The 230,686-nt window shown below is 45.1% G+C and carries 206 protein-coding genes, 5 tRNA genes, 3 rRNA genes, 9 pseudogenes and 1 other annotated feature (2 of these 224 only partly in view); of the genes and pseudogenes, 22 read left to right on the forward strand and 201 right to left on the reverse strand.

Features of this window, described 5'->3' with window-relative positions; genetic code table 11:
• From GN277_RS24650 to GN277_RS32615, 30 genes and pseudogenes are all read right to left on the reverse strand, one after another.
• Positions 1-214 carry the 5' portion of a hypothetical protein gene (locus GN277_RS24650; protein WP_159754965.1) on the reverse strand. Its footprint begins 149 nt before the window's first position, so the window shows 214 of its 363 coding nt (coding positions 1-214); its start codon is at positions 212-214; its stop codon lies beyond the left edge, outside the window.
• Between the two features lie 486 nt (positions 215-700).
• Positions 701-883 carry a hypothetical protein gene (locus GN277_RS24655; RefSeq protein WP_016230214.1) on the reverse strand — a complete coding sequence of 61 codons (183 nt, stop codon included), beginning with the start codon at positions 881-883 and terminating at the stop codon, positions 701-703.
• Positions 884-1,460: 577 nt separating this feature from the next.
• Complete coding sequence (locus GN277_RS24660; protein WP_159754968.1) at positions 1,461-1,991, reverse strand: hypothetical protein; 531 nt, start codon at positions 1,989-1,991, stop codon at positions 1,461-1,463.
• A gap of 42 nt (positions 1,992-2,033) precedes the next feature.
• Positions 2,034-2,432, reverse strand: a complete 399-nt coding sequence (locus tag GN277_RS24665; RefSeq protein ID WP_159754971.1) for an HTH domain-containing protein — start codon at positions 2,430-2,432, stop codon at positions 2,034-2,036.
• A gap of 59 nt (positions 2,433-2,491) precedes the next feature.
• Complete coding sequence (locus GN277_RS24670) at positions 2,492-2,749, reverse strand: hypothetical protein (protein ID WP_159754974.1); 258 nt, start codon at positions 2,747-2,749, stop codon at positions 2,492-2,494.
• A gap of 4 nt (positions 2,750-2,753) precedes the next feature.
• On the reverse strand, positions 2,754-3,002 hold the full coding sequence (locus GN277_RS24675; protein ID WP_159754977.1) for a hypothetical protein: 249 nt from the start codon (positions 3,000-3,002) through the stop codon (positions 2,754-2,756).
• A 6-nt stretch (positions 3,003-3,008) separates the two neighbouring features.
• Positions 3,009-4,436 carry a DUF4885 family protein gene (locus tag GN277_RS24680; RefSeq protein WP_159754980.1) on the reverse strand — a complete coding sequence of 476 codons (1,428 nt, stop codon included), beginning with the start codon at positions 4,434-4,436 and terminating at the stop codon, positions 3,009-3,011.
• Between the two features lie 131 nt (positions 4,437-4,567).
• A complete protein-coding gene (locus GN277_RS24685; RefSeq protein ID WP_159754983.1) occupies positions 4,568-5,104 on the reverse strand; it encodes a hypothetical protein in 537 nt (178 codons plus the stop codon).
• 441 nt (positions 5,105-5,545) lie between these two features.
• On the reverse strand, positions 5,546-5,890 hold the full coding sequence (locus GN277_RS24695; protein ID WP_159754986.1) for a hypothetical protein: 345 nt from the start codon (positions 5,888-5,890) through the stop codon (positions 5,546-5,548).
• Positions 5,891-5,898: 8 nt separating this feature from the next.
• A complete protein-coding gene (locus GN277_RS24700) occupies positions 5,899-6,144 on the reverse strand; it encodes a hypothetical protein (protein WP_159754989.1) in 246 nt (81 codons plus the stop codon).
• Between the two features lie 117 nt (positions 6,145-6,261).
• Complete coding sequence (locus GN277_RS24705; protein WP_159754992.1) at positions 6,262-6,807, reverse strand: hypothetical protein; 546 nt, start codon at positions 6,805-6,807, stop codon at positions 6,262-6,264.
• A gap of 288 nt (positions 6,808-7,095) precedes the next feature.
• On the reverse strand, positions 7,096-7,779 hold the full coding sequence (locus GN277_RS24710; protein WP_159754995.1) for a DUF3879 family protein: 684 nt from the start codon (positions 7,777-7,779) through the stop codon (positions 7,096-7,098).
• 113 nt (positions 7,780-7,892) lie between these two features.
• Positions 7,893-8,588, reverse strand: coding sequence for a DUF6033 family protein (locus tag GN277_RS24715; protein ID WP_159754998.1), 696 nt, complete (start codon positions 8,586-8,588; stop codon positions 7,893-7,895).
• A 128-nt stretch (positions 8,589-8,716) separates the two neighbouring features.
• The gene (locus GN277_RS24720) at positions 8,717-10,111 is read right to left on the reverse strand and encodes a prepilin peptidase dependent protein A (RefSeq protein WP_159755001.1); all 1,395 of its coding nucleotides are present in this window, start codon (positions 10,109-10,111) and stop codon (positions 8,717-8,719) included.
• Position 10,112: 1 nt separating this feature from the next.
• Complete coding sequence (locus tag GN277_RS24725) at positions 10,113-10,769, reverse strand: hypothetical protein (protein WP_159755004.1); 657 nt, start codon at positions 10,767-10,769, stop codon at positions 10,113-10,115.
• Positions 10,770-10,795: 26 nt separating this feature from the next.
• Entirely contained in the window at positions 10,796-12,205 is a 1,410-nt protein-coding gene (locus tag GN277_RS24730) for a sensor histidine kinase (RefSeq protein WP_159755007.1), read from the reverse strand.
• The gene (locus GN277_RS24735; RefSeq protein ID WP_159755010.1) at positions 12,202-12,933 is read right to left on the reverse strand and encodes a LytR/AlgR family response regulator transcription factor; all 732 of its coding nucleotides are present in this window, start codon (positions 12,931-12,933) and stop codon (positions 12,202-12,204) included. The genes GN277_RS24730 and GN277_RS24735 overlap by 4 nt, the downstream gene beginning before the upstream one ends.
• A 1,374-nt stretch (positions 12,934-14,307) precedes the next feature.
• Positions 14,308-16,479, reverse strand: a complete 2,172-nt coding sequence (locus tag GN277_RS24740) for a hypothetical protein (RefSeq protein ID WP_159755013.1) — start codon at positions 16,477-16,479, stop codon at positions 14,308-14,310.
• 936 nt (positions 16,480-17,415) lie between these two features.
• Positions 17,416-17,868: a HEPN domain-containing protein gene (locus GN277_RS24745; protein ID WP_159755016.1), complete on the reverse strand. Its 453-nt coding sequence runs from the start codon at positions 17,866-17,868 to the stop codon at positions 17,416-17,418.
• Between the two features lie 270 nt (positions 17,869-18,138).
• A pseudogene (locus GN277_RS32230) lies at positions 18,139-18,814 on the reverse strand (integrase DNA-binding domain-containing protein); the annotation flags it as partial.
• Positions 18,783-19,010, reverse strand: a complete 228-nt coding sequence (locus tag GN277_RS24755; protein WP_159755019.1) for an excisionase — start codon at positions 19,008-19,010, stop codon at positions 18,783-18,785. The pseudogene GN277_RS32230 and the gene GN277_RS24755, both read right to left, overlap by 32 nt.
• A gap of 119 nt (positions 19,011-19,129) precedes the next feature.
• Positions 19,130-19,369, reverse strand: a complete 240-nt coding sequence (locus tag GN277_RS24760; protein ID WP_159755022.1) for an excisionase — start codon at positions 19,367-19,369, stop codon at positions 19,130-19,132.
• 523 nt (positions 19,370-19,892) lie between these two features.
• On the reverse strand, positions 19,893-20,492 hold the full coding sequence (locus tag GN277_RS24765) for a cytidylate kinase-like family protein (protein WP_244324897.1): 600 nt from the start codon (positions 20,490-20,492) through the stop codon (positions 19,893-19,895).
• Between the two features lie 438 nt (positions 20,493-20,930).
• Positions 20,931-22,271 carry an MATE family efflux transporter gene (locus GN277_RS24770; RefSeq protein ID WP_159755028.1) on the reverse strand — a complete coding sequence of 447 codons (1,341 nt, stop codon included), beginning with the start codon at positions 22,269-22,271 and terminating at the stop codon, positions 20,931-20,933.
• Between the two features lie 152 nt (positions 22,272-22,423).
• Entirely contained in the window at positions 22,424-22,873 is a 450-nt protein-coding gene (locus tag GN277_RS24775) for a GNAT family N-acetyltransferase (protein ID WP_159755030.1), read from the reverse strand.
• 15 nt (positions 22,874-22,888) lie between these two features.
• Positions 22,889-23,677, reverse strand: coding sequence for a nucleotidyltransferase domain-containing protein (locus tag GN277_RS24780; RefSeq protein WP_159755033.1), 789 nt, complete (start codon positions 23,675-23,677; stop codon positions 22,889-22,891).
• A 260-nt stretch (positions 23,678-23,937) separates the two neighbouring features.
• Positions 23,938-24,456: pseudogene (locus GN277_RS24785) on the reverse strand (aminotransferase class III-fold pyridoxal phosphate-dependent enzyme); the annotation flags it as partial.
• A 67-nt stretch (positions 24,457-24,523) separates the two neighbouring features.
• A complete protein-coding gene (locus tag GN277_RS24790; RefSeq protein ID WP_159755039.1) occupies positions 24,524-24,943 on the reverse strand; it encodes a C-GCAxxG-C-C family protein in 420 nt (139 codons plus the stop codon).
• A 51-nt stretch (positions 24,944-24,994) separates the two neighbouring features.
• Complete coding sequence (locus GN277_RS24795; RefSeq protein WP_159755042.1) at positions 24,995-25,366, reverse strand: DUF3795 domain-containing protein; 372 nt, start codon at positions 25,364-25,366, stop codon at positions 24,995-24,997.
• Between the two features lie 311 nt (positions 25,367-25,677).
• A complete protein-coding gene (locus tag GN277_RS32615; protein WP_330587441.1) occupies positions 25,678-25,947 on the reverse strand; it encodes a hypothetical protein in 270 nt (89 codons plus the stop codon).
• Between the two features lie 94 nt (positions 25,948-26,041).
• On the opposite strand from GN277_RS32615, the gene GN277_RS24810 reads away from it, so the two are divergent.
• On the forward strand, positions 26,042-26,758 hold the full coding sequence (locus tag GN277_RS24810) for a DUF3879 family protein (RefSeq protein ID WP_244324899.1): 717 nt from the start codon (positions 26,042-26,044) through the stop codon (positions 26,756-26,758).
• Between the two features lie 95 nt (positions 26,759-26,853).
• Here the strand turns inward: GN277_RS24810 and GN277_RS24815 are convergent, their stop codons facing one another.
• The 15 genes from GN277_RS24815 to GN277_RS24885 form a co-directional block, all read right to left on the reverse strand.
• A complete protein-coding gene (locus GN277_RS24815; RefSeq protein ID WP_159755048.1) occupies positions 26,854-27,678 on the reverse strand; it encodes an AraC family transcriptional regulator in 825 nt (274 codons plus the stop codon).
• A gap of 105 nt (positions 27,679-27,783) precedes the next feature.
• Positions 27,784-28,521, reverse strand: coding sequence for an energy-coupling factor ABC transporter ATP-binding protein (locus tag GN277_RS24820; protein ID WP_159755051.1), 738 nt, complete (start codon positions 28,519-28,521; stop codon positions 27,784-27,786).
• Positions 28,522-29,289 (reverse strand): cobalt ECF transporter T component CbiQ, encoded by a 768-nt coding sequence (gene cbiQ, locus GN277_RS24825; RefSeq protein WP_159755054.1) that lies wholly within the window; start codon positions 29,287-29,289, stop codon positions 28,522-28,524.
• Positions 29,276-30,301 carry an energy-coupling factor ABC transporter permease gene (locus GN277_RS24830; RefSeq protein ID WP_159755057.1) on the reverse strand — a complete coding sequence of 342 codons (1,026 nt, stop codon included), beginning with the start codon at positions 30,299-30,301 and terminating at the stop codon, positions 29,276-29,278. Before GN277_RS24830 ends, cbiQ begins: the two co-directional genes overlap by 14 nt.
• A 56-nt stretch (positions 30,302-30,357) precedes the next feature.
• Positions 30,358-31,110 carry a nickel pincer cofactor biosynthesis protein LarB gene (gene larB, locus GN277_RS24835; RefSeq protein WP_159755060.1) on the reverse strand — a complete coding sequence of 251 codons (753 nt, stop codon included), beginning with the start codon at positions 31,108-31,110 and terminating at the stop codon, positions 30,358-30,360.
• A gap of 272 nt (positions 31,111-31,382) precedes the next feature.
• Positions 31,383-31,787, reverse strand: a complete 405-nt coding sequence (locus GN277_RS24840; RefSeq protein ID WP_159755063.1) for a DUF3842 family protein — start codon at positions 31,785-31,787, stop codon at positions 31,383-31,385.
• A 74-nt stretch (positions 31,788-31,861) separates the two neighbouring features.
• Positions 31,862-32,758 (reverse strand): 4-hydroxy-tetrahydrodipicolinate synthase, encoded by an 897-nt coding sequence (gene dapA / locus GN277_RS24845; RefSeq protein WP_159755066.1) that lies wholly within the window; start codon positions 32,756-32,758, stop codon positions 31,862-31,864.
• Between the two features lie 22 nt (positions 32,759-32,780).
• Positions 32,781-33,755 (reverse strand): hydroxyacid dehydrogenase, encoded by a 975-nt coding sequence (locus tag GN277_RS24850; RefSeq protein WP_159755069.1) that lies wholly within the window; start codon positions 33,753-33,755, stop codon positions 32,781-32,783.
• On the reverse strand, positions 33,752-35,020 hold the full coding sequence (locus GN277_RS24855) for a four-carbon acid sugar kinase family protein (protein ID WP_159755072.1): 1,269 nt from the start codon (positions 35,018-35,020) through the stop codon (positions 33,752-33,754). Before GN277_RS24855 ends, GN277_RS24850 begins: the two co-directional genes overlap by 4 nt.
• A 9-nt stretch (positions 35,021-35,029) precedes the next feature.
• On the reverse strand, positions 35,030-36,070 hold the full coding sequence (pdxA, locus tag GN277_RS24860) for a 4-hydroxythreonine-4-phosphate dehydrogenase PdxA (protein ID WP_159755075.1): 1,041 nt from the start codon (positions 36,068-36,070) through the stop codon (positions 35,030-35,032).
• A gap of 14 nt (positions 36,071-36,084) precedes the next feature.
• On the reverse strand, positions 36,085-37,239 hold the full coding sequence (locus GN277_RS24865; protein ID WP_159755078.1) for an iron-containing alcohol dehydrogenase: 1,155 nt from the start codon (positions 37,237-37,239) through the stop codon (positions 36,085-36,087).
• A gap of 15 nt (positions 37,240-37,254) precedes the next feature.
• Positions 37,255-38,229 carry a phosphotriesterase family protein gene (locus GN277_RS24870; RefSeq protein WP_159755081.1) on the reverse strand — a complete coding sequence of 325 codons (975 nt, stop codon included), beginning with the start codon at positions 38,227-38,229 and terminating at the stop codon, positions 37,255-37,257.
• Between the two features lie 3 nt (positions 38,230-38,232).
• Positions 38,233-39,528, reverse strand: coding sequence for a TRAP transporter large permease (locus GN277_RS24875; protein ID WP_159755084.1), 1,296 nt, complete (start codon positions 39,526-39,528; stop codon positions 38,233-38,235).
• Entirely contained in the window at positions 39,525-40,034 is a 510-nt protein-coding gene (locus GN277_RS24880) for a TRAP transporter small permease (protein ID WP_159755087.1), read from the reverse strand. Before GN277_RS24880 ends, GN277_RS24875 begins: the two co-directional genes overlap by 4 nt.
• Before the next feature lie 57 nt (positions 40,035-40,091).
• On the reverse strand, positions 40,092-41,132 hold the full coding sequence (locus GN277_RS24885; protein WP_159755090.1) for a C4-dicarboxylate TRAP transporter substrate-binding protein: 1,041 nt from the start codon (positions 41,130-41,132) through the stop codon (positions 40,092-40,094).
• Between the two features lie 196 nt (positions 41,133-41,328).
• On the opposite strand from GN277_RS24885, the gene GN277_RS24890 reads away from it, so the two are divergent.
• Positions 41,329-43,122 carry a sigma-54-dependent Fis family transcriptional regulator gene (locus tag GN277_RS24890; RefSeq protein ID WP_159755093.1) on the forward strand — a complete coding sequence of 598 codons (1,794 nt, stop codon included), beginning with the start codon at positions 41,329-41,331 and terminating at the stop codon, positions 43,120-43,122.
• A 26-nt stretch (positions 43,123-43,148) separates the two neighbouring features.
• On the opposite strand, the gene GN277_RS24895 is transcribed toward GN277_RS24890, so the two are convergent.
• The 13 genes and pseudogenes from GN277_RS24895 to GN277_RS30605 form a co-directional block, all read right to left on the reverse strand.
• Entirely contained in the window at positions 43,149-43,898 is a 750-nt protein-coding gene (locus tag GN277_RS24895; protein WP_159755096.1) for a M15 family metallopeptidase, read from the reverse strand.
• 109 nt (positions 43,899-44,007) lie between these two features.
• Positions 44,008-45,143: pseudogene (locus GN277_RS24900) on the reverse strand (sensor histidine kinase).
• Positions 45,121-45,822, reverse strand: a complete 702-nt coding sequence (gene vanR / locus GN277_RS24905; protein WP_159755099.1) for a VanR-ABDEGLN family response regulator transcription factor — start codon at positions 45,820-45,822, stop codon at positions 45,121-45,123. Before vanR ends, GN277_RS24900 begins: the two are co-directional and overlap by 23 nt.
• A 150-nt stretch (positions 45,823-45,972) precedes the next feature.
• A complete protein-coding gene (locus GN277_RS24910) occupies positions 45,973-46,320 on the reverse strand; it encodes a DUF2651 family protein (protein WP_159755101.1) in 348 nt (115 codons plus the stop codon).
• Between the two features lie 219 nt (positions 46,321-46,539).
• The gene (locus GN277_RS24915; protein ID WP_159755104.1) at positions 46,540-47,571 is read right to left on the reverse strand and encodes an Rpn family recombination-promoting nuclease/putative transposase; all 1,032 of its coding nucleotides are present in this window, start codon (positions 47,569-47,571) and stop codon (positions 46,540-46,542) included.
• 282 nt (positions 47,572-47,853) lie between these two features.
• A tRNA-Asn gene (locus GN277_RS24920) sits at positions 47,854-47,925 on the reverse strand.
• 159 nt (positions 47,926-48,084) lie between these two features.
• Positions 48,085-50,993: ribosomal RNA gene (locus GN277_RS24925) — 23S ribosomal RNA — on the reverse strand.
• 285 nt (positions 50,994-51,278) lie between these two features.
• A tRNA-Ala gene (locus GN277_RS24930) sits at positions 51,279-51,351 on the reverse strand.
• A 55-nt stretch (positions 51,352-51,406) separates the two neighbouring features.
• Positions 51,407-51,480, reverse strand: a tRNA-Ile gene (locus GN277_RS24935).
• A gap of 37 nt (positions 51,481-51,517) precedes the next feature.
• Positions 51,518-51,635, reverse strand: a 5S ribosomal RNA gene (rrf, locus tag GN277_RS24940).
• 119 nt (positions 51,636-51,754) lie between these two features.
• Positions 51,755-53,285: ribosomal RNA gene (locus GN277_RS24945) — 16S ribosomal RNA — on the reverse strand.
• Together the 16S, 23S and 5S rRNA genes with 4 tRNA genes alongside form the textbook arrangement of a ribosomal RNA operon.
• 470 nt (positions 53,286-53,755) lie before the next feature.
• A tRNA-Ser gene (locus tag GN277_RS24950) sits at positions 53,756-53,845 on the reverse strand.
• Positions 53,846-53,993: 148 nt separating this feature from the next.
• Complete coding sequence (locus GN277_RS30605; RefSeq protein WP_322101271.1) at positions 53,994-54,599, reverse strand: glycine/betaine/sarcosine/D-proline family reductase selenoprotein B; 606 nt, start codon at positions 54,597-54,599, stop codon at positions 53,994-53,996.
• Between the two features lie 26 nt (positions 54,600-54,625).
• Between GN277_RS30605 and GN277_RS24965 the strand changes: the two genes are divergently transcribed.
• A complete protein-coding gene (locus tag GN277_RS24965) occupies positions 54,626-54,871 on the forward strand; it encodes a TetR-like C-terminal domain-containing protein (protein ID WP_159757178.1) in 246 nt (81 codons plus the stop codon).
• Between the two features lie 222 nt (positions 54,872-55,093).
• Here GN277_RS24965 and GN277_RS24970 read toward each other — a convergent pair.
• From GN277_RS24970 to GN277_RS24985, 4 genes are all read right to left on the reverse strand, one after another.
• Positions 55,094-55,179: transfer RNA gene (locus tag GN277_RS24970), tRNA-Ser, on the reverse strand.
• A gap of 159 nt (positions 55,180-55,338) precedes the next feature.
• Complete coding sequence (gene tig / locus GN277_RS24975) at positions 55,339-56,394, reverse strand: trigger factor (protein WP_159755112.1); 1,056 nt, start codon at positions 56,392-56,394, stop codon at positions 55,339-55,341.
• A gap of 160 nt (positions 56,395-56,554) precedes the next feature.
• A complete protein-coding gene (gene cls / locus GN277_RS24980; protein ID WP_159755115.1) occupies positions 56,555-58,030 on the reverse strand; it encodes a cardiolipin synthase in 1,476 nt (491 codons plus the stop codon).
• A gap of 11 nt (positions 58,031-58,041) precedes the next feature.
• Complete coding sequence (locus GN277_RS24985; RefSeq protein WP_159755118.1) at positions 58,042-59,052, reverse strand: hypothetical protein; 1,011 nt, start codon at positions 59,050-59,052, stop codon at positions 58,042-58,044.
• Positions 59,053-59,248: 196 nt separating this feature from the next.
• Here GN277_RS24985 and GN277_RS24990 point away from each other — a divergent pair, with 196 nt between their 5' ends.
• Positions 59,249-59,707 (forward strand): hypothetical protein, encoded by a 459-nt coding sequence (locus GN277_RS24990; RefSeq protein WP_159755121.1) that lies wholly within the window; start codon positions 59,249-59,251, stop codon positions 59,705-59,707.
• A gap of 16 nt (positions 59,708-59,723) precedes the next feature.
• Here the strand turns inward: GN277_RS24990 and GN277_RS24995 are convergent, their stop codons facing one another.
• The 4 genes from GN277_RS24995 to GN277_RS25010 form a co-directional block, all read right to left on the reverse strand.
• A complete protein-coding gene (locus GN277_RS24995; RefSeq protein WP_159755124.1) occupies positions 59,724-60,170 on the reverse strand; it encodes a DUF1934 domain-containing protein in 447 nt (148 codons plus the stop codon).
• Positions 60,171-60,178: 8 nt separating this feature from the next.
• Positions 60,179-61,000, reverse strand: a complete 822-nt coding sequence (gene murI, locus GN277_RS25000) for a glutamate racemase (protein WP_159755127.1) — start codon at positions 60,998-61,000, stop codon at positions 60,179-60,181.
• An 80-nt stretch (positions 61,001-61,080) separates the two neighbouring features.
• Positions 61,081-62,115 (reverse strand): cytidylate kinase-like family protein, encoded by a 1,035-nt coding sequence (locus tag GN277_RS25005; RefSeq protein WP_159755131.1) that lies wholly within the window; start codon positions 62,113-62,115, stop codon positions 61,081-61,083.
• Between the two features lie 15 nt (positions 62,116-62,130).
• Positions 62,131-63,570: a sodium:proton antiporter gene (locus GN277_RS25010; protein ID WP_204162794.1), complete on the reverse strand. Its 1,440-nt coding sequence runs from the start codon at positions 63,568-63,570 to the stop codon at positions 62,131-62,133.
• Between the two features lie 324 nt (positions 63,571-63,894).
• On the opposite strand from GN277_RS25010, the gene GN277_RS25015 reads away from it, so the two are divergent.
• From GN277_RS25015 to GN277_RS25025, 3 genes are read left to right on the forward strand one after another with little or no spacing between them, the layout of a single operon-like run.
• On the forward strand, positions 63,895-64,518 hold the full coding sequence (locus GN277_RS25015; protein ID WP_159755134.1) for a TetR/AcrR family transcriptional regulator: 624 nt from the start codon (positions 63,895-63,897) through the stop codon (positions 64,516-64,518).
• Position 64,519: 1 nt separating this feature from the next.
• Positions 64,520-65,392 carry an ABC transporter ATP-binding protein gene (locus tag GN277_RS25020; RefSeq protein ID WP_159755137.1) on the forward strand — a complete coding sequence of 291 codons (873 nt, stop codon included), beginning with the start codon at positions 64,520-64,522 and terminating at the stop codon, positions 65,390-65,392.
• A 1-nt stretch (position 65,393) separates the two neighbouring features.
• Positions 65,394-66,182 (forward strand): ABC transporter permease, encoded by a 789-nt coding sequence (locus tag GN277_RS25025; RefSeq protein WP_159755140.1) that lies wholly within the window; start codon positions 65,394-65,396, stop codon positions 66,180-66,182.
• A 56-nt stretch (positions 66,183-66,238) separates the two neighbouring features.
• On the opposite strand, the gene GN277_RS25030 is transcribed toward GN277_RS25025, so the two are convergent.
• The 8 genes and pseudogenes from GN277_RS25030 to GN277_RS25065 all read right to left on the reverse strand — a co-directional run bounded on the left by GN277_RS25030 (position 66,239) and on the right by GN277_RS25065 (position 74,719).
• The gene (locus GN277_RS25030) at positions 66,239-66,967 is read right to left on the reverse strand and encodes a M48 family metallopeptidase (RefSeq protein ID WP_159755143.1); all 729 of its coding nucleotides are present in this window, start codon (positions 66,965-66,967) and stop codon (positions 66,239-66,241) included.
• Positions 66,964-70,113 (reverse strand): type I restriction endonuclease subunit R, encoded by a 3,150-nt coding sequence (locus GN277_RS25035; RefSeq protein ID WP_159755146.1) that lies wholly within the window; start codon positions 70,111-70,113, stop codon positions 66,964-66,966. The genes GN277_RS25030 and GN277_RS25035 overlap by 4 nt, the downstream gene beginning before the upstream one ends.
• A gap of 15 nt (positions 70,114-70,128) precedes the next feature.
• A pseudogene (locus GN277_RS32510) lies at positions 70,129-70,299 on the reverse strand (restriction endonuclease subunit S); the annotation flags it as partial.
• Positions 70,300-70,346: 47 nt separating this feature from the next.
• Positions 70,347-70,973 (reverse strand): annotated as a pseudogene (locus GN277_RS31890) (restriction endonuclease subunit S); the annotation flags it as partial.
• An 11-nt stretch (positions 70,974-70,984) separates the two neighbouring features.
• Positions 70,985-71,350, reverse strand: coding sequence for a hypothetical protein (locus GN277_RS25050; RefSeq protein ID WP_159755152.1), 366 nt, complete (start codon positions 71,348-71,350; stop codon positions 70,985-70,987).
• A 123-nt stretch (positions 71,351-71,473) separates the two neighbouring features.
• Positions 71,474-73,006, reverse strand: a complete 1,533-nt coding sequence (locus GN277_RS25055; protein WP_159755155.1) for a type I restriction-modification system subunit M — start codon at positions 73,004-73,006, stop codon at positions 71,474-71,476.
• A complete protein-coding gene (locus GN277_RS25060; protein WP_159755157.1) occupies positions 72,984-73,592 on the reverse strand; it encodes a restriction endonuclease subunit S in 609 nt (202 codons plus the stop codon). Before GN277_RS25060 ends, GN277_RS25055 begins: the two co-directional genes overlap by 23 nt.
• A 383-nt stretch (positions 73,593-73,975) precedes the next feature.
• The gene (locus tag GN277_RS25065) at positions 73,976-74,719 is read right to left on the reverse strand and encodes a helix-turn-helix domain-containing protein (protein WP_159755160.1); all 744 of its coding nucleotides are present in this window, start codon (positions 74,717-74,719) and stop codon (positions 73,976-73,978) included.
• 172 nt (positions 74,720-74,891) lie between these two features.
• Between GN277_RS25065 and GN277_RS25070 the strand changes: the two genes are divergently transcribed.
• Positions 74,892-77,156, forward strand: a complete 2,265-nt coding sequence (locus GN277_RS25070; protein WP_159755163.1) for a glycoside hydrolase family 3 C-terminal domain-containing protein — start codon at positions 74,892-74,894, stop codon at positions 77,154-77,156.
• Between the two features lie 117 nt (positions 77,157-77,273).
• Here GN277_RS25070 and GN277_RS25075 read toward each other — a convergent pair whose 3' ends face one another.
• Entirely contained in the window at positions 77,274-83,237 is a 5,964-nt protein-coding gene (locus tag GN277_RS25075) for an RHS repeat domain-containing protein (RefSeq protein WP_159755166.1), read from the reverse strand.
• 320 nt (positions 83,238-83,557) lie between these two features.
• Between GN277_RS25075 and GN277_RS25080 the strand changes: the two genes are divergently transcribed.
• Both GN277_RS25080 and GN277_RS25085 read left to right on the forward strand, forming a co-directional pair.
• Positions 83,558-84,238, forward strand: coding sequence for an ABC transporter ATP-binding protein (locus tag GN277_RS25080; RefSeq protein WP_159755169.1), 681 nt, complete (start codon positions 83,558-83,560; stop codon positions 84,236-84,238).
• Entirely contained in the window at positions 84,238-86,976 is a 2,739-nt protein-coding gene (locus GN277_RS25085) for an ABC transporter permease (RefSeq protein ID WP_159755172.1), read from the forward strand. The genes GN277_RS25080 and GN277_RS25085 overlap by 1 nt, the downstream gene beginning before the upstream one ends.
• A 57-nt stretch (positions 86,977-87,033) precedes the next feature.
• Here the strand turns inward: GN277_RS25085 and GN277_RS25090 are convergent, their stop codons facing one another.
• The 11 genes from GN277_RS25090 to GN277_RS25140 form a co-directional block, all read right to left on the reverse strand.
• Positions 87,034-87,765, reverse strand: a complete 732-nt coding sequence (locus GN277_RS25090) for a hypothetical protein (RefSeq protein WP_159755175.1) — start codon at positions 87,763-87,765, stop codon at positions 87,034-87,036.
• A complete protein-coding gene (locus GN277_RS25095) occupies positions 87,758-89,146 on the reverse strand; it encodes an AAA family ATPase (RefSeq protein ID WP_159755178.1) in 1,389 nt (462 codons plus the stop codon). Before GN277_RS25095 ends, GN277_RS25090 begins: the two co-directional genes overlap by 8 nt.
• Positions 89,147-89,250: 104 nt before the next feature.
• The gene (locus GN277_RS25100) at positions 89,251-91,881 is read right to left on the reverse strand and encodes an FtsX-like permease family protein (protein WP_159755181.1); all 2,631 of its coding nucleotides are present in this window, start codon (positions 91,879-91,881) and stop codon (positions 89,251-89,253) included.
• Positions 91,874-92,563, reverse strand: a complete 690-nt coding sequence (locus GN277_RS25105; protein ID WP_159755184.1) for an ABC transporter ATP-binding protein — start codon at positions 92,561-92,563, stop codon at positions 91,874-91,876. Before GN277_RS25105 ends, GN277_RS25100 begins: the two co-directional genes overlap by 8 nt.
• Before the next feature lie 92 nt (positions 92,564-92,655).
• Positions 92,656-93,582 (reverse strand): sensor histidine kinase, encoded by a 927-nt coding sequence (locus GN277_RS25110; RefSeq protein WP_159755187.1) that lies wholly within the window; start codon positions 93,580-93,582, stop codon positions 92,656-92,658.
• Entirely contained in the window at positions 93,570-94,247 is a 678-nt protein-coding gene (locus GN277_RS25115) for a response regulator transcription factor (protein ID WP_159755190.1), read from the reverse strand. The genes GN277_RS25110 and GN277_RS25115 overlap by 13 nt, the downstream gene beginning before the upstream one ends.
• Positions 94,248-94,320: 73 nt before the next feature.
• Positions 94,321-94,497 (reverse strand): hypothetical protein, encoded by a 177-nt coding sequence (locus GN277_RS25120; protein WP_244324900.1) that lies wholly within the window; start codon positions 94,495-94,497, stop codon positions 94,321-94,323.
• Between the two features lie 118 nt (positions 94,498-94,615).
• On the reverse strand, positions 94,616-95,254 hold the full coding sequence (locus GN277_RS25125; RefSeq protein WP_159755196.1) for a non-canonical purine NTP pyrophosphatase: 639 nt from the start codon (positions 95,252-95,254) through the stop codon (positions 94,616-94,618).
• Between the two features lie 339 nt (positions 95,255-95,593).
• Positions 95,594-96,775: a sensor histidine kinase gene (locus GN277_RS25130; protein ID WP_159755199.1), complete on the reverse strand. Its 1,182-nt coding sequence runs from the start codon at positions 96,773-96,775 to the stop codon at positions 95,594-95,596.
• Positions 96,772-97,464, reverse strand: a complete 693-nt coding sequence (locus tag GN277_RS25135) for a response regulator transcription factor (RefSeq protein WP_159755202.1) — start codon at positions 97,462-97,464, stop codon at positions 96,772-96,774. Before GN277_RS25135 ends, GN277_RS25130 begins: the two co-directional genes overlap by 4 nt.
• A 53-nt stretch (positions 97,465-97,517) precedes the next feature.
• The gene (locus tag GN277_RS25140; protein WP_159755204.1) at positions 97,518-99,572 is read right to left on the reverse strand and encodes a beta-galactosidase; all 2,055 of its coding nucleotides are present in this window, start codon (positions 99,570-99,572) and stop codon (positions 97,518-97,520) included.
• Positions 99,573-99,909: 337 nt separating this feature from the next.
• Between GN277_RS25140 and GN277_RS25145 the strand changes: the two genes are divergently transcribed.
• The gene (locus tag GN277_RS25145) at positions 99,910-101,601 is read left to right on the forward strand and encodes a methyl-accepting chemotaxis protein (protein ID WP_159755206.1); all 1,692 of its coding nucleotides are present in this window, start codon (positions 99,910-99,912) and stop codon (positions 101,599-101,601) included.
• A 70-nt stretch (positions 101,602-101,671) separates the two neighbouring features.
• Here the strand turns inward: GN277_RS25145 and GN277_RS25150 are convergent, their stop codons facing one another.
• Together GN277_RS25150 and GN277_RS25155 are read right to left on the reverse strand one after the other, a co-directional pair.
• Entirely contained in the window at positions 101,672-102,199 is a 528-nt protein-coding gene (locus tag GN277_RS25150; RefSeq protein WP_159755209.1) for an IbrB-like domain-containing protein, read from the reverse strand.
• Entirely contained in the window at positions 102,189-103,520 is a 1,332-nt protein-coding gene (locus GN277_RS25155; protein WP_159755212.1) for a phosphoadenosine phosphosulfate reductase, read from the reverse strand. Before GN277_RS25155 ends, GN277_RS25150 begins: the two co-directional genes overlap by 11 nt.
• A gap of 193 nt (positions 103,521-103,713) precedes the next feature.
• Here GN277_RS25155 and GN277_RS25160 point away from each other — a divergent pair, with 193 nt between their 5' ends.
• Positions 103,714-104,010, forward strand: coding sequence for a GNAT family acetyltransferase (locus GN277_RS25160; protein ID WP_159755215.1), 297 nt, complete (start codon positions 103,714-103,716; stop codon positions 104,008-104,010).
• Positions 104,011-104,014: 4 nt separating this feature from the next.
• On the opposite strand, the gene GN277_RS25165 is transcribed toward GN277_RS25160, so the two are convergent.
• From GN277_RS25165 to GN277_RS25260, 20 genes are all read right to left on the reverse strand, one after another.
• Positions 104,015-105,649: a Na/Pi cotransporter family protein gene (locus GN277_RS25165; RefSeq protein WP_159755218.1), complete on the reverse strand. Its 1,635-nt coding sequence runs from the start codon at positions 105,647-105,649 to the stop codon at positions 104,015-104,017.
• Between the two features lie 205 nt (positions 105,650-105,854).
• Complete coding sequence (gene spoVAE / locus GN277_RS25170) at positions 105,855-106,211, reverse strand: stage V sporulation protein AE (RefSeq protein ID WP_159755221.1); 357 nt, start codon at positions 106,209-106,211, stop codon at positions 105,855-105,857.
• Between the two features lie 25 nt (positions 106,212-106,236).
• A complete protein-coding gene (locus tag GN277_RS25175; protein WP_159755224.1) occupies positions 106,237-107,241 on the reverse strand; it encodes a stage V sporulation protein AD in 1,005 nt (334 codons plus the stop codon).
• A 22-nt stretch (positions 107,242-107,263) separates the two neighbouring features.
• On the reverse strand, positions 107,264-107,722 hold the full coding sequence (locus GN277_RS25180; RefSeq protein ID WP_159755227.1) for a SpoVA/SpoVAEb family sporulation membrane protein: 459 nt from the start codon (positions 107,720-107,722) through the stop codon (positions 107,264-107,266).
• A gap of 48 nt (positions 107,723-107,770) precedes the next feature.
• Positions 107,771-108,184 (reverse strand): stage V sporulation protein AB, encoded by a 414-nt coding sequence (locus tag GN277_RS25185; protein WP_159755230.1) that lies wholly within the window; start codon positions 108,182-108,184, stop codon positions 107,771-107,773.
• Positions 108,147-108,815 carry a stage V sporulation protein AA gene (locus GN277_RS25190; protein ID WP_159755233.1) on the reverse strand — a complete coding sequence of 223 codons (669 nt, stop codon included), beginning with the start codon at positions 108,813-108,815 and terminating at the stop codon, positions 108,147-108,149. The genes GN277_RS25185 and GN277_RS25190 overlap by 38 nt, the downstream gene beginning before the upstream one ends.
• 2 nt (positions 108,816-108,817) lie before the next feature.
• Entirely contained in the window at positions 108,818-109,030 is a 213-nt protein-coding gene (locus GN277_RS25195) for a hypothetical protein (protein ID WP_159755236.1), read from the reverse strand.
• 73 nt (positions 109,031-109,103) lie between these two features.
• On the reverse strand, positions 109,104-109,817 hold the full coding sequence (locus GN277_RS25200) for a SigF/SigG family RNA polymerase sporulation sigma factor (protein WP_159755239.1): 714 nt from the start codon (positions 109,815-109,817) through the stop codon (positions 109,104-109,106).
• On the reverse strand, positions 109,796-110,251 hold the full coding sequence (gene spoIIAB, locus GN277_RS25205) for an anti-sigma F factor (protein WP_159755242.1): 456 nt from the start codon (positions 110,249-110,251) through the stop codon (positions 109,796-109,798). Before spoIIAB ends, GN277_RS25200 begins: the two co-directional genes overlap by 22 nt.
• A complete protein-coding gene (gene spoIIAA / locus GN277_RS25210; protein WP_159755245.1) occupies positions 110,252-110,563 on the reverse strand; it encodes an anti-sigma F factor antagonist in 312 nt (103 codons plus the stop codon). It lies immediately after the preceding gene.
• A gap of 136 nt (positions 110,564-110,699) precedes the next feature.
• Positions 110,700-112,112, reverse strand: a complete 1,413-nt coding sequence (locus tag GN277_RS25215) for a tetratricopeptide repeat protein (protein WP_159755248.1) — start codon at positions 112,110-112,112, stop codon at positions 110,700-110,702.
• Between the two features lie 21 nt (positions 112,113-112,133).
• A complete protein-coding gene (locus tag GN277_RS25220) occupies positions 112,134-112,292 on the reverse strand; it encodes a hypothetical protein (protein ID WP_159755251.1) in 159 nt (52 codons plus the stop codon).
• Between the two features lie 3 nt (positions 112,293-112,295).
• Positions 112,296-113,585: a bifunctional folylpolyglutamate synthase/dihydrofolate synthase gene (locus tag GN277_RS25225; protein WP_159755254.1), complete on the reverse strand. Its 1,290-nt coding sequence runs from the start codon at positions 113,583-113,585 to the stop codon at positions 112,296-112,298.
• Positions 113,582-115,792 (reverse strand): LTA synthase family protein, encoded by a 2,211-nt coding sequence (locus tag GN277_RS25230; RefSeq protein WP_159755257.1) that lies wholly within the window; start codon positions 115,790-115,792, stop codon positions 113,582-113,584. The genes GN277_RS25225 and GN277_RS25230 overlap by 4 nt, the downstream gene beginning before the upstream one ends.
• 95 nt (positions 115,793-115,887) lie before the next feature.
• Positions 115,888-118,545, reverse strand: a complete 2,658-nt coding sequence (locus GN277_RS25235; RefSeq protein ID WP_159755260.1) for a valine--tRNA ligase — start codon at positions 118,543-118,545, stop codon at positions 115,888-115,890.
• Between the two features lie 94 nt (positions 118,546-118,639).
• Positions 118,640-118,930: a binding site (T-box leader), on the reverse strand.
• 96 nt (positions 118,931-119,026) lie between these two features.
• On the reverse strand, positions 119,027-120,967 hold the full coding sequence (locus tag GN277_RS25240) for an SEL1-like repeat protein (protein ID WP_159755263.1): 1,941 nt from the start codon (positions 120,965-120,967) through the stop codon (positions 119,027-119,029).
• A gap of 95 nt (positions 120,968-121,062) precedes the next feature.
• Positions 121,063-122,007: an AEC family transporter gene (locus GN277_RS25245; protein ID WP_159755266.1), complete on the reverse strand. Its 945-nt coding sequence runs from the start codon at positions 122,005-122,007 to the stop codon at positions 121,063-121,065.
• A 128-nt stretch (positions 122,008-122,135) separates the two neighbouring features.
• The gene (locus GN277_RS25250; RefSeq protein ID WP_159757185.1) at positions 122,136-122,939 is read right to left on the reverse strand and encodes a protein-ADP-ribose hydrolase; all 804 of its coding nucleotides are present in this window, start codon (positions 122,937-122,939) and stop codon (positions 122,136-122,138) included.
• Between the two features lie 31 nt (positions 122,940-122,970).
• Entirely contained in the window at positions 122,971-124,224 is a 1,254-nt protein-coding gene (locus GN277_RS25255) for a BAR domain-containing protein (RefSeq protein ID WP_159755269.1), read from the reverse strand.
• A gap of 212 nt (positions 124,225-124,436) precedes the next feature.
• Entirely contained in the window at positions 124,437-124,814 is a 378-nt protein-coding gene (locus GN277_RS25260) for an Imm41 family immunity protein (protein ID WP_159755272.1), read from the reverse strand.
• Positions 124,815-125,111: 297 nt separating this feature from the next.
• Here GN277_RS25260 and GN277_RS25265 point away from each other — a divergent pair, with 297 nt between their 5' ends.
• From GN277_RS25265 to GN277_RS25275, 3 genes are read left to right on the forward strand one after another with little or no spacing between them, the layout of a single operon-like run.
• Complete coding sequence (locus GN277_RS25265; RefSeq protein ID WP_159755275.1) at positions 125,112-125,843, forward strand: hypothetical protein; 732 nt, start codon at positions 125,112-125,114, stop codon at positions 125,841-125,843.
• Positions 125,844-125,855: 12 nt separating this feature from the next.
• A complete protein-coding gene (locus GN277_RS25270) occupies positions 125,856-127,541 on the forward strand; it encodes a vWA domain-containing protein (RefSeq protein ID WP_159755278.1) in 1,686 nt (561 codons plus the stop codon).
• Positions 127,542-127,563: 22 nt separating this feature from the next.
• Complete coding sequence (locus GN277_RS25275) at positions 127,564-128,748, forward strand: toxic anion resistance protein (RefSeq protein ID WP_159755281.1); 1,185 nt, start codon at positions 127,564-127,566, stop codon at positions 128,746-128,748.
• A gap of 283 nt (positions 128,749-129,031) precedes the next feature.
• Here the strand turns inward: GN277_RS25275 and GN277_RS25280 are convergent, their stop codons facing one another.
• Both GN277_RS25280 and GN277_RS25285 read right to left on the reverse strand, forming a co-directional pair.
• Positions 129,032-129,307 carry a hypothetical protein gene (locus GN277_RS25280; protein ID WP_244324902.1) on the reverse strand — a complete coding sequence of 92 codons (276 nt, stop codon included), beginning with the start codon at positions 129,305-129,307 and terminating at the stop codon, positions 129,032-129,034.
• 69 nt (positions 129,308-129,376) lie between these two features.
• On the reverse strand, positions 129,377-129,895 hold the full coding sequence (locus GN277_RS25285; RefSeq protein WP_159755284.1) for a GNAT family N-acetyltransferase: 519 nt from the start codon (positions 129,893-129,895) through the stop codon (positions 129,377-129,379).
• Between the two features lie 187 nt (positions 129,896-130,082).
• Between GN277_RS25285 and GN277_RS25290 the strand changes: the two genes are divergently transcribed.
• Complete coding sequence (locus GN277_RS25290) at positions 130,083-131,162, forward strand: alpha/beta hydrolase family protein (RefSeq protein WP_159755287.1); 1,080 nt, start codon at positions 130,083-130,085, stop codon at positions 131,160-131,162.
• A gap of 103 nt (positions 131,163-131,265) precedes the next feature.
• Here GN277_RS25290 and GN277_RS25295 read toward each other — a convergent pair whose 3' ends face one another.
• The 4 genes from GN277_RS25295 to GN277_RS25310 form a co-directional block, all read right to left on the reverse strand.
• The gene (locus GN277_RS25295; protein WP_159755290.1) at positions 131,266-131,970 is read right to left on the reverse strand and encodes an ABC transporter permease; all 705 of its coding nucleotides are present in this window, start codon (positions 131,968-131,970) and stop codon (positions 131,266-131,268) included.
• Entirely contained in the window at positions 131,964-132,887 is a 924-nt protein-coding gene (locus tag GN277_RS25300) for an ABC transporter ATP-binding protein (RefSeq protein WP_159755293.1), read from the reverse strand. The genes GN277_RS25295 and GN277_RS25300 overlap by 7 nt, the downstream gene beginning before the upstream one ends.
• 115 nt (positions 132,888-133,002) lie before the next feature.
• On the reverse strand, positions 133,003-133,938 hold the full coding sequence (locus GN277_RS25305) for a sensor histidine kinase (protein ID WP_159755296.1): 936 nt from the start codon (positions 133,936-133,938) through the stop codon (positions 133,003-133,005).
• A complete protein-coding gene (locus GN277_RS25310) occupies positions 133,931-134,632 on the reverse strand; it encodes a response regulator transcription factor (RefSeq protein ID WP_159755298.1) in 702 nt (233 codons plus the stop codon). Before GN277_RS25310 ends, GN277_RS25305 begins: the two co-directional genes overlap by 8 nt.
• A gap of 405 nt (positions 134,633-135,037) precedes the next feature.
• Between GN277_RS25310 and GN277_RS25315 the strand changes: the two genes are divergently transcribed.
• On the forward strand, positions 135,038-136,462 hold the full coding sequence (locus GN277_RS25315; protein WP_244324904.1) for an MATE family efflux transporter: 1,425 nt from the start codon (positions 135,038-135,040) through the stop codon (positions 136,460-136,462).
• Between the two features lie 98 nt (positions 136,463-136,560).
• On the opposite strand, the gene GN277_RS25320 is transcribed toward GN277_RS25315, so the two are convergent.
• The 15 genes from GN277_RS25320 to GN277_RS25380 form a co-directional block, all read right to left on the reverse strand.
• Positions 136,561-137,811 (reverse strand): TIGR02679 domain-containing protein, encoded by a 1,251-nt coding sequence (locus GN277_RS25320; protein WP_204162795.1) that lies wholly within the window; start codon positions 137,809-137,811, stop codon positions 136,561-136,563.
• Positions 137,812-137,877: 66 nt separating this feature from the next.
• Positions 137,878-141,912 (reverse strand): TIGR02680 family protein, encoded by a 4,035-nt coding sequence (locus GN277_RS25325; RefSeq protein ID WP_159755304.1) that lies wholly within the window; start codon positions 141,910-141,912, stop codon positions 137,878-137,880.
• Positions 141,909-143,048 (reverse strand): TIGR02678 family protein, encoded by a 1,140-nt coding sequence (locus tag GN277_RS25330; RefSeq protein ID WP_159755307.1) that lies wholly within the window; start codon positions 143,046-143,048, stop codon positions 141,909-141,911. The genes GN277_RS25325 and GN277_RS25330 overlap by 4 nt, the downstream gene beginning before the upstream one ends.
• A 4-nt stretch (positions 143,049-143,052) precedes the next feature.
• Positions 143,053-144,525, reverse strand: coding sequence for a TIGR02677 family protein (locus GN277_RS25335; RefSeq protein ID WP_159755310.1), 1,473 nt, complete (start codon positions 144,523-144,525; stop codon positions 143,053-143,055).
• Positions 144,526-144,993: 468 nt separating this feature from the next.
• Entirely contained in the window at positions 144,994-145,359 is a 366-nt protein-coding gene (locus GN277_RS25340; protein WP_159755313.1) for a recombinase family protein, read from the reverse strand.
• Positions 145,356-146,915: a recombinase family protein gene (locus GN277_RS25345; protein ID WP_159755316.1), complete on the reverse strand. Its 1,560-nt coding sequence runs from the start codon at positions 146,913-146,915 to the stop codon at positions 145,356-145,358. The genes GN277_RS25340 and GN277_RS25345 overlap by 4 nt, the downstream gene beginning before the upstream one ends.
• Positions 146,908-148,611 (reverse strand): recombinase family protein, encoded by a 1,704-nt coding sequence (locus tag GN277_RS25350; RefSeq protein ID WP_159755319.1) that lies wholly within the window; start codon positions 148,609-148,611, stop codon positions 146,908-146,910. Before GN277_RS25350 ends, GN277_RS25345 begins: the two co-directional genes overlap by 8 nt.
• A gap of 1 nt (position 148,612) precedes the next feature.
• Positions 148,613-150,280 (reverse strand): recombinase family protein, encoded by a 1,668-nt coding sequence (locus tag GN277_RS25355; RefSeq protein WP_244324907.1) that lies wholly within the window; start codon positions 150,278-150,280, stop codon positions 148,613-148,615.
• A gap of 146 nt (positions 150,281-150,426) precedes the next feature.
• Positions 150,427-150,696: a DUF6870 family protein gene (locus GN277_RS25360; protein WP_129174545.1), complete on the reverse strand. Its 270-nt coding sequence runs from the start codon at positions 150,694-150,696 to the stop codon at positions 150,427-150,429.
• A 153-nt stretch (positions 150,697-150,849) separates the two neighbouring features.
• Positions 150,850-151,713, reverse strand: a complete 864-nt coding sequence (locus GN277_RS25365) for a DUF6551 family protein (RefSeq protein WP_159755322.1) — start codon at positions 151,711-151,713, stop codon at positions 150,850-150,852.
• Complete coding sequence (locus GN277_RS25370) at positions 151,710-152,636, reverse strand: ParB N-terminal domain-containing protein (protein ID WP_159755325.1); 927 nt, start codon at positions 152,634-152,636, stop codon at positions 151,710-151,712. Before GN277_RS25370 ends, GN277_RS25365 begins: the two co-directional genes overlap by 4 nt.
• A gap of 82 nt (positions 152,637-152,718) precedes the next feature.
• Positions 152,719-153,024: a hypothetical protein gene (locus tag GN277_RS29600; RefSeq protein WP_204162796.1), complete on the reverse strand. Its 306-nt coding sequence runs from the start codon at positions 153,022-153,024 to the stop codon at positions 152,719-152,721.
• Between the two features lie 5 nt (positions 153,025-153,029).
• On the reverse strand, positions 153,030-153,164 hold the full coding sequence (locus GN277_RS31040; protein WP_280178630.1) for a hypothetical protein: 135 nt from the start codon (positions 153,162-153,164) through the stop codon (positions 153,030-153,032).
• Between the two features lie 319 nt (positions 153,165-153,483).
• Positions 153,484-153,933, reverse strand: coding sequence for an RNA polymerase sigma factor (locus GN277_RS25375; RefSeq protein WP_129174551.1), 450 nt, complete (start codon positions 153,931-153,933; stop codon positions 153,484-153,486).
• Positions 153,934-154,411: 478 nt separating this feature from the next.
• Positions 154,412-155,116: a response regulator transcription factor gene (locus GN277_RS25380; RefSeq protein WP_159755328.1), complete on the reverse strand. Its 705-nt coding sequence runs from the start codon at positions 155,114-155,116 to the stop codon at positions 154,412-154,414.
• 287 nt (positions 155,117-155,403) lie between these two features.
• Between GN277_RS25380 and GN277_RS25385 the strand changes: the two genes are divergently transcribed.
• Both GN277_RS25385 and GN277_RS25390 read left to right on the forward strand, forming a co-directional pair.
• Complete coding sequence (locus GN277_RS25385) at positions 155,404-155,787, forward strand: BlaI/MecI/CopY family transcriptional regulator (RefSeq protein ID WP_159755331.1); 384 nt, start codon at positions 155,404-155,406, stop codon at positions 155,785-155,787.
• Between the two features lies 1 nt (position 155,788).
• Positions 155,789-157,582 (forward strand): BlaR1 family beta-lactam sensor/signal transducer, encoded by a 1,794-nt coding sequence (locus GN277_RS25390; protein ID WP_159755334.1) that lies wholly within the window; start codon positions 155,789-155,791, stop codon positions 157,580-157,582.
• Positions 157,583-157,829: 247 nt separating this feature from the next.
• Here the strand turns inward: GN277_RS25390 and GN277_RS25395 are convergent, their stop codons facing one another.
• The 26 genes and pseudogenes from GN277_RS25395 to GN277_RS25525 form a co-directional block, all read right to left on the reverse strand.
• Positions 157,830-159,092, reverse strand: a complete 1,263-nt coding sequence (locus GN277_RS25395) for a hypothetical protein (RefSeq protein ID WP_159755337.1) — start codon at positions 159,090-159,092, stop codon at positions 157,830-157,832.
• Positions 159,093-159,134: 42 nt separating this feature from the next.
• On the reverse strand, positions 159,135-160,379 hold the full coding sequence (locus GN277_RS25400; protein ID WP_159755340.1) for a DUF6070 family protein: 1,245 nt from the start codon (positions 160,377-160,379) through the stop codon (positions 159,135-159,137).
• Between the two features lie 45 nt (positions 160,380-160,424).
• A complete protein-coding gene (locus tag GN277_RS25405) occupies positions 160,425-161,120 on the reverse strand; it encodes a hypothetical protein (RefSeq protein WP_159755343.1) in 696 nt (231 codons plus the stop codon).
• Positions 161,121-161,133: 13 nt separating this feature from the next.
• The gene (locus tag GN277_RS25410; RefSeq protein WP_159755345.1) at positions 161,134-162,435 is read right to left on the reverse strand and encodes a DUF6070 family protein; all 1,302 of its coding nucleotides are present in this window, start codon (positions 162,433-162,435) and stop codon (positions 161,134-161,136) included.
• Positions 162,435-163,778: a DUF6070 family protein gene (locus GN277_RS25415; RefSeq protein WP_244324908.1), complete on the reverse strand. Its 1,344-nt coding sequence runs from the start codon at positions 163,776-163,778 to the stop codon at positions 162,435-162,437. Before GN277_RS25415 ends, GN277_RS25410 begins: the two co-directional genes overlap by 1 nt.
• A gap of 285 nt (positions 163,779-164,063) precedes the next feature.
• Positions 164,064-164,732, reverse strand: a complete 669-nt coding sequence (locus GN277_RS25420; RefSeq protein ID WP_159755348.1) for a hypothetical protein — start codon at positions 164,730-164,732, stop codon at positions 164,064-164,066.
• Positions 164,704-165,183 carry a hypothetical protein gene (locus GN277_RS25425; protein WP_204162797.1) on the reverse strand — a complete coding sequence of 160 codons (480 nt, stop codon included), beginning with the start codon at positions 165,181-165,183 and terminating at the stop codon, positions 164,704-164,706. Before GN277_RS25425 ends, GN277_RS25420 begins: the two co-directional genes overlap by 29 nt.
• A gap of 237 nt (positions 165,184-165,420) precedes the next feature.
• Positions 165,421-166,434 (reverse strand): immunoglobulin-like domain-containing protein, encoded by a 1,014-nt coding sequence (locus GN277_RS25430; protein WP_159755354.1) that lies wholly within the window; start codon positions 166,432-166,434, stop codon positions 165,421-165,423.
• A gap of 15 nt (positions 166,435-166,449) precedes the next feature.
• Positions 166,450-167,583: a hypothetical protein gene (locus tag GN277_RS25435; RefSeq protein ID WP_159755357.1), complete on the reverse strand. Its 1,134-nt coding sequence runs from the start codon at positions 167,581-167,583 to the stop codon at positions 166,450-166,452.
• A 69-nt stretch (positions 167,584-167,652) separates the two neighbouring features.
• On the reverse strand, positions 167,653-168,324 hold the full coding sequence (locus GN277_RS25440) for a hypothetical protein (protein WP_159755360.1): 672 nt from the start codon (positions 168,322-168,324) through the stop codon (positions 167,653-167,655).
• A gap of 42 nt (positions 168,325-168,366) precedes the next feature.
• Complete coding sequence (locus GN277_RS25445; protein ID WP_159755363.1) at positions 168,367-169,362, reverse strand: polyprenyl synthetase family protein; 996 nt, start codon at positions 169,360-169,362, stop codon at positions 168,367-168,369.
• Between the two features lie 106 nt (positions 169,363-169,468).
• The gene (locus GN277_RS25450; protein ID WP_159755366.1) at positions 169,469-170,128 is read right to left on the reverse strand and encodes a DNA alkylation repair protein; all 660 of its coding nucleotides are present in this window, start codon (positions 170,126-170,128) and stop codon (positions 169,469-169,471) included.
• 231 nt (positions 170,129-170,359) lie between these two features.
• Positions 170,360-170,665 (reverse strand): PX domain-containing protein, encoded by a 306-nt coding sequence (locus tag GN277_RS31245; RefSeq protein ID WP_322101272.1) that lies wholly within the window; start codon positions 170,663-170,665, stop codon positions 170,360-170,362.
• A gap of 388 nt (positions 170,666-171,053) precedes the next feature.
• Positions 171,054-171,512 (reverse strand): VanZ family protein, encoded by a 459-nt coding sequence (locus GN277_RS25460; RefSeq protein ID WP_159755369.1) that lies wholly within the window; start codon positions 171,510-171,512, stop codon positions 171,054-171,056.
• A 101-nt stretch (positions 171,513-171,613) separates the two neighbouring features.
• Positions 171,614-172,273: a hypothetical protein gene (locus GN277_RS25465; RefSeq protein WP_159755372.1), complete on the reverse strand. Its 660-nt coding sequence runs from the start codon at positions 172,271-172,273 to the stop codon at positions 171,614-171,616.
• Positions 172,274-172,388: 115 nt separating this feature from the next.
• Positions 172,389-173,096: a DUF3879 family protein gene (locus GN277_RS25470; protein ID WP_159755375.1), complete on the reverse strand. Its 708-nt coding sequence runs from the start codon at positions 173,094-173,096 to the stop codon at positions 172,389-172,391.
• Between the two features lie 213 nt (positions 173,097-173,309).
• Positions 173,310-174,602, reverse strand: coding sequence for an ATP-binding protein (locus GN277_RS25475; RefSeq protein ID WP_159755378.1), 1,293 nt, complete (start codon positions 174,600-174,602; stop codon positions 173,310-173,312).
• A 4-nt stretch (positions 174,603-174,606) separates the two neighbouring features.
• Positions 174,607-175,359: a LytR/AlgR family response regulator transcription factor gene (locus tag GN277_RS25480; protein WP_159755381.1), complete on the reverse strand. Its 753-nt coding sequence runs from the start codon at positions 175,357-175,359 to the stop codon at positions 174,607-174,609.
• A 94-nt stretch (positions 175,360-175,453) separates the two neighbouring features.
• Positions 175,454-176,167 carry a hypothetical protein gene (locus GN277_RS25485; protein ID WP_159755384.1) on the reverse strand — a complete coding sequence of 238 codons (714 nt, stop codon included), beginning with the start codon at positions 176,165-176,167 and terminating at the stop codon, positions 175,454-175,456.
• 258 nt (positions 176,168-176,425) lie between these two features.
• The gene (locus GN277_RS25490) at positions 176,426-177,133 is read right to left on the reverse strand and encodes a hypothetical protein (protein ID WP_159755387.1); all 708 of its coding nucleotides are present in this window, start codon (positions 177,131-177,133) and stop codon (positions 176,426-176,428) included.
• Complete coding sequence (locus tag GN277_RS30610) at positions 177,126-177,563, reverse strand: hypothetical protein (protein ID WP_244324910.1); 438 nt, start codon at positions 177,561-177,563, stop codon at positions 177,126-177,128. Before GN277_RS30610 ends, GN277_RS25490 begins: the two co-directional genes overlap by 8 nt.
• Before the next feature lie 432 nt (positions 177,564-177,995).
• Positions 177,996-179,396 (reverse strand): relaxase/mobilization nuclease domain-containing protein, encoded by a 1,401-nt coding sequence (locus GN277_RS25500; protein ID WP_159755390.1) that lies wholly within the window; start codon positions 179,394-179,396, stop codon positions 177,996-177,998.
• A gap of 20 nt (positions 179,397-179,416) precedes the next feature.
• Positions 179,417-180,403, reverse strand: coding sequence for a DUF3991 and TOPRIM domain-containing protein (locus GN277_RS25505; protein ID WP_159755393.1), 987 nt, complete (start codon positions 180,401-180,403; stop codon positions 179,417-179,419).
• Positions 180,404-180,502: 99 nt separating this feature from the next.
• Positions 180,503-180,841, reverse strand: coding sequence for a plasmid mobilization protein (locus GN277_RS25510; RefSeq protein WP_159755396.1), 339 nt, complete (start codon positions 180,839-180,841; stop codon positions 180,503-180,505).
• On the reverse strand, positions 180,841-191,556 hold the full coding sequence (locus tag GN277_RS25515; RefSeq protein ID WP_456300599.1) for a DUF6908 domain-containing protein: 10,716 nt from the start codon (positions 191,554-191,556) through the stop codon (positions 180,841-180,843). Before GN277_RS25515 ends, GN277_RS25510 begins: the two co-directional genes overlap by 1 nt.
• Before the next feature lie 99 nt (positions 191,557-191,655).
• Positions 191,656-191,889, reverse strand: a pseudogene (locus tag GN277_RS25525) (sporulation initiation factor Spo0A C-terminal domain-containing protein); the annotation flags it as partial.
• A 144-nt stretch (positions 191,890-192,033) separates the two neighbouring features.
• On the opposite strand from GN277_RS25525, the gene GN277_RS25530 reads away from it, so the two are divergent.
• The gene (locus tag GN277_RS25530) at positions 192,034-192,342 is read left to right on the forward strand and encodes a helix-turn-helix transcriptional regulator (RefSeq protein ID WP_129174607.1); all 309 of its coding nucleotides are present in this window, start codon (positions 192,034-192,036) and stop codon (positions 192,340-192,342) included.
• A gap of 25 nt (positions 192,343-192,367) precedes the next feature.
• Here GN277_RS25530 and GN277_RS25535 read toward each other — a convergent pair whose 3' ends face one another.
• The 36 genes and pseudogenes from GN277_RS25535 to GN277_RS25715 all read right to left on the reverse strand — a co-directional run bounded on the left by GN277_RS25535 (position 192,368) and on the right by GN277_RS25715 (position 222,664).
• Entirely contained in the window at positions 192,368-192,640 is a 273-nt protein-coding gene (locus GN277_RS25535; protein WP_129174609.1) for a hypothetical protein, read from the reverse strand.
• Complete coding sequence (locus GN277_RS25540; protein ID WP_159755405.1) at positions 192,637-193,104, reverse strand: DUF4316 domain-containing protein; 468 nt, start codon at positions 193,102-193,104, stop codon at positions 192,637-192,639. Before GN277_RS25540 ends, GN277_RS25535 begins: the two co-directional genes overlap by 4 nt.
• 16 nt (positions 193,105-193,120) lie before the next feature.
• A complete protein-coding gene (locus tag GN277_RS25545) occupies positions 193,121-195,229 on the reverse strand; it encodes a DNA topoisomerase 3 (RefSeq protein ID WP_159755408.1) in 2,109 nt (702 codons plus the stop codon).
• On the reverse strand, positions 195,217-195,933 hold the full coding sequence (locus tag GN277_RS25550) for a prealbumin-like fold domain-containing protein (RefSeq protein WP_159755411.1): 717 nt from the start codon (positions 195,931-195,933) through the stop codon (positions 195,217-195,219). The genes GN277_RS25545 and GN277_RS25550 overlap by 13 nt, the downstream gene beginning before the upstream one ends.
• A gap of 15 nt (positions 195,934-195,948) precedes the next feature.
• A complete protein-coding gene (locus tag GN277_RS25555; RefSeq protein ID WP_159755414.1) occupies positions 195,949-196,686 on the reverse strand; it encodes a class D sortase in 738 nt (245 codons plus the stop codon).
• On the reverse strand, positions 196,670-196,891 hold the full coding sequence (locus tag GN277_RS25560) for a hypothetical protein (RefSeq protein ID WP_159755417.1): 222 nt from the start codon (positions 196,889-196,891) through the stop codon (positions 196,670-196,672). Before GN277_RS25560 ends, GN277_RS25555 begins: the two co-directional genes overlap by 17 nt.
• The gene (locus tag GN277_RS25565) at positions 196,888-197,928 is read right to left on the reverse strand and encodes a DUF4366 domain-containing protein (RefSeq protein WP_159755420.1); all 1,041 of its coding nucleotides are present in this window, start codon (positions 197,926-197,928) and stop codon (positions 196,888-196,890) included. The genes GN277_RS25560 and GN277_RS25565 overlap by 4 nt, the downstream gene beginning before the upstream one ends.
• Entirely contained in the window at positions 197,915-198,166 is a 252-nt protein-coding gene (locus GN277_RS25570) for a DUF4315 family protein (RefSeq protein WP_129174623.1), read from the reverse strand. Before GN277_RS25570 ends, GN277_RS25565 begins: the two co-directional genes overlap by 14 nt.
• 92 nt (positions 198,167-198,258) lie before the next feature.
• A complete protein-coding gene (locus tag GN277_RS25575; protein WP_159755423.1) occupies positions 198,259-200,883 on the reverse strand; it encodes a CD1108 family mobile element protein in 2,625 nt (874 codons plus the stop codon).
• On the reverse strand, positions 200,880-201,773 hold the full coding sequence (locus GN277_RS25580; RefSeq protein ID WP_159755426.1) for a DUF6674 family protein: 894 nt from the start codon (positions 201,771-201,773) through the stop codon (positions 200,880-200,882). Before GN277_RS25580 ends, GN277_RS25575 begins: the two co-directional genes overlap by 4 nt.
• A gap of 125 nt (positions 201,774-201,898) precedes the next feature.
• Entirely contained in the window at positions 201,899-202,627 is a 729-nt protein-coding gene (locus GN277_RS25585) for a DNA-methyltransferase (protein WP_159755429.1), read from the reverse strand.
• 33 nt (positions 202,628-202,660) lie between these two features.
• The gene (locus tag GN277_RS25590; protein WP_159755432.1) at positions 202,661-203,575 is read right to left on the reverse strand and encodes a hypothetical protein; all 915 of its coding nucleotides are present in this window, start codon (positions 203,573-203,575) and stop codon (positions 202,661-202,663) included.
• A 14-nt stretch (positions 203,576-203,589) separates the two neighbouring features.
• Positions 203,590-204,375: a DNA-methyltransferase gene (locus GN277_RS25595; protein ID WP_159755435.1), complete on the reverse strand. Its 786-nt coding sequence runs from the start codon at positions 204,373-204,375 to the stop codon at positions 203,590-203,592.
• Positions 204,362-205,801, reverse strand: a pseudogene (locus GN277_RS25600) (VirB4-like conjugal transfer ATPase, CD1110 family); the annotation flags it as partial. The pseudogene GN277_RS25600 and the gene GN277_RS25595, both read right to left, overlap by 14 nt.
• 336 nt (positions 205,802-206,137) lie before the next feature.
• Positions 206,138-207,031: an IS3 family transposase gene (locus GN277_RS25610; RefSeq protein WP_322101285.1), complete on the reverse strand. Its 894-nt coding sequence runs from the start codon at positions 207,029-207,031 to the stop codon at positions 206,138-206,140.
• Between the two features lie 15 nt (positions 207,032-207,046).
• Positions 207,047-207,298: a transposase gene (locus GN277_RS32240; RefSeq protein ID WP_322101273.1), complete on the reverse strand. Its 252-nt coding sequence runs from the start codon at positions 207,296-207,298 to the stop codon at positions 207,047-207,049.
• A complete protein-coding gene (gene ltrA, locus GN277_RS25615; RefSeq protein WP_244324914.1) occupies positions 207,181-209,139 on the reverse strand; it encodes a group II intron reverse transcriptase/maturase in 1,959 nt (652 codons plus the stop codon). The genes GN277_RS32240 and ltrA overlap by 118 nt, the downstream gene beginning before the upstream one ends.
• A gap of 741 nt (positions 209,140-209,880) precedes the next feature.
• Positions 209,881-210,825, reverse strand: a pseudogene (locus GN277_RS25620) (VirB4-like conjugal transfer ATPase, CD1110 family); the annotation flags it as partial.
• 25 nt (positions 210,826-210,850) lie between these two features.
• A complete protein-coding gene (locus tag GN277_RS25625) occupies positions 210,851-211,273 on the reverse strand; it encodes a PrgI family protein (RefSeq protein ID WP_159755438.1) in 423 nt (140 codons plus the stop codon).
• 1 nt (position 211,274) lies between these two features.
• On the reverse strand, positions 211,275-211,778 hold the full coding sequence (locus GN277_RS25630; protein WP_159755441.1) for a DUF3849 domain-containing protein: 504 nt from the start codon (positions 211,776-211,778) through the stop codon (positions 211,275-211,277).
• A 54-nt stretch (positions 211,779-211,832) separates the two neighbouring features.
• On the reverse strand, positions 211,833-212,453 hold the full coding sequence (locus tag GN277_RS25635; RefSeq protein ID WP_159755444.1) for a septation protein SpoVG family protein: 621 nt from the start codon (positions 212,451-212,453) through the stop codon (positions 211,833-211,835).
• A gap of 11 nt (positions 212,454-212,464) precedes the next feature.
• On the reverse strand, positions 212,465-213,334 hold the full coding sequence (locus GN277_RS25640) for a VirB6/TrbL-like conjugal transfer protein, CD1112 family (RefSeq protein WP_159755447.1): 870 nt from the start codon (positions 213,332-213,334) through the stop codon (positions 212,465-212,467).
• A 15-nt stretch (positions 213,335-213,349) separates the two neighbouring features.
• A pseudogene (locus GN277_RS25645) lies at positions 213,350-213,433 on the reverse strand (Maff2 family mobile element protein); the annotation flags it as partial.
• A 94-nt stretch (positions 213,434-213,527) separates the two neighbouring features.
• The gene (locus GN277_RS25650; protein ID WP_103242569.1) at positions 213,528-215,192 is read right to left on the reverse strand and encodes a recombinase family protein; all 1,665 of its coding nucleotides are present in this window, start codon (positions 215,190-215,192) and stop codon (positions 213,528-213,530) included.
• 6 nt (positions 215,193-215,198) lie between these two features.
• Entirely contained in the window at positions 215,199-215,396 is a 198-nt protein-coding gene (locus GN277_RS25655; protein ID WP_103242568.1) for a hypothetical protein, read from the reverse strand.
• Positions 215,397-215,649: 253 nt separating this feature from the next.
• The gene (locus GN277_RS25665) at positions 215,650-217,017 is read right to left on the reverse strand and encodes a virulence-associated E family protein (RefSeq protein ID WP_172474441.1); all 1,368 of its coding nucleotides are present in this window, start codon (positions 217,015-217,017) and stop codon (positions 215,650-215,652) included.
• The gene (locus GN277_RS25670; RefSeq protein WP_103242566.1) at positions 216,983-217,630 is read right to left on the reverse strand and encodes a CHC2 zinc finger domain-containing protein; all 648 of its coding nucleotides are present in this window, start codon (positions 217,628-217,630) and stop codon (positions 216,983-216,985) included. Before GN277_RS25670 ends, GN277_RS25665 begins: the two co-directional genes overlap by 35 nt.
• A 124-nt stretch (positions 217,631-217,754) precedes the next feature.
• Entirely contained in the window at positions 217,755-219,344 is a 1,590-nt protein-coding gene (gene mobQ / locus GN277_RS25675) for a MobQ family relaxase (RefSeq protein WP_103242565.1), read from the reverse strand.
• 76 nt (positions 219,345-219,420) lie between these two features.
• The gene (locus GN277_RS25680) at positions 219,421-219,879 is read right to left on the reverse strand and encodes a hypothetical protein (RefSeq protein WP_103242564.1); all 459 of its coding nucleotides are present in this window, start codon (positions 219,877-219,879) and stop codon (positions 219,421-219,423) included.
• 18 nt (positions 219,880-219,897) lie between these two features.
• Complete coding sequence (locus GN277_RS25685) at positions 219,898-220,437, reverse strand: hypothetical protein (RefSeq protein WP_103242563.1); 540 nt, start codon at positions 220,435-220,437, stop codon at positions 219,898-219,900.
• Positions 220,438-220,828: 391 nt separating this feature from the next.
• Positions 220,829-220,993 (reverse strand): hypothetical protein, encoded by a 165-nt coding sequence (locus GN277_RS25690; RefSeq protein WP_159755453.1) that lies wholly within the window; start codon positions 220,991-220,993, stop codon positions 220,829-220,831.
• Between the two features lie 21 nt (positions 220,994-221,014).
• Positions 221,015-221,530 carry a DUF5720 family protein gene (locus GN277_RS25695; RefSeq protein WP_103242562.1) on the reverse strand — a complete coding sequence of 172 codons (516 nt, stop codon included), beginning with the start codon at positions 221,528-221,530 and terminating at the stop codon, positions 221,015-221,017.
• Positions 221,527-221,820 carry a DUF3847 domain-containing protein gene (locus tag GN277_RS25700; protein ID WP_103242561.1) on the reverse strand — a complete coding sequence of 98 codons (294 nt, stop codon included), beginning with the start codon at positions 221,818-221,820 and terminating at the stop codon, positions 221,527-221,529. The genes GN277_RS25695 and GN277_RS25700 overlap by 4 nt, the downstream gene beginning before the upstream one ends.
• Positions 221,813-222,151, reverse strand: a complete 339-nt coding sequence (locus GN277_RS25705) for a MarR family transcriptional regulator (protein ID WP_103242560.1) — start codon at positions 222,149-222,151, stop codon at positions 221,813-221,815. The genes GN277_RS25700 and GN277_RS25705 overlap by 8 nt, the downstream gene beginning before the upstream one ends.
• Positions 222,141-222,332, reverse strand: coding sequence for a hypothetical protein (locus tag GN277_RS25710; RefSeq protein WP_103242559.1), 192 nt, complete (start codon positions 222,330-222,332; stop codon positions 222,141-222,143). The genes GN277_RS25705 and GN277_RS25710 overlap by 11 nt, the downstream gene beginning before the upstream one ends.
• 137 nt (positions 222,333-222,469) lie before the next feature.
• Positions 222,470-222,664, reverse strand: a complete 195-nt coding sequence (locus GN277_RS25715; protein WP_159749058.1) for a hypothetical protein — start codon at positions 222,662-222,664, stop codon at positions 222,470-222,472.
• Between the two features lie 320 nt (positions 222,665-222,984).
• Between GN277_RS25715 and GN277_RS25720 the strand changes: the two genes are divergently transcribed.
• Entirely contained in the window at positions 222,985-223,794 is an 810-nt protein-coding gene (locus GN277_RS25720; RefSeq protein ID WP_103242557.1) for a helix-turn-helix domain-containing protein, read from the forward strand.
• A gap of 91 nt (positions 223,795-223,885) precedes the next feature.
• Here GN277_RS25720 and GN277_RS25725 read toward each other — a convergent pair whose 3' ends face one another.
• From GN277_RS25725 to GN277_RS25735, 3 genes are all read right to left on the reverse strand, one after another.
• Entirely contained in the window at positions 223,886-224,287 is a 402-nt protein-coding gene (locus tag GN277_RS25725) for a hypothetical protein (RefSeq protein WP_103242556.1), read from the reverse strand.
• Positions 224,288-224,388: 101 nt separating this feature from the next.
• Positions 224,389-224,607: a SymE family type I addiction module toxin gene (locus GN277_RS25730; protein ID WP_103242555.1), complete on the reverse strand. Its 219-nt coding sequence runs from the start codon at positions 224,605-224,607 to the stop codon at positions 224,389-224,391.
• A complete protein-coding gene (locus GN277_RS25735) occupies positions 224,559-224,747 on the reverse strand; it encodes a hypothetical protein (protein WP_103242554.1) in 189 nt (62 codons plus the stop codon). The genes GN277_RS25730 and GN277_RS25735 overlap by 49 nt, the downstream gene beginning before the upstream one ends.
• Positions 224,748-224,885: 138 nt before the next feature.
• On the opposite strand from GN277_RS25735, the gene GN277_RS25740 reads away from it, so the two are divergent.
• Positions 224,886-225,212 carry a helix-turn-helix domain-containing protein gene (locus GN277_RS25740; RefSeq protein ID WP_103242553.1) on the forward strand — a complete coding sequence of 109 codons (327 nt, stop codon included), beginning with the start codon at positions 224,886-224,888 and terminating at the stop codon, positions 225,210-225,212.
• 40 nt (positions 225,213-225,252) lie between these two features.
• Here GN277_RS25740 and GN277_RS25745 read toward each other — a convergent pair whose 3' ends face one another.
• From GN277_RS25745 to GN277_RS25775, 7 genes are all read right to left on the reverse strand, one after another.
• Positions 225,253-225,630 (reverse strand): TnpV protein, encoded by a 378-nt coding sequence (locus GN277_RS25745; RefSeq protein ID WP_103242552.1) that lies wholly within the window; start codon positions 225,628-225,630, stop codon positions 225,253-225,255.
• Entirely contained in the window at positions 225,590-225,862 is a 273-nt protein-coding gene (locus GN277_RS25750) for a helix-turn-helix domain-containing protein (RefSeq protein WP_004060877.1), read from the reverse strand. The genes GN277_RS25745 and GN277_RS25750 overlap by 41 nt, the downstream gene beginning before the upstream one ends.
• Before the next feature lie 135 nt (positions 225,863-225,997).
• On the reverse strand, positions 225,998-226,156 hold the full coding sequence (locus GN277_RS25755; RefSeq protein ID WP_159755456.1) for a Maff2 family mobile element protein: 159 nt from the start codon (positions 226,154-226,156) through the stop codon (positions 225,998-226,000).
• A gap of 272 nt (positions 226,157-226,428) precedes the next feature.
• Positions 226,429-228,156: a VirD4-like conjugal transfer protein, CD1115 family gene (locus GN277_RS25760; RefSeq protein WP_159757203.1), complete on the reverse strand. Its 1,728-nt coding sequence runs from the start codon at positions 228,154-228,156 to the stop codon at positions 226,429-226,431.
• A 50-nt stretch (positions 228,157-228,206) separates the two neighbouring features.
• The gene (locus GN277_RS25765; protein ID WP_159755459.1) at positions 228,207-228,677 is read right to left on the reverse strand and encodes a PcfB family protein; all 471 of its coding nucleotides are present in this window, start codon (positions 228,675-228,677) and stop codon (positions 228,207-228,209) included.
• Positions 228,678-228,695: 18 nt separating this feature from the next.
• A complete protein-coding gene (gene srtB, locus GN277_RS25770; RefSeq protein WP_159755462.1) occupies positions 228,696-229,520 on the reverse strand; it encodes a class B sortase in 825 nt (274 codons plus the stop codon).
• On the reverse strand, positions 229,477-230,686 hold the end of the coding sequence (locus GN277_RS25775) for an Sgo0707 family adhesin (RefSeq protein WP_159755465.1). 3,536 nt of this gene lie beyond the right edge of the window; only the last 1,210 of its 4,746 coding nucleotides appear in the window; the start codon falls outside the window, past its right edge; the stop codon is at positions 229,477-229,479. Before GN277_RS25775 ends, srtB begins: the two co-directional genes overlap by 44 nt.

The raw sequence follows: 230,686 nt of genomic DNA on the forward strand, positions 1-230,686 counted from the left end.
GTGTCGAATAAAAAAATTCCGCAGTCCCCCTTGAGGCTGCTGTATATACAGAAAAAATATGATATTCGGCCATGGGTGCAGGGAGCCAGCTCCCTGCTCGTGCCATGCCCGCTTCCTCCGAGGCACTATCTTTCCACGCCTCATAGGACTCTTCTGTAACACTCATTGTGAATTCTTCGTTTCCTGACTTGATCCTGATGATTTTTTCAGACATAAAAGCGTTCCTTTCTTTACGCCTTCGTAAAGCCAGAAACGCTTCTATTTTTGATATGAAATTGATTTAAAACGGAAAAATGGCCGGAGTAAGCTAAGGCTCATTGTCTCTAGCTTCACTCCGGCCATTCGTGACTCGATGTTCCCTGGTCCCACTCGCTCGGTAGTAAGTTTTATTTAACTGTCTCCGTGACCTGTAGTAGCCATTCCAATTTGACTATCCTCCCGCACTCCGGGCATTTCACCTTTAAGACTACACGCCCTCCCGCGGTGGCAATTAAATCGCAGATCCGTCCTTTGCAAGCGGGACATTTGACCATACACATACCGTATACCTCCCACAGCCTGTTTTGGATGACAAAGCCATGTTATGCATCCTGCATAAAATGTCCCATCGGTGGAAATTTCCATAAATTTCCATTGCCTGTTACCAGTATGACCCGGAATGCCGCCCCTTAATCACGGAATGCATAAAAAAACAGCAGAATCATCTCCGCCGTTTCTTCCTCTCATATATGCCAGCCTCTATCCCTTCCGGGCCGAAGTGCAGCCTTACCAGTTTTCCGCAGTGCTGGCATTTGATCTCAAGGACCGTCCACTCCGTCTCTGTTCCCTCATCATCCAAAATGCGCCTCCTGCATTTGGGGTTGGGGCATCTGATCACTTCCATCTGCCGCCTCCTCCTTTACTCCACTCCGGCCAGTGACCGGCCTTATTTTCCGCCTCCCCGTACTAATATGTAACAAGGGAACCAGACAAATGACAACTACGCTCTGCTCGGTTCCCTTTTATCGTTTGTATATTGTTAATTTTCTTCGTGTGGTGCTTCCCTCTACCCACTGTACCGTATTGCCAATTTGCATCTCAGGATTTATTTTGAAGTTAATGCTATAGAAACAGGGTAAGTATAGCTGACTTGATGGATTCAAATCTCTTTCCCACAATGAGCGCAGTATTTGCCATTTGACAATCGTATTTTTCCACAATGCGGACACCTATTGCTAAATGCCCTATAGATATTGCATCCGCAACTAATCAAAAGAAAAATAAATGCTATGCAGCCTTCTGCCACAATGTCATAATTGCCATCAAATATTTTTATTCCCATGACACATATAGCAATGCAAAGAGCAATATATGATAAAACTAATCCCCAAGTCACAACCTTTTTCATTTATAGCACCTCTCCATATTTTCTTCCTGTTCCCCAATCTAACAAAACTAGAGAAAACGACACACTGCTCTTACTATGCCCTCGCGTCAAAGCCGCCCCGCACTTCCACAATTCCGGCATTTATCTCCTGCCTTGCCGCCCGGAACGCATCATAGTAGGCAGCCTTCAAAGCACCGTGTACCTGCGTCTCCGCCTTCGACTCCTTCTCATGCCAGCCCACGCCCGCCGTGTAGGTCAGTACCTCATCACCGTTCCCGTCATACACATGGACGGCGGAGCCCGTCCCCTCGGACTGGAACTTAGCTTCATACGGCTCCCCGAACAGGAGGCACAGCCACCGCCTGTCAGCCTCCCGTATCGTTTTCATGTCCGCCATTTCCTGACTGACCTTCCCCATCAGCGCCGCCCTGTCCGGCGCGACTTTGGCGACCTCGCTTTTCCGCAGGGCGAGGAACTTATTCCCCATATAGATGCCCTGCGCCGCATCCTCCCTGGCGTATCCGGCTATCTTCTCCCGGAGGGAATCAGACAGCTTCCATTCCTTTTTGGATGACGCTTTGGGGATGTCCGCATGGCGGCTTTTTGCTATTCCTGTTATATCCATTTCCCAATCACCTTCATTGCTTATCAGGGATAACTCCCTTTACTACACCGAATAACTGGGATTTCGAATAAAGGTAGTAAACAGATGTGCTATGCACTTTTCAATTCTGTCTTTATCACTGCTGCTTTCAAAGCCCGATAACCCATCAACATCCACTCCTATATAATTCGCTATCGCTTCCAGTGGTATCTTGAAGCATTGTGTAAGGCTCTCAAGCAATGCCTTGTAATATTCATCATTGTCCGGTTTTTCACAGCAAATCTGTAGCAAAAATACCATAAGATACTTCTCTTTATCCTTATCTCTTAATCTATAATTTTCATTACTGTATAACTGCCGTAATTCTTCTTCTGGTATTTGTGTTGCTATGCTGATGGAAGCAAAATCAAATCCCCAATCCAAATATTGTTTTAGCAATTCCTGTAATGAATATAATTCCATACTGACTTTCACATCCTCTCACTGATCTGCCGGAAACCGGGGATGCCCGCTCTTTTTTCTTACATAACCTCCCCATCAATAATCAAAATCACATCTGCATATGTTTTGCTCAGATAGGTTTTATATTCTTCAATTTTCTCACTGTCCACCTTACCATTCGTCTTTAACGATAATTCTATTGAATACTGCTCTGTTTCTTCATCATAAGACACTATTGCATCCGCTGATTCAATTCCTTCTTCATCTGTGAACGTACTTTCTGTAAACTGTACCAGATGATTACAAAACTGTTCAGTCGGTTCGCTTTGCGTTGCCACATCATCAAAGTTTACTGACACGGTATTTTCTTCCGTATCCAGCTGTAAAGTTTCTTCCTCTGCGCTGGCTATCATTCCACACCCCGTCAATGAGAGAATACATATCAGTGCCAACAAAAATCCTGTTTTTTTCATCAATATCTCTTTTGCCTCCATTCATTTTTCCCTTTTCCCCGATCTGCCGGAATGCCGAGGATACTGGCTCTGCCTTGTTGGGCTGTGGCTTATCAGGGATATGCAGCCGTAGCTTCATTTCCTTCTATGCCTTTATATCAAGGCCGCCCCGCAGCGTCCCCCTGCCCTGAAGTCGCAATACTTCTTTAGTAAGAGGTACAACACGCCCATTACTGACTGCATAATCCAATAGCTGCTGCATCGCTTTCAGATTCGGCTGGGACAGCAGTGTCCCACTCTTCCCATATGTCCTGTTCCCCAGCTCTGAAAGGACTTCCTCCGTATATGCCATCTGCCCGTCCAGCCATTTCTCAAAGGCTGTCGGCTCCGCTTTCTCCCTGCGCAGGGTCTCCTCCTGCTCTTTACGGTAATTTCCCCAATACTGGCTGTGCCGGTTCCTGCTATCCTCCAGCCATTCCCTCTGGCCCGGCCCGTATCCGTAGTCCGTATCAATGTCATAAAGGCTGCCATTTTTATAGCCGATGGTAAGCCCGCGCTCCCCTTCCTTATCCCAGCCCTCGTTAACAAATACCTGATAATCTTTATACAAGGATTCCATAGGCAGGGCATCCATCTCACCATTTGCCCGCTTTTCATTATACTGCTCTGTTACTGCATCCCACAGGTTCCGCCCATCCGGCGTATAGATCACCCCGTCCCTGTTTTCCAGTTCCCTCATGTCCAGCCCTGTCATGTCATTTACAAAATGCCACATGACTGCCTTCTCCTGGTATGCCGTGTCATATAAATACTGCCTGGGCTGCTCAAACCCGTTATTCGCCGGATTGCACCAGCGCAGATGCTCATACAGGTATCTTCCATTGTTTCCCCTGTTCAGGGCTTCCTCTATCTGCCTTGCCAGCGCCTCGTCCACACCACCTGCATGGATTTTGTACTCATACGGGTCAACCCGCAGGCGCAGTTCTGCCCCTTCCGGTATGTCAATGCCGTTTTCCGCAAAAAGCCGGTTGATGGAATCATTCATGCCGCCCCGCACCTCATCATTCCATTCCTCATCGCTCATGATTCCGCCAAAGTTCTTCTGGATCACCGGGTCATAGCTGTTCACTGCCGCCGGAAGCCCGTGCAGGACACGCCTTTCGGATTCCGCACATATCTCACGCTCCCTCCGTGTCAGCCCCTTCACATAATAAGGGGATTTTGTGTTATAGTATTTATCCCATATATGCTTTGACGGATTATCAAATTTCCTATTTTCTTCATTTACCTTTGCGTAATGCTCATCAATGGCCTTGGTATATTTTTCATATTTGGCAATGATAGATGGCATGGGAAATGTCGTTGCGCTGTCCTGCTGTGGCAGGCTGCCGCTTTGGGATGCCCGCTCCGCATAGGCCGGAACATCCTGCTCCCTTTGGCGTGTTTTCACCACACTGTCAGCCTTTGCAGGTGCTTTTACTTCCCCTACCCTGTGCCGGGATGCAGCCGCCTGATTACTATATAAGGCAGAATATTCCTTTGCCGCACCGCTTCCGATTCCACTAACACTCATTCTTAAATATCCTCCATTCTTTTTCCGTTCTCCCCCCCTGCTCCCCGATTTCCCAATCTGCCAGAACGCTGGGGATACCTGCCCTCTGTGGCTTATCGGGGATATACAGCCGTGGGGCAGGCTGTTTTCAATTATGATTTGCCTTTGCAGAAAGTAAGGATATCATTGATCCACTTCCCGTACCTTAGATACCCGTCCCAATTTCCAAGCGTTTTCATGTCATTCATAAGCTCATGCGCCATTGCCATATAATCCGCTTTTTCGTGGTAGGAAGTGCCGTCCATCTTATCCTTCAGTATCGACATGGTCATGAAATTGCTGTCCGACTTATTCCCGGTATGTGCATTTAACGCAAGCATCTCCGTATAAGAGCAGCTAATCGGATTTACCTTGCTCACATCCACTGTCTGCTCGTATTCATTTCCGTTTATGTCAGTGCCTTTCACAAGATAGACCGGATTGTCCTCTGAAAAATCATCCGCCCGGTATACGTTTGCACTCTCCCCTGTCTTTACATGATGGATAGAAAATAATGCGTCCGGGTCAATATGTACCACATTTCCTGTTGCTTTCACATTCGCCCCGAAGTCACCCTTCATACTGCTTTCTGCTTTTCTTGCTCCCTGCCATGCCGGGTATCCTGCTGCTCCTATTCCATTAACATTCATTTCCTTTAATCCTCCATTGTTTTTAGTATTGCGGCTCATCTGTCATTCAGAGCCATCTCTGCTCTCTCATAATAAGTCCGAGCAGTTCATTGTTTCCTATATCCTAACTCCCCCTGTCAAATTCCATACTGACCTTCACCTCCTCTCGCTGTTCTGCCGGAACGCCGCCCTGTCCGGCGCGACTTTGGCGACCTCGCTTTTGCGCAGGGCGAGGAACTTATTCCCCATATAGACGTTCTGCGCCGCATCCTGTTATCTTCTCCCGGAGGGAATCAGACTATTTGGATGATGCCTTTCCCGTTTTTTGGATTCCCGCATGATGGCTTTCTGCCATTCCCATTATATCCATTTCAATCGCCTCTCTCTGTTTTGCCGGAAAACCGGGGATGCCTGCCCTGCCTTGTCAAGCTGTGACTTATTGATGGTATGCATCCACATTCACTAAATCCCAAAATGTATCATAAATTTATTCCTATTGATTGCATCCTGTATTTTATCCGCCAATTTCCTCAGATGAGCATCCTCATTGATTCGTTTGTCAGATAACACAATATCCTGAAAACCTGGCAATGACTCAGGCGGTATCAATGTAATCCCCCACCTCGCAAGCCCAAATTCCGGGCGGTCAGGACTGTGAAAATATGTCTTTAATAAAACCAGCTTATTCCACCATTCATCTATATAAACATCATCATCAATACAAACACATTGATATTTCTTCGGATCATAGGAATACTCCTGTGTTTCCCTTATATCCTCAATTATCCCAAATTCTGCCTTAATCATTTTTCCGCCTATTCCTTATAACCTACAACAGCAATTACATTTCCATCCTTCAAAATATAGGCAACAGCCTTCCTTTCCCCTATAAGCTCTGCGCTACTACTGAGAATATTCTTATCTGCATTATCTGGTATTTCCAGCAATACCTTATATTCCCCTTCATAAGTGCCATTGAGATGCTTAATGAATATCTGCTCCAATTCCTCTATGCTTATTTCCTTTGCAGGCAGCCAAGAAAACACATCTAAAACTGTCATCCTATCGCTCCTCACCTATATATTTTCTCCCCGATTTCCCAATCTGCCGGAACACCGGGGGATGCCCGCCCTGCCTTGTTGGACTGTGGCCTATTGGCGATATGCAGCCAATGGAAATTATTTCTTATTCATGAAATCCCAATACGCCTGCATACTGTACTGATAGTATGCCGCCGCTTTTTTCTGACTCAACAGTTTCATATCGCTGATCTGCTTTTGGAACATATCCATAAAATCTGTCCTATCACTCAACCCCATCATTCCAGTTTCGGGCGGTAATGATGTAAGCCCTCCATTCTTATCCACCCCCATATATGATTCCAAAGCCGTCATTTCCACTAATGAAGCATTCCGGGGATTTATCTTGTTGATATGTATGGTCTGCTCAAATTCATTTCCATTCTCATCAACACCTTTTGCAATCACAGTCGGATCATCCTCTGTTGATCCTTCCGCATATTTGATGTAGAAGGACAGCCCTGTCCCGTTACCGCCAGAGTACAGCATATCATCCGTTTTCATATAGACAATAGACGTATGTGGCTTTGCACCTGCCACATTATTCACCTGCGCCGCAAAACTCTTTCCTGCCGTATTCTGCTGTGTCCTTCTTGCTCCCTGCCATGCCGGATATCCTGTTGTTCCTATTCCGTTAATATTCATTTTTCAAATCCTCCATTGTCATCAATTATTTTAATGGCAGACCCTCAGTCGTTCAGAGCCGCCTCTGCTCCCTCATGATAAGTCCGAGCAGTTCATCCCATCATGCAGACATACCGCCTAGCCTCACCTGCCAAACTTCATGACAAGCACCCCCTTTCGCTGCCATCCGCTAATAATACGAGCCAGCCTCCAAAAAAGTTTCATTTCTATCACCTACATCCGCTCCTCACCTCCGGGCAGACCGCAGAGGCAAAGCATTATGCGCCTCTGCGGAATAGGGTGTAAAGATCATATCTGTATATCCACAGATGACAGCGAACTACTGGATTTCTTTAAATTCGCTTCCACGGATTCCCTTGTGATGCCATCCAAGGCACCAGGCTTGATGGGCTTTCCCGCTTTCCATGCAGGGTCTGCTGCCTTTGCTGCCGCAATAAATGCCTGTGTATATGCCCTTTCATACTGTGACAATGTATGCCCTGCCGCCAGACGGTCATTTTTACTTGTCTTCCGATACAGATCCGTGTAAACATCTGACCTTTTCGTTGTATCCCCATCCCCCATGCCGTTGCCCTGCAGGAATTCCTTTTTCGTAAGTTCAAACATCTCATCCCTGCTGCTTTCGGGAATAGAAATAATCCGTTTCCTGCTCGCAACATTTTCCTCCGTCACAAGCAGTCCGGCAAGCCCCGTAGTCGGGTCAATGTAGTCGCCATCCTTATCATACTGCTTCATCAGGTTTTTAATTGCCTGCACATTGGTAAACATCCCACTGCTTCCGGCGTGTTTTGTCATTTCCTTAACAGCCGCCTTATACTGTGCGCTGTTCGTATCGATTCCCGCCGCTTTTAACTGCGACCGCAGAGAGCCGTTTGACAAATCCGATACTTTGAGCGGATTTACCACCCCGGCATTACTTTTCGTTCCAAACATACTTTGAAATAAAAAACTGTAATCTGTAATCTTTGACATACCATCATCCTCCTTCTAACCCTGTCAAATCTCATACCGCCCCTTACCTCCGGGCAGACCGCAGAGGCAAAGTCTTCTGCGCCCCTGCGGAATAGGGTGTAAACAATATTTCCTTATGCCTTTATGTCAAAACTGCCCCCTGTGGGTGACGATGTGCCGGATACCGCCGCAACAATATTCTGTGTAATGCTTTTCACATCCGTGCCAGTGGCAGACACCGTGAACGTACCTTCCATCCTCTCTTTTCTTTCTGCCCGCCGTTCCGCTGCCTTTTCTTCCTCCTCCTTTTTCTCCTTGCGCCTCTCGGCGGCCTTTTCTTCGGCTGCTTTCTTCTCTTTCGCCCACCGTTCCGCATTCTCTTTGGCTATTTTTCCATCCGGGTCACTTGTGCCAGAGATTGCTACTGAAATATTCCCATTTGCATCAACACTGTAGCTGAGATTGGTCAGCGTTCCACGGCAACTCGATACTGCGCTTTTCGCACAATCCGGTAATGCCGCCAGATTTTCCTCCAGATACTTTGCTTTTTCCGGGTCGTTCATACATTTCTTCAGGAAAGCGCCCGATACGGATACCGTTGTCGGAACGCCCTGCATGGAAGTTGTACCCGAATTCATATAGCTGTACTTGCCCTGCAGATATTTGGAATAATCATTGACATTGCTGTAACCCGTCTTAATCTGCTCCGTTTTTGTTCCCCCGGTCGAGGTTTTCAGTTCCACCGTGCTTGTCGTCACATTACCTTCCTTTGCAGTATTTGTGTAGCCTTTCCCATAATCGCTGTAATTGTTTGTGATCTCCATTGACATAATTTTCATCCTCCTTCAAAAAATCTTACCTGCGGCCCCTCTGTCATTCGGAGCCGCCCATGCCCCCTTGTGGTAAGTTCGGGCATGATGCCCTTCATTAACCAAGCAGCGTATCTCCGCCTGCCGCATTACACACTAACTGTACGGATTGTCTCCCCGTCAACAGCATATCTTGCGCTGAATCCTCCCAGCAGACCGTTTCCATTCATCCTTTCATAATTCTTGATTGCAAGTATGTCTGCCCTGTAATCAAGGTATGTCTGGTTCTGCCCCGGATCATTGAGCAGTTTATCAAGTGGCGCATCCAGCCCTTTTATCCTGCCGTTCTCCACTGTGATGTCTGACAGTGCCACTTTGCCGCCCGTTGCTTTCTGCAAAAATGCCTCAACCCCCATTGCCGCCTTCAATATGTACTGCTCCTGTTTATTCATCCCCTGCATACCCGCATTTATGGAAATATAAGTATCCATCAGTTCCCCGGAAAAACCGTTCAGGATGTCCTCCACTTTTTCCTTCACAGCCGCATCTTCAATCCCCTTTACTTCCGCCTTTCCGTCTATGCCAATGCTGACTTCAAAAGAAGGTATGGGGGAAATGCCGGACTGCCCCATCTGCCGGAAGATTTCTTCACCGATATCTGCCTGCAGTTTTGCGGACGCTGTGGCGCTGTCAATTTCCTGTGCAGATGCAAAGATATTGGCCAGCCCTTTCTCCTGCTCCGTCAGTTCCTCACCCGCTGCCATTTTGGAAAGAAGTTCAGCCTTACGGCTTTCATCAAAAACTTCCCCTTCCGGCAGATATTCCGCCGCCTGTGTTTTATGCAGCTCATCCATCTGCTGTGTATAATACGCCCCGTACTTTTCCCTGATCTGCTGGAGCGCCTGTTTTTCTTCTGCTGCGTCCTGCCCGTCATGCAGTTTCCGGCGCAGCGCACCGGCGTATTCCTGCATTTCCTTTGCCTGCTGCCTGAGTACATTGTCCCCTGCCGCCTTCTGCGTCTGGAAGGAAAGGTGGTAATATTCCTCCGCATTTACCGGGGAGCCGTCCTTTGCCAGCACCTTTACCGTATACTCCCGGTTCTCCAGGTTCCAGTTCGGCACAGTCACGCTCTTGCCGCCATTTCCATTATCCCTGCCAATCCCTACCTGGTTCCCGTCACCGTCATACAAAACAAGGTCATAATCACAGCCTTCCGGGATGTGGTCGAGTGTCACTGTTATGTCAAGGTTATGCTTGTCGGACACAGTGCCTAAAATCCTGTATTCCGCTATATTGAACTGGTAATAGTCAGCATCGCCCACATCCGACAGACGTCCCTGCAAATATCCATCCGGCTTATTGATAAGCGTGGTCAGGTCAAGCGCCCTCCCGAAACAGTCCACACCCTCAGCCTTATTGCTTTTCCAGTAATAATCATTAGAAACCTTTTCATTCTCCCGGATTACCTTGTTGAAATTCTGGCTCACGGCAAAATCTTTCGGATTCCAATGTATCACTTTGTTTGATAACGATACGCCATTCATTTTACTTTACCTCACCGCCTGCCGCTGTCTCCGTCATGACATTTGCATCATAAGCATTGGATGCCGCCGCCATCCGCTGCTTACTGCTCCACGCCTTTGCCAGCCTGCTTCTCTCCTGCTCCGCCTTTGCAATCTTTTCGTCCAAAAGTTCCTGCTGCTGTCTCTTAGCCTGCACCCGCTTTTCCTCCAACAGCCTCATATACTCCCGCCTTTTTTCTGCTTTTTTTACATAAAAAGCATCCTTATCTTTGGAATGAGCTGCAAATGCCGAGCCTGCCTCTTTTGCATGGTCTGCCATATAGGAATAACCTTTATACCCATTTTCATCAATGTTTATCAACGTCCCACCGCACATCTTATTGGAACCGACGGCATCCTCCCGGATGATCTTCATCATTTTGTTTTTAAATTCGCCGTCTTCCATCATTTTCCTAAAAGCCCCATCCGTTATCTGTATGGAAGTATTTGCTCCCCACGGCATGGAATTTATCTCATTCCAGATTTCTTTTTTGAAATTCTCCAGTTTTTCTGCATCCGAGGCTTCCTGTGTCTGCGCTGCCCGTTCTGTAAAACTTGCTCCACTTGCCGCATTTTTCTGCGTCCTGCCTGTGTACTGATATGCACCTATTACGGCATTGCTTACTCCTAACATACTCATAATACATTCTCTCCTTTCTTTTTCCGTCACACAATTTTATCCTGATTTTCCTGCTGCAGCATTACCGTCACATGGAACACATCCCCTTTCACTTTTATGTTTACACCACCGAAATACCTCTCTGCAATATCCCGCACATTTTCAAGCCCTATCCCATGCTCCGTAATGATTCCCGGCAGGATACTCTGTTTCGTTGTAGGCGGGAGCGGACTGCCTTTGCTTATAGGGACAGCGCCGTCAAAGCTATTTTCTACATACAGTATCAAAAACTGCTTTTTCCGCTTTAATGAAAGGCGTACAAATCCTTTACCTGTTTCCAGTTTTTCGCAGGCTTCTATGGCATTATCCAAAAGGTTGTTCAATATGATCCCCATATCAAACACAGGAATTTCCCCGCCATACCGGAAATCTGCATCAAACCGGATTCCCGCCTTTTCCGCCCTGCGGCATTTGTCATTGATGATGACATCTGTGACCGCATTTCCCGTCACATACCTATACTCCAGTTCCTGCATGGTCTCATCCATCCGCCGTACATAGTCCTCTATTTCTCCATACTCCCCGGCTCCTGCCAGTCCTTTGATATTTGCCATATGGTTCTTCATCTCGTGCCGCACCTTTCGGATGCTTCCATAGAAATTCTCCGCTTCCTCCAGACGCTTCTTCATTGCCTTGACCTGCTGTTCCTCTATAAAATGTTTCTGCCTCTCTGCAAGCAGGATGCGGTATCTCTGCCAGAAATAGATCAGGGCAGCCTCTCCCGCAAATATGAGAACTGCGACCAGCGGCATTTTCCATAACAGATTCGGTTTCTCATCAAATAAAATGAAAAGCTCATCATCTATCTTTACAGTAAGCAGCCCTACAATGATTTTTGTAATCATGCTCCCGACAAAATTCAGGATGGAAAGCAGGATAACATCCTGCCACGCCATTATAGTTACATCCTTCATAAGTCTGTACAAAATAAGCGTCATTGTCGCCAATAATACGGAATAAGAAAATGTCAGGCAGAACACCCCAACTGCCATGCATTGATTCACTTCCTGCAGGTAACTATCCTGCAGAAAATCAATACTTTTCATCATAACGCTCATCACTTTTTCATAAATACTGCTCGCCATCAAATAGCCAAGGCAATGGAGGTTATAAAAAGCGAGCATCACAAATACTGCTTTTCCAATCTGCTTTTTATAACGTATTCCGCCATATCCCATAATGGCAAGAGCGGAAACACCATATCTTACCCAAGCGGTACACGGAAGGAATCCTATCCCTATATTGGCAAGGATAAACAGCACTGCCGCAACGCCATCCCTTTTTGATTTTTTCTCCCTGAAAGCCGCCGTCCACAAAACAAGGAACATGATGGCTTGTACGGCAATCTTCCATATATCCAAGATGCTATTCACTATTTCAAACGCTGGCTGGCTCATAGGCTTTCCTCCGAAATGTAATCCATGTACGCCTGCACAAAGCCGTCATATTTATACCTTGAAAGCAGCAGCTTATCCCCGTTCGCCATCCTTACCTCCGTCTTATCGTAACCCTCCACATGGAAAAGGTTGATAAGGTATCCCCGGTGGATGCGGTAGAACTGCCCCGCCAGCTCCTCCTCCAAATCCCCGATCTTCGCATAGTATTCGATATTCCCGTCTTTCAGGTACAGGATGATATTGTGGTTCCGGCTTTCCATGTAATAAATGTCATTCAGCGGTATCGCCTTTCCCTCGCCGCCATACTGGATCACAAGTTTTTTCTTCCGCTGCTCCGCCTCCGATACGATCTGCCCCGCCGCCCGTCCGAACACCTCTGCGAATTTCTGTTCGTCCACGGGCTTTACCAGATACTGGAACGCCCCTACGTCAAATGCGTCATACACATATTTTTCATACCCTGTTACAAAAATGATGATGGGCTGTTTCTGCGCCTCCATGCCCCGGATATGCCTTGCCAGTCCCATGCCGTCCAGACCTGCGCCGGAGCCGCCCATCTCTATGTCCAGAAATAAAAGGTCATGCTCCTTACCGTCCGAAAGGTACGCATCGGCAGAGGCATATTCTGTGATGCTGCATTCCCCGCCCTGCTTTTTGATGAGCGAAACGAGGTAAGACCTTATATTTTTTTCATCATCACACACCGCAATTTTTATCGTTTCTGCCACCTCCAGTCCTCAACTAACTTATCGGAAAAATAAGGGCGATTTCTAACGCCTACTTCGTGAATGGTTAATCTGGCTACGTGAATCGCAGATTTTTTATTTTTAAACGCCCAAATCAGCCCTAAAGTTTTTCGCCATTCGTCCGATATAGGGGAAACGCAAACCGCCGTGTAAGCATATTACCTCTGATTTCCCCGCTTTCCAACTTATTATTTTCTGAACCGCTATAAAAATATCTGTGAAATTTGAAATGTAAAGAAATGAATTGTGAAATCCTAAGACATGAGAAAAAGGACTGCTGAAACAGGCCTTTTCCTCCCGCTACCATTTTTCAATTTTTCTATATACTATCACGCAAAACCCCATATTATCACGGAAACTCATATACAAACACGAAAACTCCATGCAGTTTCCGTGTTTGTATCATATCCCCCGTTTATCGACAGCATTTTCTGCCAACCTAATACCCTTTTCCGCAAAAACCGCCAATATCCTACTCCTTTTTACCTTTCCGTTTTATACTATCACGGAAACCCCCGACTTTTGCGTGAAAGTATACTTTTGCCTGATAGTACGATTTTTGCCCTTATCGCCATCCTATCAGCGGCATCCAGACACAAAAAAAGTTGGGGCCCACCACCCACCGTGATGAACCCCACCAAGCCTTAAAAGCCTTGATTTTAAGCCATTCTTCCATACTTTCGCCTACAAGTACCCAAATTCCTATGGCATCAATTGGAAATAGCCGCCTGGGCGGCTGTTAGATATTTTTTATCGCTTCCTGCACAAGACTCTGCCCCATTTAAACCTTTTAACGATTGCCTGCTATCGTTAAAAGGAGGTGCAAAATCGGAGGGCGAAACAGCTTCCGAAACGGAAAAAAGGCTCAAAAACCGAAAAAACAAAATGGCGGAATCCGTGAAAAGGCTTATTTTCAGGCATTTCAGCAATTTTGCATTGTATCAATTTCGGTGTTGCGATGTTCCTTTGTCTCTATGGATATTTTCCTGATTTTATGCTAATTACAATCGAAAATTATCATGGCAAATGGCAATCTTAAAGTTTTTATATTTCACATTCAATATAACTGTAATTTATCTCTTACCTACCATTTTTTACAAAAATTCGCATCTTTTATTATAAATTTTCTAATAATAAGTTTTCTATCAATTCAACATCATTATTAGAATTCTGCCTTCACTACTTATACTGTCGTTTCTCTTATCATAATTAAAAGGTCTCCTATGATTTTTTATCATAGAAGACCTGATAAAATTTTATTGAACGAAAACTTTTCACAGCCTCTTTGTTTCTTAATCAAATGCAATTTGCCCGATGTAACTAATACTCTTTTTAACTTCGAACACATTCAATCTCTTAAATAATTACAAACATCTTATTTACCAATTCTGTCATTGCTGATGACATTTCAGCCGCTAATACATCTGCAAAATTCGGTGAACCATACTGCTTCTTGAAATTTTCCTGCATAAGCCTAATTGTTTCATCATATGTAATAAATGGCTTGTTGTAGATAGCATCTGTCATTTTTTTAATTGCATCATTACCGTAAGATAAATTAAATGCGACCCTATCTATAACCATATAAAATTTATCTGATGAACCAAAGTAGTGTCTAAAAATCAAATGCAATTTCTGTATCTTCTTTACTTTTAATGGCAAATCATCAAAAATAGCCGGATTAATATCTGCAAAAGCGAATTGTGTTATTTGTTCATTTTCATCTAATTCAGCAATTACTTTGTCAAGTTCTACATCATCCATATTATCAGCCAAAGTCTTAATCACTTCTGACTGATACAAAGTAAGGAAATCTGGAATCTTATTTTCAAGAACTTTTTTTAACATTCCTTTCATATTGATACTAAAATTTCCGTACACATAAGCATTTGTAGTATAACCTAACCCTATTTGAAGATTTTCATAATAACGAACCACACTTCTTCCATGAATTCTTCTTGTATCAGTAATTTGATACCCATTCACGACAGCCTTATCTTTTGTCAACACTTCCTGAATCTGATTGAATTCCTTCGAAAGTACAATTGGGTCAATCTTAATTTCAACTGCTGGCAGTCCCGTATCTTTAACTGTAACATAAAGTGGCGATGTAACTCCTTTCGGAAGTATTCTCATCTGTGTTTCCTTTAATATCTCATTGATTTTTCTATACAATCCGTTCCTTGTAAACTTTTCAATTAATGGAGAAGTGACTTCTTTTAATGCACACTGTATCGGATCAATCTTTTCTTCCAAATACCTAATGGATAACCATGTAGCACTACTTTCCATGAGATGTGACAAATAACCTTCTATTGAATTTTCCATTATATCTATAGCGGCTTCAATATGTTCCGTATAATCTGCCTGCGTAAGTTCCACTGTCTTTCTATCGGCTTTATTGATTATATTGCTCAAAACTCTATCAGCCTTTGTAAATATCACATGAACAGGAACATCTAGTCTTTGTGCTTTTCCAATTTTTGAATTAATTGCCTCACAGCAGTTTTCAATGACATCGTCCCTTTCTTCTAAATTCATCAAAAGAAGAATACTATCCGGGCTGCAATTAAGTGCAATATCCAACGCATCCTTTACAGAATTATTATCCATATTTATTTGATTTAATCCCATCGTATCCCTTAAACAAAAGCGGAGCGGAATCTTATCATAAAACATATCAATTAATTCGTCTCGTGGTCTGCAAGCCATCGTCATTTCTTCTACAATCAAACTGTATGGTTCATATGGATCAAATAATGACTGTAGAATCATGCCTCCGTAAGGTAAAATATCGTCTTCTACTACACTAAATTCGTTAATGGACTCTACTCCACTATTTGCACCCAAACAAATGTTAAGACGTTGCGTAATCTTTTCCCCAATTGAATTCAACCAATTTTGATATTCCTCTCTTATTGGCTCTGGGAGTTCATTCCACATATCTTCCATAATAATACATCTGATTTCATCTATTGAAACCTTTCTCTTGTCTGGCTCTTTCTTCTTTTTCTTTACTCTGTTGTAGAAAGACTCCTCTGCATCTTCAATAATGGTAAACGCTTTATTAACAATATTTTTAAAATCCTCTATAGATATTTCATTTACTATTTTACCAAGATGGTACTCTGCATCCGCTGGTTCTAGTATACCAAGCATAACCTCGCTGTCAATTGACGATATTGTTTCCTCTGCTTCATAGCCACACAAAGCAAATTGCTTTGCTAATATTTCTACTACCTTGATATGTATTTGTTTTGGCGAGAAAACCTTTGTCCTAATCTGAATTGAAAAGAACTCTCCCTTTTCAATTCTCTCATCAAATAAAAAATTGCAAGGAATAATTGTCGTTTGACATTTATCTCCAACCCCCACAAGGATAAATTTAATGATTTGATGATTTACCAAAGCGTAAATCAAAGTGCTCTTTCCAGAAGATGTTGGTCCTATAACAACTATCGACTGTGCTGTTTTAATTCGCTTATGTGCTTCTCTTGGCATAAGTCTTGCAATTTCCTGTTTTTTCATCTAAAAAACCTCCTTGATATAGTCAGATATGACTATACAAGGAGGTTAATAAAATAAAAGCCATGCAAAAGTATGCATGGACAAAATTCTATAATCTCTCGCCGCATACTTGAAAAAGGTATGATGACCATCTTCATGTACTCGTAATGACTTCGACTCAGCGTTTTCGTAGTTCGCATCTTGTTTCGTCATATCTGTTAAAATTATTATATAACAATAGGAGAGGTCTTGTCAATCCCATATCGTTATATTTTTACATATTTAAAAACATCAACACCCAACAATCCATGTATTTTTAGGTAGGTGCTGGAACAACTAAAAAATAATAAAATTTCTCATTTGTAATACCCTACTTTTACCTTACTCCTGCCGTGACATACAAGCAAAATTCCTATCGTTAAAATTTGCACCCAAACTCAACTTGGGTGCATTGTATCAAATTGTGGTACGCAAGCCAATAAGAGAATTCGCCAAGAAACATCTGCACTTATTTTCTTGTACCTTATAACGATAACAACCATAATTTAACGATTCCCTACTACTTTTTAACGATTATCCACATTCCCAGTTTTTCATTTCCTCATTCGTAGTTTTATCGTAGTCCAAGTATTATTTGCCTGCCACGGTATTCCAAAGTTTGCCCCGAAGTGCCGAATTATGCGGTTTTTACCATACTCTTGCCGTGGCACACGAAAAGTATTTTAATCATAATAAAAATCCCTCCTAAATTGCGATGATTTGCTTATGTTTGGCACGTTTTGCGAGGTTTATTTTTTCAAAGAATATTGTTAAAAAAATCACAGAATGAGCAAAACGGGGCAAAATGTTGCAAGTTGAAGCCGTGAAACGTAGTAAAATCGTAGTAAGAATTGAGGGTTCTTACTACTTTGGTATTTTAGCATGAATTCTGTTGTTTGTAATATATACCTTTAAACACTAATCCTCTATTTCTTCCTCATTAATTGGTTTCTGCAATATTGCATACTCACAAACGATATCTACAAATTCATAGAAAAAACCTGAATATCCCAATTGCTCTTTCCCAAAAGAATATCGGAAATCTTCAAACAAATTTGAAATATTAGTAAGGTTAAATTTCAACGTTTCTTCATTTTGGTGTGCTTGCTTATAGATTATTTCCGTCAAAGCATTCTTGTGGCAATCAGGCAGTTGCTCAAAAAGGCGTCGAAGATTATGAATACATTCATATGATCCTATTTCCTTAAATATCAGAAACTTAAGAGCTAATTCTGCTGCTAATGCCCCATTCACAACAAGAGGCGATCTGAGTGATGGTATACCTTCGTGTTGTTTTGCATAATCATCAATTCTCTCTTGATTTTTTTCCATACTTTCACAAAATATAGGAAATTTCTCAAATTCTTCCAATCGCTTAAATAAATAATAAAAACTTTCACATTCAAGCACCATTATTTTGATTGTCAATGAGTTATCACTATTTCTACACTGCTCAAGATGTTCACAGGCAGCACATTTAGGCTTTACTAAAATTCATGAATAATACTCCATATTAATATTCTTTGATACACATTTCTCTCATATAAAATTTACTGCTCTGATATTTTACCATAAATCCACCTATTTTGGTATAGCAAGTATAAATAAAAAGAAGCCCTGCCAAAGCAGGGTGCACAATCTCCCTGTATGGAAAAGGATATAGACCACTTCATAATATTTGCAGTAGACATTGTCATCATGGACAAACTTGAGGAATTTCCTCATCTGCTCCCTGGTGACTGCCTCCCTTGTCACACTATCATTCGCTATCACCGTTGCCAGTTCAAAGCCGAAAGGGCTCTTATGCAGCACGTCATCGTCCACCGCCATCTGGAATGCCGGCCGGAGGACTCCCCTGACCGTTTTGATGGTGCTGTAACCTTTTCCGTCCTGCTGCAGCTTTATTAAAAACAGCTTTGCATCTGATGTCTTAATCTGAGAAATCTTTTTCTCGCTGAAAGTTTCCTTTTTCAAAAGGTTCTGCACGAAATTGTAATTGGCGAGCGTTCGGCTTTACCCCTGTCTTGGTGCATAAATAGCGCTCCACCAGTTCCCCGACGGTTATATTCTTCCCCATCGGGTCTGAAAGCGTGTCAAGATCATAGCCGATCTGCTTTTCCAGTTCCCGTAACGAAAGACATGTCTTTTTCCCCACTGGCAGCTTATCCGTCGGTTCCAGCCTCCAACTGTAAACAAAATGCGGTTTGTCGTTTATATGGTACTTAAACTGGTATTTTCCGTCTGCCCGGATGGATTCTCCCCGGCGCAGGACACGGTGCTTGGAATCACGGCGTGTCTTTGTTCTTCCTGCTGGCATTCTTAAGTCCCTCCTTTATTTTCGGATTCGCCTCCAGATATTTTTCAAACTCTCCTCTGATGACCAGCCTTCGGCTGCCGTAAAGAGCTATAAACCCAAGCTGTTTTTCTTCCTTTATCAATCGGTAAAACTTTCTCCTGTTGAGATTGAACAGTTCGATTGCCTCCTCTGGATTTAAAAAAATCCTTTTCCGCAAGTACTGGTTTTCTCATTTTCCTGTTCCCTCCTGTCCTAAAATCTGCGACCTTTCCAGGTCATGACATATATCACTCTAAAGCCCCGGAAAGTCAACTACTTGTGGCAAATAAAAAGGTTTTATATCGCAGAGGATTCATCAACAAACTTTTCAAATTTCGTGCGTATGATAAGATAACGGTTCCCGCTGTAGACTGCAAACCTTCCAAGGTTATCTTCTGCCAGCCGCCTCATCTTTTTTGTCCCTATGCTGAAATATTCCGCAGCTTCCTTAATGGTCAGCATATACTTTTCACTGACTGATACACTTGTCTTTCCATTTTCTGTAGTGATATGGTTATTTTTCTGTTCGTCTGCCATTTGAGCCACCTCCTCACTATACGGAGATTTAAAGACTGTTTTGAGGGGGATAAAAACAAAAAATTTGCAAATTCTTTAATTTATTATTCTAATGCTTGAGAGCCACCAATTTAATCCTTGGGAGCCACTTATAATTTAATGCTTGAGAGCCATTACAATATACTAGATATAGTATGTCTATTATTTACCGCTTATAACATTGTCTCAGAATTGCTTTAAACCTGCAAGGGTAAATACACTGCGTTGCAGCCCTTGCAGGTTTAAAACAATTCTGAGATAGGATAATCAAGCGGTTAAGGATAAGTGTACTTTGATCATAGATACACTATATATTGTGGTGGCTCTGAAAGATTAAAATAGACTTGTATTGATGGCTCTGAAGCCTTAGAACAGTGGCTCTCAAGCATTAAAATAATCAAACACCCTTCATGCAGGAATATACACTGAATATCCATCCCGCTAAAATAATCCTGAATAGATACAATCAGCTTTTCATATGTTTCATTTGCGGCAGGGCAGCAAATCAGCACATTCCAAACCAGGCATTCACATATGCAGCAACAGCCGGTATCAAAGCCTTAATTTCTTTACCAGAAGTATTGATGCATAAATGATAGAATTCTTTCCTGCCCCATTTTTCATCTGTAAACAGCTTTCTGTACGCCGCACGCTCCTTGTCAATCTGCTTCATCCTACGGTATATCTCTTTTTCAGAGATTTGCTCATTTTCATCTGCACGGTCTTCACAGCGCCGCAGCTTCGACAGTCTGTCTGCATAAACAAACATATTTAATGGCCTCATATCCTGGCATAACACATCGGCGCAGCGGCCTACAATAACACAGTCGCCCTGCCTGATGATCTCATGCTGTGCAGCTACAATTTTTACCGGCTGCTGAAGCGTCGGCGGGTTCATAAACCGATTACCAACCGTTGACGGATAGAACACACGGATATCCTTTTCGGAAATATGCGATACATAATTTTTGTCAAACCCATGTTTTTCTGCTACCATCTCAATGATTTCATGGTCATAACACGGAACACCGAGCGCATCTGCCAGTCGCTTCCCAAGCTCCCGTCCTCCACTTCCAAATTCCCGGCTGATCGTAACAATTTTCATTGACAATACCCTCTTTCTCATAATTTTTGAAAATTATTTTTTTCATCTGTCTCCTGGCCTGGACCATCTTCAAAGCCATAACCACCCCACAGATGTCCCTGCACCAAAAGTTATCATTTCATGAATTCAGCATTATTCTTCATACGGTCATACAAAATCTTCCTTTTCTTATCACAACGTTATACTGCTTATGTCCAGCAATTCTATCAGTCTTTCCTCATAAACAAGCACTTCACGAAAACACAACTGTGCTGTTTTTACTATGGCAGGCAACAATCTTTCTCTCTCTAACACAGGTATCGTCGGTTATATGGTTAAGAAGATGATTGAACAGCAGGAGAAGCAGATCCCCAAGCCTCCGTCACCAGCTATTTTCCCGTTTACTCATCCTGCCCCATACTCGTCACATATAACTTTTATTTTCACGGTATATACCTTTCATTCCATCATTTCTCCCAAAGTCAGATCCTTTGTATACCGCACCATTTTCAAGGCTACATAAACTGCAACCAGCAATTCCGTAACCGGCATAGCCAGCCAAACCGCATCTGCCCCCGCCACAGCCGGAAGAATGCAGATCAGCATCCCGCTGACCACGGCGCCCCTAGCAACAGAAACAATAAAAGAAGCCATCGGTTTCATCAGCGTCTGAAAATAGTAAGTAGAAAAAATATTAAGCGGAAGCAGCAGGAAAGAAATACCATAACTGCAAATAATACCTGGGGCAATAGCCAGGATCTCCTCCGTTGGGGTCATAAAAATACGGACGAAGAAATTGGGGACAAAAACAGCAAGCGCCGTCCAAACCACGCCAAACACCGCCGCCGTCCCTAATGCATATTTCAAAATCTGCACAATCCGTTTCCCTTTTCCAGCGCCAAAATTCGCTGAGAGCATCGGTTGGGACGCCTGGCCGATGCTGTAAGCACAGCACTGGACAAACGTGCTGATATTGATGATGATGCCGTAGACTGCCAGCGCATCCGTTCCCAGGTATTTCAAAATCTGCCTGTTAAACAGCATTGTAAGAATCCCCATTGCCACATCGATAAAAAAGGTGGAAAAACCGGTGATGCAAATGGACTTCAGGATGAAAAATAATCTCACAGGCTTTACAATCCTTAAAGTATTCTTTTTACTGCGAAAATGTGTCAGCATTACCAACAGTGAAAAGACAGACCCCATGGCGGTTGCAAGGCCTGCGCCCATGATCCCCATCTCCAGCACAAAAACAAAGAAATAATCCCCAAATACATTAAAGATCCCGCCAAACAACACTGCCTTCGTTGCAAGAGCTGGATTTCCATCGTTACGCAGAAAAGCTGACATAAGCTGTGTAAACAGGAAACTCGGCACTACAAATTTAACCGGCAGCAGATAACTCCTTGCCAGCGGGAGCAGCATTTCCTCCGCACCGAACAACCGCAGCAGCTCCACATCAAAAAAGACCACCGCCAGCCATGTAAGGGCAGCCAGAGCCGCCGCCCCGATAACCGCAGCAGTAAAGTATTCATTAGACTTTTTCTGATTCTGCTCAGATTCTCCGCGCAATGTAGTAAAAAGCACAGAACCTCCGATTCCCATAAGCAGCCCAAGACTGTATATGATATTCCAGACAGGGGCAACCACAGCCAGCGCTGCCGTGCCTTCCGGCCCCTGATACTGTCCGACCATCGCCATATCCACCGCACCGTAAATGGACGAAATCAGCGCGCTTCCGAATGCCGCGGCCAGATACTTAAAATACATTGGTTTAATTTTACTTGTAAGCAGATCCATATCGTTTCCTTCCTCCTAATCTCTTTTTTGTTTCCCAAAAGTAAAAAAGCCGGATAAAGAACAGACTTTTCAATCTGTGCCTTATCCAGCATATCACTTCCACCGAGCAATATACCCTCCGAGCAAGCTGCCTGCATTATATAAAAGCAGAATTATTCTATTTTCCTTCCCATTAAAATAACACCGTTTTCCCTTTCAAACCCGTGCTTTCCATAAAACTCCGGAAGCATTCCTTCATTTGCGGTAATCAGGTTTACGCCTTTTATTCCGCATTCTTCCATCTCCGCAAGACAGCGTTCCAGAAGTTTTGTTGCAATACCTTTTCTCTGGTAATCCGGCAAAACCGCAAGGTCATTGACCTCAAAAACCCTTCCATAATGAAACAGCATCGTACTGACCAAAATGAACCCCACTACTTTGCCCTCCGACAAGCACTCCAATCCATAAGATTGTTTTGATTCTAAAATTTCACTGACATGGAGTATCGCATCTTCTATCTTCCAACAATCATTCCATGGTTCGCCGGAAAATGCTTTTGCATATATTTCCCCGTATTCCCGAATATGTTCCACTGAACAGCATTTTATAATACAACTTTCCATATCAATACTCCCTCCCTACCACTCACCAACCAACGGGCGCGGAATATACCACCATTTTTCAAAATCCAGTTGATAGCGTCCGCTGACCACGCTTATATCAGAATTGTGCTTCCATTTTGTCCATGCATGGTAACTGTTTATAATGTCTTCTAACAAGCCGCTATCCATTGATTCACAAAATGTCCTGCACTTCTCCACTATTTTCTCCGGCTTATTTTCGCACTGCCCTACATACTGCTCCAATCTGCGGTTGCAGGGAAACAGAATTTTGTTCTCCTGCAGTATCAGCCGGTATATGCAGTATATGATTTCACCCGCCACACGAATCTTCATGTATCCGTCTGCCTTGCAAGCCTTCCAGAAATATCCGTAATTCAACATGAGGTCACTGTAAAATGATAGCATTTTATCGGGCATTTCCGCTTCCTGAAAAGCCGCAATCTTCGTGACCAGCTCAGGAATTTCCGGATCGTCGCTAAACATGACCCTTGCACGGTAAAAGGAATTTCTTGTCGGCTCGCTGCCCTTCTGTGCTGCCATTTTTAAAAAATCCTTAGTGATATATTTGACATCAAAATACCCTCCTTCGTAAGTGCATTTTCCCTGAATTACATCTGTCAGCGTGTTGTGCTTTTCCCTGTATTCAAATTCTTCCTGGCTGACCACTGCCATTCCATCCAGATCGGAATCTGCCCGTTCCATCCCTTTCGCCACGCTTCCGCCGAAGATAAAGGCAATTACTCCTTTCTGTTCACGGTAATGTCTCACCATGGTCCGCAATGATTCTTCGTGATGTTTATACATTTTTACACCTCTTACTGCCTTTCTTTTCAATTATACACAACATACACTTTATTCTTCCGTTTTTTCATCAACAGATCCCTAATGTTCTGCTCCCCAAAATGCAAAAAAGCTGGATAAAGAACAGACTTCTCAATCTGTGCCTTATCCAGCATATCACTTCCAGTGAGTAATACACCCTCCGAGCAAACTACCCGCATTATATAAAAAACAAAACTATTTGTCAAGTAGTTCATGATAAGTGTTCAACATAATTTCAACCTCTATTCCCCCATTGTTTTAAGCACATAAGCGCATGCCTTATCCAAAGCATCCAGCGCCCAGTCAAAGTCTTCTTTCGTTGCCCAGTAATTCGGATAAATCCGGCATACTGCGTCATTGTTGATCGTAAACATCGTACATACATGGGATTCAACGGACATATGCCTGCAAACTTCAACCGTATAATAATCCCCTCTCTTATTCTGCCCATACTCAATGCCAATCATATATCCCCGGCCTCTTACATCATGAATGACATGCGGATACTTTTCTTTCAGACGGTATAATCCCTCCCAAAAGTACGGTGCATTCTTACGGATTGTCCCCGGAACATCCGCCTCGATCATAAACTCCAGACACGCAAGCGCCGTGATGCCTGAAATCTGGTTATCCTGATACGTTGCAGTATGGAAAAACGCCGTCTCATCATTGCCGTATGCCGCCATATACAAATCTTCAGAAGCAAGCACTCCTCCAACTGGCACAAGACTTCCCGACATTGCTTTCGCAAAGGCAAGCGCATCCGGTCTTGCCTTATCTCCATTCTGCTTCTAACTTACGAATATTAATCATTAGTTTTCCTCATGTTTACTTCTTAGTGATTTTTAAAATATACTGGTATGAAAATTCAATACCCTTACAAGTCAGATTTTCACACATATGGGGCGGGTCGTTTTCTGAAAAACCTGTAGGACGTAATTCAAAACATCTTAATGAGCCAAATGTACTGTCAAAGGCAGACGCAAAATCATAACAGACAGATACAATTTCTGTTTCTGTTTTTCCCAGTGTATGAAGATAAATTCCTATAAACATAAGCGTTCCTTCGACTAAACCACATTGCGCCCTATACCCGCCTGCACCATGCAAGCCAACCGCAGACCAAATTACCTGTGGTTCAATCATGGTTTCAAATAATTCACTCAGACAAATGATTGCTGTCCTTGCGCAGTTTATATCATCCTTCCAGTACAATTCATGTATCCTGTTCTTTATATATTCCTGCATAGTATGCCATCTCCTTGATGCTCGATTTTCCAGTCAGGCAAATACGAATTATCATACGCCGCTTTTTATAAACTCAATCAATTTTTCTAAATCATCAAAATTATCATAATCTCCAATCAATCCTTCCCGATGATAAATAACTCCATTTTTCTCATTCCTTTCAAGGCAATCAAGTAATGCTTCAAGCCCATACCTTTTAGCAAATACTGTGAATCCGTATGGCTTCATTTTTGATAATAGCCCTTTACGGCAGTCATTTTCACATAAAAAACAGTTTGATATTTCTTTTTCAATAGAACATTTTCGATTTTCACACCATTCTTTATCTTTGCACTCATCAGAGTTACAACCATTACAAGTAATATTTTCATGACATAGACAACAGGCTAATCCACATCTTGCAATTCCAAGTTCTCTTTTCATTTAATTTTTCTCCTTAATTTTTATATTGCTTCTCTCATAATTCCTATTTGTTATCGGATTCATTATACTGCAAGGGAGCTATACTTCATCATAAATATGCTTTTTTCTTTAAACCTTGATATATCGGGCTTCTTGTCACTTTTCTTCAATTTTGTATTTTGCCCTTACCTCACGCAAATCTATATAAATCTACGCAAATTTATGGGCAAATGGTATCGTAAGTAATGTAGTAGATTGGTGTGTTTTCAACTTGACCTTGATATAACACGTCCATTGTATCATGCCAAGACTGATTTTTACATCACTAAATTTCAAATCGAATACTCTTGCTCAATAAACTGGTCGAACAGCCGGCGTTTGATTAACCGTTTATTACCTGCCCACAAAACAAACCTTTGGCGGCACATGGGGCGGGAGCATGATTTCCTTGTAGGTGACTTCGGTTTTATAATGATAGTATTTTTGTTCCTGGCCGTACTCAGAAAACATCTTTTCGCCGCTCTGGCAGGCAGCGGCAGGTTATTTAGTTTTTGTTGGGCTGTCAATTCAGTGAATTGGAATTTTCCAATCAAAATCATCAATTTTCCGAAACTTCCTTAAAAAATTCTTCTAAATTGTCGATGTTATAATAAAGTGAACAGCCAAAAAGAATTTATATTTAAGGAGGATTACGTTATGTCAATAGTTGTAGGTTATAAGCCTTATACAGGTGCAATTAATACAAACAGCGCACGATACAAACGTGCTAAAGCAATGTATGACGAAGGACATCCCAATGAAGAAACAACTAAGTCTGCTGCGGAAGTGAAGGCTGAAAAGGATTTGCAAAACCTGAAAATGCTTAAGCAGATGCTTGGGCAAAAATATGATGACCTAGATTTAAAATTTAAAAATCCATTTGAAGCAGACGAAGAAACATTTATTCGTAATTATATGGGACTTTTTGATGAGGACGGTGATTTCGTAAATCCCTATGGTGTAGCGGGAATGGACATTACAGGTAAAGACCCGTCTGAATTCCATAAAATAATAGATGTTCCCGAAGCTGCCCGACAAGATATGTTTGATGAAACTATGCGCCATTTCATACAAGAAAAGGGAGTCGCCAATGGCGATACAACAAAACGTACTGAGGTTTTTACTCGCTATCAGTTAAGTGTCAACAAACCAGATAGATTAAGCGGCACATGGACACTTGGGCAATATGAGCGAATGTATACAAAAGCATTTTATGAAGCCGTAAAAGAAGCAAACCCCAACTGGCAGCTTGGACAGCCCTTTGACACAAGCATTGTACGCAACATTACTCGTGAAGATGTGGAAAATCGCATTGTAAAAGGCAGTAGCGAATTTGCATTAAAGCCAAGGCCATCTTTGGATATTAAGGTATAATTTATAAAACAGATAACCATGAAGTCCACTAAGGGGTAGCTGCGGCAGCCAGCTCCCCACAAGTTTTGGACTATTCCTAAGTTCGATTCTGGTTATCAATTCTTTTCTATAGGTATCCAGATTTCGCTGTAATTCATATCCTTCGTATACATCTCAATATTATAATTACCTGCAAGCTTGTATGCCTTACAGGATGGCAGCCACTCACTCCATATTTTTGTGTTCACATCCTGTAAAGCTTTCGGCAATGCTCCATGACAAGGAAATACTGCCCATGTTCCGGCTGGAATTACTCTTGTTTCCAATCCCTCAGGAACTTCGCTTTCTGGCCTGTAATTATCAGCGATCAAATAATCAAAGCTCTGACCCTCACTGTCCATGCAGATTCCATACATTCCACATACGATTTTCCCATTCTCGCTTTTCATATGTTCCTGCCAAAACTCAGGTATTTTTTGATAAGAAGTTTCCGAATTGAATTTACGAGAAACTCCCATAACTGTGAACTGTTCTTTTTCCACAATTTTATACTCTAACATAGTACCACCCTCCAATGTAAGTTTTATTTTCAGCGGAGCAACAGAATTCAGACTGCGGTTCTTTTCTCTTGCCTGTGAAGGCGTAACACCATGAAACTTAGTGAATGCTTTTGCAAAGCTGTCAGGCGAACCGTATCCATATTTTAGTGCAACATCAAGCACCTTGATATCGGTTGAACAAAGTTCCTGAGCAGCTAGTGTCAGACGGCGATTTTTAATGTATTCCCCAACTGTAAATCCACATAATACATTGAATATTTTTTGAAAGTAAAAACTTGACACAAATGCTTTGCTTGCGATTTCATTAATATCAATATCCTCTGTCAGATGATCTTCAATGAAATAAATTGCATTGCGTATACCGTCATTCCAACTGTTCATGAGCAGTCTTCTCCTTCCCGTTCCGCTGTAATTATATTGTACAACCAAATACTAAAATTTTCCCGATATTTTCTGCTCTCTAGTGCAGGATGGCCCGCCGACACTTTAATTCCTCCGCCAAAATGACAACGGCAGCTCCAATCCATGAGCCTCCAAAAGCTTTTGATTCGTCAAAACCTTCTCCGTCTCTCCATCCGCCGCAATCTCTCCATCTGACAGCAGCACGGCTCTCTGGCAGGTATCATATACAAAATCCAAATCATGACTCGCTATTATCTTAGCCTTTGGCAGCTCATTCAAAACCTGAATCAGATTCCTCCGGTTTCTGGGGTCTAAAGCCACAGACGGTTCATCTAACAGCATAATTCCTGCCTCCATGGCAAGTACAGTGGCAATAGAAGCCAGCTTCTTCTCACCTCCAGAGAGCCGATAAATCTGCCTTTTGCTTTTCCCCTCCATATGTACCTGCTCTAATGCCTTTTGCACCAACCGTTTCGTTTCTTCCTCACTCTTTCCGTAGTTGCGCGGCGCAAATGCAACGTCTTCGTATACCGTTGACATAAAAAGCTGACTGTCTGAATCCTGAAATACATAACCAATCTCCCCACGTATTTTCTTAAGATTCCCCTTATTCATCTCAAGTGAGGCGATTCGGACACTGCCCTCCTGTATATCCAAAAGCCCTGTGAGAAGCTTAAGCAGAGTAGACTTCCCGACACCATTTGCACCAATCAGCCCTACGCTTTCATCCCCCATAGAAAAATTAATATTTTTTAATACCTGATTCTGAAATCCTCCCTGTCCATAATGAAAAGAAAGGTTTTCTATCTCCAATCGCTTCATCTACCATATCCTCACAATCAGCAGCGCCGCACTCCACCCCACCGTATACAGATAGTCTAAACGCCTCGCCGCCCTTTTACATCTCAAATGAAACTCCCCATTATATCCCCGAAGCATCATACTGTCATAAACAGTCTGCGCCCTATCCATACTGCGCAGAAGAAGCTGACCAATCATAGTACCCCAGACCTTGTAATGCAGCCCCTTCTGTTTTGGCGCACGCAGCATGTACCCATCCATCATCCGTTCTATTTCCTTTAGCAAAACAATGATATACCGATAAACCAACATAAGAATCGTCACGAACGTTTTTGGTACGCCAATCTTACGAAGGGCGTAGCACAAATCCTCCATAGAGGTCGTAACCATCAGCAGATATGAAGCGGAAACTGCATAGACTCCTTTAACCATCAACGTCACCATGGAAATCATTCCACCTGTGACGGACAAATTCCCCAAAGAAAATAGAATTTCCCTGTCAAAAAATGGATTCCATATCCCTATCAGACAGACAAACGCCAGTACCAGCTTCATCCTTTTCAGTAATTGTTTTATGGAGATATCACCCAAAACATAAGTTATGATTAGATAAACTCCCATTTTCAAAAGTCCGGACAGGTCATACTTTCCAAAGGAAACGGTAAGCAAAATGAAAAGAATTGTCACCAGCAGCTTTGGCAAAGGATGTAGCCCCTGCAGCCATCCGTTTTTTTCTGCCTCCATATCCATCTTGTGTAAGTCAGAGATTGCCTCGCTAATTCTGCTCATTTCCTGTATTCCCTTTATCAGCGCCAGTATGCTTAAGCCTCTTAATTGCCAGACACAGAAGCAAACACACTGCCAATACAATCATGCCTCCCACAATTCCGGAAAATGAAGTTCCCACAGCGCTTTCTAAGGTCTGAAATCCATAATCTGGCAGCAATGCCGTAATCCCCTGCAGCTTCTCTGCCATCTGATGAAGCATTCCGCTTGCAGAAAGCTCTGCGGTTCCTGCAACCTTCTCCATAGACCACTCCAGGCCGTCCGGATTCCCAGACGCAAAAAGGGAGACTGCGCCGCCAATCAAAAGCGCGGATGCCGCCAACGCCCCAACCATCTTTCTTCGGCTCATGCATCCATCTTTTCCTAATGTAGAAGGATAGGTACTCAGCGTTTCCGGACGCGCCTCGCCGACGAACACCAACACAGCCGCAGTAATCAGCCCTTCTACCAGCCCGATTGCCAGGTGTATCGGCTGCATCACGCTTAAGAATACTGAAAAAGGAAGTTCTGTGATTCCGGAAATCAGCGTTTCGATTGTCACAGAAAATGCCCCTAACTGAAGGCTAAGCATACACCCAATGATAGACGCTGCCGTAATTCTTCCTTTGGTCAATTTTTTCCCTGTCATTCCACGCCAAATTAGACCGCCTCCCACAAAACATCCGTAAAATGCCATGTTCCATACATTACAGCCCAATGCCAGCAGGCCGCCGTCTGCAAACATCAGAGATTGGATTGCCAATATGGCAATCATGGTCAAAAATCCTGCGTGGGGGCCAAGTATAGCGCTTAACAGCATACCTCCGCAAAGATGCCCCGAAGATCCTGTTCCTGGAATCGTAAAATTAATCATTTGAGCTGCAAACACAAACGCCCCCATAACGCCCATCATGGGTACCTTCTTATCCAAATCCTCTGGTTTTATTTTTTTAACTGCGTATACCGCTGTTCCTGCGGACACAGCATACATGGTTCCTGCTACTGCTGGTGAAACCAGTGCATCTGCCATATGCATAATCATTTTCCTCCTATTCACATAGATTTCCTATCCAGTATATTTTCTGAAAAACGTCACAAGGCTTCATGTACCCCAAGACGATTAATCTGGGACGCCATGTATCCTGCCCCATACCCGTTGTCAATGTTGACAACCGCAATCCCATTTGCACAGGAGTTAATCATGGTAAGAAGGGCTGACAGCCCCTTCATACTCGCCCCATATCCTATAGAAGTCGGGACTGCAATCACCGGCTTATCCACCAGTCCGCCGATGACGCTGGCAAGGGCGCCTTCCATTCCCGCAACTGCCACAACGCACAGAGCACTCTGTATGGTCTCCACCTTGGCAAGCAGCCGATGGATGCCGCTGACTCCCACATCATAGATACGTTCTACATGGTTTCCGAAGAATTCTGCTGTCTGCGCTGCTTCTTCCGCTACTGGAATATCCGCCGTTCCAGCCGTACATACGGCAATCTTTCCCACTCTCGCCTTATCCTTCTTCTCAATCTTTAGAATCTTTGACAGCGGGTCATACTCTGCCTCACAAAATGTCCCTTGTATCAGCGCCGCCTGCTCTTTGGATGCGCGGGTTCCCAGAACTTCTCCCTCTGCCATGTAGATTCTCTCATAAATTCTAAGCAGGTGCTCATCCGCTTTTCCGCTGCAAAAAACAACCTCTGCAAAACCGGACCTTAGCTTTCTGTGGGTGTCCAGTTTCGCATAGCCTAATTCCTCTAAAGGCTGTCTGCGAAAATATGCCTCCGCTTCGCCTACCGACATCTCGCCGGCTTTTACCTTCTCTAATACTTCTTTTACTTCCATATGTATTCTCTCCTTCACGATTTCTAAGCAGCCGCCCCTTTGCAGCAAACTGCACAGAACATAAAAAATATAAAATAGGCGCATAAATCCTCTTCTGAGAATTCATACGCCTTCTGACATACACTAGGATGTATCCTTTAAATATACAAATTTAGTATCCTGCTTTTTAACACTTCTGTGTTCTTTAGAGGCTTCTGCCCTCCGATTCATTTTGCATACTAAGTTTATATTCCTGGATATTCTAATACTATACTCCTGCCAATATACTTATGTCAAATGATTTTCTTCAATTCCTTCACTACGGCCTCCAACATATTACTCATAGAAGTATTCTCCACTCCGACAATAATATGATTGCAATGGTTAATAGGAATCAACAGCTTTTTAACGTCGCTCTGTCCTACAGCCGCCGCCATAGCCGGTGTAATCTCTCCATACATGGAATCCGCAATGGCAATCCCTACCGGACCGATAATAAGGTCGGCATTTCTACAGCCTACAATTACCGCATTCTCTCCGGTGGCCGCATGATCCGGACCTGCCTTCAGCATATTGGCAGTCGCCAGAGCATTTGTGCCAACCGCAGTAATCTCTACATGCGGAAACTCCTTTTTCACAGAGGCGGCAAGCTGCCTGCCCATGCCCCCTCCCTGGGCGTCTATAATCAGTATCTTCATGAAAAATCCCCGTTTCATTTATCTTAAGATAAATTGATTATAGCAAATACACTCCCTTTTTTGCAATATACTTTTTACATCCTCTTATATTCACTGTAGTACGTATCTATTGTATTTTTGATTGCTTCCACCGCTTCCTTTGACAACAATCCAAAGGGCGCCCTGCAAGGGCCAACAGGCTCGCCAATGAGATTTGTCGCGCATTTTACAATAGAATTGGGATTGCCATATTTAAAACACTCTCTAATCTGAGCGATTGATGCCTGCGCCTCCTTTGCGCCCTTTAGATTCCCTTTGACATAATTTTGATAAATGCTGACCATAATCTTTGGGAGAATATTGGCAATCGCTGTTATCCCTCCTGCACCGCCTGCCAAAAGTGTCCACAGAATCAACGCATCATTACCAGACAGAACAGAAAAATCCTCTCCCTGGGTTACGTCAATGTATTGAAGGATATTGTTAAAATTTCCGCTGGAATCCTTCACTCCGGCAATATTCTTAATCTTTGCAAGCTTTCCTACCGTCGCCGGCGCAATCGCCACGCCTGTTCTTGCCGGTATATTATACATCACGATTGGAAGCTCTACATTTTCCGCAACCGTTTTATAATGCATGTATAATTCATCCTGATTCATCTCTGCAAAATAAGGGGTTATCACTGACAGCACGTCAACTCCTATCTTCTCGGCCTTCTTTGAAAGTTCAACCGTATCCTTAGTACCGATACAGCCGGTGCCTGCATATACCGGAACTCTCCCCTTCACTTCGTCTACAAATATCTCCATTACTCGAAGTTTTTCTTCTTCATTTAATATATAAAACTCCCCGTTGGTGCCTAAACAAAACACCCCGTCAACCCCTGCTTCAATCTGCCTGTTAATCTGTTTTCTCAGTTCTTCTTCGTGAATACTCCCGTCTTCATACATTGCAGTCTGCATTGCTGCAATAATTCCTTTTATCTTTGCCATCTTTCTCCTCCCCTTTCCCATGTCATCTTTCTGCCCACTTAGGATGCTCATAGACTTTTGGATTGGCAACATACTGCCACTTTTCTCCATTTAGAACTGCCAGACATCCCCTGATACACATATCCGCCATACGGATTACCGCCTCTTTCGTCTGTGCTGCGCTGTGGGGACTATATACCAGATTTTTTGCGTGAAGCAGCGGATGATCTGTCGTCGGAGGTTCTTCTGCAAATACATCCGTTCCTGCCCCTGCAATCCTTCCTGTATTTAAGGCTTCTGCCAATGCCTTTTCATCAACGATGCCTCCTCTTGAGCAATTTATGAGCAAAGCTGTTTTTTTCATCAAAGAAAGCTCTTTTACCCCAATCATTCCTTTTGTAGCTTCGGCTAAAGGTACATGAATCGAGATGAAATCACATACTTTAAGCAGTTCTCTATAGTCTTCATAATATTCGCAGCCCATTTCCTCAACATACTCTCTTGAAATATATGGGTCATACCCTGCAGTCTCCATTCCGATTGCTTTGCAGAGGGCCTGCGTCTCCATTCCGATTGCCCCAAGGCCGATAAAGCCCACCTTCTTCCCCTGAAGTTCAAATGCTTTATTTGCATCCCTTATTTTCCAGTTTCCATTCTTCAGCTCATTGTGCGCCTCTACAAAATTCTTCGCAAGAGCGAACATCATCCCAACTGCATGCTCTGCTACTGAACGATTGTTGGCGCCCGGAGTGATCACGACCGGAATCCCTGCTCTCGTTGCCGCCTCCACGTCAACACTGTCATACCCCACTCCCGTTCTTCCAATCACCCTAAGAGTGGGAGAATTCTCTATCACATTTTTATCACATTTCCCGATCCTTACAATGAAAGCGTCTGCCTCCTTCATTTCGTCCATATATTGGTCAGGCTCTCCATGATCCGCAACATAAACGTCTGCTTTTCCTTCTAACAGCCTCATTCCTTCTGGACATACAGCCTGTGTCATTACAAATTTCATCTCGAATCCCTTTCTATTACTTTATCCGCAATCTTCATGATTACATTCCGGCAGCCAAAGCCTCCTGACTTGGAAATAATCTGTATTCTTCTTCCCTCCCACTCAAGTAAGGACAGTACCACTCCCTTCTCTATCTCACAGACAGGGTACAACTGAGTACACTGGATTTCTTTCATAAATCCCATCAGCGTATCTCCACCCGTCATCATTACCGTATACTGCATACCATGCTCCAGAAGATATCTGACAATTTTGCCATGGCAGCTACTGATACGATAACGCAGCTCCCTCTTTTGTATTCGCTGCTCCTCTGCATATAGTTCAACCGCTTCTGTCTCTCTGTCGTCAAAAGTATCTACGATGACAACAGGTTGCTTCTTACACTCCATGGACAGACCTTTTAGAAATTCTCTGCCCTGCAAGGAGGAATAGTACGTCTCGTCCAGCTTTTGCCTAGACGACAGATTAATCCTCATACATCCCTTTGAGGCAGCCTCCTCCACCTGTGCCTTTGTAATGGGATTCAGACTTCCACAGGCCACATACAGCCCTTTTTGTCTCTCAATTCCCTTTCCCTTACTTACCTGCAAATCAAGCACAGATGAAAGACATTCCGCCAACCCTGCGCAGCCGGCAAGGAGCCGCAGTCGATTATTCTCTGCAATCTCTTTCACTCGATTTACAATCTCCACCTTCTTCTCAGCGTCAAATACATAAATCGTTTGCTTGTCGGTTACCTCCTTAGAAAATTCGTCCTCTTTTCCTATACTTATAACCTGACTTCGACTCTGCACCGCCAACAGGTCAGGTATATAAGAATATTTTACGGGTTCAAAAGGGTCCTTCCCAAAGGCGCTATTTTCCAACAGCTCGCCGTCAATATAATGGATTCCTTTCCTTGTAATCCTGTTTATATCTGGAAATGCCGGAATAAAATATATCTGCTTCTCATTCGCCCCATCCATTACCGCGTCCAGTTCCGCTCCCACATTTCCCCGAAGAGCCGAATCGGTTTTTTTTAAAATAAATGGTATTTCAAGCTTTACCGCATTCTCTGTAATCCTTTTAACAATTTGGTATGCCTCGTCCCCCGCCAGGGGACGCGTCTCCGAATCCACTACCAACACCTGGGCAGTATCAGAAATATCCTTTTTACGCAATTCCCTTCCGGTAAATATCTGGGTGTCAATCCCACGTTTGGCAAACTGTATACCGGCATCCAGCGCGCCGGTAAAATCATCTGCTATCATCAACAGCTTTACCATAGCGCCTCCTTACCCTTTCCTGTTATCAGCCAGCGTAACAGCATAGTCGATTGCATTCAGAAGGCTTAACTCGTTGGCATCTCCAAGCCCTGCATGGTCAAATGCCGTACCATGATCTACCGAGGTCCGGATAATTGGGAGTCCCAATGTAATATTAACCCCTTCTACGGCTTTCCATTCTTCTCTGTCATCGTCATATTCAAAACCCACAACCTTTAAAGGAATATGCCCCTGATCATGATACATTGCAACAACAATATCATACATTCCTCCTTTTGCCTTGGAAAATACTGTATCCGCGGCAACAGGACCGTCCACGAGCATCCCCTCTGCCTTTGCTTTCTCCACAGCCGGAATGATTTCTTCTTGTTCCTCCTTTCCAAAAAGCCCGTTTTCTCCGCAATGAGGATTCAACCCAGCAACAGCAAGCCTTGGCTTCTCAATCCCAAGGGCTTTGCAGGCGTCCTCTGCAATATGTATCACATCCAGCAGCCGTTCCTTCTTCACTCTGTCGCACGCCTCCCGCAAAGATACGTGTGTTGATACATGCACTACCCGCAGGTTATGATAAGCCAGCATCATCGTATACTTTTCAGTTCCAGTAAATTCTGCATAAATCTCCGTATGTCCAGAATAATGATGACCTGCCAGATTGACAGCCTCTTTGCTCAAAGCATTCGTTACAGTTCCGTCAATTTCTCCTGCCATGGCCAATTCAATCACTTTTTTCACATACCGAAACGCCGCCTCTCCGGAAGCTTCTGATATCTTCCCCACCTTTAGCCTGTCTTCTTCTATTGCTTTCATGTCATAGACATCGATTGTACCCCAACTATATATTCCCTCCTGTACGCTCTTTACCGGATGAATGGCAATTTTTTTGTCCAATCCGACTGTTTTTACCGCTTTCTCCATCACCCACACGTCACCGATAATCAAGGGACGGCACCTCTCATATATGTCTTTATGACTCAGGGCCTTCACCGTAATCTCCGGACCTATGCTGGCCGGATCTCCCATTGTAATTCCAAGAATTGCTCTATCCTTCATAAATGCCCCTTCCATTACTTCAAAACCTTTTGATAAATGTCCCTGATATCCTTAAGGCTAAGCTCCTTTTGATTATTTACAAGGAGCCTGGTCTGTCTGCTGCCCGCTTCTACCAGAAAATCCAAATCATCCAAAGTCACACCAAACCTGTCCAGATTCAACGGTATCTCTGTCTCCCTCACAATATCAGCAATCTCATCAATCACATACTGCGCTTTTTTCTCCTCATCCTCCATAGCCATGACAGGATGAATGTTATCGCAGATTTGTGCAAGCTGTCTCTTGCAGGCATCCTTATTGAACTCCATCACATGAGCAAAAAGAACCGCATTTGATACGCCATGAGGGATATGGTATTTTCCCCCTAAGGGATATGACAGAGCATGGACCGCTGTTGTTCCGCTGGCTGTGATAGCAGCCCCTCCATAAAAAGCGCCAAGCAGCATATTACTTTTCGCTTCCATATTATCAGGATTATGGTATGCCTCGCGAATATTCTGGAAAATCAACTTGGCCGATGCCATTGCATAGGTATCTGAAAAAGGAGTCGCCTTCCTGGAAGTATAACACTCCACCGCATGGGCAAGGGCGTCCACCCCTGTGGCTGCAAGAATTGATTTCGGAAGTCTGCGAATCATCTGGCTGTCTAAAATCACATAATCAGGAATCATCACATCATTTACAATCCCCTGTTTGCTCTGCTCCTTTGGAATCGCAACGATGGCATTGCAAGTCGCCTCTGAGCCGGTCCCGCAGGTAGTCGGTATCATAACCGTCTTTAGCATCTTCTTTGCCTGTGAGGAATCTGTAAGCAACTCCTTAATTCCATAAGCAGCACCCTTCAATATAGAGCAAAGCTTCGCTGCATCCATTACGCTCCCGCCGCCGACTGCCACGATCAGCTCTCCCTGTTCCTCATTAACTTTTGCCATCAGCCGTTCCACATCCTGATCACAGGGCTCCAAAGCCAGTTCATCAAACACCTTAAAATTCACTGGGAGTTTTTTTAACTCCTTAAGCAGTATCTCTAAAAGCCCTGCCGCCCGAATTCCCTGATCCGTAAATACCAGCAGGTTCCTGGCCTGTTCCTTTTCAATAATCTCTTTTATTTTCTCAATACATCCTTCCTCCCCATATATGGTGGAGGGTATTTTTATCTGATAACTCAATGAATTCCATCTCCTCTAAATGTTGATTGAAAATACTTCCGCCGGATTGTCCACCAGCATCCGGCGGATATCCCCTTTGGATATTCCTGACTTCTCCAAAACAGGAACAAAACGTGTCAATAGATATTCAAGGCCATTAGCCAGACCCTCTGGCTCCATATAGGCCCCTAAAGCTTCTCTTTTGCCGCCGTCCATCCCAAGCACAAGCTGTCCGCCAAAACCTCTTTCAATTAGTCTTTGGATATTCTCTGCAATTACAATGTCCGGTCGGTACTGCGGCTTATTGGGTTCATCAAAACATATGACGGCGCCTGCTGACAATATTTCTTCATAATAATACTGATCCAGGTTCCTCTGCATATGACACAGAATCACCTTCTCAGGATTCGCACCATATCCCTTCAGAAGCTCAATAATTTCAATTCCCATGGTTCCAAAATCTGTATGAATAGAAATGGGACATCCCGTTTCTTTCTGTGTGATTGCCGCAACCTCCAATGCTTTCTGCTCCAGTCTGGTAATGAGCCGATAACTGGCTCCTGCCTTTATGACTCCTGCCTTTGCAGTTGTTCTCTCCACCACCGGACCGTTATAGCTGTGAATATCCATCCCCTCCACAATCTCAAGGATCATCATCTCGGCAATCTTCTTTACGTCAACCGTTGCAAGAAATGATGTATTGGGACAATAGTTGGAACCCTTCTGGAATCCTGTTGTCATCACAATATTTCCTGAATCCCTGTAGGCTTTTGCTACCTCAAGCATCTTCCCTACGTTTCTTCCACATCCGATGGGGTCCATACACACCATCGTCCTTCCCCCTGCACTGAGGAAATTCCCGAACTCCTTTTTAGCAGCATTCACGTCATCCATCAAAAAAGACCCATCCCTTACCTCTGGTCCGCCGCTGCGTATAATATGGTCATGACAGTCGGTAACCCCCATCTCCTTATTGCTGATATCTCCTAATACTGTTCTGATTATCTTCATAGATTACACCCCGTATATCAAATTCGGAAGCCAGGTTGAAAGTAATGGCACATAACTCATCAACAGTAACATACCAAAGAGCATGACATAAAACACCCTGCACTCTTTTATAAATTCTTCCGTGGAGCATTTTGTAACTCCGCAGGTTACGAACATCAGATTCCCCATTGGCGGCGTCAGTGAACCAATGGCCATGTTGAAAATAAATACCATGCCAAAATGCACAGGGTCAATGCCAAACGCTATCGCAACCGGCACCAGCATCGGCGCCAGAACAATCTGAGCTGCTGTTGCTTCAATAAACATACCTACAATCAACAGGAAGATATTGACTGCAAATAAAAAGATGTATTTATTATGACATAGACTAATCAGTACCTTCGTCATATTCTGAGGGACATTTTCCCAGGTCAATATCCAGGAAAAGCAAGTAGCTGCGCCGACAATCAACATAATAGACGCTGTCGTTACAGCAGTCTCCTTCACGCAGACGAACATATTTTCCAGACGGATTTCTCTGTACACAATTCCAAGAAACAGAGCATAAAAGATAGCGACTGCTCCTGCCTCTGTGGGCGTACAGATACCTAGCCGAATACTTCCGATGATAATGACTGGCAGCAGAAGCGGCAGTACTGCCGGTTTGAAAGCTTTCCACAATTCCTTACTTTCAATCTTTTCCTCGCGCAGCCTGGGAATACCCTTTTTCCTTGAATACTTGGATACAATCGTCATCATTGTTACACATAAGATAATCGCCGGAACAATTCCTGCAACAAATAATTTACCGATTGAAGTACCCGTTATACTACCATAGATAATCGCCGCAATCCCCGGCGGAATCAGTGGTGTAATCATGGAAGAAGCCGCTGTGATTGCAGATGCATAGCCCTTAGAGTATCCCGCCTTCTCCATATCTGGAACCAGCAGCTTGGCCTCCATTGCTGCATCAGCCAATGAAGAACCAGACATTCCTCCCATCAAGGTACTCAGCACAATGTTGACCTGCCCTAGCCCGCCATACATACGACCGGTTAAAACTTTACAAAAATTCAACATTCTCTCTGTAATTCCACAGTAATTCATCAGCGCACCCGCCGCCACAAAGAAAGGAATGGCAAGCATCGTCGTAGACTGCATACCGCTTATAACCCGCTGAATGGCAAGAACCCCTGTAATACCCGCATCGGGATTGGCAAAAAAATATGCGATACATCCTCCAAGCACGGATGCAAAAACCGGAACATTCAAAAACAGCAAAAGCAGCATAACGATTGCCGCAGCAGCAATTGGACTCATAGACTCTCATCTCCCTTCTTTGCGGAATCATCAGACATTTTCCAAGACCCTTTAAATTCCTTCACAATCATCAGCGTATACTGCAAAATCATTAATACAATCCCTATTGGAGCCGCCATGTCAATAAACGTATAGCTGATTTTAAAATAAGGCGTAACCTTCCCTGAAACTGACATCATCAGATCATATCCGCCTTTGCACAGATAAAGCAGAATCAGCACAGTGGCAATATAATCAAACATATCCAAGACCCTTCTTGCCTTCGGCTTCAACCTGTTTGCAATCAAATCTATACTCACCTGACCTCCTGTACGAAACGCTACGCTTCCGCCAAAGAAGATCGTCCAGATGAAAAAGAATAACTGCATTTCTTCCAGCCATGCAAACGGCTGTCCCATGACTTTACGCATCACGACCCCTGCAAGTGTTATGCAGACAACGATTGTCAGCGATACTCCTGAGATAACTGCATCCAGATTTTCTAAAATTGCTCTGATTTTTTTCATTCTTACCTCCTGAGAGAAAGAGGATAGGTATGGGCATCTATCCTCCTGCCGTCTATTCTACTTTGCAATAATATCCTGTATCTCCTGGTACAGCCCCTTTGTCCACGTCCCGTCTGCCTCGTAATCTTTATATAATTGCAGACAGGCATTTTTAAATTCCTCCTGAATGGAGTCATCCAGATTGACAACCTTACACCCTGCCTCCTCCAGTGCGGCAACCATTTCCTCGCTTTGCTTTGCATACAATTCATTATTGTATTTGGCTGCTTCTTCTCCACATTCAATTATCGCTTTTTGATACTCCTCTGGAATCGTGTTCCAGTAGTCTGCACCCACAATAAAATTAGAAAATGTCATCTGATGATTCGTCATCGTTACGTTCTTACACACTTCCTGAAAATCATTATTATATAATGTGGTCAGCGGATTCTCTACTCCATCTACAACTCCCTGGCTTAAGGACGTATACACCTCATTTAATGCTAACGGCGTCGCCGCTCCTCCCAACATGTTAAACATTGCTATAGAGATATCATTATTCGGTACTCTGATTTTCAGTCCCTTCAAGTCGTCAAGAGATTGTATCTCTTTTTTTGTCATTAACTCGCGCTCTCCATAAATCCAGTTGGTTGAAATAATCTGAAGTCCTTCCTGCACCAATGCTTCTGACTGCTTCTCCCACCAGTCGCTCGCAGTAATCTTATACATATCATCCCAATCCTCAAATAAATAAGGACCCATTACCACTCCAAAATCAGAAACATAATCCATAAGATAAGAGCCGTCCGCGATTGTACAGATGTTTTGTCCCATCATTGCCATCTCAATCAAATCCGCCTTTGCCCCTAGTTGGCTGCTGGGATATACCTCTATGGTTACTGCTCCGTCTGTTGCTTCCTTAACCAGCTCTGCCCATTTGTCACACCCCTCGTCTATCGGATCTCCGTCCGTCTGCTCTGTACAAAGCTTAAGCACATATTCTCCTTTTGCAGATTCTGGCGCCGATGATTTGCCTTCTTTTTCATCTGTATTTCCACATCCCGCCACACTCATGCTCATCATTCCTGCTAACGCTAATGCAACCAATCTTCTTTTCATAATTTCGACTCCTTTTCGTTTGTTTTTGAAACATTTTCGCGCGTACTGCTTCTTTGTAGTTTTATTTTAAGTAATAAATAACAATTTATCAATTCAGTTTTTGATTTATTTGTTTAAATTTGAAACATATCATTTGACTTTTAAGATGTAAAATGTATAATAGAGATAAGAAATCATTTTTAAGGAGGTTTTACATTTGAAAAGAGTAAAAATACTGGCAATCGCACCCTATAAGGGAATGGCCGAGACACTGTCTGTACTTACTAAAGGCAGGGAGGATATTGATGTGACAATCCGAACCGGCAACCTCCAGGAAGGTCTTAACATCGCTCAGTCCCTCACAGTCTATAACAATTATGATGTAATCATTTCAAGAGGCGGTACCGCAGAATTAATCAGAAAGGAGTTGGATATGCTTGTCATAGATGCACCTTTATCCGTCTATGATATTCTCCGTTCTATTAAGATGTCAGAAAACTACGCAGGAAAATGTGCCATCGCAGGATTCCACGGCATCACGGACAATGCCCGTATCCTCTGTGATTTACTGAAGCTTGATATTGATATCTTTACTTTTAAATCCCAGAACGAGGTTCTGCCTATTCTCCTAAAATTGAAATCAGCTTCGTATTCTCTGATTATATGCGACTTAATCGGCTCGCTGACAGCCCAGTCCATTGGATTGAATTCCATATTCATCCCATCCGGCACTGAAAGCATCAATGCTGCGATTAACGAAGCCATAGCGCTTGTTCATTCCAACAGGCAGACCTGCAGGCAAAAGGAACTTTTTAAGACTGCCCTGATCAGCGGGCAGGAATCTGTTCTCATCTTTACAGAAAACAGACAATTATGGTTTTCAACCCTCACTGACAATCCAACGGACAAGCAGATTATGGACATGGCTCAAAGCTTCCTTCCCTCTTTTGCCGGAAACTCTGAACAGATATTTGAATGTCCGCTCAATGGTTTTATCTATCGTATCACAATGCATCCTCTGTCCTATGATGACGAAATCTATATCCTTGTGAAGATTCTGAAAATACCGTCACTATTTCAGGAATATGATAAAACCATTTCCATTTACAATGACTGTGAAAACAAAGAAATCTCCTCCGAACAGATTATTGAAAACAACAGCGCTAACTTTGTAGGAAATATCCACACTCTTATTGAACGTTATGCGCCTTCTGCCTCCCCTGTTCTAATCATGGGTGAATCAGGAACCGGAAAGGCGAAAGCTGCAACTTTACTGTATAGAAACGGTCCCTACCATCGAAGACCTTTTTATGTGATTGACTGCAGCCTTTTGACTGAAAGAAAATGGAATTCCCTTCTTAGTAATGAGAATTCCCCCTTTCATGATATTAATACTACCATCCACATAAAAAACATTGGAAAATTGAGCAATACAGAGCTTTCAAAACTATATACCTATATTGAAGATACTGGTATGATAAAAAGAAACCGATTAATTTTCTCTCTTATCACACCAGACCCTAATGCCGGAGATATCAAAAATTATATGCTGAATAAATTATCCTGCCTTCTTCTGCCTACAGAGCCTTTACGCGAACGGCTGGAGGATTTGTCAAGTATTGCTACCTTATATATAAACCAGATGAATGCTTTACTCGGAAAACAGATAATTGGATTTGACGCCGACGCATTCCATCTTATTAAGAATTATCATTGGCCTGATAATCTGGATCAGTTCCGACGTGTTTTAAAAGAGCTTGCCGTCCTTACCAGTACTTCTTATATCAGTGAATATAATGTAAGGATGGTTCTAAAACAGGAGGAATCGACGGAAAGTTCTCTGAAAATTCCTCGATATTCCCTACCCCTCGATCTGTCTCAGCCCCTCAATAAGATTACCTATGATATTATTCAGACAGTCATGGCAGAGGAAAATATGAATAAGGAAAGGACTGCCAGAAGGCTTGGCATCAGCCGCAGCACACTCTGGCGTATTTTGAAAAATAACTGAAACACCCCTAAGCCTAGACAAAGAGATTATAAAAAAGACAAATATTCTTCTAAACAAAGACCCTGCTCATACATCTTTGTTGCCGCTTCTACCCCGACATAGCGATAATGCCAGACTTCTTCTGCAACACCTGTAATTTGCGTTTTATTTCCAGGGTATCGAAAAATAAAACCGTATTTGTAGCTGTTTTCCTGAAGCCAGGAATAAACATCATAGGTCGCTCCGTTAATGTCTACCGCAAAACCAAGCTGGTGCTCGCTATAGCCGGGTAATGCAACCCATTGCCCTGCTATTTCTTTTGCTTCACTTTCGGAATATCCTTCTTTTATATATTTTGCTGTTTTCTCATCATAAAAACTTTGTTGTATATCTGCTGTCCGATAACCTGATACCACACGCGGCAGTTGATTCCAGTTTGCCTCCTTTGCAGCCTCCAGCATTTCCATTAATGGGCCATAAATACGCTCGTCAACTTGTTCGCCGCCCTGTACTTTTACCAGTTTGGGATTATAATCTTTTGGAATGTGATTCTGTTTATTGACCAGAGTTAAATACCAAGGCGTTCCAATATTCAACTCCTGCAAATCGCTGGCTTGTACATCTACGTCTTGATGAGAGCCCTCCATACCTGTTTTAAAGGCAAAACCAAAAATCGTGATGGAAGACAGCAAAATTACGGTAATTATACCAGCTATATACATTTTTCCCGCACTCTTATGTCTGCGGCCACGATGAATATTCCTTCTACCTTCATATTGAGCATATCTTTTTGTCATAATAAAAGCTCCTTTCTGCTATACAAATAATGCCTTTGTTCTGTATCTATTATACCGAACAAAGGCATTTTGAACTTTAAAATGAAATTGTTTAATTCCTAAGAAAATCCTAAGGGCAAGGAAGGCAGATTGTAAATGTAACCGTACTATTCTCACTGGCAGCGTGAATGGAACCACCATGTAAAATGATAATTTCCTTTGCGATTGCCAGCCCAAGACCTGTGCCTCCTGTATTAGAAATACGTGCTTTATCTAAACGGTAAAATTTGTCAAAAAGTAGAGATAAGCTTTCCTCAGGAATATTATTTCCCTTATTTTTAAAAGATATCACAACCTGTTCGTCTGCTTCTTCGGCTGAAATAATAATTTCTGTCTCAGAATAACTATATGCCGCTGCATTTTTCAAAATATTACTAAACACCCTTACCAGCTTATTAGGATCTGCAAAGACAGTTAGATTCTCATCAACATTTAATACAACAGAATTACCATGAAGCGTTAATAATGGAGAAAGCTCATCTGACAACTGTACCAGCAAATAATAAATATCTACCAGCTCTTTTTTCAGTTTAATCTGGCCTGAATTATATCGTGTGATTTCAAAAAATTCATTTATCATTTCTTCTAATCGATAAGCTTTATCCAATGTTATATGAACATTCTTCGCACGCATATCCACAGGCATATTGGGTTCTTCTTCCAACAGATTCAAATAACCAATAACAGAAGTAAGAGGAGTACGAATATCATGGGCAAGATACATCACTAATTCATTCTTTCTCTGTTCTGCAAGCGCCGTTTCCTGCTTCTGGTCCTCCAATGTTTTTTTTACTGTGTTTAGTTTACGTTCAAAAGGCTGCATCTCTGGCGATAAATGAATCTGCATCATATCTTCTGACAATAATGCATCAATCCCTTGATTAATTTCCTTGAAATACCCAGTCATCCATCGAAATAAACGCCAAATCAAAATCAGGAAAATAAATATAATTGCCCCTGCAAAAATATTTCCTTGTAGGTTCTAAAAAAATCATGATATAAACGAAAAGCCTGCTCATGTCCGATTTTCATAAAGTGTTCAAATAACCAGACAATCCAATCTCCAACTCGTCGTTTCCAAAAAAACAAATAAACCATTATTACCGCTGCAACAGAAATAATGGCATTTACACAAAAACGACCCATGATTTTTGCTTGAAATTCTAAATACTCGTCTTTTTCCTTATCCTTCAATTTTATATCCAACTCCCCATATCGTTTTTATATATTTTGGTTTGTTTAATGTGTCATTCATTTTCTCCCACAGATGACGTATATGAACAGTTATGGTATTATTGGATTTGCTATAATATTCATCCTTCCATATTCTATGAAACAATTCCTCCGCACTGATTACTTGTCCTTTATTTTCTAAAAGAATTCGCAAAATAGAAAATTCTGTAGGAGTCAGTATTATGGGTTTTTCATTCAAAAAACATTCGTATGTCTTTAGCTTCATTACCAAGCCGGAATGAGTAAGCGTACCCGTTTCTTCATCTTCAGAATGTGCCGGATTATATTTTTTATAGCGACGCAGTTGAGATTTTACTCTTGCTACCAATTCAAGTGGACGGAAAGGTTTTGTGATATAATCATCCGCGCCAAGTGTGAGTCCTGTGATTTTATCCATTTCTTCATCTTTTGCTGTCAACATAATAATTGGATAGGTATACTTTGAACGAATCTTTTGGCATAGCGTAAATCCGTCTATCTCTGGCAGCATAATATCCAAAATAGCAACATCAAGAACTGTTGTATTTATACATTCAAGAGCTTCTTTCGCAGAATAAAATTTGTAAACAGTAAAATTTTCGTTGGTTAAATATACTTCAATTAAATCTGCAATTTCAACTTCATCGTCAACAATTAGTATTTTATCAGACATAAAAATTACTCCCTTTCCATAGGCTGTACTTTTAATTCTAACATACTTAAAAAAATTTTTTACTTTTTTAATAATAAGATATTAAGAATTTACTAACGACTAATGAGCGCAGTCCTTAAACATCAGTGCACCCGAAGGGGAGGCCAAAAATCACCTCTGTTTCTTCTTTCGGACGAACGTAGAGATCATCATAGAAGCTATCCCCAAAACAAGATAGACCATTCCATAAAAGATAAATGCTGTTTCTCCCATATCAAAGAATATCCATGTGCCAATTAGAAATAAAGCTGCTGAAATAACCGGAAGACTCCACAGACGCCGGCTATTTTTTCCCGCAAAAATCCCAATAGCCATAGAGTATATTGGATTAACACAAAAAAACAGAGCAAAACAGGCCACCATTCCCCCATCGCCTTTTACGAAGGTAACAGCCAGCCACGGCAGCGCCAGCATGATCATAGCAGAAACTGCTGTAGATAAGATAATGTTTTTTTTCATAATATTTCAGAAACCTCCACATGCTTCATACATTCTCCAACTTCTCATAAAAATAAAACCCTTTACAAAAAACCTGTAAACAAGATCGTCTACAGGTTTTTCTTAACTCCCCAAGTTGGGCTCAAACCAACACCCCACGGTTATCAGCCGTGTGCTCTACCATTGACACGGTCGCACACCGAAGGGCTATTTTTCCATAACTCCCTGCTTCTGACAGCTTTACTGCACATCAGGTGATAAGCCTACCCATCCCTTTACAACATCCACAGCATAACCCACACCTTTTGCTATGGTTTCTATATCAACTCCTAAATTGTAAAAATTTCTGGCAGATTCCTGTGCTTTTTTAAGTTCTCCTATACGACGTTCCTCCATCCTAATTTCCTTAATCGCTTCACACACGTCAATCTTTTCCTCACTTTCTTTATATTTTAATCCAGTATTTGTGATTACCTCAATCACATCTACTGCTCTGCGTTCCATTTCCCTAAATCGCTGTTCATTATCTTTAAGTATCCTATTTAAATTCTCTGGATTTTTGGAGTATTTAATAAACAAAAGCACTTCCCGAAGGCTAGACTGAAATTTCATAATCTCTTCATCTGGCATCCGCGTTGGTGCAATCAACCTTAAATGATAGTTGTCCATACATGCCAGTATTCTCGGTTCTTTCACTTCCATCATATCAAATAAACTCATCGCCCCTGTCCACTCATCTGCTCCAAAGTAAATTGTTACGGTCACTGAAGGTATCAACCTGTCATCCTCCCAAAAACCGCTCAGAAATTCATCGGAAGTCAGGCTTTTCTTCCCTTCATTAGAAATTTCTTCTCCCAGCTCCAACTTTCTCTCTTTTTCTTTCTTCAACTCCTTACGATGGGATTTTGCAGCTTCCGCAACCTGTCCGGCATATTCCAGCGCATCGTATAGATTGTTTCTGACCGTCATCGCATTGTGAATTTTTGCCTGTGCCTCCGTGCCATAAATCACATATTCCAGTTTCCCATCTGTCATAACTGTACACAGCTTCTGAGCATCACGGAATTTCTGAACCGGAACCACTGCACCATCTGCACCATATGGAAGTGCAATCTCTGCAGGATCCCGTTCCTCCAACTGCTCCGGTGAGATCACCTGCTCTCCACCATAAATATAATAGTTAAATACGTCTGCGAACACATTTGTGTCCGATATATAATCTTTTGTAATCGTATCTGCCTTCAATGGGCGCTCACCACCCTTCTTGCCCATGCAGAACATCTTCTGCAAAATATCTGAAAATATCTGATCTCTAAAAACATTTCTCAACCAGTTCTTTCTGATTGTTTTTATTATACTAAACTCCTAACCGAACTTCAACAGAATCATCTGCCCAGCTCTTAAATTTCCAATATACCGGAAGAACCGCTTCTACTATCTTCTTTTTCTCCAACATATCACTTCCGCTCCGCCTTCTCCCTTATTGGATTTTTTTAATATCTTGTTTCCCATAAAAAAGTTCCGCAAACGCTAACGCTTACGGAACTTTTCTAACTCCCCGAGTTGGGCTCGAACCAACAACCCCACGGTTAACAGCCGTGTGCTCTACCATTGAGCTATCGAGGATTATTCTCTATTCTTTTAATCTAAAGAAACACTAACTATATTATACTTCCTCGTATCTTATATAGCAAGTGTTTTTTCATGTACCTTCAAAACTGCACACAAGAAACTCTATTCTAAGCTCTATCTTATCCTCCATCTTCTTCCTTTACCTATCCACCTTTGGTCATGCCCTCGACCGATTAGTTGCGGTCAGCTCCATACATTACTGCACTTCCACCTCCGCCCTATCTACCTTGTCGTCTTCAAGGGGTCTTACTACACTTAGTAGGGATATCTCATCTTGAGGGGGGCTTCACGCTTAGATGCCTTCAGCGTTTATCCCCTCCCGGCTTGGCTACTCTGCCATGGCCTTGATTAGCCAACAGATCCACCAGCGGCCAGTCCATCCCGGTCCTCTCGTACTAAGGACAGCTCCTCTCAAATATCCTACGCCCGCGCCGGATAGGGACCGAACTGTCTCACGACGTTCTGAACCCAGCTCGCGTACCGCTTTAATGGGCGAACAGCCCAACCCTTGGGACCTACTTCAGCCCCAGGATGCGATGAGCCGACATCGAGGTGCCAAACCACTCCGTCGATGTGAACTCTTGGGAGTGATAAGCCTGTTATCCCCAGGGTAGCTTTTATCCGTTGAGCGATGGCAATCCCACTTTATACCACCGGATCACTAAGTCCTACTTTCGTACCTGCTCCACCCGTCGGTGTCACAGTCAAGCTCCCTTCTGCCTTTGCGCTCTACGAATGGTTTCCAACCATTCTGAGGGAACCTTTGAGCGCCTCCGATACCCTTTCGGAGGCGACCGCCCCAGTCAAACTCCCCACCTGACATTGTCCCCAGACCGGCTTACGGCCTCTGGTTAGAAATCCAATACTGCAAGGGTGGTATCCCAACAGCGGCTCCATGGCAACTGGCGTCACCACTTCCTAGCCTCCCGCCTATCCTGTACATGCAATACCGAATCCCAGTATCAAGCTGGAGTAAAGCTCCATGGGGTCTTTCCGTCCTGGCGCGGGTAACCAGCATCTTCACTGGTACTTCAATTTCACCGGGTGCATTGTCGAGACAGTGCCCAAATCATTACGCCTTTCGTGCGGGTCGGAACTTACCCGACAAGGAATTTCGCTACCTTAGGACCGTTATAGTTACGGCCGCCGTTTACTGGGGCTTCAATTCAAGGCTTCGCTTTCGCTAACCTCTCCTCTTAACCTTCCAGCACCGGGCAGGCGTCAGCCCGTATACTTCACCTTTCGGTTTTGCACAGACCTGTGTTTTTGCTAAACAGTTGCTTGGGCCAATTCTCTGCGGCCAGTCTTACCTGGCACTCCTTCTCCCGAAGTTACGGAGTCATTTTGCCGAGTTCCTTGACAATGCTTCTCCCGTCGGCCTTAGGATTCTCTCCTCATCCACCTGTGTCGGTTTACGGTACGGGCACAACTTAAACTATAGCGGCTTTTCTTGACGCATGGCTCACATACTTCCCTACTCTTAATTCGGTCCGCATCACGTCTTCAGATTGATACACGGATTTGCCAATGTACCTCCTACCTCGCTTGCGCCGGTTTCTTCATTCCCGGCTTATGCTTTCCACACGTGTCCCCACAGTTCTGTTAAATTGTGGTACAGGAATCTCAACCTGTTGTCCATCGGCTACGCCTCTCGGCCTCGCCTTAGGTCCCGACTTCCCCAGGGCAGATCAGCTTTACCCTGGAAACCTTGGATATTCGGCCGGAAGGATTCTCACCTTCCTCTCGCTACTCATTCCGGCATTCTCTCTTCGATACCGTCCACAGCTCTTTTCAGTACTGCTTCCTCCAGTATCCAATGCTCCTCTACCAATCATTTCTGATTCCTAAGCTTCGGCAGTATGTTTCAGCCCCGGACATTTTCGGCGCAGGACCTCTCGACTAGTGAGCTATTACGCACTCTTTGAATGTATGGCTGCTTCTAAGCCAACATCCTAGTTGTCTTTGAAATCCCACATCCTTTTCCACTTAACATACATTTTGGGGCCTTAGCTGTAGGTCTGGGCTCTTTCCCTTTCGACTACCCAACTTATCTCGTGCAGTCTGACTCCCATACATCATCTACGCGGCATTCGGAGTTTGATATTCTTCGGTAAGCTTTGACGCCCCCTAGGAAATTCAGTGCTCTACCTCCGCAAGACTTGTATGAGGCTAGCCCTAAAGCTATTTCGAGGAGAACCAGCTATCTCCGGGTTCGATTGGAATTTCTCCCCTATCCACACCTCATCCCCACCCTTTTCAACGGATGTGGGTTCGGACCTCCATTGCCTTTTACGGCAGCTTCATCCTGGACATGGATAGATCACCCGGTTTCGGGTCTACTCCGACTGACTCTTGCGGTACCCTATGGGTATCGCTTGCCCTATTAAGACTTGGTTTCCCTTCGGCTCCATCCCTTAAGGACTTAACCTCGCCAGCCGGCGTAACTCGCCGGACCGTTCTACAAAAAGTACGCGGTTCATCTCATATGGATGTTCCACAGCTTGTAAACATATGGTTTCAGGTTCTTTTTCACTCCCCTCACGGGGTTCTTTTCACCGTTCCTTCACAGTACTATGCGCTATCGGTCACTAAGGAGTATTTAGCCTTACGGGGTGGTCCCCGCATATTCCCACAAGGTTCCACGTGTCTCGTGGTACTCTGGATCCCGCCATGTCATTTGTCTTTTCGCTTACGGGGCTTTCACCCTCTTTGGCCGGCTTTCCCAAAACCGTTCTGCTAAGACTCATGAATCAATTATGCGGTCCGAACCCCAGCGTGCACGCACACTGGTTTAGGCTCATTCCATTTCGCTCGCCGCTACTTTGGAAATCGAAGTTTCTTTCTTTTCCTCCGGCTACTTAGATGTTTCAGTTCACCGGGTTCCCTTCCTTAACTTATGAATTGGGTTAAGGATACTTGAGGTTTGCTCAAGTGGGTTTCCCCATTCAGAGATCTCCGGATCGTAGGATATTTGCTCCTCCCCGAAGCTTTTCGCAGCTTATCACGTCTTTCATCGGCTCTTAGTGCCAAGGCATCCACCATACGCTCTTTCTAGCATGACCAACTGAACTTGCGAAAACGGGATGTTTTGCTTGTTCTCACCGGTATAGCGTTACCGGCGTTGGCTTATAGGTTGTTTTTTGAATTCGTTTTCTCGAATTGGACATAATCTAAATGTATTTGGCATAACTGCCAAACATCATTCACACTAACACCTCTGCTTTCGCATTTGTGAAGTGTTCATTTAAATTACCTCGGATGTCTTGATTAAGATATTTATCTTATCATTTATTTCTTGTATGCGGTTTTCAAGGTACATGGGATGCCATCTTTTCAGATGCATCCAGTGGAGAATACGAGATTCGAACTCGTGACCTCCTGCTTGCAAGGCAGGCGCTCTCCCAACTGAGCTAATCCCCCGTCTGGGTATTTCATGTATAGGAATCACTTCCTATTTTAATTATAGGCATTACAGTGGGCTTAAGTGGACTCGAACCACCGACCTCACGCTTATCAGGCGTGCGCTCTAACCGGCTGAGCTATAAGCCCTTACCTTATGAAGCTATGCCTCATTAAGATTTTTAAAGTCTGGCGGCCACCTGCTCTCCCACACCGTCTCCAGTGCAGTACCATCGGCCGCTTAAGGCTTAACCTTCGTGTTCGGGATGGGTACGGGTGTTTCCCTCAAACGCGTCGCCACCAGACATTGCCATCATGGCTTTTAACAGCCTTGACAACTAAACAATAGACAACAATCCCTTACTTCTTCTCTTTTCCGTTTTAGTTGGATTGCTCCAGACGAAAAAGTTTCTCTTTTCCTTAGAAAGGAGGTGATCCAGCCGCACCTTCCGATACGGCTACCTTGTTACGACTTCACCCCAGTTATCGGTCCCACCTTCGACGGCTCCCTCCTTTCGGTTGGGTCACCGGCTTCGGGCGTTACTGACTCCCATGGTGTGACGGGCGGTGTGTACAAGACCCGGGAACGTATTCACCGCGACATTCTGATTCGCGATTACTAGCGATTCCAGCTTCATGTAGTCGAGTTGCAGACTACAATCCGAACTGAGACGTTATTTTTGGGATTCGCTTGCACTCACGTGTTCGCTTCCCTTTGTTTACGCCATTGTAGCACGTGTGTAGCCCTGGTCATAAGGGGCATGATGATTTGACGTCATCCCCACCTTCCTCCAGGTTGTCCCTGGCAGTCTCTCCAGAGTGCCCATCCTTAATGCTGGCTACTGAAGATAAGGGTTGCGCTCGTTGCGGGACTTAACCCAACATCTCACGACACGAGCTGACGACAACCATGCACCACCTGTCTCCCCTGTCCCGAAGGAAAACTCCCATTACGAAGCTGTCAGGGGGATGTCAAGATCAGGTAAGGTTCTTCGCGTTGCTCTGAATTAAACCACATGCTCCACCGCTTGTGCGGGTCCCCGTCAATTCCTTTGAGTTTCATTCTTGCGAACGTACTCCCCAGGTGGACTACTTATTGCGTTGGCTGCGGCACCGAATGGCTTTGCCACCCGACACCTAGTAGTCATCGTTTACGGCGTGGACTACCAGGGTATCTAATCCTGTTTGCTCCCCACGCTTTCGAGCCTCAACGTCAGTCATCGTCCAGCAGGCCGCCTTCGCCACTGGTGTTCCTCCTAATATCTACGCATTTCACCGCTACACTAGGAATTCCGCCTGCCTCTCCGACACTCTAGCATGACAGTTCCAAATGCAGTCCTGGGGTTGAGCCCCAGCCTTTCACATCTGGCTTGCCAAGCCGTCTACGCTCCCTTTACGCCCAGTAAATCCGGATAACGCTTGCCCCCTACGTATTACCGCGGCTGCTGGCACGTAGTTAGCCGGGGCTTCTTAGTCAGGTACCGTCATTTTCTTCCCTGCTGATAGAGCTTTACATACCGAAATACTTCATCGCTCACGCGGCGTCGCTGCATCAGGGTTTCCCCCATTGTGCAATATTCCCCACTGCTGCCTCCCGTAGGAGTCTGGGCCGTGTCTCAGTCCCAATGTGGCCGGTCACCCTCTCAGGTCGGCTACTGATCGTCGGCTTGGTAGGCCGTTACCCCACCAACTACCTAATCAGACGCGGGCCCATCTTACACCACCGGAGTTTTTACCACCAAACCATGCGGTTTTGTGGTCTTATGCGGTATTAGCAGTCATTTCTAACTGTTATCCCCCTGTGTAAGGCAGGTTGCCCACGCGTTACTCACCCGTCCGCCGCTCAGTCACAAGAATCCTCATCCGAAGAATCGTATTCATGTGCTTCGCTCGACTTGCATGTGTTAGGCACGCCGCCAGCGTTCATCCTGAGCCAGGATCAAACTCTCGTAATAAAGACTTAAGTTTGGTTTTACACAAACTTTAGTCGCATTACGCTTCGCAATACTTAGCAAGGTCTCCCACGAGCTTAGTATTGTGAAGCTTCCTTTTCGTTTAATCTCAGTCAAGAAAAATGCTCGCTTTTTCTTTTCCCGTTATTACTGTTTATAAGGTTGGTTTTAAACTTCTGAACCATCCGGCTAAGCCAGATTTTTTCTTTCATTTAAAACCACGTTCTGAAATTTCTCTCAAGAAATTTTCAGGGTTGTTGTCTATTGTTTAATTATCAAGGTTCTTTGTTTTTACTGTGCCTCAGCGACTCAGCTCAATTATAATATCACTTGTATCTCAAAATGTCAATACCTTTTTTAACTTTTTTTGACATTTTTTTCGGCATCATTTTTTATATCTATCAGCCTTGCCACAAGAGATTTCTTTCACCATAAAAACTGTCTAAACTTCTGTAGACAGTTTTTACAGCAAACGGAGAAGGAGGGATTTGAACCCTCGCGCCGCTATTAACGACCTACTCCCTTTCCAGGGGAGCCCCTTCGGCCAGCTTGGGTACTTCTCCATAACTGCTCGTAACCTCAAATCCGAATATTACTATACAACAAGAATCGCTAATTGTCTAGTCCTAATTTTTACTTTTTTCAACTTTTTTTCTCTCATACCAATTAAGAAACCGGAAAACCCTCCCCAAAGTTTTCCGGTCCTTCTCTTTATACTTCTTTTATAATACTAAATTCCCCTTCTTCCGGCACTTTTTCCAACATATGTACTACTTTTTCGGACAATTCCTTCCGGAATTTGATTTCTTGAGTTTTCGGAAGCGAAGGATTTCCAAATACATGAAGGACACTGTTTCCCCGCATAATTCTATGTGAGCCAATACCTTCTGCAATTTTGGTAAGGTTGGTAACCTGAACGATCGGGATTCCTGCTCTCTCGATCTCTTTTGTCATCACTGCACCGCAGCGAGAGCTGGTACCTCATGTGCTTGTCAGGATAACTGCATCTACATTATTGTCTTTAAGGTCCCTTGCACTCCCTTCTCCAAACTTCTTGCCTACTTCCATAGGCGTCATAACACCTGCCGTTGTATAGTAAGTATCTAGCAGACTTCCAATCTTTCCCTCTTTCTCCAGAGTCCTCATTGCATCTACAGGGACAAGACGGTTCGGATCATCCAATACAAACGCGTTATTATATCTCTGATGACTTACCTCATAGTCTTCTGCTTTAAGTCCTTCTGTGTCTCCAAATGTATAAGATTTATAAAACTTTGAATTGGTCGGAACCGGAATATCCTCATGATTCGGCATCATAGTACCCCTCCGTTTTACCGTCTGCAATAAAAACCCCTTCAACAAGACGCTTTGCAAATGTCTGTCGATATCTCCATAAAAACCGCAAATTTTATCTGAAATGCTTTCAATATGTGGGACAGAATTCCCTGCGAGACTGTCTGACAGATTTTTATTATGAGCTAATCCGCATGAACCTAAGCGTCCAGTATTCCGAAGTAGGCATCAAACTATCTGGGGATGAACTGAAAATGATGGCGCGTATGGAATCTTATTCTTATGTTCTTATGTAAGCGGTATCTTTGAGTGGGTAAAAAGCGGTATGCATAATGATTATATGAACTATATTAACCAACTCTACAATATACGAAAAATGGAATTATCCTATTACAAGATGACAAGAGAACCCGATAGTCCCATCTAAGGTCTGTGGGTTCTTTTTTCATTACCACTTTGTACCAGAAGGGTTTTTATATAAAAAAAGAGCTTTGCACATGCAAAACTCTTTAAAGAAACGGAGAGGGTGGGATTCGAACCCACGCGCCCTTGCGGACAAACGGTTTTCAAGACCGCCTCGTTATGACCACTTCGATACCTCTCCATTTATCTAGTCATCCTATTATCTTCTGACGACATGAATTATTCTATCACATTACATTTCTGTCGTCAATACTTATTTTTATTATTTGTTAAAAAATTGGAGAAGCTATACTCCACGTATCACTCCTCCATATATATCATCTATCCCAAAACCAAACGACTACTCAGCCGACTTCTGAACGCAATGCTCCTTCAGCCACTCCTTCACCATATTATTAAGGGCAATCTCCTTCAAATCTTCTTCCTCCGCAGATTCCTTCAGCGCATCAACATCCTCATATCCATAATCCGAAGCCATAGCCTTAAGCTGCTCCTCATACTCCTTCTCTCCCAGCTTAATCTTCTCTTTATCCGCGATTGCTTCCGTCACCATCGTCTGTTTAATGCTGGCCTTGGCAGCGTCATCCACCTGTTTCTCGAAAACATCCACCGTATAGCCCATCTGCTCCTGGATAAATGTCTCATAATCCTGCTCATAGTATTCCGCCGTCGTCTTATACTGGTCAATCAGTGAATCCGTAATCTTCTTCACTTCCTCCTCCGGATACTTCTTCACTTCTGTATTATCAAGAACCTTCTGCCAAACAGCCTGGCTGATGCTGCTCTCGTAATTCTTCTCATTGTCCTTCTTTAACTGCTCCTTGGCTTCTTTTCTATACTCGTCTACATTCTTAGATTTCTTGGATACATCTTTCACAAAATCATCGTTCAATTCCGGAACTACTTCTTTAGAAATGTTCTTCACCGTAATTGTGAATACCACCTCCTTATCTGCATACTCCGGATTCGTATAGTCTGCCGGAAATACTCCCTGCCAGTCATAGGTATCCCCGATACTATGTCCAATTACGCTTTCCTCAAATCCCTCTATAAACTGACCGGAGCCGATTACCAGCGGATAGTCTGTCGCGGAGCCTCCATCAAACTCTACACCGTCAATCTTTCCTGTAAAATCAATCGTTGCTGTATCTCCAGACTCTACGGGACGGTCTGTGATTTCTTCCTTCGTAGCCTTCATCTGGAGATTGGACTGGATATAATTCTCCACATCCTCATCCGTGACCTCTCCAGGCTTCGCAACCTCATCTATCTCAACTCCCTTATAAACAGAGATATTCAATTCATCCGTCTCCAGACCCTTGCTGCCAGAACAGCCTGCCAGCGCCATAGAAGCTACCACTACTCCTGTCAATAACATTGCTATTTTCTTCTTCATATTCCACCTCATTATAAACTTTTATTTCGCACTAAATATATGCCGAAATCGTGCACCATTATGTTATAACACATTTAACACGACTTTCAAAGTATTTTCACATTTATTTCACCATTTCTTTATAAAAATATGCTCATTACTGCCTTTAAAAGACCTTTTTCTACAAAACGGGAGATAACAGTCTGCAGAACTGCTCCTTAATACGAATAACAAAATCTCTCTGCTCATATTTCTTGCGGGTAACCAGCGTACTCTTCGCAATATCATTCTCAAACGCTTCCATAAGTCTCTCTGTGGTCCGCGCACTATAGATGACTGCATTTACTTCAAAATTCAGGCTGAAGCTGCGGATATCCATATTGGCCGTCCCCATACAAGTAACCAATCCGTCCACACACATACATTTTGCATGAAGAAATCCATTGTCATAAGTATAGCACCTTGCTCCTGCCTCAATCATTTCCCCCAGATAAGAATAGGTGGCCCAGTAGACGAAGGGATGATCCGGCTTACAGGGAATCATGATGCGTACATCAATCCCTGATTTGGCCGCAATCTCAAGCGCATCCCTAATATCGTCGTCGGGAATAAAGTACGGAGTCTGGATATAAATATTCTTTCTTGCCATATGGATTAGCCGCAGATAGTTATTGCGAATCTCCTGACTGTGAGAATCTGGACCGCTGGAAATAATCTGCACCGGATCCCTGCCATTACGTACATAGGTAGGAATCTCAAAAAGCCGATCCTCCAGAAACAAATTCTCCCTAGCGGCATAGTTCCAGTCCAGGACAAAACGTACCGCAAGAGAAGTCACCGCCGAGCCCTCGATGCAGACGTGGGTATCCCGCCAGTAGCCAAACTTCCTGTCCTTTCCAATGTACTCACGTCCCACATTAAAGCCCCCAACGAAGCCGATTCTTCCATCTATGACCACAATCTTTCTGTGGTTGCGGTAATTCACACGAAGCTGCAGCTTTCCGAGCAGCGCTGGAAAGAATTCTGCCACCTTGATTCCTGCCTTTTCAAGACGCGCCCAATCAGAGTGACGCATTCCGCGACATCCCATACTATCGAACAGGACACGAATCTCCACACCTTGACGCGCCTTGCGCACAAGAACCTCCTCGATTTCTTTCCACAACTCATCGTTCTTTATGATGTAATACTGCACATGAATATAATTCCTTGCCCGATCCATTTCCGAAAGCAATGCCTGAAACTTCTCTCTCCCATCTGTAAAGATACGGATATCGTTGTTATCCGTCAGCACCGCCTCCGCCTCATTCAGATTATACAGGATCAGGCGTTTAAACCGGTCAAGCTCTGGGTCCCGAAGCCTTAGCTTCTTTCGGTAAATCGATTCCTCCTGCCTTCGCACAGCATACTTAATCTCCCCTTCTATCTCTTTCATCTTAAACATTCGTTCCCTACGGAAATTCTGCCCAAGAATAAGATAGAGGATGAAGCCCAACACAGGAATAAAGTACAAAAGCAAAAGCCATGCCCAAACCGTGGTGGGATTCCTGCGCTGAAAAAAAATGATTAGTAATGAAAATACTATATTAATTAAAAAGAGATGGTCCATCATCCATCTGTATACGTTAATGACCCCATCTCCCACTAATTCAAGCATCCACTACCTCCCTATGCTCTGATATTTCCTAAAATCGACTGTACATTCATAGCCATCTGGCTCATCTTCCTGTAATTAGCAAACTGAGCCTGCTGTTTTCCTCTGGCAACAGTTGCCGCTCCATGGCTTTGTGCCTCTGTGGCAATCCTCTGGCCAATATCCTCAGGCTTATCCTCCTTCTTGGCAAACATCTTCTCTAACTCTGAAATCAGTTGATCAAGCTCAATCAGAAGGTCTTTTACAACACTGGACATCTTCCAGAAATCTTCTTCTGCCTGCACTTCTCCGGCCCTTCTCAACTCACCTTCTTCTCCGGCAGCGCTTTCTTCTGTTATATTCTCTACCTTTCCTGCCGCCAAAGCCTCCTCTTTGGCAAGCTCCTTCGCCACATCCTCCACAAGCTGGTCGAATGTTTCCCGAAGTCGTCCAAGCTCCTCCTCCTTCGTCAGCTTACGGTAGCGCACTTCATTGCCGCCGATTACAAACTCCACACCGCTAAAATCGTCTCCAGTGCTGTCATCCAGCGTCCAGATCTCCCTGGTACCGTTATCATATCCATCTGCAATGTTCTTATACATGGAGCCATATGCATCCGCCAAACTCTCTGCATAGCTTCTTACAGTCTTATCCCCCTTGCCGGCAAGAGCCTCCTGATAACGCTTCTCCATCTCTTTGTAGAGCTTGCTGCTTACACCGTTGGTTCCGTTGAAATCAAGCCGCTGCAAAATATACTCCCTGCACACCCCATCCATCAGGGATAACCCGTCGTCCGTAATCTTCACAAAATCTTCATCGGAAGTCAAATACTCCACATCGTTCCCAATCTTGGCCAGCTTATCCCTGACATACCCCATGCCCTCCTGTGAAATACTGACCCGATCCGGCGTTGCCGCCCTCTGTTCTTCCAAAAATTGATCTGCGAACTCTACAATCTTCGTACCATTCTTAAATGTCTGAACCTGAGAATTATTCTTAATATTTAACTTATCCAAAATAAATGTATAATCGCCATAAATCTTCATAATCGCCTCTCCGTTTTCTCCCTACCTACAGGCTGCTGCTTTCCGCTGAAACTCCAAAGGAAATATTTCCCTTATCTTATATTATCGGCTGTGCTTTTCTGAAAGATAAGAGCAAATCCCATTCAAATCTCTTGCACATGCTGTCAAACAATGGTACAATGTGTGTCATGGAATATAGAATTTAGGAGGTTTACCCGTGAGTACATTTACCATTGTTATGCTTGTCATTCTGGTTATTTTAATCGCTGCGTGTATTGCATTATATTTTCTTGGAAAGAGAGCAGAGAAAAAGCAGGCAGAACAACAGGCCCAGTTAGAAGCCGTTGCACAGAATATGTCCATGCTGATCATTGACAAAGGGAAGCTGCGTCTTAAGGATGCGGGTCTCCCCGCCATCGTTGTGGAGAATACGCCGAAGTATCTCCGCCGTTCTAAAGTTCCGGTTGTAAAGGCAAAGGTTGGCCCAAGGATTATGACCCTGATGTGCGACGCAGATATCTATCCGCTGATTCCTGTGAAGAAAGAGGTCAAGGCTACTGTCAGCGGCATCTACATCACCGCAGTCAGAGGGCTTAGAGGCCCCCTCGAAACACCTCAGAAGAAGAAGGGCTTCTTAGCAAGAATGAAGGACAAGGCTAAACAAGCACAAAAGTAATATTAAAAGCATTGGCTTATTCATGAGCCAATGCTTTTATATTCATCACAATATTGCAGTCTGCAATCGTCTCACTGTTCACATCCAGAGCATAGTTCACATGGACGTCAATCTTCTCATCCGTCACATCCACCTGCATATCCTTCGTGTGCGTTCCCACCAGCAGATCGCCGTAAGGCGTCTCATACTGGGTAATATTCATCTTATCCCTCTCAAAAACCATATGAGTGTTGGACAGCCCACTCTTCATAATCTCCAGCTTGTCATCAGCAATACGCACCTTATTCCTGATTGTTCCCGCCATCCCTTCCACGACTTCATCATAGATGACATAATGCTTATTATTCTTATAATAATAGCTTGCCGGAGTAATTACTTCGATTGGCTCGTTCTCGTCATCTCCCGCTGCTTCGGCCGTCTCGTAATGCAGACCGGAAATTTTTAATAATACATCCTTTGTCATAATCTCACCTAATATTCTTCTATATTGACCAGCTTCGTTGCCGCCACATCATAAGACAAGATTGTATTGGCAAAATGTGTAAATTTTTCTGCCGCATCACTGACATAAAACTCGTAGGATGCCGCCTTCCCTGACGTATTCTCCTTCCCACTTTCACGCAGAATCTTCTTTACGTCCATGGCAGTCTCATACGCCGGATTCACAATATGTACCTTATCGCCAAAAAATGTCATAATCTTTGATCTCAGCAGCGGATAATGGGTACATCCCAAGATCATGGTGTCAATCCTTGTCTGCCTCATATCCGACAGATAGATCTCAATTACTTCCTCTGTAATCCTGTGCTTTGCGAAGCCCTCCTCCACCAAAGGAACGAACAGAGGGCAGGGCTTTCCAATCACAACCGCATCGGGCTTCATCTCCTTGATTACCTTGGTATAAGTCTCGCTTCGTATGGTGGCCTCTGTTCCGGCAACGCCAATGATTCCGTTCTTAGTCGCCTGAACCGCCGACCGCGCCCCAGGCACGATTACGCCGATTACCGGAATATCCGTCTCCTCCTTCACCGTCTCAAGGGCCAACGCACTGGCTGTATTGCAGGCAATCACAATCGCCTTTACTTCTTTTGTCTCAAGAAAACGAATAATCTGCCTGGAAAAACGTATAATATTGTCTCTGGACTTGCTTCCATAGGGCACCCTTGCCGTATCTCCGAAATAGACAATATTCTCCTGGGGAAGCTGACGCATAATCTCTCTCGCCACCGTCAGCCCTCCCACACCGGAATCAAAGACTCCAATTGGCGCTGTACTGCTTGTATTAGTCTTCACACTCTGAATCTCCTTCTATTAACACATTCGTACTATTCATTGTACCGCCTGTATCATAGAATTTCAAGGAAAACAAGATATTATTTCTCCTGGCTAATCATCCGCATTATCAAATCAACCGAACCTTGTATTCCGTAGCTTGCACTATTGATACAAAGATCATAATTCCTTGCCTTTCCCCAGTTACGTCCAGTGTAATACTTATAATACTTGATGTGGGCTTTGTCAAGACGTGTCAAGAGATGTCGCGCCTTCTTCTCATTCTCCACTTTCCGTACTTCCATAACCCTATGAATTCTCTGTTCTAACGGTGCTGTGATAAAGATGCTGATGTGGGGGATTCGATTGTTGGTCAGGATTGCATCAGCACACCTGCCCATCACCACAAAATCCTCTCTTTTCGCCATATCGCACAAAAGGTCGCTCTGGTTAAAGAATACTGCATCTTTTTTGGGCAGCCCATGATACCGGTTAAACTCCCTAAATTTTTCCTTCAGCGTTGATTTCGGCGCAGGTGCAAACGCAGGTATTTCGTTGAGATACTGCCGCTCATCCTTTCCATTCTTTTTATATGGATAACCGCCTCTATCGTGCACCGTACTCTTTTCTGCCTCCAGACGCTTTAACACTTCGTCAAATATCTCTACATCATAGTAATTAATCTTCAAGGTATCTGCCAGCGTAAATCCAATCTCGCTGCCGCCGCAGCCGTAGGTCCGTCCAATACAGATGATCAGATGATCACTGTCAGAAAAACGCGAGCTCAGATTCAATGCGTTTAACTGTGCCATCTTCTGATCCAGAATATCACCCTTGATAAAACTGGTAGGAAGCTCTGTCACCTCTTTCAGAATTGCATCGTATTTCCTCATTATTCTGCGGCGACTTTCATCATCAGGAATCGTTCGTGCCATATTACTAATCAGCGCCAGCTCATTTCTCAGGATATGCGCCTCGTTTCTCTCATGCATCATCCGGACAGTTTCCTCAATACAGTCCGCCTTTTTCCCGTTGAATACACGCCCCAGGGAGGAACCCAATTCCCGATATACTTCTTCATCCAGATCATAGATACGTCCGGCAAGCCCTCTTAAATCCTTTTCTTCATTTGCCATACAAACGTCCCCTCCTTATCTGAAAAATATTAATGTATCCAGCACAAATACCGGCACAAGAACCATCAGTGACCATCCGATATACCGGAAAAATGACGGCATATGGATACCATTTTCATCCGCAATCGCCTTTACCATGAAATTCGGCGCATTTCCAATATAAGTATTAGCGCCCATGAACACAGCTCCGCATGAAATTGCTGTCAAAACCTTTATAGGCACGACTCCCAGCGTCGTGGCAAGCCCATCCGTAAACCCACTTGCACCTGCCGTAGTCAGAAATACCAGATAGGTCGGCGTATTGTCAAGGAAGCTTGAAAGCACTCCTGTGGTCCAGAACATCTGATAAGGCTCTGTGATTCCTAAGTCAGCGCCCATTCCCTTCAATATGGCCAGCGCCGGCTGCATAGTGATAAAAATTCCGATAAATAAGGTCCCTACCTCCTTAATCGCCCCCCAGGTGAAGTGGTTCTTCTTCCGTATAACCGGAGCCGTGGTGCGGAATGAAAGGAACGCGGCAAGGAGAATAATCAAAATCTCTATAATCGCCGGAAAACTTAAGACCACTTCCCCGAAAATGTGGATTCCCCTCACATTTCCTTCTGCATCCTGAAACATCGGCTGATCTGGCAGGATTCCGCTTAAAACCACCGCCGCCACAATCATTACCAGAAAGATTAGGTTATGAAGACCTCGAATCTGAATCTTTGTTCCTGGCTTGCTGATATCCGGTTTTCTTCCTCTCGCCATGTCCCGACAGTATCGTTTCCGGTCAATCCAATAGAAAATAAATAAAAGCACAACCATGTTAAACAGCATAATCGGAAACAGATGCAGACTCCAGAAGAAGGGCACCCCTCTTGAGAAGCCCATCAACAGCGGAGGGTCTCCGATTGGCGTCAGACACCCTCCGATATTGGATACCAGGAAGATAAAAAACACCAGGATATGAGACCGGTTCCTGCGCCACGCGTTCATCTTAATGACCGGACGAACCATCAGCATACTAGCCCCCGTCGTCCCAATCCAGCTTGAAAGCAGGGTTCCTATGGTCAGAAGGATGATATTTACCCGCGGAGAACCTGCCAAGTCTCCCTCCATGGTTATATTTCCGGCTACACAGAACAGACCGAATAACAGTACAATAAATGTAAGATAATCATTTACCAGACATTCAAGCACCGTTTCTAACGCAGCCCCCACTCCAAAAAGAAAACCGAAGGGCAGTATAAAAAGAAGCGACCAGCCTGCTACTGCCAAGGCTTGATGGGATTCCCACCATTCTGCCTTCACCAGCGGAAGCACCGCAATACAGAACAAAAGTCCGGCAAATGGAATGCACAACCACACCGGTATGGGCTTCGCCGCCGTCTCCTCTGCGGCAAACACGGTCAGCGGGTTCAACGCCAGAACGGCAAGGAGGCTCACAAAGTAAGCAATACATTTTTTCAACATAATATCCCCCTATCCTCTTTACATATTCTCGGAAAAATCTACTAAAAATATTCCTGTGAAAGATTTATCAATTAACCCAAATATTATAGTCAAATCTTTCGTTTTATTCAAGAAGAAAATATACCAATTCTTGGCTCTGATTTGAGGTGGAACTATGCAATTTAGTTCAAAAAAGCCAGCCTCCTTCTGTGTGTAATTATAACATATCTCCTTGGATGGAGTATACTCTATTTAAATTCTTCATGAAACCATCTTCCCAAAAACGGTCAATGGAGTATAATAAGAGATAACTGATTGACCGTTTTAGTCAGCGAGGTATTCCCTATGAACGAGAGATTTTATACCCTTCCGCCTGAAAAGCAACAGCGGATCATCAACGCCGGCTTCCGTGTATTTTCACAGAATTCCTACCGCAAAAGTCCCATGCAGGAGATTGCGGATGAGGCGGGAATCAGCAAATCCCTTCTCTTTCATTACTTTCAAAACAAGAAAGAACTGTATTTATTTCTGTGGAACAAAGCGGCAGATATCACCTGCGAACATCTTGCCCTAAACCATTGTTATGAATCTACGGATTTATTTGAAATGATGGAGAGAGGCATGTACGCTAAGATTCAAATGATGTGCCGTTATCCGGACATGGCCGCATTTGCAATGAAGGCCTTTTATGAAAAGGAGCCGGCCGTCTATGAAGATATTCAGAGAAGCTACCGACAGCATTTTAACCAGAAGGCGGCGGATGCCCTTTCTCGGCTTAATCCTGATGATTTCATTCCTGGGCTTGACCTTGAAATGATGCACAGGCAGATTTACCTGATGTCCGTGGGCTATCTGTGGGAAATTGCACAGCGCGGCGCAGTTCTGGATGCAAAAACCCTTGAAAGGGATTTCTCAGAAATGCTTTCTTTCTGGAAAAATGTGTATCTAAGAAAGGAGTCTTTAAAATAAAATGGATGCGTTAAAAACTATTTCACTTACAAAATATTATGGCAAATCGCGGGGAATTCTGGATATGAACCTGACCGTTGAGCAAGGCGATTTCTTCGGCTTTATCGGGCCGAACGGCGCCGGAAAAAGCACCACCATCCGCACTCTTCTGGGACTGATTGCCCCCACCTCCGGAAGCGCACAGCTTCTGGGAATGGATATTCTTTGCCAAAAGGAGGCCATCCTATCCCATGTAGGATATATGCCCTCGGAAGCCTCCTTTTACCGCAATATGCGGGTAAAGGAGATCATAAAGCTCTCGGCAGACCTTCGGCACAGGGATTGCCGCGCTGAAGCAAAAAAACTTTGCGAACGCCTGGAATTAGACGTCACTAAAAAGATCCGCGAGCTGTCTCTCGGCAACCGCAAGAAGGTTTCTATTGTCTGCGCCCTTCAGCATATGCCTGACCTGTGTATCTTAGACGAACCCACCAGCGGGCTTGACCCTTTGATGCAGCGGGAATTCTATGCCATACTGGAGGAACGAAACCAAAAAGGCGCTACTATTTTCGTATCCTCCCATATTCTCTCGGAGATTCAGCGGTATTGCAGACATGCCGCCGTAATCCGTGAAGGGCGTCTGCTTGCTTTGGACAGTACGGAAAGGCTTGGACATACCGATACGAAAAGAGTCTGGCTGGGAGGCGTTCATGTGCCCCCTGACCTGCCGCATATGAAGGATATACAGACAGATGGAGATTCTGTCAGTTTTCTGTACGACGGCAATCTGAAGGAATTGCTGAACACTCTGTCTGCCCTTCCGCTGACAGATGTTTCGATTACCGAGCCGGATTTGGAGGAAATATTCATGCACTATTATGAGGAGGAGAATTGATATGACACTCATCAAACATGAACTAAAGCAGGGGTGGATGACGCTCATCGTCTGGACTATGGTTATTTCTTTCATGCTGGCGCTCTGTGTTCTGGTCTATCCAGAGATGGAGACACAGATGGGGGACGTCAGTTCTATGTTTGCAGAAATGGGGGGATTTTCTGCTGCATTTGGTATGGACAGACTTAACTTTGGTGAATTCATGGGCTTCTTTGGCGTTGAATGTGGCAATATTTTGGGGCTTGGAGGGGCTTTTTTCGCGGCTCTCCTTGGCATATCGGTTCTGGCAAAGGAGGAGAAGGAACAGACTGCAGAATTTCTTCTCACCCATCCGGTAAGCCGGCGGGAAATTGTGGGTCAAAAACTTGCTGCTGTATTGATACAGATTTTCTTGATGAATGTTATTGTGATTACTGTAACTTCGGCCTCTATATGGGGGATTGGAGAATCGCCAGATATGCGTCCTCTCATTTTGCTATTTCTGGCTTATTTTATCCTTCAAGTTGAGGTAGCCTGCGTATGCTTCGGGATGTCAGCTTTCTTAAGTCAGGGCGGAGTTGGAATCGGACTTGGCATGGCGGCGCTTCTTTACTTTCTTAATATTATCGCGAATCTGACAGACGGGGCAAAATTTTTGAAGTATGTTACGCCTTTTAGTTATACGGAAAGTGCAGACATTATCGCGGATAGGTGCCTGGAGGTTAAGTATCTGGCGGTGGGGATGGTGTTTACAGTAATCGGAGTGGGGATGGGCTTCTGGCGGTACTGTAAAAAGGATATTTTCTCGTAAGGTGGGTATAAACCTGGGTTTTATGGAGGGAGTGGTTCAGCTTCCTCCTTCGCTTTTCACCAGCACTCCTCCAACTCACTTTTTCTATCTTCCCAATCAGGCATCATCATTGTCATATAGCCATAAAATTTTTTAGAATGATTCGGACAAATAAAATGCACAAATTCGTGCAGAATAACATATTCAATACAATGCCTCGGCGCTTCTATGAGCCTGCTGTTAAGGGTAATGATTCCCCTTCGCGGCTGGCAAGACCCCCACTGTGACATCATATCCTTAATTTTTAGTTTCGGGTATAAAATATCATATTTCTTAAACCTCTTGTATACCTCGCCGCAAATCTCTCCAAACGTTTCCTCCTGCATCTTTCTCATCCAATCACTAAACAGTTTCTCCCTTTTTCCAAAATCCTCCTTTTCTTTGACGCATAAAAACACAAAAACTCCATCTGTCCAAACCCCGTCTTTTTCCCCTTCTCTCACTTTCAACCGAAGACACTTTCCTAAAATTTCAACACTCTCTCCACTGACATATCTTTTTATAGATGAGGATTGTTCTTTCAAATTCAACCTATATTTGTGTTGATTTCGATAAATATATTCCTGCTTCCGATACACAAAATCATCAATATATTTTACGGACACCTCCGGTTTAGCTGAAACAGAAATCTGACCGTCGGATTTTATTCTCAAATTTATGTTCTTCACATCTTTTCTTGTAAGACAATATTCAAGCACCCCTCTTTCGCAGACAACACTTCTTATCTCTGAGTCAAATTCCTTCAATCTTTAAATCTCCTTAACGCTGTCATCTTAACATTTTCAATCACTTTATCAATTATGTCAAACGGCAGACTTAATCTCCCCATACATTCATAGCGGTAGAACAAATCGTCAATATCCTGGTCAATCTTGGAATGGATGCTTATATTGTGCGTCCAATCCACCTTACTATGTTTTTCTATGATATCCGTAATCTCTATTGCAAGGTCCGCAACCAATTCCTGCTTTGACTGCTTTTTTCCCCCACAATATACACTCTCCTCCGCCATCCTGTCAGACTTTTCTGTTTTATCCAACTCATCGAATAATATTGCCCCTGTTACGCCATAAAAAGCCTGGGCATGGAGATTATCCTTTAATTTCTCCGGATATTTTATATCCGTGACACCGGCTGTATAATCCTCCATAATCGCACATATTCTGGAGTGATACTCCGCATCCGTTATAACTTTTTCTTGATACTGTCTTAAAGTCTCCTTAATACGTTTGGAAAAACTCTCATAGTATGCCGGATTTTCTTCATACTTTTCATGGATATTCTTTGCCATTCTTGAACGGATGGCGTCCGCCTTCGCGCTCAAAGTTCCCAGTTCCTCTAATTCTTTTTTCAATTCTGACCGATTCAAAATATCCACCGGCTCTGTAATCTGCTTCAATCCTGCAACCGATAAATGAGTATCCAGTAAATTCTGCATCTGTTTTTCGTATTCTTTATGGTCAATCCCATCACTATAACGTATTTTCACAGATCGTCTTATCTTGGAATAGAAGCCAAATGCATCCTGATATCTGGTTCGTTCCCCGCCTGGCATATTCTGGTACGCCTTCTCGGAATTCAATACTACGGTCAAATCTTTTCCAAAACTACAAAGCAAATGGTAGAAGTCATTTCGTATGGATTCATCTGCAAGAAGCTGTTCTATTTCCTCCGGGTCTTTGCTGTTATGAACAGGAAGAAATAGATTCTCCAGCCGAGTGTAAGACTGGCGCAAGTTAGCTACTACACCCATGATATCCACAATCGTCCCCTTCAAGTCACATGCATCAAACTGCTCTAAGCCTGCGCCGCTGTACATATTCACCGCGTCATCCAATTCTTGAATCAAGCCCCTGTAATCCACAATCAAGCCGTAATCTTTCCCTTCATGCAAACGGTTCGTCCTTGCGATAGCCTGCAAAAGACCATGTTCCTTTAATTCTTTATCAATATAAAGCACCTGGCATAAAGGCGCGTCAAATCCTGTTAAAAGTTTACTGCATACAATAAGAATATCGACATCCCCATCCACGAACCTGCTTTTGACAGAATCTTCATACGAGTCGGCGTCACCGTACCGCTTCATCATCCTATTCCAGTAAGCAGCAACCTTGTCGTCTATTCCGTCCTCTATATCGTCTACACCTTCGCGCATATCCGGCGGCGATATACAAACTTTACAGCTAAGCTCGCCAAACTGTTCAAAACATTCCAAATATGACACGGCGTCTCTCTTTCTGTTCGTCGCAAGCATAGCCTTGAAGCCTGTCGCCTGATATCCCGTGACAAAATGATTATTAATGTCAAGGGCAATTCGCTTGATTCTGGCTTCTGTCGATGTAAGCCGCTTCATGCTGCTCCATTTCCTTTTTAAATCAATCTTCTGCTTGTCATTTAACCGCTTCGTAGTCTGCTCAAACCATAAATCAATATTTTCTTCGTCTACCCTCTGTTCCACAAACCTGCCCTCATAGATTAAAGGGACAATCGCCTTATCATTTACACCGTCTATCAGCGTATATTTATGAATCGGCTTTCCGAACTTCGTCAAGGTATTCTTCTCTTTCTTCATCAGCGGGGTTCCCGTAAATCCAATATAACACGCATTCGGAAATACAACACGCATCTTTGCGGCAAGTTCCCCGTAATTAGAACGGTGGCTTTCATCTACGAGCACAAAAATATCTCTGCTTCGCGCCTTCAATCCGCTTTTTTCAACCGTGTTAAACTTATGAATCACCGTGGTTATGATATCTGCCTTCCCTTCCCGAATAATATCAATCAGATTCTTGCCGGAGGTGGCGCGCGCCGGCCTGCATCTGGTATGTGAAAATGTTTTGGCAATCTGCTTATCAAGCTCTTTCCGGTCAGTCACGATTGCTACCCTGGGCTCTAACTCCTCCATTTCCTCCAGTATATATTTGGCAAGCATTACCATTGTTAATGACTTGCCTGAGCCTTGTGTATGCCAGATTACTCCGCTTTGACGATTTCCCTCGTTATCATTCATGTTGACCGTTTTCAGTATCTCTTTAATGGCAAAATACTGCTGATATCTGCATATTTTCTTGACATTAGCATCATATACAACAAAATATTTCGTCAACTCTAATAACCGCCTTTTTGAAAAAAGAGAGATAATATTCTCATCCTGTACAGTTGGGGTTCTATCCTGAATGTATCTCTCTTTATTTCTGTCTAAAAACTCCTGGTCTTCTTCCTTCCATACACTCCAAAATTTCTTCTGTGTACCTGCCGTCGCATATTTTACAAAATTCTTATTGGTGGACATAACAAGCTGCACATATTTGAATAATTGTGGAATACAATCCTTCTGCTGGTTGCGGTTCATCTGTTCGATGCCTTGGCTTACATCATTCACCGGCGCTTTACATTCAATTACCGCAAATGGAATACCATTTACAAACAATACAATATCCGGACGAGCCATGTACTCGCCGTCGCTGCTTGTGACAGCAAATTCTTCCGTCAAATGGAACACATTATTTTCTATATTCTCCCAGTCAATATATTTTAAATCGAAGCTTAATACTTTTCCGCCGCCGACTGTCTCAGGGTAACTTCGTCCAAGCATAAGAGCATCATATATCTTCTCATTGGTTTTGATTAGGCCATCCGTTAAAGGTTCATCAAGTTCATCAATGGCACGCTCGATATTGGCGGATGAAAATTCTTGTTCTACTCCGCCAAATTCAAAGCGGTTTAACCTGCGCAGTTGATTGCGGAGGATTCCTTTCAATAGAACCTGGTATGTACTGCCTCTTAACTGCTTACAGTCTTTCGGGGGGATATAGGTATACCCCAGTCTTTTCAGTAATTCGATTGCCGGATGTTTGCTTATGTTTTTTTCTAAATATTTATCCTTATTCATTCTCTCACCGTTCTTTTACTTTTCATCCACTCGTACAATTCCTGTCAAGAGAAGCTGCATCATGGCTTTTTTCTCTAGTTTTATCTGCTCTAATTGTTTTTCTAATAATTCGATTTCTTTGTCTGCGGTAGTCAGGACTTTGGCGATTGCTTTTTGTTCTCTAATATCTGGTATTCTAATATCAAAATTTAGAAAATCTTTCTCCGATAATTCTTTTTGTCCTGTACCATTCGCTAAAAACTTTTTTTCTTAATATAATCAGTTTGACTTAAATAAAACAACAAAAAATATTTATCACAATATTCCTCTCTAACCTGAAAACTCATGATAGCATTAGAACATATAGTCCCATCATATTTATCATCAACTATAGCAATACTGCCGTGAAAATAATTTTGTTTACCTACTATAATTTCTCCTTTCCTTCTAATATAAAAAGGACGAGTATCCGCCATTTCTCGGATTGTATTTACAAATTCGATTCCTTTAAAATTCAATTTAATAGTTATTTTTTTGTACAACTTTGTATCAGCTACCCTCTCCTTTGAACCTTCAGACACAACATCTTTTATAAATACTTCCTTCCAAGCGGAATGAAATCCTAATAAACGCCTATTTCCAGTAAGCAAATTCTGAGCAAGCCATTTTTTTTTCTGCCTAACGTCTTCTAATTTTTTGTCCAATAATTGTATGATTCGATCATATGTTTCTAAACACATATTAATTTTTTCTTGTTCTTCTATTTCAGGAATAATAACTTTAAATGTTCCTAATTCCTTTCGATTAATTTTAGGCATTTTTGTTCTCATTGAACATGCTTGTGCCTGCTTATAAAAATATTTTGATAACATATAATTATATAAATATTTCTTTAAAACTTTTCTTTAACTTTTATAACATAACAATCAGCACTACAAATACCCTTATAATTCGGAATACATACTTTATTCAAATTAGGACGAATTTTACTGTATATAATACAATTTTCATCAAATTCATATTTTCCAGAAATTAGTCCCTGCTCAAGTGCTTTTTTCACGTTTTGAATTCTTCCTGTATCTCTCTCTATATTTTCTGAACCGATGTGAAACATACTTGCATACGGCTCTATTCTAGGATCTACTAATCCTCCCTCTATTATTGTCACATCTGAAAAAACTTCTAACTTCCACCTCTCTGGAATAATACCCAACTTAGTTTTCCTATACCCTTCTGGCACCTCCCCTCTCTTTATCATCCCAATCCGTTCTCTTATGTCTTCTCGCACACTCTCTCACCGCCGTTCTACGTTTTTCCAATCTCTTGCCTTCCTCTCACTCAATCTGCTTGATACTCTTTTTTGGCGTCGGCAAATTATCACTCATAACCCCAACTCCTTTAAATACACATCCATCTGCGCCTGCACTTCTTTTAATTCCCTCTCAATACTCGCAATATTTGCGCGCACATCCTCAATATCCACCATCTCCTCATCTTCAAACGTATCTACATACCGAGGGATATTCAGGTTGTACTCATTCTCTTTAATCTCATCATATGAAGCAACATAAGAATACTTATCTTTTGTCTCATATGCCTTATAGGCAGAAGCAATCGCCTCAATATCTTCATCCCGCAAAACATTCTGATTCTTTCCTTTTTCAAAATGCCCCTCCCCGCTGGCATCTATAAACAACACCTCCCGGCGGCTCCGATTCTTCTTAAACACAAGGATGCACGCCGGAATTGATGTCCCGTAAAACAAATTCGCAGGCAGCCCGATTACCGCGTCTAACAAATTAAAATCCACAATCTGCTGCCGAATCCTTCCTTCTGACGCCCCTCTGAACAGAACCCCGTGAGGCAGAACAACCGCCATCCTTCCGTTCTTGGCGTCAAGACAATTCAGCATATGGAGGACAAAGGCATAATCTCCCTTACTTGACGGCGGTACTCCCCAGTCAAAACGATGATACATGTCAAGTTCAGCCGACATCTTAGGTTTCTTTTTCTCATCCGTAGCATCCGGAAGAAATCCGCTGTCCCATTTATCCAGGCTGAACGGCGGATTCGCAACTACTACCTGAAACGTCATTAATTTATCGTCCTCTAAATTCTGTGGGTTCGATAATGTATCTCCCTGCCAGATTCTTGCATCGTCAATTCCATGTAAAAACATATTCATACTGCATAACGCCCACGTCTGCATATTCTTTTCCTGTCCATAGATTGCAACCTTTTTCGTATCAGCCTGCGTATACGCTTTCAGCAATAATCCGCCGCTTCCACAAGTCGGATCATAAATCCGGTCATTCACTTTAGGCTCTGCCAGCCTCGCAACCAACTTCGATACCTGGCTTGGCGTAAAAAATTCACCGCCCTTTTTTCCGGCGTCAGACGCAAAATTCGCAATCATGTATTCATACGCATCGCCTATGATATCATTACTCTCCAATACCGAAGGACGCAAATCCAGCGTATGGAAATCAGTCAGTAAATTCTTAAGAATTCCATTCTTCTCCTTTTTTTCACCAAAATCCACCGGCGAATTAAAATCAATCGCACGAAATACATTCCTTAATTTCCCACTATTGTGTTCTTCAATGCTATTCAACGCAATATTAATCTTCTGTCCAATCTCTGAGTCGTTACGATTCTCATACAGATAATCAAATGTTGCGTCTTCATCCAAAGTAAACGGCTCTCTCCCCATCGCTCTTTTCACTCTGCGCTCATCACCCGTATACTTTTTCATGTATTTCTCTTTTGTCTCTATACAAACGTCGCTTAAATATTTAACAAAAAGCATAGAAAGGACGTAATCTTTATACCTAGAGCTGTCAATCTTCCCCCTGAAACTATCGCAGGCTTTCCATAACACAGTCTCAATATCACTCTTTGTCGTCTTTTTCATATTCTTTATCCCTCATCTCTCTCTGAATTCTATCAATTGCAGTCTCATAATATAACTTCTTCTGTTCCTTTAAACGCTCTAACAAATCCAATTCTTTTTTCGCTAACAGATTCAGCCTCGCAATTCTTTGCTGCTGTTCCAAGCTAAGTATCTCTATATCAAGGCATGCGTATGACTTAGGCTTTATTGTTCCTATCATGATACTGCTGACATTCTGCGTAAGCTTTTCCCGTATCTTTTTCGTATTCAACAGCCAATACAAATATTCTGACAGCAGCCGATTGTCAGGACGTATAATCACAAAATGAGACGGAACCACAACTCCTTTCCATTCGTCATCAATCAATACAGCCGTATACGGCGTTGTAAGCCTTACCACAATATCTCCTGATTGAGTTAAATACTCTGCCGGAAGTGTTTCTTTTGCGCCAAAGTCTTCAACATATGTTCTCTCAATATATCCATCAGGATGAATAGAACGCAGATTTAATTGTTTATACCAGACCACTTCTTTACACGGCTGCTTCGCTTGCTTTCTCGCCATGACCAATCCGGTTTTAATCGTTGCTAATTCACTCAGCTTCACTTTTTACCTCCATTTGATTTTGTGATAAAATGTATATTGAAAAAGATTTCTGCATATGCTATAATGCCAATAGGCAAAAAGATGCAAAAAGTCCATGTTGACAAAGAAGCGAATCTCCAAACTGTATGGCGGTACAGTTTGGAGATTCTTCTTTTCTTTTATAGTGGCAAAGCACCCACTAGGCTATTTGTTGCTCATGTCGTCACTGTCCAGCCATTTGATGATGTAGTGGCAAGCCACACCAGCCATAACAGCAATAAAAAAAGATACAAAAAATTCCATATCGACACCTCCTCCCTGTTGCCGGGTATCGGTGAGCAACATAGAAATTATAGCATATTATTCCATTTACGTCAAATATTTTGTTATGTGTAAATTGAACATTAAGAAATCAACTTCCCATACCCCTTCCGATACTGCCCTGGAGTCATCCCCGTATATTTCTTAAATATCCTGATAAAATAACTCTGCGTCGAAAAGTATAGATACTGGCTGATAGCGGACAGCGTCTCATCGGAATGGGTAAGCATATGCTTAGCCGCCTCCACCCTCTCCTTTTGCACATAATCCACCATAGACATCCCCACCTCTTTCTTAAAAATCCGCGACAGATGGCAAGAGCTTAATCCCACAGCCTCCGCCACAGCCTCCAGCGTAACCTTCTCATGCAGATGAATGGTAATATAATGCAATGCCGCCTCTATCTTACAACTATATCCCTGCTTCTTCCTTGCGGCAACCGCACAGGTATATTCCCTGAACGCCCGGTTACTAAGTCTATTCAACTCCTCAATCGAAGTACACTCCTCCCCCTTCAAAATATAACTGTCGCTCATAGCATATGCCAATTCCTCCGGAAGCCCCCCATCCATGGCAGAACGGGTAAATATTGTGATAGCGGCAATCAGCATATTCTTCTGGTGGCGGAGTGCATCCCTTGACAGAACGCCTTCCGTTCCATCCGGAGGAAGCTGAGTCACAGAATCCATAAGCTCTACCCGTCCTTCGCGAATCACCCGATATTTTTCTTTTTCATATGCGTATGACATATGGGGCTGCGCCAGCTCTCTCCTCTCAAATATACTGTAACCTCTGTATGCCTCCAAAAAATCCTCTGCTTTCCTCATTTCAGCCCTCCCACTTCGTATACCGCTTACAGCTTCTTTATTTCTTTAGGCACAAAACAAAATAATTTTCATATAACAAGATTTTAACATTTTTCACAAGATATTACTATATATTCCTCCATACAACTGGTAAATTAATTTTAAGAATAATAACGAAAAGGAGACTTAAACCATGAAGCCAAGCGTAAAAGAACTCATCAGCCAAATGACCCTGGAGGAAAAAGCCGGAATGTGCTCAGGTCTTGATTTCTGGCACCTGAAAGGCATAGAGAGACTGGGAATCCCAAGCGTGATGGTAAGCGACGGCCCTCACGGCCTTCGCAAGCAGGACGAGGCGGCTGACCATCTGGGAATCAACGACAGCATCAAAGCCGTATGCTTTCCGCCCGCTGTACTTAGCGCCTGCTCCTTCGACCGTGACCTTATGCATGAATTCGGTGATGCAATCGGAAAGGAAGCTCAGGCAAACGACCTCTCTGTGGTTCTCGGACCCGCCGTCAACATCAAACGCTCCCCTTTATGCGGGCGCAATTTTGAATATTATTCAGAAGACCCCTACCTTGCTGGAGAGACTGCCGCTGCATTTATCAACGGGGTGCAGAAGCACCATGTCGGAACCTCGATTAAACACTTTGCCGCAAATAACCAGGAATACAATCGTATGAGCTGCTCATCCGACGCAGACGAAAGGACACTGCGGGAAATCTATTTTCCGGCCTTCGAGACTGCGGTTAAAAAATCTCAGCCCTACACAGTCATGTGCTCATACAATCAAATCAACGGAACCTTCGCTTCAGAAAATCCGTGGCTTTTGACGGATGTTCTGCGGGGCGACTGGGGCTTTAAAGGATATGTGATGTCAGACTGGGGCGCAGTCAACGACCGTGTCGCCGGACTAAAAGCAGGGTTAGACCTTGAGATGCCATCTTCTAACGGCGTCTATGACAAAGAGATTGTTGCCGCAGTAAAGGACGGTTCTCTGGATGAACGGATTCTTGATGAGACTGTCGAGCGCATTTTAAACATCGTATTTGAATACACAGAGCACCGTGAAAAACAAGAATTCACACTGGACGCTGACCACGAGCTTGCAAAGAAAATCGCGGCGGAATCCATTGTTCTTTTGAAGAATGACTCCGTACTCCCCTTAAAAGAGACGGAAACGCTTGCATTTATCGGAGAATTTGCTAAAAAACCGCGTTTCCAGGGCGGCGGAAGCTCTCACATTAACAGTTTCCGTGTCAGCAATGTTTTAGATGTGGTTTCCGAAAATGCAAATATTACTTATGCCAAGGGCTTTCCGGCTAACGCTGACATTTATGATGAAGCTCTGGCAAAAGAAGCGGTGGAGGCTGCAAAAACCGCAGATAAAGTTGTAATTTTTGCAGGTCTTCCCGACAGCTTTGAGTCCGAGGGATACGACCGGACACACATGCGTCTGCCTGACTGCCAGAACCGTCTGATTGACGAAATTCTTGCCGTTCAGCCTGATACAATTATCGTCCTGCATAATGGTTCTCCTGTGGAAATGCCCTGGCTTTCCCGTGTAAAAGGACTCCTGGAAGCATACTTAGGCGGACAGGCTGTGGGAGAGGCCGTGGCAGATATTCTGTACGGGAAATGCTGTCCATGTGGGAAGCTGGCGGAAACCATTCCTTACAAGCTGTCTGACAATCCCTCCTATCTTTCATTTGGAGACGGGGAAAATGTAACGTACCAGGAGGGGATTTTCGTAGGGTATCGTTACTATGACGCCAAAGAAATGCCGGTAGCCTTTCCTTTTGGGTATGGGCTTTCTTATACCAGCTATGCGTACAGTAATTTACGGATCGACAAACCAGAGATAACGGAGAATGATACAGTCACGGTTTCTGTGGATGTGACAAATACAGGCGATATAGAAGGAAAAGAAATCGTTCAGTTATATGTCCGCGACTTGACCGGCGCCGCCCGCCGTCCCCTTCGAGAGTTGAAGGGATATGAGAAAGTGTCCTTGAAGCCTGGTGAGACAAAGACAGTAAATTTTGTTCTGGATTACAGGAGTTTTGCATGGTATCACACAGGAATCAAAGACTGGTACGCAGCTTCCGGTGATTATAGGATTTTGATTGGCGCCTCCTCCCGTGACCTGCGGCTGTCTGAGAAGGTGCATTTGACGACACAGAAGCTGCTTCCTCTCAAGGTGCATATGAATACGACTCTTGGGGACTTGCTGGCTGATGAGCGTACCGCGGGATATGCTGCGGATTTTAAGAAGCAGTTGGAGGACATATTCGGGGCGTCTTCTTCTCAGGATAAGGGGGATGGGGATGTTGCCATTAGCGATGAGATGAATAACGCTATGATTGCATCCATGCCCCTTCGTAACGTTGTGTCATATGGGATGTGCGGGAAGAAAGAGCTTTTGGATATGATTGAGGAGATGAATCGGCTGTAGCCCGAATTTAAGTTTTTTACCACATACTGACACTTTATAATAATACTCGTCTAAATCTAATTTTAATAAACATTGGCAGGAGTAAGTTATTTGTACTCCTTACTCCTGCCAATGTGTTTATTCCTTTTCTATCTGTTTTTCATTTTGGTCATAATATAAGGTTTTTTGATAATTTCCTGCGGAATCGTACTGGAACTTTCTAAGGGCATATCCTTCCTTTCCATTAATCAGTTTATCATCCTTATCATAAAATGCCTCTGATTCCCACTCCCCATTTTCATTGTACTCATCTACATATACTGCATACCCGACGTCATCATTGAAAATAGCTTTTTCATCCGCACCAACATATTCTAGCTTTTTAGCATGAATATCGTCATAAGTTCTCCTTATACCTGCATATCCCAAGTCTTTCCGAATCACAAGTTGTAAGTCTGTGTTATAATATGCCTCCCATGTCAGACGGTCGTATTCGTCATAGATCTTATAGTATAACGCGGCGCCGAAATCTTCTCTCACTGCATTTTCTCCGTCTAATCCCAAATACCAGATATAAGTCTTGTTTCCCCGCTCATCATAGTTATAAGCAAATCCGGAACAGTGACTCTCTGTACTGATAACGCGCCCTTCCTCCGCGTCATAATAACCTTCCCTAACACATCTGCCATACTCGTCATACTGCTTTTTACAAATGGCATATCCTGTATCATTACGCACCATGATCTTTCCATCCGTATCAAAATATCGTAATTCTGTCAAATTCCCATTCACATATTTCTTTGTAAAAGAAGCATAACCTCCTTCCAAACAACCAATCGGCTGCCCCTCTGTCCCCAGATAGCTTACACATTCTTCATTTCCCAAACTATCATATTTGGAACGTACCTCTGCATATCCGAGATCCTCCCTTATGATTGGCGTTCCCTCCGTGCCAATATATCTGGTAGCCGTCTGATTACCTTTTTCGTCAAATTCATATTCATAACCTGCACAATGATATTCTGTATGTATTACAGGCTTCTCATTGGTTCCATAATAGCTGATAGCCGTTACCTGTCCAAAATCATCATAGCTTTTTTTATAAACGGCATAGCCCGTATCCTTGCGAGGAACCAGCTTGCCCTTTGTATCAAAATAACGGCTTTCTTTCAGTTTTCCATTTTCATACTCATTTTTACAAGAAGCATAACCTCCTTCTTTTTCTGTAGTTGGATCCTCATTGGAGTTAAAATAGCTTTCTTTTATCACATTTCCCTGGCCGTCATACTCATACCAAACATGAGCATACCCCAGATCACTTCTATAAAATAGGCTTCCATCCAAACCCGTATACCGAATGTGTGTCCTGTCTCCTCTTTCATTATAATCATATCTAAAACCTGCACAGTGATATTCTGTACTGATAATGGGGTTTTCTCCAATACCATAATAATCGATAGATATTTCCTGTCCATATTCATCATATCCGTATTGACGTATCGCTACTCCCATATCGCTTCGCAATACCAGTTTTCCATCTATCCCATAAAAACGTTCTTGGATTAAATGACCATCTTCGTATTTCTTTTCAATCGAGGCATATCCGCCCTCCTTATATACGGAAGGAGAATCCTCCGTGCCATAATAACTTACTCTTATCTCGTTACCATAGCGGTCGTATTCCGAGTGTACCTTTGCATAGCCCAACTCTGTATGAATCAATGGATTTCCATCAACGCCAATATAGCTGGTATCCGTCTGATACCCTTTCTCATCATAGCTATAATCCAATCCGGCACTGTAGGTGCTTTTGCTAATTACCGGCTGTTCGTCTGTACCATAATAACGGTAAGAAGTTCTTTGACCATACTCGTCATACTCCTCCTTACTAACCGCATACCCTGTATCGTTCCGAAGCACAAGATTCCCCTGAGCATCATAGTAACGGTTCTCGACCAGCCTGTTGTTCTCGTATACCATATTGCAATATGCAAAGCCTCCTTCTTTCCACAAAGCAGACTTACCGTCAACTCCGCGATAACCTAATTTTGTCTTATTCCCCCAATCGTCATATTCCCAGTATTCCTGAGCATATCCCCGCTCTCTGCTGCACATCTTGTTTCCGTCCAAACCTATAAAGCTGTTGCTTACCTTATTGCCTCTTTCATCATAACTATAATCATATCCGGCACAATGGTTCTCCGAAGAAATCACCAGCTTTGTATCCGTCCCATAATAACGAATCGAGTTACGCTGCCCAAACTCATCATAACCGTATTTACAACCTGCATACCCCAGTTCTTTTGACTGTATAAGTTCTCCCTTTAAATCATAATACCACTCCTCTGCCAGATTTCCGTCTTCATATTTTCTTTCACGGGATGCGTATCCGCCAGATTTCCCTATTGCTGCTTCTCCTCCTACCCCAAAATAACTGACTCTAATCTGATTGCCTAAATCGTCATATTCATATTCTTCATATGCATAACCCAAATCTCTGCGGCACATTGGCTGATTGTCCACACCGATATAGGTACTACGTTCATTATTTCCTTTTTCATTATATCTATAATCAAATCCGGCACATTGATATTTCGTTCCAATAATCAGCTTCTCATCTGTTCCATAGTAACGAATGGAAGTACGCCGATTATATTCATCGTAGCTGTTACGAACCATAGCATATCCTGTATCATTACGCAGTATCAAATTACCATTTTCGTCATAATAACGAGATTCAACCCAGTTCCCCTTTTTATATAAGTTTTCATAAGAAGCAAATCCTCCTTCTTTCTTTATAGCAGGTTGTCCATCCCTATCATAATACTCCACTTTCGACTCTTTTCCATCTTCGTCATAATAAATCTTCACATGGGCATACCCCAAATCTTTCCTAATGATTTTATCGTCTCCTTTAAGCCCCAGATACCAAACATCTGTTCTATTACCTTTCCTGTCATACGCATATTCAAAGCCAGCGCAGTGATGTTCTGTGCTGATCACAGGCTTGTCTTCGGTGTCATAATAACGTTCAGAAATCGCCTGACCGTATTCATCATATTCATACCTGATAATCGCATACCCCTTATCTTTTCGCAGCACTAACTTCTTCTGTGCATCGTAATAGCAGGCTTCTGTCAATTTACCTTTTACAAATTCTTTTTCTTCTGACGCATATCCTCTTTCCTTGTGCACTACTGGCTGTTCTTCTGCGTCAAAATATTCCGCCAATATCTCATTTCCCAATCCATCATATTTCGACTTTATATGCGCATAGCCCAAATCTCTGCGAACCATGGGCTTCCCATCCAGACCAATGAACCAGGTATCCGTTCGATTCCCATTTTCATCAAATTCATATTCATAACCCGCACAATGATATTCTGTACTGATCACCGGTTTGTTATCTGTACCATAATAATATGAAGCCGTCATTTGTCCAAATTCATCATATTTCAATTTTACAGCAGCATACCCTGTATCTTTTCGCAGAATCAGCTTTTTATCCATCCCCAGAAAATTTTTTTCACTGCACTTTCCTGTATCATTATATTCATACTCCAGAATTGCGCATCCTGTATCACTTCGCAAAATCGGCTTTTCTTCTGTGTCAAAATATTCTTCTCTCCGAAGGCGATTGTTATCATAAGTATAAACAATCCTCGCAACTCCTGTTTCTTTGTCCAGAACTGCTGTTAGTTCTCCGTCCCTGTATCCCTGATAATACTTAGCTTGTAAATGTCCGGCCTCAAATTCCTGAAATACTGCCGCGTAACCTGTATCATAGCGATTAACCGGACGTCCCTTTTCATCCTGATACCACATACAAATCAAATTGCCGTCATCCGCATATTCATATTCTATTCTTGCCACTCTGTAATCAGACCGGCCAATCGGTTTTCCACTCTCATCATAATATGCATCACGGGTCACAAAACCTCTCTCGTCATAATAACGTTCACTAATCGCATATCCCTTGTCAGGAAGTAAAACCAACTCATTGGACTCATTATAATAAAGCTTGGTTACCTTCTTCCCCTGATTTTCTTCTGAATGTTGAAAACACACATATGCATATCCCTTTTCTCTATTAACTGTCAGTCCGCCATTCTTATCCCGATACTCCGTACGTATAATTTCGCGGTTAAAACCATAAATATTCCTTTCCTCTGCATAGCCGCCGCTAAGATGACAAGGATTAGATTTCGTATCAAGATATAATTCTGAAATGAGATGCCTTTCCTGATCATAATGCAGCTTTTCTATAGCATACCCTTCCTCATTTGCTACCAAATTAGCGTTCTGATCATAATAACTCTTTTTTACAATTTTATTTCCAAGACTAACTTCATAATGAATAGAAGTATATTTTCTTACGTATTCTAATTCTTCGGCTTCTTCCTCATCCATATTCTTTCTTTGAGTCAGTTTCTTATCCCATTTCTGATTGTATTCTTCGGTTTCTTCTTGTCCGTCCGTCTCTATCGTAATTGAATTCTCATTTTCCCCTGCGCAAGTATCTTTTTCTTCTTCAAAATCATCTTTTTCTTCTTCAAAGGTATCTATCTCTGCAGTAGGTGTTCCAATGGGATCAAGAGAAATAGACAACACTTTTCCAAGTCCTGCTCTCTGTTTTTCAAATTTAATTACTCGGCTGTGATATCGGCTGTCACGAACCGGCTTTTTCCCAATCCCTAAAAACGTCTCCTGTGTCAAGGCCCCGTCCGTATATGTATATTGGTACATATATACTCCGTTTTCGTCACACCACCAGTTTTCTTTGCGGTCTAGCTGCTTACGCTCTATAATGTTGCCGTATGAATCATATTCCATCTTCTCACAGAAAACGCCGTTGAAGCCTTCTGTCCTATTCTTTCCTTCTGAATCGCTAAAATAACAAATACTATGCAGGTTATCGTCATCGTATTGAAATTTAACCGTCATAATCCCTTGCTTATTACAAACAGGTTCTCCGTCTGGATCAAGATAGCTCAATGTAGTCAGCCGCTTATTCTCATCATAAATATAACTTTCCCCATTTACGCCGTTCTGATTATTGACTCCTGGCCTGAGCCTGCGCATCCGTGGAAGCCCATCCGAATAGTAGCTTGTCTCTATCTGCCGTGATGTCATACCGCTCTCTCCCTTTTTTCCATCGGGAACCCGAAGCAGCGTTGAGTTAATAAGCTGGGGCATATCATCAGAGGAATAGAACTCAATTTCCATTAAATCATTTTTCGTTTTCTTTTGTTTTAAAAGCAGTTTTCCATCGTCACCGTAATAGTGCACCTCCTTAGGTGTCCGGAATTTATTTTTCCTGGCCGTAATATAGAACTCCTGTCCATAATCACGAAATCTGCTTTTATCTTTTTCATATTTATAGACCACTCTTGCCGATGGCTGAAAAAAAGACATATTGTATGCTGTTGAATACTCGCTCATGAGCTTCATTTGATGATAAGGCTCCTCATAGGTCACCTCAATACATTTCCGAAAAGAATACTCCTTAATTCTCCAATAACCTGAACGCTCTTTTCTTACGCTATATGAAAGAGGTTCTCCTACCCCGACAGGAATTCCATAAACTTCTGTCACGGAGGAATAATAAGATGTTCTATGCCAATTATATAATGTAAAGATAATAATAAGCACCGCGATACATACGGCCGACTTCCCCCATTTTGAGCCATGGATACAGCCCGTCAATTTTTGCTTTGCTTTACAGATTCCAACGACCATGCTTTGCAGACGCTCGTAACCAGCAATGCAGATAAAGCTCCAAATCATCATCGCCAAAGTGATTACAATGGCAAATTTACTCATGTAATATAATATTCCTTCTCCCTTATATTCCGCAATAGCAGGACCCGCTACGCCGCATGATACTGCTGTAATCATACTTCCCAATAACTCTAAAAATGTCTTGACATTCCCTTGCTCATGTCCATTTTCAATACTACTTTTGAGATTTTTCTTCCATCTGCCGACGGTTTTTCCTCGCAAAAACTTTTGACTCTTTTCTAAAATAACTGTTCTTAAAGAGTTCTTTGACTTTCCCTGCGTTTTTCTCAGCTTACTCAAAAATGTCTGAATCTTTCTCATTATTACGCTTCTCCCCTCTCTTTCAATCATTGTTCATGAAACAAAAAAAGTAAGCTAATAAAGCAGTCGATGACTGCTCTATTACCTTACTATTGATCAACTATATTTATTATAACACATTTCGACATATTCAGTCAATAAATTTTCTGAATATTAATCCATTTTTCATAAATTAACAATCTTTTATTAAACTTTATTATTATAAATACATCTTTAACTTATAAAATGTCACCCTCCTGTCACATTCACCTGTTACGATACAAGCATATACAATATACTACCTTGTAAAAATTTCAAAAAAAGAAAGGATATGACATAACATGGAAATACTTCGCTGCACCAACCTCACCAAGACCTACGGCCAAGGCTCTGGCATCATCACAGCCCTTGACCACGTAAGTCTCACCCTTGACCGAGGCAGCTTTACTGCCGTAGTAGGCGCCTCCGGTTCAGGGAAATCCACACTCCTGCACATGTTAGGAGGCGTAGACCGTCCCACAAAAGGCAATATCTATATAGAAGACACTGATATTTCCACCCTAACCTTAGAGCAGCTTGCCATCTTCCGGCGCAGAAAGGTAGGGCTTGTCTATCAGTTCTACAACCTGATACCCACCTTAAATGTACGTAAAAATATTCTTCTCCCCATCCTGCTGGACGGCGAGAAACCAGATGAGGCACGATTTGAAAAGCTCGTCAATACCTTGGGACTTTCTGACCGGCTCACCCACTATCCCAGAGAGCTTTCCGGAGGCCAGCAGCAGCGGGTCGCTATTGCAAGAAGCCTCATTTATCAGCCTGCACTCCTACTGGCAGACGAACCTACCGGCAACTTAGACCGGAAGAATTCCAACGAAACACTAGAGCTTTTACAACTGTCCAACCAACAATATAAACAGACGGTGCTCTTAATCACCCATGATGAAAAAATTGCACTGAAGGCAGACCGGATTATCACTCTTGAGGACGGGAAAATCGTATCAGACGAGGTGACAAAATAATGAAAATATTACGTGAATATGTATGGGACACACTCCGGCAGAACAAACGCTCCGGCGTAATCATTATGATTGCACTGTTTCTCATGACAAGCCTGATGTCCTGCTTCTGCGGGTTGGTCTATACCATGTGGACCGATGCCGTGGTTCTGGAAAAATGGCATAACGGTGACTGGCATGGAGAGCTTTTTGATGATACACCTGGCAAAGCATTAGAACAGATTGAGAATTATGCATCTGTGTCTGCCGTCTTAATAAAAGGCCCCTGGGAGATTGCTAAGCTTCCTGACACAACTGATATTCAAACTGGCAATGCAGCTCCCGCTACTATGAAAAATGCAAAACGCAGATTCTACCTCATTTCCAGAGGCGCAAATGAAGAATACTGGAACTCCATGCCCGAAAAGTACAGCATCACAGAAGGCCGGATTCCCTTCTCCGAAAGGGAAATTGTTCTTTCAAAGCAATATTTTGAAGACCACCCTGAAGCTCAGGTAGGAGACACGCTGACCCTTCCTATCGGACGACGCACATACAACGGACAGCCCTGTATGGATACCGACATTTTCCATGAAGGAGAAAGTTTTCAGGAAACAGGCACAAAGACTTACACCATCGTGGGCGTCATGGATGCGACCACATCCTCCGCCGTGCCTGCGTATACCGGAATGACCGGTCTTGATGAGGCTTCCATACAAGCTGACGACCTGATTACCGTCTACCTGCGTTTTAAGCCAATGCGCAGTACTTACCGAGAGCTTCCTGCCCTGGCAAAAGCTATTGGCTATGAACCGGATGAATACGGAGAATACACTCTCCGGTACAATACCGGACTACTTTCCACCTACGGCATCTTTGCCCCAACAGCGAAAGGACTTCCCATCCATCTGAGCAGCCTTACCGTACCGCTAATGTTTTTGGTGTTTACAGCATTTCTGGTGGGTGTGTTCGTGTTAGTAATTCATAATGCCTTTGTTATGTCTGTCAACGAAAAACTAATACAGCTTGGAACCCTGGCCGGAGTGGGAGCTACCCCGAAGCAGATTAAGAAAACCGTCCAGTACGAAGCGCTGCTTCTGGCCGCCATCCCCCTTCCCCTCGGTATCCTGGCAGGCTGGTTTCTGAATTTTAAGCTGTTCCAGTTAATCAACGCCTCAAACGACCTGGGACGGGAGGCGCCGGATATCGTCGTCACCTTCGGACTGCCCGCCATCCTGCCCGCCGTCCTGCTTTCCCTGCTGACCGCATGGCTTTCCGCCAGGATTCCGGCCAAAAAGGCCGCGAAAATGCTGCCGATTGAAATCCTGAAGCAAGAAGGTTCTTTGGACAAGAGGAGAAAAAAACGAAAAAAAGAACGGAAACTGTTTCATTTTCCTGGTATCACCGGAGAGTTAGCCGCCAACGCCGTTTCAGCCAGAAGCCGTTCCTACCGGATGGCTACTATTTCCCTGTGTATGTCCTTCCTGCTGCTTACAATATTTCAGTATATAATCACAATACAGGATGCAAATGATAACATTTTCCGGACAGACCCGTCTGAAACCGGACATATTTTCCTCTCCATCAGCGACGGACGGACGCCGGATATGGAGGCGCTGCAGCAGTTGAAAACAGTTTCAGGAGTCACAAAGTCCTTAATCAATAATTCCCTGCCCTGCGCAGTCTGGATTGACCAGACAGGGGTTGCCGAGGATATCAACGCCTATCTTGGTGGGATGGAACAGATTATTGCAAAGAAAAAATATTCTCCCATTGAACGGGACGGGAAGTACAGAATTCAATCCGTTATCTTTGGGCTTGAGAAGGACAGTTTCCAGGATTACTGCGAAAAGCTTGGAATCTCACCGCAGCCTTATTTTGACGACCCAACTAAAGCGCTGGTTTACAATTACACCAAGGATCCTGAAAACAGTACCCGCAGGAACGTGCTTTACAGAGAGCTTCTGGACATTTATGAAGGGCAGAAGATGACATTTACAGAGAAAAATGCCGATGAAATTGAAGGGGATTTTGAATTCATTCTTACCGCCGAAAAACTGGTGGATGAACTTCCCATGGAAACTCTGGGACTTTCTAACTTTACCCTGGCTATGGTCATGCCAATGGATCACGTCCTGAAATTAGGGGAATCCTGCTGTGAGAGGAGACAAAATTCCAGCCACGTAATCAATGGCATTTTCTGGACGGACAGCTCTGCCGCAACGCCTGACTACCAGGCAATTCAGGAGACCAACAGACGGATGGACGAAGCCCTCTCAAGTTATTACGCAAGCGGCGATTATCTCTTATCTGACCTTGCCGAAAAGGAGGAGATTACCCAAAGCGCACAGAACGTCATTAATTTAGTCATTACATTTCTGACGGGGTTCCTGGCTGTTATTGGGCTGTCTAATGTGTGGGCGAGCATTTCCGGCAACCTAAGGCAGAGACGGCAGGAATTCGCCATGCTGAAATCTGTTGGGCTGTCTCCCCGTCAGCTATGGGTGCTGCTGCTTTTGGAGGGACTGACTCTGGGGCTTAAGCCGCTTCTCTACTCCCTTCCGGTACAGATTGCCGTGCTAACAGCAATGCTTACACTCTCGGAAATCTCTCTGCCGGAATACCTGCCCTTTGCGCCTTACGGCATTTTAATAGGGTATACCTGCCTGATTCTTCTGGCAATCGTCGGCGCTTACGCAGTCGGAGGGAGGCGGCTTATACGGGAAAATATTATTGCAATGATAAAGGATGATACTTTGTAGGAAAATAAGAGTCACGGCACTTCTCATAACTGCCGTGACTCATCTCTGTACTATTTTCTAACCTATCGAAATTCTAAGCGAAGCCGTATATTCTGATTCAGACTCCTTTTCCAAAAGAATAACTTGTAAATCATAAACCTTTCCACAGAGCATTACCTTTTTCTCTGAAAAATCCCGAATACGCTTTACTTCATTTTTATATGGACCAAGGCTGTTTTTAAGCTTTATTTCTAATGTCCTTGAAACCGTGCCGGATTCTTTCTGATGCAAATCCTCCAACATATCCGCTGCTGCAATAAATTTTTCCTTTTCAAATCTTTTTGTAATAATCCCAATATTCTCTTGCTCAGAAAATCCGACGTCTTTGTAGTATATTATAAACCCATCTTTATGTAACATTTCCGCATGAATCTGTTCGACAAAATCCCGCACCTCTTTTATCGCGGTCAGCAGAGCATTATCCTTTAACAAATTATCACTAAATGCAGAAATATTACTTTTTACATCAAATATAAATGTAGCAATCTTCTTCTCACTCTCATCAACAACACACGCCAGAATATCAGCCGTTTTACATCCTTTCTTTGAAATTACCGGATTCCTGTATTCATGAGCAAATATGCCATACTGATGGGAATATAAATCATAAACCAAATCTACCCGTTCACTATTAGCGCTGTCTCCGTGTGTTTCCTCAAACGGGATAATGACAGCTTTATCAATTTTGTATATAATATTTTTCTTATAAGGTTTGCTTTCGTCATATGGTTGAGTGTTAAGATTAATCATCCTGTAAGAGTTCTCCTATTTCTAACGCCTCCTGATACAAATGCATGGTAGATTCTGTAAATAAGTCAAATTGAAAACCTGTCTGGCTGTCTCCGGCTATTTCTTTGACAACACTTTTCCCGTTTGGCAAATTGATAAATTCATATACAAATAATTGTTCGGGAGACACTAAATCTTCTTTTTCCAAACCCAATTTTTGTATCATGTCATCCTTTTTATGTTCTTTCACATAATTCGATAAAATATACAGATTATTCACTTTCGATGCAAACGTATCGCTATGGGTACTCAGAATTAATTTAATGCCTTTGTTATTCAGCCGATTTAAGAATCTTACCAGTTCCAACTGCTTTTTCGGATGCAGGCTGGCTTCGATTTCATCGATGATAAACCCATCATAAACATCTTTACTTGTTAGAGCCAGCACAAAAGGGGCAATCTCATTAACCATGGACGAAGCCATATACATAGGTACACTTACATGGTCTGTATTTGAATCGTATGAAAAACCAGTGTGATTATTTGTATCAATATGCCCTTCAATTAATTTTTCTTCAAAAAAATCAATCTCTGTCTTATACTTTTTCATCCTACTCTGATTCTCTGAATAGGTTTGCAAAAACCTCAAAAACTGGTAAGCTGGCTGAGTCAAATTACTTTGATTGCTTTTTGGTACTATTTCCTCCTCTGATTTCACTTGATAAAGCATTATCTCATCCACTCTGTTGGCAAAAAAATCACGGTATAACAGCATGAGTCCTGTCCGTGAAGCAGGCAAAAATAAACTATGACGCCGTAAAATACTGTGCAATGCCAATAATTGTCTCTTGTTTTCAGCAGAAGACGCAAAAAGAGATATCACTTCACCATCCACTTGCTTTAAGCTATACTTCATCAGGATATTATTTGGAATTGCATCTAAATATTTTAATAATCTCTTTTTATTAATTAAAGAATCTATGGAATCCTTCTTTCCCATCTTATCTTTTTTATTAAGTTGAATAACCTCATACACTTCTCCCATATCTAATAATATCTCAATATACAATTTTTTAATAGGAACATTTCTTCCGAATATCTCTCTTACAATCTCCTCCTTCTTTTCGTCCAACTTTGTATTGAGATATTCCACAAACTGCAAAATATTGTCCTGCGAAATAATGTAGCTTCTAGCATTAGAATTCTGATTTTCTCCATGCTTCAAAATCTTAAGTATTTCCTCATCAACCAACTCCGTAAGTCTTTCGTTCACTCCCTGTATCAACTGCATCAAATACGTCTTTCCACTGTTATTCGGTCCAACAAAAAGCGTATAGCTATTAATACAGATTTTGGCATGTTCAATTTTTGCAAAATTTTCTACCCCTAAAAAAATTAGCATGATTCTTCTCCTATTTTATCAATAACGACTATCCCTATTATATCGCAGAACTCTCAAATAATTCAACTACCGAATACTCTTTTACACATTTTACAGGCAGACCCTCAGCACGGCATCACAATATACTCCACAATCCCGCCCTTCTCAATCCTCCTGTAAGCCGCCGCCGGCACGCTTACACAAATCACCACCGATACCGCCATCATCCCCAGCACCGGCAGCACCGGCACCATAAAATCAGCTCCCATATAATTCATGGACTGATAGATTCCATAGGTCACAGCAGTTCCCCCAACTGCTGTGACTGTCCATGCCCCCAGGGCATACAAAAGTCCCTCCAGCAAAAGCATCTTTCTAACCTGCCGCCCAGTCATTCCAATACTCTCTAGTATCGCAATCTCTACCCTCTTGTTCTGAATATTCCCGATAAATGTATTGACATAATTCATAACCCCGATAAAAGCAAGAATCAACGCAACTCCTATTCCCACCTCCATCATATTCCCCTGAGCCTTTTTAACCTCATTCATCATCTCGATTTTAGAACCATAGGAGTAATCTCTCCTGTAAGGGCTATCGTCCATCACAGCCAAAATAGAAGCCTCCGTATCTTCATGAGCCTTTGAAGGCCGATATCCGCCGGTTTGTACCATACGCCTCCAGATCCCCTCATTTTTCTTATCCTCCTCATACCGAAGCCCTATTTTAAATATCAAAGGTTCTTCCACGAATTCCTCCACCACCTGCCTGCTGACAATAATCGTGGGCGGATAGCCCAGCAGCGCCGTATAATCATTTCCGTCAATCAGTCCGGCGATTTCAAAGGTCAGCGCATTTTCCCGATTCCCATACTCCGTACAGGTAACCCTCTTGCCCTTTACATCATCATTTTCCAAATCCAGACTATTCCGATATAACAGACAAGTCTTTCCCCTTAAGAAATCTTCTTCATCCACAGTCTGACCAGCCAGTTCGTTCAACGCTTCAAAATCCTCTTTACCGATTCCAACCAGGGACGAGCCGAAATTCTCCGGAAAATCTTTATATTCCTGCAAATCCTCCTCATAGGGAATGGTCATCCACATCTCATAAAACTTACGCATCCACTGATCTGCAAAATCCGCCTCCCAGGGTACGGCAATCTCCGTATAAACCAAAGGGTCAATCTCCCTAATACCTTCGATTTCCTTAAGCTTCTCCATTACCTTCCCGTCAAAAATCTGAACCCTCTCCTCCTGCTTCTCCTTCGTAATGGTATCATTTTTCATCACCAGGTCAAAGTCCCTGAAATTCGGATTATACTCCCTTGCCCCCTGAGAGACGAGAAGTGTGACCATACACAGGAACACAGACATGCCTGCTGCCAGAGACAGCATGACAATCCCTGCCTTTTTCTTATCCTTTGCAATGGACTCCTTCGCCATACGCCAAATCCTGTCGTTTGAGCTGGCGCGCCGGAAACTACCCCTCCTTCTTTCCGGCTCTGTACCGCCGCGTCCGAAAAGCTTTTCCAACAAACTTTGCTTGACTGCACGCACCCCTTGGCTTCCGCAGGGGCGATAACCCAACGCCTCCATAGGCGAACACACCACCGCCATTTTCCCAGGCTTCCTGCCTGCGGCAAAAACGGTAATCCCTGTGAATAAAACCGTCAGCACAAGAATCATCGGATGAAACGTTACCTGAATATCCCCACCCTTCCCCATACCAATGCCTAACGCCTTTACCACAGACGGAACAACCAAAAATGACACGCCGCTTCCAAGCACGATTCCGCCCAAAATTCCGATTCCGCCAATCAAAAGCATTTGCCGACGCACAAGATAACGAAGCTGCCGTCCGGTCATCCCAATGGTTTGCAGCAAGCCATAATATCGGATATTTCCCGCCACAGTCAGATACATAATATTATAAATCAAAAGGTATGCGCACAGACAGGTCACAAGCACAAGTCCTGCAATACCCAAAAGAATCTGTACAGAGAAGGCAGAGTCCACAGTAAAAAATAATCTCTGCTGTTTTCTCAAATTCATGGCTTCTATAAACTCCTCCTGCATCCTCTGTGTAATCAGCCTTTGCCTAAACTGCACACAGATACGCCCGGAAGCAACATCCGCCGGCTCAAATCCAGTCTGCCGATAGAATTTCTCTGACACAAAGAACACACTCTTATCTCCATATCCGTCCCAAATTCCGCTGATACGGAAGGTCGTCTCCTGCTTTACATCTCCTGCCCCGTATACTGCCGTAAATTCGTCGCCTGTTTTCAGCCCCTTAAAGCCGCATTTTTCCAGAGCATACTCCGTGACCATGACTTCATTTTCTTCCACAGGATAGCGCCCCTTCACCCACTTACGCGCCGGAGTCATAATCTCATTCCACCAGACTTCATCCGCCCACATAAGCACCACATTGGGCGTACCGTCAAATTCTGTCTCTGCGACATACCCTGACATGGCGCTTACTCCTGCCCTAAGGATATTAGGATTCTCCTCACAGCTTTTCTTCTGCTCATCTGAGACGCCGTACATAATCGCGTCAAATTCGCCTCCACTCATACGGATGTTTTGAAGTCTCTGCATTTGAAAATAAGTGACGCCCACCGTGAACACACAGAAAATCATGAAGGCGGACAACAGCGCCGCCAGAATCAAAGTAAAACTCCGACGTTTATGACTCTTAAGCGTTCTTACCGCCATACGGGAAATGATCTGCCTATTATGATTCCTAAGCATAAAAATCACTTCCTTTCCGAATCCTTCCGTCCTCGATACATACAATCCGGTCCGCCATCTGGGCAATATCCTGGTCGTGGGTAATCAGAATGATGGTCTGCTGAAACTGCTTTGCCACAACCTTCAAAAGCCCCATCACATCATGACCGGAGGCCGTGTCCAGATTGCCGGTGGGCTCGTCGGCAAGGATTATCGCAGGCTTAGACGCAATCGCCCGCGCAATGGCCGCCCTCTGCTGCTGGCCTCCCGACAGATTCCCCGGAAACGCCTCCCGTTTTTCTGTAAGCTTCAGCACGTCAAGGATTTCTTCCACGAAAATATGATCAACCACTTTTCCATCCAACTCGGTGGGCAGCACAATATTTTCATATACATTTAAATCCGGCACAAGATTATAATTCTGAAAAATGAAGCCTACTTTCCGCCGTCTGAAAACGGCAAGCTCCTCCTTCGTAAGACCAAAAAGGCTTCTCCCTGCCACAAAAATCTCTCCCTCGGTGGGCACATCTAATCCTCCCACCATATGGAGAAGCGTACTCTTTCCGCTTCCGGATTTTCCGATAATAGCCACGAACTCCTGCTCCTTTACCCGAAAGTCCACACCGTCTAACGCCTTTACCACATTGCCGCCTAATTTGTAATATTTCTTCAATCCTCTAGTCTCAACAATCCATGGTTCCATCTCTTACACCTCTTTTTCTTCTTGATAAAATCAGCATATCAGACGAATATCACAAAGCTGTCACAATACACAATTATCACAAAAGTGTGATTTTATGAATTGGGAAGATAGAGATTAAATTCTGCGCCTTCCCCTTCCTGGGACCGGACTTCAATGTACCCGTCCTGAAGCGTAAGAAGCTTTCTGGTAAGATACAGCCCAATCCCTATACCGTTCTGGTCATGTACCTCCGGCTCTCTGTAAAAACGGGAAAATATCTCTGCCTGCCTCTGTGGCATAATTCCCTTTCCAGTATCCCTCACACTGATTTTCGTAAATACCTCCTGACATTTCACCTGAATATGGACGCGCCCTCCAGGCTTCGTATATTTCACAGCATTATCCAGCACGTTAAATATGGCCTCCTCTGTCCATTTCTTATCATGCTTTACCTCAATATCCTCCTGGCAGTCCACCGACATCTGAATCTGCTTCTTCGCTGCCGCGGGTACGACCTCCTCAACCGCTTTGGCTATGGTTTCATATAGCCTTTCCCGCTGCTTACGGATGTGGATGATTCCCGCCTCCAGCCGTGACATTTTGACCATACTCTGCAAAAGGAACTCAAGCTTCTCCATCTGCCCCTCCATATGGGCCAGAAAGTCTCTGCCTTTCTCTGAAAGCTCTTCCTCCTGAAAAAATTCAAGATACAGCCGCATATTGGCAATGGGCGTCCTGGTCTGATGGGAAATGTCTGAGATTAACTCCTTCATCATTTGCTTTTCCTTTACGCCCGCCTCCTCCTTCTTTGTCCAGATGTGGTTTACCCGCCACAATTTTTCGCTGCATCTTCCCCAGAGCGTATCCTTCTCGCTTTCCCCACTTTCCTGAAATCCTTTACCGGAAATGATATCGTCAAGTCCGCGCTCTACCTGTTCCGTGAAGCGTAAGACCTCTTTTTTTAGCTTACAGACTCTCCACAGGGATACAAAAGCTGCCCCTATGGCAATTATCACCATACCTGTACCTAACCAATCCATTGATACCCCATCCCGTATACATTTGAAATATATTTGTGCTGCTCATCCTCAAGCTTGCCTCTTAAACGATTGACATTGACCGCCAGTGCATGCTTGTCTACGAACTGGCCGCCAGTGTCCCACAGACGCTCTAAGAGAATATTGTAGGTAAGAAGCTGCCCCTGATTCCGAATAAATTCCCGAAGAAGCCGCAGTTCGGTGGGCGTAACGCTGCATTTTTTCCCATTTATGGATACCTTGGCATTATTTAAATCTATTTTAAGGTAACCATCGTCAAAATCAGCATGACCTATGGAATCGGCTTTGGGAGTCCGCTTTAAAATGACCTCTATTTTTCTTAATAATATTTTCATGGAAAATGGTTTTGTCACATAGTCCTCTGCCCCCAGGTCATAACCGGAAAGCACGTCCTCCTCCATGTCACGGGCTGTCAGGAATAGTACCGGTACGTCCTTTTGGGATTTCATCCATCGGCATAATTCAAAGCCTTCCCCGTCTGGAAGATTGATATCCATTAAGACTAAATGAGGGGCTTCTTTTACATAGATTTTTTTCGCCTGGCTGATGGAAAATACTGAAGCCACTGAATATTTTTGCTTTTCCAGGGCGTAACTAAGAGATGCGTTTAAGTCTCTATCGTCCTCAACGATTAATATTTTCTGCATAATTTTATTCACTTTCTGTTTTACCAATTTATTAAGCGGACAGCCACCAAAATATTAGTCACTGTCCGCTTTTTCATTGCATATTCAAAATATCCTCGACAGATAAATCTGGCTGTTCATACTTTTCTTGCGTATAATCTCCTGTTCCGCCATTATCATATTCTTCAAGATACCTCGCCATACCAATCGGTCCTAATGCTTTTATCAATGCCTCAGTTCCGACACGTCTGATTTCACTGTTTTTCGCCAATCTTATCCTTCCTAAAACACCAACCATTTATATTTTTCATCCGTCTAAATTATAACATGAATAATGCTTAAAGTCATCAGCCATTTAAACTGCTGTTCCGAATATCACTTTATCCCCCTCACACATGTCCATCTACCGTATTTTCCGCACATATCTGCGATAAAACTTCTTTAAAGAAGGCTATTACACCATCATCAACAGAAGAACTGACATCTTTTAAATCGAGATTGTAGTAATACTCCCCTTCCGAAATATCAATAGATAATGAATCAAGAGGAAATCCCTCTACACGTTTAGGGTGTGGAACCGCCGATAGTATAAATGGCTCTGTGGCGATAGATTTATCCATACTTGAGTAGGAATGATTTTCATCCAATACGAAATATATGGCATTCCAGTATTGACCAGTTATCTTTCCACCATACCGCCTGGCTAAAGACGAATAATATTCAATCATTTCATCATCTGACAACTCCCTGCCATTTACTCTCCTTACATAAATACCTGGTTGTTCTTCATCCTCCAACTCATCAAAGTAAAGCCCACTGTCACAAGAAAATACCGGCATTTTAAATGCTTCATAGTATGCCTTCGCTTTGATTTCAGCATTTTCCAGCGGCGTTTTACCACATTCCTTAACCTTAGGAATTTCACCTTCTATATCATCTAAGCCAATAATGTCTATTCCAAGAAGCTCTACGGCATTGCGCATAGCCTGTAATTTCGCTTTATTGGTTGTTCCATATAAAATTTTCATATGATTTCCTACCATATATTATTTTTTAGTTGTTCCTAATATTGCAACAGACATCTACATATGCTATAATGCCTGTAGGCAAAAAGATAACAGTATCCAAGTGATACAAGTCGAAAACCCCAGAGTCGCAACCTGTGGGGTTTTCTTCCTGTTTTATGTAGTCAGGCATCTACAGGCTAGTTACCGGCTAATCGCCGCCGTCTAACCATTTGATGATGTAGTGGCAAGCTACACCAGCCATAACGGCGACATAAAAAGATAACAATAATTCCAAGTGATACACCCCCTTTCTGTTACCAGATTGGGGCGGTAACACCTTTATTATATCATAAGAATGCCTCACGAGAAATACCACTTTATCCGAAACCCTGCATGTCCATCCGCCGTATTTTCCGCGCATATCTGTCCATTCTGCTGCTCTAACACCGCCTTCGCAAGCGCCAGCCCGATTCCCGCATTGTCCTTTGCCGCGCCTTCCCCTCGATAAAAACGTTCAAATATATGGGGAAGCTCTTTTGCATGAAACCCGCTTCCCCCATCTTCAATCTGCAACTCTGTGTAGATTGGATTTTGGCTGTATGAAGCTACAATCCTGCCTCCATCCGGCGTATGCTCGACACAGTTCTTCAAGATATTCAGCACCGCCTCCTCCGTCCACTGTCGGTCCCCATATATGAAGCATTCTCCCTTGCTTTCTTCTGCAACAAATGAAATCCCTCGCTCTGTCATGATTTCCCTGAGCAGTTCTGAGACCGCTTCCAAAAGCTCTGGCACCTCAACCCTCTCCACATGAAATACAACGCCGTGGGAATCCAGCTTTGCCAGTGCCAAAAGCCCTGTCACCAGATTTTTCAGCCGTTCAATCTGATTGGATAACCGGCTGTAATATTCTTCTGTCTCAATAGTCTGATATTCCTCCAAAAGCTCTGTCATCAATGACATAGAAGTCAGAGGCGTCTTTAATTGATGAGCAATGTCCGCAATCCGTTCTGCCAGAACCTCGTGGTTCTTTACTGCCGCTTCCTTGGCGCTCTGTAATTCTGTCACGGTTTTATACATCTCATCCTCAAGATGGGAAAAATCATCCTCGCGGCGGCGCAGCATGGCGCCTTCTCCCGAATTCACAGCCCTGAGATATTCTGTCAACTCCCGAATCCGTTTCTTCGTCTGCAAATCCTCCCTGTATCGTACTCTGAAAGTACACAAGCCAGCCAGTTGAAACAGCAAGACACTGATGCCGGCAGTAAAAGGAAGATATGCGCCCCAGTTTCTCATAGGGCGATAACCATAGGCCGCCAAATATTTACTTCCTTCCGTATTCATTTCCAAAGAAAATGACTGAAAAGCATAACTATTCTTCAATCCCTCCGCCAGTGAATCCGAACGGAGGACAGCGCCTGTAATATCCGCCATGGTCTGATATTCATGGCAGCTTAAGACAGCCGCCAGAAAAACTCCGGCGGCCAGTCCCAGAAGTAGCCAAAACACAAAATGTCTTGCCGCTTTTCTTCCTGTGTTCATTCCTTTTCCTCCATGCGGTAGCCGATTCCTCTTACCGTCACAATACATGAGGTATGGTGTAATTTCTCCCGCAGACGTTTCATGGCCACCGTCAATGTATTATCATTCACGAAATTCCTGTCTGCATCCCACAGCCTGTCAAGCATCCGGCTTCGGGGCAGGATACACCCCTTATTCTCCATCAGCATTAGAAGAAGCCGGTACTCAAGGCCAGTAAGCGTGACCGCCCCCTCCTCAACAGATACCTGCATTCTTTCCTTATCCAACCGGATATTGCCGCAGACAAGCACATGGGAAGCCGACATGTTTTCAGAGGCCATGTCTGCATTTCCCCCAAAAACTCTCCTTAAAACTGCCTGTATCCTGGATTCCAGCACAGCAATGTGAAACGGCTTCGTGATATAATCATCTGCTCCCATATCCAGCCCGCGGGTAATATCATCTACATCGTCCCTCACCGTCAGAAAAATGACCGGCGTATTGCATCTTCCCTTCACCCACCTGCAGAAATCATAGCCGCTTCCGTCCGGCAGATTTAAATCCAAAAGAACCAGGTGAAATTCTGCCGAAAACTGACCTTTCCCTTCCCCCATGCAGGAACAGCAGACCACCTCATAGCCTTTTGGGGTTAAGGCCGAACGGATACCAAAGGAAATCGTCTCGTCATCCTCTACCAATAATATTTTCATTCTACATCTCTCCCTTCGGCCATCCGCCGGCTCTAATAAAATCCAAATACAGCTTAAAGCCTAAGGACAGCGACTCCGTATCCTTTTAACCCCATCTTTCCAACTACTTTGGCCTCAGAAACTATATCCGTCATTTCTTTCTTAAGAACAATGGTCTGCTCATTTGCCGAATAATTCAGGACAAATAGATACTTCTTTTCATCCTTTTCTCTTACGCACAATTCACACTCAGCCGGAAGCTCTATCTGGTCATGATAAGGGCTTAAAATCCCCGTATACTGAAGCATAGCCGCCACGGCTTCCCTCGTAAATGTCCCGCCGAAATGAAGCACCCTTCCCTTTCCTACCGTCCGTTCTGTAAGCGCCGGCTTTCCTTCATAATAGTTGGAGGCATATCGTGCAAGCACCTTCACATCCTCATCTACATTTTCCAGGATATCGTTAAATATTCCCGTATCCAGCTTAGACCCTTTCCAGTCCATGCACACCGTTCCATCCACAGCCCCTACAAAGGTAAATTCCTCTACCACCGTTCCTGTAAGCTCTGAAAGCAGTCCTGGCATGGGCTCCATCACACACCGTCCATGGGTTTCCTTCTGTCCGGTACGCGCGCCGACGATTAGACAGCCTCCCTTCTCCACATACATTTTCAAAAGAGCCGCCCTTCTCTTTGTCAAAATCAGCCCGTGAGGATAGAACAAGACCGGATATTTCTTCAATTCCTCGTACTCAGTGTCATCCGACAAGGCTACATAGTCCATCGGCGTGTGATTCAACTGAGACGCAGCAAATATCTCCTTCTTGCTGGCCTTCTCCAGCCGACTGTGCCATACATCCACATCCGCATCCCAGAGATTATCGTAATCCTCCAGAACACCAAAGCTTGCCAGATATCCGGCGCCTGCCAGGTCCTTCATCCTTTGGACTGTCTGGTTAAGCCCTACAATCTCCCGAAGCTTCCGATTGTCCCGATTGTCATAGTCCAGAATCCCGTGCCAGTAAATCTCCGTTCCTATCGTACAGGTACGCCAGCGGAAGAAGCTGACAAAATCCGCCCCGTGGGCAATACTCTGCATGGCCCAGAGCGTCACCTGCCCTGGCTTCGGCGCAGGAGCCTCCATTCGGGTATTCCATCCATTTGCCCCTGACTGCTGCTCCATAATCCCGAAATGGGGACAGACAGAGCGCACCCTTGACAGATGGTTACTCCACTTCCGGTCGTTCAGCCCCTTGCTGTGTATGGGGTCTTCCTCAAGGCAATAGGCAAAGTTTGGATAAGAATCATAGGTATACACATCTAACGCCTCATCCATCATCCTGTGATTGTCAAGGTGGTTAAACATACCGTTTGTGGTGATAAAATCTCCTGGCTTAGCATACCTCCTGATAATGTCACTCTGCATCCTGCAAAAAGAAATAGCGCTCTCAGAAACAAACCTGTAATACTCAAGGGTCAGATGGGGATTGGAGGAATCGTGAATCGTCGTGCGGGGAACATAGACCTCATCCCATTCCGTATATTCCTGATTCCAGAAGACCATTCCAAGCTCTTGGTTCAACTTCTCAAGAGTCCCGTATTTTTTCTTCAAATATTCTCGAAACGCCACGATGTCGCTCTCTGAATAGAAAACATCCACCTCGCAGTTAATCTCATTGTCAATCTGCCAGCCGATCACGCTTGGATGGGATGCGTAATGCCCTGCAAATTTCTCCACAATCCGGGCGCTTAACTTCTGGTATACCGGTGAATTGTAATTATAGTGCCTGCGCATACCATGGCGGTATTTGACCCCGTCCATCCGGCAGTTAAGCACCTCCGGATACTTCTCGGTCAGCCATGCCGGAGGGGTTGCAGTCGGAGTTCCGAAGATGACCTTCATTCCGGCCTTACATGCCACCTCCAAAAAACTGTCGAAGAATTCATAGGTGAATTCTCCTTCCCTTGGCTCTACCTTACTCCACGCAAATTCACCGATTCGGATCGTCCTGATGCCGGCGGCCTTCATCCGTTCAAGGTCATCCGCCCACAAACTTTTATCCCAGTGTTCCGGGTAATAGCAGGTGCCTAGTGAAATAGTGCTCCATTGGAAATTCTGTGGTTTTCTCATTGTCTTTGTTCCTCCCTTTCTGTGTAAATCACACCTTACTGGACGAAGTCCACCAGCCCGAAGGGCATGTATTACGGTGTGCCCTTGGGGTATACAAAGATGTTACCTATAATATACTCAATTTTCCACGGTTTGTACAGCAAAATGCCGAAACACAAATCATCAAATTCACATAAAACGTCTCCTTCACATCATCACAAAAATAAATGCATAAAATACAAAAAAATGAATAAAATGCTTCTTATCCATTTCCTATCTTATGTCGATATTAATTCGGAGTATTGATTATGTGTCAAATGCAATATGAGATTGTGGAAATGAAAGGAGAAAATACTACATGGCAGCACACATTAAAAACCTGAAAATCAGCCTGAAACTCTATATTCTCGTTGGAGTTGCCCTAATTGGCATGCTCATTATCGGAGGGATCTCTTTTTTCTTAATGGGCAGATTAAACAGCAAGACCGACAATATCTCGACAGGATGGCTTCCGCGCATAGACACGGCACGGGATATGACTGGGACGCTCTCCAATATTCGTCTTAATGAATTACGGTATCTTACAGCCCTTTCCGACAAAGTAACCGAAACAAGCCTTCAATATATAGAAAAAGAAAAGGGCGAAATGGACGCACTTTTTGCAAAATATAAAGAATTAATCACCACAGAAGATAGGGCATTATACGATAGCGCCTATGATTTCTGGACTCAATACAGCCAGGCCGACGACCAACTGATCTCACTGGCAAAACAGGGCGACATAGACGGCGCCCGTGGGATCTTAGAAGGAGAATGTGTAGATCTCTACATATCCCTGAACGGAGCTTTTGATGAGATTATCAACCAAACGGAAGAAGGAAGCCAGAAAGAAACCGCCTCAAGCGAAAATCTTTACCGAGACGCAACAATCCTCCAAATAGGCGTTATGGTTATCATATTCATAATCGGCACCTACTTCTCAGTTATAATTATACGAGGAATCAAATTACCAATCTTTGAGATTGAAAACGCCGCATCCAGGATGGCACAGGGAGATTTGGACGTGGAGATATCCTATACCTCTAAGGATGAGTTGGGAGTTCTCTCCAAACAGATGCGCGAACTAATCCGCAAGCTTCAGGTCATCATTGATGATGAAAATAAATTTCTTGCACGTATGGCAAACGGTGATTTTACCGTAGATTCTATCTGTGAGGATGAATACATCGGAGGCTTCCACCCTCTTCTGGTTTCCTTCCGTGCAATCGCTGATAAGCTCAACCACACCATCCTGCAGATCAGCCAGAGTTCCGCTCAGGTGGCAAGCGGCTCCAACCAGGTGTCAGGCGGGGCGCAGGCTCTTTCCCAGGGCGCTACCGAACAGGCAAGCTCTGTCGAGGAGCTCTCTGCCTCCATTAACGAGATTTCGATGAAGGTACAGCAGAATGCCGAATATGCCCACCAGGCTAATGATATGGCAGGCACTGTAGGAAACGAGATGCAGAAAAGCAACCAGAAGATGCAGGAAATGATCCAGGCTATGAATAATATCAGCGCCTGCTCAGACGAGATTAGCAAGATTATCAAAACCATTGAAGATATCGCTTTCCAAACTAATATTCTTGCGCTGAACGCCGCTGTAGAAGCAGCGCGGGCCGGAAGTGCAGGAAAAGGCTTCGCAGTTGTTGCTGACGAAGTCCGCAATCTTGCCGGCAAGAGTGCGGAAGCGTCTAAAAATACTTCTGTTCTCATTGAGAATTCATTAAAGGCCGTTGAAAACGGAACCTTGATTGCCGATGAGACTGCCGCTTCTTTACTGAATACGGTAAAAGGAGTCGAGGAGGTTGCCGGCATTATCAGCCAGATTTCCGAAGCAAGCGGCAATCAGGCAGAGGCTATTGCTCAGATTACGCTGGGTATAGACCAGATTTCCGGCGTTGTGCAGACGAATTCCGCAACCGCTGAAGAAAGTGCGGCGGCCAGCCAGGAATTATCTAATCAGTCCCAGCTTATGAAGGATTTGGTTGGAATGTTCCGGTTAAAGGCTTAAACCTATCATTATTTCTACAAAATGCCCCCAGGGAAATGCCATCCTTCATTTCCCTGGGGGCATAGTAGTTCTACCCGTCTTCATCCTCCGATGGGCGCCATGCCTGCCCGAACTTTACATCCCTGAACAACGCCGCAAGCCCTGTAATCTGCTTAAGCCTCAGAATCTCATCCCTGTCCATCCCAAGATGTTTGGAAATCCACGAATCCGAACGCCCCAGTTCATGCAGCTCCTTTACAATATTTCCCATCAAATCCACATCATGATTTCCTCTCGCCCGATTATGGCGAATAGTGCTGGCAATTCTCTGATCCAGAGGCTTATCTATCACAGACACTGGAAGCAGTCCCTTCTCCCTCTCGTATATATCCGAATGCTCCAGCATAATCCGATATCGGTGAAACCCATCCACAATCACATACTTATCGTCCAGTTTATTATAATAGCAGACTACAGGCATCGTATACCCATCGTTCTTAATACTCTCATAGAGCAGCTTCATCTCCGGAGGCGCAACTGCGTTAGGATTATATGTATTCGGAACCACTTTTTCAACAGGAACCGCAATCACATGATAGGTCGGACTTTTATACTCCATAATTCATCTCCTCCACACTCTTATATTTATGCCGGATTGCGTCAATCCGCCTCTGCTGGTCCCTGGTCATTCCAAATCCCATAGACCGGCAGATATGGTCATTTTTCAGGATACAGCAGCACATCCTCTTCCAACTGGGTATATCCTTGGTCAATTTGATATCGTCCGTATCATCCGGAATCTTTCCCATGAAAACAATCCTCGACTTTTTACTCAGAGTATAATTGGAGACGCCATTGCGCTTAATCTGATATCCATGCTCCTCCAACTCCTGTATAACCTCCTCGTCCAGCCCTCCTCCCGTCTCATGCCAGAATTTAATTGAAGTATTAAACTTCTTAACATAGTTATTACGCAGACGGATTGGCAGCGTATCCAGAAGGAACATCGTATAGGACTTCCATGTATGACCTTCGGGCAGCGTAATATTTCGGTAGCCTAACGCCTTGGTCCTCCCATAAATGGCTCCAAAGTTCGCCCCCTTCACCCTGCCCACAAGCTTTACCCAAATCTCTGGGTCAATAACCCTGTAAAGGTTCAGGGAATCCTTGGAATAATCGTTGAAAGGAGACGCCACCCGCATCTGTGAAACCTTCAGTCCAGCCTTATAATAGAGGTCATACAAATGATTATAATCATAGTCAAATACATAATTTGCATGCCAGATATCCTGCGTAGTCCAGTCATAAAGGGGCGATGCACACCAAACATCCTTAAAATGCTTCGTAATCCAGCATTTTTCTTTATAACCAAACTTCTTATTTAAAAATCCACTGTATCGCTGCAAGGATTCATCTGCACGGATTCCCAGAAGGCAAACCGTCTTCCTGTTGCCATGGGAAATCCTGTACCATCTGCCAAACTGCTTTGCCAAGTCCTCCTGATGCATCCGGTATCGGTATGTAGTCACAGGGTTGCGGTTTAAGTTAATCACATATTTTTTCTTAGGCATCTTCCTGACCCACAACTCCTCCTTCTTGTCATCCCAAGGATACCAATACATCTCATAGCTGCTAAGAGCCGTTCGGGTTGCCATTGGGAGACATACCCAATACGGCTCCACATCCTCCTTAATTCTCTCAAATGTACGCTCTACATATTCTGTTGTTACCGTGTACTGTGCTTCAAAATCCTGGTGGAACACACCAACTCTTTTCTCCGGCGCGTATTTCTTCTGATAATCCAGCACCAGATTCAAAAGCAGCCCGCTGTCCTTCCCACCGGAAAAAGAGATGTAGATATTGTCAAATTCCTCAAAAATAAACCGAATCCTCTCCTGAAACGCTTCATATACACTCTGTCCTAAATATTCTCGTACCATATTCATCTCCCGACCTTATAAAAAATTACCAATTTCTGGAAACTATATGAATGTTAATTTATCACAGAAAAAGAGTAAATTCAATAAAATCAAACAAAGTTCGACAATATTCATATTTTTATTTTCTTGCATCCCCTCCTCAATCATATTATAATAAGTCCTATAAAATTGACGATAATGTGAGGTAATCCCTATGCTTCCAACCCTTGGACTCTCCATAAAAGCATTAAAAAAAGAGCCGTTTTCCGGCTCTCATTGCGGCATGCGCTATTACTTGACTACTGAAAATGATGTGCTTACTGCATATCTCTATCCGGAGCCCTGGTGCTTTGAAGCAACCCAGGAGGACCAGAAGGAGAGAAAGGAATTTCCCTTCACCCAGGAGGGGCTTGACGACGCCATCTCCTGGATGAACCAGCGGTATGAGGCGGACCGTGACCACTGGGAGCACATCAGTAAGGAACAGATGCGTATCTTTCTTGAAACCTAGATTTTCAGTTTTCAAGCACCTCCTCTGCAATATTACGGGCATGGTCTGAGATACGCTCCAGGCAGACCAATGTATCCAGGAACACAATTCCCGCCTCCGTGTTGCACTGGTTACTTGCCAGACGTTTGATATGCTTACTGCGAAGTGAAATCTCCAAATCATCCGCCTGTGTTTCCTTCTCTATAACTGTAAGCGCTTTCTCTTTGTTCTGTTCTGCAAACGCTTCAAAAGCATACCTATAGCTGTCCACACACACATCAAACATTTCCTTCAACTGTCTGGTTCCTACCTCTGAAAAGGAAACCTTCTTCTCATGAAGAGTCTCTGCAAATTCGGAAATATTTTCACAGTAATCGCTGATACGCTCAATGTCTGATACCATCTGTAAAAGATGCGCCACTTCCTGGTGCTCTTTCTCACTGACTTGCAGAGAACTAAGCTTAATAGCATATTCTGTAATCCCTGCGCTTAATTTATCTACCGTAGTTTCTTCTTCCTTTAGAAGCTGGATGTCATCTTCTTTCAGTGTAAACAATACATCCTTTGCCACCATCAGGGAATCCTCTACAATCTGGGCCATACGGGCTACCTCTCTGACCGTGGACTGCAAAGCAATCACGGGTGTCTCCAGGATACGGTCGTCCAGAAGTACAATACTCTTATCCTGCGTATCCTCGTCCACTCTGCCAATCTTCTTGGCCAGCTTAATAATCCAGCCGGATACAGGAAATAGAAGTACGGTGGTGCCAATATTGAACGCTGTGTGAACCATACTAATCTGTGTCTGTGTGATATAACCAAACCCAATCTCCGGATTCACAAACTCATAATAGATAATTGCCACGGCACTGAACAGCACAGTACCAATAACGTTGAACAGCAAGTGCATTAACGCCGCTGTCTTGGCATTCTTCTTTGCCCCTAAACTGGACAGAATCGCCGTCACACAAGTACCGATATTCTGTCCCATAATAATATAAACCGCCGCACTAAACGGAACCAGCCCTGCTGCCGCAAGGCTCTGCAGAATACCTACCGATGCGGATGAACTCTGGATTACAGCCGTCACAAATGCACCGGCCAGGATGCCCAGCAGCGGATTGTCCCCAAGAGTGACGAAAATATTACAGAAGCTCTCTGACTCCTGCAGGGGTGAAACTGCTGATGACATGGTGGTAATACCGATAAAAAGCAGTCCAAAACCCACGATAATGCTTGCAATCTCCTTAGAAGACCGGCGTTTCCCAGTCAGCATGATAATAACTCCAAGCATGACGGCAATGGGGGCTAACTTGGAAGGGCTTAGAAACTTTGCCCATTCTACCGCAGATACCAGCCATCCTGTTACGGTCGTACCGATATTGGCGCCCATTATTACGCCCATAGCTTGTGTCAGATTCATAATCCCTGCATTGACAAATCCAACCACCATGACGGTAGTTGCGGACGAGCTTTGGATCACGGCTGTGATTACTGCGCCTAAGAGCACACCCATAAGCTTATTCTTGGTCAGTACTTCCAGCAGGGACTTCATCTTGTTGCCTGCTGCATTTTCCAGCCCCTGAGCCATAATCTGCATACCATATATGAACATGCCGAGTCCACCGACAAATGGTATGATAATATCTAAGTAATTCATTATTTTCCTCCCTGGTATTGTTTTCCTCCTAGACTAATGTAGCGCCGCCTTCCCTTTCGGACGGCGGCAAAATATGTAACTCCGGAATCTGTACGGTATGATTCCGGATATACATAAACAAGGTTCTCTCTTACATTACCATCTCTGCACAAAGAAAACAACTACTTTTTTTGGGTCGTGAATCAACCTTAGCAGGTCTTAACAGCTACTTCTTCATTTTCGGCTCAAACACAAGAGATGCCAGATAACTGAACACAAGTGCTGCGGATATCCCTACCGCACTTGCTTTGAATCCGCCCATGAATATTCCAATGAACCCTTCCTTGTCTACAGCCTCTTTCACACCCTTCCACAAAAGGTTGCCAAAGCCAGTCAATGGCACGCTTGCACCGGCACCGGCGAAATCCTGGAAAGGCTGGTAGATATGCAATGCGCCAAGCACCGCTCCGCTGCATACCAGAAGCACCATAACCCGGCCTGGCATCAGTTTTGTTCTGTCAAGAAGAATCTGTACTAACGCACAGATTACACCTCCAATCCAAAATGCATTTATATAATCCATAACTTCTCTCCTTTGCTTCCCCCCTCTAACAATGCTCTAACACGATTCCGTGGGCAATTCCGGGCACGCTTGAACCTTCGTTATAGCTTACTGTGGACATCAGCGCTCCGGTCGGAACAAACAGTATACGCTTCCACTCGCCCCGATTCAGCTTCGGCAGAATATACGCCGACAACGTGGTGGCAGCACAGCCGCATCCGCTTCCGCCTGCATGGGTATCCTGAGACAACTGGTCGAAAATGGTCATTCCGCAGTCCATATGATTTTTTTTGATATCATACCCTTTCCCCCTCATCAAATCAAAGAGAATACTCTGGCCCACATATCCCAGATCTCCTGTCACAATCCGGTTATAATCATCCGCTGTCCTGTCGAAATCCTCCAGATTTCGGATAATCGTATCACAGGCGGCAGGCGCCATACACGCCCCCATGTTCTGGGAATCCTTAAGCCCGTAATCCACAATCTTCCCCACAGTCACGCCTGTAATCCGCACATGACTCCGCTTGGTTCCTACGAGAAATGCGCCGCTTCCCGTAACCGTCCACTGTGCGGATAAGGGTCTCTGGTTCGCATACCCAAGGGGAAAACGAAACTCCTTCTCCGCACTTCCGAAATGGCTTGAAGTCACAGCAAGCATATATTCCCCATACCCTGCCGCCACACTCATTGACGCAAGGGCAAGCGCTTCTCCCGACGTAGAACACGCCCCAAACAGCCCAAACATGGGAATCCCCAATTCCTCCACCCCCATGGAGGTGGCAACTCCCTGGCGCAGAAGATCTCCGCCGAACAGATACCTTACATCCTTCGGCTCAACATGGGCCTTTCCCATTGCCAGAAGACATGCCTCCTTCTGCATGGTGCTTTCCGCTTCCTCCCATGTATTTTCTCCGAACAAATCCTCCTGCTCTACCATATCAAACATCTTCCCCAGAGGGCCTTCTCCCTCCTTCTTCCCCGCAACCGACGCGCTGCTTACCAGATACGGGGACTCTCTAAACGCAATACTTTGCAATCCCTTTACCATTCATCCCTACCTGCCTTTTCTCTTAAATCATTCCGCTAATCTTCAAAAGCCAATACCCGAAGCCTAAGACCCAGCTCGTAAATATACCATACAAAATTACAGGACCGGCAATCGTAAAAATTTTACATCCGATTCCCATAACCTGCCCCTCCTTCTTATATTCAATCGCTGGTGCTGCAACAGAATTAGCGAACCCAGTTATGGGAACCAGCGTGCCTGCGCCTCCCCATTTTGCAATACGGGGATAGATATTGAATCCAGTTAAAATAACGCTTAAGACTACCAAAACCATGGATGTCCATCCACCGCTCATATCCTGATCTAATCCAAGCTTCCCACAGTAGTTTAAGATAGCCTGTCCCACCGTACAGATTACCCCGCCTGCCACAAATGCTTTCGCCATATTCATCGGCAGATTATGAACTGGCGTTTTCTTCTTGACATAATTTTCATATGCCTGTTGTTGTTTCTGTTTATCCATTTTCCTCTCCTCCTGGTTTCATCATTTCCCGCAAGAACAATCCAAAGTCTAAAAACGATTAAAAAAGAAGATTAATGCCCCTATTCCTTTTCCCACCGCAACTCCCAGAATCAGATATTGTATTCCCCGCAGTAATTTTACCCTTCGGACAAAAATCGGGAATACATTCAGCATCTCCGCAAGAGCCATAGACCAGCATCCCACAAATATACCGCCGAACAATCCAAATATCGGCAGAAGCCACGCCCCGAAGGGAATTTGGATTCCATAGATAAAGAATATATTTCCCAGAATTCCTCCCAAAGCCACACTATTTTCATAGAGAAGAATATGCTCGCCTGTGTGCGTCCTGTCTGCAAAATCTGAAACCACTCCAAGTTCACTGATGAACGAGAACAATCCTCCCGCCACTACCATTCCTGCGCTAAGTCCTATGACCGCCATTAGAACCTGTACCCACATCCAGCTCCTTCTCCTTTCTGGAATATGTCTCAATCAAGGTGGTCTGAATATCATTTTCATACAGACGCATCTCAATCTCCATGGGCGTCGGATCCACGGTAAATTTCTTCTTTCCAAAATGATTAAAGAATGTCAGAATTCCGATTACCAGGCCGATACAGTAGGTCAACTCCAGGATTGTAAAGCCATCTGACTTATGCCCTGTCAACAGTTCGTATATCTGGGAAAATAATTTAGACGTATCGACATCGTTATTAAACGCCATAATAGAAAATGCGGCCCCCATGAAGCTGATCATCACCACTGCCGCAAGCTTTGTATAATGAACCGCTCCTCCTGCCGACTTTTGTTCCTCATAAGTAACAATGAAATCCGTCTCACCGAGATTCTGAACATCAACATTGGGACATTCCTCGTGGATCCGTTCTATCACCTTGAGAATTGAAATTGCAACACGATTCTGATGCTTATCGTCTGTATGGTGAAACGTCAATAATTTCAGGCTTTTAAGCCGAGGAACAATCGCCGGATTCGGACACTCCATCTGGATTACATCCCCCAGAGTTACTTCCGGCTTCGTAACCTCCACATCCCTGTCCGCCTTGATATATACCGTCTCGCTGCCCGCCATGCTTATCCCCTGCTTTCCTGTAACCCTGATTTACATGTATCCCATGTCATATAATCACTGTCCTGCCAATCAGCCCCGCGATTCTCCACAAGAGTTCCCTCGTTAATCTTACCGCGACTTTTCATATCATTAAAATAATAGATTAGTCCAATCACTACTGCCGCCATTACGACACAAATCAGGCATACCCTGAGTTTTTTCCTTGCATTATCCATACTTTCCACCTTCTTTATTCCTTTTGGGGATTAGTATGGAGCTTTTCCAAGAAAAATATTCATGGTATGCCTGTTATATTCGTTCTCTCAAATTTTTTAAAATTTTCTTTTCCATTCTTGACACCTGAACCTGAGAAATCCCAAGGGTATCTCCCACTTGAGTCTGGGTCTGGTTCGCAAAATATCTAAGATATATCAATCGCCGTTCCTCTTTGTCCAGATAGGCCAGAAGCTGCTTCAACAGCAGATGATTCAAAATCTGTTCTTCTTCTCCCTCCTTCTCCTTAAGCTTATCCATCAGCCGCACTTCCTGTCCCTCTTTCTGGTAAATGGGCTTGTGCAGGGATTCAATCTCCCCACTGGCGTCAAGCGCCTGGGTCAGCTCCTCCGTCTCCACACCAAGCTCTCCTGCGATCTCTGCCACCGTGGGGTCCCGTCCCCATTTCTCCTGAAGCCTCTCCTGACAGAGATAGGCTTTGTAGGCAAGCTCTTTTAATGAACGACTCACTTTAATCATTCCGTCGTCCCTGAGAAAACGCTTAATTTCACCGGAAATCATGGGAACCGCATAGGTGGAAAATTTGACGTCAAAAGACATGTCAAACTTGTCGATTGCCTTCAACAGACCAATACTCCCAACCTGGAACAAATCCTCAGCCTCCACGCCTCGGTTATAAAATCGCTTAACGATACACCAGACAAGTCCTGTGTTTTCCTCTACTAACTGTGCTCTCGCTTTTTCATCCCCTTCGTGAGATCTCTGAATCAAAGCGATTGTGTGGTCCATAGTCTCCGTCCTTTTCCGATTGTTTTTTCCATCTTTACTGTGGTGCCCTTTCCCGGCGCCGACATTACCTCAAGGCTGTCCATGAAAGCCTCCATAAAGGAGAAGCCCATACCGGACCTGTCAAGCTCCGGCTTTGTGGTAAAAAGGGGCTCCATCGCCTGTTTCACATCCTCAATTCCCTTGCCCTCATCCTCAATCTCAAGGTACAGCGTCCTGCCCTCAGTTCGGGCACGGATATGGATGTTATGTATTTCATTTTCATAGCCATGGATAATTGCGTTTGTAACCGCCTCCGATACCGCTGTCTTTACATCAGAAACCTCCTCCACTGTAGGGTTAAGGGATGTCATAAATGCTGCAACCGTCACACGGGCAAATGATTCGTTGGATGAACGGCTGTCAAAGATTAACTGCATCTCATTGGTATGTTCCATCTATTCTTCCTCCTCATATATCTGCATGATTTTCGTTACTCCCGACATAGTCAATATCTTCCTCATTCTCTCATTGGTATGCACCGCACACACCTCTCCTCCCAGTAAATAGATTCGCTTATAGCGTCCCATAATCACTCCAATCCCTGAGCTGTCCATGAAATTCGTTTCCTTAAAGTCAAAAATCACATAGCGGATATGGTTATGCTCAATCAGATGGTCGGATTCCTTGCGGATTTCCTCTGCGTTGTGATGATCCAGCTCATTAGGCAAAAATACTGTCAGGCAATTTTCCTGTACCTGATATTTCATGTTCATCCTCCTTTTCTCTTGCCAAGGTTATGATTCTGCTCGTATCTCTTATTTATTTTTAAGAAGGAAAAAGGATATGCACTTTTGCATATCCTTTTTCCTTCGTGTACTATCGTCATATTTATCTGCTGTCTGTTTATTCGCTGTCATCTCCGGCTCCCTCACCACCGTTGTCACTGTCGCTGCTTCCTTCTCCATCTTCGCTTCCTTCAGCGCCTGCCTCCGCGCCGCTCTGAGCGTCAAGGGCTTCTTTGGCAGTTTGGGCGGCTTCTGTGTCGGGATAACTTTCTGTCAGCTTCTGGTATTTGAGATTTGCCTGATTCTGATCGCCGCTTTTTTCGTAGGACTGCGCAAGCAGCAGCAAAGCAGCGCCTTCTTTGTAGCCTTCATCCATCTTCATTACCTGCTCAAGATTGGTGATAGCGGCTGTGTAGTTGGCAACCTCAAAGTTCTCCTGAGAAGTACTATATAGATTGGCGCATACTCTTGGAAACAGCTCTCCTGCAATCTCATCATAACTCTCTCTGCCCACCGTTCCAAGGGAATCCGGATTCACTTTCAAAAGCTCCTCCACCATAGCCGAATCTCCCATATCCTCTGCTCGGAAGTGGGCCGCCATGTTAAGCACAATCTCATAGCTCTCCTGGGTTGAGGATGCTGTTGCCTGCACATTCTCCGTCTCCTCGCTTGTGGAGCGATATTCCTCCAGCTCCTTTTTCAATGCGCTGATCTGCGCCGTCTGAGTAGCAATCTGATCACTGAATTCCACCGTCTGACGGTTGTTCCTCTCCTGACGTGATGCATTAATCGCCGGCATGATTAAAAACCACATAACCGCAACCCCCACCACCAGTCCAAGGGCAATATTAAGGACTGTGTGCAGACCGGCATTGTCCTTAATACTGTTGGAAACCGGCTGGATTATCGTCTCATTTCCAAGATTATAGGTTACTGTATGCCTGTCCTTCTTCTCCTTCTCCTTAATCTTGACATTTCTTGCCCGACGAATCTGGTTCAGCTCATGCATACAGCGCAGAGAAAACTCATCCGTAGTATCCAGCTTATACGCCGTCCGGATAGACTGCCTCGCAAATGTATACTGCTCTGTATGCATATAAATTAATGCCAGAAGCTGATGTGCCTTCACATAGGACGGATGGACTGTCACAGCCTTTTTAAGCTGGATAATCGCCAGATCCTCACCGTTCTGCCTGCAGTAATCCAAAGACTGGTTGTACCTTTTTGCAGCCTGGTTGATCGCCTCCAGCTCTCCCGCAGTCTCCCGCATCTTTTGTATGTAATAATTTGCAATATTATCATGAGACTGGAAATTCTTGCTTAAAATCCACTCTACCAGCGCCTCCACCACATCTCCTCTGCCGTAATAGACCAATCCTAGAAGATTCCTGGATGCAATATTTCCCCTGTTATATTGTAAACTCTTTCTCAAAGACGCGATTGCACCGGATAAATCCCGAATCTTCGCTTTCTTCAAGCCGTCGTTATACCAGTACATCGACTGGTAGGAAAGCTTTGTTGTATAATCCATACGCGATCCTCTATCCTTCTTCTACTTTGCCTGCTCCATCACTTCCCGCAGGATATCCGTCATATCCGTCAGGTCCTCCTGATAGATCGCCTTCTCTATATCCTCCACTTCCAGACTTGGCTGGAACTTCTTCAATTCTTCCTCAAAGTCAAGCATGAGCCATGCCTCCTTTATACTCATTTCTTAGATTGCTGCCTTTATCATACCCGCCAGATACAGGGAACCAAGACAGTATATATCTGTGTCCTCTCCCCGCTCATCCTCTGCCGCGCGAAGAGCCTCCAGGACCTTCGCCTCACAGATTACCCTTTTCTCGGTATACTTATGGAACACCTTCGCCAGTTCTTCGGCAGGAACCCTTCTTCTGTCCTCCACCTCTGTGACAACAAACGCCTTTACATTCAAATTCCGGCAAAGATATTCTATCATCTGCTCATATTTCTTATCACTGACCGCTGAAAACAGAATCACCGGGCCTTCTCCCTCATCTGCCCTCAGCGCCTTCATACTCTCCACAAACGCCACGACAGCCCCAGGATTATGGGCCCCGTCAATTACCATATGGGGGGCAATCCTCTCCATCCTTCCCTCCCACCGCAGGGTACGAATTGCCTCCTGCCAGCGTTCCTCGTGGATTGCTTCACCCTCCAGAAGATACTCCGCTGCACAAAGCCCAATCTCCGCGTTCATAACCTGATAGCATCCGCAGATTGGCACCTGAATAATAACATCTCTATCATACGCATTCACCCGTGAAAATGCAATATATTTTCTGGTAACTTCTTGAATTTCGTACGCATGATTCGATATTTCTCTACAGGGTGCCTCATTTTCAAAGGCAATTCTATGAATTACACCGGATGCCTCCGGACAGCTCCCATCAAAGAACACCGGAACCCCTCTCTTAATAATTCCCGCCTTCTCCGCAGCAATCTGCTCTATGGTGTCTCCCAGAATCTCCGTATGATCAAGGCTAATGGACGTAATCACCGTAAGCTTGGGATGCTCCACAGAATTGGTGGCATCCAGCCTCCCGCCAAGTCCGGTCTCCAAAATAATATACTCCACATCCGTTCCCGCAAACGCCTTCATCCCCATTCCAAACAGAAACTCAAAATAAGAAGGATGTCCCCATCCTGATGCTTCCATCGTCTCAGCAGCCTTCAGCACAACGTCAAACGTCTCCGTAAACTGCTCATCATTAATAGGAACATTGTCTATCCGTATCCTCTCATTTACTGACACCAGATGGGGAGAGGTAAAAAAACCAACCCGCTTCTTCTCCGCCATCAAAATCGCCTGAAGATACGCACATACAGAGCCTTTCCCATTCGTGCCCGCCACATGAATTACTTTTCGGTCAACCGCAGGATTGCCAAGCCTCCTTAAGAATTCCCTGGTATGCTCAAGACTATGCTTCTTCGTAAACTTCGGAATCCCCGCTATATAATCTACTGCCTCTTGATAGGTCATCTCTTTTCTTCCTCATCCAACTGCTCTACCCAGGACTTCTTCTTATCCGTACCAGTCCCCTCCTCGACAGTAAGCTCTCCGTTCTGATAGAGGTATGCATCCGACTTCCGAAATACCGTATTACTAGAGCCCATCTGGACAACCACAATCTCATCCTCCTCGCCAAGCTCTGTCTCCGGCAGGTCAATACGGGTATTGTTCAGGAATGTGCTTTTCTGCCTCTCTCCATTGACAAATACCTTACTGGACTTGGTAAAATTCTCCCCGTAAAGGCTGTATCCTTCACCCAGATGAGGAATTACATTCTTAAGGGTCACATCCCGCACGCCCATAGCCATATGCCCCTCTGTAATCGGAGGTTTTCCATCATATACATACTGCTCTCCATACAGGAGATCGTACTGCAAAATTTCCAAATCCGCCAGATAATTCTTCGTCTTACGTCTCTGCTGATGATAATTAAACACCGTACCAGAATGGATATCCAGCCGGTCCAGCACATCCGCCATAATCTGATATGAAGGAATATTGCGGTCCTCCTTGGGAAGACCGATATTGTCCCAAATCACATAGTTCGTATTATAGAGATAACGCCCTTTTAAGTCCTCTGCCTTCAAGCCCATCGTTGGCAGATGATCTCCGTAGAATACCACTACTGTCGGTTCTCCGCGTTCTTCTAAAGCTTTCACAAGATTACCTGCAAACTGATCCATCTCATAGACTTGATTGACATAATACTCCCATTTATTTTTCGTTCCTTCATCCGCAATTCCTTCCACCAGAATCTTTGGATTCTCAATCATCTTCTCCTCAGGATAGTCACCATGTCCCTGAACACTGATTCCAAATACAAAATCCTGTCCCTTTGTGGTATCCATCGCCTCTATAATGTGCTGAATCAGTATATCATCCTTCGCCCATCCATTCTCTGTGGTCTGCAGGATATTCATGAACTCCTTGCTCGTATAGCTGTCAAAGCCAACATTGTTAAACACTCTGGCACGACTGTAAAAATTCCCCCCATTGTTATGGAGTGCGTGTGTTCCGTACCCCAAGGCCCCAAGAGCCGTTGCCGCACTCTCACTCACCTGGTTCTTAAGCACCGTCTTGTAAGGATATTCGCCAGGCCCGAAATACCTAAGGTTCATGCCTGTAAGCACCTCGAACTCTGTATTGGCAGTTCCGGCGCCGATGGAGGGCACCTTAAAATAGCCAGAGGAATAATTCTCATACATAGCGTGGAGGTTGGGGCTGGCATCCTCCGAAGTGGTAAAAAATTCCGCCTCCGCCACGTCGAAATAAGACTCCAACTGTATAAAGATAATATTGGGGAGCTCATCTTTAGCCCGTCCCGTCTCACTCTTGGTAATTTCCCTGTTGCCGCTAATCTCAGTAATAGTCTTCTCATTGTAATCGTTTGGCTCTGTAATCCCTGTATTGAACACACTCGCCATAAAACAATAGGGCAGACCATAATCCTCATAGGCAAATGCAATATTACCAAAATAGGTAGAAACAACCCTCTTTTCTACCGCCAAATCAGAAACAATCCCATATACTACAAACCAGACCCCGACGCCTGCCAAAGCCCACAAACGGCGAAGCTTGCCATTATACTGTCCGCCGCGCCGCCACATGGAGATTACCCAGATTACAACTGCGCCAATCCCGACGGCAAGCCCCACAAGCTCTACCCCGTTAAAATAATTATTAATCAGCGTAATTCCATCTTTCGCCACCTTAAAATCCTGGGCGTTAAAGGGCGTCACACGCTTCATGAGCATATAGCCGTTGGCCACCCCAAGGGCAAGCCACAACACACTGATGATAATACGCACGAACATTCTTCGTTTGACCAGATAGACCACGGAAAATGTAATAAATATCATGAAAGCATTATACAGGAACACCAGCGGCGTTCCTGTCATATACTTCCATGCCTCCATAGCCGAATGTCTGGAGATTGCCTCGATTGCAAAATTAATCATACACGCCAGAAGTGCGTGCAGCAAAAGCGATATCCGGTTCATAAACTGATATACCGGCCTCATCTTTCTGGCAAAGGCGCTGTTTCGTCTCTCCTCAAGAATCCTCTCCCGCCGCTCTTTCCTGGCCATCCAGTATACCTTCACATCTTCTTTTTTTATATTCTTCAGTTTGTGAAATGAGCCTTTTATGTCCGGCTTCTTAACTTGAAACTTCTTCATAATCTCCCCTTATGATTAAACTTCTGCCTGTCTATGCTCCACTCTAAATATATATTATCCTTACTGCCTCCAAACTATGCTGCCTCCCATGAAATCTATGCCTGCTTCGCCTTTAGGCTCTCAAGCCGTTCACATACCTGTGCCTTCATTTGTCTATATTTTTCAAGCTTCTCCCGTTCCTCCTGGACCTTTGCCTTTGGCGCCTTGCTCACGAACTTTTCATTGTTCAGCATACCCTCGGCACGGGCAATCTCTTTTCCAAGTCTCGTATCCTCCTTAGTCAGACGCTCGATCTCCTGGGCAAAATCAATCAACTCCTCCAACGGAACGTACACTGTCGCATCCGGAACCACAATAGATACCGCATCATCTGCGATTCCTGTCTTATCCTTCTGGATAATGAATTCATTAGCAGACGACATCATAACCGCCGCATTGCTTAAGAGGAAAAGCCCTGAACACAACTGCTGGTTCTCGCAGACAACGTACACCGTCGCCTTGCGGGAATTAGGTACATTCATCTCGGCACGCACGTTACGCACACCGCGGATAATCGCCTTGAAATGCTCCACAATACTCTCTGCCAGAGGGAAATGGTATTTCTCCTCGTACACGGGCCACTCTGACATCATCAGAGCTTCTTCCTCTGGTACGAGCTTGCTGTAAATCTCCTCTGTGACAAATGGCATATAGGGATGCAAAAGCTTCAAGGACTTCTTTAATACCTCCCTAAGGGTCCACAACGCGTCATTAGCGCTCTGGGCATCCTCATCTGCATGGTAGATTCGATACTTCGCCACCTCGATATACCAATCGCAGAACTCATCCCACAGGAAATCATATATCTTCGACAGGGCAATCCCAAGCTCAAACTTATCCATGTTCTCGGTCACTTCGCGAATCAAGTTGTTACACTTAGACAAAATCCAACGGTCTCCCGGACGAAGCTTAAAGTCCGCAGGCTCATTAAGCTCTTTATCGCCAAGGTTCATCAGTATAAATCTGGAAGCATTCCAAACCTTATTGGCAAAATTACGGCTTGCCTCTACTCGCTCGTGATAGAAGCGCATGTCGTTGCCAGGCGCATTTCCCGTCATTACCGTCATACGCAAAGCGTCCGCGCCGTACTGGTCAATAATCTCCAACGGGTCGATGCCGTTTCCTAAAGACTTGCTCATCTTACGTCCCTGGGAATCCCGAATCAAGCCATGGATGAATACAGTATGGAACGGCGACTTTCCTGTATGGGCATATCCGGAAAATACCATCCGCACTACCCAGAAGAAAATGATATCATACCCTGTAACAAGTACGTCTGTCGGATAGAAATAATCCAAATCTTCTGTATTCTCCGGCCATCCAAGAGTGGAGAACGGCCACAATGCAGAAGAAAACCAGGTATCTAACGTATCCTCATCCTGAGTAAAATGTTTACCTCCGCATTTCGGACATACCTTGGGCATACCTTTTGACACTACAATCTCTCCACACTCGTCACAATAGTACGCCGGAATTCTGTGTCCCCACCAAATCTGACGTGAAATACACCAGTCGCGAATATTCTCAAGCCACCGCAGATACACCTTATCAAACCGTTCAGGCACAAACTTAAGCTCGCCGTTCTTAATGGCCTCAATGGCAGGCTTGGCCAACTCTTCCATCTTCACAAACCATTGCTGCTTAATCAGCGGCTCTACTGTCGTCTTACATCTCTCGTGAGTACCTACATTATGAGAATGGGGAACAATTTTCACAAGATAACCCTGTTCCTCCAAATCCTTAACAATCGCCCTTCTCGCCTCGTAACGCTCCATACCGGCATATTTGCCGCCCTGCTCATTAATGGTTGCGTCGTCATTCATAACATTAATCTCCGGAAGATTATGACGCTTGCCGACTTCAAAGTCGTTAGGGTCATGGGCTGGCGTAATCTTAACTGCACCGGTTCCGAATTCTTTATCTACATAATAATCTGCCACAATCGGAATCTCCCTGTTCACCAGGGGCAGCAACGCTTTTTTCCCAACAATACTCTGATATCTCTCATCATCCGGATGTACCGCAATGGCCGTGTCTCCAAGCATGGTTTCCGGACGAGTAGTGGCAATCTCAAGAAATTCCTTTGTCCCTATAATGGGATATTTAATATGCCAGAAAAATCCGTCCTGCTCCTCATGCTCAACCTCTGCGTCAGAGATGGCCGTCTTACAAACCGGACACCAGTTGATGATTCTGGAGCCTTTGTAAATATATCCCTTTTCATACAGACTTATGAATACCTCCTCAACCGCCTTCGAGCAGCCCTCGTCCATGGTGAAGCGTTCTCTGTCCCAGTCGCAGGAAACGCCTAACTTCTTAAGTTGTCCCTCGATCGTTCCCGCATATTCTTCCTTCCACTGCCAGGTCCGCTCAAGAAACTTTTCACGTCCTAATTCCTTCTTGTCAATGCCTTCCTCCTTTAACTGGTTCGTTACCTTTACTTCTGTAGAAATAGCGGCATGGTCCGTCCCTGGCACCCACAAGGCATTGTATCCCTGCATCCTCTTGTAACGAATAATAATGTCCTGCATAGTGTTGTCAAGGGCATGGCCCATATGCAGCTTACCCGTAATATTCGGCGGAGGCATCACTGTGGTAAATGGTTTCCTGCTTCTGTCCACCTCTGCATGAAAATAATTGTTGTCACACCATTTCTGATATAATTTCGGTTCAATCTCTTTCGGATTGTAGGTTGTCTCCAAATTCTGGCTCATGTACATTTCCTCGCTTTCCTATTGATTAAATCTCTACTAAGGGCGTATGTACCTTAAGCTGTGTTTCAGGTATTAAAAAACCGCCCTTTACTGTGTAAAGGGCGATTGAATAAATCGAATCGCGGTACCACCTTTATTCTATATAGAAGAAAGACTTCTATACCTCTCATCTTATTCTTTAACGGGAACGACTTCGGGATGGCTTACTTATCATACTCATAACGTTCAGTCATCCGGCTCAGAAGCTACCTTCTGCATCTCTATTCTTAAGCGCCTCTCAGCCTAAAGACTGCTGCAATCCTCTGTCACTATTTGCCTCAGCTTTCTTGGACGCTCTCTCTGTCAGAATGAACTTATGCGTACTCCTCTCCTTCAATGCCTTTGTGCTATTAATTTTGCTCTTTAAACTTTAAAGAGGATTATAGACACCCAAAAGAGGTTTGTCAAGGAGTTTAAGGAATTTTCAGAAAGTCTTAAGGTGTTACAATTCATCCAACACCCCGCCAATCATCCGCCAATAAGCCGCCTTCTCATCATCCTTTAGTACGTACCTTCCTTCACTGTAAATCTTCGCCAACTGACGCGCCGCATAGCCCTCGTCCGTCTCGCTGGCCTTCTCATACCATTCGATTCCTTTCTGAATATCTTCTTTGACTCCAACCCCATTCAGATACAGCTCTGCCACCTTCGCCTGGGCATAGGCATCTCCCTTCTCAGCTTGTCTTAGATGATTCTTGAACTCCGTCTTTTCCCGTTTAATCCGCTGCTTCTCCTGAATCTCTTTAAGCAGCTCGGTTGCCTCCTTATGGCTCTTTGCCGCTGCTTTTTCAAGCCATTTTACACACTCGTCCTCATTTTTCTTTGTTCCCTCTCCTGTGTGGTACGCCAAGGCAAGCTGATACTGTGCATGAACATGCTCTTTTTCAGCAGCTTTCAAGAAGTACTGAACTGCCTCTTTGGGATATGTATAGAATCCGTCCCCTGTCTGACAGTATAAGCCCATCTCATAATTGCCTGAAGCGGTGCTCGGCTGCCGGATTCCTGCGTCGAACCGCTCTTTTGCCCGCTTGACCTTCTGACGAATATCTTCTGCCTTCTGTAAAGCCTTTTCATCACCGTCGTCCGCCATCTCATCAAGAATCTTTAAACCTTCTTCTACGTCCTGCTTTCCGGCGCCTCCATAAATGTATGCCTCAGCAAGAGCATACTTTCCCTCTGCCTCGCCTGTGGCCGCCGCTTTTTTCGCCCAACTCATGCTAAGCTTTAAGTTCTGCTTTACCATCTCCCCCTTTTCATAGAAACGCATCATCTTAAGCATTGCAGGTACATACTCTAACTTCGCAGCTTCACGGTACCATCGCAGAGCCAGCTTCTGATCCTTCACCGTATAATTCCCTTCGTAACTTAGCTCAGCCACTTGGAACATTGCCTCAGGCTCCCCTACTTCTGCCTTCTTTAACAGCTCATCAAACAGGGCCTCCTCCTGCACATCTTCTTCATCTTCTGTTTCTCCCTGCTCAGTCAAGTTCTGCTCATCAGAAGCCTTTGCCGTTTTCCCATCAATCTCGTCAATCCAATCCTTCTCCAACTGAGACACCTGAAAAGCTCCCGTGTCGTCTCCCCAATCTAACTCCTCAGACTGAATAAAATCTGCAAGCCAGCGCATCTTTCTCGCTTCCTCCGATTCCTCAGGCTCATCCAGCTCGTCAATCTGAACAATCTCGATTGCCATTTCAGAGGTTTCCATATTGTGTGAACCATCAGAAGCTAGGACAGACTCTGCTTCATCCAGGCTCGAAAATTTCACCAATTCCTTTGATGTCCCCATTTTATCCAGTTCTGCAGCTTCTGTCGTCTCGCCTGTTTCCTTTGGCAGTTCAGGCTCTATTGTTATTCCAAGCGGTCCCTGCTGCACGTCTTCATTCTTTTCCCTCTGGGTCTTTGGCGTCTCCATTTCCTCCAATGGCTCCGGTTCTTCTTCCGTCCCTTCTTCCGTCTCCTCCCTTTCCTTTTCCTCGGCTTCATACTTCTCTTTCTGCTCAATGATTAGCTTCAGTACGTCCACCACATCCAAAAATACGGAGATATCTATCTCTCTCGTACTGCCGTCCTGAAACGTCACCACACAAGAGCTGTTATTCTCAGGCTTCACCGAAACACTTTTAAGATACGTAAGACCAATCGGGCCATCGTCTTTGCATTTATCGCTGTACAAGTATCGGTCCGTCAATAAGAAGCCCGTCTTTCCTGACTTGAACGCAGACGTATCCAAAATCGCCGTTACCTCTTTTTGCTGCACACCCCTTGCATACCGCTCTATTGCCCGTTCTATCTGTCTCTCTTTCAAGTCCTTTGCAAGTTGAAATCCAAATGAATTCTTCCCCTTATAATTCTCTACGGCATACTCAACCCATTTTCTCATACTTTATCTCCTACTCCCTGATACCTCAAAGGGTTATCCCCTGCTTTCGTATGCTCCTATTTTACCACACTATGGTATATTTGTCATATATTTATCTATATGAGCCCTAAACTTCGCAGCACGTACAGCCACCCTGTCAGTGTAAATGCGCTCAGCAAGGTCGTCAGCATAACCACACTGGAAGACAGAACTCCTTCATGCCCCATATTCTTCGCCATCACATAACAGCTCACCGTTGTTGCAGATCCAAGCATAACCAGAATCGCCACCAATTCCTCCCTGCGAAATCCCATTCCCACAGCCACAGGAAGAAAAAGTGCACAAAACCCCACCAGCTTAATTACTGCGGCTGCGGCCGCTGGTTTCATCTTCGCAAATGCTTTCCGTATATCAAACGCCGCCCCCATTGCGATTAGTCCCATCGGCGTGGTCATCCCTGACACACTCGACACCATTTTATCCAACATCCGCGGCAACGGCAGCCCAAGGGCCGACCATAAAAGTCCTGCCACAATTCCAAGGATAATTGGATTTGTCACGATTCCTTTAATGGTTCTGTGAAATACGGCCTGAAAATCCCCCTTCTGCTCAGGCTTACACAGAGAGAGAACAAGCACAGCCATAACATTATATAGCGGAACGCTTCCAATAATCATAAGGGGCGCCATCCCCGACGTGCCGTAAATATTCTGGATAAATGCAATTCCAAGAATCGCCGCGCTGCTTCGGTAGGAAGCCTGAATGAATTCTCCCTGTATCGTCCTGTCTTTAAAGAAAAAAGACAGAGCCGCCGATATCCCTATGCTAATCACTGTCACAGCAAAGCAAAACAGGACAAACTTTGGACTCCAAACTTTACCAAAATCTACCCTCGCCAAATCGCCAAACAAAAGAAGCGGCAGCGGAACCCGAAATACAAACTGGTTCATCTTAGATGCGAACTCATCGTCAATCCATCCAATCTTATGAAGAAGCAGCCCTAGAACCATCATAAGAAATACTGGAACCGTTGCATTCAGGCTAAAAAATAGATTTTCCATATATAGTAAGCCTCCCTTTTGATTTTCTTTTAACCAGTTTATCATAAATCATTTTCAACGATAAAAGCAAGGGTGAACGTTCGTCATCCTTGCTTTAGATACAAAATAATCTTAGCACACTTTTTTCATCATTGAAACAGCTTCTTATAGATATTCTGATCCTCCTCCTTAAATACATTGAACACCACCCGCTCAATGGCAGATGACGTAAGGTAGCGGTCCACCGTATCCACGGCAATCTGTGCTGCCAGTTTGTTTGGAAAATGAAACTCTCCTGTGGAAATACAGCAGAACACCACAGACTTAAGCCCCTTCTTCTCTGCCAGCTTCAAACAGCTTAAATAACAGGACTTTAATTCCTCTTTCTGCCTCTGTGTCACCTGCATCCCCACAATCGGGCCTACGGTATGAAGAACGTATTTTGCCGGAAGATTATATCCCTTCGTAATCTTTGCCCTCCCTGTCGGTTCTTCATGTCCCTGCTCCTCCATAAGCCTTGCACACTCGTTGCGAAGCTGGATTCCTGCTGCTGAATGGATCACATTATCAATACACCCGTGACAAGGCACGAAGCAGCCCAAAAGCTGACTGTTTGCTGCATTGACAATGGCATCCGCCTCAATCCTTGTTATATCCCCGCGCCACAGGGAAATCCTCTCCCAATTACGGACTCCATTACACGGCCAGACATCACGAATCACAGGTATCTCCCTAATACTGACAATCCCTTTCTCTTTAAGCTCCTGCGCCAGCAGCTCATCCTGCTGCTTAATGAACTCCTCTGTCGCTTCGCCTGGCCAGCGTACATTCATCAAACTGCGCAAAAGCCGGCGTTTTCTTTCATAGTCCACAGGCTCCATAACCGCCTCGTAGCCTTCTCTTTCCTGCATCAGAAAATGAACCAGACTTTCTACCCGTTCTTCTCTCGTTATCATCTGCTCCTCCTAAACAATCATCCATAGGCTACAGCAAAGAATATTTTTTATAATACTGCTCTGACTTTTCTTCCGTAAAACCAAAAAGTTTTTGTAGCTTTAGGAGGATTCTCTCCTTTGGTACTTTCTCATTCAGGTTATCCTGGATGATTGCCTGTATTCCTTTCTCCAGAGCTGCATATGCTTCGTCTCTGGCTTCGTACGCTTCGTCTCTGGCTTCGTACGCTTCATCTCTGGCTTCGTACGCTTCATCTCTGGCTTCGTATGCTTCGTCTCTTTCTACATATGCTTCGTTTCTTTCTGCATACGCTTCCTCTCTCTCCTCATATGCTTTTTTATTCTCTACATACACTTTTTCTCTGGCTACATATAGTCTTTTCCAAGCCATATCCAATTCTTCCCTGGCTTTCTTCATTTCCTTTGCCACAAGCTTTTTAGCATCGTCTACCGCCCCTTCAAAGATAACCTGTTCCAGACTACTCACATGCGTTACCTCCTTCCACAATTCCTCATTCTCAGAATAATCAATGTACTCCGTCACAGTAGCCATAAAGTCATCCTTGTGCGGATACATAATTGCATTCAGAAAACGTAAAAGGTCGTATCCCTCGTCTTCCCTGCCCCCATTATACACCTCGTCACCTAATTTGATAACCACTAACGTCATCAAATCATAATTTTCTTTGGCCACGGAATTAGGGACTGTATTTTTTGTGTTTGCCATCTCATAGAACGATATACTGTAACGTTCTTCGGGTAAAATTTCATCCCGACAAATCCAAATACTATAACATTTGGCAAGCTGAGAATAGTCTGTTTCGTCTAAAACCAAAGACAACTGGGAAGAAAGACGCCGCGCAAGATAATAAATCCCCCGTTTCTCAATCGGGTATCCAGGAGTATATGTTTTCTGCGGCTCTACATCAAAATGTAAATTAATCTGTATATCTTCTGTGGAAAGTAATGGATTCCTGGCGCGAAATGCCAGATCGAAACGAGTTGTCTTCTCGTTTAGATGAAAAAACTCTGAATTTTCACCTCTGATTTCCGTGTTGGTTCTGCCAGGGGAGACTTCCGTAGTGCTGGTAATAGACTCCGCTTCTATAAATCCCATAATCTCCTGTAAGGTATGACCACCATATTCAGGTACTGTCCCTTTAAGGATAACGGCCAGCACCTCTGCATATTGCAGGATTGTTTTTGTCTGGATATCCAGCCCATGTGTATCTGCCGTAATCTGCATGGCACTGAGCGCTCCCATACTGCCCTGCACTTTCTCCACCCAATTTCCCCCTTTCTGTTACGATTTTGCAAAAATATCACCGTTAATGTAATACATCATATTAATTTTTGCATTTTAAAATAATGATCAGGTAATCATCAGACGAACTGTCTGTGAGAATATAAAAGACGAACGCCTTTTAGAATTCTTGTCTTTTAGTATAGTGCATCTAATGGCAAAACACAATCCCAAACATATTTTCACAAAATATCTTATCTTTTTAGACTATAAAGCTTCTCGTCTATAAACACTCCACAAAAATACGCGCTAAGCCCATCGTCTAATCTCTCAATATACTCCATATAATTCCTGGGAAAATGTTTCAGTCGGCTTTCATCCTGCTCATCAAAATGAAATATCATCTCTTTTAGGATTTGCTGATAGACAAATGTAATCTTCATTGCCGTCTGAATATTCGCCCCTTTGCCAAGAGCATCTTGTGCCAAAGTCATGACACTGTCATAAAATTCCCAGAAAAATTGAACTGAAAACTGCGAATTCTCATGTAAATCATAGATTATGCTGTTCTCCTGGCATCTGTAATTCCGTTCTAAAATTGTATACGCATCATGAAGCTCCATTCTATTCATCCATAGCCTCCCAAATTATCCCTCAATACTTGATTTACCAGAAATCTCTGGAATGTCTTTCTTAATCATAATCCTTTTTTCCTGAAACTTCAAGGAATGTATTCCAATAGCAGCCTGTCAACTGTTACTGTCAAGTTACTTTTCACACCTGCGGTATTCACAACAACGAAAACACAGAATATTGCCTATTTTGCCTATTTGTAAAGAACTGCCAACTTGTCAGAAATCAATATGTGTCGTATAATGTAGAATATACAATAATTGCTTAAACCTTTAAGCCAAGCGGGAGGGGATGTTGTGAAAAAATATATAAAATTAATCCTTGCAAATCTATCTATTGCAATAGCCGCAGTAATCCTGTATTCACCTGGACTTGTAAACTTAAGGCTGTCCGATTACAGTATTTTTCGGGCAGGAATGTCTATCATTGCGGCGCTGCTCCTAATTCTGTCTTTCTTTTTGGTCAATATCCGTCTCCTTAAAGAGCCTGACCGAAAGCCTGTCACACTGGACGATGTCCACGACCTTGACAAAGCCAAGGACATCTTAAGAAGCCACTGTGAAGGCAAATATTTCGGCAGTCTGGCAAGAACCGCCTCTGAGCAGCTAGACCGGATCTTCCAGTGCAGACAGCGGCTGACAGGAATCCTTGCTCAGAAGTTTACCCAAGGGACAATGAGCTTTGACAAATTCGACAGCGTAGCGGCTGCAGCCGAAACCGCCGCCATAAAAAATGTGGTGGCAATGGCCAACAGGATGCGTCTTTTCGACGAAAAAGAATACGCCAGACTCCAGCATTATCGCGAGGACGACATCCCTGATGATATCCAGGAGGAACAGCTAAGGCTGTATCAGAAGAATTTCGATAATGTCCGAGCAACCATCGCCCACAATGAGAAGCTTCTTCTGAAGCTTGATGCTCTGGCAATGGAAATATCCTCATCATCTTCCGGAGACGATACAAACCTAAACAATGAACTAATCGGAGAGATTGAACGACTCACCGACGAAACCAAGTATTATCAGTAGGAGGAATACTTTATGAACAAAAAAGCTATAGGAATTCTAGCCTGTGTCATCGTACTTGTATGCGCCGCAGTCTTTGGCGGCATTTACGCTACCCGCAACATTGGCAAATCAGAAAAAGTAATATCCGAAGAAAGCGCCGAAAAACGTCTTTCCCGAATGGTTGACAAGATCAACCCTGATACCGGAGTCCCTGTTAAATCCCCCATTGAGTACGACTCAGTAGACGATGAAGCAAACGAACTTCCAGACATTGACACCTGTAAAGTCCAAGTGAAGGCAGAAACCAGCCTCTATGCGGAGATCTTTTCCTCTCCTGAAAAGGCTGGAAGCGGGACAGACGGATGGCTGAACGAGATGGCTTCCGAATTCAATGCCCAGGGCTTCCAGGTGGACGGACAGACAGTTTCCGTCCAAATCCGCAATGTCAACAGCGGCCAGGCATTGGATTACATTGCCACAGGAAAAGCTGTACCAGAAGGCTTTGCCCCCTCCAGCATACTCTGGGTTGACATGCTTAACGCAAAAGGGACCACCACAGAAACCATTTCAGAAAGCCTGGTGGGCAACGTTGCCGGTATTCTTCTCTCCAAAGAAACGAATGCCCAAATCGTAGAAAAATACGGAAGCGTAGACCTGAAGGCTATTACTGAGGCCACCGAAGCCGGTGAATTTGCAATGGGATATACCAACCCATTTGCCAGCAGCGCAGGTCTGAACTTCCTAATCTGTACGCTGGAACGGTATGATTTGAATAACCCGCTGTCTGAGACAGCTACCGCAGGTTTCCAGAAATTCCAGAAAAACGTGCCTTTTGTGGCCTTAACCACTATGCAGATGCGGGAAGCTGCGGAAAACGGCTCTCTGGACGGCTTCATTATGGAATACCAGTCCTATACAAACGACACCATGCTGTCCAATAACTATACCTTCACTCCCTACGGCTACCGCCACGATAACCCGCTAGTCTGCGTAGACTCCATAAGCCCTGAGAAGAAAGAGATTCTCAACCTTTTTGCAAAATTCTGCGCTTCAGACAAGGCAAAAGCAAGGGCAACAGAATTCGGCTTTAACAGTATGAACGACTATACCTGCGAATATGAGCCGGTTTCCGGCGATATTCTGACAGCCGCCCAGAAGCTTTACAAAACAAACAAGGATAACGGCAGACCGGTTATCAGCGTATTTGTGGCAGACGTTTCCGGCAGTATGGACGGAGAGCCGCTAATCGCTCTCCAAACTTCACTGATTAACAGTATGAAATACATTAATCCTGAAAATTATATCGGACTTGTAAGTTATGCGGATGATGTAACCATTGAACTTCCTATTGGGCAGTTTAATCTGGAGCAGCAGACATATTTTAAAGGAAGCGTAGAGAATCTATACGCCTCTGGAGGTACCGCAACCTTTGACGCGATCTGCGTCGCACTTAATATGATTCGCAAGCAGATGGAGGAATATCCGGATGCAAAACCTATGCTGTTTGTCTTAAGCGACGGAGAAACCAATGTAGGCTACAATTTAAATGATATCCGAGACATTTTAAGCGGATTAAAGATACCCGTATATACCATTGGCTACAATGCCGACCTGTCGGCCCTCCAAAGCATCAGCTCCGTCAACGAGGCGGCAAGTATCGACGCTTCAACGGATGACGTCGTCTACCAGCTAAAAACATTATTCAATGCCAATATGTAGCCCAAAAGCAAGGAGGAAAATTATGAGCGGATTTTCACTGGATTTACCAAACACAAAAGAAAGCGCAGGCGGATTTTCACTAGATTTGCCTGACACAGAAGCAATCAAGAAAGAGGTCGTGGCAGAACTTAAGCCCACTCCTGAAGAAAAGACGGCTATTACTAATGTGGTCAAAGATAAAGCCGACCAGATTATGGCTGTAGATTTGGATTCTCTCTCACAGCGTCGGGAATTCGTTCAGGTGGTCGAGACTTTCGGCTCGGACCTGGTCCGGCAGTCACAGGCGAAAAACAGCATCCTACAGAAGCGGATGGGTGATTTTAGCCGCGCAGGCGGAGAATCCGGCGAAGTAGCAAAGGGTCTGGAGGAACTGTCTATCAAAATGAGGGACTTAGATCCATCCGGTCTGGATTTTACCAAAACCGGTGTTCTTGGTAAGGTATTTAACCCTATCCGTCGCTATTTTGAGCGTTTCAAAACTGCCGATGCAGAAATTGCAGGCATCGTGAAAACCTTGGAAAAGGGACGAACGGTCCTGAAAAATGACAACACCACCCTGGAGATTGAGCAGGCGTCCATGCGTGAGCTGACAAAACAGTTGACTCAGAAGATTGAACTGGGCTCACAGCTTGACAGCTATCTGGCAAATGCGGTAGAAAATGCAAAGATTTCCGGTGATTCTGAAGAACGCATTAAATTTGTGGAGGAGGAAATCATCTTCCCCCTTAGACAAAGACTGATGGATTTCCAGCAATTATTGGTGGTGAACCAGCAGGGAATCATCGCCATGGAAGTAATCCGTAAAAATAACCTGGAGCTGATTCGCGCTGTTGACCGAGCCCAGACTGTAACAGTCGCCGCCCTTCGTGTGGCGGTCACTGTTGCCGGCGCGCTGTATAACCAGAAAATCGTCCTGGAAAAAGTCCAGATGTTAAACGCTACCACCAACAATATGATTAGCGCAACATCACGTATGCTGAAAGAACAGGGAACCGCCATCCAGCGGGAGGCTGTTGAGGCCAGTATCTCACCGGACACTCTGAAACAGGCATTTGCAGATACCTTGTCTGCATTAGATGATATTAGTACCTACAAGGAAAAGGCATTGCCACAGATGGCACAGACGATTCAAGATTTCCGGACGATTGCGGATGAAGGGGAACGGCAGCTTACCAGGCTGGAAAAAGGGAAAAGTATCGGCTTCTAATTATATAAAATGCCCCCTTCATACTGTGAAGCATTCCGTATGTGAATCCTAAAAGGGATGTTGTATTAAGCACAAAATCTACACGATATGGTATTTTCTAAAAACTGGATTCTGCCATATCTTGTAATTCTTTTGCTTACTGCAACATCCCCTTCTTATGAAATCATATTCTTTTGAAGCTCTCTCCACTCGTCCTCCAACATTGCCATGAGAATATCGTCCCCATATGTATCTCCATCTTTTACGGCATCTCTCAATACGCCCTCCCGCTTAAAACCGACCTTTAAATATGCCTTTTCAGCCCTTGGATTAAAAGAGAATACATCCAATTCCAAGCGGTGCAAACAGATAAAAAATCATAACGCCCCTCGTCATCTATACACGAAAGAAAGAAATTTACAACCTCGTCGTGGGTAAACGAAGGCTTACATCCGGTGAGCCGCGAAACCTCTGGCTCTAGCGGGTTAAAATTTTGCTGATAATAATTTTCTGCATCCTCTCTGCATGCTGATCTAAGAACATATCCGTCCTTTTCCCAAAATGTTTTGACTTTTTCCATTATAGAAATCCTCCTAAGCAGCACAAGCTATCATTTCAATCAGGTAATACGCCTCCATCAATCTTGCCATTAAATAAGATTGCGCTTGGCCACGTAGCGAAAATGAGGCATATCAACACCACGGTAATGCTTCGTCCAACTGTCCGCCACCGTCATTCCATTCTTAAGAGCCACATTCTGAGAAGCTGTATTCGTATCTCTGATTATAGAGCAAACCTCATCAGCATCCAATCTCTCAAACGCATACTTTTTACAGGCTCTGGCTGCTTCTATGGCATATCCCTGATGCCAATACAGACGCCAAAAAAGATATCCAATCTCCAGTACCCCCTTCTCTTTCCACGGCTGCATTGTTAGCCCGCACTGTCCAATCATCTCGTCTGTTTCTTTCAAAATAACTGCCCACAGACCAAACCCCCATTTTTGATAACGCGCAATCTGCCTGTCCAGCCATTCCTGCACTTCATCATCGCTAAATGCCCCTTCGTAGGCATACATGGCTTTTTCATCTTGTAATATATTACATAAAGAGCCATAATCCCCCTGATTCAGTTCCCGTAAGTATAATCTATCTGTTTCAAGTATCATATATTTCCACTCCCCCCTTGCGTTCCTTCTTTTTATCCATTTTATAGAAAATACTTTTAGAAGTCAAATTAGAACTTTGTTGTTCATGTACCCCGTCTCATTGTTGAATATCTAACCCTAATAATATATAATAATTCTCATATAGCAAAGAAACCTGTCAAAAATGATAAAGGAGATTCATCCTCAAATGGAAAACAAAAAAGCGCAGCACCCTCGAAGCAAAAAGAAAATCGCTCTGGTTATAATCATCTGTATTTTAGTAATATTTTTCTTCATTATTATGCCTATTCTGACCCGCCTTATCTATCTTGATAATTTTGGCAAACGATTTGAGACTGCCCAGTGGATGGCATATTCTGTCAATGAATTTGATGGCTTAAAAGTCACGGAATCCACATTTCCGTCGAATAACGGCCAACTCCTTGCAGGTTATCATTATTCAAAAGAGAACCAGGAGATAAAAGGCGTACTCGTAATTGCCCATGGTTTGGGCGGCGGCGGACACAACACTTATATGGATATTGCCGACTACTTTACTTCAAACGGCTACCTTGTCTTTGCTTACGACGCAACCGGAAACGACAAAAGCGAAGGTGAAGCAGTAGGAGGTATGCCTCAAGGCGTCATTGACCTTGATTTTGCTCTGCGCTATGTCAAGCAAACGGACGAATATCAAGATTTACCCATTGTTTTATTCGGGCATAGCTGGGGCGGCTATTGCGTCGGTAGCGTGCTGAACTGCCATACAGATGTGAAAGCCGCTGTCCTCGTCGCCGGCTTCAACCGTTCAATCGATTTATTTGAACAGCAGGGAGAGTCCATCATTGGTTCTGGCATCAAATTATTTATGCCCTATGTCTCTGTGTATGAACGGCTGAAATTCGGGAAATATGCCTCCTATACCGCTATTGACGGCTTTGGGGCATCTGACGCAGAAATCATGATTCTTCACAGCAAAGACGATTCAACCGTTCTTCCCGAAAATGGATATGAGAAGTTTTATAATGCCTATGGAGAAACTCCACGTTTTCATTTTATTGAATATGAGGACAGAGGACACGACAGCGTATACTATTCAGACGCGGCACGCCGCTATAAAGAGCAGCTTAACAAGGACTATACCGCTTATGTTGAGGCAAACGGCGGTGAGTACACTGCCGAGATTAAGGAGGAATTTATGAAGCAAAATCTTGATAAAAGTAAATGCTATGAATTCGATTATGATTTAATGCAGCAGATGTTAGACTTTTATGACTCTGCTCTTTGAAAATGATTACATATCTGTATCAAATTGCGGCATAGTCTTAGCGGCTATGCCGTTTTTCTCTGTCTGAATACTCTATTTACTACTTTCCTGTTCGGAATGCTATCTAAATCAAATCTTTATTTTCCACATTATAGATTGACAAAGCCGCAAATACGAATGAAATCACTGTTAAAACTGCAGGGAAAAACCGGTCGCCCGCCATGGTAAAATCTCCCACATTTGCCTGTGTAACAAAAATTAACAAAAACGAGGTAATGATTGTCGCTTTTGAAGATTTCATAGCCATTCCCACAAACAGAGCGATAAAACTCATACTTACAATCACCACAGATTTTAGAATCAGTTGGAGATAAAAGGATAAACCGCCCATGTCAAAATCAATAGCAAACGACGACTGCATAGTCCTTGTCCCCAGAAACACACACATATAAACCGCCAGCTTTGTTAATGTAAGGGCGCAAAAGTTAAAAATCCAAACCGCAGCCATCTGTGAAGCCAGTATTTTCTGACGTTTAATAGGATAAGAGAACATCAGATTCATGGTTTTGTCCTTGTACGCGCTTACGATAAAGGATGCCAGCATAACGCTGGTGTAAATAAGGAACGCCATGCTCGTAAATAATTCAATAGGCGCAGAAACCACATCTGTCCCCGGCGCGGCGTCCAGAGTTCCGTCCGGATCATTTGCAATGCCTAAGAATGCCAGAGCAAAGATAAATAAACCAAGCACAAACGCCATAATAACCGCACCCCGAATATATTTTCCAATATGGTTCTTCTTCCATTCAAGTCTGATTAACTTTAACATGACTTTCCCACCTCCGCTGTCATTTTTAAGAAATACTCCTCCAAAGTTTCCGTATGCTGGTTGAGAGAAATCAGCTCAACGCCGTTCATCAGCAATTCCTTTGAAATGCCCTGGGTCATAACCCCTCTCTCATAAATGCGGATTCTGGAATCATCCATAATTTTGAAATTGCTTAACTTCATTTTATCAGCCAGCACATAGGCGGCTTTCTTAGTATTTTCTACCGTCAGCTCTATATAGGCCGTATTGGCCTCCGCGATTTCCTTCATGGAAATTTCTTTCATCATCTTTCCATGGTTGATTACTCCCACCGTATCGGCTATGTTCTCAATCTCGGAGAGAAGATGGCTGGATATCATAAGGGTCATACCATATTCCACACACAGCATCTTAAATAAATCCCGAAGCTGCTTCATCCCTTTTGGGTCTAAGCCATTGGTAGGCTCGTCAAGAATTAAAAGCTCTGGCCTGCACAGGATTGCACGGGCGATTCCCAGCCGCTGCCTCATACCCAGAGAATAGCTTTTTGCAGGTTTATCCGCGTCTTTAGTCAGATTCAGCATTTCCAAGGCTTCTTCAATACTGCCTTTGTTGTAATAACCCATATATTCACAATGCAGCTTAAGGTTTTCTTTACCGCTTAAGTGGTCATAAAAGGTGGGGAATTCAATGATACTTCCCATTCGCTTCAGTACTTCGTAAGAAGTCGGCTCTAGTGTTTTTCCAAACAGTGTGACTGTGCCGGAGGTTGGCTTCCAGAGATTTGTGATCATCTTCATCACCGTAGTTTTTCCGGCGCCGTTCGGTCCTAAAAATCCGTAGATTTCACCTTTTTTAATATGGATATTCACGTCAGTTACCAGTTCTTTTCCATCTATTGTCTTGCACAGATGGGTCGTTTGTAAAATGTAAGACATGTTCTGCCTCCTCTCTTTCAAAACACCTTGAAAGGTGTCTGTTTGCTTTATGAATATCATTATAGAGGCATAGATTTTCAAAACTCTTGACGAATTCTTACGAAATTCTTTCATTCTATCTTATTCTTTTCAATCTCACCGTAAACGTTGTTTTTACATTCGGTATGCTGTCCAAAGTCAAATCTCCCCCTAACTGAACCGCAAGATTTCTGGCGATTGTCAGGCCAAGCCCATTCCCCTGTATTTCCCGATTTCTGGAATCCTCCATAGTATATAGCCTGTCAAATACATTTGCCGTAAATTCCTTTTCAATCCCTTTCCCCTTATCTACAACATCTATGTATACGGAGCTCTTTTCCTGACGCAAAAAAACTCCCAGATATTTCCCGTAGCTTCCATAGCGTATAACATTCGATAATAAATTGTACAGGATTCTTTGCAGCGCATCTTTATCGCCCTGCACATAAACGGCAGACTCTGGAATCACCAAATCAACCTTAAATTCTTTTTGCAGTAAAATATCATAAAACTCCAGCACATTTTCCCTGCAAACTTCACATATATTGATTTTGCATAAGCTGATATCCATATCTCCGGCTTCCAATTTTGCCAATGTAAAAAACTGATTAATCATCGCCATCACCTGTTTGGCTTTTGCTTCCGTCTTTATCAGCATTTCATCCTCTGCATTGCTCAAGCGCATGATTTCCAGATATCCTAATATAACGGTCAGCGGTGTTTTGATATCATGGGATATGTTTGACAGCATTTTTTTTGAAGAAATTTCCTCCCTTTTGAAGTCTGCCTTTATTCTCTGGCGGTCTACTAACAACCGGTTTATCTGCGCCCCTAACTCCATCAGAACAGGATGATCTGTGAATATCATTACCTTTTCATCGCTGTCTGTTTCTGCTATCTCCTCTAATTTTTCGTTTATCTGCCTAAGCTTCGTCTGTATTCCTCTGCGAAAGACAAAACGCTGATATAAAATTATTAGGAACAGAATCAGAACCAATACGGTCAAAAAGAACAGAATAGTGTCGTCACTCATTTTTCATGTCTCCTAACTTGTAGCCAATTCCCCATACCGTAATGATATACTGAGGCTTACGGGGATTGTCCTCAATCTTATTCCTTAATCTGCTGATATGGACATTTACTGCATTTTCATCACCCAGATACGCGTCGTTCCACACAAGAGAATACATCTGCTCTTTCGTATAGACTTTGTTTGGATTCTGTAATAATAGCTTTAAGATTTCAAATTCTTTTGAAGTAAGTTCTATTTTGTTTCCGTTTTTTGTTACGGAATAATCATTCAGATTCATGATAAGACAGCCCTTCCTAAGTACCGTCTCCTGGGGGGCGGCGCCTGCGGCATACTGTGTGCTTCTTCTGATATTCGCTTTGATACGCGCTAATACTTCTGTGACAGAAAATGGTTTTGTGATATAATCGTCCGCCCCTAAACCAAGGCCCAGAGTCTTGTCGGAATCTGTATCTTTTGCTGATATGATAATGATGGGGACTGTACTGTTCTCTCTGATTCTGCTCATGACCTCTATACCGCTTATTTTAGGTATCATCAAATCCAACAGCACTATACTGAAGGTATCTGAAAAGAATTGGCGGCATGCGCTTTCACCGTCCATTGCGGTGATTACCTCGAAATTCTCTGTGAGCAGAAAGTTCTTTAGCATGATGCTGATTTCCGGGTCATCCTCGACTAATAAAATCTTATTCATTGTTCCTCTCTTTCTTGGGTGAAGCGGAGTTTCCCACTTTATCTACTCAAACCACAGTTCTTCTCCTTAAATAACACGCGCGAAGCTGTGCAAGAAAATCAATAAACACCTGAGCGGCTGGTTAAATCTACCATATAATTTAATTCAGGCTCACAACAACCGACAGTATTAAAAATCTTCGCCATTCGCCACATCCTCTCTCAAGCCAAGCTCGCAAAAAAATAATTCTTTTAATTTTTTATTATACCATTATCATTCATAAAATCATACTCTTAAATATATAGGAATCCTCTATTGTCATATATTTAATAAATAACTCTTGCAAAGTTCTGTTTTCAAGGTATAATGGGAAATACGAGTCTTATGGGGAATTAGCAGAAAATATACAAAAATGAAAGGAGTCAAATGATGAGGAATGAAAAAATAAGCTGGACAAGCTTCTTTCGGACTGTTTTTACAATCGCGCTGCCCATCGCATTTCAGAACTTTTTATCTACAACGGCAAGCATGGTAGATACGATTATGATTGGCAGTCAGGGTGAATTATCTGTAGCAGCAGTGGGAATCTGCTCACAGATTACATCTTTATTCTTTTCCTGCTACTTTGGTTTCGCAAGCGGGGGACTGTTGTTTTTCTCCCAGTATTGGGGCGCCCGCAATGAGAGGGGCATCAACCAGGCCTTTGGGCTCGCCCTTACCTGTATGCTGGCTGTATCCCTCCTCTTTGGCGGGGCGGCTGTTGCCAATCCAGATTTCATACTGGGAATCTATACAGACAAAGCCAATATCATCGCAATCGGCGCTCCTTATATTCGGATTGTAGGATTTGCCTACCCCCTGCAAGTAATTGCCATGATTATCAGCTTCCTCATGCGTTCTACAGAACGGGTGAAGCCGCCTCTGTTCAGTTCTATTCTTGCGCTGATTACGAACTTCATCCTTAATTGGATTCTGATTTATGGACGGTTTGGTATGCCTCGTATGGGTGCGGCAGGTGCGGCAGTCGGCACTTTAGTATCCGGTATTGTAAATGTGTTTGTGCTGTTTATTTTTCTTATAAAGGATAAGAAAACCATTGTTCTGAGAGTAAAAGACATGTTGTCCTGGCATGACGGTTTTCATAAGGAATATATGAGCAAATGTCTGCCCATTATTTTTAATGAATTATTCTACGGAATCGGGCAAATGCTGATTAATATCGTAATCGGGCATCAGTCTGAATCCGCCATTGCTGCAATGGCTGCCTTCCGTGTCCTGGAGGGATTTGTCTTTGCCTTTTTTGCGGGCCTTGCAGATGCATCCTCCGTGGTTGTGGGAAAGGAGGTTGGCTCAGGTCATCTGATGAGCGGCTACCAGTATATGAAAAAATTTGCCCTACTGTGTCCGTCGATTACCTTCACCATCTGCCTGATTGGACTTTTACTCAACCGCCCCCTGCTTTCCCTGTTCGGCCTTGGAGCAGAGGCTATGTTTTTCGGCAAATATATGATACTCATCTATCTTGCCGCCGGAACCATACGTACCTGCAATTATATTATGAACTGCTGTTACCGCGCCGGCGGAGAAGCCGTTTTCGGAACTCTTCTTGAGATTATCTGCCTGTTTACAGTAAGCGTCCCTGCAACATGGGCTGCCGGCATGATTTGGCATCTTCCGTTCCTCGCCGTGTTCTCATTCCTGTACACGGATGAGCTAATCCGGCTTATCTTTGAAACGTGGTACACCATAAGCGGAAAATGGATTAAACCTGTAACAGAAGTGGGACGGTCTGCGCTTCCGGAATTCAAGGCGGCGCTCACAGCCAAAAAGAGTCTATCCAAACAAAATTAGGTTAAAATAATTATATAGAAATGGCTGAATATGTTCCACAAACAGTGATATTCAGCCATTACAAAAGCTACTATTTTCTTAACCGTTCACTAACGCTTCTATTTTACTGCCTTAATATCCTCCACCATCAAATCAATCAACTGCTCCTGATACCCTGCTTTTTTCTCTGCCTTCAAAAGTTTTGCAAGTTCCCTCAATTGGACATTCCCAATCTTACCCAACCGTTTCAACCGTTTCTCTGCAAGTATATCCTTCGATATTGAACGGTAATAGTCCTCCCTAGTCATTCTCCATGGAAAAATCTGCCCAGAACCTCTTGCAATCACTCTATCTGCTATCTCAATCCCTTCCGGATCAATATCGCCGCAGTAATATAATTTACATCCGGATTTTAACAGTAAATCTATTAAAAATAAAGAAGCTGTTCTTAACTGCCCGGAAGTGCACACGATTGAATATTCTTCCCCTCTCATTTCTTCACACACTTGGGAAAAAACCATCTGGTTTTCGATAATAAAGACTGTCTTCCTGCTGCTGTCCGCCCTTGCCAATCTGCTCAGATTAGAAAGCGTCAGAACATATTTTTCGCCCTTTCTAATAAAATATTGATAGGCCTCATGTTCACTGTCACCCTCATAGAAATGGATTCCATAACATGTAGTATAGCTAGAGATATCGTCTGGAGCAATCCCCGCCATATAATACAAAGCCAAAACACCCTCCTGTGCTTTCGGCTCCTCTATCTTATATGTAAAGCTTAAAGCGCTAATCAATAAACGCCCTGCAGCATTCTGCCTGTCAAAGTAGTGGGGATTCTTTGTTATTTCTGCCCCCAGCACAGCCAACCTGACATTTTCCTTTCTATCTCCTTCCCTTTGCTGCAAGTATGCCAATGCGTTGCACACCTCCATAAGCACTTCCTTTATACCATCCCTCGATTTTTCTCTTTCCCTTATAATTCGCTGATAGCCATATTTTCGTTGTTCCCGCATTTCATTTAGCCAAAGTATTCCCTTGGCGTCCTTTCCAAACCGGCTTCCTGCCTCATGCAGTACAGCATCCCAAAATCGTTTATTTAACTCAGTCCTTTCATCTCTCTTCTGGCTGTTTGACAGTATCTTTTCATTAAAATATTTTTCTACAAGCGCCTCCAGTTCAACACCACAGTACTTCGTCTCATTCAATGCCGCTTGCAGCTGGGAAACAGAAATTGAAAAATCGCCCGGCAGCAGACTTCTCCCCAAAACTGCACTCAATGCGCTGCATTCCGCCTCAGACAAATTTTCAAGAAAAATTTTCCCTGAAAGCTTCCCATATTTTATGTATTTCTTCTTCATCTCTATAAACATACGAGTATATGCTTTATTTTTCTGAAATAAAGAGCACATTCCTCAAGAATTTTTTCTTCCACTTTACTATTCCTCAATGATTCTCTGTTTTCCATTCCACAAATAATAGATAACTGTAACTACTTTAGAATTAGCAGGTCTAAGCAATTCTGCTATCCGCAGGAAGGGCACAGAAGCATAGCATCCCCACAGTACCTGTGAATTCATAATAAAGTCAAAATCGAATTTTCTTACAAGGTCAAACATGCTGCTGATATTTTTGTCATCCACCCCCGCAAAAGCTTCATCCAACGCTATGATTCTCGGCAAATCGTCAGGCTCTGCCTTTTTATATTGCGCATTCAATGCAGCGAACAGCGGGACATACATAGCCATTGCCTTTTCCCCTCCGCTAAAGCGGTTAAAGGCTCCGTTTGTTAATTCCTTTTTATTCTCGTCATTTCGGTAATAAAACATTTTAAATTCAAACCACTTCCGGTAATCCAGTGCTTCTCTCACCAAATCAGTATAGCTTAAGACTTCGCCATTTTCCTCCGCCATCTGTTTTACCGTATAAATCTTATTCCTAAAATGTGCAGAAATTCTTTCGATATCCTCCGCAGTCATCAATTCCCTGTCACGGTTTAGCATTTTCTCCAACTCTGCTGTATCCAGCTCTCCCTCTCCGCCTGCGGTCTTCGCCCTCCAGTCCAGTGAAAAGGTCAGGGACATAGAGGTGTCTATCTTTCGCATAAGAGAAGACATATCCTGAATCCATTTCCTGCTTTCTGCAATACGGACATTTAACTTCCTGCTCAGGGTATCCGACAAAATATTCTCAAACAGCTCCCTATCCTTCTGACGGATCAACAGTTGGGTTTCATCAATCCTCTCTTTGATTACTTGATAGAATTCTTCAAAATACAGCTTCCGCCCCTGCATATAAGAAACAATTCTATGACGTTTGCGTAACGCCATCGCATCTGTTGTCTCTTCTGCAAAGCAATCTTCCATAAACGTCCCGTAAATTACCAGGCTTCCAATATGCGCATGAAAAATCCTGTCCATGTTCGACACAATCTCTGCTACGGATTTATTTCTGTCTGCTTCTCTGATTACAGTTTTTGCCTGTTTGGCTGCCTCCGGAGTTGTTTTGCTTTCTCTGGCAAATACAAGTCCCAGGGATAATTCTTCATCAAAATATTTTCTGAGCCGGACCTCCTTCTCCATTTTCTCCATCACACTTTTTTTCTGTGTCTCAATATCCGGTTCCAATCTTTTCACAGTATTTTCCCATACAGCCTGCTCTTTTCCTAACTCTCGTTCTTCATCGTCTTTTAGGTTCAACTCTTTCCAAATTATTTTCAGCCGCTTTGCCCTCTCTTTATTTTCAGGAGCATTCAGGAATTCGTCAAGTTTCTCTATCTGAAGCTTCTGTTCCTGTACCTCCTGCTCTGCTCTTTTTTTATAGATATCTTCTCTATCGATTGCGTCCTCCTCTTTCTCAATCAACTGTTTCTGCATATCTTCTCTTGCCTGCTCCGCCAAAAAGCCCATTACAGCCATCTGAAGCGATTCTAACTGCCCCTTATACTCATAGAGCGCTCCCAGTATCTCCTCATAACTCTCAATGTTTCTTTCGTAGGGAAGCTCTCGACACTTGGCTATGACCCGCTGGGCGGACTGCTTTTTTTGAATTTCACAGCCTTCTTTTTCTTTCTGTTTTTTCCCACATTCTTCACTGCACTTTTCAAACGTCCAGTTTAAGTCTTTTTTCATCGCAATTGCCTCGTCCAACTCGTCAAATACGGGCAATCCGTGATACTCTTCCTGCAAAATTCCAATCCTTTTCCTTAGTCCGTCAATTTCCTGTCCCAATGCCTCCAGTTCCTGCTGCAAAAGCTGCAATTCTTCCTTTTTTCTTCTGATTTGCTCCTTCTTCTTCTCCTTTCTTATGGCTTCCCCAATATAACAGGCTTCCCTTTCAGGCCTGCTGTAACCTTCCAGTGCGCCATGTCTGAAATAACCGTCTGGCTTTAACACAATCTGGCAATCATCTTCCTCTCCGATATTAGACAAAATCCTCTCCGTCATTTTCCGCAGCTCCATATCTCCTGCAACCGCTGCCAGTTTACTGTATCTCGTTTTTCCGGAATCTTTAAGGCAGAGAATCTTATCTGACCATTCTTCCAGAATCTCCATAGCCCGCGTATAGTCTTTCTGCGGCACTACCAGGGCATCCAAAAGTCCCGCATCCTCCAACTGGCATTCCAGCAAATCCCTGTCCCTCATAGAAATATGCTCTGTAAAATCCACTGCTTCATAAAAAGGCGAAAAGGAAATGTTGTTCTCTGCCAGCTTCTCCCTCGTTCTGGACAGGATTTCCCTACGCACAGGCGTTATCTCTGATACTTTTTCCAATTCCTCCAATTCTTCCCTGCAGATTCTCACAGACTCCGCCTTCTTTTCTTTCCGTACTTCCAATACAGAAAGTTCACTTCCCAGCTTTTGGTTTTTCATCTCCCATATATTTCCGATGAGATTGCGTATATTCCCATAATCCGACACATCTTGGTATTTCTGGATATATATTGATATCTGTTCCAGTTCTTTCTTTGACAGATAAAATTCCTGGTTAAGCTGCTCCAAGCCATAGTATGCCTCAATCAAGTCATCCCTCAGCGCGTCCTCCATCGTTTCTGCATCGTTCACCTGCTGCCATGCCTGTGCCTTCTTTTCCTCCAAGCTGCTGCAGTCTTTTGACAACCTGTCACATTGTATCTGTATTTCCCTGAATTTTTTCAGCTCGTCCAATGCTGCCTGCACATTTATACACAGTTTTTCAATTTCACTTTTGATTTTCTTACATTCCCCATAGCCATCCGAAGTCTTCCACAAGCTTAAAATTTGTCCATGTCCAGAAAAACAAATGATATTCTGCAGTTCATCCATATCATTCACAAGCTGCTCTATTTCCATCTGATAAGCGTCAATATTCTTCTGTATCTCACGTACTATAGCGTCATACTCCCGTATCGTATTTCTGCGGTGCTCAATGCCTTGGCAGTACAATGCGATTTCTCTCTGTGCATCTTCCTGTCGTTTTCGGCATGTTCTTAATTTTTCTTCCGCCTCCTCTAAATCCGTTGTCCCGATCGCCTCCTTCTCCCGTTCCAACAGACTTTTTTCCCCTTTGAGCTCGCCTGCCCTTCTGTATGATTTCTCCAGCTTTTCCTTTGTCTCCTTCAATTCGTCTGTCTCTGCTTCCAGCTTTCCCCTGGCGGCGTCAACCATCGCCTTTTCTTCCAGGTAGGCGATCGCTTTCTGCCCCAACATATACTGATTATATCTTACATACTCATTCCGTATAATCTGCAAATCTTTATAAGCCCTTTTTAATCCATTCAGCTTATCCTGTATATCATCCATTTTCTCCATGGCGTCTACCATAGCACGCAAATCCTCATCGGACAAAGTCTGCAAAGAGTCGTTCAATATCTCATATACTTTTTTTGGCGTAAATTCCTTGGAAAGCTTGGGTGCCCTGACCTTTATGAGCAGCCGTATAAATTGTTCATACTGTTCCAGTCTCGGAAACCCAAATATATGTTTATTTACTAAACCCATATATTCTTTTTGCGCTTCTGTAAACAGATTATTTTCTCCCAGTTCCTTTTTTATCTCCTGCTTCGTATATACAATTTTCGTATTTCCCACATCACGATACAGGTTAAAATCATATCCTATTCTCCTCCCATCCAATACGAGAAATCCCCAGAAGCCCATAGCTTTCCCCTTTTGAGCCTGCTGGCCGATTCCAATCGTCCGATAGCGGTTCCCCTTCCTAAACTCTAAATATAGATAGCCGGTAGCTTCCTCCTTCTCCCCATCGTTCAGAAAATAGTATTCCATTCTTCTGTCACTGGAGCCAAAAGGATCCAATCGACTAGGCGTCCTGTCACCATCCAGTATAAAAGGAATAAAACTCTGCGTAGTAATAGACTTTCCTGAGCCATTCTGTCCCCGTAGAAGCAGTTTACCATCTGCAAAAGAAAATACTTCATCATCGTATAGCCAGAAATTCACAAATCCTATTCGATTCATATGCCAACGCTCACTCATCTGCTCTTCTCCTTTGTCTCAAACTCTGCCGGATAGCGCCCGATCATTTTTCCTGCTGCCGGATAGATGACAATCTCCCCGTCACACTCGTCAACCATCATCCATGATTTCATATAAGAAATAACCGCTTTTAACAGTTTTGCGTCTTCCATCTCCCTGTATTCCTTGCTCCATGCCGCCCGATATCTATTACGATAATGGTGCATTTCTTCCTGAAACTCTTTTATTGAAACAACAATACAGTCGTCCTGCCGCTTCTTCCAAACACCCTCGTCTGCTTTTTCCCTAATCAGCCTGCACAAGAGCAAAACAAGCTCTGGAAGCATAGCCTCCCTTGGATGCCTTTCCCCAAAGGGTTCATCTTCATCTATCACCAGAAAGGCAGCATTTTTATGGACATGAAGCTGTCCTCCCAAATATTCACTGAAATTTTTCTGTATCCACTGTCTCTGGTTTTTCAGATAGATACTGTCTGGGTTATCGGACCGGCTCCAATAAAGAGCCGGTGCCGCCACCATCTGCCTGTATACACGATTAATCCTATAATGCCCTCTGTCCGCTTCGCTTTCCTCATTCTGCTGCTTCTCAAAATCTTCCCATGACTGAAAATCAACTATGCTATATGCAAAATTCACCGCCATGTATCTGGAAAGCCCTGTATTCTCATACAAAATCTCCTGCCCAATACTGCTGCCCACATTATCGCTGCTCCCTTCATATGCTTCTAACAGCCTCATATTCTCACAAAACTGCAGCACTCTTACCAAAGACTTTCTCTGTGTAAAAGAAGTCCAGTCCACATCCATCACACCTTTTAGCTGCAGCTCCAGCATATCTACCAATTCTGATAACAGAAATTGCTCCTGTTCTTCCTTATCTTCCAGGAATGCTAAGACAGCACAAAAAAGACAGTAATCCCTGCTCTCCGTAAAGTCTGTAATGCCCATATATCCTTCCGCACGGGCAGGGATTTTCTCCACCTTCAATATCTGTTCATTATTGATTACCGTCCAGCCTAGCTGCTCTCGAAAAAATTTCTGGCATTTTGGCAGCTCTCTGCGGACCTTCATATATAATTCTTTATCCTTCTTCTTATCAATCCAACAATTTTCTATTAATGCCCTTGCCGCTTCCATTTTTCTAATCCTCAAACTGAAATATATATCTGGGCATCATAAGTTCCCCATCCTCACATTTCAGAGTGTAACTTCCCTCCTGTTTTATCAAACGAAATGCCTGTCCATACTCGGTCCGTCCGCTTTTGGACACAGTCAGATTCGCCTGTGCAATCCAACGCAAAAGAGTCTCCCTTGTATCCACAGAAATGCAGTCGTCAATCCTACTGATATCCAGCTTATTGTCCTGAATATATTTCATAACCAGATTTCTGTCTTCCTCCAGTTTTTCCAAATATTGGTTACGCTGTGCCAATTTCTCCAATGCTTTACTTTCAAACCCAGATTTATGTATTCTAGGTTTATAAGTTCTGGTATGGGGCTTCAGTTCATATTCCGATGGCAGTTCATCGAAAACGCCACTGTTTATGCTATCCGTGGAACGGGGACAGTTTACTTTAAAATGCCGCACATGCTGTATTCCGAATACATGCGCCGAAAGTTTATGGGCCGCTTCTACATTTTCGCACTGCATGAACATCTGAATAAATTTCTTATAATCTTCCTTACGGCTGATTCCCCAATTTTGTATCTGTACGATTAAGGCTGCATTCTGTATAATTTTCCGTATAACTTCATCTGTAATATCCAATACCTTCTGACTTTCACTTGGATGCCTATCTGTCGAAATGAACCAATCTGACAGGCTCTGCCATTTTCCGTAAATGTTTTCTTTTATCGCATTCTCCCTTAAATCCTGGATTTCCGAATCAGGGTGTGGAATTGCCAATTCACTCTCAATGACCCGCTCTAATACTCTGTCTACCATCTGCTGAGACAATTTCTTAATTATATTTTCAATACGTATAGATTTATTCTGAAGCTGCTGCACAAACTCTTGTAAATAAGAAATAAATCGATCCTTATGTACGACAAACTCAATAGATTTGAGAACCTTATCTGATTTACCTGAATAGAATTCTCTCAAATAATCCTGATAGTTTCGGTTTAATCTCTTAAAATCTTCCTGCAAATTGCTCCACCATTCATTCACCGCTTTCAGCTCCTGACGGTCTATCTGCTCCATTTCATTCAAGGCATTCTCAATCCGCACAAAATAATTCATGGACAGATTACCACTGTCCATGAAAAGATTTTCAAGCTTTACCGTCATTCTTTCTATCTCTACTGCATATTCCGACATTGTATAACGGTATTGCTTATTTTTATATTCCGCAATCGTATAAACTCTTTTCGGGTCTTGGATAGAGGTAAGATTTTTCCATCCAACCAACGCCTCTAAATCTGTTTTTAACTGATCCATAGAATAATCTGAAAACTCCGGATACTCCCTAAGCAGCTCCAACACATCTTCCTTATATAATTGAAAATGCATTTTCTCGTACTCTATAAAAAAAATCCGCATAATACGCCTGTATTGCGAAGCATTACCAGCAGACAAATATATAGCTTCTTGAATTGATTCCAAATATTTCAAATTACATTCCCCCTGTATCCCTAAGCGAAATCATTAACACCCGTCTGTCATCCTGTACCTACAAATTAATTACCAGGCTGATCGTCTGTCAGCAGTCATTTAAGATTGTTCGGAATGCCCATCATATATTTCCCATATACACTCCTGCGTATTTCCTTATTTATATCATAGCATTTTCATATCTCATACACAACTACATTTAATATACAATTTAGCTTTCTTTATTTCTTCTTTACATATGACGTATAAACATCTTTTGCAGGCTAATTCTTAATTAAATCAAGAACTCCCCATATTCAGACTGGCAAACTATCCCTCACGCACAACGCCCCATACCCCGCGTGTGTCAAGTTATTGTCACAAACTTTTTTCACTTTTTTTGATTGAAAATCGCTGAAACCCGCATAACTTCGTGGGGCGTGTGGTTCATTATTGCTAAGTTAGGGCAAAATTGGTGACAAATTATTGTCAAGTTGGAATGTCCGAAACAGCCTTCAGGATTTCCTCTGTAATCCCCGCCATATTCCTGTCTGCCGCATAAAGTTCCGCTCCCTGATTCTTTAACTGCCTGACCAAACCTACTGCATCTGGCACCGAACGTGACAGCCTGCTCATATTATAGACAAATACCCCATTATAAGTCCCGGCATTCCTTAAAAGTTTTTGCAGTCCGGGGCGGTCTGTCCGCAGACCGGAGATACCGTTGTCAGCATAAATATCTATCTCTGTCCGCTCTCCCCACATGCCCCGGATTTGCCCTGTCAGCACTTCTGCCTGATGCCGTACTGCCACCTGATCCGGATTCCCTACTCTTGCATATATCGCTGCCCTCATTCTGTCTCCTTTCCATTTTCGCGGAAGTTCCACATGATTTCAACTCTTTTGTCTTTATAAACGTGTATTTTCTTAATAAATATATCAACTACTTCCTGTGTCAGCATTTCCAGGTGGGAATACCGGATGATCTGCTTCATATCTTCCTCCGCCCTGCGGTATTCCTCCCGAAGCTGTTCCAGTTCTTCCCCCTGCGCATCTGCCTCTGCCGACAACTGGATCGTCTGCTCTTTTATGCTGTCCGCCTTCTGTCTGTAGCTTTCCGCAGATACTCTGCCGCAGGCATAACTTTCATATAAGGCGTCTGCCTCTGCCTGAAGCTCCTTCTTCCTTCTCTTGCAGTCTGCTATCTTCTTTTCCGTCCTCACAATACAGGACTTTTGGAAAGAAACAAGGCTTTGTTTTTCTTTTACGGCATTTCCGCGCACCATCAGTTCCCGGTTCAGCATCATCAGCACGGTTTCCTCCAGCAGATCGGCGGAAAAGTATGTACAGCACTCCGGTATCTGCAAAACAGCGTGTTTCCGGCACTCAAACCTGCGGTATTTATTCTTCCCCCGTATAGGCTTGTAAGTCATGGAATAACCGCATCCGCCGCAGAACAGTTTCCCCACAAGTGGGTTTTTCTCCCCTTTTCTGGAAGTGTCCGCATCTTTACGGAACAGGCATACCTTTTCGTAATCTTCCGGTGTAACAAGCGGCTCATGGTGGTCTGGTATCACTTTCCATTCTTCCATTGGTACAGCGATACCGTTTTTACTGCCTACAGACTTACGCTTTGATTTCCCGTAGGCCATCTCACCCAGGTAGAAACGGTTATTCAGGACAGCCCGGACAGACACATGATCCCACGCCTGCATCCTGCCGTCTTTATCCGCCCGCTCCGGGTGGCGCATCTGTGTTTTGGTCAGTATCCCCTTTTCATTGAGAATCCTTGCGATCTGGGTGCTTCCATTCCCTCTAAGGGCAAGGGCAAAAATATAACGCACGATCTCCGCTTCCTTTTCGTTCACTACAACCGTATTTTTTAATTCCCGGCTTTTCTCATACCCAAAAGGTGCCTGTCCGAAAACATATTCCCCGCTGGCGCATTTATTTTCAAATGAAGCCTTAACCTTTACAGATATATCCTTGCTGTATAGGTCATAAAGAAGCGTCTGGAATGCCGTATCAATAGGGGTTGTGCTTCCCGCATGGTCGCGGCTGTCGTAATGGTCGTTTACTGCGATAAACCGCACCCCCATGAACGGGAATATCTGGTTCATGTAGGTTCCAAGCTCGATATAATCCCTTGAAAAACGGGACATATCCTTGACAAGTACACACCCTATCTTATTTTCCCTGATCTCCTTTAACATTCTCTGCATCCCCGGCCTTTCCATGCTTGTGCCGGAATAGCCGTCATCACAAAACTCAGAGACTTCTTTTCCCCTCAGTTCCTCATTGCCGCGTATGTAGGCATGGAGCATGACCCTTTGGCTGCTGATGCTGTTGCTCTCATCCTTGTCATCCGCATCTTCCAGTGACAGCCGCAGGTAAATGGCAAGTTTATCCATTTGCAAGCACCCCTTCCAGCAATTCATTCGTATAGGCAAACTGTACTTCTATCCTTTTCCCCGGATAGACATAAATCCTCCGGATCAGGGATTCTATCATTTCCTTTGTCAGTTCCCTGCCGCTTTTCAAACGGAGAAGGGCACGGGCAGCCGCAAGGTATTTCCCTGATACGTTATCCAGGTTCTTCCTGTCCGCTTCCAGTTCTTCCTTCTGCCGGTTTAAGTCATGCAGCCTGCCTTCCTGCCGCATCTTATACGCGACATACTCACTCTGAGGGATAATGCCCTCACGGTATTCCACATATTTTGTCCGTTCTTCTTCTTTTGCGGCGGCAACAGACCTTTCCGCTTTCCTGATTTTTGCATCAATTTCCGCACCTTTTTCCCGGATCTGCTCTTTCACGATCTCTGTATATTTCTTCATTTTCCCCAGATACACAGAAAACTCCATTTTAAGGAGCGGCATCAGAATATCCACCAGTTCCGCCTTTGAAATGCGGTTCGACGCCGGGCATCCTTCCACTTTTGTCTGCCCGCCGTTTAAGCAGAAATACCCGTCCAGCCTTGCCTTGCTGCCGTCCGCATAGGTTTTCACATAACTATGTCTTGTCATTTTCCTGCCACATACGCCGCAGTAAAGCACACTGTCAAAAATATTCTCCCCTATCGGGCACCCTTCCGTCGGATGCGTATAGGATTTTGTCCTCTCATGGAGCCTTTCACACACTTTTGCCGCCTCTGCGAATATTGCCGCATCAACAATGGGGGCATGGGTGTTTTCCCTGACCACCCATTCACCTTCTGCTTTATGGATACGGTTTTTTTCGTCCCTGGCAGTGATGGAAGTCCGCCCCTGCACCAGCTTTCCGGTATACGTCTCACTTTTCAGGATGCGTTCTACGGCGCTCTTGTCCCATCCCTTATATGCCCCGGATTCCGGCATAAAAAATACTTCCCCGGTTTTCTTATATACAGAAGGCGGATTGACTTTCTGCCTGTTCAAGTCATCCGCTACCGCCGTGAAACTGCCTGTCTCGATAAACAGGCTGAAAATATGCTTCACAATCCCTTCCGTATTTTCATCCGGTAAAAGCTTCCGTATTTTTTTATCCCACCCGGCTTTATAGCCGTAGGGCGGCGGCCCTCCTACATAGGAGCCTTCCTGCCGTCTCTGTTTCAAATGCTGCTTCGCCTTTACGGAAAAATCCTTTGCATACATATCATTGACAAGGTTTTTTATCTCCGCTGCCATCTGCTTCGTATTGCTTCCCCGCATCCCCGTGTCGAGGCCATCAGCAACCGCAATGAAGCGGACGCCCAGAAACGGGAATATTTTCTCAATATAATTCCCCGCTTCCAGATAGTTCCTGCCAAACCGGGAAAGGTCTTTGACCACCACGCAGTCAATGCTTCCTAGCCTTATATCCTGCATAAGCCTCTGGAACTCATCACGGTTGAAGTTGCTTCCTGTTTTCCCCAGGTCAACATAACGGTCTACAATCTCTATCCGCTCTGTCCCTTCCCTGTTAAAATCTTCGATATATTTTTCCGCAATCTTCACCTGAACTTCAACAGATTCATTCTTTTTCTTGTCCTGATCGGATGAGAGCCTTGCGTAAATGCCTGCTTTATAACATATTTTTGCTTCTTTTACCGCCACAGCAGGGGCGGAAGTCCTCTTTGACACTCTCCCCATGCTATGCGCTCCTTCCTGCTTTCCGCTTTACTTCTTCCCTGTCCTCCAGAATCTTCCGGCCAAGACCTTCCATGATACGGAATTCGTCCATGAAATAAAAATCAATCACAATCTGTTTATTTTCATAAACATATATCCGCCTGATAAGGCTGCTCAAAGTGTGCCGGTCTATCTCCCTCAGTTCCACGCAGTCCTGGAAGGTTTTCAGACGTCCCGCAGAAAGCACTCCCTTTTTGAACATGCTTTTAATGAGCTGCTCCTGTTTCTGCATGGCAGCCTCCAGTTCTTTCCCTTTCTGCGTAAAACCGCTGTGCAGGCGTTCAAATTCCTCCTTTGTGACAACACCCGCCCTCAAATCCTCATATAAGCCGGAGCAGAGGGAATAATATTTATCCTGCTCTTTTTTCAGCCGTTCAATCTCCTTGTCATACCGGGCAACTGCTTCAAAGTTCGTCTCATACCGCACAGCCCTGTCAAAGAGTTCCTTTTCTTTCAGGAAGGAATTTGCAAACTTCCGGATGCTCTCACAGATGATCTCCTTCAGCGCACTTTCCTCTATGCTGTGCCTGCTGCACCCTTCCCCGCGGTTCTTTGTGGAACAGATATAATACACTTTGGACACGCCTTTATAGCGGGTCACGCGCCTTATCATCTGCTCTTTGCAGTCGCCGCAGAACAGTATCCCTACAAACGGGTTTAACGTCCCTGATTCCGGGCTTTTCCGCCCGTCTGTTTTCAGCAGGCGCTGTACCACCGCAAAGTCATCAGCGGATATGACTGCCTCATGGGTGTTCTCCACCTTGATCCATTCTTCTTCCGGCTTTGCGGTATGCTTCTTTACCTTATAATTGACCTTCTCCGTTTTTCCCTGAACCATGTGCCCCAGATAAACCTCATTGGTCAGTATCCGTTTTACCGTGGCATTCCCCCAGACACTGCTTCCTGTCCCGGAAAAACCACTTTGATAATGAAGCCCCATTGACTTTTTATATTCTTTGGGAGAGAGTATGCCCAGGCTGTTCAGCTTTTCCGCGATTGCGGATAACGCCATCCCCTCAATCTTCCATGCGAATATCCGCCGCACGTTCTCCGCCGCGTATTCATCTATGACCAGCCGGTTCTTATCTTCCTCACTCTTTTTATACCCATAGACGGCAAAGGCAGATACGCACTCCCCGTTCCTGCGCTTTACCTCAAGCTGGCTTTTTACCTTTGTGGAAATATCCCGGCAGTAAGAATCGTTTATAAAGTTTTTTACCGGCAGGACAATGGAGCTTTCCCCTGTGTCCGCCGATATGCTGTCAAAATGGTCGGTCAGCGCAATAAAGCGCACGCCAAGAGCCGGGAAAGTCTTTTGTATGTACCTCCCGGATTCAATGTAATCGCGCCCGAAACGGGACAGGTCTTTCACTACCACACAGTTCACCCTGCCTGCCTCAATGTCGCCGATCATCCTCTTAAATTCTGGCCTGTCGAAATTGCTCCCTGAAAAGCCGTCGTCCACATAGATGTCATAAAGCTCTATGTCCGGCTGCTCCCGTAAGAATGATTTGATGAGTTCCCTCTGACTTCCGATGCTGTTGCTCTCGGACTTATTTAAACCGTCCCTGTCCTCGTCATCCCTTGAAAGACGGAGGTACATGGCCGCATAGAATTGTTTTGCTTTCACTGTATCACCCCTGACTTTTTATTAGCTAACAAGGATAGCCGTTATCCCATTTAAGCCTGAAAGCCAGGGTTTCCACTGAATTTAATCCTGACTTTAGATTAACATAACTTTTTTCTCTTTTCAAGGATAAACTGCATCCCGCCCGGTTAAATATGTATCTCCGCAAGCCGCCGCAGGTATTCCTCCATCTTGTCGTCAATGGTCGGCCCCTCCTCCATGAAGCGGACTTTCACAATATAGTCCCCGATCCGGTGAATGTATACGTTATTGGTCTGTGCTGCAAAAGAAGCCAGCTTCTGGGGGACGGGTTTTTTCGTGTCAACCACAATATCCCTTAAATCCGTCAGGCTGTTAATATCTACATCCCGTATATCCACAGCCGCCATCTCCTGTAATTTTTCCCTTGTCAGTTCCATATCCTGCCCCTTGACCGCCTTTCTATATCTTATTTCCAGTTATGGTTGTCTTATCACAAAAACCTGTGCCCTCCCTATACCAGCGGGATGGTACACTGTACGCACCGCCCATTTACCAGAACGGTATGGAAAAGGCTTGTGACAACCAGTGCATTACCCACGGAAGCGGTAAGGGAGTTTCCTGCCCCCGCGCTGCCCGTTATACTTTTCCAGTATCACACGGGCGAAACGTAGGGCCGTGTTGCTTGTGGAAAAATCCGCCCGTCCCCTGCGGTTGATCTCATCCGGGTCGCACTGCGAGAGCCGGGAAATAAAAGTCTTATCGTTTATCTCCGTATCGTAAGCCTTAACAAAGAGCGCCATGCCGGAAAGTACAGCCGCTGTCAGGGAGCGCGGGTCTCCCTCCCAGGCGTCCCACAAAAGCTGTAACATGCGGGTAAAGGATGCGCCGCCCAGCAGACGGTAAGCATTTAGCAGCGCACGGGTAGATACGATCTCTCCGGTTTTCCCGTGGCTTTTCCCAAGCGCCCATATAAAGCCGCCGTTTTCGACTAACCGCTTGACTTCCGTGATCTCCGCATCCGTGCCGGATTCCGCCAGCACATTTGTGGACTGTGACAGGCTCAGGCGCTTCTTAGCCTTGTCCAGCTTATAGCAGAGGTCAGCTTCCTGCTCATAAGTCAGGCCGTCATAGACCTTGCAGTCCACCATGACGCCCCTGCCGCCGTTCATCTTCCGCATGGCGGAAATGCGGTGCTGCCCGTCCACTACATAAAATCTGCCGTCACGGAAACTGACCGTGACCGGGTCAAGCAGGCGCTCGTCCCACTCCCTTATCAGCCGCTCCACCTCTTTCGGGTTTACCGGGCGCTGGTATGGAAGGCCGGAAGTCAGGCGGTTTGTGTGGATGGAACGCACAACACCCGGATTGCTGTACTCCGGGTCTGGCTGAAGCGCCGGTTCCGGTTTTGGTTTTACCGGTTTTGAAGTATTATGCTTTTTTCTGTAACTGCTCATGTTTTCATTGTCCTTTCTACTTTATGTAATAACTGCCCGGCGGCGGCGCAGATGGAATCCGTCAGTTCCCGGAGGATGGATAACTGCTCCGGGCTGACAAAGGGAAATACCGTGTCATAATAAGGGTCACTGTACCAGCCGATCTCTTTATGGAATTTCCGGACGAAAGCCTCATATTCTTCCAGGAAGCTGTCCGGCGTGCCGCTGCAATCCTTATCCGGGTCTTTCAGTTCCGCTATCATATCCTTTAAACTGCCCCCTGCTTTTTCCGGTTCTTCCTTTTTCTTTTCTGCATATTCACCCATGTTTCTGATCTGTTGTGTTGTCAAAAGCCTTGCCGCTTCTTTCTGGTCTTCCGGTTCTAAGCGCGAGAGTTTTAACGCCTCCTTTTTGGAAATCTTTTTATCCGCATTTTTGATGATTTCCTTCGCTTCCTGTGTCAGATTTTTTGCGGTCTGTATCTGCCGTTCCACAGTCCGGGGGACTACCCCCAGCTTTTCAGCGGTGTCCTGCGCAAATGACTTCGTTTCTAAAAACGACATTTTGTCGCTTTTAGAAGTCTGGCCATTGCGCATCCCCCGTTTTGTTTCCGGGTGTAGGGTCTCATATATTTCTTTCCGGCGCAGGAGTATCTCGCCGTATTCCAATGTAGACATGTCGCTCCTGACAATGTTCTCATCAATCTCCGCCAGTTCCGCCGCCAGCCCCTCCAGGCTGCTGACAGTGCAGTCCACTTCCGTCCACCCAAGCCTCTTTACCGCTTCCAGACGGTGGAGGCCGGCGATCAGGAAGTTATCACGGTCTATGGTAAGGGGATTCAAAAGCCCGATTTCCCGTATACTGTCCGCCAGTTCCCCTACATGGCAGGTGTCAAGGCTGCGCCGCCCTTCCTTTACCTGAATTTCTTTTATGGAAAGCCGCATATAAGCAACACCCCCTTATCCTCTTTATCTTTTTTACTGCCTGCTGGATGGAACACCATGCGCCGCAAACCCCGCCTATTCATCAGTACGCATCAAAAAGGCTTGTGGCGGCAGGTCTTACATCCCGCCAGACACCACCACACTTCGCGTGATGTCTTATTAAATAGAAATCCGGCAGGCGTTTCTCCACACCTGCCGGAAACATCAAAGGCCGCCACGCTCCGCGTGACAGCTTATTAAGTAAAAGGATAACCGTCCGGAAAGTCCATGTATAAAACTCCTGTGTTTCCGGTGCCGGTTCCTGCAAAATCATAAAGTTCCTGTTTTGTGCCGTATTATCAGGCGGCGTGACCGCCCTTCTGCCCACCCCCGGCACGGGAATATCCAAGCCGCCTACGGCTCCATAAGCGCCATGATACCGACAGCAGGTGGCGGCAGGTGACTAAGCTGCCCAAGCCATGCCCACAGTATCCCCCTTTCACCCTGCGGTACGGGAATATGCTGGTTCTCCTTGATCTGGCGGCTCATGGCGGTTCCGGCGCTGCCATGCGCCGTTTACAGGCCCTCCGGGTTGCCGCTCGTGCCTTTGAAGTCATCTTGTTTGACAGGAACATCAGGGGAGGGAGGGAAAAACTTCTTCCCTCCCTGTCCCATCCGTACCCGCAGGCAGTCATCGCGCCCGTGCCTGGGCCGCTTGCTGTTTTCACAGCCCCGCACAGATAGAGAAACTTGAATACTGGTTATGAACAGAGTTTTCCCCTGTTATTTTCCAATGTCCGTAAGAGGGAATAAAAACCCCCTCATAATGTAAGGGACTGTACCAGCATCCTGATAGAAAAAAATCTGATTATTTTTCCATCAATTTTCTCAGCTTGTCCAAAAGCCTGTTTTTCCGGTAGTGGATAGTGTTCTGCGAAACGGCATACAGCCCTGCCACTTCCCGCTCCGTCTTTTCCAGATAGAACAGTTCTTCCAGAAGCGCCATCTCCTCCGTGGAAAGACTGTGCAGGACAGCCCGCAGTTTCTCTATCAGGTCTGCCCTGACCACCCTGTCCTCTACGGAATCGCCTGTTGCCGCAAACTGCCAGTCCTGCTCCACAAGCTGTTCATAGGACAGTTCCCGGCTGGGGATATAACGTATTTCCTTCGTTTCCGGGTTTACCTTTGTATGCCCCTTTTTCAGCCTGCCCATAAAATAACGCTCCTTATCCTCCGCGCGGTAGTATTCCCGGTACACTTCCTCACTCACCGGTACGGGCTGTCCGTTTATGTATAAATAGAAATCTCTTTTCTCCATGTATTTTCCCTCCGAAATTCTGAAATAAAATGGGTTCCAGAATCCCGGAGGGAGGGGCACGGCACCGTAAGGGAACGACACCCTGCGGCAGAAAACGACATAAAAAAAGCCGCACCCGGAAAGTTCCAGGCACGGCGGGAAGTTTTCTGTATTTTATTGGAAATTCATAAGGACGTGGGGAATTTTTTGTCGATAGCAGAAGCGCCGCAATCCCTGTAAGGACTGCGGCGCTTCTATGTGTCTGTTCTGGTTCTCCTGTCTTTCCCCCTGGTTCCACCAATATATTCCCCTTACCAGCGGGAAACGATATTTCTTCCTAAGATTTTTAATGATTCCCTGCTTATTTGTAGTAAAAGGAATTATAAACGATGATATTGTCAACAAATTATCGTAAGTTTGTCAAAAGATGAGCAGATAACGCAAGTTACGACGAAAAACGGCATAACCGCAAAGATTACACCGTTTCTATATGTTTGTGCTATGTATCGTCCTGGATGAACCGGTAGCCCACGCCGCGTACATTTTCAATGCGGCAGGAAGTACAGTCTGCTTCCTCCAGCTTCCTGCGTATCCGGTTCAGGCAGGAATGGAGGCCATTATCGGCATCCCGCAGGTAATCGTCACCCCACACCTCACGGTAAAGCTGTTCATTCGTAAATACCCGTTCCGGACTGGATGCAAGCAGGCAGAGCAGGTTAAACTCATACCGCGGAAACTCCATTTCCTGCGAATTGATAAAAACCTTGTGATAATCCACGTTAATAAGTAAAGTACCCTTTGAAATAATGATGAAAGGCTTCTGATCAACCTGGTTCAATTCCGTATAACGCCTGATTAACGCATAGCTGCTGGCGAAAATTTCTTCCACATAACTATCTGACCACTTAATATATTCATCTGCACCTGCTTTAATCGCAGCAATTTTTTCTGCACTGTCATACTGCCGGTTTAATACCATGATTGGGGCGTTTGTCAATCCCCGTGTAAGTTTTAATGAGGTTAAATACTCCTGTCCGTCTGAAAAAATAATAACCAACAAATAATCGGTATTCCTCGACAGTTCACAGGCAACCTCCCCAACACCAGATACTATGCGGGCAAATATACCATCTTTCTGCCATTCTCTCCGAAGGTCAGACAACTGTGGTCTTTCTTGGCATAATATCAATATCTTTCTTTCCATAATTGCCTCCTTCTATTACGCATTATAAAAATTTTCTGGTTTTCAGTCATTGTCATTTCCCGACTTACAGTTTTTTTCCCCGAAATACAGGTATCGCCTTCATAGAAAAATTTTCGGTTTTCCTGTTTTCAAGACATTTTAAACTTTTGCTTTTAAATCTTACTTATGTAATATTTTAATTATTACATAAGTAAGATTTAAAGTCAACTTGTTTTCAAAAATTGACATTTTCATAAATAGACTCTATAATATTTATTACAGACGTAAGAATTAAGGAGGCTTCAAAAATGAAGGAATTGCCGCAGATTTCAGAAGCAGAATTTGAAGTGATGAAAGTCATATGGAAGCACGCACCGATCAATACGAATGAAATAACGGACAAATTAACACAGACTACCAAATGGAGTCCTAAAACGATACAGACTCTAATCAAGCGTCTTGTGACAAAAGGGGCGCTTTCCTATGAAAAGCAAAGCAGGGTATTCGTTTATACGCCTCTGATAGAAGAAAAAGAATACATCGGGCAGGAAAGCCATTCTTTTCTTGAGCGTTACTATGACGGAGATATTACCGCAATGCTTTCCGCCTATATTGAAGATGACAGGCTTTCCGAATCAGAAATAGACACCCTGCACTCACTTCTCCATAAAGGGGCAAAAAGGAGGGATTAGCATGGCAGATTTCGGGATACGTTTTTTCATCTGCAATATTCTCATTTGTGCCATCATAGGCATACTGCTTATGATAAAAAAAGTATTGAAAAATCACCTGACCAGCCGGATGCAGTTCAATTTATGGTTCCTGCTGCTCGGACTGTTGGCAGTTCCGTTTATTCCAGTTCGTCCGGTTCCGTTTTCACAGATTTTTTCATTACTTGACAAGTGGAAGAATGCTACGTCAGCGGGCATGGAAACTGTTACAGAAACAGCGGTAAATATGGAAGCATCCGGCACTGCAAGGCAGATGAATGATTTTGCGCTGTCCGTAAGCAGCAAAACGCCATCTGTTATCGGACTTATTCTGCTTGGGATATGGATCACCGGTATCTTTGCAATGCTGCTGTTAGTAATAAAATCGAAAACCCGCCTGAACTCTTTGAAGAAATCTGCTCTTCCTTTGCAGAGCAGGGAAGTCCGCATATTATACAGCAACTGCTTAAGCGAGCTGAAAATAAAAAAGGACATTCCCATTTACAGCACCGCCTTTTTGAAATCCCCTATTATTGTGGGATTGTTCAAACCTTGTATTTATCTGCCAATCCACCTGATTTCGGATTTCAATGCCGTGGATATGCGATATATACTGCTGCATGAATTACAGCATTACAAACATAAGGATGCCATTGCAAGCTATCTTATGAATTTTTTCGGCGTACTGTACTGGTTTAACCCATTGGTATGGTATGCGCTGAAGGAAATGCGAAGTGACAGGGAAGTCGCCTGTGATACCTCTGTCCTGAAGCTCCTTAGCGAAAACGACTATGAAGATTACGGCGATACACTGATTAACTTTGCTGAAAAAATTTCACTTTCACCATTCCCCTTTGCTGCCGGAATCAGTGGGAATATGAAACAGATGCAGAAAAGGATTATCAATATATCTTCTTATGAAAATCCTTCCGTCTGGAAAAAGATAAAGGGATTTACTGCTTTCGGTATCATAGCCGTTATGCTTTTAGGGCTTACCCCTATGCTGTCCACCTATGCTGCGGATCAAAGCTATTATAAGTGGGACATATCCCCCGAAAAGATTGATCTGGTTGACTTATCTGCATATTTTAACGGATATGAAGGAAGTTTTGTTTTATATGATTTAAAAGGCGATACATGGAGCATTTATGACATGGAGCATGCCACTTTACGGACAGCGCCAAATTCTACCTATAAAATATATGACGCACTGTTTGGTTTGGAAGAGGGCATTATCACGCCGGAAGCGTCTTTGGCGTGGAACGGGACTGACTACCCATTTGAAGCATGGAACGCTGATCAAAACTTGTATTCTGCAATGGAGTCTTCCGTCAACTGGTATTTTCAGGAAATTGATAGACAGATCGGAGTATCCGCTCTCAGGAACTATGTGAAAAAAATCGGATACGGGAATGAAAATATAAATTCAGACCTTTCCTCTTACTGGATGCAGTCAACACTAAAAATTTCCCCAGTGGAACAGGTTGAACTTTTAAAAGACCTATACAACAACGACTTTGGCTTTACACTGGAAAATGTTAATACAATAAAGGATTCCATCTGTCTCTTTTCATCTGATGACAGAAGTTTTTATGGAAAGACCGGAACCGGACGCATAGACGGTCAGGATGTGAACGGCTGGTTTGTCGGTTTTGTCTGCACCAATGGGAATACATACTTTTTTGCTACAAACATTCAAGGCAATGCCAATGCCACCGGAAACAGCGCAAGCGAAATAACGAAGTCTATATTATCAGAACTGAATATTTGGGAATAGGAATAACGGGTAAATTGTCATCTCGACTTTTACCCGGTATTTTATACCTTTTCCAAACACAGAGTGACACATTTGCATTTCATACCTGTTTTATGCAATGGCATCAATTGAAACATCCCTCTGCTTGGAGCAACAAAATCCTTGCGCAATTTACCATCTGAGCTCGAATGGCTCTAGCCCTGATCTGTACTTCAAAATATGAACGGGCGTCAGCATCAAGAGTGATAATGGACGTTTTAGTTGTACATTACTCATTATTGTTTGCTATCCCACTTGATATATCATATATAATGTCTAACGTTGAATACTTAAGCATCAATTTCTCGGCATTATTCTGTATTTTGGTTTTATAGAACTCAATTGTTTCTTCTTCACTCATATCGTTTATAATATCAACCTTGATGTATCCTAAATTCTTTTCTTCATAGCAGCGTAGCCAAAATACTTTTTCAGAGTCATCTATTACATTTCCATCGAATTCAAAAAAGGGAACACACAAATATTTATCCATGCTGTATTCACTATTTTCTATTTTTATATTTAGCCCCTGTTCAAAAAAGCCAATTATTTCGTATTCAAAATCCTTCTCCAAATAATTAAGTTTTATGCTATCTCCTATTGAATAATAAGATTTATAATCATTGCCAAGAATAATAGGAACTTTTTCATTTCTTTTATACTGAAAATCAGATTCGCAAAATCCCCTACCCTCTCCTATAAAATCAAAAAAATGATTATATGCATTCAGATTTAACTGAAAGCTATTTAATGATGATATAAAACAGTTTTCTCCATCAATTTCAATTTCTTGATTCTTGATTGGAACCCCATCATAACATTTCAAAAAACTATCGTCCATATTCCAATAAAACTTCGATTGAAGTGGTTGATTGTAAATTTCATAAAATTCAAATTGGTCATTTAAAATCTGATTAAAAGAAATCATTCTCTCTAAAGAATCATGATCTTCAAAAAGAGCTGTCAGCTCACTTGCGTTGGCATAAGTATCAACAACACCAATTAGTCTTAATTCTTGATGAGTCTCAAAATTTATTTCTTCTGTTTCATCCATACTGTTTTGCGATGAAATATTCCCATACCTATCCCAATCCGTTAATTGTTTTACCTCTTTTTTTCCATCAAAATATAGGATAATCTGTTCGTCGATTTGTTCATCTCCTGACAGAATAACTTCCACACAATCCTCATGCCATGTAACCTCCCATATACTGCTGCGTATGCACCCACCGTCATCAAACAGCTCAAAGTCCGCTTTGGATATTTTGCTTTCGCCCTCATAAAGAATCAGCCTCCCCGAAGCAGAACCAAACGGGAAGTCTGCCTCTCCGACAGCCTGTAAAACCAGTTCATAAGTTTCATCCGGTGAAACAGAAATATCTACCGTTGTTATTTTGTAATCTGATACATATACAATACTCACCCAAAACACAACGATTATAATAAAAACAACAGCTATAACGCCTAAGATAACCTTCATTATTTTTTTCATCGCTTCATATCCTTTCTTTTTCAATACCAGACAATGTTATAATCACTTTCTAACAATCCGATATTGATATTCCGGTATATTTGAAAGCCCATCATCCAAAATTTTATTTCCCAGATACCTAAAACTCCCATCTTCTGCAAACTTCACTGTAAGCTCATGGGTTATTACTGCATCGTCACATAGAATCATGCTGCACACCGCATCCACAGTTAATGTGAGAGTTCCATCTTTGTTTTCTCTGATGTCCGTAACCTCTGGAAAGGAAGTTCCAAAATAGGTAGGCGCATAATTAAAACATCCTAATCTTTCCCACATATAAGTTTGTTTCTCTTCGTCAAATACCGCATAGCTTTCTATCTCCTCCGCCGTTACCGGAAGATACTCCATGATCAGACTCTCAAACTCATCCTTTGGTATTCCGTCCGGATAATTTTCTGAAGGAAACTGCTCCTGATATTTCATTGCATATAAGTATTCGTACAGCCCATTATAATCCAGACTTTCCATACGGTCTATGTCCCAATCAGAGCATAAAAGGTTATTTCCCTGATAAGCTAACCCAAGCACACATTTTTCTGACATTTCCCTGTTTTTCTCTGTGATAGGCTTTACTCTGACCATGCAGCTCCCATCCACGATTTCAGTCACTTCCGGGTACTCCGGTACGCATAACTCATAACAGAACCATCCCTTATCAGTAAATTTCCATTCCTTGATCCGGGTATATGAAATATATGTTATCACGGGCTTATCATCATCGCTCCATGCAGCTTTTGCTGATAATATATACATATCCTTTCCGTCATAAATATATTTATATCTCCCAACGCCTCCGTCCGAATGTATTTCATAGCAGACTGCTGAACCGCTTCTGCCCGCTATGGAAGCATTTAAAAAATCTTCCAGCTCTTTGTAGTTTTCCATATCAGAATATAGTGCTGTTACCGTAACCGAGCATCCGATACTTTTCAGTTTTTCTACCATCTGATCTATGATTTCATCTGCAATAATAACATTAGACGCATAGCCTTTATCTGCGTTTTTGTATAGTTCTGCTATAAGTTCCATCTTTTCTTTACAATCATCTTCTGCCTCTTTCCGTTCACTGTCACTCACCAGAAGATCATAACCCTTTGCTATTCTGTCCGTTTCTGTACTTTCTTCTGTTATATCTTCTTTGGCTTCACTGTCAGATACAATTTCCGTTCTTTCCCTGCCGTTATTACAGGCACAAAATGAAACACAGCATAGCAGCATAATGACCAGCAGAATATCTCTTTTCTTCATAAACACACCTCAAATCTCCGCCTTACCATATGTCTGTCCGAAACATCACCATTCTACCGCATTAAAATCCAAATCTTCTACCGGGATATATTCGTCACTTTTCTGGAAAACATTTATCACGAAAGCTGTGACAATTCCATTATCCTTTTTTATCCTGCTGCGTGGGATTGAACTGCTATCCAGCAATCCTGCTAAATCGAACCACATTTTAAATTCTTCTTCCGTAACCTCTTTTCCATTGACAATCGCTGTCTCCGGATTATATTCGTCAAAAACCCCTGTTATATATTCTCCATCATGGCATGAAAGACAGACATAACAGCTTCCATCTGAACCGCTATTTATAAGGATGACCGTGTTGTCCTTGTAATGCACTCCGTTAATACAGCCCCAATCTTCCGGTTCATATAAATCTGCAATCTTTTTTACGCTGCCGTTGTAATAGGTAAATATTCCTACCGACACATCATCCCCTATGATCAATTCAGGAACACTATCATCATCAAAATCATGTATTCCGATATAACCAATGCATGAATCATTGTCTGCCCTTTCCTGCTCCTGCCGCAAGATATACGGATCTGCCAGATAACTTTCCATGTTGCGGACAATCTCTTTATAAGCATCCTCCCATTTCCCATTAGAATCCTTTTGATTTTCCCCAGCTTTTCCACAGGCACAGAACAGGGCAGCACACAACATCACATTCGCAATTAAAATAATCTTTTTCTTTAATTTCATAATCATTCTTCTTTCATCTTCCTCCCTTTGGCACTTCCAGTTCTTTCTGCTCTATCGAGTTAGATAAATATCGGAATGTGCCATCATCAAACGGCTGTACCACAATCGTGTTGGTAAATGCACGATCAGAATTATAATCTGCCCATACACCGTCTACAACAAGCGTAATTGTTCCGTCCGGATTTTCTGTATAATCAATAACCTCCCCAAAAGGCGGATACTGGCTTGCAAATATCATCTCATACTCATAGCTGTTACTGTCCTCGTCATATCCGCATTTTTCCCGTAACTGCTCTATTGACACCGGAAAACAGGTAGTCATTATCTTTTCATATATGTCCGCAGGTATTCTCCAGTTTTCCGTCCTTAAAATTTCTCCGGTGTATATCCGGTATATATCTTCAAACATACAAGGCATCAGAATATCTTCCACATTCTTACTGTCCCAGTTTGTTACAAGGACATTGTAATTGACATAGCTTAACCCATATACATATTTCGCTGTCAGCTCCCTGCATTTATCGGAAAGCGGCTTTATCCTCCAATACTGCCGCAGGCTGGAATGAGCAATCGGATTTTCATACGCATAGATAAAATATCCTTTCTCCGTCAGATTGATTTCTGCTATATCGCTGACTAAAGTATCCTTAATCTCCGGTATACCGCCCTCCTGCCATCCAATCCCCACATAATATGTCTGCAATCTGTTGTCCCTATAAATAAAAGTTACAGCCCCAATCAGTCCATCACGGTTTACTTCGTATATCGTTACCATAACATCACGTTTTTCCATATATGCGGCATAAAAATCTTCAATTTCTTCATAGTTTTCCATATTAGTATCTTCTGTAACGCTGACAAATCCCGCATTTCCGAGAAGTGCAACCGCTTCACGGCGCTGCTCTTTTGTAAACTCTTTGATATTGGAGCCGTAAGACACTCCTTCTTCCAGTTCTATGTCTTTATATACGTCCTTTACCTGCCCTGCCGCTTCCATCGCTCTATCTTTTAATTCATCTTTTTCTGATTCGGTAATCAGGCAATTTTCCGCCTGCGGAAGAAACCATAAAGATGATTCTGTATCTGATTTTGATTCTGATTCTGTTTCGCTTTCTTCTATATTTTCTTCCGCAATATTATTACTCAGTATTTCATTTTCATTGCTGAAGGGTATTTCTACTGGCGGTTCCCACACTTCCTCTGCGTTCTTTTCAGAACCCCTTTTCCCAAAAATAATACTGCATATTACAACAATGACTACCATCAACACGATAAGGAAACCATACTTTTTTAACAGCCATTTCACATCTTCCACTATTCATTCCCTCCATATACCTCTTCCCATTCTTCCTCTGTCAGACGGTTAGAATGCCACCAAATATCCCGTTCATCTTCCAGAGAAATCATCTCATTCGATACATACTGGAACCCATCCCCATCTAATAAACGGATTACTGTTTTATGTGAGTATGCCAAAGAGGTATTACCGTTTGGATATACAGCATTGATGATAAGCGTGATTGTTCCATCCGGATTTTCACCGTCAGCAGAGCTGACGGTGGCATCACTGACAATATAGTCTACTACTTCCGGATATGGAATATCAGGATATTCCGCCTCATAAAATCCCCGTGGTCTGTACTCATAAGCTGCCTCCTCCGAAAGATATGTAGTTTTTTGCCGCAGTGTTTCTTTATCTATATCCATATATGTCATAATGACATTTTCAAAAATCGCCTCCGGTATCCGGTAGACTGCGCCAACCCCTAAATTTTCATCTGCAACATAGGGAACAGGCTGCCTGTACAGGACTGGGTAAAAAATATCAAATGCATCATAAAAATCCAAATCTCCAAAATCTTCTTCGCTCCAATCCGTAAGGAATATATTATTCTGTTCATAACCGACCGGTAAGATATACTTCCTGTTTAACTCCCTGCACGTTTCATCTAACGGCAGTATCCGCAATGCCGTATGCTCCGGCGTATCGCTTAGCGTAAGCGCAAAATTTTCATCCGAAAAATAACTTCCCTCAAAAAGCAGATAACCTTCTTCTGTATATTGCACAAGATTGGCCGGATAGCTTACGGTACTTCTATTTTGGATGTTTCCATTTTGGTCATACTGGTAGTATCCCCTGACAATATTTACGCTGCCATTCTCTGTCTCCAAATCAAACTTCCGAAATCCCAAGTCTGTGATTGCAACAATGGTAACTGCTCCGTTTTTCTTTTCCTCTACCGCTTTACAAAATTCTAATACCTGCTCTGCCCCTGTCATGTCAACCTGATTTTCACTGTCAACCGCCACATAACCATTCTCACCCAGCCTTGCAACAATACGCCGCTTTGTTTCTGGACTGGCTAATGTATTTGTTTCTGCCGCCTCATTATAAATATCACGGTAAACTTCCGCTATATTCTCTGCACCACGGGAATCATCTTCACTTGACGGATACATTTCCTCATATTTTTTCTTCTGAATGTAACTCATATAGGTAACGAGCCATTCATCCGGTTTTGTTATATTAACTTCCTTTTTCGCTAAAATCAGCATAAATACTGCTATGCAAAGTGTAATTGCTGCCATAATACCTGTAATGATCCATACGAACCTTTTTGCTCTCTTTCTCCTGCTCCTTGTTTTCCTCTTTGCCATAAACTGTCCTCCAATCAAGACTGAATATTTGTCATAAATATTACTGTTGTAAGATTTTACAGCAAAAAAAATTATTCAGCTTTCCCAATAAATATTACGCCCGTAAGATTTATTAGTCAAGTAAATTATGCAGAAACAAAAAAGACAGGATTTCACATCCGCGGTCTGTCTCTCTTATTTGCCCTCCCAGATCGTTTCATTCTTCATGCTGACTAGCCACATTTTTAAAAAGCTGTAATCTGTTATTTTCGACATAACTGTTATTCTCCGCAAAATAAATAGAAATCACTTTTCGTTTTGTAATACTCTGCAAATAACCATTGCACCAAAAGCTACAATTCCAATAACCAGAAAATGTGCAAGACTAAATACTTTGATTCCCAACACAACAATATAGACTACTTGAATCAATACATAGAAAATACTTGCCAAAATTGATATGAGCAATCCATATAAAAAAAAACAGTGAGTACGTTTTATTTTGCCACGCCAAGCGATTTTAGACAATTTCTTTATCAACCATATTTCATACAAAAATGTTAAAAAGACAATGCCCCATACTATTTCCTGAAATATTTCAATATTAGTGCCAAACTTCTCTTCAAAAGCATATTCCATAGGACGAATGCTCCATGTATATGTACCTACATCTGCATTTTCCAATAATGGTCTGACAAACGAATAAAAGATTTCTTTATTATCCTCCAGTACTTCAATGATTCCGCTGGTTTTATTCGCGTAATGTATTTTCAGTCCATCAGTAATTTCAACATTATCTTCTATAGTAAAACTTGGCATCACGATATACTTATCTAAATCAATAGGGTAATCAAAACTATCAATTTGGCTCCCCTTCTCTAAAAACCCAACTACCTTAAATGTATAGTCATCATATAAATAGGTAAATATAAAAGTATCTTCCAGCTTATAAATTGAAGAATACAGATTCCCCATTAAAATTGGAATTTCGTTTTCTTTTTTTTAAGATAAAATCGTTTTCCAACAATGAACTTCCCTTTAAAATCTTAATATGAAAATCGTCTATTACATTTTTACTTATCTGTATACAATCGATAGCTGAACACTGGTTCTCTAGTTCTCCTGATATTGCGCTGTAAAACTCCTTCTGTTCACTAAAGTTTTCAAGATATTGAGAATATATTTCATAGTACTTATACCCTTCTTTTTGGTTTTCAATTAACGCGTTATATAACGCAGCAAAATCTTGTAGTTCCTTATTTAAAGGATTGTCCTCATGCTGAATGGAAAAAGTAATTCCCTTATTATTTTTTCTTTCTGTTTCTGAAACTCTTAACAATACATTCAGCCACTTATTAAATAAAGGCAGACAGATAATAAGCGCTAAAAGAAATGAAATAAGAACAAGAAGTCCTATTTTCCTCATTCGTTCCATAATGTTTTCTCTCCGTTTTCTTTCTTGCGACTTTTCTTGAGCAATTCATTATTCAACTTCTACTTCCATCGTTACTCCGTCTAACGGTAATAATACATCAGTATCCGCATTTCTTATGGAGATTTGACAGCAAAAAAATTTATTCAGCTTTCCCAATAAATATTACACATGTAAGATTTATTAGTCAAGTAAATTACGCAGAAATAAAAAAGACACTACATTTCATCCTTAAATGCTAAATTCCGCTGTAAAAGTATAATCTGTAAAATCTCCTGTTCCCCTAAAATCCGTAACAGTTTTTACAATACGGTATCTGCCCGGTTCCAGCTTCCCATAGAGCCATTCAAAGTCAATAACCGCTTCATAGGGTGAATCTTTCTGAACCATATAAGCAATCGCATTAAAAGCAGCATTGTCAATTACTTCATCCAGTTTCCTCCACTCTCCAGTTTCTTCATCCTGCACTTCCAGACAAAAGTCCTCTCCGCACTGTATATCTTTATCCGTATCATTCACAATCCTGACGGTCACACTGATATCGGAGCATTCTGTTACTTCCATCGTTACTCCGTCCAACGGTGATAATACATCGGTATCCGTATTTCTTATGGAGATGAGTGTTCCATAGTGCGGTGCTGGCTCTGTAAAATCACCGGAACAAGTAATAAACACTTCTGCACCTGTCTTTAATGCCCAATCTTCTTCACCTTCCGGCAATTCAAAAAATACCGCTTCATACGGAATTACTTCTTCTTCCAGCGTTTTTACACAAACAACAGGCACTAATGATTCAACAGTATGGTCAATGATTATCCCGGTAAAGGTAATCGTATTTTCATTAGAAAATGGAGTGCCTAAATACCATTCGTTCTTATATAAAACTGCTATTCCGCCCTCCACTTGTGCATAGGGCATTCCCAATTCAGGATTAAAATTTGTCTCTCCGTTATTTTCCGGAAAAGTGTCTGTATATGACTCTGTATATCCAATAATCGCACTTTCATCAACTTCTGCGGGCATAGGATTACCCTCCAACAGATAAACCGTGTCATTTACCATGATCGCTGCCGGATAATCTGCAACACCATCTGTTGCTATGTTTTCCTCTATATCTGTTTGTCCGGCATTTTCCACTATTTGACTATCTGCACCAGCGGGAGCCTCTGCACTGTTTGAAGCTCCACACCCTGTTATCAACAAAACACATGCTGTTATTATAGTAAATGCTATTCGTTTTCCCATGCTGCCTCCTTTCAGTCAGTCCAGCTTATAGATAATGCTCAATGCAACTTTGGGAATAGATTCAGAAATTTCTTTCACTTCTCCTATGATTGCAAATCGGTATTCATTATATTCCCATGTTGCAAGCACCATATTTTCATCATTTTTCCCATGTTGTACTTTTACCACAATGTTCTGACCGCTGATTGTTTTACCTTCCCAAGACTCATTTAATGTTTCATCATACTCATTATCTGGCAAATTCAAGTTTTCGTTTTTAGCCACTAATAACGTACAATCCGCATCTGCTACAGTATCGTGGTATGTTATTTTCAAATTATTTTCATCTACTAAACAATATTCACTATCCGTAATCCAAGTTGTATTCTCTGGCAATGAAACCATAATACCAAATGTATCCGCCAATTCTTCAGCATTGATATCAGAATACTCTGCCTCTTCCATTGATGCACCATCTAAGTGGGACGCGCCACCTAAAATCCTGGGCAATGCCTTTGCCACTTCTTCCTCAGTCATATAAGTAACACTCGTGATTTCTCCCCCTGCATTCCGGATAACTTTAATGCTGACTGCTCCTTTTGAATCTGTATTAAGCCTATAAACGGAACTGTCAGGACGCTCATCCTTGATAATATATACCAATTCACCCTGGTAATAATAGAAATTATCCTCTTTTTCAATACCATAAGCCGCATACTCTTCCAGAAGCGCCTTATCTTCCCAATCTTCTTCACCGGCTTGATTAGCTTCCAAAATTGTTGACAGAACATCATTTATCACTTCTATATCAATGCTTCCGTTCATAGCTGTCCAGAAATAGCTGTTGTATATGATCGTGTCATTACTCATAACGGAGATAGTTTCCATCACATCGCCATTTGTATCATACCATGAAATCATGGAACCAAAGCCGTTTGTATCTTCGCTCGATTCTCCTCTTTCAAACTGAATAGATGTAATATTGTCCGTAATCTGCTGCATTATATCTTCGTCCGTGACTTCCTTCTTCTCTCCACTGATAGATGTGACAGTGATTTTTTGAGGACTTTCAAACGAAAAAGTTTTTGTTTCAGGAGCAGAAGAACATCCTCCCAGTATTATCATACATACACATAGTAATGCCAAACCTGCTATAATTGATTTTTTCATATAAGTTATTCCCTCCACTGTCAGTCATTTTGATACAAGATAAGTCTGGAATTTTTGCTTTCGTATGCCTTATGTTTCCACAATGTTCTTCTCATAAGCCGCAGAAACCGCTTCCCTTGTTATGCTGGTCGTCTTATAATATCGGCTTCCTGCTGTTCCAATAATTTCCGCAAAATTGACACTCTCACTTTTGCCTGTTGCCGTTTCCCGCTGTTCCTGCCTTGAAAGATTTTTCAATTTTTCAAGAAAAACTACATAAAATGCCCGCTCCATATCAATGTATCTCTGTTCTTCCATGCTTTTTGCAGGTTGCCCAGCAAGCGGGTGATCTATGTCATATATCCACTTCTCAACGGCACTGATTGCACTTTGAACAGAGTTTCCCAATAAATCAGCCTGCTCATCAACCAATTCACCCTTTGCCCATTTTATAGCGGTTTGTATCATTACTTGCGTTATGTGAGCGTGTTTCCCGTCATTGGAAATCCAAAGACCACATTTTGTAATATGCACACCCGTTTCTTTTTCTGCTTCCATCCAGGCATGTTTCACTTCATCTGGAGCATTTGCTCCAATCACATCTAATACAGCAGAGGACTTTTCCTGTGCTATTTCTTTGTCCGCCTCCGCCATTTTCTGAGTCGCAATCTCCACAAAACTCTTCTCTTCTTCTACTTTTGCGGCTTTACTGTTCACATATCCCGCCTGATAATAGTCTGCTAATATTCCATTGATACCCATTTTCCCCTCCAATTTTACAAGTTCTGCATATACTGCCCTCACTTACAACATATAGTTATCCATCAGACGCTCCGCCCCTTTGCAAACGCTTTCCACAATCTGTTTCAAACATTGTTTTGCCTCGGAATCCCGGAAGACATTCAGGGCGCGGATCGCTTCTTCACAGTATCCGCGAATCAGCCGCATCGTATATCCATACCCGTCCGCATCCTCAATCAGTTTGGATATTTCCGCCGCTGCCTCCTCCCGGCAGCGCACCCCTGACTGGAGATCCGCCGCAATCTTTCGCAACAGTTCCCCGCAGCTTGGGTATGTAAATGTATGAATTGCCGGAAGAGTATAATACCCGCAGCTAAAATCCTGATGGATGGTCTTTGTCGCATCCGCATCTGTCGCAATGAAATCCATCAGGTCATCCCGCAGTTGGAACGCAAGCCCCAGGCTTTCCGCGAAGTGTTCAGCTGCCTGTCGTTCAACTTTATTACATTTCCCCTCATAAGCACCTGCAAGGCAGGCAATCCTGAATACGGAACAGGTTTTCCCGACGATATTCTGCAAATACTGTTCTTCGGAAATCTCGGTATTGAAACGGTTGTCGAACTGCCCAACCTCACCTTCACACAAGATTTCCAAATTTCCAAACAATTCCCGGTACCACGGCTTGTTGACCAGACTGGTACGGCTGATCGCGGAAAAAATCATAAAATCCCCCGCATAGACCGCCATTTCACGCCCAAATTTTTTTTGGACGGAGAGCTGTCCGCGCCGGAGTTCAGCCTCATCAATCACATCGTCATGCAACAGCGAAGCGGTATGACAAATTTCAATCACTGCCGCGATTTCGGTGGCATCTATCTGTTTTCCCGCCAACTTTGCACACAAAAGCGTCAAAACAGGACGCAGCTGCTTGCCGCGCGCCTGTAGAACCCACTGTAAAATCTTTTGCATCGATGGATTCTGTGACTGGAACAGCCGTTCAATGTGCTGGTTGACTCGCGCCAATTCCGATTCGAGCAGGGACAATCCTTCTAAATCCATTATTTCATATTCGCTACTATTCCGATTTTCCATGTTCCTTTACCTTCAAATCCCGATTTGTATGTCTTATATATCAGTGTTGTTTCTTCCCGACAAACTTGAATTTTTAGATATACTTACTTCCTTCTTTGATACTTAACGCACTCATTTTTTCCCGATTGTCATTGATAAATTTGATAACCCACTTCGGATTCGTTTTTGAGTATTCTCTCAGTGCCCATCCAATTGCTTTGTTAATAAAAAATTCATCAGTTCCAAAGTTAGCCATAAGTATTTTTTCAAGATTCTCTATATTGGTCTTTTCTTTTTTCCCAAGCTGATATTCAATGGCAGTTCGCCTTATCCAAATATTCTCATCATTTGCCCACTCAAGCATCAACTTGTCAACTTTGGAATCAGATTCACTAAGTTTTCCAATCACCTTACATAGAAAATCAATGGTATCCCACCAAGACTTGGTCGAAACATACTCTCTAATTTTGGGCATGTCCCCTATTACAAGAAACGAACCCAATGCAAGCAAATAATCATATGCTAAATATTGAAACTCCCGATGTACATCAGCGTAGCACAAATCCAAAAATGCCCAATCAATAGTTTTTGATGTCTTTTCACCTTTTAAGAAATCCTTATAGAGCTGTTTTCTCTCTGGTGTAGCAATACCGTAAAATTCAAATAAATCACGCATATACTTTTTCATTTCAAAAGCCTTTTCAGAATTAGCGTGTTCTTCAAATATTTCTTTTATGTTTTCATATTTTGACATACTATTCTTCCCTTCAAACTTCGATTTTTCTATTTCCCTACAAACTGGAATTTAACAACTAAAGTCTAATTGAACCAATTTCTTTCCATTTGGTAATAGATTTTCTGTCTGTGCTATTAAATTATACCCAATATCTTTCATAGCTTGAATCAGTAAATTTTCCTCCATTTGGTGATGGACTTCATCAATCTTATAAATACATGAATATATGGCGAATCAGATACCCAACTGTCATCTATATTTATCTGAATAATACATGAAACATATTTGGGGGCAAACGTGCTCAACTGTCTTTTGAAAACCATCATATCCAATATACTCAATTAACAAATTGGCAACCAATAATTCAGCGTTTGGAAGTTTACTTGTTTCGTCAATCAAATTTACTTGTATACATTCCAGTATTTCTGAAATATCTGAATACCTTTCTTCTACTGCTTTTAAATACTCTGTGTTAATATCAATCCCGTATACTTTTTGATATTTGTTCTTATCAATATGTTCCAAACCGTTACCACCAGCAATTCCTAAAACCATAACAGAACTTACTGGATAAGCATTAAATTATCCTTTCATCATTTGATTCATGTTCTGTAATTGCATAACAGAATCTAATTTCATATGATTCTCATAATCAGACAATGATATTTCTTCCCATGGATTAGCCACAATATCTTCTCCTTAAATCCCAATTTATCTTTCTTAATATTCAACTTTTCAAAAAACTACATATCTATGCTTTCCTGTCAAAAAGGGGCTTCTCCTCAAGATAATCCGGCAGTTCTGAAAGCTCTGCCCCTGCGCTATTCTTAACAGAGCGATACTCTGCCCAATAGAACACACAGATTTGATTTCTATGCTCTCTGATGCTGTGTTGCTATTATGTTGTGATCGTGGTGTTAGTTTACTGATAAACTGATAATTATCATCTTCTTATAAAAAGACGATTTGTGACCAAAAAAATCACATATCCGCAAACAATTCCTGTCATATTAAGAATTATATCATCGACATCAAAACTACCAAGTTTAGTAAAGAATTGAAAACTCTCTATTACCAATATCGAAGCTAAACCAATAACGAAAACACTTATCGCTGAACTGAATTTTTTGTATGTAACAGGCAAAAGAAAACCAAACGGGATAAATGGAATTATATTTCCCAATAAGTTTTTTAGTGCCCACCACTGAGTAATGCGTTCAATCTGAGCGGACATACTTCTGAACGGAATAAGATTATAGTTTATTGAACCCTGCATTGAGTAAGTATTTACCCTGTCACTTAATTCATAGAACGAACCTTTGAATTTAACAACAACAAAGACAAATAATAAAGCTATATACACCCACCAAAGTATTTTTAATGTTTTACCTTGTTTTCTCATTTTAACCTCCTTATTGACCTCCAAATTAATCAGCTAAAGTTTTACCATAATCATGAATATATTTCTACTGTATTTTCACAGAATCCCATATGGCCGCTTATTTATGCCTTCCTGTCAAAAGAGGGCTTATCCTCCAGATAATCCGGCAGTTCTGAAAGTTCTGCCCCTACGCTATTCTTAACAGAACGATACTCTGCCCAATAGATCGCATAAAATTCATTCTTTTTGGCAAGCTCTGCCGGTGTCATTTCATAACTCCACCCATTGCCTGTGTTGGACAGGGCTTTTACACCCTGGCATTCAATCACTGCACCATAACCGCCCGTTGTTAAAACCGGACAAGTCAATGTGCCGCCACCTGTCAATGCAAACCTTTTTTCAGCAAGGCCGCTTCCCCTGCCATCAGCCGCCTCCAAAAAATCCAATAATGTCAATTCCCCAATCCCCCTACATTTAGGGTTATTATTTTGACTTTTCATGGCATTTTTAGCCTGTTGGTACAGCATCTTCCTGTCCGGTGCAACATCAGATAAATATTCCGCCCTTAACTGGAGAACCTGTCTGGAAATCTGCTCTGATTCCGCCTTGCTGCCCGCCATGGCTGCTTTTTTTGCCAGTTCCCTGATTTCACTGGTAAACTCCGCCTTCGATTTATTAGATTTCCCTGCAGACGGGATGTAAGACCAGTTCGGCTCTCCCTTTCCGGTTGTTGCAATGACATCTTTTATGCTGCTGACAGAGCCACTTACTGATACGCTCATGAAATCCACCTCCCCAATAAACAGCCTTTACACGCCTATTATTTGTCACATATGGAAAGGCGTACTGCATTTGCACATTTATACGAAACGTAGCACGCCCTCAAAAATATGTACTTTATACCTGTATATCTAATGAACTGCCCGAAACAGATGACCTTTTCACAAGTTTGTTACCGCTTTTGGCAAGCTGGCTTTCTACACTTTCCCTTGTAATGCCGTCCAATGCCCCTGCTTTAATAGGTTTTCCCGCTTTCCAAGTAGGATCTGCCGCTTTCGCTGCTGCAATAAATGCCTGCGTATATGCCTTTTCATACTGCGATAAAGTATATCCTGCTTTTAAACGGTCATTTTTACTCATTTTCCTATGCAAATCCGTATAAACATCTGATCTCTTTGTGGTATCTCCATTCCCCATGCCATTTCCCTGTAAAAACTCTTTTTTGGTAAGTTCAAACATATCGTCAAGGCTGCTTTCCGGAATAGAAATCAGTGTCTTTCTGCTTACGGCATTTTCCTCTGTCACAAGCAATCCTGCCAGTCCCGTAGTAGGATCAATATAATCCCCATCCTTATCATACTGGCTCATCAGATTTTTGATTGCCTGTACATTCGTAAACATTGCACCACTCCCGGCATGTTGGGTCATTTGTTTAACAGCCGCTTTATACTGTGCGCTGTTCGTATCAATTCCCGCTGCTTTTAACTGCGACCTCAAAGAACCGTTTGACAAGTCCGACACTTTGAGCGGATTTACCATTCCTACATTGCTTTTTGTTCCAAACATACTCTGAAATAAAAAACTATAATCTGTTATTTTTGACATAATTTTGTCCTCCTTGAACCTGTTCTTAAAATCCGTTTTCATTTTTAGTACATATACTGCACTGTTATTTTAATTATCGGAAATCTGAACACAAAACCCTATGACTTTATCCCGAGGTACAGATTTTTTCCCCGAAGTACAGATTTTTTATATTTTTTCGCTAAAATGCTCTAAACTGATCCCAAATCCACCTTATGGGTTACGCTTTTCCGCCTATCGGTTCAGGATCACGTCGCTGTAAAATTTCCCGTTACCGTTTTTATAGAGGACACTGCCACCGTATTTCTCCACACACCGCTGCACATTCAGACAGCCGATGCCAGTGCCCCTCCCGCCTGTGCTTACTGGTCTGCCGTTCTTTATCCTTACTTCCTTTTCCACACTGTTCTCAATGCGGATGGAAAGCATCTCATTATAGTTTTTGATATGCACCTTGATATATCGCTCCCCGCTGCACTTCAAGGCAGCCTGCATTGCATTTTCCAGCAGGTTTCCAAAGAGCGTTGTCACATCCACCGGCTCTATGAACCCAAGCCCTGTGCTTTCCACCTTTACCACGAACCGGATGCCCATGCTCTCCGCCGCCTGCTTCCTGTCCGCAAGAAGGATGTTCAGCATGGGATTGTCAGAGTATTCCTCCGGCACAAGGGGCTTTAAGATGCCCCCGATCTGCCTTGTGTATTCCATTGCCTTGTCCGTCACGCCTGCCCGGTACAGCTCCTCAATGGAACGGATGTGTTTGCTCACATCATGGAGGATTTCAATAGATTTTCCGTATTTCTCCCGCTGCCTCTCATAATGCTCAAACTGCATACTCTCCTGCTGTTTCATCATGGCAATCTGAAACTCCATGCTGTTCTTCTCATCCTCCACTTTCAGGGAATAAAACAGGTATAAGTTCGCAAAGACAACACAGCACAGGTTTGCACATAGCAGGAAATAGTCAGCTTTCCTTTTGACCGCTGTTGCAAGGATGATAAAATTGACCATACTGTATAAAAACATGACAAGGTAAAGAATCACCTGTGTCCGGCTCTGCCTGTAATCTTTTTTCCACAACCTCCTTAATAGGACATAGTAAAAGAAGACTATCACCAGCTTTGAAAAAGCTACCTCTATGCTGTTGCTGATCACCACATCTTCCGGCATAAGTGAAAGTTTTTCCATCAGCAGGTCAATCCCAAACACACCGATACCCTCAAATAAGATAAGCATAATAAAAAAACATTCCGACTCCATCACCCGCCAATATCTCCTGACGTTTTTGTCCTCATAGCAGATAAAACTGGCAATGCCGTACACTGAAAAATTTGCTGCCATATTCCACCATGTATTATGCTTTAAGTTCACCAGCGTTACGATCACCACGGCGACAGCGGCGGCAATCCGGTAAAGCCACGGATTTTCAAAGGCTTTCCCATAACGGTCACCCATGAACTGGAACATCAGCCCGGCAATGATCACACATGACAGAAAACAACTGAACAGATATACTAAATTTTCCATGCCCCTACTCCCCACTGCTATGGATATATTCGTTGAGCCGTTCCTTGAACTGCGCCACCCGCTTCTGTGACAGGGACACTGTTACACCATTTTTCAACACGACCTCATATCCCTTCGTTTTCGCCACATTTTTAAGGTTTACGAGGATGCCCCGGCAGCTCGTCTCAAAACCGTAAGGCTGCATCCGCTCCTCCAGCCCGCTGATGGCATCAGGGTACTCGTACACCATATTTTCTGTCACGATTTTGACCTTCTTTTTTGCCTTGATGTATTCAAAGTACAGGATCGTATCAATGGAAAGCAACAGGACAGGCTTTTCCGACAGGACTCCGTTTTCCTCATAGGATACGTTACGGAACTCCAGCCGCACTTCTTCTTTCCGGTGCTGCCGAAGAAATGCCTGTAGCTGTTCCTCCAGTGCTGCCGCCGATACCGGCTTTTCCAGAAACGCAAAGGCGTGTACGGTGTTCACCGCATCCATGCAGTATTGTCCGAAATTTGTGATGTATATGATTTTTGCAGACTGGTTCCTGCTGTAAAGCTCCTGCCCTGTTTCGATTCCATTCCTGCCCTCCATCATAATATCCATGAAGACCAGGTGGAAGCTGTCATCCGACTGTAACAGCGCCCCACCGGAGGTAAAGTTTGTGATCCGGTATTCTTCTGTTTCTATGTATTTGTCTAAAAGCGGTTTCAGGATGCCTATGAGGTGATCCCTGTCCGCCTGTTCGTCCTCGCAGACTGCTATCTGAAGCATTGGTGTGCCTCCTTTTTGTATTTTTATATCGGAAATTTTCTTACTAAGTATAGACAGTATTCCCGATGTACAGATTCTTCTGCACTGCCATTTATCATGGGATAATAACCCAGTCATCTACGTTTGCTATCCGCTCTGCACATAAAACCTCCATGGCATTCACACAGGTACTAAATTCAATAGCAGGAATCTTATTTACTGCAACCTCCTTATGATACATATGGTCTATGTCTAAAACATAATAGGTATCTCCAATAATTCCTATCGTGTTGTTATTATTGAATCCCAATATCAATGGTGTTTCTTCACTTGTCAAATCTATCATTACATTTAATTCATTGACTAAATAAGGCGAACCCTGCATAGTAATTTCCTGATTCTCTAACTCACACACCTGATACCCATCCACAATGACACCGTTTAAAATAACGGGATAGTATATAATCCTATTGATTGGTGTTTCGTCGTCGAGGGCAAACATTTCGATACCCTGTCCCAGATAAACAGAATCACTCTGCTCCTGTGTCCAGTCCCCGTCACAATAGTTTGGAAAGTTTTCTTGTGCATAAGCATCAAACCGCTCTATATCTGATGAAGATACAACATAGAAAGATTTATTCCAATCAGCCTCAGATACCCATTCCGGAATTTGATTGCCAATTTTCTCTCTATCCCCTATTTCAGTAAGTTCTCCAAGTGTCAATAAACTGGCACTATGAAGTTGTTCCCCCAGCTCCCCGTTTTGACTGCATCCAACCGCTGTGAGTGCCAAAACTACTGCCAAAATGATTGCTGTACATTTTTTCATGTGAGTTGCTGCCTCCCTCTGTACGCATTGTATCCATCTTATCGCACAAATCTCAAAAAGTATAATTGATTTCCACCTTTTGGTGCTTTGTTTGGGAATTGATACTGCGGTATAGTTACTGTACCCGTTTATATTATACATGGTCTGGCGGTATATGAAAAACTGTAATTCCCGACGTACAGATTTTTTCCCCGAAAGACAGATAAAAGACCGAGGAAGGCACTTGATAACCTTCCCCGACCTTATTTGTTTTGCTAATCATGCTTCTACTTTTAACCTTGCTTCATATCGCAGTCTGTTATAGTCATTTCTCTCAATACGTCGTGCCTGAATACTATTTAGCAAAATATTATACTCTATTAAGCCACCGGAATATCCAAAATAAATAACATCATATTTATCTCTATACTCATTTAAGACCTCATCAAAGTAGTTTTTTAATTCTTCAAGGCGTACAGGTATTGGTGGTTCATCATAAAAAACAAATAATCCTACTTTCTCAAAACCCTGCCGCCTATACGATGCTAACTTTTCCATTTTCTTTCTTACGGCATCCTGAAAAATCAATTTTTCACTATCACTATTTTTCACTGGATATGTTAAACCCAGCTCATCAACCTTTGCACCATTATTTTCAATTATCTGTTTTCTACGCTCTTTCTCTTCTAAACTACTTTCCAAACGATATTTTACAAATACGCCCTCTATCTGTGCTTCTTCCTTTGTAACCGCTTCTGTAACCTCTATTCCGATCAATCTATTCTCATCACTGATATCCGGCGCATCATGCACATCAAATCCAGCATATATATCGCCATAGCAATATTGTAAAACACTTAACGCAAGAACCTCCACATATTTTTTTCTATACCGGGACGTCAGCGGCTTTTTGAATGAAAACATCCCTTTAAGCAAATCTTCGCTATTTATTTCAACTTTTCCCAAAGCCTCTTTATCACTAATCATCACAATCCTCCATATACGGCGACATCCCCATTTCTTCCCATGTGACCCCATAAGGCGCACCACCAGAAGTATAACCTGCTATATAATAAAATCTGTCATCCTGTTCCAGATAATCTGCTATATCACTTTTTTGCATCTTGCGTTGTTCACGAAGTCTTTTCCTTTTTGCCTTTTTAGCCTTCTGTATATCCTGATAGGCTTTTACTGCCGCCTTTTCCCTGTCAATCTGCTCCTTTGTTAAAGAAACGCCTAACATCTGCAACTCCGCAACAGCCTTCATGCGGTCTACGGCAAATTTTTTCCTATACGCTTTTATGATATCCCCGCCATAAGGTGTACCGTCATATTCTGCCACCCACTTTTCTGCTTTAGCTTTTCGTTCTGCAAACTTCATGGCTTTCTTAGCCGCTTTACCTTTTCCCTTTTTCATAGCGCATTATTCTCTCTTACACTAAACTCTAATACTTGCTTCTCTTTAAACAATCGTACCATAAACCAGCACTGGCAAGCAATGGATAACGATATTCTTTACGAATATCGCTATCCCCGCTCCGGCTCCTTATGTCGCCTCGCTATGCTTGTTGGGGACACCCCAATCCCCGGCAAAATACGCTCCCGCTCTTTTGTGAACACGCCTTACGGCGTGGCTTTCAACTCAAAGCAATACACTTTGAGTTTGCTCCCGCTTACGGGTCGCCCCCTCCGCACTCCGCGCAGAGGTTAAAGACAAAGATCCCCCGAAAAAATCGACATACTTTCCGTTTCTGTATATAACAAATTCCACACCAAAAACAAAATAAAAAAAGGAAAACCAGGCAAGGGACTACCTATTCCCTTTCCGGTTTTCCTCTTTTTTTATCTGTCACCGCTCTGTTTCTTTTTTCTCCGCTCCGCGCGGCTCCAATCCTAAAATTATATCAACATTCTGCTTTGCGCTCTGGTAGTCGATCATCTCTTTCCGCGCCTCCTTATATTCCTCATAGCACTCTTTTTTCTCGGCCAGAAGTACGGCATATTCTTCCGAAAGCTGTGCCACTTTTGGTATCGGCTTCCCGTTCAGGGCATCAAAAGCCGCTTTTGCCGCCTCATGCTTTGCTACCTCCTCTGCGTGTTCTGCAAGGTATTCTTTTTTATGGCGTGACTTCTTATATTCCTTATAGACTTCCCGCGTTTTGGAATAATTGATGATATGTGTTTTTAACTGTGCGTTCTCTGCCATGCGTCCCTCAAGCTGTTTGATGCGGACAGAAAGCGCGTCGAATCTCTGTCCGGCAGTTTCAGCCCGCGCCGCCAGTTCCTCATAATCAGTGACGCCATTATCTACAAGAAAATTTAAAGTCTTTGCTGCTTCTTTCAGGTTAAAAACCTTCGCCCACCGCTCATAGCTTTTTCCTTTCCCCGCCTGCATTTTTGCCTGAATATCCACAAGGAGGTTGACATTCCTTACCGCTGCCTTTCGTTTTGTTTTTGTCTCCGTTCTGGCACAAGTTTTTCCGGCCCGCTCCTGTAACGCCGCCTCCGTATATTCCTCCCCCAGACGGAAGCTGCGGGTAAATTTCTCCTGCCCCGGCGCACGGAACTCCAGCGATTTTCCCCGCCGTTTGATCTCATATCCTTCTTCCCTCATGTGGGATAAAAAATCTTCAAAATCCCTGCTCTCAGGCAGTACCCGGTCAATCGTCTGACGCAGCCGCTCCTTGAAACTCCGCCCGCGTTTTGCCGCCGCTTTTTCCTGATAGCGCTGTCCTTTTGCTTTCGGGTTTTCGATCACGGAGTAGCCGTGTTCCCTGCATATCTGGTCGTTGAGCCTGCGCAGGGCAAAGGAAGAATTTTTATAGTTATTAAATTTGCCGTCACACTCTAAATTGGTACTGTTAAATTCCACATGGTTATGGATATGGGCTTTATCCACATGAGTGGAGACAACAAACTGATGCTTTCCTTTTGTGAATTTCATAGCCAGTTCATACCCCAGCTTATTTGCCTCTTCCGGCGTAATCTCCCCCGGCTTAAAAGACTGGATGATGCGGTAGGCAATAATGTCCCGCTCCTGGGGCTGGCTCCGTCCGGTAGACGTTTCATAGAGCAGCTTGCTCATTTCAAATTCTTCAGCGGCGGTTTCCGGACAGCACATGTACGATGACACTAATTCCCCGTCCTTTGTCTTTTCTTCCTTCTGGTCATACTTTATGCGCGCCTGAAGCGTCTGCCCCCGTGTCTTGCTCCCCATAGCCTTTCGTGGGAGCAGGTCTGAAATTGCCATATCCGCATCCTCCTTCCTTTCTATTTTTCCATACCACAGACGCGCCCTGCCTGCGTTTTTTCCCTGTTTTCTGCCTCATATCGGGCGGCTATTTTCTGCTTCAACAGTTCATTATAGTCCTTCCCACAAACAAGGGGCGGCGGATTATCCACGATCACCCGGATGCGCCGGGAAAGTTCTGCATCCTCCCGCACCGCCTCCCGGATTTTCTCCATACCTAAAATTCCAGCCTTATCATTATCCAGACATAAACTGATGCAGACCACTGCCGGATGGTCATGGAGGAACGTAAGCAGCGCACGGGGAGCCGTCCCGCCCAGGGAAAGGTAATGGTTCTTTGTCCAGTCCTCCCCCTGCATCTTTAACAGTGATGCTACGGAAAGCGCATCAATAGGGCTTTCCGCCACAGCCACAAAGGGGCTGTCCTCATCAGCAGAAGGCAGCGAAAAACTGTAACGCTTATCGCTCCCGTCCACGTCATTTTTAAATGTGCCATATATCCCCCGCAGGCAGGCATAACGCGCTTTCCCTACACTGTCTTTTCCCACAAAGACACAGTTATGGTAGTTACGGCTCTCATACAGAATCCCTTTCCTGATACACTGGCTGATCACTTCCCCATCAATCCCCCTTCCCAGCAGATAGGACACCGCCGCTGTCCCGCACCGGTTTTCCGGCGGAAGTAAAAAGGGCTTTGCCGGTTTCTCTTTATGGGGAATATCAGAAGGCATCCGGACAGCCGCGCCCCGTTCCCCGCAGAGCGTCTCCACCGCTTTTACAAAGTCCATGCCCCGCACCTTGACCAGATAGTCAAGCGCCGTCCTGCCGCCGATCCCCCGGCTGTGCCAGTTCCATTTGCCGTTGGATATTTTAAGGCTGTCATGGGTCATTGTCCGGTATTCCCTCCCTCCGCATTTTTGTAGTTCCTGCGGCTCATAAGTTTGTAAATAAGAGAGTAAATCCCACTCTTTCGCCCTTGCGATCTGTTCTTTTGTCACTCCCGGCATACCGCCATCACCTCCAAATCAAACGCTGTCACGCTTCGCAGCCCATCTTATTGATAAAAAAAACAGGCGCAGAGAAATCATCCCCTGCGCCATGTGTCTTTACAGGCTTGCAAATTTCCGTATCAGGGAAAGAAGCCCTGCCTGTGCCGCTGCGTACCCTTTGCGCAGATCCTCCACATCCTCAGCATAAAGGTTGCGCGTCTCATTACAGCGGCGGGCTATCTGGTTTGTATTTGCGGACAGGGAGCGGAGAAGTTTTGTCAGTTCCTTCACGCTCTCCATATCCAGGTGGACGATATAGCCGTCCACCGCCATCTTCCGCAGGTACGCACGCTTATTCCTCGTGCCTGCCTGCTCCATCTTTTTCTCGATCAGGGCCATTTCCTCCGGGCTTACCTTAAAATAAAGCCCGATGGTACGCCCTTCCGTTTTCCGCATCAGATCGCCTCCCTTTCCTGCCCGCGTTCCGCTCCAAAGTTAGCCGGCGCAGGCCGTTCATATTCTTTCAAAGTTTTCAGGATGGAGGGTTTTTCATTTCCCCGCTCCGCATCTTCTTCCGTCTCCCGTGGCGGTTCTGTGCCGCGCCCTTTTTCCTCGTTGTCAAGGACAGTATTCAGTTCTGCCAGCCGCGCTGATTTCTCCTGAAGTTCCGCTTCCTGTGCAAAAGGTCTTTCCGCTTCCTCTTTTGCGCTTTCCAGTTCTTTATGCAGGCGCGCCATATTCTCCTTATGGTTTGCAAGGCTCTGGGGGATTTTCTCCAGTGCGTTGTTGATACGAGTGATGTTTCCCACCACATCATCGGAAAGTTCCGCCGTATGGGTCAGGTGCTGCTTCATCGTCACTTTGAATTTTGCGCCGTCAAACATGAGCTTCATCGGGAATCCACGATATTCCCCCAATTCAATCTCCTTGCCTGGGTCATCCATCAGGCGGCAGGCCGCCACGATTGCCTTGCCCGCTTCCTTCCGCTCCGTATATACATTTCCCATGACAGTCATGGAAAACGCATCTTCCTTGACCGGGTGTGCCTCCAGTACGGGCAGGTCAGCGTTCAGGCAGTCTATATAAAGCTGGGTTTCTTTTATCTTATTAGGATAATAGCCCCGCACCTTATCCTGCATCTCATACTGCTGCGCCTGATGGTTTGATTTCAGCATTTTCAGCTTTGTCACCTGTATATCCAAATCCATTTTTTCCTTAATCCGCACATCTCCTGTCGCCAGCATCTTCACCTCTGCGTATGACAATGCAGTGGCGTCCACATCCTCAATGGAGCGGGCAGGGCTTTTGGAGGTCATGATCTGTCCGATAAATTTCTGCTTCGATTCCACCAGCCCCCATGTATAAGCGTCAAATGTCCCTTTCGTAACATAACGGTATATTTTTACATGGTCATTTTCATTGCCCCGCCGCACAATCCGCCCGGCGCGCTGTTCCAGATCCGCCGGACGCCAAGGGCAGTCCAGGTCATGGGATGCCACCAGCTTCGTCTGTACGTTGGTTCCGGCTCCCATCTTCTGTGTGCTGCCAAGAAGGACGCGCACCTGGCCGTTTCTCACTTTTGCAAAAAGCTCTGCTTTCTGTGTCTCCGTATTGGCGTCATGTATAAAAGCGATCTCCTGGGGCGGGATTCCTTTTGCGATCAGTTTCTTCCGGATATCTTCGTAAACGCTTGCCTCCATAGCAGTCTCTTCCTCCGTCGCTGCGGCTTCCGTTTCCGTCCCTTCCGTATTTTCTTTTGCTTCCTCCTTTTTCGGCTCCGCCTTTCCCTTCGGCGTGGATAAATCCGAAAAGATAAGCTGTGTCCCCTTTGTCTCCGCGCTCTCCTGCCAGATTCTGAATACATTGTCCACGCAGGCGTTTACTTTGCTTCCAGGGTCGTCGGGAAGCAGCGGGTTCATAATGCGCTGGTCTAACGCCAGCTTGCGCCCGTCCGACGTAATCTTCAGCATGTTGTCGATCCGCGGGTCGATCTTCTCTTTCCGTATCTTCTCCGCCCTGTCCGCAAGGGATTTTACCATCGCTTTCTGCGCTTCGCTGGGTTCCGTCTGCACTGTGACATACTCTGCCTCCGGCACCGGCAGTTTTAACATATCCGCCGTCTGTATATCCGCGGCCTCCTTCCAACGGTTGATCAGCTCCGGCAGGTTATAAAAACGGGCAAACCGCGTCTTTAGGCGGAATCCCGTGCCCTCCGGCTTTAATTCCACCGCCGTCACCTGCTCCCCGAAAGTCGCCGCCCAGTTGTCAAAGTGTTTCAGGCTCCGTATCTTCCCCGTGCTGTCCCGGTAGCCGTCCTCCAGTATACTATACTGGAGATAGCGCATCATGGTATATAATTCTACCATTGAGTTACTTACCGGGGTGCCGGTGGCAAATACCACACCGCGCCCTCCGGTGATTTCATCCATATAGCGGCACTTCGCAAACATATCGCTGGACTTCTGCGCGTCCGTCTGGCTGATGCCTGCCACATTACGCATTTTCGTATGCATGTAAAGGTTTTTAAAGCTATGCGCCTCGTCCACAAAAAGACGGTCAACACCCAATTCCTCGAATGTGACCGTATCATCTTTTTTCTTATCATAGAGTTTCTTAATCTTCGCTTCCAGGTTCTTCTTCGTTTTCTCCATCTGCTTGACCGTGAATTTTTCTTCCCTGTTTGCCTTTGCTTCCGCAATGGCAAACACGATCTCGTCAATCTGATCCTGGATAATGGCCATCTGGCGCTCCGGCGAAATGGGAATTTTCTCAAACTGACTGTGGCCGATAATCACAGCGTCATAGTCTCCGGTAGCGATCCTCGCGCAAAAACGCTTGCGGTTCTTTGGTTCAAAATCTTTTTTTGTAGCCACCAGCACCTTCGCACCGGGATAAAGGGTTAAAAAATCGCCGCCCCACTGTTCTGTCAGGTGGTTCGGCACAACCATGATGGACTTTTTACACAGCCCCAGCCGCTTACTCTCCATTGCCGCCGCTATCATCTCGTAGGTCTTTCCTGCGCCCACCACATGGGCAAGCAGGGTGTTCCCGCCGTAAAGGATGCGCGCGACAGCGTTCCTCTGGTGCGGCTCCAGTTTGATCTCCGGGTTCATCCCGATAAAATTGATATGTCTCCCGTCATATTCACGGGGACGGGTAGAGTTGAACATCCTGTTATAAACAGCGCATAAATCCGTGCGCCGCTCCGGGTCTTTAAAAATCCAGTCGTGGAAAGCCTCTTTCATGGCGTCCTGCTTCTGCTGCGCGATGGCTGTCTCTTTCTCATTCAGGACACGAATTTCCTTCCCGTCAGCGTCCCTGTGCGTGTCGAAAATCTGGACGCTCCGCTGGTTTAAGCTGGCCTCAAAAATCTCATAGGCATTGATCCGCTTTGTGCCGTAGGTAGTATGGACGCGGGTGTTCGTGATGCTGTCCTCCGATTTCCCCTTTATCCGCCATTCACCCGTGACATCCGAATACAGCACGTCTATCCTCCCGTTCTGGAGCCGTCCCGGTGTCTGGAGCAGTTCAAATAAAAACTGCTTATAGTATTTTGTGTCTATCCAGGGAGCGCCGATGCGGACACTGATCTCCGGTGCTGTCAAATCTTTTGGCTGCACGGCAAGGAGCGCTTCCACGTTTGCGGAAAATTCCGGGTATTCCTCCGCCGCTTTCTTCGCTTTTTCCAGTTTCCTGCGCACATCCCCGGAAAGATACTCGTCCGCAGTCTGCCAGCCCTTATGCCAGTCTGTGTTTTCCTCCGAAATAACTGCCGGGCCGCTGTCCGGGTCTTTGAAGATAATGCCCTTTAAGTCAGAAATGATCTGGGGTATCTTATCCCCGCCTCCCATCAGGGACGCCATAAACCCCAGATCCACACAGGCCCTCTCCCCGATAGAAACGCCCAGCGCTTCCACTGCCGTATCCACGCTTGTCACCGGCTGGCGGTGCTGGATCGTCCGTTTTGTGAACATATCCGCCTTGCGCTTTAAGTTCCCTTCCTCGTCCAGTACCTCCAAAGAGCATAACAGCGGGTAAGAGGAATCCTGCCGGAAAGCAAGACGGTTCCCGGCGCTGCCAAGTAGCCCGTACTTCTTCTGGAAATTATCATACAGTGCATTGAGCTTCGCCTGCTCCTTCCCGATTTCCGCATCCTCCGCGCCGCTAAGCTGTAAATCAATGAGCCGCCTTGCACTGTCCCGGATGGCGATCATGCCCCGGATGCGGGCTGCAGGCGTTTTCCCCACTTCGATCTGTTTCATGCGGGAATTTTCACGGAAATAAAGTTTCCCGCCTTTTTCCGTAAAACTGAAATTGCGCACATTGGGGTCTGCCGGTATGGTTTCCGCCTTTTCTTCTTCTGCCTGTTCCGGCGCGTCCATGTGCAAAAGTTCCCTGTCTGGCGTTCTGATATGTATGACTGCCTCTGCAAGCTGCTCTTTTAAGTCAGCCCCTTCCAGCGGTACACATGCCGTTTCCGTGGCATTCCCATACATGTTCTCCCAAAAGGCCATTTTGCCCAGCACCATATCCGGATTTTGCAGGTAATAATTATTTATGGGTATGCCGTCCTCCGTCTGCCCCACGTTTACCCAATCCGGCAGCTTTTCCGGCGCACTGCCCCGTTTCTGGAAAAACAGGATGTCCGCTGTCACATCCGTGCCTGCATTGGCTTTGAAAGCATTGTTCGGCAGGCGCACCGCCCCTAAAAGGTCGGCTTTCTGTGCCAGTGCCTCCCGTACTTTGCCGTTTGCCTTATCCATTGTCCCCTTCGAGGTGATGAAAGCCACCACACCGCCCGGACGCACCTTATCCAGTGTTTTTGTGAGAAAATAATCGTGTATCAAAAGGTTCTGTTTGTCGTACTGTTTGTCATGCACCTTATATTCCCCAAAAGGCACATTCCCCACCGCAAGGTCAAAAAAGTCATTGGGGTGTTCCGTTGTCTCAAAACCGCCAACAGTAATCTCTGCCTTCTGGTAAAGTTGCTTTGCGATACGCCCGGTCAGGGAATCCAGTTCTACGCCGTAAAGGTTGGATTTTTCAAATTCCTCCGGCACAAGCCCGAAAAAGTTCCCGATGCCGCAGGACGGCTCCAAAATGTTCCCCGGCGTAAAATCCATGCGTTTCACCGCTTCATACATTGCCTTGATGACTATGGGGCTGGTATAGTGGGCATTTAAGACCGTGCTTCGCGCCGATTCATACTCTGCCGGGGTCAGGAGTTCTTTTAATTCTGTATATTCCTTCCCCCACTTTTCATTGTCCGCGTCAAATGCCTGGGAAAGCCCGCCCCACCCTACATATCTTGATAAAACCTCCTGTTCCTGCTCCGTGGCGAGACGGTTTTCCGCCTCGATCTGCGTGAGCGTCCGGATTGCGGCAAGGTTATCCTGATATTTTGCTTTCTGCCCTCCGGTTCCCAGCGCGTCGTCCGTGATATGGAAGTTATGGCGTTCAGGGCCGAAATGGAGTTTCTCTATGACAATATCGTAAGGAAGCCCTGTGCTGTATCCTTCTGCCGGGCCTTCCGTTACAATCTCTCCGCCCTCGATCTCCACCATATCCGGGGGTTCTTCTTCCTCCCTGCCGGTGGTTTCCCATTCTGTCGGGGTGACGCCTTCCCTTGCCCCCTGCATTTCTTCCCACCGGATTTTTTCATTTAACTCCGCTTCCAGCCGTTCCTCTATGCCGGGTTCCAGATAGATAAGCTGGTCATAGTCCAGAAAAGCAAGTTCCCCGTCGATCAGTTCCCGCAGGCTGTCATACTGCCGCTCCTCCACACATTTCCCGTCCACATACTGGCTGAGGGAAAAGTGGATCAGGTCTACATTCACCTGGACTTCCAGCCCGCCGCTGTCTGTAACGCCATAGGCAAGCGGTACTTTTGCCAGGTTGCCAAAATCCACGCTGTCCTGCTCATATTCGTCAAGACAGAAATCCTCGATCAGGCGCTTTGCTTCTTCCAGCTCCGAACTGCCCTGTCTATCCAGAAGTTTCTCTACAGAAGCGTCCAGGCGCACAAGTTCATCAAAATCAAGCCGGGACAATTCTGCGTCGATCAGTTCCCGTATACTCCCATACTCCCGCTTATCCACGCACACGCCGTCAAAAAACTGACTGATGGAATGCTCCAAAAGGTTTACTTCTACCTGTATATCGTGCTGTTCATCCTCCGTATTGGTGAAAGCGATCTCCAGATGCTCCGGGTTTCCCAAATCTACAACGCCATCGTCATACTCGCTATTACAGAAATCTTCCAACAGCCGCATTGCCTCTTTAAAATCTGCACTGTCAGCCAGCGTATGCGTTTCTTCCTCCTGCCCGCCTGCCTCCTTTTCCGCCTGCGGTGCTTCTTCCGGAAGTTCCCCGCTCTCTAAACTGTTTTCCCATTCCTGTTCCACGCATTCCCGGACAAAGGGGACGGATTCCTCCCTAAAGATCGGGAACCATCCCTGCATATCCAAATCTTTCAGGCTGACGCGTCCGTTTTCGTAATCAATGCTGTCAACTTCCATGTGCCGCCCGTCAATGGTAAGCTTCATCCCAAGGGGAATATAGTCAGCAATGTCCCTCTCTTTCACGATCTCATAAGGCGCATTTTCCCCGCGTTCCGGGTCAGGTCTGGCGATCACAACACTCTGTCCATGTTCTAACAGGTCTTTTACCACCGCCTGCCATCCCTTCCCTCCGGTGACGGGTGTTTCCCCAAGACCGGGAATCTCCTTTGTGAGCAGCTTTGCAGAAAGGGCCGGAGCCGCCGCCTGTGCATCTTTGCCGTAGAATAAAATATATTCCCCTACTTCTACGCCCACCAGCTTATCCGGGTGTTCTGCTTTCAGGTTCAAGTATTCCTCCACATTGGGAGTAAGGTTCGTGTCTTCCTGTTTTGTTCCGGCGCCTTTTTCTGTTTCCTCCAAAACCGGCGCGGGTTCCTCCTGAATAACAGGTTTGCCATCCTGATAGGAAATCTCCGTGCGGTTCCCGTCTGCCTCCATGACAGCCCGCTCCGGGATATAATTCTGTATTTCAATGTTATGGAACCACTGGTTCGCAAATCGGTTTAAATCCTTGCGCAGCTTCGGAATCCACCTTCCCGGTTCGGGGTATACCTGCTGATACAGCCCTAAACTATCCTGCTGATAGGTCAGCGGCTCCAATGTACCTTTTTCATGGTCAATCCGGAAGGTCATTTCCGGGTCGGCCATAGTATCACCGTTCTGCCGGTAATAGTGCGCTATAGAAATTTCGCCGTTTCCGATCGCTTCTATGTGCAGCGGCATCATGGATTCCCCCGCCTTAAACTGCATAGCTCTATAATTTTCTTTGGTAAAATCAGGGAACAGCCGCATAAATGCCCGGTAATTCAGTTCCGGTAAAGTCCTTCCCTTCTTTTTATCCTGGGTCTTTGCTTCTCCCGTGCCCTTTCCCTCTGTCCGGCCGCTTTCTTCCGGTGATATTTCGTCCCTGTTTTCAACACTTACTGTTTCAGGATTTTCCGTAACAGCCTGCTCAGCGTCTGCCTCTGGTTCCTTTGCCCATTCCGGCACATCCGCATCACCTGTATGCCGCTCTATTGCATCCCTGCTGTCCGTCACCACATCCTGATAAGTACGCTCTAAAATATCCTCCACCATCCACGCCCTGAACATGGGTAGGGACTGGAAAGCATCATATAACTCCGGCTGGCTCTCCGCGATCTCGTTAATGAAAAAGCCGAGTTCATTATCCAGCTCTGCCGCCGCACCGTCATAATCTGTCTCACGGTCACGCAGGTAGGAATAAAAACTGCTCTGCCGCACGACATCGCTCAGCATGGAAAGGGCTTCCCGGTATATCTCCACCGGAGATTTTCCTGCCGGTGCCGCTTCCACTTTTTTCTCTGCCTGGATTTCCGGCTCTATCTGCGGTGGGGTGGAAAATATAGGCACCTTTTGGGTGACAGACATATCCATCTGTTCCGTAGCCGCCACTTTCCTTATCTTTGCCTTGACGATCTCTGGCAGTTTTTCATCGTAAAATTTCACGTTCCTTTCAGCGTCGATATGGGCAATAGTCTTATAGTCACCGTGTACCTCCTCCAAGCGGTTCCACACAGTCAAACCATTCCCCTTACTGCCATAGCCAAGGCTGTACCGGGACCATACATCTTCTTCCTGCGCCTTAACCTGTTCCAGACTGGAATCCGTATCTTTCAGGTCTGTGCCTGCCTGCCCTGCATCTTCCGCGCCCGCAGCCGCAAAATCAAAGGCAAGCTGCCCATCTGCTCTCTCTTTCACCTTCCCCTTCTGCTTTTTGGCAAGGGCGCGGGCGGCAGCTTCCAGTTCCCCGGCAGGTTCTTTTTCCTTTTTGGGAGCGTTCTGTTTCTCTTTCGCCTCTTTCTTTGCCGCCTCCCGTTTCTGCCTCTCTGCCCGCAGGGTTTCCTCCGGGAGCGGTGTAAACAGGGAATATTCGCCTCTCTGGTATGCGCCCATATCTTTGATGGCCTTCTGCATAATGCTGTAGCTGCGGCTTTCATCCGGCGTTACGGTGGCAAAGGATTCCACCATATCCTCGTACAGCGCCGCGCTGTATTTTGGCTCATCCAGCATGGGCTTAAAATCCCGCTCAGCCGCGTTCACATCCCACTCAGCAGAATTACCGGGGTTCGGGGTATTGGGGCAGTAATAATAAAAGGCGTAGATACTCCGGGCAAGCTGTATCTTTTCATACTCGGAGGTATACGCCATTTCTTTCGGATTCAGGTATCTCCCGGTATCAATCAGTTCCCCAATCCGTTTCTGTACCTGGTTCCAGTTCATCTTTACGGTGTCATACCCGTCAAAGCCGGAAGCCTCATCGGAACGGGTGAATTTTATCCCTTTGGAATCATGCCATTCGTCATATCCCATTCTCCCATGTCCGCCGTCTCCGTATTCGTTTTTCAGGAAATCCGCCCGCTCCTTTGCGTCATGCCCCTGCATGAAATACGAATAAATCCGCATTTTCCCCTCGGAAACGCCGCTTCCACGCGAAAACATCCTGTCAATCTCATCTTCGGTGATAAAGCTCCCTTTTGCCGGCTCAAAGCCTTCCAGAGCGTGGAACTGCCTCGGCTCAATGTCAAGTTCCGAAAGCCTGCTTAAAACAGCCTGGGGATTATGGAAATGGAAACGCATAAGGTCAGGGTCTGCCTCATAAGCGCCGACAAAACCGGTAAGTTCCGCTACAAAACCGTCGCGGCTTATCTTTTCTTCCAAAAGCCCCGCGATCTTCTCCGTACTGTCCGGGAATCCCCCATACAGTGCAGATACGCGCGGCAGATAGCCTCTCTTCACTGCTTCTTCACTCAAGTCCTGCCGCAGATACCAAAGCTGGGCCGCCAGTTCCTGATATTCATTTGCCCGCGCGGTATCTAATATCTCCTGCGCGGCATAAATGCCTCCCTCTAAGAGTTCCGATACCTGCCCCGCCGCCTGTTCCCAGGTCACAAGGGTAGCGCCGGGGATATTTGCAGTGCGTCCGGGCGCGATCTTTATCCCTTCTTTATCGAACCACATGGCATACTTTTCCCCGGCAATCGTAAGCCCTTTGCCGCCCGTGCCGTATTCATTTTGCAGGAAAGCGGCAGCTTCCCCGATGGATGGGGATTTCTGGTAAAAAGCAGCGATCCGCATGGTGCTTCCCTTTTCGTTACTGCCGCTGGTAAGCGCCCGCCCGATCACTCCTTCTGCCACCTCTGGCACCGCGCTTTTGCCGCTGGCGGGGGATACCGCTCTTTTTTCTTCTTCCTTTGTCTGGGCGATACGCTCAACCTGTTCCTCCACCGTGGGGAACAGGGACATCTGGAAATAGGCAGGCGCAGAAACGGCGGGCTTATCACCCGCCGTTTCCTGTTCTTTCTCCTTGTTTTGTCCTTCCGGTTCTACCGGTACACGATCTCCTGAAGCACCGCTTCCTCCGCCTGCGCTGTCAGGCTGTTCACCGCCTGTACCCACGCCATCTGGTCGCGCGCTTTCAGGTTCTCGTCCACTCCCTTTGCTTTCATCATCTCTGCCACCGTCTGGTCTACCTGCTCCTGTGCCTGTTCGTCTATCTGCCGCAAGTGGGGCATCAGCCGTCCCGTCAGCAGCATGGATGTGTACGTCCCCTGATGGTATTCCTGCAGGAAGGTCTGGCGCAGCATCCCGTACTTCCCGATCGGCATTTCCTCCAGTTCTTCCTCCCCGTCCAGTATCAGTCCCGGTATCTGGTAATCCCCGTTCTTCATGTATGTCAGTTCTGCCATTTTCTATGCCCCTTTCTTTACTTTCACGCTTTAAAGTGTTAAACTGTTCTGTAGCTTTAGTATAATCTATGTCCGTGGATTTTGCAAGAGGTTTTTCAGCCGTTTTCTGGATATTTTCCTGCCGCATATTTATATGCGTGTTTGCCATCAACTCCCGGTCATAATTCCTGATTACTTTTCCAATCTCCTGCAATATCCCCATAGACAGGGTACTTGCCGCATTTCCAAGATGGTGCAGGACGGAAGGCGTGGAAAACTCCGTAATGCCAGCCAGTTCCCCGTCATCCAGATAATCGGAAGGCGTGAAGCCGCAGCGGGTAAGCAGGGTATACTGGACACTTGCTGTCAATGTATTCCGGAAACACACTTCAAGGTTTAACTGGTCAAATTCTTCCAAAAAACTTCCTTCCGCATCGTAGGCAAGTTCTTTCAGGTATTCCGGGTAGACCTCCCTCACGGCTTTTGCCGCGATCTCCATCAGCCTGTTCCCAGATTCCTCCTCTTTTCCCTCCCCGTACCGCCTTTCCAATGCGTCAAGGACAGGTGCATAGTGTTCCTCCCTCATCTCCCACAGGTATGGCTCTCTTGCGCCGCGCACAGGCCGCGTGTCCGCCACGTCAAAGACATATTCCAGATGGGGCCTGCCGGTTTCCGCTCCCCGTATCAGGGCAATCCCTTTGGAGCCTGCCTTTACCCACCGGCGCATTTTTTCATTCCACAGTTCCATCTCTGCACAGGCCGTAGCATCAGGGCGCTGTGCATAGATCAAAAGCTGCTCGTCAAACTTGTATTTGTATAACCGTGAAGCCGTGTTAAGGTACTGTTTCCATCCGTCCACATCCCGCGTGATGTTATGGGCGGTCTGGTTCGCCAGTTCCGACACAAGCTGTAACTTTCTTGCCATGTGTATCCTCCTTTTTTGCAGGAAAAAAGCCCATGACCGGCGCTCTGCCTCTGTCATGGGCTTTTCCTGTTTTTTATGCTGTTTTGGTCGTCTGCGGTCTTATACGCTTTCCCGGACTTTCCCTGCCATATACCGTATCAGTTCATCCGGTGTGGGGATTTCCCCTTTCCGCGGCACCTGCCTCTGGTAAGCCGCCGTGACGCCGCCGTCCTTCGGCGGGTTCTGGTAGGCAGCCGTGATCGCCGCCTGCATATCCTCTTTTACTTCTTTTACGCTCACGCCGTTTTCCCGCGCGATCTTCCGGTATATCTTCCTCATGCTCATCCTGATTCCCCCTTTATCCTGCGCATATACTTAAAATCTATATGTAGCCTGATTATAGGGAATTATATTCTATATGTCAAGTGTTTTAGAGAATACAATTCTCTATAAATACCCATCCTATGGAATACAATGATAGAAAAAGGAAGGTGTTGTATGATGGAAGAATTATTTCGGCAGAGGCTGGCACAGCTCCGCATCCAGAAAGGAGTGTCCGCAAGGGATATGAGCCTGTCTTTAGGGCAGAGCGAAAGCTATATCAATAAGATTGAAAACGGGAAATCCCTGCCGTCTATGCAGGTTTTCTTTTATATCTGTGATTACTTTGGCATCTCCCCGCAGGAGTTCTTTGACGCAGATAACCACAATCCCACAGCAGCCGGCGCGCTTGCCGACGATATAAAATCGCTGACAGACAGCCAGATTGCCAGCATTGCAGACATTGTGAAGGGGCTGAAACGGTAAATGTCCAGGCAAACTGCCTGTGCCGTCAGCCCCATCTTTTTTTGTTCATCTGCTCCACGACCTCCCTCTGCGCCGCCGACAGGATGCGGGGCGGCTTTATTTTCAGCCACTTTTTCGGGAGTTCGTATGTTTCCCCTCCGCAGCCGTTGTCCTCCGTCCGGCGCACCTGCTCCGGATAGGATTCGCACAGCGCCGCAAGCTGTTTCTTTAAAGCGTCATTATAGGTAAATATGCTTGCTTTCCTTTCTGCCTCATTAAAGAGGAATATCGTCTCTCTCTCATAATTTGACAGTTTCATAAGGACGCCTCCTGCTTTTCCCGTCCCCCGGCAGGAGCCGCAGGCCGGGCGATTCCCTCCTGGTTCTGTCTCAGGTTTCTAAGGAGTGACGGGCGGGATTCCCTTAAATCTTCCCGTTCCCCATCGGCCCGCTCATGGAGGTTCTTACGCGCCGCTTCATGGCTGCAGAAATATTTCCCCCAATAAAAGTTTTCCCCTCCCTTCTGCTCGTCGTTTAGCATGTTGCGCTCCCATGTGACATAGGGAAGCGGCGCAGCAGGGTTCTTAGCCAGGACAAACTCCTTCTCTCCCACGATCTCATTCTCCAGTATCACATAATTCTGGTTGACGCGGGGCTTTTCATTGTTCGGGATTCCGTCGATCATGTTCATGTTCTGCTCCGCAGACAGTTCCGCCGCCCCCAGGTGGTTCTCTTTCCCATCCTGCCCTTCAGCCTGTTTTTTTATTTCCTGTTCTCTGTTCATCCGTTATCCCTGCCTTTCATTTTTTCTTTCCAAATTCCAGCCTGAAATTTACATATTTTCCGCCTGTGTCCTCCATGACAATCGTTGCGTCGTACATGATGCCTTTCTTTTCGGAGTACAGCCCTGTCATCTTCACTTTGCCGTCTTTTAACAGGGCAGCGGCTGTCCTTTTTGTCAGTTCCTTGCGTTTGCTCTTAAAATAGGGGTTTTCTTTCCACAGCGCGAAGCCGCAGGGCACGGCATCTTTATAAGCGGAACAGTAAAAGCTCTTTTTCCCCTCATAGACCGGTTTCCCGCACCGCGGGCACTTCCCCACTGCCTCCCTGCCGGAAGCGGATAAAATATTCCCCATACCAGCCGCCGCATCCCCATAAGATTTCACCAGACTGCAAACCATATCGGTAATCCCTTCCATGAAATCCTCCGGGGAACGCTGCCTGCGCTCCACTTCCTTCAGCGCGGCTTCCCATTCTGCTGTCAGGCCGGCAGATTTTACGCTCTCCGGAAGCACCTTTATCAGTTCCATGCCCCGTGCCGTAGGGACAAGGAGTTTCTTTTTCCGTTCCACAAATCCGCCCCTGACCAGCTTTTCGATCACGCCGGCGCGGGTGGCCGGGGTTCCAAGCCCCTTACGCTCTGCATCCTCGATCTGTGCAAATTCCTCCGCCCCTGCGTTTTCCATTGCACTGAGCAGGGAATCTTCCGTATAGCGGGCCGGCGGGCTTGTGGTTCCCTCATGCAGCACGGCTTCCTTTACTGCCACAGTCTCTCCCCTGCTTAATTCCGGCAAAAGCGCCTGTGTTTTCTCTGCTTCCGGCCTGCTTCTTAACGTGTCCTGAAATGCCTGCTCCAGCCCTTTCCAGCCCGCAGAGATTTCCATGCGCCCCTTTTCCGTAAATTCCGTATCGGCACATATACATACCACCGCCGTATCTGCAAACTTATGTTTCTCCGGGCAGACAGCGCATAAAAGCCGCGCTGCGGTCAGGGAAAGAATATTGCGCTCCCCGGTTGGCAGTTCCTCCAGATTTACCTTTGCCACTTCTTTTGTCGGGATGATGGCATGGTGGTCGCTGACTTTGGCATTGCATACTACCTGCGCCGCTTCCACCGCGCCATCAAAACCGGACGCAAAAGGAAATGCCGCCGCTACCGACTGGCAGAGTGCAGGCAGGTGTGCCGCCATATCCTCTGTCAGATAACGGGAATCCGTGCGCGGATATGTGGCCAGTTTTTTCTCATATAAAAGCTGGATATAGTCTAAGGTCTGCTGCGCGGTATAGCCGTATATCCGGTTGGCCTCCCTCTGTAATGTTGTCAGGTCGTATAATTTCGGCGGCTTCTCCGCCCGCTCCTGCCTTTGGGCGGACTGCACCGTGGCATTTTTCCCCATGCACAGTTTTCGCAGTTTCTCCGCATCCGTCCTGCTCTTAAACCGCCCGCTGGATAAACAGAAAGCGCCGCAGTCAAGGTCAACCGTATAGAATTTCTCTTTCTGAAATCCCGTAACAGCCTGTTCCCGTTCTGTCAAAAGCGCCAGGGTCGGCGTCATAACGCGCCCTACATTCAGGGTCTTTCCCCGGTACAGGGTTGTGAACAGGCGGGTCGCGTTGATCCCCACCAGCCAGTCCGCTTTGGCGCGGCACAGGGCAGCTTCATAAAGGGCATCGTACTTTTCACCGGGCATCAGGTTTTCAAATCCCGCACGGATCGCGGAATCCTCCATTGAGGAAATCCAGAGCCGTTTAAAGGGCTTCTTACAGCCTGCCTCCCGGTAGACCAGACGGAAGATCAGTTCTCCCTCCCGGCCTGCGTCCGTCGCTTCTATGAGTTCCGAAACGTCACTCCTCTCCATCAGCGATTGAATGATTTTAAACTGCTTTTTTGTTCCGGGGGACACGGTAAACTTCCACGGGGCGGGCAGGATCGGCAGATCCTCCCTTGCCCATTTAGAATAGCGCGCGTCATAGCAGTCCGCATTGGCAAGTTCCACCAGATGGCCCACGCACCATGAAATGATATATCCATTCCCTTCTATGTACCCGTCCCTTCTCCCCTTAACGCCAAGTGCAGCGGCGATTGCCTGGGATACGCTGGGTTTCTCCGCCAGGACTAAGACTGCCATAAGTGCGCACCTCCTTTTCTCTGGTTCCTGCCATCCATACGACGCAGCTCAAAGCCGCACAGGAACGCGGCGGCAAAACAGAATAAAGAAAAGACGTATGCCCGGACAGGAGGTATCTGCCCTGTTTTGGGGATAATATCCTGCGGATTTACATTCTTTAAGTCGATTTCACTTGTCACCTCTGCTAACGTAGTCTCCCCTCCCCATACAGCAAACACAATCCGGGCAGGCTCTGTGCCATATCCGGACGGGGCTTTTATCTGTTTCAGGTAATAGTCCCCCGCAGGCAAGGACAGCGAAGCGGCCCCGTCCTTTAAAGTAAGTTCCCCTTTCTTTGCGCCATTGTTTTCATACACTGCAAACACCGCACCGGAGAGCCTCTCCCCGGTGCCGGCTGCAGCGTTCTGAATCCGCAGGGTGCCGGAATCTCTCTGGGCGGCCTGGGACTTTGCTTCTTCTTTCTTCGGTTCCGTCTCCTGCTTTGGTTTTGCTTCCTGATCTGCCTCCGCTTCCTGCTTTGTTTCTGCCCCTCTTTCATAAACGGCGTTTTCTGTTTCTTCCCCGGCTTCCACATCCGCAGGCTTGCTCTCCATAGTCTCCGTCCATGTGACGGGTTCCGGCTCCGGTGCCGCCCATGCTGTCATAGGCACCGACAAAAGCAGGAACAGGCATACCGTTGTAAAAATTGTTTTAATCTGTTTCAATCTGTTTTCCTCCTTTCATTCTTCCACACGCAGCGCACGGACAAGAAGCCTGTGCGTTGCTACTTTCACAGGGGTACAGGTATAAAGGGTAAGCTGCGATCCGCCCGAAAGCGGCGCTGCAAACACAGCGGGGTCATCCGGCAATACTGTCAGGATTTCATTTACGATAAAGCACATCTCTGTCCCATCCGCCGCCGTATAAAATATCTCATCCCCTGTTTCCAGTTCCCCCAAACGGTTAAAATGCTTCCCGTAGGTATAGCTGCGGTGTCCTGCAATGACCGCATTTCCCACACTCCCAATCATTTCAGTCTGCATGACCCACCCTTCGGAAATTTTAAGCTGTTCTTCGGAGACGCCCGCCGTCACAGGAAGCCGCGCGTCAATCTTCGGGATAGAAAGAATCCCTATCTCCGCGCCTGCCTGCGGCATATCTTTCTCCGGCTTTTTCACGGTTTCCGGTTCTGCCTCTGATTCAGGCGTCTTTTCTGTTTTTTTCACAGCATCCACGGGTACGGCTGTATCTGCCGTTATCTTTACAGTCCTGCTCGCATTTTGAAAAGGCTCTGTTTCCTTTTTCTGCAAACTGTTTTCCTTCTGCGGCATGGATGATTCCAGCCGGGAAAGCATGGCTTCCTGCTTTTCCTCCGCCCTGTGCCTCTCCCATGCCGGTGACAGGGCAAAAACAAGCCCTGCAAGGGCGGCGGCAATCAAGACGGCAGTCAAAAGCGCCTGTTTATGCGTTTTTCCCATGTTTTTCGTCTCCTTCCCTGCTTTTCTTTGATTGGGAAAGCAGTTTTTTCATGCACACGCCTATGCAGGGCTTCCCGCTCCCATAGGGGCAGCCGGCGCACCGGCTTTGGGGCGGGTAGGGCACCGGCCCCGAATCCCTTTCCCTTCCTGCATAGGGTTTCTGCGTCATCAGGTATTCATAAGGGGAATCTGTAAACCGTGTCATTCTTCCATCCCCTCCTGTTCCGGCTCCCCGCCCAGATAACCGTCCTCCGGGTAATCGTCATAGATGGAAGTATCCATATCCTTCCCTGTCTCTGTTTCCGCCGGCATATCTGATGTTTCCATATCCTCATTGACCTCCGCCTCATCATCCTCCAGAAGTTCATCCAAATCTTCGGCATCATCCAGGTCATGCTTCGGTTTATATATCTTGAAATAATATCCGCCACCGCCCACAATAAGGGCCGCTAACAGGACAAAAATGAAAGCGCCGCCGCTTCCCTTCTTTGTTTCCTTTTTCACCGGTTCCTCTGTTTCAGGCGGTGCCTGCTCTTTCCCGGTGCAGGCCGACAGGTCATTTTTGCACACCGGGCAGGATGTGTTTACCATTCCGGCCTCACATTTGTCCGCGCAGGTGCAGGCAATAACCTCCGGCACAGCGCTCTCACTCTCCGCCTGGCTCTTTTCCCCTTTTTCTGCAAGGGCCATCAGGTCATCCTCCGTAACGGCATTTAGAAAATACACATTTTCAGAATCCCGCTGGTTGTCGATCACAAGGTAAAATACATTCTCTTCCGGCGTGACGAAGGTATAAAATTCCTTGCCGTCCCCATCGGTGGCGTTATCCAGAACGGAAGCCTGCCCCGCCGGTGTAAACGGCTTCTGCTCTGCGGTGCTTTCCGTATCTGCCGCGCCCTCATAATGGGGATTCTTTATCTCCACCACTTCCGACTGGTTCCCGGCAAAATCAACGGCATAGACGCCCACCTTCTTATCTTCCGTCCCGGCATAATCTTCAAATTCCACATCTATCGCGTTATCCACGCGGTAATTGATCCGCTTTGTGCCGATATACACCGCATCCACGCCGGAATCCTCGTCACTTGCTTCTATATGGAGCGTATCCCCTGACAGTTCCGCACTGACCGTCGGCGGTGTCGTATCGCTGTTTCCCTTTGCATGAGCCGTTACAGGCATCAAAAAAGCGCCCATGCACAACACAAGCGCCGGTAATGCGTACCGTATGCTATTCTTCCTCATTCTTCCCTGTTTCCTCCTTTACTTTCGGTTCGCTCTGGGGCAGTTCCTTCATGGACTGTATCATCCCCAGGATTGTTTTCAGTTCCTCCGGCGACGCGGTGACGCCCCGCACAGCCTGGATAATTTCCAGGTTCTCCTGCTCCGTGATCTGGCGCTCAATATCCTTTATGCGCGCCTGCCACTCCGCCGCCTTCTGCCTTGCTTTTTCCAGTTCCGCTTTTAATCTGTCAAGTTTCATTTAAAATGCCGTCCCCTCCTGTCCTTTCCTGTTTACATTTATCAGTTATTTTTGTAACTTTATCAGTTATAATTGTCACTAGGCAGCGCCTGTCACGGGAGCCTGCCGCCGCTATAGAAATGCCCAGACCAATACTGGCTGTTTATATTAGCGTAGGAAATTGGGTCGCCGCAGTGGATCATTTTCCCGTCTCCTATATAGATGCCTACATGGGTGACAGGGTTCGCGGTGGAATAAGTACCCGTAAAGAAAATCAAATCTCCTGGCTGCATGTTCTCTTTGGAAACAGGGGTACACAGGTTATACAGCCCCTGCGCCGTCTGCCTGCCCACATTCCCCACGCCGGAATGGTTGATTACCCATGATACATAACCGGAACAGTCAAAGGATGTAGACGGGGACGATCCGCCCCATACATAGGGATACCCTAAATATTTTTCCGCTTCTTCAAGCATGGCTTCAAAACTGCCGTCTCCCATAGCAGCGCCGGGGTCTTCCCCAAAATCGGGGCCTCCTGCCGTGCCTCCGCCCGGAAGATAGCCGTCACCGCCGCCTGCCACATAATAATAGGGGTCTAAATACTCTCCATTATGGGTCACTTCCAGATGCAGGTGCGGCCCGGTGCTGTTTCCGGTGCTTCCCACGGCGGCGATCACGTCCCCGCGCTTTACCTCCTGCCCTGCACTCACAGAAATAGAGGAACAGTGTGCATATCTGGACTGGTAGCCGTCCTCACCCTCAATCACCACACACAGCCCGTAATCCCCGGCATTTCCCGCTGAGACCACAGTGCCGTCCTGTGCCGCTTTAATGGGCGTCCCCTCTGCTATGCCGATATCAACGCCCCTGTGCAGGTTCTTTTCCCCGCTGATGGGGTGGATTCTGTACCCGTAAGGGCTTGTCACATAGCCGATCCAGTCAAAATCAAAGGGATTGCCGTAACACTGGCGGTTGCCCAATGTCTGCATATATACCCCGTACCGGTCAGACGCATCCCCCGGCGTAAGGCTCCCCGCGATAATATCCGCCAGAGGATTTACAGACAGCGTTGTTTTTAACACATGCCACTCCTGCTCGTGTTCTTCCCCTTCCTCATCCGTATAGGTGCGTATCTCTGTGATTTCCTCCCGCGTAAGCTGGTACTGCTCCCCGAACAGGCGGTTTATCTCTGCTTCTACCTGTGCATAAGTGAAATCATCATAAGCCGCCGAAAGATACCCCATCAGTTCGTAGGGGTTATGCCCGATCTCCCCGATGTTATAACGGTACTCATCATAGTCAGGGTAATCTTCCTCTGTCCGGTTAATCTCTATCTGCAAGTCCGTTTCCAGTTCCGTGTACCGCAGCTCGCTCTGGTTGATCTCCGCATCATCCGCCACATAACAGGTGGAAATAACTGCGGACTGTACGCCGGAGAGCATGGCAGAACAGGAAGAAAACAGGGAGCCGAACATGGAAACGATCAGTATGCCGATCCCAACCGTTCCCAGAACAGCTTTATGCGACGCCACGGCCTGTGCCAGCGCCCGTACCACCTGCCCGGCAGCATTCAGCACGTTTGCAGTGTGCTTTATTTCCTTTGATGCTTCCCTGGCCGCAGCCGCATACTTACGCTTCAGCTTCTGTTTCTGCACCCACTTTGCAAAGGCTTTTTTCTCCAGTTCCGGATGATCCACAAGGAGTTTTTTGTACGCCATATCCGCACCCGCCTCTGCAAGCCTCCCTTCTGCCCTCCTCACTTCCCGGTATGGCTTTTCCCGGAGGCGCTGCCGCCTTTTCCTCACCGCCCATCCTACGCCACGCTCCGCTGCAAATTCCGCTTTATGTGAGGCTTCCACGCCCACGTTATCCGATTCTGCCTCACGGATTTTCTGGTGCGCTTTCAGGACAGCCGCCGTGGATGCCGTGTGCCCTACTGCCCGGCCTGCCCTTTTTGCGAGCGGAAGTTTTTCATTCTCCGGTATGATCTCCGTCTCAAAATGGAGGCGGCCTCTCATCTTACCGGCCTCACCGTCATACTCTTTTTGCAGGCGTATATGGGTACGGGACGGAAGCCTTTCTTTTGTTTCTTCCAGCTTTCTTTCAGCTTTCTCCACGCGTTCCTGCGCCTTTTCATACTGCCTTATCCGGCGCGGCTTCGCCGCTCTTTTCTCTGGGTCAGGCTTTCCGTCCTTTGGTGCATCTGCACTGGCCCGTTCCTCCGGTGGTATCTCGCTTTTCTCATAATGCAGCCGCCCGGATTTCTCCGGCCCTGTGCTGCTTTCAGAGAATTTTGCCGCCATCCGTTTCCTTCCCTCTGCCCGGCCTTTGGGAGCATCTGCCGGTTTTGTCCTGTCCGTGTCAAAAATATGCCCTTTTTCCGGCATATCGGACACCGCTGTTTCCTCCGGCACTTCCCTCTCCCCGTCCGGTCTTTCTTCTTCTGTAATTCTCTCCCTAAGTAAGCTGCGCTGTACTGCCTTAGACTGGTTCCTGCCCTCCGGTACTTTACTGGCACCACGCACGGGAGCGCCGGTGCCGCGCATGGTTTTCTGTGTACGGCTTTTCGCACGGTGCCCTGCCGCTGTATCTTCTTTTCTTTCATGCCCGAAAGATACATCCGCAAGCCTGCCGCTGATCCGCTGCTCAGTGCCAGCCGTCAGGTTTTTCTCCGTCAAGCCGTCACGGGTCATTTTCTGAACTTTTTTATCCCGCGCCCGAAATTCCTGCCCTCTCATAATGCCGCCTCCCGGCTCTTTGTCCCTTTATCCGGCATAGGCATCGTCTGGGCGGCGGCAAGCGCTTTCTTCTCCTGCAAATCCTTTAATACGGAGGGCTTTTCTTTCCCGCTATCCGCAGACGGCTCCAAATCTTCCAGCTCATCCACTGCCTCAAATGTTTCCGGCCCCTCCTGTCCTGCTTCTGAAACGGCTTCCTCTTTTGTATGCCCTGCCGCCTGTTCCAGACGCTCCACGTTCCCAATCGCAGCAAGGGCCATGTTGTTAAGCTGGTTCAGAATCGTTTTTTCCATCCGCAGGGGCGAAAGGACAGCCGCCTGGATGCGCCCCTCACTTCCGCCGTCTATTTCCTGCCGCTCCTTCCCCATGATGGTGCGGCCCGCATTTTTGATGTGCCCGCCTGCGCTCCGAAGTTCATGCCCCAGGTTCTCCACTTTCTCTATGGATTTTTTCACATCTGCTATGGATTCCCCGATGCCTTTCTGCATACTTTCCAACGCTTTCCTGATGCCCAGCGCGGAAACCGCCCCGTCTAACGCCTTTACGCCGGTACGCTTGAACCCTTCCACAGCCTCCTTTGCACCCTCCACAATATGCGTTTTCATCTCCGCAAGCCGCTCCTGCATAGCATGGAGCCTTTCCTCCACTGCATCCGCCACCCGCGACACAAATCGCTTCGCCGGGTTCTCCTGCATTGTGGCAAGCTGCCCTTTGACTTCGTGCAGTTCCGCCAACGCCCTGTTCAGTTTGTCTGCCATGTTATCCACCTGCCAGAGCATCATGGAATAGTCCTGCCCCTGATCGGGGCGGTTCTCCGTAAGAAGCTGTAAAAACTGCCTGACCGCTTCATTTTCCAGAAGCTCTCCCATCTGCATATCCTGACCGTTCATGCTGTTTCCCTCCTTCCATGTAAAAAAGGCGCATCCGAAAATACGCCTCCCCATTTATCATCATTGATTGACTGCATCCTTCAAGAACAGACCTTAAATGGACTGCCCCATTTTTGTGATACGTCTCATAACTGCATGATCCTGTTTTGTGAAACTGTAAACCACTTATCTTCTATTTCTACTCCTATAAATCTGCGGTCTGCCCTGATGCACGCTTCCCCTGTCGAACCGCTTCCCATAAACGGGTCAAAGCACACTTCGTTTTCCAGCGTGGAACACAGGACCAGATGCTCTATCATAGATACCGGTTTTTCCGTCGGGTGCCGTTTTTCCTTTCCTCTCGGCATCCTTTCTTCTATGACCGTTGAACCTAAAAAATGGGACTTCCTGTAATTCCCTTTCCGGTACATCAGGATAAATTCGGCCCTTTTCGGATAATAGGTAGAAGGCACTGTCATTTTTTTATCCAGCACTAACAGTTCACAGAATTTAAAGTTGCAGTCAACGCAGGCTTTGTGGATAGAAAAAATATTCCGGTCATTGGTCATCACATAAAAATACCGCCTGCTTTTCAATATCCTGTATATTTCCGGTATCCATTCGGTAAAAGGAATGTTTTTTGTGCTGAACCCGTAATTCCTGAATATCTCACCGCCCTCATAATTCAGCTTCCCGTTTTTCATCCCTCCCCCTGCCAGTTCAAAGGGCGGGTCTGTAAATACCATGTCAACGCTGTTATCTTCCATGCTGCCCGCAATCTCCAGAAAATCAGCATAATATAATGTGGCTTTTTCTGTCTTATATACGGCTGCAGCCTCTTTACCCGTTTCCAGTCTGCCACCTCCTTCCTGCAAGCATGATATAGATTTTTCTAAACGCCTGTCCTTTCAAGATAGAACAGCTTTCCTCTTTCTGTACGCAGCCGGGTCATAATCTTTAAAATCCTTCACGGAATAGAACAGCCGTTTATTGTTTACCCATCTCTGCATCTTCCGGGTTTCCTCCGGTGCAGCAGGCTTTTCGTACACCATCACATACGGGTCATACCCCATATCGCGCAGGGTATAAATGCGGTACAAATCCTGCTCATGGGTGCTGCCATAGTTCGTAAGGACGTAAACACGCCGTTTCCGCTTGTCTTTTACCGTTGTAAGTTCGGAAAATCTCTTAAAATACGGCGTTAGGTCATCCTCCGGATTATCCCATGCAAAGTGCAGCATTTTTGTTTTTACCTTATTTAATAACGCTGCTTTCTCCGGCGTAATAAGCCGCACGTCAAGCCCCTGCGTAAAATCAACCCTTGCCCTGCTGTCCGCAAGCTGCCCTAAAAGCCGTTCCCAATCCGGGCAGGCTAAGATATTCGCATCTAAGAGCTTGATTTCTTTTTCGCCGCTCCAAAATTCAGACAGATCCGCCACCGCCCTTGTCCTTTTCCCCTCCTTCTCGCCGACAATGCAAAACCCGCATCCGCGCGGGCACCCTCTGGAAAGGAACCCGTAAGCTGTCCCCGCAAACTGCGGGTACAGCCCATAATCCGGGTGTGCATGTTCTATGGCGTCGGGCAGCTTATTGTCAAGCCCATACCCTGTGCCGCCTTTTATGACCTGGTCTGCTTTTATATTCCCTTCATAATCTTTTGAATAGGTGTCCGTGAATACCCTGCTCATATATACAAGGTCATACCGTTTCCTGCCGTCGTACCATTCCACCAGATCGCCCCTTGCCTTATGGTAAGCTGACAGCTTCATCAGGCAGAGATTGGGAAAACGGTGTCCGTCCACATCAATCAGGCCGATCTTCATTCTTATACACTCCTTTATATTTTGTCATGTAACCTTTTCTGTATGATACGGTAATAATCTGGGTCAATTTCTGCGCCGAGATATTCCCTTCCTGTCTGGATTGCCGCCAATGCTGTACTTCCTGTTCCCATAAAGCCGTCAAAAACCAATTCTCCAGGCAGGCTTGAAATCTGTATCAGCCATGAAAGGAACTCTGCATTTTTAATTGTTGGATGGTATATCTCATGTTTTTTCTGCCATATTGGATGGTATGTAGCTTTTGGATATTCCTCTCCAAACCAGCAGGCATTAAACCGGGTCTTATATTTTGCACTCGGCTTTCGACCATGATGAAACTGAGTTCCTTCCTTATTTTTATTTTCCAAAAGACAAGTACGGTTGAACGTGCGCCTACCCTTCTGGCAGAAGATAAGCCATTCAGAATTATTTGCAAAACTGCCCTTTAAATCCCCAATCCCGCCCACCGCTCCTTTTTCTATCACCATGCAGTTTTTTATAGTAAATCCTGCCTTTTCCAAACATTTGTAATGATAAGGATAGCAGTCAAATCTTGTAAAAAAATAAGCATGGGAATTATCTTTTAGAATCCGGTAGCTTTCTTCTGCCATCCGTTCATAGTCAATCCCACCGTCTCCCTCCAGCACAGAATGTTTCTGGCTGGAGAAATTATTCCGGTAAGAAATCCCATAAGGCGGGTCGGTCAGTATCATAGACACATATCCGTCTGGTATCTGCCTAGATAAATCCAGACAATCCCCCTGAAAAATATAGTTGCACTGGATATGGTTACTGTTTTCCATCGACGTCCTCCGCCAAATCCTCCGGCCTTGTTGTCAGCAGGCGGTACAAATGCGTATCCTTCGGAAAATGGTCGATAAATGGGATAATCACATTCCCATAAAACAAAAGCCCCTCACCCGCATTGGAATTGGTAACATAAGAAAGCTGGTGAGGGGAAATATTCAGTTGCTTTGCCAGGATTGCCCTGTCTCCTGCGGCCTGGTTGAGCATATAGATAAAATCACTGTTCTCAAAAATGTTTTCGATCTCCCGCGAGGAAAGCAGGTCTTTGACGTTCTGGGTGATGCCTGTTGGGACACCGCTCCATTTTCGGAACCGCTTCCAGATTTCCACGCTGTAAGCTGCTGTCTGTTCCTCCTTCAAGAGAAGGTGGAATTCATCAATATAGAGCCGTGTAGCCTTATGGATTTCCCGGTTCACAGTAACGCGCCCCCAGACCTGATCCTGTACCACCAGCATTCCCAGCTTTTTAAGCTGTTTTCCCAATTCCTTAATGTCATAGCAGACAATACGCGACTGTATATCCACATTTGTCCTATGGTTAAAGACGCTCAAGGAGCCTGTGACATAGATCGCCATGCAGTCCACCACATGCCGCGCCTTGTCTCCCCCGTACTTCTGGATTTCCTCATACAAGTCCTGCAGGATCGGCATTTTCTCCGGGCACGGGTCGTCAAAAAAGCGGTGGTACACCCTGCGCAGGCACTGGTCGATAATACTCTTTTCGTCCGGTTCCACCTTCCCCATCATCAGTTCCATCAGCGATAAAATAAAATCGCTCTTTAAGATCAGCGGGTCGTCATCCTCACTGTAATTCAGGTTGATATCCATCGGGTTAATGTACTGCGAGGATGCAGGGGAAATCTTAATCACCTGCCCGCCAAGCGCCGTCACAAGGGGCGAATACTCCGCCTCCGGGTCAATGATTGCTATATCGTCCGTTGTGATCAGGAAAGCGTTTGTGATCTCCCTTTTTGCGGAAAAAGACTTGCCCGCGCCGGGCGTTCCGAGTATCAGCCCGTTAGGGTTTTTCAGTTTCTTCCTGTCACACATGATAAGGTTGTTGCTGAGTGCATTTACCCCGTAATAAAGGGCTTCCCCGCTCTGGAATAGTTCCTGTGTCGTAAACGGGACGAAGATTGCAGTGCTGCTTGTGGTAAGACCCCTTTGTATCTCCACCTGGTTCACGCCAAGCGGGAGCGTTGACACAAAGCCCTGCTCCTGCTGGTAAGAAAGGCGCCTTAAGGCACAGTTATATTTCTGCGCGATCCCCGCTGTCTGGAACACATTGTTTTCCAGCTTCTGCCGTTTATCCGCCAGGTTCATCACAAGGATTGTGACTAAAAACATACGCTCATTCCTGCTCTGCAAATCTTCCAACAGCGTTTTTGCCTCATTGCCGTATGTTGCCAGGTCGGACGGGAATAGCGATAGGTAAGCCTTTGAAATTATCTCCAGCTTTTCCCCCGCTTCACACCGGACATGCGACTTTCACCGCATCCGGCGTTCCATCAATCAAACAGTTTTCTTAGTCTCCTTAGTCATACCATTATGAGAATTATTTGTAAGATGCAGGTTCTCCAAGTTAATAGGTTTCCGATTTGCCAGTATTCGCAGTTTATTTAGCTTCGCAAGTTGTGAAGCGTCCAATTTAAGAGCGGAGAGATAAGAAGAAATAGTGTCCTCACCAACTGCGTGTATTAGTTCATGTACTGGCGCAATGGATCTATGTCAATACTTTAGACAAAAAAAGTTGAAAGATTATGCTGCTTTTTTGAGTTCCTCATCCTCCTTTTGCTGTGGTGTCAGATAACCGATAGAGCTATGGATCCGTTTACGGTTATACCAGCCCTCTATGTATTTAAAGATTGCTCTGCGAGCTTCCCTTAAATCCTGGTAAGTATGAAGATAGATTTCTTCCTTTTTCAGTACGGAATGGAAAGATTCCATACAGGCATTATCGTATGGATTTCCCTTACGACTAAATGAATGCAGGATTCCTTTACTGCCCAGGCAGTCTTCAAATGCCTGGCTCGTATACTGACTTCCAAGATCACTATGAAGGATGATCCCCTCGGTATCCCTGACATTCAGGCATGCGTTTTCTACCGCTTTAACCGCCAGTTCCGCCGTCATAGATGTGCCATAGGCATACCCTATAATCTTTCGGCTGCACAGATCCATGACAGAAGCCAGATAGGTCCATCCTTCTTTCTGTACATGGATGTAAGTGATATCCGTACACCATTTCTGGTTGATGGTCTCCGTCCCAAAATCACGCCTCAGGATATTTTTCTTATCCTCCGGGATGCTGCCATGGTTGGCATGATGATTGTACTTCTTTACTACGATAGAGCGCAGTCCCTGCTCTGCCATATGCCTCTGCACCCTCTTGACGCTGCAAGGTGTACCATTATCATTCAGCACACGGCATATTTTGACAGCCCCATACCTTTGTTTTGAGTCATCATATGCCTGTTTCACTTTCCTGCCGAATTCCGCATATGCCTTCTGCTTATTTGAGGGTACACAAACCAGAGCCTTGTAATAGGTACTCCTTGGGAATTTCAGAGCGCTGCAAAGCTGAGATACACAGTAGCGGGTTAAGTTGTTCTGGATAAAGGAAACAATCTCGGCTATTGTTCTTTCGCGAATATGGCGGTCGCTTTTTTAATATTTCATTCTCAATCTTAAGGCGTTGGATTTCTTTCTGGAGAGCCTTATACTCCTTAAGGGTGACCGTCTCCTCCCCGGATACTTTGATGGGGAGAGCTGTTTTACCCAGTTGCTGAGTGTGCTTCGATTTACGCCATATTCACGCTCCAGTTGCGGATACGAGGTTCCTCCGGCATTATACAGATCCACGATCTGCTGCTTGAATTCCGGAGTGTAAGATTTCTGGTTTTTCGCCATGTAAAACATCTCCTTTGCTTTTTCACTTGATAGTATAGGTTGTTCAACTTTTCCTGTCCACACTTATATACTAACACCACAAGCACCAATACAAGATTCTCATACTTATCACTGCCGCCAATGCTTTTTGGCTTTTTGTGATGACAGTGAATTTCTGATATACACTGAAATTCCTTTCCGGTTACTGCACACTTTCCCCATTGTGCGGAGAAAAGTGAGATACGGTTGTCCGCATATTCCGTACTGCGGCTGTATGTAGGCGCCCGCATTAGCTGTAACAGTAAGAAAGTGTTTATCCGTAAATTATCATGGATTTCACTTCTGCCTGCCGCTGTATAAGCGCATACTTTCCGCCGCTGGCTCATTGGATTTTTACATTGAACATAGCTTATCGGATAAATCGGCTCTTTGGATTGTGCGATATATTTTAGCTGTTCCGATTTCCCATATCTTTGGATTTCCATTTTTGTAAGGTCCCGGCCTTTTTCTTTTAGTCGGTGTGTTTTTCCAGATTTCAGCCTGTTTTTAAGGACAGTATTAACAGCCTTGCCAATATCACCGCAATCAATGCTGATGTCAGTAGCTAACTGGTAATAATTCTGGATTCCCATGACCATTGAGTTGAACAGCCGGACTTCTCCGGCTTCCCCTCGGCCTTTTCTTGGAAATTTAATATTCCCGACCTGCTTTGTCAGATTGGCCTTGACCTTTTTGTATGCTTTGTCACACATATGTGATTGAACGACGTACTTTTTCCCCTTTTTGCGTAACCTGATTTTGAAACCGAGAAATTCGGAATAGCTTCGTCTGGTATCAACAACTCTCGTTTTCTCTGGCGAAACATCAAGACGTAAGCGTTCTTTCAGCCAATGCGTTACTGCAATCAGCGTCCGGTCTGCCTGCTCTTTTGTCCTGCAAAGAATCCGAAAATCATCTGCATACCTGACGATATACATTTCTTTCAGACCCGTGTTCCGCATTGCCCGATACGCATGGCTTTGTATCGGACAGCCCGCCGCATTTTCTCTGTGAGAATAGTTTTCCGTTACCGGATTGCACTGCCACTGGCTTTCTATCCAATGGTCAAGTTCATTCAGAACCACATTTGCCAGCAGAGGGGAAATAATGCCGCCCTGCGGCGTTCCCTTGGTTGGGTGTTCTGTGTGGCCGTCCGGCATGAGGATTGGTGCTTTGAGAATCCTGCGGATTACATAGAGCAGTTCTTTATCCCGGATATTCAGCGACCATAACTGTTTTATCAGCTTTGAGTGGTCTACATTGTCAAAGAAGCCTTTAATGTCAAACTCTACAACATAGTAAAGTCCTGACCTCTGCATAAGCCTGTAGATTGCGGCTATCGCATTTTCAACCGACCGGTTCGGGCGGAATCCATAGCTGTTATTGCTGAATCTGGCTTCGCAGACAGGCTCCATGACCTGCTTGATACACTGCTGAATCAGTCTATCCCAGATACAAGGGATTCCCAGTGGTCTGGTACTCCCATTGGGCTTTGGGATTTCTTTGCGTCTCACGCTTCTTGGGGTGTAGCCGTTTTTACCTCCCTTTACGATTTTACATACCCTCGCTGTCACTTCATCAGCGGTAAGTTTACCAACATCAGAAATTTTCAGCTTGTCCGTTCCTGGCGTAAAACTCCCGGTATTAGATTTGATATTCCGATAGGCCAGCAGGATATTTTCTCTCGAAAGTATCACTTCCATCAGACCGTCAAAGATTTCTCCGGCCTGACTTCTGGCATACAGTTCATCAAAGGTAGTCTGCATATCGTAGTATTCGGCGTGGCGGAGATATTCCACGCATTTGGTTTTTGCTTTCTTCTCATTTGGCATCAGGCATCACTCTCCTTTATGGCGGGTGACTTCTTTTTGTCATACTCGCAATCCTAATTGCGACTAAGCGCTAAGTTGCCTGTCTGACTGACTTGAGGCCATCCCTCCGTTTTCCTCTTTTTCGCAGAAAACATCATCGGTTCGACCTCTGCTTTTCAGCAGTAGTGCAGCAGCTTATATGATTCGCCTGCTTACTTCCCAATGATAGAAGCCTACTGCCTTTCCTCGTTCCAACAATCCTATCTTTACATATACCTTTAGGTCTCCGCTTTAAGCCTGTCAGCTTGAACACGCCTGTAACGTGCTATGGTGTTTCATAACATCAATTTTTACTCCACCACACTGACTAGCGATTAACGCTACCGGCACATTTCTATGCCGTCATGGTATAGACCCTTACATTCGCGGTTTTCGTCAGTCATATTTCAAACATTCTGACCTTGGGTATTTTGTAGACCTCCGGCCTATAGGCAGCACCGTCCACCTCTGGACAGCTTTCGTGGGGCTGGTAATTATCCAGCAATCCATACGGCTGCTCTCAGCCGACTTCACCGAGCTTCTGACAGGTCAGTTTTCATTTTCACCCGCCAGTCGGAGTATTAAGGGGGCGTTTCAGGGCGTTACCCCGTCATTCCACCTCTCGGATTGTTAGTTCTCCTAACATTTGAAATTTTCGTTCTTTTGTTAGTGCCTGATTTTGTCCTTCAACTACGAAGGCTTTGTTCAGGAACGAGTCGCACTGATATCCATATCGTACCCTGCGCGAACTGCTTTCTTTTGTTCCTCGATCTTCATCTTGTCAATATCCGTCAGCTTGCGTTTGATGGTCTTGATCGCCGCGCTCTGGTCTATAGACTGGATATGCAGCGTCACCACCATGCCATTCTCCAGGTCAAGGAAATCCGCCAGCATACGGTCGGTCAGTTCCGGCGCTAAAATCTGGATAAAAGAAGCTGCCCCGTAAGTCCGTCCCACCTTAAAATACTGCCCATTCTGGAAGGTGAAGCTGTCCGGCGCAATAAAATCTTTACTGGAAAGCCCCGTCTGCCAGATCGCATCCCACGAAAAGTGAAATTTCCTCTCCCCGGCCGGGTGGAACATCTGGTGCAGGATAGAAAGACGCTCATAGCCATCCAAAGTTTTCGCCTTTACCCCAAGCACTTTAAAGTTCGCCATAATATCAGCTTCGATCCGCTCCAGCCGCGTCTTTGCGGCTTTCAGGTTCTCAGCTTCCACACCGAAGGTGATATATTTTGTCTTTGTCAGCCCGTTGTTGCCCCGTGAAAGCTGTCCCCGCAGCATCCCGACGTATTCACGCCTGATCTGGTTAAACTTATCCTCCTGCTCTGGTATGTCGATAGACTTCCTGAAACGCTCCATATCCGCCCTCTGGTTCAAAAAGGAAAGCTGGAAACGGATGGAGGAATCAAAATAGTTGAGGAAATCGCACCAGTTCTCAAAAATAATGTTCTTATCCTCGTTCTGGGCAAGCTGGTAGTTGATGTCAAAAAACTCCACCTGCTTTGTAAAGTAATGCCCGTCCACATCACAGATGCCGTCCCGGTGCATCTCCCGGTAAGGAATCGTCTCCTGCGCGGATTTCGGGATTTTCCCATCCCGCTTTGCTTTCTTCACAGCGGCGGCAAGCCTCTTTTTTTCCTGCTTTGTAAGTTTCGCCTCCGGCATGAGCCTTATCGCCTTTAAATCCTCCTTATCCTTTTTGTACTGGTTTTTTGCGGCCTGCAGGTTTCTTTCCTGCCTTGCCTGTTTCTTTGTTTTCAATCTGCTCTGCCTCCTTATCAAAATCCGCCTGCCGCATAAGCGCGGCATAGCCATTGTCTGTACGGTAGGGCCTTGCCGGTGGCCGCATGAAAGAAACGCTGATAAAATTTTTCAGCACTTTTTCAAGCGGCTGCCCGTCCTTCTCATATATCCCAAATGCAAAAAAGGGAAGCATCAGGCCAATCATCAGAAGGGCGGCTGATTCATTCCCTATGCTGCCACGGGTAAAGAGATATGCGGGGATTCCCACAAGGCCGCCCAGCCCGAAGGTGACAAGCTGCCGTTTTGTCAGGTTGAACGCCACCTTTGTCTTTACTTTTGTCAAATCCTTTGGCACAGGCACAAAAGGCATCTTACCTCACCTCCCTGTCATTTGTTTTTGCAGCGGGCTTTCCGGCCGGGACAGACTGCATAGCAAGCTGCCCCCTGATCGACGGCTTTTCAGGCTGTGCCTTTGCCGCCTCCCTCTCACGCCGCATCAGGCTGATAAACCCGTCCAGCACAGCCGGATGGCTCCCCACCTTAAAATCCTGCCCAAAGTCATAGCCGTGCGGATTGATTCCCGGAATGTCGAAACTGCCTGCCCACTCCTTGTTGCTATGGGAAAACCGCCCGTCATACTCCAGATGCCGGACAGTGTTTGCCAGCACCCAATCCATACGGTCAGGGCCGTATTCCTCCATGACTGTGTTCAGGCACTCTTTTTTCAGGTGCATCCCGTCAAAATTCTCCCGGATCGCCGTCTCGATTGCCTTTTTACAGGCGATATTCAGCTTATGTGATTCCCTGAAAAGGGCTGTTTCTCCCACGGCCCTTGCTTCCTCCGGGGAGCGTTTATAAACCTGCGGATATTCCACTTTCTTTCCCTCCTTCCGTTTTCATTTTCCATGCAGGGCACAAAGGGCGGCACATCAGCGCGCACCCTTATCTGCCGTCCTCTGGCCTTCCGGTGCCGGGCGCGCCGCTGCCTCCTTTGCGGCACTCTGCAACGCCCCGCGCAGGGACGGCTTCTCTACCGCTTTCTCATATTCCCCTTTGACAGCCGCGTCCAGCGCTTTCCGCATCTCCGCCGTTGTGGGGCAGCAAATGTCATGGTACTTCCCGTCGCCGCCCTTGCTGCTGGGCATGGCAACGAATTTTCCCTTTTCACTGTTCATGACACGGATTCCATTGACGGCAAAACAGCCGCCGATCGTTGCACTTGCAAAAGCAAGCAGGTTCCCCGATTCTTTCTGCACAGGATAGACTTTTACGCTGATCTCCATTGTGTTATTCTGTTGTTCCATTTTGGCCTCCTTTTGATGATCCATTTCTAAGGGCATAAGCGCCCCGTTTTCGTAACTGTAGCCTGCTTTCCTGACCGCATCCAGCGTATCAGCCGATACGCGCCCATTTAGTGTAAGGTCGGTATCTATTGCAAACAGAAGCATATCTTTCTCATTAAATTCCTCCGGCAGCTTGCCGTTCCATGTGCGGCGCATCTGCCCGGTTTCATCCATCCGGTATCTGGCAGGCATCCTTTTTTCTTCCATATCCGTCCCCCTTAATGTGCATTAAAGATTGAGCGCGAGATTGAACTTGTCTTAAAAAGTGAAAAACATAAGAGCAACGTATACCCGGCACACTTCCAGATAGCCCCGTGGATGTTCGCCGCATTTCCGATATTTGACACAAGGACGGAATAGACTGCTATGCACACCATGATGAAAAAGCCCTGCAATCCAAGCGCCACAAGCCCGCGCAGGTAGTTGTTCCCCATCTGTCCCCATTCCCTATTGGTCATGGTGGCAAAAGGGATTGCACCCACGGAACAGTAAATATAGATTTCCACCATGCGCCCCACCAGTACCAGCATGACGCAGACAGACAATATCGGGGTAGTAATCCGTATCAGAACGGTTTCCACTAAAAGCCCGAACAGTTCCCCGTTTCCCATTGTCTCAAGCTGCGACGTCAGGCTCCCCATGACGGCATCAAACTGGATGTTCGTATTCCCGGTAATCACCCCGGCACTCTGGCGCACCACATTCTGCGACAGTTCAAAGATCGCCATTGTGATGTCAAAAGTGTGCGTGACAAGGTAGGTAGCAACAAATACCTTGAAAATCCATTTGAAAATATTGAAAGTGTCAAAATCGTGCATGTTGTTCTTCTCGGTAATCATACTGATTAGCTCATAGCACAGGACGAATGTTAAAATAATTCCGGCTATGGGGACGATCACGTTATCCGACAGGGAGCGGATCATGGAAAACACCCCGGCATTCCAGTCCTGGGGTGTTTTTCCTACGTCCGCCGCCACGTCCCCGACCGCTTCATTTACCTGGTCGAACAGCCCGGAAAGGTTCCCTGTGATGCACTCAATCAGGAACTCTTTTATCCACTGCCCGATCTGGTCGAGGATATTCAGCATAGGCTCTCACCTGCCTTAACCAAACAGGTTCGCCAGCAGGGGGATAAGCTGCATACCGATCAGCGCAACGCCGCCGCCCGCCATGAGCTGTGTTATCCCCAATTAGTAGGAACAATACAGCTTTCTGGCGGGCGGCGGCACGTCAAGAAATATATATGGAGTTTTTAAAGAACCTCCCCGGAGCGGGGAGCGGTCAGCCTGTGACCTGCTCCACTTCCGGTATGGGTTTGAGATTAAAATGAATTTCGATGGAAATGTGTCTTGTCTTGTCGCTGTCTATGGTTTCATGGACAACGATTTCTTTCATCAGGCGGTTCAGGATGGAAGCGTCCAGCACGGTGATGTCCCGGTATTCCTGTATGGATTCCACCCACTGCCTTGCGTCCACGGCAAGCCGGATTTCATCGGCAAGGCGTTTCCGGCCTTCCTCAACCTTGGCTTTTAATTCCGCCTGTTCCTTCTGTGTCTTTTCCAGCAGGAGATTGAAGTTTGCTTCTGTGATTCGTCCGGCTACCATGTCCTCATAGAGCCGAAGCACCATTTTTTCCAGCATTTCAATCCGTTCTTCGTCTTTGGCAAGGGTGCGCTCCATCGCTTCCCGCTGGTCTTTCTGCCTGGCATGGCAGGTATCGGTCAGCCGTCCGGCTACTGCTTCACTGTCTGTCAGGGCAGCGGCGGCGCACTCCCGGATTTTGTTCAGCACAAGAGAATAGAGCGTGTCAAATTCAACCCGGTGCTGTGTGCAGTGCTGCTTCCCATAGGCATTATAGGTCTTGCAGGAGAAAATACGCTTCGGGAACTTCTCATGCGTGGTGCGGATGGTGAGAGCCTTTCCGCACTCCCCGCATTTTATCAGCCCTGCAAAGAGGTTGATTTCCCCGGATTTGCCCGGTCGCTGGCGGGATTTCAGTTTTTCCTGCACAATCGCAAAGTCCTTTTTGTCCACCAGCGGCTCATGCGTCCCCTCCACCACAATCCAGTCCTCCGGCTTCTTATCCCGGATAGTGCCGATTTTAAAGCGGTACTCGGTCTTTTGGGAAGCGATTGCGCCGGTGTAGACGGGGTTCATCAGGATTTCCTTAATCACGGAGAAGTCCCAGACGTACCGCCCGTTTTCCGGGTCTTTCTTTTCCCATTTGGTGCGGATGTTCCGGTGTCCCCGCTTCCGGTTCCACCATGTGGGGCAGGGGATTTTTTGCTGCTCCAGCCTGCGCCGGATGTAGTTGGGGCCTCTCCCTTCCAATGCCCACCCAAAAATCTGCCGGACAGCGGGGGCGGTTTCCCCGTCAATGAGAAGGTGATTCTTGTCCTCCGGGTCTTTCTTGTAGCCAAATGGGGCGATACAGCCGGTGAACTGCCCTTTCTGCGCCTTTAGCACATAGGAAGAATGGACTTTCTTGGAAATATCCTTGCTGTACATCTCGTTCAGGATATTTTTAAAGGGCGCAATGTCGTTGTTGTCCCGCATGGTGTCGATGCCGTCATTCATGGCGATATAGCGCACGCCGTTCCTTGGGAAGAAATCCTCGATAAGCTGCCCGGTCTGCAAGTAGTTCCGTCCTAACCTCGATAAATCCTTTGTAATGACAAGGTTTACCTGTTTCCGCTCAATGGCTTTCAACATCCGTTTCAGGTCGGGGCGTTCCATGTTCAAGCCGGTAAAGCCATCGTCCTGATAGACTGCCGTAACCTCCCATCCCTGCTTCTGGCAGAACTTTTCCAGCATATCCCGCTGGTTCTCGATGCTGGCACTCGTCCCGTCAAGGTCGTCGTCCTTGGACAGCCTGCAATAGATAGCCGCCCGGAAGCTCCCGGCAAGAAGTGTGTCCATCCCTGCATATTCAAAAGTGTTCATCATAACCGTTTACCCGCACAATCCAGACGGAACACGGTCACATTGAACCTCGTCTTTATTATATCTCATTTCTTGTGTTTTAGCAAGATATTCTTTATCTATTTTTCTGCTGTGCTTCTGTGCGATAAGGCTCACGAAAACGTCCGTAGCGTCCAGCTCGCCGTCAAATACTGTGGTGACATGAATCTCTGTTTTATTTTTCGCCATAGGCAGTTGTCCTCCATACATGAAAACAGCCAGACAGGGAAGGTCGGCAACGAAGTCCGGCAACGGGCTTCAAAAAACCTTGGAACGAATCCTTGTCTGGCAGTTGGGTTATTTTATACTTTTTCTTTTATTTTTCTGTTGCTTTGGTTGTTAAAGGGGAGAAAAGCCGATAGTTACGGGATTTTCCCCGGCAACCGGCCCGGCAACGGGATAGCAACGAAGTGTGCAACGGGCTGTCTTTTGCCGGATTTTTTCAGAATGGAAGTTCCATCTGCTCCGGCACCGGCATAAATCCCTCCGGGGTTTTTCCCGCCCCGTTGCCGGTGTCCGTTGTCAAGGCGCAAGCGTCAGCTTTTGCCTTTTGCTCCCGTTCCCATCCTTTTTGTCTGCCGTATCCGGCAAACATCCGGGGATTGGAGAAATACTTCCAGCCGGTGACGCACTGGTTCATTATCTCGTTGATTTCCCGGATTTCCCATTGTTTCGGCTCGTCAAAATCATGGTTCAGGGCTTCTTTGTATAGCTGTTTGGAGCAGACCGTATCGCCGGGGTAGCTGTCAAGGAAAGCCTGTATCATCCCGGCTTTGGTGTCCTCCGGCATAAAGTCCCGCTGATGTTCCTTTAGATAGCGCACCATTTCCGGGCTGAATGTCAGCTTCCATCTGCCGCTTTTGTAAATCTCCATCGCTTCCGCCCACACTTGGTTTAAATAGGCTCTGGAAGCGGCTTCGTCCTCTAAAATGTGTGTTTCCGCCTGCTCCGGGCATACCTGTATGGGAATAAAACGGCGGTTGCCGGAGCGGTCAAGGGGCAGGAAGTCAAGGGCATTGGACGTGCCGCCAAACACGCACTGCCTTGGGCGGTCTGCCGGGTGGGTTTCGTAGGGTATCTTGTAGACTTCCTTCTGGCGGCTCAAAAATGACTTGATTTCCTCTATGCTCTTTGCGTTTGCGGTGGCAATCATCTCCGACATTTCGATTATCCAGTGACCTTGCAGCTTCCGGTATACGTTGTCATCGTCCAGTTTCCGCAAATCGTCCGAAAACCACTCGTCTTTGACTGCCAGCAGACGGAAGAAGGTGGACTTCCCGGCTCCCTGACCGCCTACCAGACAGAGCATGACTTCAAACTTGCAGCCAGGGGAAAATGCCCGGTGGATGGCTCCCAACAAAAACAGGCGCAGGGATTGGTATGTGTAATCGTCCTCACCGGCTCCCAGAAAGTGACGCAGGCAGGAGCGTATCCGCCCGGTTCCGTCCCATGTCAGGCCGTTTAAATAATCCCGGACAGGGTGGTAGCTGTTCTCATTGGCGGCAAGGTCGGCGGCGTCCTGTATCTTTTTCTCGCTTGTCAGGCCATAGGTCTTTTCTAGATACAGCCGGATATATTTCATGTCCGTGTCGGTCATGGGGCTTCCGGTGGCTCTTTTGTAGCCGATTGGCCTTAAAATATCGGTGCGGTCGGTCAGCAGGTTGTAGGCAACCGCCCCAGAAAGGAGCGGGTCGCACTGGAACACGGTCAGGCAGTTGCTCATGCTGTTGCGGAAGCCGCCTTTCTCGGTGGTTTCCAGCATGGCCTTTACTTCCTCAATGCTCCGGGGCGGCTCTGCGCTGTCTGCCATGTTCGCTATTTCCTGCCGTATCTGGGGCGGTAAGTTCTGCCATCCGTCTTTCAAGGTTCCTCACTTCCTTTCCGTGTCCTGTGATAAGGGCTGCCCGCTCTGGAAGTTCCCCCGATAGAAGTACGTCCATCAGATATTCCAGACGGCTCATGTTTTGCAGGGCTTCTATAAACCGGGGATTCCATGCTTCATCCGGCTGTTTGGGGGCGTATTCTTCCTTCCAGCGGCGCAGAAGATGGTAATAGTCGGACAGCACCCGGAAGCAGTGCCGCTCCATGCGCTTAAATTTCTGTTCCTCCGTTTCCCTCCGCAGGCGTGGCCTTATGGGCTGCTTCCCGGCGTTCCTCCCGTCCTCATAGGGGATGGAGAAGTCCTGTGCCAGCATGAGTGCGGCTTCTTTACTGCCGATACCGTGGAGCCGGGAAACAAAGTCAATCACGTCCCCGGTGGCTCCGCAGCCGAAACAGTAAAAGCGGCGGTCAACCTTCATGCTTGGGTTCTTATCGTTATGGAATGGACAGACGCACATCCCATTCCGGTTTACTTTGATTCCGTAACGCTCCGCAGCCTGCCTTGTGGTGACGGACTGTTTCACGGCTTCAAATACGTTCAATAGGCGTTCCCTCCTGATAATCCCAACGTGAGCGACACAATGTCGTTCACGTTGTCTGTAAATCCGTCTTGTTCAAATGAACAAGCACTTGCCAGCGATTTACAATCACAAAACAAGTGCCTGTTTAAAGTTCCATATTCTGTTGTTTCTGTGTCCGGGGCGGCTGGCGTTTCTCTGCCTGCTCCTGCCGGATGCGTTCCTGCCGCCCTTTCAGGTTCCCCTGTACGGACGGTTTCTTCCCCGGCTCGGCGGTCTGTCGGTACTGCTCGGATGGCAATACCTGATTGAGCCAGCGGCGCACATCCCGCAGCACTTTTACATCTGCCTGAACCGCTTCCAGTTCCTCCCCCTGTTCCGGCAGGGCAGAAGCAAGCTGTTCCCGTTCCGCTTCCAAATCTTTGCGAGAGTAGGAATTGCCTTTCAGGTTGGCTTTAAAATACCGGATGGCGGCATGGTAAGCGTCCAGTTCCTCCCGGTGGCTCTCTGCAAACTGCTCTTTTTTCTTCTTCCAGCCGATAGCGGCGTACTCCTTATGGACTGGCTTGTTTGCTTCGTATTTGTCAATATAGGACAACATGGTGTCGATGGCTTTGATACGCTTCTCGCTTTTTTTCACGCTCTCCATGACAGAAACGGCGGTCTGGCTGATTTCGTCCAGCCGGGTGTCAAGGCTCTCTATGGTGGAGATTCCTTTTTCCCGCAGAAACTCCATTGCCGCCTGTACCCTGTTGAAGTCGGCAACTGTGCCTTTGAGCTTCCCTCTGGAAGTCCAGTCGGCACGCTGTCCGCTCCGCAGTTCTAAATACTGTGAGAGCAGCTCCGGTATGGTCGGTTCCTTCGTCTGCTCCAATGCTTCCATCAGGGCGGCTTTTTTCTCTTTTAAATCGGCAATCCAGCCTTTTAAGTGGCGCACCATCTGGCGGATGGACTGCATGAGGGAGTTGGCGGCTTTGATGTCCCGGTTCAGGTTGCCAACGTTGGTCTGGATTCCTTTCTTCTCCATCTGGCAGGCGGCTGGCCCCATGTGGACGGTGGGGATTTTATCAATCCCCTGTCGGGCATAGGAGCGCAGGTCAAGCCGTTCCGGGCGGTCGTTGGCTTCCAGATAGCGGTTGGCCGTGTCCGCCCATCCCTGCCGCCAGATTTCGGCATACTTCCGGTCGTTCCAGTCTACGGTGTTCTCCTTGTGGCTTTTCCATCTGCCGGACGGGAGCCGGATTCTTTCGCCGTTCCCGTCAAGGTCATATACCTTGTGGCATTTGGGGAGCCATCTGCCTTTTTCGTCCATCGCCCGCATGGTGAGCAGGATATGGGCGTGGGGGTTGCCGTCCCCTTTGTCATGGATGGCAAAATCGGCTATCATGCCTTTGGAAACAAAAAACTCCCGGCAGTAGTCACGGATAAGGTCGGCGTGCTGTTCCGATGGGATTTCCCTTGGGATGGCAAGCACGAACCTCCGGGCAAGCTGGGAGTTCCATTGCTTTTCCTGTGCTTCGGCAGAGTTCCATAAAGTATTGCGGTCTGCATACTCCGGCGGCACATGGGGCGGGAGCATGATTTCTTTGTGGGTGACTTCGTTCTTGTAGGGATAGTGTTTCTGCTCTTGGTCGTATTCAGAGAACAGTTTCTCGCCGCTCTGGTAGGCGGCGGCAGAAACAGCGGATTCATTGTTGCTCCGCTTAATGATTGTGATTTTACAGTGCGGGCATGGCAAGTGTGCGCCCTCCTTTCTCCCGGATTCCGGGCAGAAAAAAAGCAGGAGACCTTTTTTCAGATTTCCTGCTTATTGCTTAATATTCCTTGTTTTTTAGTCTATCAATACAGCTAATATAATACAACAAATATTCTGTATTATTTTCATAATCATATTGACCAATACCTTGCTGAATCACTATTTCTAATTGAAGTTTAGCACTATTGCTTATAACATACCTTGTTCTTAGCTCAAATAAAATATAAACAAATTTTTCATCTTCTAATTTTTCATTATAAGCCTCATTTTTTGATGTAGATAGTAATTTGTATGCTATAAACTCAAAATCTTCTGAAGATAAATGCAAATTGTTATTAGTAATTGCATTTATAGCATTAAATTTTTGGCTTTCTAAAAAGAAATTTGTAAAACTACTTAATGGTATTTCTATAATATCAACTTTTTCAGACAACCATTTCAATGTTTCCTCAAAAGATTTAAAACCCGGAATAATTTGAGATTTATAATTTCTTATAAATTCATATCTTTGCTTCATAATATATATTTTTCCTGCTTAATTAATGGTAACAGTTCCCGAAAATTCTACTCCTGATAACCATGATAGAGATTTCATATTATACCCCTGTAAGCCTTTTGAAGTTACTTTAACTTTTTCAATATCACTATCTAATTTGAAATCACCTATTTTTACAGACCCAACAGACGCAGCGGTTGTATTTTTGGTAGTGTAATTGGTGCCGTCTCCAAATGTTTTATAAACTTTACTTGATAATAGGTTAGCACTTTTAACCTGTATTTTTTTATATCTAAAAGCATTGTACATTTCGTCACCTTCCCACAATAGGTATAACTCACAATCCTCACTTGTGCCATCTCTAATCACGGAAGCATAAATAACGGTTGCCCCTCTGGTTGATTTCTCTTTTGAAAGAGTATAACAATATTGTTCAAAATCTTCCTTACTGTCAAACTGTAAAACTGGAATTTCAACTTGCGTTTCTGTAGAAACTTTATCATTTGTCATTGCAAAAACTGGCATTGAAGATGTAATAAAAAGAACACAAGTTAATAAAAATGTTAAAAACTTCTTCATGGGTATCCTCCTTAATCATTATTACACATAGATTACAATTACGGCTTATTTTATAAAATCATCAGTATCCCTCCCTTTTCCTCTTTTTGTGCATATTCTACTATATTTTTTTATTTATGTCAATATCATTATAGAATAAGCACAACAAAAAACTAATAAATTTATTCGATTATTCAAAGGCAAAAGGGTAGCTGGCGGCAGCCAGTGCAGGGGAAGCGTAGCGTCCCCTGTTTGATTTGGAGCAGACCATGACTGCGGAAAATCACAGCCCTCCGGCAAGGAGCCTTCGGAGAACGCAATTCACCAACCTCTGGGTGGTGTATAATTGCGCCCTCTTTCAGAGGGGGATTTTCCAGCTTGTCGCTTTGGAAGCCAAAATTGCAAGTGGAGTTTATGGCAGTTGGAAATCAGCCGTACCAATTACGCCATAGGCGGCATAAATCAGAACGCGCCCGGCTCGTTCTGATTTTTCACACATGGAAAGCCGCCAATGTGAGCGCGCCTGACTCGTCCACGTTAAAACTTCCCTTGCAAAATCAAGACGCGCCCGGCGCACTTTGATTCTGGAACGGGCTTTTTACCGTTCCTGCTGTTTCGGCTTCTTGTCGGGATAGAGCTTCCCGGCGACAACGGCAGCATGACTCTTTATCTTGATTTCCCCTTCCTGCTCGCTGCGTTTTGCGTTCCGGTAGCCTTCATCGGAGAGGAAGAAACGGAACCGCTCCCCCTTAAAACCGACAAAGCACTGCTTCTGTACTTCCAGCGTAATCATGTGCCGGGTTTCCGGGTGGAACCGTTCTATCCCTAACAGGTCATGCCCCTGCATGATTGGCTCCTGTGCCTTTGCCGCCGCAAGCCGCTGGCGGATGGAATTGTCACGCTCTGCAAGGAACCGGGCTTTTGTGGCGGCAACAAACTGGCTGCACTCCGGCTCCGGTATCTTTTCCAGCTTTCGGATGGCGTTCTCCACGATTGCCTTTGTCAGTAAGTCCTTTATCACCGGCACGGTTTCTTTCATGCCCGCAAGGGTTTCCGCCTTGGTCGGTGCGGCATATTGATAGATGATGTCCAGTTCACTTTTTGAAAATTTCACTCTGCGTCCTCCTTCCAGTTTTCTGCAAGAACCTGTTCCACAAGACGTTTGGTGTCGCTCCGGCAGAACAGGACTTTTAAGATGGTGCTGACCTGCCCATCCGTCACGGATTCCGGGTGGGGGAGATGGCTTTCCAGCATAGCCCCTCTGGTACATAGCCGGTGTGTCCGTTCCTTCCGGTTCAGCGTCTTTATCTGGTGTTCCAGCATTTTCTCCTTATGCTGCGCCCGCCGCAGTCTGGCTTCGGTCTTTTCAATTTCCTGATTCAGTTTTTCCAGCTTTTCATTCATGGGCGGTGTCCTCCTTCGGGAGCAGGATATACATATGGCTGACCTCCCCGATGCCCTGACGGACACGCATAATCATCCCGGCCTGTTCCAGCTCGTTCAGTGAACGCTTGCAGGTCTGGGGGCTTCGGGAGAGTGCCGCCGCTATCTCCATGACGGGGAAGCGGATGAACAGAATCCTGTTGCTGTCCTCGGTTCCCCTTGTCAGGATTTCATCCAACAGGCGGGCGTACATGACCTTTGCCGTATTGCTGACCGGAAGCCGGAGCATTGCCTTTGGGAGCGGCATACAGGGCGGCAGGGGCGTACTGGCTATCATAAATTCACAATTCATTGGATGGTGTCCTCCTTTTGGCTCGTTTGGATTGGTAGCGGGGGCAGTCGATAATGACAGCCCGGAAACCCTGCTTACATTCATGCTGGCATTTCCGGCAGAGTTCATTGTAGCTTCTGCGCCCCCGGTCGTTCAGGAAGAAAGCAAGCTCTTTCTTCAACTTCTTTGACATTCTCGGCATGGTGCCTCCTTCATAGAAAAACCGCCCGATTCAGCAGTAACAGCCGGAATGGGCGGGCAGTGGTTTTTTGTGTATCGTTTCGGGGCGATTTTCAGGGGAAATACAGCCGTAGAGCCGCCCCAAAATCCCCCTTAGTATTACGGACAGGGCAGACTATGCCCCGTGAAATTGTTGTGTTTCGGTATCGTTTCGGTGTTCATTTTGCCGGTTCCCTCTGCTGTCGTTCCTGCCCCCGTCTTTGGCGGCGTTTCGCTCTCCTTGGTACGCTCGTTCCGGTCAGGGTTCCTCCGTTTCCCTGCCGGAAGTCGTTGCGTTACATCGCCGGGGAGCATATCCCATACAGGCCGGTCATTCGATTGGAATAATCCATCGATGAACTGCCTATATCATATGACATTTTTGTACCATGTGCCGTATGTCCACGAATCAGGAATGAAGCCCAAAATCTGAAAAATTCCACGATTGCGGAAAAGGCTTCCTGCTGGACGGGTGCAAAAATCAGATGTGCATTTTGCACTTCTGAAAATCCGGGCAAATCAAAAGCGCATTTTGCGCCTTTGAAAAGAATCACAAAGGGAAATGCGCCCGGCATGGATATGTGGTACAATGGGGATGGCGGCAAAAGCTGGCCGCTGGAAAGGAGCAGGAAGCCATGAAACAGGGGATAACGGTTCAGGAGCGGTTAAAGGATTTAAGGACGGAGCGGCATTTAAAATTAGAGGAACTGGCGGCGGTTACGGGGATTTCCAAATCAGCCTTGGGAAGCTATGAGAATGACGAACTAAAGGAAATCAGCCACAAAAACCTTGTGGAGCTGGCAAAGTTTTACGGTGTGTCAACGGATTACCTGCTCTGCTTGACAGAGAACCGGAACCATCCGGGCATGGAACTTACGGAGCTGCATTTGAGTGACAGCATGGTGGAGCTGTTGAAAAGCGGGCGTATCAACAACCGGCTGCTGTGTGAGATTGCCACACATGAGGATTTTATTACCCTGATGACGGACACGGAAATTTATGTAGATGGTGTGGCAACCGCCCACTTCCAAAACTTCAACAGCCTTCTGGAAGTCCTGCGGGGGCAAGTCCTTTCCCAATATCAGCCGGTGGAGGAAGATGCTGCGTTAAAGGCGTTGGAAGCTATGCAGGTACAGGAAGAAGATTATTTCTGTCAGGTCACGCACCGGACTTGGGACACTATCCTCCATGCCATAAGGGAAACGCACAAGAATGATACGGATAGTGCGCCGGACGGCTCCAATGGCATGAAGCTAATCAAGGACGCAAAGAAGGCGCTGGCCGTGCCGGGTTCCTATCTGGATGTGTTCACTGCCCTGATGTGTACGCAGCTACAAATCCGGTATGAGAAGCTGTCGGAGCAGGAGCGCACGGTTCTGAAAAATGTTATGAAGAAAACTCCGGCATATAAGGATTCACCGTTGAGCAGAATGAAACGGAGATAAGGAAATGCCGTTGCTTGGGATTTTTCCATGCAACGGCATTTTGGGTGGTTCTTATTCAATTTTTAAGCGCACAAACTGGAAGTTGTGTTTTTTACGCTACTTCCTCCCACTTCAACTTTGGATACAGCTCTCCTGTTTTAGCAAAATGGAGAACACATTCAGCAACCAGATTCAAATCATTGAGCGCATTTCGCTTGAGAACTGGAGTCTGTCCGCTGATATTTACAGGAGCGTCCTCTTTGGATGTACCATATTCGGAATTGACAGGCATATACATATGAGCCTCTTCATCTTCACCATATGTGTTAAAAGCCAGAGCCGCCCAATCATTCTCAATATCTACAGATAGAAAATCCTCTTCGCCATATTCATCCAAAGCTAACCATGCAGACCTACAATGATTTTCCCGAATTTTGCACACCAGTTTGTCTACAGTTTCTTGTGTAATAGGTTCCCCTTCACTATTAAGAAAACGAATAGCAAAATCACTCATATAAATTTACCTCCCTATTCCGATTTGTCGATAGCTTCATTATACCGCAGTCACTTTCCAGAGGGAATAGATTTTCCGAAAAAATCATTGTATCATAAACATTATTCTGTTGAATCTGCTCTTGTTCCGTTTTTTGTGATGATAAGCTGCCCCTGCTGGCATTTCACGGTGATTTTGTCCCCTGCGGAGAATCCAGCCTGTTCCAGCCACTTACCTTGTAAAAGAATCTGCGGCGGAGATTGCTTGTAATTGCCACGTCCATAGCATACAGTCAGTTTGCGGTCGTCCATCCGTCCTCCTTCCCCGCTGCCTGTCGGCATACGATTTCAAATACATTCCCGTCCTCTGTCCTGACAGTGAGCAGGCTGTTCCGCTCATCTGCGTTCAGGTCAACAATCCCCATCCCTTCACTGTCGTTTAGTAAATCAAAAAGCCTGTCCCTAAAATAGTTCAGTTCCATTCTGTTGTTCCCCTTTCATAGTTTATAGTCTACTAGCTAATATTATATAGTCTTTTAGAATCTATTGCAATCCCTAAGTGTGATGTAGTCTAAAAGTGTACAAAATAAATGCTAATAGCTTATGAAATGGGTGGCATTATGGAAGGTAAAGGATTAGGCAAACGTATCAACATGGTGAGGAAAGACCGGGGATTCACGGCGGACAGGCTCTCGGAGCTGTGCAATATCAACGCAACTTACCTCCGGCAGATTGAAGGCGGGATAAAGGTTCCCAGTCTGCCCGTATTTATCAATATCTGCAACGCACTGAAAATCTCCCCTGATTATCTGCTGCGGGATGCGCTGGAAGATAATGAGGTCAGCAAGATACGGGAGCTGGCAGAGCTGTGGGAAAGCACGTCGCCCAGCCAGCAGGAAATCGCCGTTGCCATGATTCGGGCGGTATTGGAGCGCAGGGAAGGTTAGAAAGACCAGCCGGGTAGTCGGCTGGTCTTTCCACATCCAATCAAATATAAATCAACTCACTGTTTATGATTTCCTCTGCCCGGTTGCGGATATTGTTCATCCGGCCTACCCATTCAAGCTGGTTCCGGGCTTTCAGTTCCTCGGTCACTCCTTCGGCGGCTTTCATCTGCTCAATGATTAAGTTAAGCCGTTCTTCCGCCTGCTCGTTCAGGTCGGCAAGGTATATCCATAATGTCCCGGTCAAAATAAGGGAACTGTACCGTGCCGGATGCTCCTGTTTGAGATATTCCCGGTGCAGCCTCCCATAGCGTCCGATGGGGCGGTTCTCCTCCGGCAGCTTCAAGTCCGGGATATAGTAATCACCTGCCAGAATATAATCAATGCCGTTCTCTGTGATTCTTTCTTTCAGTTTTTCCATTATCGTTCCCTCCTGTGGCGGAAGGCTCGTCACTGGCCAGCTCAATCACGTCCATAATGCCACAATCCAGTGTTTCACAAATACGGGCAAGTGTGTCCATGCTGATATGTTTCCCTTCTTTGCCCATGTTGGCAATCATATTTGTGGTCAGGCCAGCGGCAAGCCTTAAATCTTCTTTCCTCATGTTGCGCTCTATCAGTGTGTGCCAGAGCGGTTTGTAGCTGATGTGCATGTTTCTCCCTGCCTTTCTGCCCCGGATGGGCGCTTGCCCCCATTATATCAGGTTTCTTGCTAACTCACAAATATTTCTTGACGGTATCGCCGGTTCCGTCTGGATTGTGCTTTTCCTTTCCTCTTTTGATTACCTCTAATTAGCCATGACCTGCTTCATGCCCTGTGATTTTGCGCCGGGATTGTCATTGCCGTAACCTTCCAGCAGGTTGATAACGCCCCATACGCCAAGACCTGCTCCGAGTGCGATCACAAGTACCTTCAAAGTGTCGATTGCCGCTGTAAAAAATTCCATAATAATTGTCGGGGCCAGATTTCAGGACACCGTTTTATAGCTGTTTTTGTTCTCCCGCAGTTCCCCAATAAAAAAACCGCCGCACCAGCAAGGGTCACAGCGGTAAAAACGGTTATGAAATTCAGCCCCTCTCCTTTCTTATTTTGGTTTATAGGATAGGGGTCTGCGGGAATCTTCTGTTGCATGGTGGGTGCGCGTATCCTGCACCTCATTACTGCCTCACTTCCTTTCATTTTTCTTCCAGCCCATATAAAAATGCCGCCGAAAATGATTCAGGCGGCAGGGCTGCCAGGGTCAGCCGGTGCTTCCAGTTCACACACCTCAAATTTGTCCTCCGGCTTCACTTTCAGCCGGCGTTTTACGAATTTCGCCACATCAAATGTATTTTTCGGGTCGGCATCTGACAGGTACTTGTACTGCGGGTGCTTTGTGATGTCAAATTTATCCGAGAAAAACGGGCGTACCCCCTGCACCTGCAAGATACATTTGCCGCCGTCCATAACGGCAAGTTCATCCGGCGTCATCAGCTCCTTTCCAAGTTTCTGGTAATTCAGCCCATAGCTGCGCTGGCTCCCCCGCGTATCGGACGTGTTAAACGTGTCTATGGTCTCCTTTCCGAGCATGGCTGAAATCTCCTTTAACGTGCTTTGTTCTTTTCCGCCCAGAAAAAGGACACAGGAGCAGTTACCGATAATAGTCTCCGCATGGTCTTTATAGACTGCTTTTAGCTGGCTCTGGGTCTGGACGATCACATGGGCAGATATTTCCCGGCTCCTGATCACTGAAATCAGGTGTTCAAAGTTCGGGATTTTCTGGTTCGCAAATTCATCCAGCAGGCAGGTGACATGTGTTTTTAACGCACCGCCATTTTCCAGTGCCTTGTCACAGAGGGTATTGAACATCTGTGTATAGACCATAGATGCAATGAAATTGAATGTCGTATCTGTATCGGACACGATACAGAACAGGGCCGTCTTACGGTCTCCTAATTTATCCAGTTCCAGCTCATCGTCCATCATCATATCCCGGACTTCCTTAATGTCAAACGGTGCCATCCGTGCGCCACAGCTGATAAGTATGCTTTTCGCCGTCTTGCCCGCCGCCATTTTGTATTTTTTATACTGGCGGACAGCGAAATGCTCCGGGTCGCGCTGTTCCAGGCGGTCAAACATCATATCCACCGCATTTTTAAAGGTTTCATCCTCCTCCCGGACTTCGGAAGCGTTCAGCATCTCCAGCAGGGTGTTTATGTTTTTCTCATCCTCCGGGGCTTCGTACCAGATATAAGCGATCAATGCCTGGTAATACAACGCTTCCGCTTTCGCCCAGAAATCTTCCCCGCCCTTGCTGTCCTCCCCTTTCGTATTCTCCATGATACAGTTGACCAGCTTTAAAATGTCATTTTCAGACCGGATATAGCGGAATGGATTGTATTTCATGGATTCCTTGAAGTTTATGGTATTGAGTATTTTTATCTCGTATCCGCCGCGCTGAAGCATCTTTCCACATTCCAAAACGACGGTGCCTTTCGGATCAGTGACGACATAGCTTGCGTTCATCTGCATCAGGTTTGGCTTCACATGGAAGCGGGTCTTGCCGGAGCCGGAACCGCCGATAATCAGTACATTTTTATTGATGTTATATTTGGGTATCTTATTTCTCCCAAGCATGATCCGCTCTGTCTGCGTTAAGAGGATGTTGTCCGGGAATTTAGGGTCGATAAAAGGCTTTATGTCCTCCTGTGTCCCCCACCTTGCACTGCCATACTCTACGCCATGACGGTATTTCTTTGCGTTTTTCCCTTTAAGGTACACCACTGCCCGGACTGCCGCCGCGCCTGCCACGCCGATCAACAGGTCGCGGGGATGGAAACCCGGCAATGGGTTTTCAGTGATCGTTGCCCCCAGGCCGGACACCGCCGCCATCATCTTTGTCACCGCATCCGCGCCTGCACTGAGCCGGTAGCCCTCCGCGATCTTAGAGAAAAACCAGAACATCATCACATAGGGGAGGTTTGGGACAACATATTTTTTTATGTCAATACTGCCTTTCAATGCTCAATCCCTCCTTTCCCGCGGTGTTTCTCCCTGTCTGCGGACTGCCTGCTGACAAGTTCCTTAAAGTGGGAAAGCTGCTTTTTCAGCGAAGGCTTCCCCCTCTTCCGGTTTAATGTTTTCGCAGTATATTCCGCAAACGCGGCATTTAAGGCGTCCGCATCACGGGCCTTGAAAAACACAAGGTACTTTCCCTGTGACGGGTCTTTTTTCAGCGCAAAGTCCACACCGTACTTTCTTGCGACACGCTCAAAAGATTTGATATTCTTATCCGTGATCTCAATGTTCTGTACGCCGCCGCCCTGCTCCACAAGGCTTTTTACGCTCTGTTTCCCGTGCTGCGGCTCATTTGCCTGCCTCTGGTACTGGCGTATTGCCCATTTCAAAAGGTCTGCTGTCAGCTTCCCGCCGTTTTTTCCCACCCGTATCACAAGCGCGACGGATTTATCCCTGACTTCATCCTGCATCCGATAACCTCCCTTCTTCTAATTTTCTGTCAGCTTCCCATGCACCACATAGCGGGCATTTTCAAAGGAATAGGCACAGGTGGAGAGCGTCACGATATGGTCGTCACCGCCCACCCTGACCTCCGAAGAAAAATCCGATCTTTCCTTTATGCGCACAAGCCATGCGGCAAAATCCCCGCCGGAAGCAAAACGCAGGGTATAAGCGTCTGAATCCACCGCCGCCGTATACCCCGCAAACAGTTCCAGCCGGTAGTCCTTTTCCTCCGTAACCAGATACATCACCGGATGGGCCTCATAATATTCCTGCTCCGCATAGGAAACCAGACAGGCAAACATTTTCCCGCTCGCCATGTGGTGCCCGTAGATCAGTGTATTTTCGTCAGACAGGCCGCTCCGGTTCCCACAGTCCATGAACAGACAGCCGTTCCGGTTCTCGCTCCCGTCCGCCAGATGGGACAGGTAATAGGAATTGTCCTGTCCCTGCACCACCGGATAGCTTACCGCTGTATCCGGGCAGTAAAGCCAGCCCACAAGGTCGGGGCTGGCTTCCTTCAAAGCAGCAAAATCAATATCCAGGATACGCGGCGCATCTTCCGGCATATCCCCGTCCGGTGCAGGTGTTCCCGGCATGGCAGGCTCCCCCGTTTCTTCACAGGGCATCACATACTGCGCCATCTTCCCGTATGCCCTCTCACTGTCCGCATCCTGCCTCCATGTGTCATAAATACGCAGGCTAAACAAAGCGGCCACACCCATGCACACCACCGCCAATAATGCCGGAAAACAGACCGAAAATGCCTTATTCATCTCTGCTGTCTTTCTTCCGCGCTTTATAAACTGCATACCCGGCAGATACGCCCCCTGCGATCAGCGCAAGGACAGCGATCACCGCCCACAGTCCAATGTTGGAATCGTCGCCGGTCTTTGGTACATTCGCAGACATAGATGCCTGCCCTGATTTTGAAGATGTATTCCCGGCAGTGCCCGATTTTCCCGAAGCGTCGGATGTCCCTGTCTTTTCCGCGCTGCTCCCGGTGGAATCTTTCTTTGAAGAAACCTCCCCGTCCGAATTTCCTCCTGCCGCCTCGTTTTTGTTGGAGTTATCCACGTTTACTACCACGCTGCTTTTATTTTCCGGCAGGCTGTCGATCAGCCCCTTTATATCGTCCAGAAGGGTGTCCGGCTTTTCCACATAAGTCCTCACACGGTTGCTTGTGAGCGTCACATCATTTTCTGAAACGCTGGCTACATTCTGGATGCAGTCCCCTTCCGCTTCTTTCAGTGCCTGCGCCAGAAAAGTTACAGTCTGGGATTGGCCGCCTGCAAGCGTGACCGTCCATGTGACAGTCCCATTCTCACAGGAGCCGCCGTTTCCCGCAGACACAAAGCTGCATCCTTCCGGCACTTCATCCGTGATTAGGAAAGTCCGTTCCTCCACTGCCGTATTTTTCACAGTGATCTGGTATTGCAGGTTAGTTCCGCTCTTTACCGTCTCCCCGTTCAAATCCTTTTTCCCGTTCTCACTCTTTACAGCCTTTACCAATTCCTCCAGTACATAATTGATGACCTGGTTAGTTGTGGCTGTTTTGGACTTCCCTGTTTCCCTGTCGCTGACCGTAACAGCGGCATTGTTCGCAAAGGCTTCACCGGACAGCTCCGCGCCGGCTTTTACACGGACAGTGACAAACCCTTCCGTATCCGGCTCCACGTCAAAGCACCAGCGCACGTTATCGCCTTTCACAATGCTGTATACCCTGCCGTCGTCAGAAGCGTCCACAAAGGACACACCAGCGGGAAGAATATCATTGATCTCTATGCTGCGGACTGTATAGCTGTCATTTTTATAGGTGATCTTGTAGGCCACAATATCCCCCACAGCCACGTTCTCACCGTTTATATCCCTGCCATCCGCATCCAGTACATATTTTGCAGGCACATAATTTCTGGTATGTTCGTCTTTTTTATCACCGTTCTCCGCTTCCGTGCCGATGTGGGCCTCATCCATATCC

This window comes from Sporofaciens musculi, assembly GCF_009830285.1.
Taxonomy (GTDB): Bacteria; Bacillota; Clostridia; order Lachnospirales; family Lachnospiraceae; genus Sporofaciens; species Sporofaciens musculi.

Coding starts and splice junctions, on each gene's coding strand:
- GN277_RS25710 (WP_103242559.1), bottom strand. CDS start 222,332: ATGCCGAGAATGTCAAAGAAGTTGAAGAAAGAGCTTGCTTTCTTCCTG.
- GN277_RS25565 (WP_159755420.1), bottom strand. CDS start 197,928: ATGAGGAAGAATAGCATACGGTACGCATTACCGGCGCTTGTGTTGTGC.
- GN277_RS25095 (WP_159755178.1), bottom strand. CDS start 89,146: ATGCTAATTTTTTTAGGGGTAGAAAATTTTGCAAAAATTGAACATGCC.
- GN277_RS25570 (WP_129174623.1), bottom strand. CDS start 198,166: ATGAAACTTGACAGATTAAAAGCGGAACTGGAAAAAGCAAGGCAGAAG.
- GN277_RS25545 (WP_159755408.1), bottom strand. CDS start 195,229: ATGGCAGTCTTAGTCCTGGCGGAGAAACCCAGCGTATCCCAGGCAATC.
- GN277_RS24665 (WP_159754971.1), bottom strand. CDS start 2,432: ATGGAATTATATTCATTACAGGAATTGCTAAAACAATATTTGGATTGG.
- GN277_RS24810 (WP_244324899.1), top strand. CDS start 26,042: ATGTCAATAGTTGTAGGTTATAAGCCTTATACAGGTGCAATTAATACA.
- GN277_RS25510 (WP_159755396.1), bottom strand. CDS start 180,841: ATGCGGAAAACGGAAGGGCGTACCATCGGGCTTTATTTTAAGGTAAGC.
- GN277_RS25595 (WP_159755435.1), bottom strand. CDS start 204,375: ATGGAAAACAGTAACCATATCCAGTGCAACTATATTTTTCAGGGGGAT.
- GN277_RS24715 (WP_159754998.1), bottom strand. CDS start 8,588: ATGTCAATGGAGATCACAAACAATTACAGCGATTATGGGAAAGGCTAC.
- GN277_RS25315 (WP_244324904.1), top strand. CDS start 135,038: ATGATGAGGAATGAAAAAATAAGCTGGACAAGCTTCTTTCGGACTGTT.
- GN277_RS25295 (WP_159755290.1), bottom strand. CDS start 131,970: ATGTTAAAGTTAATCAGACTTGAATGGAAGAAGAACCATATTGGAAAA.
- GN277_RS25560 (WP_159755417.1), bottom strand. CDS start 196,891: ATGACACGGTTTACAGATTCCCCTTATGAATACCTGATGACGCAGAAA.
- GN277_RS25475 (WP_159755378.1), bottom strand. CDS start 174,602: ATGGAAAATTTAGTATATCTGTTCAGTTGTTTTCTGTCATGTGTGATC.
- GN277_RS25185 (WP_159755230.1), bottom strand. CDS start 108,184: ATGTGGGTACAGGTTCTAATGGCGGTCATAGGACTTAGCGCAGGAATG.
- GN277_RS24720 (WP_159755001.1), bottom strand. CDS start 10,111: ATGAATGGCGTATCGTTATCAAACAAAGTGATACATTGGAATCCGAAA.
- GN277_RS25310 (WP_159755298.1), bottom strand. CDS start 134,632: ATGAATAAGATTTTATTAGTCGAGGATGACCCGGAAATCAGCATCATG.
- GN277_RS25225 (WP_159755254.1), bottom strand. CDS start 113,585: ATGACCTATCAAGAGGCAGTAGATTATATAGCGGGGATTCCGAAGTTT.
- GN277_RS25485 (WP_159755384.1), bottom strand. CDS start 176,167: ATGAAAAAATGTACAGCAATCATTTTGGCAGTAGTTTTGGCACTCACA.
- GN277_RS25280 (WP_244324902.1), bottom strand. CDS start 129,307: ATGGAAAAAGTCAAAACATTTTGGGAAAAGGACGGATATGTTCTTAGA.
- GN277_RS24660 (WP_159754968.1), bottom strand. CDS start 1,991: ATGGATATAACAGGAATAGCAAAAAGCCGCCATGCGGACATCCCCAAA.
- GN277_RS25375 (WP_129174551.1), bottom strand. CDS start 153,933: ATGGAGAAAAGAGATTTCTATTTATACATAAACGGACAGCCCGTACCG.
- GN277_RS25165 (WP_159755218.1), bottom strand. CDS start 105,649: ATGAATTACTTAGATATTATCATACCATTTGTCGGTGGACTCGGCATG.
- GN277_RS25200 (WP_159755239.1), bottom strand. CDS start 109,817: ATGGACCACACAATCGCTTTGATTCAGAGATCTCACGAAGGGGATGAA.
- ltrA (WP_244324914.1), bottom strand. CDS start 209,139: ATGCCAAATGAGAAGAAAGCAAAAACCAAATGCGTGGAATATCTCCGC.
- GN277_RS25685 (WP_103242563.1), bottom strand. CDS start 220,437: ATGAAGAAGTTTTTAACATTTTTATTAACTTGTGTTCTTTTTATTACA.
- GN277_RS25130 (WP_159755199.1), bottom strand. CDS start 96,775: ATGAACACAGGAAGAAAAGCGGCAAGACATTTTGTGTTTTGGCTACTT.
- GN277_RS25450 (WP_159755366.1), bottom strand. CDS start 170,128: ATGTCAAAATATGAAAACATAAAAGAAATATTTGAAGAACACGCTAAT.
- GN277_RS24880 (WP_159755087.1), bottom strand. CDS start 40,034: ATGAAAAAAATCAGAGCAATTTTAGAAAATCTGGATGCAGTTATCTCA.
- GN277_RS25125 (WP_159755196.1), bottom strand. CDS start 95,254: ATGAAAATTTTATATGGAACAACCAATAAAGCGAAATTACAGGCTATG.
- GN277_RS24915 (WP_159755104.1), bottom strand. CDS start 47,571: ATGGGCAAGAAGGGTGGTGAGCGCCCATTGAAGGCAGATACGATTACA.
- GN277_RS25625 (WP_159755438.1), bottom strand. CDS start 211,273: ATGCCTTTTGTGCCTGTGCCAAAGGATTTGACAAAAGTAAAGACAAAG.
- GN277_RS25640 (WP_159755447.1), bottom strand. CDS start 213,334: ATGCTGAATATCCTCGACCAGATCGGGCAGTGGATAAAAGAGTTCCTG.
- vanR (WP_159755099.1), bottom strand. CDS start 45,822: ATGTCTGATAAAATACTAATTGTTGACGATGAAGTTGAAATTGCAGAT.
- GN277_RS24725 (WP_159755004.1), bottom strand. CDS start 10,769: ATGAGTATGTTAGGAGTAAGCAATGCCGTAATAGGTGCATATCAGTAC.
- GN277_RS25340 (WP_159755313.1), bottom strand. CDS start 145,359: ATGAGGGCAGCGATATATGCAAGAGTAGGGAATCCGGATCAGGTGGCA.
- GN277_RS25395 (WP_159755337.1), bottom strand. CDS start 159,092: ATGAAAAAAATAATGAAGGTTATCTTAGGCGTTATAGCTGTTGTTTTT.
- GN277_RS25180 (WP_159755227.1), bottom strand. CDS start 107,722: ATGGATAAACAGAAACAACAACAGGCATATGAAAATTATGTCAAGAAG.
- GN277_RS25755 (WP_159755456.1), bottom strand. CDS start 226,156: ATGGAATTTTTTACAGCGGCAATCGACACTTTGAAGGTACTTGTGATC.
- GN277_RS24705 (WP_159754992.1), bottom strand. CDS start 6,807: ATGAATATTAACGGAATAGGAACAACAGGATATCCGGCATGGCAGGGA.
- GN277_RS24695 (WP_159754986.1), bottom strand. CDS start 5,890: ATGATTAAGGCAGAATTTGGGATAATTGAGGATATAAGGGAAACACAG.
- GN277_RS25580 (WP_159755426.1), bottom strand. CDS start 201,773: ATGAACGGTCAGGATATGCAGATGGGAGAGCTTCTGGAAAATGAAGCG.
- GN277_RS25215 (WP_159755248.1), bottom strand. CDS start 112,112: ATGGATTATACAACAAAGCTTTCCTACCAGTCGATGTACTGGTATAAC.
- GN277_RS25765 (WP_159755459.1), bottom strand. CDS start 228,677: ATGCAGGATGAAGTCAGGGATAAATCCGTCGCGCTTGTGATACGGGTG.
- GN277_RS25505 (WP_159755393.1), bottom strand. CDS start 180,403: ATGCCGGGAGTGACAAAAGAACAGATCGCAAGGGCGAAAGAGTGGGAT.
- GN277_RS25105 (WP_159755184.1), bottom strand. CDS start 92,563: ATGGAACCATGGATTGTTGAGACTAGAGGATTGAAGAAATATTACAAA.
- GN277_RS25390 (WP_159755334.1), top strand. CDS start 155,789: ATGGCAGATTTCGGGATACGTTTTTTCATCTGCAATATTCTCATTTGT.
- GN277_RS25470 (WP_159755375.1), bottom strand. CDS start 173,096: ATGTCAAAAATAACAGATTATAGTTTTTTATTTCAGAGTATGTTTGGA.
- GN277_RS25500 (WP_159755390.1), bottom strand. CDS start 179,396: ATGGCAATTTCAGACCTGCTCCCACGAAAGGCTATGGGGAGCAAGACA.
- GN277_RS25075 (WP_159755166.1), bottom strand. CDS start 83,237: ATGAGAAAGATTCAGACATTTTTGAGTAAGCTGAGAAAAACGCAGGGA.
- GN277_RS25730 (WP_103242555.1), bottom strand. CDS start 224,607: ATGCCGACAGGCAGCGGGGAAGGAGGACGGATGGACGACCGCAAACTG.
- GN277_RS24830 (WP_159755057.1), bottom strand. CDS start 30,301: ATGCATATGGCAGATGCACTGGTTTCACCAGCAGTAGCAGGAACCATG.
- GN277_RS25230 (WP_159755257.1), bottom strand. CDS start 115,792: ATGAAGAAGTTTCAAGTTAAGAAGCCGGACATAAAAGGCTCATTTCAC.
- GN277_RS32240 (WP_322101273.1), bottom strand. CDS start 207,298: ATGTTTTACATGGCGAAAAACCAGAAATCTTACACTCCGGAATTCAAG.
- GN277_RS25515 (WP_456300599.1), bottom strand. CDS start 191,556: ATGGCAAGAAAGTTACAGCTTGTGTCGGAACTGGCGAACCAGACCGCC.
- GN277_RS25760 (WP_159757203.1), bottom strand. CDS start 228,156: ATGATGTTCTGGTTTTTCTCTAAGATCGCGGAGGGCTACCGGCTCAGT.
- GN277_RS25065 (WP_159755160.1), bottom strand. CDS start 74,719: ATGAGGAAAGCAGAGGATTTTTTGGAGGCATACAGAGGTTACAGTATA.
- GN277_RS25270 (WP_159755278.1), top strand. CDS start 125,856: ATGAACAAAAAAGCTATAGGAATTCTAGCCTGTGTCATCGTACTTGTA.
- GN277_RS25145 (WP_159755206.1), top strand. CDS start 99,910: ATGGCAGCACACATTAAAAACCTGAAAATCAGCCTGAAACTCTATATT.
- GN277_RS25400 (WP_159755340.1), bottom strand. CDS start 160,379: ATGAAGAAAAGAGATATTCTGCTGGTCATTATGCTGCTATGCTGTGTT.
- GN277_RS25425 (WP_204162797.1), bottom strand. CDS start 165,183: ATGAGGAAAATAGGACTTCTTGTTCTTATTTCATTTCTTTTAGCGCTT.
- GN277_RS24655 (WP_016230214.1), bottom strand. CDS start 883: ATGGAAGTGATCAGATGCCCCAACCCCAAATGCAGGAGGCGCATTTTG.
- GN277_RS24850 (WP_159755069.1), bottom strand. CDS start 33,755: ATGAAATTTGTAATGACACAGGCTGTATGTCCAGAAGGAATGAGGCTG.
- GN277_RS25285 (WP_159755284.1), bottom strand. CDS start 129,895: ATGATACTTGAAACAGATAGATTATACTTACGGGAACTGAATCAGGGG.
- GN277_RS25150 (WP_159755209.1), bottom strand. CDS start 102,199: ATGGAGTATAAAAGTCCGACCTATCATGTGATTGCGGTTCCTGTTGAA.
- GN277_RS25090 (WP_159755175.1), bottom strand. CDS start 87,765: ATGATTAATCTTAACACTCAACCATATGACGAAAGCAAACCTTATAAG.
- GN277_RS25175 (WP_159755224.1), bottom strand. CDS start 107,241: ATGGTAAAGGGATTGCAAAGTATTGCGTTTAGAGAGTCCCCGTATCTG.
- GN277_RS25015 (WP_159755134.1), top strand. CDS start 63,895: ATGAACGAGAGATTTTATACCCTTCCGCCTGAAAAGCAACAGCGGATC.
- GN277_RS25100 (WP_159755181.1), bottom strand. CDS start 91,881: ATGCTTAGGAATCATAATAGGCAGATCATTTCCCGTATGGCGGTAAGA.
- GN277_RS24795 (WP_159755042.1), bottom strand. CDS start 25,366: ATGAAAAGAGAACTTGGAATTGCAAGATGTGGATTAGCCTGTTGTCTA.
- GN277_RS25025 (WP_159755140.1), top strand. CDS start 65,394: ATGACACTCATCAAACATGAACTAAAGCAGGGGTGGATGACGCTCATC.
- GN277_RS25385 (WP_159755331.1), top strand. CDS start 155,404: ATGAAGGAATTGCCGCAGATTTCAGAAGCAGAATTTGAAGTGATGAAA.
- GN277_RS25300 (WP_159755293.1), bottom strand. CDS start 132,887: ATGTCTTACATTTTACAAACGACCCATCTGTGCAAGACAATAGATGGA.
- GN277_RS24780 (WP_159755033.1), bottom strand. CDS start 23,677: ATGTATAAACATCACGAAGAATCATTGCGGACCATGGTGAGACATTAC.
- GN277_RS24895 (WP_159755096.1), bottom strand. CDS start 43,898: ATGACAAAAAGATATGCTCAATATGAAGGTAGAAGGAATATTCATCGT.
- pdxA (WP_159755075.1), bottom strand. CDS start 36,070: ATGAAGGATAGAGCAATTCTTGGAATTACAATGGGAGATCCGGCCAGC.
- cbiQ (WP_159755054.1), bottom strand. CDS start 29,289: ATGAGCAGAATTAGCGAGGCAATCTCTGACTTACACAAGATGGATATG.
- GN277_RS25435 (WP_159755357.1), bottom strand. CDS start 167,583: ATGAAAAAATCAATTATAGCAGGTTTGGCATTACTATGTGTATGTATG.
- GN277_RS25005 (WP_159755131.1), bottom strand. CDS start 62,115: ATGGCAAATGAAGAAAAGGATTTAAGAGGGCTTGCCGGACGTATCTAT.
- GN277_RS25540 (WP_159755405.1), bottom strand. CDS start 193,104: ATGAACAGAGAACAGGAAATAAAAAAACAGGCTGAAGGGCAGGATGGG.
- srtB (WP_159755462.1), bottom strand. CDS start 229,520: ATGCAGTTTATAAAGCGCGGAAGAAAGACAGCAGAGATGAATAAGGCA.
- GN277_RS25220 (WP_159755251.1), bottom strand. CDS start 112,292: ATGAGTATAAAGGAGGCATGGCTCATGCTTGACTTTGAGGAAGAATTG.
- GN277_RS25715 (WP_159749058.1), bottom strand. CDS start 222,664: ATGCTCCCCGGCGATGTAACGCAACGACTTCCGGCAGGGAAACGGAGG.
- GN277_RS25680 (WP_103242564.1), bottom strand. CDS start 219,879: ATGAAGCAAAGATATGAATTTATAAGAAATTATAAATCTCAAATTATT.
- GN277_RS25055 (WP_159755155.1), bottom strand. CDS start 73,006: ATGAAAAAGACGACAAAGAGTGATATTGAGACTGTGTTATGGAAAGCC.
- GN277_RS24740 (WP_159755013.1), bottom strand. CDS start 16,479: ATGAAAAAACAGGAAATTGCAAGACTTATGCCAAGAGAAGCACATAAG.
- GN277_RS25080 (WP_159755169.1), top strand. CDS start 83,558: ATGGAAATACTTCGCTGCACCAACCTCACCAAGACCTACGGCCAAGGC.
- GN277_RS25590 (WP_159755432.1), bottom strand. CDS start 203,575: ATGAAGATCGGCCTGATTGATGTGGACGGACACCGTTTTCCCAATCTC.
- spoVAE (WP_159755221.1), bottom strand. CDS start 106,211: ATGGATTATATAAATGCATTTTGGATTGGAGGTGTAATCTGTGCGTTA.
- GN277_RS24870 (WP_159755081.1), bottom strand. CDS start 38,229: ATGAAGATAATCAGAACAGTATTAGGAGATATCAGCAATAAGGAGATG.
- GN277_RS24820 (WP_159755051.1), bottom strand. CDS start 28,521: ATGAAGCGATTGGAGATAGAAAACCTTTCTTTTCATTATGGACAGGGA.
- GN277_RS24730 (WP_159755007.1), bottom strand. CDS start 12,205: ATGAGCCAGCCAGCGTTTGAAATAGTGAATAGCATCTTGGATATATGG.
- GN277_RS25380 (WP_159755328.1), bottom strand. CDS start 155,116: ATGGAAAGAAAGATATTGATATTATGCCAAGAAAGACCACAGTTGTCT.
- GN277_RS25020 (WP_159755137.1), top strand. CDS start 64,520: ATGGATGCGTTAAAAACTATTTCACTTACAAAATATTATGGCAAATCG.
- GN277_RS25740 (WP_103242553.1), top strand. CDS start 224,886: ATGGAAGGTAAAGGATTAGGCAAACGTATCAACATGGTGAGGAAAGAC.
- GN277_RS25370 (WP_159755325.1), bottom strand. CDS start 152,636: ATGCGGCTTTCCATAAAAGAAATTCAGGTAAAGGAAGGGCGGCGCAGC.
- GN277_RS24840 (WP_159755063.1), bottom strand. CDS start 31,787: ATGAAGATACTGATTATAGACGCCCAGGGAGGGGGCATGGGCAGGCAG.
- GN277_RS25430 (WP_159755354.1), bottom strand. CDS start 166,434: ATGGGAAAACGAATAGCATTTACTATAATAACAGCATGTGTTTTGTTG.
- GN277_RS30610 (WP_244324910.1), bottom strand. CDS start 177,563: ATGAAAAAGGGAAAAGGTAAAGCGGCTAAGAAAGCCATGAAGTTTGCA.
- GN277_RS25650 (WP_103242569.1), bottom strand. CDS start 215,192: ATGATGAACACTTTTGAATATGCAGGGATGGACACACTTCTTGCCGGG.
- GN277_RS24885 (WP_159755090.1), bottom strand. CDS start 41,132: ATGAAAAGAAGATTGGTTGCATTAGCGTTAGCAGGAATGATGAGCATG.
- GN277_RS25655 (WP_103242568.1), bottom strand. CDS start 215,396: ATGGCGAAAAATAAAACAGAGATTCATGTCACCACAGTATTTGACGGC.
- GN277_RS25235 (WP_159755260.1), bottom strand. CDS start 118,545: ATGAGCCAGAATTTGGAGACAACCTACAATCCGAAAGAGATTGAACCG.
- GN277_RS25345 (WP_159755316.1), bottom strand. CDS start 146,915: ATGGATAAACTTGCCATTTACCTGCGGCTGTCACTGGAAGATGCGGAT.
- GN277_RS25290 (WP_159755287.1), top strand. CDS start 130,083: ATGGAAAACAAAAAAGCGCAGCACCCTCGAAGCAAAAAGAAAATCGCT.
- GN277_RS25050 (WP_159755152.1), bottom strand. CDS start 71,350: ATGATAAAGAGAGGGGAGGTGCCAGAAGGGTATAGGAAAACTAAGTTG.
- GN277_RS25070 (WP_159755163.1), top strand. CDS start 74,892: ATGAAGCCAAGCGTAAAAGAACTCATCAGCCAAATGACCCTGGAGGAA.
- GN277_RS25360 (WP_129174545.1), bottom strand. CDS start 150,696: ATGGAACTGACAAGGGAAAAATTACAGGAGATGGCGGCTGTGGATATA.
- GN277_RS25635 (WP_159755444.1), bottom strand. CDS start 212,453: ATGGAAGAAAAAAGGATGCCTGCCAGATACCGGATGGATGAAACCGGG.
- GN277_RS24700 (WP_159754989.1), bottom strand. CDS start 6,144: ATGACAGTTTTAGATGTGTTTTCTTGGCTGCCTGCAAAGGAAATAAGC.
- GN277_RS25750 (WP_004060877.1), bottom strand. CDS start 225,862: ATGCACATCAGCTACAAACCGCTCTGGCACACACTGATAGAGCGCAAC.
- GN277_RS24815 (WP_159755048.1), bottom strand. CDS start 27,678: ATGAACAGTTGGAATGACGGTATACGCAATGCAATTTATTTCATTGAA.
- GN277_RS25240 (WP_159755263.1), bottom strand. CDS start 120,967: ATGAGAAAATGGGTTGAGTATGCCGTAGAGAATTATAAGGGGAAGAAT.
- GN277_RS24875 (WP_159755084.1), bottom strand. CDS start 39,528: ATGAGTCCAATTGCTGCTGCGGCAATCGTTATGCTGCTTTTGCTGTTT.
- GN277_RS25350 (WP_159755319.1), bottom strand. CDS start 148,611: ATGGGGAGAGTGTCAAAGAGGACTTCCGCCCCTGCTGTGGCGGTAAAA.
- cls (WP_159755115.1), bottom strand. CDS start 58,030: ATGCTTGAATTAGTGGGAGATGGGGTCATTAACGTATACAGATGGATG.
- GN277_RS24995 (WP_159755124.1), bottom strand. CDS start 60,170: ATGACAAAGGATGTATTATTAAAAATTTCCGGTCTGCATTACGAGACG.
- larB (WP_159755060.1), bottom strand. CDS start 31,110: ATGGAAGTAAAAGAAGTATTAGAGAAGGTAAAAGCCGGCGAGATGTCG.
- GN277_RS25420 (WP_159755348.1), bottom strand. CDS start 164,732: ATGGGGAATCTGTATTCTTCAATTTATAAGCTGGAAGATACTTTTATA.
- tig (WP_159755112.1), bottom strand. CDS start 56,394: ATGAAGAAGAAAATAGCAATGTTATTGACAGGAGTAGTGGTAGCTTCT.
- GN277_RS25140 (WP_159755204.1), bottom strand. CDS start 99,572: ATGAGAAAACCACAGAATTTCCAATGGAGCACTATTTCACTAGGCACC.
- GN277_RS24855 (WP_159755072.1), bottom strand. CDS start 35,020: ATGGTAAAGCTGTTGATGATAGCAGATGATTTTACCGGCGCGCTGGAT.
- GN277_RS25365 (WP_159755322.1), bottom strand. CDS start 151,713: ATGAGCAGTTACAGAAAAAAGCATAATACTTCAAAACCGGTAAAACCA.
- GN277_RS24680 (WP_159754980.1), bottom strand. CDS start 4,436: ATGAGTGTTAGTGGAATCGGAAGCGGTGCGGCAAAGGAATATTCTGCC.
- GN277_RS24770 (WP_159755028.1), bottom strand. CDS start 22,271: ATGGATCTGCTTACAAGTAAAATTAAACCAATGTATTTTAAGTATCTG.
- GN277_RS25490 (WP_159755387.1), bottom strand. CDS start 177,133: ATGATTAGTGATAAAGAGGCTTTGGGAAAAGTTGAAATAAATAGCGAA.
- spoIIAB (WP_159755242.1), bottom strand. CDS start 110,251: ATGGAACATACCAATGAGATGCAGTTAATCTTTGACAGCCGTTCATCC.
- GN277_RS24760 (WP_159755022.1), bottom strand. CDS start 19,369: ATGGCAGACGAACAGAAAAATAACCATATCACTACAGAAAATGGAAAG.
- GN277_RS25155 (WP_159755212.1), bottom strand. CDS start 103,520: ATGGTACGAGAATATTTAGGACAGAGTGTATATGAAGCGTTTCAGGAG.
- GN277_RS25320 (WP_204162795.1), bottom strand. CDS start 137,811: ATGTTTATAGAGATGAAGAAGAAATACATAAAATATGGGAAGCTTTCA.
- GN277_RS25460 (WP_159755369.1), bottom strand. CDS start 171,512: ATGAGAAAACAAGGTAAAACATTAAAAATACTTTGGTGGGTGTATATA.
- GN277_RS25405 (WP_159755343.1), bottom strand. CDS start 161,120: ATGAAATTAAAGAAAAAGATTATTTTAATTGCGAATGTGATGTTGTGT.
- GN277_RS25555 (WP_159755414.1), bottom strand. CDS start 196,686: ATGGGAAAAACGCATAAACAGGCGCTTTTGACTGCCGTCTTGATTGCC.
- GN277_RS25275 (WP_159755281.1), top strand. CDS start 127,564: ATGAGCGGATTTTCACTGGATTTACCAAACACAAAAGAAAGCGCAGGC.
- GN277_RS25530 (WP_129174607.1), top strand. CDS start 192,034: ATGATGGAAGAATTATTTCGGCAGAGGCTGGCACAGCTCCGCATCCAG.
- GN277_RS31245 (WP_322101272.1), bottom strand. CDS start 170,665: ATGGTTTTAGGAATTGCTGGTGGTAACGGTTTGGAACATATTGATAAG.
- GN277_RS25535 (WP_129174609.1), bottom strand. CDS start 192,640: ATGAAACTGTCAAATTATGAGAGAGAGACGATATTCCTCTTTAATGAG.
- GN277_RS25480 (WP_159755381.1), bottom strand. CDS start 175,359: ATGCTTCAGATAGCAGTCTGCGAGGACGAACAGGCGGACAGGGATCAC.
- GN277_RS25440 (WP_159755360.1), bottom strand. CDS start 168,324: ATGGGTATCAATGGAATATTAGCAGACTATTATCAGGCGGGATATGTG.
- GN277_RS24985 (WP_159755118.1), bottom strand. CDS start 59,052: ATGAAGATTTATGGCGATTATACATTTATTTTGGATAAGTTAAATATT.
- GN277_RS24790 (WP_159755039.1), bottom strand. CDS start 24,943: ATGCAGGAATATATAAAGAACAGGATACATGAATTGTACTGGAAGGAT.
- GN277_RS25325 (WP_159755304.1), bottom strand. CDS start 141,912: ATGAGTGAGCGTTGGCATATGAATCGAATAGGATTTGTGAATTTCTGG.
- dapA (WP_159755066.1), bottom strand. CDS start 32,758: ATGGCAAAGATAAAAGGAATTATTGCAGCAATGCAGACTGCAATGTAT.
- GN277_RS25160 (WP_159755215.1), top strand. CDS start 103,714: ATGCTTCCAACCCTTGGACTCTCCATAAAAGCATTAAAAAAAGAGCCG.
- GN277_RS25195 (WP_159755236.1), bottom strand. CDS start 109,030: ATGGATAATGCAAGGAAAAAACTCAGGGTATGCCTGATTTGTGTCGTA.
- GN277_RS25330 (WP_159755307.1), bottom strand. CDS start 143,048: ATGGAAGCGGCAAGGGCATTAATAGAAAATTGTTGGATTGATAAGAAG.
- GN277_RS24910 (WP_159755101.1), bottom strand. CDS start 46,320: ATGAAAAAAAACATTATCTTATCTACAGCAGTTTCTGCTATGATCATG.
- GN277_RS25720 (WP_103242557.1), top strand. CDS start 222,985: ATGAAACAGGGGATAACGGTTCAGGAGCGGTTAAAGGATTTAAGGACG.
- GN277_RS25190 (WP_159755233.1), bottom strand. CDS start 108,815: ATGGCGGGCAGCGAGACGGTATATATCAAGGCGGACAGGGATGTGGAG.
- GN277_RS25010 (WP_204162794.1), bottom strand. CDS start 63,570: ATGTTGAAAAAATGTATTGCTTACTTTGTGAGCCTCCTTGCCGTTCTG.
- GN277_RS25665 (WP_172474441.1), bottom strand. CDS start 217,017: ATGGCAGACAGCGCAGAGCCGCCCCGGAGCATTGAGGAAGTAAAGGCC.
- GN277_RS25700 (WP_103242561.1), bottom strand. CDS start 221,820: ATGAATGAAAAGCTGGAAAAACTGAATCAGGAAATTGAAAAGACCGAA.
- GN277_RS24675 (WP_159754977.1), bottom strand. CDS start 3,002: ATGAAGCTACGGCTGCATATCCCTGATAAGCCACAGCCCAACAAGGCA.
- GN277_RS25305 (WP_159755296.1), bottom strand. CDS start 133,938: ATGAGTGACGACACTATTCTGTTCTTTTTGACCGTATTGGTTCTGATT.
- GN277_RS24765 (WP_244324897.1), bottom strand. CDS start 20,492: ATGAAAATTGTTACGATCAGCCGGGAATTTGGAAGTGGAGGACGGGAG.
- GN277_RS24685 (WP_159754983.1), bottom strand. CDS start 5,104: ATGAATGTTAATGGAATAGGAGCAGCAGGATACCCGGCATGGCAGGGA.
- GN277_RS24775 (WP_159755030.1), bottom strand. CDS start 22,873: ATGGAAAGTTGTATTATAAAATGCTGTTCAGTGGAACATATTCGGGAA.
- GN277_RS25135 (WP_159755202.1), bottom strand. CDS start 97,464: ATGAAAATATTATTGGTAGAGGATGACGAGACGATTTCCTTTGGTATC.
- GN277_RS24710 (WP_159754995.1), bottom strand. CDS start 7,779: ATGTCAAAGATTACAGATTACAGTTTTTTATTTCAAAGTATGTTTGGA.
- GN277_RS25085 (WP_159755172.1), top strand. CDS start 84,238: ATGAAAATATTACGTGAATATGTATGGGACACACTCCGGCAGAACAAA.
- GN277_RS25725 (WP_103242556.1), bottom strand. CDS start 224,287: ATGAGTGATTTTGCTATTCGTTTTCTTAATAGTGAAGGGGAACCTATT.
- GN277_RS25465 (WP_159755372.1), bottom strand. CDS start 172,273: ATGAGCGTATCAGTAAGTGGCTCTGTCAGCAGCATAAAAGATGTCATT.
- GN277_RS25575 (WP_159755423.1), bottom strand. CDS start 200,883: ATGAGAGGGCAGGAATTTCGGGCGCGGGATAAAAAAGTTCAGAAAATG.
- GN277_RS25245 (WP_159755266.1), bottom strand. CDS start 122,007: ATGGAAAATCTATTTTTTAGCCTGAATGCAACGGTTCCAGTATTTCTT.
- GN277_RS25035 (WP_159755146.1), bottom strand. CDS start 70,113: ATGAATAAGGATAAATATTTAGAAAAAAACATAAGCAAACATCCGGCA.
- GN277_RS25415 (WP_244324908.1), bottom strand. CDS start 163,778: ATGGCAAAGAGGAAAACAAGGAGCAGGAGAAAGAGAGCAAAAAGGTTC.
- GN277_RS31040 (WP_280178630.1), bottom strand. CDS start 153,164: ATGAGCCGCCAGATCAAGGAGAACCAGCATATTCCCGTACCGCAGGGT.
- spoIIAA (WP_159755245.1), bottom strand. CDS start 110,563: ATGAAATATCAGGTACAGGAAAATTGCCTGACAGTATTTTTGCCTAAT.
- GN277_RS25115 (WP_159755190.1), bottom strand. CDS start 94,247: ATGCAGAAAATATTAATCGTTGAGGACGATAGAGACTTAAACGCATCT.
- GN277_RS25260 (WP_159755272.1), bottom strand. CDS start 124,814: ATGAATAGAATGGAGCTTCATGATGCGTATACAATTTTAGAACGGAAT.
- GN277_RS25735 (WP_103242554.1), bottom strand. CDS start 224,747: ATGGAACTGAACTATTTTAGGGACAGGCTTTTTGATTTACTAAACGAC.
- GN277_RS25110 (WP_159755187.1), bottom strand. CDS start 93,582: ATGGATTGGTTAGGTACAGGTATGGTGATAATTGCCATAGGGGCAGCT.
- GN277_RS25705 (WP_103242560.1), bottom strand. CDS start 222,151: ATGAATTGTGAATTTATGATAGCCAGTACGCCCCTGCCGCCCTGTATG.
- GN277_RS25745 (WP_103242552.1), bottom strand. CDS start 225,630: ATGGAAAAACTGAAAGAAAGAATCACAGAGAACGGCATTGATTATATT.
- GN277_RS25445 (WP_159755363.1), bottom strand. CDS start 169,362: ATGGATTTAGAAGGATTGTCCCTGCTCGAATCGGAATTGGCGCGAGTC.